207 protein-coding genes, 2 pseudogenes and 1 riboswitch (2 of these 210 only partly in view) are annotated in these 225,172 nt (G+C 72.7%); of the genes and pseudogenes, 100 read left to right on the forward strand and 109 right to left on the reverse strand.

What is annotated here, in order from left to right; genetic code table 11:
* The 3 genes in view from lnt to ACYUD3_RS22520 are tightly spaced (at most 57 nt apart) and all read right to left on the reverse strand, a layout consistent with a single transcriptional unit that may run on beyond the window.
* A protein-coding gene (gene lnt, locus ACYUD3_RS22510) for an apolipoprotein N-acyltransferase (RefSeq protein ID WP_470972614.1) crosses the window boundary here: on the reverse strand, positions 1–220 show its 5' portion. 1,433 nt of this gene lie to the left of the window's left edge; the window shows 220 of its 1,653 coding nt (coding positions 1–220); the start codon lies at positions 218–220; its stop codon lies off the left edge, out of view.
* 57 nt (positions 221–277) lie between these two features.
* Positions 278–766: a nuclear transport factor 2 family protein gene (locus ACYUD3_RS22515; RefSeq protein ID WP_470972616.1), complete on the reverse strand. Its 489-nt coding sequence runs from the start codon at positions 764–766 to the stop codon at positions 278–280.
* A 28-nt stretch (positions 767–794) separates the two neighbouring features.
* Positions 795–998, reverse strand: coding sequence for a hypothetical protein (locus ACYUD3_RS22520; protein ID WP_470972618.1), 204 nt, complete (start codon positions 996–998; stop codon positions 795–797).
* 277 nt (positions 999–1,275) lie between these two features.
* Here ACYUD3_RS22520 and ACYUD3_RS22525 point away from each other — a divergent pair, with 277 nt between their 5' ends.
* Complete coding sequence (locus ACYUD3_RS22525; RefSeq protein WP_470973223.1) at positions 1,276–1,893, forward strand: DUF4291 domain-containing protein; 618 nt, start codon at positions 1,276–1,278, stop codon at positions 1,891–1,893.
* Positions 1,894–1,921: 28 nt separating this feature from the next.
* Positions 1,922–2,662, forward strand: a complete 741-nt coding sequence (locus ACYUD3_RS22530; RefSeq protein ID WP_470972620.1) for an SDR family NAD(P)-dependent oxidoreductase — start codon at positions 1,922–1,924, stop codon at positions 2,660–2,662.
* 311 nt (positions 2,663–2,973) lie between these two features.
* Here the strand turns inward: ACYUD3_RS22530 and ACYUD3_RS22535 are convergent, their stop codons facing one another.
* Together ACYUD3_RS22535 and ACYUD3_RS22540 are read right to left on the reverse strand one after the other, a co-directional pair.
* Positions 2,974–3,153 (reverse strand): hypothetical protein, encoded by a 180-nt coding sequence (locus tag ACYUD3_RS22535; RefSeq protein ID WP_470972622.1) that lies wholly within the window; start codon positions 3,151–3,153, stop codon positions 2,974–2,976.
* A 155-nt stretch (positions 3,154–3,308) separates the two neighbouring features.
* Positions 3,309–4,184: an undecaprenyl-diphosphate phosphatase gene (locus ACYUD3_RS22540; protein ID WP_470972624.1), complete on the reverse strand. Its 876-nt coding sequence runs from the start codon at positions 4,182–4,184 to the stop codon at positions 3,309–3,311.
* Positions 4,185–4,652: 468 nt separating this feature from the next.
* Here ACYUD3_RS22540 and ACYUD3_RS22545 point away from each other — a divergent pair, with 468 nt between their 5' ends.
* The 3 genes from ACYUD3_RS22545 to ACYUD3_RS22555 are packed head-to-tail and all read left to right on the forward strand — an operon-like array spanning position 4,653 to position 7,467.
* Entirely contained in the window at positions 4,653–5,849 is a 1,197-nt protein-coding gene (locus ACYUD3_RS22545; RefSeq protein WP_470972626.1) for a Gfo/Idh/MocA family protein, read from the forward strand.
* The gene (locus ACYUD3_RS22550) at positions 5,846–6,763 is read left to right on the forward strand and encodes a DUF6807 domain-containing protein (RefSeq protein WP_470972628.1); all 918 of its coding nucleotides are present in this window, start codon (positions 5,846–5,848) and stop codon (positions 6,761–6,763) included. Before ACYUD3_RS22545 ends, ACYUD3_RS22550 begins: the two co-directional genes overlap by 4 nt.
* Complete coding sequence (locus ACYUD3_RS22555; protein WP_470973226.1) at positions 6,757–7,467, forward strand: cupin domain-containing protein; 711 nt, start codon at positions 6,757–6,759, stop codon at positions 7,465–7,467. The genes ACYUD3_RS22550 and ACYUD3_RS22555 overlap by 7 nt, the downstream gene beginning before the upstream one ends.
* A 61-nt stretch (positions 7,468–7,528) precedes the next feature.
* On the opposite strand, the gene ACYUD3_RS22560 is transcribed toward ACYUD3_RS22555, so the two are convergent.
* Positions 7,529–8,290, reverse strand: coding sequence for a TVP38/TMEM64 family protein (locus ACYUD3_RS22560; RefSeq protein WP_470972630.1), 762 nt, complete (start codon positions 8,288–8,290; stop codon positions 7,529–7,531).
* A gap of 324 nt (positions 8,291–8,614) precedes the next feature.
* Here ACYUD3_RS22560 and tuf point away from each other — a divergent pair, with 324 nt between their 5' ends.
* Together tuf and ACYUD3_RS22570 are read left to right on the forward strand one after the other, a co-directional pair.
* On the forward strand, positions 8,615–9,784 hold the full coding sequence (gene tuf, locus ACYUD3_RS22565) for an elongation factor Tu (protein ID WP_470972632.1): 1,170 nt from the start codon (positions 8,615–8,617) through the stop codon (positions 9,782–9,784).
* 176 nt (positions 9,785–9,960) lie between these two features.
* On the forward strand, positions 9,961–10,812 hold the full coding sequence (locus ACYUD3_RS22570; RefSeq protein WP_470972633.1) for a spermidine synthase: 852 nt from the start codon (positions 9,961–9,963) through the stop codon (positions 10,810–10,812).
* 74 nt (positions 10,813–10,886) lie between these two features.
* Here the strand turns inward: ACYUD3_RS22570 and ACYUD3_RS22575 are convergent, their stop codons facing one another.
* Together ACYUD3_RS22575 and ACYUD3_RS22580 are read right to left on the reverse strand one after the other, a co-directional pair.
* The gene (locus tag ACYUD3_RS22575; RefSeq protein WP_470973229.1) at positions 10,887–12,149 is read right to left on the reverse strand and encodes an MFS transporter; all 1,263 of its coding nucleotides are present in this window, start codon (positions 12,147–12,149) and stop codon (positions 10,887–10,889) included.
* 224 nt (positions 12,150–12,373) lie between these two features.
* Positions 12,374–13,390, reverse strand: a complete 1,017-nt coding sequence (locus ACYUD3_RS22580; protein ID WP_470972635.1) for a DUF8017 domain-containing protein — start codon at positions 13,388–13,390, stop codon at positions 12,374–12,376.
* 148 nt (positions 13,391–13,538) lie between these two features.
* Between ACYUD3_RS22580 and ACYUD3_RS22585 the strand changes: the two genes are divergently transcribed.
* The gene (locus ACYUD3_RS22585) at positions 13,539–13,985 is read left to right on the forward strand and encodes a DUF4442 domain-containing protein (protein ID WP_470972637.1); all 447 of its coding nucleotides are present in this window, start codon (positions 13,539–13,541) and stop codon (positions 13,983–13,985) included.
* 100 nt (positions 13,986–14,085) lie between these two features.
* Here ACYUD3_RS22585 and galU read toward each other — a convergent pair whose 3' ends face one another.
* The gene (gene galU, locus ACYUD3_RS22590; RefSeq protein ID WP_470972639.1) at positions 14,086–15,051 is read right to left on the reverse strand and encodes a UTP--glucose-1-phosphate uridylyltransferase GalU; all 966 of its coding nucleotides are present in this window, start codon (positions 15,049–15,051) and stop codon (positions 14,086–14,088) included.
* 424 nt (positions 15,052–15,475) lie between these two features.
* On the opposite strand from galU, the gene ACYUD3_RS22595 reads away from it, so the two are divergent.
* A complete protein-coding gene (locus tag ACYUD3_RS22595) occupies positions 15,476–17,578 on the forward strand; it encodes an RICIN domain-containing protein (protein WP_470972641.1) in 2,103 nt (700 codons plus the stop codon).
* A 133-nt stretch (positions 17,579–17,711) separates the two neighbouring features.
* Entirely contained in the window at positions 17,712–20,177 is a 2,466-nt protein-coding gene (locus ACYUD3_RS22600) for a beta-glucosidase (RefSeq protein WP_470972643.1), read from the forward strand.
* Between the two features lie 2 nt (positions 20,178–20,179).
* On the opposite strand, the gene ACYUD3_RS22605 is transcribed toward ACYUD3_RS22600, so the two are convergent.
* The gene (locus tag ACYUD3_RS22605; protein WP_470972645.1) at positions 20,180–20,569 is read right to left on the reverse strand and encodes a hypothetical protein; all 390 of its coding nucleotides are present in this window, start codon (positions 20,567–20,569) and stop codon (positions 20,180–20,182) included.
* 167 nt (positions 20,570–20,736) lie between these two features.
* Between ACYUD3_RS22605 and ACYUD3_RS22610 the strand changes: the two genes are divergently transcribed.
* Complete coding sequence (locus ACYUD3_RS22610; protein WP_470972647.1) at positions 20,737–21,387, forward strand: DedA family protein; 651 nt, start codon at positions 20,737–20,739, stop codon at positions 21,385–21,387.
* A gap of 24 nt (positions 21,388–21,411) precedes the next feature.
* On the opposite strand, the gene ACYUD3_RS22615 is transcribed toward ACYUD3_RS22610, so the two are convergent.
* Positions 21,412–21,939: a gamma carbonic anhydrase family protein gene (locus ACYUD3_RS22615; protein WP_470972649.1), complete on the reverse strand. Its 528-nt coding sequence runs from the start codon at positions 21,937–21,939 to the stop codon at positions 21,412–21,414.
* Positions 21,940–22,039: 100 nt separating this feature from the next.
* Here ACYUD3_RS22615 and ACYUD3_RS22620 point away from each other — a divergent pair, with 100 nt between their 5' ends.
* The 3 genes from ACYUD3_RS22620 to ACYUD3_RS22630 all read left to right on the forward strand — a co-directional run bounded on the left by ACYUD3_RS22620 (position 22,040) and on the right by ACYUD3_RS22630 (position 24,165).
* Positions 22,040–22,807, forward strand: a complete 768-nt coding sequence (locus ACYUD3_RS22620) for an acyltransferase (RefSeq protein WP_470972651.1) — start codon at positions 22,040–22,042, stop codon at positions 22,805–22,807.
* A gap of 152 nt (positions 22,808–22,959) precedes the next feature.
* Positions 22,960–23,532: a helix-turn-helix domain-containing protein gene (locus tag ACYUD3_RS22625; RefSeq protein WP_470972653.1), complete on the forward strand. Its 573-nt coding sequence runs from the start codon at positions 22,960–22,962 to the stop codon at positions 23,530–23,532.
* Between the two features lie 66 nt (positions 23,533–23,598).
* A complete protein-coding gene (locus tag ACYUD3_RS22630) occupies positions 23,599–24,165 on the forward strand; it encodes a YbaK/EbsC family protein (protein ID WP_470972655.1) in 567 nt (188 codons plus the stop codon).
* Positions 24,166–24,246: 81 nt separating this feature from the next.
* Here ACYUD3_RS22630 and ACYUD3_RS22635 read toward each other — a convergent pair whose 3' ends face one another.
* Complete coding sequence (locus tag ACYUD3_RS22635; RefSeq protein ID WP_470972657.1) at positions 24,247–25,368, reverse strand: cation diffusion facilitator family transporter; 1,122 nt, start codon at positions 25,366–25,368, stop codon at positions 24,247–24,249.
* An 83-nt stretch (positions 25,369–25,451) separates the two neighbouring features.
* Between ACYUD3_RS22635 and ACYUD3_RS22640 the strand changes: the two genes are divergently transcribed.
* Positions 25,452–25,799, forward strand: coding sequence for an ArsR/SmtB family transcription factor (locus ACYUD3_RS22640; protein WP_470972659.1), 348 nt, complete (start codon positions 25,452–25,454; stop codon positions 25,797–25,799).
* Between the two features lie 19 nt (positions 25,800–25,818).
* On the opposite strand, the gene ACYUD3_RS22645 is transcribed toward ACYUD3_RS22640, so the two are convergent.
* Positions 25,819–26,241: a CoA-binding protein gene (locus ACYUD3_RS22645; protein ID WP_470972661.1), complete on the reverse strand. Its 423-nt coding sequence runs from the start codon at positions 26,239–26,241 to the stop codon at positions 25,819–25,821.
* 139 nt (positions 26,242–26,380) lie between these two features.
* Between ACYUD3_RS22645 and ACYUD3_RS22650 the strand changes: the two genes are divergently transcribed.
* Both ACYUD3_RS22650 and ACYUD3_RS22655 read left to right on the forward strand, forming a co-directional pair.
* Positions 26,381–27,109 carry a hypothetical protein gene (locus ACYUD3_RS22650; RefSeq protein ID WP_470972663.1) on the forward strand — a complete coding sequence of 243 codons (729 nt, stop codon included), beginning with the start codon at positions 26,381–26,383 and terminating at the stop codon, positions 27,107–27,109.
* The gene (locus ACYUD3_RS22655; RefSeq protein ID WP_470972665.1) at positions 27,106–27,636 is read left to right on the forward strand and encodes a SixA phosphatase family protein; all 531 of its coding nucleotides are present in this window, start codon (positions 27,106–27,108) and stop codon (positions 27,634–27,636) included. Before ACYUD3_RS22650 ends, ACYUD3_RS22655 begins: the two co-directional genes overlap by 4 nt.
* Positions 27,637–27,645: 9 nt before the next feature.
* Here ACYUD3_RS22655 and ACYUD3_RS22660 read toward each other — a convergent pair whose 3' ends face one another.
* A complete protein-coding gene (locus ACYUD3_RS22660) occupies positions 27,646–29,619 on the reverse strand; it encodes an APC family permease (RefSeq protein WP_470972667.1) in 1,974 nt (657 codons plus the stop codon).
* An 89-nt stretch (positions 29,620–29,708) separates the two neighbouring features.
* On the opposite strand from ACYUD3_RS22660, the gene ACYUD3_RS22665 reads away from it, so the two are divergent.
* From ACYUD3_RS22665 to ACYUD3_RS22675, 3 genes are read left to right on the forward strand one after another with little or no spacing between them, the layout of a single operon-like run.
* Entirely contained in the window at positions 29,709–30,344 is a 636-nt protein-coding gene (locus tag ACYUD3_RS22665) for a YigZ family protein (RefSeq protein ID WP_470972669.1), read from the forward strand.
* A 30-nt stretch (positions 30,345–30,374) separates the two neighbouring features.
* On the forward strand, positions 30,375–31,538 hold the full coding sequence (locus ACYUD3_RS22670; protein WP_470972671.1) for an exonuclease SbcCD subunit D: 1,164 nt from the start codon (positions 30,375–30,377) through the stop codon (positions 31,536–31,538).
* On the forward strand, positions 31,535–34,519 hold the full coding sequence (locus tag ACYUD3_RS22675) for an AAA family ATPase (RefSeq protein WP_470972673.1): 2,985 nt from the start codon (positions 31,535–31,537) through the stop codon (positions 34,517–34,519). Before ACYUD3_RS22670 ends, ACYUD3_RS22675 begins: the two co-directional genes overlap by 4 nt.
* On the opposite strand, the gene ACYUD3_RS22680 is transcribed toward ACYUD3_RS22675, so the two are convergent.
* Complete coding sequence (locus ACYUD3_RS22680; protein ID WP_470972675.1) at positions 34,513–34,959, reverse strand: Lrp/AsnC family transcriptional regulator; 447 nt, start codon at positions 34,957–34,959, stop codon at positions 34,513–34,515. The two genes, ACYUD3_RS22675 and ACYUD3_RS22680, sit on opposite strands and share 7 nt — an antisense overlap.
* 93 nt (positions 34,960–35,052) lie before the next feature.
* Between ACYUD3_RS22680 and ACYUD3_RS22685 the strand changes: the two genes are divergently transcribed.
* Positions 35,053–35,508: a rhodanese-like domain-containing protein gene (locus ACYUD3_RS22685; RefSeq protein ID WP_470972677.1), complete on the forward strand. Its 456-nt coding sequence runs from the start codon at positions 35,053–35,055 to the stop codon at positions 35,506–35,508.
* Positions 35,509–35,579: 71 nt separating this feature from the next.
* On the opposite strand, the gene ACYUD3_RS22690 is transcribed toward ACYUD3_RS22685, so the two are convergent.
* From ACYUD3_RS22690 to ACYUD3_RS22705, 4 genes are all read right to left on the reverse strand, one after another.
* Entirely contained in the window at positions 35,580–37,268 is a 1,689-nt protein-coding gene (locus tag ACYUD3_RS22690) for a DUF885 domain-containing protein (RefSeq protein ID WP_470972679.1), read from the reverse strand.
* A gap of 125 nt (positions 37,269–37,393) precedes the next feature.
* On the reverse strand, positions 37,394–38,632 hold the full coding sequence (locus ACYUD3_RS22695; protein WP_470972680.1) for a GNAT family N-acetyltransferase: 1,239 nt from the start codon (positions 38,630–38,632) through the stop codon (positions 37,394–37,396).
* Positions 38,633–38,794: 162 nt separating this feature from the next.
* Positions 38,795–40,381 (reverse strand): alkaline phosphatase D family protein, encoded by a 1,587-nt coding sequence (locus tag ACYUD3_RS22700; protein ID WP_470972682.1) that lies wholly within the window; start codon positions 40,379–40,381, stop codon positions 38,795–38,797.
* Between the two features lie 183 nt (positions 40,382–40,564).
* Positions 40,565–41,359: a hypothetical protein gene (locus tag ACYUD3_RS22705; protein ID WP_470972684.1), complete on the reverse strand. Its 795-nt coding sequence runs from the start codon at positions 41,357–41,359 to the stop codon at positions 40,565–40,567.
* Positions 41,360–41,563: 204 nt separating this feature from the next.
* Here ACYUD3_RS22705 and ACYUD3_RS22710 point away from each other — a divergent pair, with 204 nt between their 5' ends.
* The 3 genes from ACYUD3_RS22710 to ACYUD3_RS22720 all read left to right on the forward strand — a co-directional run bounded on the left by ACYUD3_RS22710 (position 41,564) and on the right by ACYUD3_RS22720 (position 43,713).
* On the forward strand, positions 41,564–41,854 hold the full coding sequence (locus ACYUD3_RS22710; protein ID WP_470972686.1) for a hypothetical protein: 291 nt from the start codon (positions 41,564–41,566) through the stop codon (positions 41,852–41,854).
* A 162-nt stretch (positions 41,855–42,016) separates the two neighbouring features.
* Positions 42,017–43,018 (forward strand): AraC-like ligand-binding domain-containing protein, encoded by a 1,002-nt coding sequence (locus ACYUD3_RS22715; protein WP_470972688.1) that lies wholly within the window; start codon positions 42,017–42,019, stop codon positions 43,016–43,018.
* Positions 43,019–43,125: 107 nt separating this feature from the next.
* Positions 43,126–43,713 carry a hypothetical protein gene (locus ACYUD3_RS22720; protein WP_470972690.1) on the forward strand — a complete coding sequence of 196 codons (588 nt, stop codon included), beginning with the start codon at positions 43,126–43,128 and terminating at the stop codon, positions 43,711–43,713.
* 57 nt (positions 43,714–43,770) lie between these two features.
* On the opposite strand, the gene ACYUD3_RS22725 is transcribed toward ACYUD3_RS22720, so the two are convergent.
* Positions 43,771–44,601: an alpha/beta fold hydrolase gene (locus ACYUD3_RS22725; RefSeq protein WP_470972692.1), complete on the reverse strand. Its 831-nt coding sequence runs from the start codon at positions 44,599–44,601 to the stop codon at positions 43,771–43,773.
* A 167-nt stretch (positions 44,602–44,768) separates the two neighbouring features.
* Here ACYUD3_RS22725 and sigJ point away from each other — a divergent pair, with 167 nt between their 5' ends.
* The gene (gene sigJ / locus ACYUD3_RS22730) at positions 44,769–45,650 is read left to right on the forward strand and encodes an RNA polymerase sigma factor SigJ (protein ID WP_470972694.1); all 882 of its coding nucleotides are present in this window, start codon (positions 44,769–44,771) and stop codon (positions 45,648–45,650) included.
* Between the two features lie 152 nt (positions 45,651–45,802).
* A complete protein-coding gene (locus tag ACYUD3_RS22735; protein WP_470972696.1) occupies positions 45,803–46,564 on the forward strand; it encodes a GntR family transcriptional regulator in 762 nt (253 codons plus the stop codon).
* Positions 46,565–46,709: 145 nt separating this feature from the next.
* Here ACYUD3_RS22735 and ACYUD3_RS22740 read toward each other — a convergent pair whose 3' ends face one another.
* The 3 genes from ACYUD3_RS22740 to ACYUD3_RS22750 all read right to left on the reverse strand — a co-directional run bounded on the left by ACYUD3_RS22740 (position 46,710) and on the right by ACYUD3_RS22750 (position 49,821).
* A complete protein-coding gene (locus ACYUD3_RS22740) occupies positions 46,710–47,909 on the reverse strand; it encodes an ROK family protein (RefSeq protein WP_470972698.1) in 1,200 nt (399 codons plus the stop codon).
* A gap of 71 nt (positions 47,910–47,980) precedes the next feature.
* Positions 47,981–48,640, reverse strand: coding sequence for a response regulator transcription factor (locus ACYUD3_RS22745; protein WP_470972700.1), 660 nt, complete (start codon positions 48,638–48,640; stop codon positions 47,981–47,983).
* A gap of 32 nt (positions 48,641–48,672) precedes the next feature.
* Positions 48,673–49,821 (reverse strand): sensor histidine kinase, encoded by a 1,149-nt coding sequence (locus ACYUD3_RS22750; protein WP_470972702.1) that lies wholly within the window; start codon positions 49,819–49,821, stop codon positions 48,673–48,675.
* A gap of 108 nt (positions 49,822–49,929) precedes the next feature.
* Between ACYUD3_RS22750 and ACYUD3_RS22755 the strand changes: the two genes are divergently transcribed.
* Both ACYUD3_RS22755 and ACYUD3_RS22760 read left to right on the forward strand, forming a co-directional pair.
* Complete coding sequence (locus ACYUD3_RS22755) at positions 49,930–50,853, forward strand: ATP-binding cassette domain-containing protein (protein WP_470972704.1); 924 nt, start codon at positions 49,930–49,932, stop codon at positions 50,851–50,853.
* 27 nt (positions 50,854–50,880) lie between these two features.
* Entirely contained in the window at positions 50,881–51,615 is a 735-nt protein-coding gene (locus ACYUD3_RS22760; protein ID WP_470972706.1) for an ABC transporter permease, read from the forward strand.
* Positions 51,616–51,738: 123 nt separating this feature from the next.
* Here ACYUD3_RS22760 and mug read toward each other — a convergent pair whose 3' ends face one another.
* The 9 genes and pseudogenes from mug to ACYUD3_RS22805 form a co-directional block, all read right to left on the reverse strand.
* The gene (gene mug / locus ACYUD3_RS22765) at positions 51,739–52,290 is read right to left on the reverse strand and encodes a G/U mismatch-specific DNA glycosylase (protein WP_470972708.1); all 552 of its coding nucleotides are present in this window, start codon (positions 52,288–52,290) and stop codon (positions 51,739–51,741) included.
* Between the two features lie 6 nt (positions 52,291–52,296).
* Complete coding sequence (purB, locus tag ACYUD3_RS22770) at positions 52,297–53,739, reverse strand: adenylosuccinate lyase (RefSeq protein WP_470972710.1); 1,443 nt, start codon at positions 53,737–53,739, stop codon at positions 52,297–52,299.
* Positions 53,740–53,853: 114 nt separating this feature from the next.
* Positions 53,854–54,660, reverse strand: coding sequence for an SGNH/GDSL hydrolase family protein (locus ACYUD3_RS22775; protein ID WP_470972712.1), 807 nt, complete (start codon positions 54,658–54,660; stop codon positions 53,854–53,856).
* 138 nt (positions 54,661–54,798) lie between these two features.
* On the reverse strand, positions 54,799–55,812 hold the full coding sequence (locus ACYUD3_RS22780; protein ID WP_470972714.1) for a hemolysin family protein: 1,014 nt from the start codon (positions 55,810–55,812) through the stop codon (positions 54,799–54,801).
* Entirely contained in the window at positions 55,809–57,245 is a 1,437-nt protein-coding gene (locus ACYUD3_RS22785; RefSeq protein ID WP_470972716.1) for a hemolysin family protein, read from the reverse strand. Before ACYUD3_RS22785 ends, ACYUD3_RS22780 begins: the two co-directional genes overlap by 4 nt.
* 185 nt (positions 57,246–57,430) lie before the next feature.
* Positions 57,431–57,853, reverse strand: coding sequence for a GNAT family N-acetyltransferase (locus tag ACYUD3_RS22790; protein ID WP_470972718.1), 423 nt, complete (start codon positions 57,851–57,853; stop codon positions 57,431–57,433).
* 166 nt (positions 57,854–58,019) lie between these two features.
* Positions 58,020–58,880: pseudogene (locus ACYUD3_RS22795) on the reverse strand (TIGR03621 family F420-dependent LLM class oxidoreductase); the annotation flags it as partial.
* Positions 58,881–58,923: 43 nt separating this feature from the next.
* Complete coding sequence (locus ACYUD3_RS22800; protein WP_470972720.1) at positions 58,924–59,601, reverse strand: class I SAM-dependent methyltransferase; 678 nt, start codon at positions 59,599–59,601, stop codon at positions 58,924–58,926.
* A gap of 56 nt (positions 59,602–59,657) precedes the next feature.
* Complete coding sequence (locus ACYUD3_RS22805; RefSeq protein WP_470972722.1) at positions 59,658–60,344, reverse strand: esterase/lipase family protein; 687 nt, start codon at positions 60,342–60,344, stop codon at positions 59,658–59,660.
* 112 nt (positions 60,345–60,456) lie between these two features.
* Between ACYUD3_RS22805 and ACYUD3_RS22810 the strand changes: the two genes are divergently transcribed.
* Entirely contained in the window at positions 60,457–62,856 is a 2,400-nt protein-coding gene (locus tag ACYUD3_RS22810; RefSeq protein WP_470972723.1) for a LuxR C-terminal-related transcriptional regulator, read from the forward strand.
* Between the two features lie 153 nt (positions 62,857–63,009).
* On the opposite strand, the gene bioD is transcribed toward ACYUD3_RS22810, so the two are convergent.
* From bioD to bioB, 3 genes are read right to left on the reverse strand one after another with little or no spacing between them, the layout of a single operon-like run.
* Complete coding sequence (gene bioD, locus ACYUD3_RS22815) at positions 63,010–63,726, reverse strand: dethiobiotin synthase (RefSeq protein WP_470972725.1); 717 nt, start codon at positions 63,724–63,726, stop codon at positions 63,010–63,012.
* Positions 63,727–63,728: 2 nt separating this feature from the next.
* Entirely contained in the window at positions 63,729–65,003 is a 1,275-nt protein-coding gene (locus ACYUD3_RS22820; RefSeq protein WP_470972727.1) for an adenosylmethionine--8-amino-7-oxononanoate transaminase, read from the reverse strand.
* Positions 64,996–66,174 (reverse strand): biotin synthase BioB, encoded by a 1,179-nt coding sequence (bioB, locus tag ACYUD3_RS22825; protein ID WP_470972729.1) that lies wholly within the window; start codon positions 66,172–66,174, stop codon positions 64,996–64,998. The genes ACYUD3_RS22820 and bioB overlap by 8 nt, the downstream gene beginning before the upstream one ends.
* A gap of 183 nt (positions 66,175–66,357) precedes the next feature.
* On the opposite strand from bioB, the gene ACYUD3_RS22830 reads away from it, so the two are divergent.
* Positions 66,358–67,485 carry an 8-amino-7-oxononanoate synthase gene (locus ACYUD3_RS22830; RefSeq protein ID WP_470972731.1) on the forward strand — a complete coding sequence of 376 codons (1,128 nt, stop codon included), beginning with the start codon at positions 66,358–66,360 and terminating at the stop codon, positions 67,483–67,485.
* A 42-nt stretch (positions 67,486–67,527) separates the two neighbouring features.
* On the opposite strand, the gene ACYUD3_RS22835 is transcribed toward ACYUD3_RS22830, so the two are convergent.
* Positions 67,528–67,740, reverse strand: a complete 213-nt coding sequence (locus ACYUD3_RS22835; RefSeq protein WP_470972733.1) for a DUF397 domain-containing protein — start codon at positions 67,738–67,740, stop codon at positions 67,528–67,530.
* Between the two features lie 26 nt (positions 67,741–67,766).
* Positions 67,767–68,615, reverse strand: a complete 849-nt coding sequence (locus tag ACYUD3_RS22840; protein WP_470972735.1) for a helix-turn-helix domain-containing protein — start codon at positions 68,613–68,615, stop codon at positions 67,767–67,769.
* Positions 68,616–68,836: 221 nt separating this feature from the next.
* On the opposite strand from ACYUD3_RS22840, the gene ACYUD3_RS22845 reads away from it, so the two are divergent.
* Positions 68,837–69,283 (forward strand): ATP-binding protein, encoded by a 447-nt coding sequence (locus ACYUD3_RS22845; RefSeq protein WP_470972737.1) that lies wholly within the window; start codon positions 68,837–68,839, stop codon positions 69,281–69,283.
* Positions 69,284–69,302: 19 nt separating this feature from the next.
* On the opposite strand, the gene ACYUD3_RS22850 is transcribed toward ACYUD3_RS22845, so the two are convergent.
* The 3 genes from ACYUD3_RS22850 to ACYUD3_RS22860 form a co-directional block, all read right to left on the reverse strand.
* Positions 69,303–69,776, reverse strand: a complete 474-nt coding sequence (locus tag ACYUD3_RS22850; protein ID WP_470972739.1) for a C40 family peptidase — start codon at positions 69,774–69,776, stop codon at positions 69,303–69,305.
* A 3-nt stretch (positions 69,777–69,779) separates the two neighbouring features.
* Positions 69,780–69,954: riboswitch (cyclic di-AMP (ydaO/yuaA leader) on the reverse strand.
* 555 nt (positions 69,955–70,509) lie between these two features.
* Positions 70,510–70,815 (reverse strand): hypothetical protein, encoded by a 306-nt coding sequence (locus ACYUD3_RS22855; protein WP_470973232.1) that lies wholly within the window; start codon positions 70,813–70,815, stop codon positions 70,510–70,512.
* Between the two features lie 2 nt (positions 70,816–70,817).
* Positions 70,818–71,432: an ATP-dependent Clp protease proteolytic subunit gene (locus ACYUD3_RS22860; protein ID WP_470972741.1), complete on the reverse strand. Its 615-nt coding sequence runs from the start codon at positions 71,430–71,432 to the stop codon at positions 70,818–70,820.
* An 80-nt stretch (positions 71,433–71,512) separates the two neighbouring features.
* Here ACYUD3_RS22860 and ACYUD3_RS22865 point away from each other — a divergent pair, with 80 nt between their 5' ends.
* The 7 genes from ACYUD3_RS22865 to ACYUD3_RS22895 all read left to right on the forward strand — a co-directional run bounded on the left by ACYUD3_RS22865 (position 71,513) and on the right by ACYUD3_RS22895 (position 76,492).
* Positions 71,513–71,797, forward strand: coding sequence for a type II toxin-antitoxin system Phd/YefM family antitoxin (locus ACYUD3_RS22865; protein WP_470972743.1), 285 nt, complete (start codon positions 71,513–71,515; stop codon positions 71,795–71,797).
* A 115-nt stretch (positions 71,798–71,912) separates the two neighbouring features.
* A complete protein-coding gene (locus ACYUD3_RS22870) occupies positions 71,913–72,215 on the forward strand; it encodes an urease subunit gamma (protein WP_470972745.1) in 303 nt (100 codons plus the stop codon).
* A gap of 11 nt (positions 72,216–72,226) precedes the next feature.
* Positions 72,227–72,538, forward strand: coding sequence for an urease subunit beta (locus ACYUD3_RS22875; RefSeq protein WP_470972747.1), 312 nt, complete (start codon positions 72,227–72,229; stop codon positions 72,536–72,538).
* Positions 72,531–74,252 (forward strand): urease subunit alpha, encoded by a 1,722-nt coding sequence (locus tag ACYUD3_RS22880; protein ID WP_470972748.1) that lies wholly within the window; start codon positions 72,531–72,533, stop codon positions 74,250–74,252. The genes ACYUD3_RS22875 and ACYUD3_RS22880 overlap by 8 nt, the downstream gene beginning before the upstream one ends.
* Complete coding sequence (locus ACYUD3_RS22885; protein ID WP_470972750.1) at positions 74,252–74,914, forward strand: urease accessory protein UreF; 663 nt, start codon at positions 74,252–74,254, stop codon at positions 74,912–74,914. Before ACYUD3_RS22880 ends, ACYUD3_RS22885 begins: the two co-directional genes overlap by 1 nt.
* A 22-nt stretch (positions 74,915–74,936) precedes the next feature.
* On the forward strand, positions 74,937–75,611 hold the full coding sequence (gene ureG, locus ACYUD3_RS22890) for an urease accessory protein UreG (RefSeq protein WP_470972752.1): 675 nt from the start codon (positions 74,937–74,939) through the stop codon (positions 75,609–75,611).
* Between the two features lie 104 nt (positions 75,612–75,715).
* Positions 75,716–76,492, forward strand: coding sequence for an urease accessory protein UreD (locus ACYUD3_RS22895; protein ID WP_470973235.1), 777 nt, complete (start codon positions 75,716–75,718; stop codon positions 76,490–76,492).
* 99 nt (positions 76,493–76,591) lie between these two features.
* Here the strand turns inward: ACYUD3_RS22895 and ACYUD3_RS22900 are convergent, their stop codons facing one another.
* The 4 genes from ACYUD3_RS22900 to ACYUD3_RS22915 form a co-directional block, all read right to left on the reverse strand.
* Positions 76,592–77,296 (reverse strand): lysophospholipid acyltransferase family protein, encoded by a 705-nt coding sequence (locus tag ACYUD3_RS22900; RefSeq protein WP_470972754.1) that lies wholly within the window; start codon positions 77,294–77,296, stop codon positions 76,592–76,594.
* A gap of 332 nt (positions 77,297–77,628) precedes the next feature.
* Entirely contained in the window at positions 77,629–78,846 is a 1,218-nt protein-coding gene (gene rocD / locus ACYUD3_RS22905; RefSeq protein WP_470972756.1) for an ornithine--oxo-acid transaminase, read from the reverse strand.
* Positions 78,846–79,655, reverse strand: a complete 810-nt coding sequence (ddaH, locus tag ACYUD3_RS22910) for a dimethylargininase (protein ID WP_470972758.1) — start codon at positions 79,653–79,655, stop codon at positions 78,846–78,848. Before ddaH ends, rocD begins: the two co-directional genes overlap by 1 nt.
* A gap of 115 nt (positions 79,656–79,770) precedes the next feature.
* Positions 79,771–80,259, reverse strand: a complete 489-nt coding sequence (locus ACYUD3_RS22915) for an Lrp/AsnC family transcriptional regulator (protein ID WP_470972760.1) — start codon at positions 80,257–80,259, stop codon at positions 79,771–79,773.
* Positions 80,260–80,359: 100 nt separating this feature from the next.
* On the opposite strand from ACYUD3_RS22915, the gene ACYUD3_RS22920 reads away from it, so the two are divergent.
* From ACYUD3_RS22920 to ACYUD3_RS22935, 4 genes are read left to right on the forward strand one after another with little or no spacing between them, the layout of a single operon-like run.
* Positions 80,360–81,109: a LytR/AlgR family response regulator transcription factor gene (locus tag ACYUD3_RS22920; RefSeq protein ID WP_470972762.1), complete on the forward strand. Its 750-nt coding sequence runs from the start codon at positions 80,360–80,362 to the stop codon at positions 81,107–81,109.
* A gap of 41 nt (positions 81,110–81,150) precedes the next feature.
* Positions 81,151–81,513: a hypothetical protein gene (locus ACYUD3_RS22925; protein ID WP_470972764.1), complete on the forward strand. Its 363-nt coding sequence runs from the start codon at positions 81,151–81,153 to the stop codon at positions 81,511–81,513.
* Complete coding sequence (locus tag ACYUD3_RS22930; protein WP_470972766.1) at positions 81,510–83,339, forward strand: sodium/solute symporter; 1,830 nt, start codon at positions 81,510–81,512, stop codon at positions 83,337–83,339. Before ACYUD3_RS22925 ends, ACYUD3_RS22930 begins: the two co-directional genes overlap by 4 nt.
* Entirely contained in the window at positions 83,336–84,517 is a 1,182-nt protein-coding gene (locus ACYUD3_RS22935; protein ID WP_470972768.1) for a sensor histidine kinase, read from the forward strand. Before ACYUD3_RS22930 ends, ACYUD3_RS22935 begins: the two co-directional genes overlap by 4 nt.
* 7 nt (positions 84,518–84,524) lie before the next feature.
* On the opposite strand, the gene ACYUD3_RS22940 is transcribed toward ACYUD3_RS22935, so the two are convergent.
* The 5 genes from ACYUD3_RS22940 to ACYUD3_RS22960 all read right to left on the reverse strand — a co-directional run bounded on the left by ACYUD3_RS22940 (position 84,525) and on the right by ACYUD3_RS22960 (position 89,040).
* Entirely contained in the window at positions 84,525–84,695 is a 171-nt protein-coding gene (locus ACYUD3_RS22940; RefSeq protein ID WP_470972770.1) for a hypothetical protein, read from the reverse strand.
* Between the two features lie 60 nt (positions 84,696–84,755).
* Positions 84,756–85,706, reverse strand: a complete 951-nt coding sequence (locus ACYUD3_RS22945; protein WP_470972772.1) for a cytochrome c oxidase assembly protein — start codon at positions 85,704–85,706, stop codon at positions 84,756–84,758.
* Positions 85,707–85,814: 108 nt separating this feature from the next.
* On the reverse strand, positions 85,815–86,840 hold the full coding sequence (locus ACYUD3_RS22950) for a 6-phosphofructokinase (protein WP_470972774.1): 1,026 nt from the start codon (positions 86,838–86,840) through the stop codon (positions 85,815–85,817).
* 218 nt (positions 86,841–87,058) lie between these two features.
* Positions 87,059–87,787, reverse strand: a complete 729-nt coding sequence (locus ACYUD3_RS22955) for a type 1 glutamine amidotransferase (RefSeq protein ID WP_470972776.1) — start codon at positions 87,785–87,787, stop codon at positions 87,059–87,061.
* A 14-nt stretch (positions 87,788–87,801) separates the two neighbouring features.
* Positions 87,802–89,040, reverse strand: coding sequence for a DUF1727 domain-containing protein (locus ACYUD3_RS22960; RefSeq protein ID WP_470972778.1), 1,239 nt, complete (start codon positions 89,038–89,040; stop codon positions 87,802–87,804).
* Between the two features lie 156 nt (positions 89,041–89,196).
* On the opposite strand from ACYUD3_RS22960, the gene def reads away from it, so the two are divergent.
* Positions 89,197–89,742, forward strand: a complete 546-nt coding sequence (gene def, locus ACYUD3_RS22965; protein ID WP_470972780.1) for a peptide deformylase — start codon at positions 89,197–89,199, stop codon at positions 89,740–89,742.
* Here the strand turns inward: def and ACYUD3_RS22970 are convergent.
* Entirely contained in the window at positions 89,739–90,380 is a 642-nt protein-coding gene (locus ACYUD3_RS22970) for a TetR/AcrR family transcriptional regulator (protein ID WP_470972782.1), read from the reverse strand. The two genes, def and ACYUD3_RS22970, sit on opposite strands and share 4 nt — an antisense overlap.
* A 173-nt stretch (positions 90,381–90,553) precedes the next feature.
* Between ACYUD3_RS22970 and ACYUD3_RS22975 the strand changes: the two genes are divergently transcribed.
* Positions 90,554–91,777 carry an acyl-CoA dehydrogenase family protein gene (locus ACYUD3_RS22975; protein WP_470972784.1) on the forward strand — a complete coding sequence of 408 codons (1,224 nt, stop codon included), beginning with the start codon at positions 90,554–90,556 and terminating at the stop codon, positions 91,775–91,777.
* Here ACYUD3_RS22975 and ACYUD3_RS22980 read toward each other — a convergent pair.
* The 7 genes from ACYUD3_RS22980 to ACYUD3_RS23010 all read right to left on the reverse strand — a co-directional run bounded on the left by ACYUD3_RS22980 (position 91,774) and on the right by ACYUD3_RS23010 (position 98,360).
* The gene (locus tag ACYUD3_RS22980; protein ID WP_470972786.1) at positions 91,774–92,295 is read right to left on the reverse strand and encodes a cupin domain-containing protein; all 522 of its coding nucleotides are present in this window, start codon (positions 92,293–92,295) and stop codon (positions 91,774–91,776) included. The genes ACYUD3_RS22975 and ACYUD3_RS22980 overlap by 4 nt on opposite strands.
* Positions 92,292–93,497 carry a cytochrome P450 gene (locus ACYUD3_RS22985; protein ID WP_470972788.1) on the reverse strand — a complete coding sequence of 402 codons (1,206 nt, stop codon included), beginning with the start codon at positions 93,495–93,497 and terminating at the stop codon, positions 92,292–92,294. The genes ACYUD3_RS22980 and ACYUD3_RS22985 overlap by 4 nt, the downstream gene beginning before the upstream one ends.
* Positions 93,494–94,546 carry a type III polyketide synthase gene (locus ACYUD3_RS22990; RefSeq protein WP_470973238.1) on the reverse strand — a complete coding sequence of 351 codons (1,053 nt, stop codon included), beginning with the start codon at positions 94,544–94,546 and terminating at the stop codon, positions 93,494–93,496. The genes ACYUD3_RS22985 and ACYUD3_RS22990 overlap by 4 nt, the downstream gene beginning before the upstream one ends.
* A gap of 120 nt (positions 94,547–94,666) precedes the next feature.
* Positions 94,667–94,903 (reverse strand): DUF6213 family protein, encoded by a 237-nt coding sequence (locus ACYUD3_RS22995; RefSeq protein WP_470972790.1) that lies wholly within the window; start codon positions 94,901–94,903, stop codon positions 94,667–94,669.
* A 24-nt stretch (positions 94,904–94,927) separates the two neighbouring features.
* Positions 94,928–96,313 carry an NADP-dependent succinic semialdehyde dehydrogenase gene (locus ACYUD3_RS23000; RefSeq protein WP_470972792.1) on the reverse strand — a complete coding sequence of 462 codons (1,386 nt, stop codon included), beginning with the start codon at positions 96,311–96,313 and terminating at the stop codon, positions 94,928–94,930.
* Between the two features lie 62 nt (positions 96,314–96,375).
* On the reverse strand, positions 96,376–96,834 hold the full coding sequence (locus ACYUD3_RS23005; protein ID WP_470972794.1) for an NUDIX hydrolase: 459 nt from the start codon (positions 96,832–96,834) through the stop codon (positions 96,376–96,378).
* Positions 96,831–98,360, reverse strand: coding sequence for an ATP-dependent DNA ligase (locus ACYUD3_RS23010; protein ID WP_470972796.1), 1,530 nt, complete (start codon positions 98,358–98,360; stop codon positions 96,831–96,833). The genes ACYUD3_RS23005 and ACYUD3_RS23010 overlap by 4 nt, the downstream gene beginning before the upstream one ends.
* A 98-nt stretch (positions 98,361–98,458) precedes the next feature.
* Here ACYUD3_RS23010 and ACYUD3_RS23015 point away from each other — a divergent pair, with 98 nt between their 5' ends.
* The 6 genes from ACYUD3_RS23015 to ACYUD3_RS23040 all read left to right on the forward strand — a co-directional run bounded on the left by ACYUD3_RS23015 (position 98,459) and on the right by ACYUD3_RS23040 (position 103,712).
* The gene (locus ACYUD3_RS23015; protein WP_470972798.1) at positions 98,459–99,031 is read left to right on the forward strand and encodes a helix-turn-helix domain-containing protein; all 573 of its coding nucleotides are present in this window, start codon (positions 98,459–98,461) and stop codon (positions 99,029–99,031) included.
* 95 nt (positions 99,032–99,126) lie between these two features.
* Positions 99,127–100,086: an NADPH:quinone oxidoreductase family protein gene (locus ACYUD3_RS23020; RefSeq protein WP_470972800.1), complete on the forward strand. Its 960-nt coding sequence runs from the start codon at positions 99,127–99,129 to the stop codon at positions 100,084–100,086.
* Positions 100,083–101,264 (forward strand): acyl-CoA dehydrogenase family protein, encoded by a 1,182-nt coding sequence (locus ACYUD3_RS23025; RefSeq protein WP_470972802.1) that lies wholly within the window; start codon positions 100,083–100,085, stop codon positions 101,262–101,264. Before ACYUD3_RS23020 ends, ACYUD3_RS23025 begins: the two co-directional genes overlap by 4 nt.
* Positions 101,261–102,334, forward strand: a complete 1,074-nt coding sequence (locus ACYUD3_RS23030; protein WP_470972804.1) for an acyl-CoA dehydrogenase family protein — start codon at positions 101,261–101,263, stop codon at positions 102,332–102,334. The genes ACYUD3_RS23025 and ACYUD3_RS23030 overlap by 4 nt, the downstream gene beginning before the upstream one ends.
* Positions 102,335–102,513: 179 nt before the next feature.
* Entirely contained in the window at positions 102,514–103,398 is an 885-nt protein-coding gene (locus ACYUD3_RS23035) for a phosphatidylinositol-specific phospholipase C/glycerophosphodiester phosphodiesterase family protein (protein WP_470972806.1), read from the forward strand.
* A gap of 119 nt (positions 103,399–103,517) precedes the next feature.
* Positions 103,518–103,712 (forward strand): hypothetical protein, encoded by a 195-nt coding sequence (locus tag ACYUD3_RS23040; protein ID WP_470972808.1) that lies wholly within the window; start codon positions 103,518–103,520, stop codon positions 103,710–103,712.
* A 14-nt stretch (positions 103,713–103,726) separates the two neighbouring features.
* On the opposite strand, the gene ACYUD3_RS23045 is transcribed toward ACYUD3_RS23040, so the two are convergent.
* Together ACYUD3_RS23045 and ACYUD3_RS23050 are read right to left on the reverse strand one after the other, a co-directional pair.
* The gene (locus tag ACYUD3_RS23045; RefSeq protein WP_470972810.1) at positions 103,727–104,944 is read right to left on the reverse strand and encodes a phosphodiester glycosidase family protein; all 1,218 of its coding nucleotides are present in this window, start codon (positions 104,942–104,944) and stop codon (positions 103,727–103,729) included.
* Positions 104,945–105,131: 187 nt separating this feature from the next.
* Positions 105,132–108,029 carry an AfsR/SARP family transcriptional regulator gene (locus ACYUD3_RS23050; RefSeq protein ID WP_470972812.1) on the reverse strand — a complete coding sequence of 966 codons (2,898 nt, stop codon included), beginning with the start codon at positions 108,027–108,029 and terminating at the stop codon, positions 105,132–105,134.
* 369 nt (positions 108,030–108,398) lie between these two features.
* On the opposite strand from ACYUD3_RS23050, the gene ACYUD3_RS23055 reads away from it, so the two are divergent.
* Positions 108,399–111,158 (forward strand): LuxR C-terminal-related transcriptional regulator, encoded by a 2,760-nt coding sequence (locus tag ACYUD3_RS23055; protein WP_470972814.1) that lies wholly within the window; start codon positions 108,399–108,401, stop codon positions 111,156–111,158.
* Positions 111,159–111,313: 155 nt separating this feature from the next.
* On the opposite strand, the gene exaC is transcribed toward ACYUD3_RS23055, so the two are convergent.
* The 5 genes from exaC to xylB form a co-directional block, all read right to left on the reverse strand.
* Positions 111,314–112,837 carry an acetaldehyde dehydrogenase ExaC gene (gene exaC / locus ACYUD3_RS23060; protein ID WP_470972816.1) on the reverse strand — a complete coding sequence of 508 codons (1,524 nt, stop codon included), beginning with the start codon at positions 112,835–112,837 and terminating at the stop codon, positions 111,314–111,316.
* 215 nt (positions 112,838–113,052) lie between these two features.
* Entirely contained in the window at positions 113,053–114,315 is a 1,263-nt protein-coding gene (locus ACYUD3_RS23065; RefSeq protein ID WP_470972819.1) for a GAF domain-containing protein, read from the reverse strand.
* Between the two features lie 249 nt (positions 114,316–114,564).
* Positions 114,565–115,164, reverse strand: coding sequence for an N-acetylmuramoyl-L-alanine amidase (locus tag ACYUD3_RS23070; RefSeq protein WP_470972821.1), 600 nt, complete (start codon positions 115,162–115,164; stop codon positions 114,565–114,567).
* A gap of 287 nt (positions 115,165–115,451) precedes the next feature.
* Positions 115,452–116,672: an ROK family protein gene (locus tag ACYUD3_RS23075; protein WP_470972823.1), complete on the reverse strand. Its 1,221-nt coding sequence runs from the start codon at positions 116,670–116,672 to the stop codon at positions 115,452–115,454.
* A gap of 76 nt (positions 116,673–116,748) precedes the next feature.
* Positions 116,749–118,185, reverse strand: coding sequence for a xylulokinase (gene xylB, locus ACYUD3_RS23080; protein ID WP_470972825.1), 1,437 nt, complete (start codon positions 118,183–118,185; stop codon positions 116,749–116,751).
* Between the two features lie 126 nt (positions 118,186–118,311).
* On the opposite strand from xylB, the gene xylA reads away from it, so the two are divergent.
* Both xylA and ACYUD3_RS23090 read left to right on the forward strand, forming a co-directional pair.
* Positions 118,312–119,478 carry a xylose isomerase gene (gene xylA / locus ACYUD3_RS23085; RefSeq protein ID WP_470972827.1) on the forward strand — a complete coding sequence of 389 codons (1,167 nt, stop codon included), beginning with the start codon at positions 118,312–118,314 and terminating at the stop codon, positions 119,476–119,478.
* A gap of 189 nt (positions 119,479–119,667) precedes the next feature.
* On the forward strand, positions 119,668–119,976 hold the full coding sequence (locus tag ACYUD3_RS23090) for a hypothetical protein (protein ID WP_470972829.1): 309 nt from the start codon (positions 119,668–119,670) through the stop codon (positions 119,974–119,976).
* A gap of 33 nt (positions 119,977–120,009) precedes the next feature.
* Here ACYUD3_RS23090 and ACYUD3_RS23095 read toward each other — a convergent pair.
* Both ACYUD3_RS23095 and ACYUD3_RS23100 read right to left on the reverse strand, forming a co-directional pair.
* Positions 120,010–121,232, reverse strand: a pseudogene (locus tag ACYUD3_RS23095) (SWIM zinc finger family protein).
* Positions 121,229–124,063 carry a DEAD/DEAH box helicase gene (locus tag ACYUD3_RS23100; RefSeq protein ID WP_470972831.1) on the reverse strand — a complete coding sequence of 945 codons (2,835 nt, stop codon included), beginning with the start codon at positions 124,061–124,063 and terminating at the stop codon, positions 121,229–121,231. The pseudogene ACYUD3_RS23095 and the gene ACYUD3_RS23100 overlap by 4 nt, the downstream one beginning before the upstream one ends.
* 278 nt (positions 124,064–124,341) lie before the next feature.
* On the opposite strand from ACYUD3_RS23100, the gene ACYUD3_RS23105 reads away from it, so the two are divergent.
* The gene (locus ACYUD3_RS23105; protein ID WP_470972833.1) at positions 124,342–124,524 is read left to right on the forward strand and encodes a hypothetical protein; all 183 of its coding nucleotides are present in this window, start codon (positions 124,342–124,344) and stop codon (positions 124,522–124,524) included.
* Between the two features lie 124 nt (positions 124,525–124,648).
* Here the strand turns inward: ACYUD3_RS23105 and ACYUD3_RS23110 are convergent, their stop codons facing one another.
* Positions 124,649–125,530 (reverse strand): hypothetical protein, encoded by an 882-nt coding sequence (locus ACYUD3_RS23110; protein WP_470972835.1) that lies wholly within the window; start codon positions 125,528–125,530, stop codon positions 124,649–124,651.
* 121 nt (positions 125,531–125,651) lie between these two features.
* Positions 125,652–126,251, reverse strand: a complete 600-nt coding sequence (locus tag ACYUD3_RS23115) for a class I SAM-dependent methyltransferase (RefSeq protein ID WP_470972837.1) — start codon at positions 126,249–126,251, stop codon at positions 125,652–125,654.
* Positions 126,252–126,403: 152 nt separating this feature from the next.
* On the opposite strand from ACYUD3_RS23115, the gene ACYUD3_RS23120 reads away from it, so the two are divergent.
* The 5 genes from ACYUD3_RS23120 (at position 126,404) to ACYUD3_RS23140 (ending at position 131,327) form a co-directional block, all read left to right on the forward strand.
* Positions 126,404–127,186, forward strand: coding sequence for an MHYT domain-containing protein (locus ACYUD3_RS23120; protein ID WP_470972839.1), 783 nt, complete (start codon positions 126,404–126,406; stop codon positions 127,184–127,186).
* 34 nt (positions 127,187–127,220) lie between these two features.
* On the forward strand, positions 127,221–129,668 hold the full coding sequence (locus ACYUD3_RS23125; protein ID WP_470972841.1) for a sensor histidine kinase: 2,448 nt from the start codon (positions 127,221–127,223) through the stop codon (positions 129,666–129,668).
* Complete coding sequence (locus ACYUD3_RS23130; RefSeq protein ID WP_470972843.1) at positions 129,665–130,102, forward strand: roadblock/LC7 domain-containing protein; 438 nt, start codon at positions 129,665–129,667, stop codon at positions 130,100–130,102. Before ACYUD3_RS23125 ends, ACYUD3_RS23130 begins: the two co-directional genes overlap by 4 nt.
* Before the next feature lie 19 nt (positions 130,103–130,121).
* Complete coding sequence (locus ACYUD3_RS23135) at positions 130,122–130,502, forward strand: DUF742 domain-containing protein (protein WP_470972845.1); 381 nt, start codon at positions 130,122–130,124, stop codon at positions 130,500–130,502.
* A 222-nt stretch (positions 130,503–130,724) separates the two neighbouring features.
* Positions 130,725–131,327, forward strand: coding sequence for a GTP-binding protein (locus tag ACYUD3_RS23140; RefSeq protein ID WP_470972847.1), 603 nt, complete (start codon positions 130,725–130,727; stop codon positions 131,325–131,327).
* A 24-nt stretch (positions 131,328–131,351) separates the two neighbouring features.
* Here ACYUD3_RS23140 and ACYUD3_RS23145 read toward each other — a convergent pair whose 3' ends face one another.
* Positions 131,352–131,780 carry a PPOX class F420-dependent oxidoreductase gene (locus ACYUD3_RS23145; RefSeq protein WP_470972849.1) on the reverse strand — a complete coding sequence of 143 codons (429 nt, stop codon included), beginning with the start codon at positions 131,778–131,780 and terminating at the stop codon, positions 131,352–131,354.
* 103 nt (positions 131,781–131,883) lie between these two features.
* Between ACYUD3_RS23145 and ACYUD3_RS23150 the strand changes: the two genes are divergently transcribed.
* On the forward strand, positions 131,884–132,297 hold the full coding sequence (locus ACYUD3_RS23150) for a roadblock/LC7 domain-containing protein (protein WP_470972851.1): 414 nt from the start codon (positions 131,884–131,886) through the stop codon (positions 132,295–132,297).
* A 149-nt stretch (positions 132,298–132,446) separates the two neighbouring features.
* Positions 132,447–133,553, forward strand: a complete 1,107-nt coding sequence (locus ACYUD3_RS23155; protein WP_470972853.1) for a DUF6397 family protein — start codon at positions 132,447–132,449, stop codon at positions 133,551–133,553.
* Positions 133,554–133,628: 75 nt separating this feature from the next.
* Here the strand turns inward: ACYUD3_RS23155 and ACYUD3_RS23160 are convergent, their stop codons facing one another.
* The gene (locus tag ACYUD3_RS23160; RefSeq protein ID WP_470972856.1) at positions 133,629–134,495 is read right to left on the reverse strand and encodes an acyl-CoA thioesterase; all 867 of its coding nucleotides are present in this window, start codon (positions 134,493–134,495) and stop codon (positions 133,629–133,631) included.
* A 31-nt stretch (positions 134,496–134,526) separates the two neighbouring features.
* Positions 134,527–137,040, reverse strand: a complete 2,514-nt coding sequence (locus ACYUD3_RS23165) for a DEAD/DEAH box helicase (RefSeq protein WP_470972858.1) — start codon at positions 137,038–137,040, stop codon at positions 134,527–134,529.
* A 145-nt stretch (positions 137,041–137,185) separates the two neighbouring features.
* Between ACYUD3_RS23165 and ACYUD3_RS23170 the strand changes: the two genes are divergently transcribed.
* Positions 137,186–137,980: a metal-dependent hydrolase gene (locus ACYUD3_RS23170; protein WP_470972860.1), complete on the forward strand. Its 795-nt coding sequence runs from the start codon at positions 137,186–137,188 to the stop codon at positions 137,978–137,980.
* Positions 137,981–137,994: 14 nt separating this feature from the next.
* On the opposite strand, the gene ACYUD3_RS23175 is transcribed toward ACYUD3_RS23170, so the two are convergent.
* The 4 genes from ACYUD3_RS23175 to ACYUD3_RS23190 all read right to left on the reverse strand — a co-directional run bounded on the left by ACYUD3_RS23175 (position 137,995) and on the right by ACYUD3_RS23190 (position 142,625).
* Positions 137,995–138,243 (reverse strand): type B 50S ribosomal protein L31, encoded by a 249-nt coding sequence (locus tag ACYUD3_RS23175; protein WP_470972862.1) that lies wholly within the window; start codon positions 138,241–138,243, stop codon positions 137,995–137,997.
* Between the two features lie 123 nt (positions 138,244–138,366).
* The gene (locus ACYUD3_RS23180) at positions 138,367–138,837 is read right to left on the reverse strand and encodes a DUF5709 domain-containing protein (protein ID WP_470972864.1); all 471 of its coding nucleotides are present in this window, start codon (positions 138,835–138,837) and stop codon (positions 138,367–138,369) included.
* 147 nt (positions 138,838–138,984) lie between these two features.
* Positions 138,985–140,766 (reverse strand): ABC transporter ATP-binding protein, encoded by a 1,782-nt coding sequence (locus ACYUD3_RS23185; protein WP_470972866.1) that lies wholly within the window; start codon positions 140,764–140,766, stop codon positions 138,985–138,987.
* Positions 140,763–142,625 (reverse strand): ABC transporter transmembrane domain-containing protein, encoded by a 1,863-nt coding sequence (locus ACYUD3_RS23190; RefSeq protein ID WP_470972868.1) that lies wholly within the window; start codon positions 142,623–142,625, stop codon positions 140,763–140,765. The genes ACYUD3_RS23185 and ACYUD3_RS23190 overlap by 4 nt, the downstream gene beginning before the upstream one ends.
* 153 nt (positions 142,626–142,778) lie before the next feature.
* Here ACYUD3_RS23190 and ACYUD3_RS23195 point away from each other — a divergent pair, with 153 nt between their 5' ends.
* The 3 genes from ACYUD3_RS23195 (at position 142,779) to ACYUD3_RS23205 (ending at position 146,745) form a co-directional block, all read left to right on the forward strand.
* Positions 142,779–143,486, forward strand: a complete 708-nt coding sequence (locus ACYUD3_RS23195) for a L,D-transpeptidase family protein (RefSeq protein WP_470972870.1) — start codon at positions 142,779–142,781, stop codon at positions 143,484–143,486.
* Between the two features lie 44 nt (positions 143,487–143,530).
* The gene (locus tag ACYUD3_RS23200; RefSeq protein WP_470972872.1) at positions 143,531–145,111 is read left to right on the forward strand and encodes a peptide-N4-asparagine amidase; all 1,581 of its coding nucleotides are present in this window, start codon (positions 143,531–143,533) and stop codon (positions 145,109–145,111) included.
* Between the two features lie 227 nt (positions 145,112–145,338).
* Positions 145,339–146,745 (forward strand): cation:dicarboxylate symporter family transporter, encoded by a 1,407-nt coding sequence (locus tag ACYUD3_RS23205; protein WP_470972874.1) that lies wholly within the window; start codon positions 145,339–145,341, stop codon positions 146,743–146,745.
* 126 nt (positions 146,746–146,871) lie between these two features.
* On the opposite strand, the gene ACYUD3_RS23210 is transcribed toward ACYUD3_RS23205, so the two are convergent.
* Positions 146,872–147,327 carry a MarR family winged helix-turn-helix transcriptional regulator gene (locus tag ACYUD3_RS23210; RefSeq protein ID WP_470972876.1) on the reverse strand — a complete coding sequence of 152 codons (456 nt, stop codon included), beginning with the start codon at positions 147,325–147,327 and terminating at the stop codon, positions 146,872–146,874.
* An 85-nt stretch (positions 147,328–147,412) separates the two neighbouring features.
* Between ACYUD3_RS23210 and ACYUD3_RS23215 the strand changes: the two genes are divergently transcribed.
* Positions 147,413–149,215 (forward strand): ABC transporter ATP-binding protein, encoded by a 1,803-nt coding sequence (locus ACYUD3_RS23215; protein WP_470972878.1) that lies wholly within the window; start codon positions 147,413–147,415, stop codon positions 149,213–149,215.
* A gap of 92 nt (positions 149,216–149,307) precedes the next feature.
* Positions 149,308–150,156: an endolytic transglycosylase MltG gene (gene mltG, locus ACYUD3_RS23220; protein ID WP_470972880.1), complete on the forward strand. Its 849-nt coding sequence runs from the start codon at positions 149,308–149,310 to the stop codon at positions 150,154–150,156.
* A gap of 123 nt (positions 150,157–150,279) precedes the next feature.
* On the opposite strand, the gene ACYUD3_RS23225 is transcribed toward mltG, so the two are convergent.
* The 4 genes from ACYUD3_RS23225 to ACYUD3_RS23240 form a co-directional block, all read right to left on the reverse strand.
* A complete protein-coding gene (locus ACYUD3_RS23225) occupies positions 150,280–151,359 on the reverse strand; it encodes an NAD(P)-binding domain-containing protein (RefSeq protein ID WP_470972882.1) in 1,080 nt (359 codons plus the stop codon).
* 106 nt (positions 151,360–151,465) lie between these two features.
* Positions 151,466–152,482 (reverse strand): ABC transporter substrate-binding protein, encoded by a 1,017-nt coding sequence (locus tag ACYUD3_RS23230; RefSeq protein WP_470972884.1) that lies wholly within the window; start codon positions 152,480–152,482, stop codon positions 151,466–151,468.
* Positions 152,483–152,517: 35 nt separating this feature from the next.
* Positions 152,518–153,243: an ABC transporter ATP-binding protein gene (locus ACYUD3_RS23235; protein WP_470972886.1), complete on the reverse strand. Its 726-nt coding sequence runs from the start codon at positions 153,241–153,243 to the stop codon at positions 152,518–152,520.
* On the reverse strand, positions 153,216–154,106 hold the full coding sequence (locus tag ACYUD3_RS23240; protein ID WP_470972888.1) for an ABC transporter permease: 891 nt from the start codon (positions 154,104–154,106) through the stop codon (positions 153,216–153,218). Before ACYUD3_RS23240 ends, ACYUD3_RS23235 begins: the two co-directional genes overlap by 28 nt.
* Before the next feature lie 417 nt (positions 154,107–154,523).
* Between ACYUD3_RS23240 and ACYUD3_RS23245 the strand changes: the two genes are divergently transcribed.
* Positions 154,524–154,940 (forward strand): secondary thiamine-phosphate synthase enzyme YjbQ, encoded by a 417-nt coding sequence (locus ACYUD3_RS23245; RefSeq protein ID WP_470972890.1) that lies wholly within the window; start codon positions 154,524–154,526, stop codon positions 154,938–154,940.
* 360 nt (positions 154,941–155,300) lie between these two features.
* Here ACYUD3_RS23245 and ACYUD3_RS23250 read toward each other — a convergent pair whose 3' ends face one another.
* Positions 155,301–155,864 carry a hypothetical protein gene (locus tag ACYUD3_RS23250; protein WP_470972891.1) on the reverse strand — a complete coding sequence of 188 codons (564 nt, stop codon included), beginning with the start codon at positions 155,862–155,864 and terminating at the stop codon, positions 155,301–155,303.
* Positions 155,865–156,100: 236 nt separating this feature from the next.
* Here ACYUD3_RS23250 and ACYUD3_RS23255 point away from each other — a divergent pair, with 236 nt between their 5' ends.
* The 4 genes from ACYUD3_RS23255 (at position 156,101) to uppS (ending at position 159,539) form a co-directional block, all read left to right on the forward strand.
* Entirely contained in the window at positions 156,101–156,580 is a 480-nt protein-coding gene (locus tag ACYUD3_RS23255) for a hypothetical protein (protein WP_470972893.1), read from the forward strand.
* The gene (locus ACYUD3_RS23260; protein ID WP_470972895.1) at positions 156,577–156,963 is read left to right on the forward strand and encodes a thiol-disulfide oxidoreductase DCC family protein; all 387 of its coding nucleotides are present in this window, start codon (positions 156,577–156,579) and stop codon (positions 156,961–156,963) included. The genes ACYUD3_RS23255 and ACYUD3_RS23260 overlap by 4 nt, the downstream gene beginning before the upstream one ends.
* Positions 156,963–157,811 (forward strand): serine hydrolase domain-containing protein, encoded by an 849-nt coding sequence (locus ACYUD3_RS23265; RefSeq protein WP_470972897.1) that lies wholly within the window; start codon positions 156,963–156,965, stop codon positions 157,809–157,811. The genes ACYUD3_RS23260 and ACYUD3_RS23265 overlap by 1 nt, the downstream gene beginning before the upstream one ends.
* Before the next feature lie 96 nt (positions 157,812–157,907).
* The gene (uppS, locus tag ACYUD3_RS23270; protein ID WP_470973241.1) at positions 157,908–159,539 is read left to right on the forward strand and encodes a polyprenyl diphosphate synthase; all 1,632 of its coding nucleotides are present in this window, start codon (positions 157,908–157,910) and stop codon (positions 159,537–159,539) included.
* Between the two features lie 7 nt (positions 159,540–159,546).
* Here uppS and ACYUD3_RS23275 read toward each other — a convergent pair whose 3' ends face one another.
* Positions 159,547–160,200, reverse strand: a complete 654-nt coding sequence (locus tag ACYUD3_RS23275) for a hypothetical protein (protein ID WP_470972899.1) — start codon at positions 160,198–160,200, stop codon at positions 159,547–159,549.
* Between the two features lie 153 nt (positions 160,201–160,353).
* Positions 160,354–160,965: a TetR family transcriptional regulator gene (locus tag ACYUD3_RS23280; protein WP_470972901.1), complete on the reverse strand. Its 612-nt coding sequence runs from the start codon at positions 160,963–160,965 to the stop codon at positions 160,354–160,356.
* Between the two features lie 75 nt (positions 160,966–161,040).
* On the opposite strand from ACYUD3_RS23280, the gene ACYUD3_RS23285 reads away from it, so the two are divergent.
* Positions 161,041–161,970 carry an oxidoreductase gene (locus tag ACYUD3_RS23285; protein WP_470972903.1) on the forward strand — a complete coding sequence of 310 codons (930 nt, stop codon included), beginning with the start codon at positions 161,041–161,043 and terminating at the stop codon, positions 161,968–161,970.
* A 286-nt stretch (positions 161,971–162,256) separates the two neighbouring features.
* Here the strand turns inward: ACYUD3_RS23285 and ACYUD3_RS23290 are convergent, their stop codons facing one another.
* Positions 162,257–163,834, reverse strand: coding sequence for an MDR family MFS transporter (locus ACYUD3_RS23290; protein ID WP_470972905.1), 1,578 nt, complete (start codon positions 163,832–163,834; stop codon positions 162,257–162,259).
* A gap of 25 nt (positions 163,835–163,859) precedes the next feature.
* Positions 163,860–164,486: an acyl-CoA-like ligand-binding transcription factor gene (locus ACYUD3_RS23295; protein ID WP_470972907.1), complete on the reverse strand. Its 627-nt coding sequence runs from the start codon at positions 164,484–164,486 to the stop codon at positions 163,860–163,862.
* A 155-nt stretch (positions 164,487–164,641) separates the two neighbouring features.
* On the opposite strand from ACYUD3_RS23295, the gene ACYUD3_RS23300 reads away from it, so the two are divergent.
* The 4 genes from ACYUD3_RS23300 (at position 164,642) to ACYUD3_RS23315 (ending at position 169,577) form a co-directional block, all read left to right on the forward strand.
* Entirely contained in the window at positions 164,642–165,277 is a 636-nt protein-coding gene (locus ACYUD3_RS23300) for an NAD(P)-dependent oxidoreductase (RefSeq protein WP_470972909.1), read from the forward strand.
* Positions 165,278–165,464: 187 nt separating this feature from the next.
* On the forward strand, positions 165,465–167,678 hold the full coding sequence (locus tag ACYUD3_RS23305; protein ID WP_470972911.1) for an MMPL family transporter: 2,214 nt from the start codon (positions 165,465–165,467) through the stop codon (positions 167,676–167,678).
* A gap of 46 nt (positions 167,679–167,724) precedes the next feature.
* Positions 167,725–168,906, forward strand: coding sequence for a sensor histidine kinase (locus ACYUD3_RS23310; RefSeq protein ID WP_470972913.1), 1,182 nt, complete (start codon positions 167,725–167,727; stop codon positions 168,904–168,906).
* Positions 168,903–169,577 carry a response regulator transcription factor gene (locus tag ACYUD3_RS23315; RefSeq protein ID WP_470972915.1) on the forward strand — a complete coding sequence of 225 codons (675 nt, stop codon included), beginning with the start codon at positions 168,903–168,905 and terminating at the stop codon, positions 169,575–169,577. The genes ACYUD3_RS23310 and ACYUD3_RS23315 overlap by 4 nt, the downstream gene beginning before the upstream one ends.
* Before the next feature lie 42 nt (positions 169,578–169,619).
* Here the strand turns inward: ACYUD3_RS23315 and car are convergent, their stop codons facing one another.
* Complete coding sequence (gene car, locus ACYUD3_RS23320; RefSeq protein ID WP_470973243.1) at positions 169,620–173,075, reverse strand: carboxylic acid reductase; 3,456 nt, start codon at positions 173,073–173,075, stop codon at positions 169,620–169,622.
* 66 nt (positions 173,076–173,141) lie between these two features.
* Positions 173,142–173,753, reverse strand: coding sequence for a TetR family transcriptional regulator (locus ACYUD3_RS23325; protein ID WP_470972917.1), 612 nt, complete (start codon positions 173,751–173,753; stop codon positions 173,142–173,144).
* Between the two features lie 233 nt (positions 173,754–173,986).
* Here ACYUD3_RS23325 and ACYUD3_RS23330 point away from each other — a divergent pair, with 233 nt between their 5' ends.
* The 6 genes from ACYUD3_RS23330 to ACYUD3_RS23355 all read left to right on the forward strand — a co-directional run bounded on the left by ACYUD3_RS23330 (position 173,987) and on the right by ACYUD3_RS23355 (position 183,129).
* A complete protein-coding gene (locus ACYUD3_RS23330; protein WP_470973245.1) occupies positions 173,987–175,378 on the forward strand; it encodes an MFS transporter in 1,392 nt (463 codons plus the stop codon).
* 268 nt (positions 175,379–175,646) lie between these two features.
* On the forward strand, positions 175,647–176,795 hold the full coding sequence (locus tag ACYUD3_RS23335; RefSeq protein ID WP_470972919.1) for an IS701 family transposase: 1,149 nt from the start codon (positions 175,647–175,649) through the stop codon (positions 176,793–176,795).
* A gap of 399 nt (positions 176,796–177,194) precedes the next feature.
* Positions 177,195–178,382, forward strand: coding sequence for a 3-deoxy-7-phosphoheptulonate synthase (locus tag ACYUD3_RS23340; RefSeq protein ID WP_470972921.1), 1,188 nt, complete (start codon positions 177,195–177,197; stop codon positions 178,380–178,382).
* Between the two features lie 39 nt (positions 178,383–178,421).
* On the forward strand, positions 178,422–179,078 hold the full coding sequence (locus ACYUD3_RS23345; RefSeq protein WP_470972923.1) for an isochorismatase family protein: 657 nt from the start codon (positions 178,422–178,424) through the stop codon (positions 179,076–179,078).
* Entirely contained in the window at positions 179,075–181,039 is a 1,965-nt protein-coding gene (locus ACYUD3_RS23350) for an anthranilate synthase family protein (protein ID WP_470972925.1), read from the forward strand. The genes ACYUD3_RS23345 and ACYUD3_RS23350 overlap by 4 nt, the downstream gene beginning before the upstream one ends.
* A 200-nt stretch (positions 181,040–181,239) precedes the next feature.
* Positions 181,240–183,129 carry an ATP-binding protein gene (locus ACYUD3_RS23355; protein WP_470972927.1) on the forward strand — a complete coding sequence of 630 codons (1,890 nt, stop codon included), beginning with the start codon at positions 181,240–181,242 and terminating at the stop codon, positions 183,127–183,129.
* Between the two features lie 330 nt (positions 183,130–183,459).
* On the opposite strand, the gene ACYUD3_RS23360 is transcribed toward ACYUD3_RS23355, so the two are convergent.
* On the reverse strand, positions 183,460–184,023 hold the full coding sequence (locus ACYUD3_RS23360; protein WP_470972929.1) for an MBL fold metallo-hydrolase: 564 nt from the start codon (positions 184,021–184,023) through the stop codon (positions 183,460–183,462).
* A gap of 235 nt (positions 184,024–184,258) precedes the next feature.
* Between ACYUD3_RS23360 and ACYUD3_RS23365 the strand changes: the two genes are divergently transcribed.
* Positions 184,259–185,614, forward strand: coding sequence for an alpha/beta fold hydrolase (locus tag ACYUD3_RS23365; protein ID WP_470972931.1), 1,356 nt, complete (start codon positions 184,259–184,261; stop codon positions 185,612–185,614).
* 113 nt (positions 185,615–185,727) lie between these two features.
* Here ACYUD3_RS23365 and ACYUD3_RS23370 read toward each other — a convergent pair whose 3' ends face one another.
* A complete protein-coding gene (locus ACYUD3_RS23370; RefSeq protein ID WP_470972933.1) occupies positions 185,728–186,117 on the reverse strand; it encodes a cold-shock protein in 390 nt (129 codons plus the stop codon).
* Positions 186,118–186,207: 90 nt separating this feature from the next.
* On the reverse strand, positions 186,208–187,095 hold the full coding sequence (locus tag ACYUD3_RS23375) for a LysR family transcriptional regulator (RefSeq protein WP_470972935.1): 888 nt from the start codon (positions 187,093–187,095) through the stop codon (positions 186,208–186,210).
* A gap of 68 nt (positions 187,096–187,163) precedes the next feature.
* On the opposite strand from ACYUD3_RS23375, the gene ACYUD3_RS23380 reads away from it, so the two are divergent.
* Positions 187,164–188,066 (forward strand): EamA family transporter, encoded by a 903-nt coding sequence (locus ACYUD3_RS23380; protein ID WP_470972937.1) that lies wholly within the window; start codon positions 187,164–187,166, stop codon positions 188,064–188,066.
* A gap of 52 nt (positions 188,067–188,118) precedes the next feature.
* A complete protein-coding gene (locus ACYUD3_RS23385) occupies positions 188,119–188,877 on the forward strand; it encodes a hypothetical protein (RefSeq protein WP_470972939.1) in 759 nt (252 codons plus the stop codon).
* 104 nt (positions 188,878–188,981) lie between these two features.
* On the opposite strand, the gene ACYUD3_RS23390 is transcribed toward ACYUD3_RS23385, so the two are convergent.
* Both ACYUD3_RS23390 and ACYUD3_RS23395 read right to left on the reverse strand, forming a co-directional pair.
* Positions 188,982–190,322 carry a right-handed parallel beta-helix repeat-containing protein gene (locus tag ACYUD3_RS23390; protein ID WP_470972941.1) on the reverse strand — a complete coding sequence of 447 codons (1,341 nt, stop codon included), beginning with the start codon at positions 190,320–190,322 and terminating at the stop codon, positions 188,982–188,984.
* 137 nt (positions 190,323–190,459) lie between these two features.
* Positions 190,460–190,855, reverse strand: coding sequence for a DUF5997 family protein (locus ACYUD3_RS23395; protein ID WP_470972943.1), 396 nt, complete (start codon positions 190,853–190,855; stop codon positions 190,460–190,462).
* Between the two features lie 58 nt (positions 190,856–190,913).
* Between ACYUD3_RS23395 and ACYUD3_RS23400 the strand changes: the two genes are divergently transcribed.
* Complete coding sequence (locus ACYUD3_RS23400; RefSeq protein WP_470972945.1) at positions 190,914–191,639, forward strand: LysR family substrate-binding domain-containing protein; 726 nt, start codon at positions 190,914–190,916, stop codon at positions 191,637–191,639.
* Between the two features lie 6 nt (positions 191,640–191,645).
* Here ACYUD3_RS23400 and ACYUD3_RS23405 read toward each other — a convergent pair whose 3' ends face one another.
* Together ACYUD3_RS23405 and ACYUD3_RS23410 are read right to left on the reverse strand one after the other, a co-directional pair.
* On the reverse strand, positions 191,646–194,450 hold the full coding sequence (locus ACYUD3_RS23405; protein ID WP_470972947.1) for a beta-L-arabinofuranosidase domain-containing protein: 2,805 nt from the start codon (positions 194,448–194,450) through the stop codon (positions 191,646–191,648).
* A 187-nt stretch (positions 194,451–194,637) separates the two neighbouring features.
* Positions 194,638–195,114, reverse strand: coding sequence for an Lrp/AsnC family transcriptional regulator (locus ACYUD3_RS23410; RefSeq protein WP_470972949.1), 477 nt, complete (start codon positions 195,112–195,114; stop codon positions 194,638–194,640).
* A gap of 233 nt (positions 195,115–195,347) precedes the next feature.
* Between ACYUD3_RS23410 and ACYUD3_RS23415 the strand changes: the two genes are divergently transcribed.
* Positions 195,348–196,703 carry an FUSC family protein gene (locus tag ACYUD3_RS23415; RefSeq protein WP_470972951.1) on the forward strand — a complete coding sequence of 452 codons (1,356 nt, stop codon included), beginning with the start codon at positions 195,348–195,350 and terminating at the stop codon, positions 196,701–196,703.
* A gap of 84 nt (positions 196,704–196,787) precedes the next feature.
* Here the strand turns inward: ACYUD3_RS23415 and ACYUD3_RS23420 are convergent, their stop codons facing one another.
* The 3 genes from ACYUD3_RS23420 to ACYUD3_RS23430 form a co-directional block, all read right to left on the reverse strand.
* Complete coding sequence (locus tag ACYUD3_RS23420) at positions 196,788–197,708, reverse strand: sirohydrochlorin chelatase (RefSeq protein WP_470972953.1); 921 nt, start codon at positions 197,706–197,708, stop codon at positions 196,788–196,790.
* 191 nt (positions 197,709–197,899) lie between these two features.
* Positions 197,900–198,577, reverse strand: coding sequence for a uracil-DNA glycosylase (locus tag ACYUD3_RS23425; protein WP_470972955.1), 678 nt, complete (start codon positions 198,575–198,577; stop codon positions 197,900–197,902).
* 104 nt (positions 198,578–198,681) lie between these two features.
* On the reverse strand, positions 198,682–199,770 hold the full coding sequence (locus ACYUD3_RS23430) for a WD40/YVTN/BNR-like repeat-containing protein (RefSeq protein ID WP_470972956.1): 1,089 nt from the start codon (positions 199,768–199,770) through the stop codon (positions 198,682–198,684).
* Between the two features lie 269 nt (positions 199,771–200,039).
* On the opposite strand from ACYUD3_RS23430, the gene ACYUD3_RS23435 reads away from it, so the two are divergent.
* Positions 200,040–200,666, forward strand: coding sequence for an Rv1733c family protein (locus tag ACYUD3_RS23435; RefSeq protein WP_470972958.1), 627 nt, complete (start codon positions 200,040–200,042; stop codon positions 200,664–200,666).
* Between the two features lie 57 nt (positions 200,667–200,723).
* Here ACYUD3_RS23435 and ACYUD3_RS23440 read toward each other — a convergent pair whose 3' ends face one another.
* Complete coding sequence (locus ACYUD3_RS23440) at positions 200,724–202,382, reverse strand: acyl-CoA dehydrogenase family protein (protein ID WP_470972961.1); 1,659 nt, start codon at positions 202,380–202,382, stop codon at positions 200,724–200,726.
* A 62-nt stretch (positions 202,383–202,444) separates the two neighbouring features.
* Here ACYUD3_RS23440 and ACYUD3_RS23445 point away from each other — a divergent pair, with 62 nt between their 5' ends.
* Complete coding sequence (locus ACYUD3_RS23445; RefSeq protein ID WP_470972963.1) at positions 202,445–203,158, forward strand: PaaX family transcriptional regulator C-terminal domain-containing protein; 714 nt, start codon at positions 202,445–202,447, stop codon at positions 203,156–203,158.
* 95 nt (positions 203,159–203,253) lie between these two features.
* On the opposite strand, the gene ACYUD3_RS23450 is transcribed toward ACYUD3_RS23445, so the two are convergent.
* The gene (locus tag ACYUD3_RS23450) at positions 203,254–203,982 is read right to left on the reverse strand and encodes a pectate lyase (protein ID WP_470972965.1); all 729 of its coding nucleotides are present in this window, start codon (positions 203,980–203,982) and stop codon (positions 203,254–203,256) included.
* Between the two features lie 108 nt (positions 203,983–204,090).
* Positions 204,091–205,050, reverse strand: a complete 960-nt coding sequence (locus ACYUD3_RS23455; protein ID WP_470972967.1) for a pectate lyase family protein — start codon at positions 205,048–205,050, stop codon at positions 204,091–204,093.
* Positions 205,051–205,350: 300 nt separating this feature from the next.
* Between ACYUD3_RS23455 and ACYUD3_RS23460 the strand changes: the two genes are divergently transcribed.
* Both ACYUD3_RS23460 and ACYUD3_RS23465 read left to right on the forward strand, forming a co-directional pair.
* Positions 205,351–206,661 (forward strand): extracellular catalytic domain type 1 short-chain-length polyhydroxyalkanoate depolymerase, encoded by a 1,311-nt coding sequence (locus ACYUD3_RS23460; protein ID WP_470972968.1) that lies wholly within the window; start codon positions 205,351–205,353, stop codon positions 206,659–206,661.
* A gap of 221 nt (positions 206,662–206,882) precedes the next feature.
* The gene (locus ACYUD3_RS23465; RefSeq protein ID WP_470972970.1) at positions 206,883–207,329 is read left to right on the forward strand and encodes a DUF6214 family protein; all 447 of its coding nucleotides are present in this window, start codon (positions 206,883–206,885) and stop codon (positions 207,327–207,329) included.
* Between the two features lie 58 nt (positions 207,330–207,387).
* Here the strand turns inward: ACYUD3_RS23465 and ACYUD3_RS23470 are convergent, their stop codons facing one another.
* Positions 207,388–208,041 (reverse strand): DUF305 domain-containing protein, encoded by a 654-nt coding sequence (locus ACYUD3_RS23470; RefSeq protein WP_470972972.1) that lies wholly within the window; start codon positions 208,039–208,041, stop codon positions 207,388–207,390.
* 188 nt (positions 208,042–208,229) lie between these two features.
* Between ACYUD3_RS23470 and ACYUD3_RS23475 the strand changes: the two genes are divergently transcribed.
* On the forward strand, positions 208,230–209,735 hold the full coding sequence (locus tag ACYUD3_RS23475; RefSeq protein ID WP_470973248.1) for an LVIVD repeat-containing protein: 1,506 nt from the start codon (positions 208,230–208,232) through the stop codon (positions 209,733–209,735).
* 129 nt (positions 209,736–209,864) lie between these two features.
* On the opposite strand, the gene ACYUD3_RS23480 is transcribed toward ACYUD3_RS23475, so the two are convergent.
* From ACYUD3_RS23480 to ACYUD3_RS23500, 5 genes are all read right to left on the reverse strand, one after another.
* Positions 209,865–210,539, reverse strand: coding sequence for a TetR/AcrR family transcriptional regulator (locus ACYUD3_RS23480; protein ID WP_470972974.1), 675 nt, complete (start codon positions 210,537–210,539; stop codon positions 209,865–209,867).
* A gap of 157 nt (positions 210,540–210,696) precedes the next feature.
* Positions 210,697–211,386, reverse strand: a complete 690-nt coding sequence (locus ACYUD3_RS23485; protein WP_470972976.1) for an HAD family hydrolase — start codon at positions 211,384–211,386, stop codon at positions 210,697–210,699.
* Between the two features lie 155 nt (positions 211,387–211,541).
* Positions 211,542–212,237: a phosphatase PAP2 family protein gene (locus tag ACYUD3_RS23490; protein ID WP_470973251.1), complete on the reverse strand. Its 696-nt coding sequence runs from the start codon at positions 212,235–212,237 to the stop codon at positions 211,542–211,544.
* Between the two features lie 139 nt (positions 212,238–212,376).
* The gene (locus ACYUD3_RS23495; RefSeq protein WP_470972978.1) at positions 212,377–213,306 is read right to left on the reverse strand and encodes a M56 family metallopeptidase; all 930 of its coding nucleotides are present in this window, start codon (positions 213,304–213,306) and stop codon (positions 212,377–212,379) included.
* An 82-nt stretch (positions 213,307–213,388) separates the two neighbouring features.
* On the reverse strand, positions 213,389–213,931 hold the full coding sequence (locus ACYUD3_RS23500; RefSeq protein ID WP_470973255.1) for a DUF5134 domain-containing protein: 543 nt from the start codon (positions 213,929–213,931) through the stop codon (positions 213,389–213,391).
* 196 nt (positions 213,932–214,127) lie between these two features.
* Here ACYUD3_RS23500 and ACYUD3_RS23505 point away from each other — a divergent pair, with 196 nt between their 5' ends.
* The 3 genes from ACYUD3_RS23505 (at position 214,128) to ACYUD3_RS23515 (ending at position 219,685) form a co-directional block, all read left to right on the forward strand.
* On the forward strand, positions 214,128–215,750 hold the full coding sequence (locus tag ACYUD3_RS23505; protein ID WP_470972980.1) for an FUSC family protein: 1,623 nt from the start codon (positions 214,128–214,130) through the stop codon (positions 215,748–215,750).
* Positions 215,751–216,433: 683 nt separating this feature from the next.
* On the forward strand, positions 216,434–216,895 hold the full coding sequence (locus tag ACYUD3_RS23510; protein ID WP_470973257.1) for a MarR family winged helix-turn-helix transcriptional regulator: 462 nt from the start codon (positions 216,434–216,436) through the stop codon (positions 216,893–216,895).
* Positions 216,896–217,135: 240 nt separating this feature from the next.
* Positions 217,136–219,685, forward strand: a complete 2,550-nt coding sequence (locus tag ACYUD3_RS23515) for a cellulosome protein (RefSeq protein ID WP_470972982.1) — start codon at positions 217,136–217,138, stop codon at positions 219,683–219,685.
* Positions 219,686–219,692: 7 nt separating this feature from the next.
* Here the strand turns inward: ACYUD3_RS23515 and ACYUD3_RS23520 are convergent, their stop codons facing one another.
* Positions 219,693–220,457 carry a VOC family protein gene (locus tag ACYUD3_RS23520; protein ID WP_470972984.1) on the reverse strand — a complete coding sequence of 255 codons (765 nt, stop codon included), beginning with the start codon at positions 220,455–220,457 and terminating at the stop codon, positions 219,693–219,695.
* A gap of 260 nt (positions 220,458–220,717) precedes the next feature.
* Positions 220,718–221,110, reverse strand: coding sequence for a VOC family protein (locus tag ACYUD3_RS23525; protein ID WP_470972986.1), 393 nt, complete (start codon positions 221,108–221,110; stop codon positions 220,718–220,720).
* Between the two features lie 97 nt (positions 221,111–221,207).
* On the opposite strand from ACYUD3_RS23525, the gene ACYUD3_RS23530 reads away from it, so the two are divergent.
* The gene (locus ACYUD3_RS23530) at positions 221,208–221,765 is read left to right on the forward strand and encodes a GNAT family N-acetyltransferase (protein ID WP_470972988.1); all 558 of its coding nucleotides are present in this window, start codon (positions 221,208–221,210) and stop codon (positions 221,763–221,765) included.
* A gap of 41 nt (positions 221,766–221,806) precedes the next feature.
* Here the strand turns inward: ACYUD3_RS23530 and ACYUD3_RS23535 are convergent, their stop codons facing one another.
* The gene (locus ACYUD3_RS23535; protein WP_470972990.1) at positions 221,807–222,484 is read right to left on the reverse strand and encodes a glycerophosphodiester phosphodiesterase; all 678 of its coding nucleotides are present in this window, start codon (positions 222,482–222,484) and stop codon (positions 221,807–221,809) included.
* A gap of 230 nt (positions 222,485–222,714) precedes the next feature.
* Between ACYUD3_RS23535 and ACYUD3_RS23540 the strand changes: the two genes are divergently transcribed.
* The 3 genes in view from ACYUD3_RS23540 to ACYUD3_RS23550 are tightly spaced (at most 26 nt apart) and all read left to right on the forward strand, a layout consistent with a single transcriptional unit that may run on beyond the window.
* Positions 222,715–224,112: a DUF6421 family protein gene (locus ACYUD3_RS23540; RefSeq protein WP_470972992.1), complete on the forward strand. Its 1,398-nt coding sequence runs from the start codon at positions 222,715–222,717 to the stop codon at positions 224,110–224,112.
* Positions 224,113–224,138: 26 nt separating this feature from the next.
* Positions 224,139–224,885: an SDR family NAD(P)-dependent oxidoreductase gene (locus tag ACYUD3_RS23545; protein WP_470973260.1), complete on the forward strand. Its 747-nt coding sequence runs from the start codon at positions 224,139–224,141 to the stop codon at positions 224,883–224,885.
* Positions 224,882–225,172 carry the beginning of a threonine aldolase family protein gene (locus ACYUD3_RS23550; RefSeq protein ID WP_470972994.1) on the forward strand. 780 nt of this gene lie beyond the right edge of the window, so the window shows 291 of its 1,071 coding nt (coding positions 1–291); it begins with the start codon at positions 224,882–224,884; its stop codon lies off the right edge, out of view. Before ACYUD3_RS23545 ends, ACYUD3_RS23550 begins: the two co-directional genes overlap by 4 nt.

A 225,172-nucleotide genomic window follows, 5' to 3' on the forward strand; every position in this document is an offset into this window, starting at 1 on the left:
TCCAGGGGACGAGGGCGATGTACGCCCACCACCAGAGGGAGGGGGCGGGGAAGGCGAGGATGGGGAGGGTGCCGGAGAGGGTGGCCAGGGCGGGGCGGCGCCAGGGGGACGGGTGTTCCGGGGGCGTCGTTTTGAGGGGCGGGCGCTGTGGGGCCGTCGTTTTGAGGGGCGGGCGTTGCGGGGTCGCTGTCCAGCGGTGGTTCGTCCAGCGGTGGTTCATGCGACCCCTTCCTCCGCGCCCCCGTCCGTCGCTCCCAGTCTGCGCTGACCGGCGGATCTACGACAGAGGGCGGGGCGCGGGGCGGCCGTCCGGGTGAAGGGCGGTGCGGCGCCATTTCTCGTGTACGACGGCCTCGGTGAGCCGCCAGCCGTCCGGTGTGCGCAGGAGCGCGAACGCGTAACGGCCGCCGCTGACGAGGTCCGGGGCGCCGTCGTGCCCGGTGAGGCGGAGTGGGCTGTAGTAGTCCGCGCGGACGTGTGCCGTGTCCCCGGTGTCCTGCTCCAGCGTGCCGAAGCGCAGCCGCCTGTTGACGATCAGATGCTGCCGCATCGAGAACAGCCGCATGCTCTGTGCCAGCCACGCCGAGACCTCCGGTATCCCTCCCTCCACCCCGCCGGCCGACCGGTAGTCGGCCCGCCCGTCCGGCGTGAACAGCCCTTCGTACGCGGCCCAGTTCTCGTCGTCCACCGCGTTCGCGTAGTCACTGATCACCTCGTCCACCGCCAACCGGTCCATCACCATGGCGAGTTCCACACGCTGCGTCATGGGGCTGAGTGTTGGGGACGGGGGGTGGCTAGCCAAGGGGTGTGCGGGGGGTGTTGTCCGAGGGGAGGGGGAACGGGGGGTGCGGGGCCTGGAGGATGAGGGTGGTCGGGAGGGCGGGGTGGCTGGCTGCCATGGCGCGGACCCACTCGACGGGGTCGAGGTGGTTGGAGGGGGCGATGGTGACGTCGGTGGTGGCGCGTTCGGGTTCGGTGAGTTCGGGGCGGACGGGCATGGCCAGGCGGACGCTGTGGGCGGGGTCGTGGGGCAGGGGTCTGACGATGTCGATGGGGACGTCGAGGTTGGCGGCCAGTTCCAGGCGGTCCCCTTCGTCCGGGCTCGCGGCGAAGTCGTGCGACGGTCGCCGGGTGCAGGGTGGCGTGGCGGGTCATGTCCTGGTTGCCGCCTGTGGGGAGGAGGAGGTCGGTGCAGTCCGGGGCGTCGAGGCAGGCCTCGCGCGGGGCTGCCCGGCGTACGTAGGCGTCGGCGTCGTGGAGCAGACGGCTACGACGATGAACGATCTCGTCGTGACGACCGTGCAGCCCCCGAAGTTTCAGATCCGTGCCCGGCAGACGGGCGGGACCGTCACCGTATATCAGGCTTATCGGCCGGAGATCGGGGTGGCCGCCGCTCGGGACGGGCGGTTTCCCCCGGTGTGGAGCAGGGGGCGGATGACGTGGATCAAGCCGTCGTTCCTGTGGATGATGTACCGCTGCGGCTGGGCGGAGAAGGAGGGGCAGGAGACCGTGCTGGCCGTCGAGATCCGGCGGGAGGGGTTCGAGTGGGCCCTGCGGAACGCCTGCCTCTCGCATCATGTGCCCGAGCTGCACGGTGAACGGGGCGCGTGGAAACGGCAGTTGAAGGCTGCTGCGGCGCGGGTCCAGTGGGATCCCGAACGGGACCTGCGGCTCGCTCCGTTGCCCTACCGGTCGCTTCAACTCGGGCTGGGCGGTGAGGCGGTGGCGCGGTACGCCGATGAGTGGATCGTCGGGATCGAGGACGTCACCGGGCTGGCCAGAGAGGTGCACGGGCGGGTGAAGGAAGGGCAACTCGCGCGCGCCGCCGCGTTGTTGCCTCCGGAGCCGGAGTACGTGGTGGGGGAGGATGTGGTGGCTCATCTTCGGGGGTGAGCTGTCGCCGTGCGCAGGAGGTCGTGCCATGTCCCGTTCCGTCACTGTCGTCACCGGGGGGAGCCGGGGGATCGGGGCCGCCGTGTGTCTGCGGCTCGCCGCGGAGGGGCATGACCTGGTGATCGGGTACGCGCGGGACGCGTCGTCGGCGGAGGCGGTGGCCGAGGGGGTGCGGGCGGCCGGCGGGCGCGCCGTCGCCGTACGCGCCGATGTCGCCGTCGAGGCCGATGTGGAGCGGCTGTTCGATGCCGGCGAGGGGCAACTCGGGGGTGTCACCGGGCTGGTGAACAACGCCGGGGTGAGTGGTCCGCTGGGGCGGCTCGCCGATGTGAGCATCGCTGATCTGCGGCGCGTGGTCGACGTCAACCTCCTTGGCACGCTGCTCTGTTCACGCCGGGCGGCCCAGCTGATGGTTCCGCGCGGGGGCGGTGCGATCGTCAACATCTCGTCCGCCGCCGCCACGCTCGGCAGCCCCGGCGACTACGTCCATTACGCCGCCACCAAGGCCGCCGTCGACACCCTCACCCTCGGCCTCGCCAAGGAGCTGGGCCCCGACGGCGTCCGCGTCAACGCCGTCGCGCCCGGGATCATCGACACGGAGATGCATGCGGCGATGGGGGATCCGGGGCGGGCCGAGCGGCTGGCCGGGGGGATTCCGCTGCGGCGGGCGGGGAGGGGGGAGGAGGTCGCGGCGGCGGTGGCTTGGCTGATGTCGGGGGAGGCGGGGTATATGACGGGGGCGGTGTTGCGGGTTGCGGGTGGGCGGTGAGGGGGGTGATGCCGGTTGTGGTGATTGGTGGCGCCCGGCGCTGAATGGCGGGGGGCCGGGGAGTTGGGCGGTGGCGGTGAACGCCGGCGGTCCGGCAGGGAGTTGGGTGCCGGGATCCGGGCGGGGCATTGAGCGGCGGCGCTGGGCGCCTGAATCCGGTCAGGGAGTTGGGCGGCGGTGCTCGCCTTGGGGCGACCGCCAGATCGGCCCCGGTCAACTCCCTCGCAGCACCCCCCGGTTCAGTTCTCCCCCGAAGCCGAAGCCGAAGCCGAAGCCGAAGCCGAAGCCGAAGCCGAAGCCCCGTCCCCTCTTCAAGCTGCCTCGACAACCTCGCATCGAATAGCCGCCGCCCACTCGACGACAAGGAGTTCGTACTCCGCCCGCTCATGCGTGGAGAGGGAACCGCCCGCGCGCAGCCACAACGACCTGATCCGCTCGTTCAACTCGGCAGCGGACCGCACGGAACCAGGGGCAACGGGATCGGGGGACATGCCGACAAGCGTAGGCGCAAGCGCTGACGGTCCGCCACCGCGCGGCTACGGGATCAATATGGGGTTGGTCACGGCCATTTGGGTCAACGCCTGCCTTGGGTTATGTGGCGGGCCGGGGTAAAGGGACGTCCACCCGGTCCGCACCCCGCCCTCGCTTACCCCGCCGACTCCGCCGCGTGCGGACTGAGCACCCCCGCGCTGACCAGCGCGATGATGACGATCCCGAGCACCACCCGGTAATACACGAACGGCATGAAGGACTTGGAGCTGATGAACTTCATGAACCACGAGATCACGACATACCCGGACACGAACGCGATCACCGTGGCGAAGACCGTCGGCCCCCACTCCACATGCCCCCCCTCCAGCGCGTCCTTCGTCTCGAACAGCCCGGACGCCAGCACCGCCGGGATCGCGAGGAGGAAGGAGTAGCGGGCGGCGGCCTCGCGGCGGTAGCCCATGAAGAGGCCGCCGGTGATGGTCGCGCCGGAGCGGGAGACGCCGGGGATGAGGGCGCAGGCCTGACAGAAGCCGAAGATCAGGCCGTCTTTGATGTTGAGGTTCTCCAGCGCCTTGCGCTGCTTGGGGGCGCGGTGCCGGCCGCCCGTCTCGTCGCGCGCGGCGAGGCGGTCCGCGACGCCCATGACGATGCCGATGACGATGAGCATCGTGGCCGTGATCCGCAGATCCCGGAACGGCCCCTCGATCGAGTCCTTCAGCGTCAGCCCCAGCACCCCGATCGGGATCGAGCCGACGATCACCAGCCACCCCATCTTCGCGTCCTGGTCGGCGCGCATCTCCTTCTTGAACAGCGACCGGGTCCACGCGGAGAGGATGCGGCCGATGTCCTTGCGGAAGTAGATCAGCACCGCAGCCTCCGTGCCGATCTGTGTGATCGCGGTGAAGGCGGCCCCGGGGTCCTTCCAGCCGGAGAACGCGGCGGTCAGCCGCAGATGCGCGCTGGAGGAGACGGGGAGGAACTCGGTGAGCCCCTGGACGAGCCCGAGGACGAAGGATTCAAACCAAGACATGGAAGCAGTGAGTCCAAGTACCGATCGGGAACGGGCGGGCGGTGCCACGGACACGGCGGGTGCGAAGGACGCACCACGGCCGTACGCGGGTGAGGTGTGCGGGGCTGCGGATGAGGGATGGGAGTGATGGTGATCACGGGTGCAGAGGGCAGCGTAGCGCCCCGGGCTGACAGCGTCGGCACAGGGGCGGCCCGGGCGGCGGGTCCGGCCGGCGGCCCGGCGGCCGGACCCGGGCGGAACGTTCCCCTCCAGTTCCCGGCCCGGCATGGAACGTTCACTTCCAGTCCCCGGCACAGCGGCCCCCGATCCGGCCGTACGGCCATCCCTCCCGACCGATATCCACCTGTTGACCCACCCCGCCGCCCCCGCTTACGTTGCTGCTGAGAGAAAGCGCTTGCTGTGGGTTGTCGCCGACGTCAGCCGCAGGCCGGCGCCGCCTGTACGACCGGAGGAGTGCTGATCCCGCCCATGTCCCCTTCCGCTCCTCCCCCTTCCTCTCCGCCTCCGGCTTCTTCCGTACCCCTCGCATCTCCCGCCTCCCTTGCTCCGCTCGCCGGGCGGCGTATCCGCGCGGCTGTCATCGGGACCGGTGTCATCGCGCGCGGGTCGCATCTGCCCGCGCTCCAGCAGCTGGCCGCGGAGGGGGAGACCGAGGTCGTCGCGGCCGTCGACATCGACTCGGGGGCGGTGGAGAAGTTCTGCGCCGAAGGCGGCGTACCGCACGCCTACACGGATCTGGGGCTGATGCTCGCCGAGCGGAAGCCGGACCTCGTGACCATCTGCACCCCGCCCACCCTGCACCGCGAGCAGAGCGTGGCCGCGCTGCGGGCGGGGGCCTGGGTGTGGTGCGAGAAGCCGCCGGTGCCGACACTGGCCGACTACGCCGCCGTCGAGGCTGAGGAAGGTGCGACAGGAGGTCCATACTCCTCCATCGTTTTCCAGCACCGTTTCGGTTCTGGCTCCCGGCACATCCGCCGGCTGCTCGCCGAGGGCGCGCTCGGCCGGCCGCTGGTCGCGCATTGCCAGACCACCTGGCACCGGGACACCGCCTACTACGCCGTGCCCTGGCGCGGGAAGTGGGCCACCGAGGGCGGCGGGCCCGCGATGGGGCACGGCATCCACCAGATGGACCTGCTGCTCGACCTGCTCGGGCCGTGGAGCGAGGTGCGCGCCATGGCGGGGCGGCTCGTCCATGACGTCGAGACCGAGGACGTCTCCACCGCCCTGCTGCGCTTCGAAAGCGGCGCGCTCGCGACCGTCGTCAACAGTGTGCTCAGCCCGGACGAGGTCAGCCGCATCCGCATCGACTGCGAGCGCGCGACCGTCGAACTGACCCATCTGTACGGGCACTCCAACGCCAACTGGAGCATCGTCCCGGCGCCGGGCGTGCCCGAGGAGGAGGCCGCCGCGTGGGCCGACTTCGGGGCGGACGTGCCCAGTTCGCATCTGGAGCAGCTGCGGGAGCTGGTCGTCAGCATGCGCGCGGGTGAACGGCCGCGCAGCAGCGGGGCGGACGGGCGCACCAGCCTCGAACTCATCACCGCGCTCTACAAGGCGGCGTTCACGGACGTGACCGTGCGGCGCGGGGAGATCGGCCCCGGGGACCCGTACTACACGGCGCTGCACGGCGGGGCGCCCGGCTGGGCACCGGGGGTGCAGGCGTGAGGATCGTCCACGCGCACGGGGAGCGCATCACCGTCACCGAACCCGTCACCGGCGTCGAGCTGTTCTCGTACGTCTACCGGCCCGAGGCGGCCTGGGAGGCGCCCAAGCCGTACCTGCACCCCATGCGCACGCTCGCGGGGGACGTCGTCACCGACTACCGCCCCAACGACCACCGCTGGCACAAAGGGCTCTCCCTGACCGCCTCGCACCTGTCCGGGGCGAACCTGTGGGGCGGCAACTCCTATGTCCACGGGGAGGGCTACCTCGCGATCCCGGAGCGGGTCGGCTCCATGGCGCACGCCGGCTTCGACGAGGTGTCCTCCGGCGACGGCCGGGCCGTCATCGCCGAGCGGCTGACCTGGCATCCGTACGACGGGTCGCTGTGGGCGGACGAGGCGCGGCGGATCGAGGTGCATGACGTCGACCCCGACGCCGGCTCCTGGGCGCTGACCTGGACGAGCGCGATCACCAACCGGCGCGCCGAGCCGCTGCTGTTCGGCAGCCCGACCACCGCCGGACGCGAACTCGCCGGGTACACCGGCCTCTTCTGGCGCGGCCCGCGCGCCTTCCGCGACGGCCTCATCGTCGGACCCGACGGCGAGGGCCCCGGCCTGATGGGCACACAAGGCCCCTGGCTGGCCCTCTCCGGCGAGCACGACGGCACCGACGGCCACGCCACCCTCGTCTTCGCGCACGCCCCTGAGAACGACCACAGCGGCGCCGGCGGTGCCCACCCGGCACACTGGTTCGTCCGCAACGACCCCTTCGCCGCCGTCGCCCCCTCCTGGGCCTTCCACGACGAACTGGAACTGCCGCCCGGCGAGACCCTCACCCGCCGCTACCGGGTGATCGTCGCCGACGGCGCCTGGGAGCGCGACCGGATCGCGAAGTACCTGGAGGTGCATCCCTGGTGACCGGATACGGCGGACTCCCCGGCGGCGTCGGCGTCTCCCGCCTGTGCGTCTACGACTGGCCCGCGCCCGACGGCCGCCACGGCGGCACCCCGCACCTGCACCTCGCGTGTTCCGAGGGGTACGTCGTGACCGGCGGCCGGGGCGCGGTGGAGACCCTCACGGCGTCCGGCTTCCAGGAGACACCCCTGGAGCCCGGCACCATCGCCTGGTTCACCCCGGGGACCGTCCACCGTCTGATCAACCAGGACGACCTCCAGATCACCGTCCTCATGCAGAACTCCGGTCTCCCGGAAGCGGGCGACGCAGTCCTGACCCTGCCGCCCGCGTACCTGACCGACCCGGAGACCTACGCGCGCGCGACGCGCATCCCCCCGGACGCCCCGCGTGCGGAGCAGGAGGAGATCGCCCGCACCCGCCGGGACCTCGCCCTGGAGGGCTACCGGGCGCTGCGGGAGGACCCGGCTGCTCTCAAGGCCTTCCACGAGTCCGCCGCCGCCCTGGTCCGCCCCCGGCTCGCGGAGTGGCGCGAGCGCTGGCAGCGCAGCGCCCTGGCCGCCGCCCAGGAGACCGGGTCCCAGCTCGATCGCCTCGAAGGCGGCGACTTCTCCCACCTGTCCGACGCCGTCGTCCACGCGGAACAGCCCTCCGCGCGCGGGAGGTTCGGGATGTGCGGGCGGCTGGAGGTGTACGAGCTGGGGGAGTGACGGTCCCTGTAGGTCCTTACAGGGGCGTCCATAGGCGTGCTCCCGCGCGCGTGCGCGGTGACTACCCCTTCCGCAAGTGATGCCGCTTCCGCCACGCCACCACCGCCCCCGCCACCATGGGCAGCGCGATGGACGCCAGGGCGAGGAGGAACACCGGGGACGTCGGAGAGCCCGCGCGGGCGCCCGCGATGACGTAGGCGGCCGTGTTGGGGACCGAGCCCAAGGCGGTGGCCACCAGGAACGGGGTCCAGGTCATCTTGGAGACCGAGGCCGCGTAGTTGACGCCCCAGAAGGGCAGGCCGGGGAAGAGCCGGGCCGCCAGCATGGAGCGCATCCCGTGGCGGCTCAGCTGGCCGTCCGCGGCCTTCAGGAGACGGCCCCTCAGGAGGGGCCGCAGGGCGTCCTGGCCCAGCACCCTGCCGAGGCCGAACGCCAGGCCCGCGCCCAGGACCGTGCCCACCAGGGACACGCCTATGCCGACCGCCGAGCCGAAGACGGCGCCCGCGGCGACGTTCAGCAGGGGGCGGGGGACGAACGCGACCGTGCACAGGCCGTAGGCCGCCGTGAAGACGGCCGCCGCCGAGACACCGCCCAGCTGCGGCGGCCAGCCGTCGGCCAGCAGCTTCTGCGGCTCGAAGAGCAGCACGCCCGCGCCCGCCGCCGCCAGGAGGACGACCAGCAGGGCGAAACGGGCCCAGGGGGACAGCAGCACGCGCGCGTAGCGCACGGGGACAGGGGCGACGGCGGGGACGGTGAGCTCCGTGGCGGTGGCCTGGGGAGTGGCCGTGGCGGTGCCCCCAGAGCGGGTGGTGGCATCGAGCATCCCGTGACGGTAGCCCACGGACATGTCGGATCGCTGTATGGGGCTTCTCACCGGGGGGACGGTGAACGGGACGGCACGGAAAATCGTTCGACGCCCGCCGAAGTATCCGCGAGGATCGGCGACATGTTCCGGTATGCCTTCCACCTCACGGCGCCCGCGGTCGCGGGCGCTCTGAAGGCTGCCGTCCCGCACTTCGCAGCCGCAGTCGACGGCGCCCGAAGCTGACCCTCCCCGGAACGTCCGGCGGACCCCGCAGGGGGAGGGTCGGCCGGAATCCCGGGGTCCCGCGTTTTTCCCGCGGAGTCAGTTTCGAGGTACACGACCATGTCCAAGACCGCATACGTACGCACCAAGCCGCATCTCAACATCGGCACCATGGGTCACGTCGACCACGGCAAGACCACCCTCACCGCCGCCATCACCAAGGTCCTCGCCGAGCGCGGCACCAGCACCTTCGTGCCTTTCGACCGCATCGACCGCGCTCCGGAAGAGGCCGCGCGCGGGATCACGATCAACATTGCGCACGTCGAGTACGAGACGGACACCCGGCACTACGCGCACGTCGACATGCCCGGCCACGCCGACTATGTGAAGAACATGGTCACCGGCGCCGCCCAGCTCGACGGCGCCATCCTGGTCGTCTCCGCGCTCGACGGGATCATGCCGCAGACCGCCGAGCACGTCCTCCTCGCCCGCCAGGTCGGCGTGGACCACATCGTGGTGGCCCTCAACAAGGCCGACGCGGCCGACGAGGAGCTGGTGGAGCTCGTCGAGCTGGAGGTCCGTGACCTGCTCACCGCCCATGGCTACGGCGGCGACAGCGCGCCCGTCGTACGGGTCTCGGGACTTAAAGCGCTTCAAGGCGACGCCCGTTGGGGCGCGGCCATCGACGCGCTGCTCGACGCGGTGGACACCTACGTGCCCGTCCCCGAGCGGTACCTGGACGCGCCGTTCCTGCTGCCCGTGGAGAACGTCCTCACGATCACCGGGCGCGGGACCGTCGTCACGGGCGCCGTCGAACGCGGCACCGTACGCGTGGGCGACCGGATCGAGGTGCTCGGCGCGGCCGTCGAGACCGTCGTCACCGGCCTGGAGACCTTCGGCAAGCCGATGGACGAGGCGCAGGCCGGGGACAGCGTCGCCCTGCTGCTGCGCGGGGTGCCCCGGGACGCCGTACGGCGCGGGCACGTCGTCGCGGCGCCGGGGAGCGTGGTGCCCCGGCGGCGGTTCGCCGCGCAGGTGTACGTGCTCTCCGCGAAGGAGGGCGGCCGCAAGACCGCCCTGCACAGCGGGTACCGGCCGCAGTTCTACATCCGTACGGCGGACGTCGTCGGGGACGTCGACCTCGGTGACCTCGCCGTCGCGCTGCCCGGCGCGCGGGTCGACATGGTCGTCGAGCTGGGCCGTGAGGTGCCGCTGGAGCCGGGGCTCGGGTTCGCCATCCGCGAGGGCGGGCGGACCGTGGGGGCGGGGACGGTGACGGCCGTGCTGTAGGGGTGCGTTGAGGGGCGCCGGCTTTTCGGGAGCCGGCGCCCCTCGTCCGCCAGCCTCTGCACACAAGTCGGCGCCTCTCGTCCGCCGGCCTCTTCGCGCAGGCCGGCACCCCGGCGGCACCCCCCTTTGCCCAGGTCAACCCCCTGCGCACCCCATTGTCAGACCCCCCGGGCACAATGAATCCCGTGACCACAGAGCCCGTCCCCGTCTCCCGTCCCGTCGACCAAGGCCACGCCAAGCTGATGCCTGACGTGGACCGCGACCGCGCCTGGCTGCTGACGGTCGACGGGGCGCCGCAGTCGTACGTGGACCTGGACGAGCCGGCGTATCTGGAGTTCGAGTACACGCGCCGGCTGGGGCACGTCCTGGACGTCGTCGCGCCGGAGGGGCGCCCGCTGGAGGTCCTGCATCTCGGCGGCGGCGCCCTCACGCTGCCGAGGTACCTCGCGGCGACCCGCTCCGGCTCGCGGCAGCACGTCGTGGAGTTCGACCGGGGACTCCTCGACCTGGTCGCCGAACACCTCCCCTTGCCGGACGCCGCCATCGAGGTCCACTGCGCGGACGCGCGCGCGTGGCTCGAAGCCGCGCCCTCAGGGGCGTACGACGTCCTCGTCGCCGACGTCTTCGGCGGCTCCCGCGTCCCCGCGCACCTCGCCTGTCTCGGGTACGCCGAGGAGGCCGCGCGGGTGCTGAAGGCGGACGGGGTGTATCTCGCCAACCTCGCCGACGCGGCGCCCTTCGGTTTCCTCAAGCCCCAACTCGCCACGTTCGCCGAGGTCTTCGAGGAGCTGGCGCTGATCGCCGAACCGGCGGTCCTGCGCGGGCGGCGGTTCGGCAACGCGGTCCTCGTCGGCTCGCACCGCCCCCTCGACCTCCCGGCCCTGGCCCGCCGCACCGCCTCCGACGCGTTCCCCGCGCGCGTGGAACACGGCCCGGGGCTGCGGGAGTTCATAGGCGCCGCCCGCCCAGTCCCGGACGCCCAGGCCCAGCCGTCACCCGAGCCGCCGGAGGGGGCTTTCGGTGTCTAGGGCCCCAGAAGGTGCGTCTAGGGTCTCCCGAAGACGCCCAGGGCCGCCGGAGGTGTCCAGTACCGCCCGACCCCCTACACCGCATGCGGCGACACCGCCTCCGCCGCCCGCTCCGGCGTCGTACGGCGCGTCAACTGCCGTACGGCGGGCACGCACAGGACCGCCGCCGTCACCGCTATGACCACGACCGAGCAGCCCCACAGGGCGGTGGAGCGGCCGAAGGCGTGCTCGGCGGGGCCGGCGAGGGCCATCGCCAGGGGGAGGAGGGCGACGGAGCCGAACCAGTCGTAGGCCGAGACGCGGGAGAGCTTCTCCTCCGGGATCTCCTGGTGCAGCGCGGTCATCCAGCTGACGCCGAAGATCTCGACGGCGACCCCGCTGAGGAACATCACCGCGCACAGCGCGCCGACCGGGACCGGGATGGCGAGGGCGGCGGAGGGCAGGGCCAGCGGGAAGACGCCGAGGGTGCCGGCGAGCAGGAGCCGGCGGGGGCGCCAGCGGGTCATCAGCAGGGCCCCGGCGACCGTACCCGCGCCGAAGAAGCCCAGCGCGACGCCCCAGGGGCCCGCCCCGCCGAGCCGGTCCCGGGCGACCAGCGGGCCGAAGACGGAGTCGGCGGCGCCCACCACCGCGTTCGCGATCGAGAACTGAAGGACGATCCCCCACAGCCACGGCCGCCCGCTGAACTCCCGCCAGCCCTCCCGGAGATCGGCCAGCATGCCCCCGGTCCGCTCACGCGCGGGAACGCCGCTGACGTCGAGGAACGCCCGCAGACAACCGGCGACCAGGAACGCCGCCGCGTCCGCCGCGAGGACCCAGCCGGGGCCGACGACCGAGACCATCGCCCCGCCGAGCGCCGCCCCGCCCAGCGAAGCGCCCTGCATCGCCATCCGGAACACCGCGAACGCCCGCGCGGCCTGCTCGCCCTCGACGGAGGAGAGCAGCATGCCCTCGGCGGCGGGGCTGAAGAACGCGTGCGCGGTGCCGCCGAGCGCCGTCAGCAGCATCATCTGCCACAGCTTCGGCTCCCCGGTGAGGACCAGTACGGCGAACGCGCCCTGCGACAGGAAGTTCATCGCGTTCGCCGCGACCATCACCCGGTGCCGGGGCAGCCGGTCCGCGACCGCGCCGCCGATCAGCAGGAACAGCACCAGCGGGAAGGTGCGGGCCGCCGCCACCAGACCGACGTCGCCGCCGTCGCCGCCGCTGTCGAGCACGGCGAACGCGGCGGCGATCAGGGCGCCTTGGGCGCCGAGGTTGGTGACGAAGGTGGCGGCGGTGAGGAGGGAGTAGTTGCGGCCCGCCCACTCCGGGCGCCGCCAGGGAGGTCTCCCCAGCGCCGGGCGCCGCTTCTTGCGGGCCGGTCTGTGGATACGTTCGCGCAGGGTGGGGCGGGGAGCGGCGGATGGGGTCACCGGCCGACTATCGCGGTCGGGAAGTCAGCCTGACAAACCGATTATCAGACCAACCTCCCACGCCTCCCGCCCCGACTCCGGCCGCACCCCCGACTCCGGCCCCGGATCTGGCCGCACCCCCGACTCCGGCCGCCCCCAGCACGGCCTCACCCCTCCGTAGGATCCCCATGCAACCGCACTGTGCTCAGAATCTTCATGATCGTCGCATCCGGCACCTCGTCCTTGACCCCCTTCGCCGTGCACAGGATCCACGACACGAAGTCCCCCTTCGAGTTCTTGAACCCGAAGGTGATCGCCTTCCCGTCGGACGCGCACTTCCCGGTCTGCGGGGTGTTCGTCGACCGCGCCCACCCGTAACTGCCCACGATCCCGGCGGCCGTGGTGTAGGGCGTGCCCTTCTTGTCGAAGGTGATGCTCTTCTTGTCGGGCTCGGTGTACCCGCCGAACACCCACCAGGCGGGCGTGTTGACGGCGACCTCGTCGGTGCTCTTCGCCCCGGACGCGCCCTTGGTGCCGACCACGCCGAGCCGGTGGTCGTCGGTCTTGCCGTCCTTGTCGTCGTCCTCGGAGCACCACTTGGGCTTGAGGTCGGCGGTGCCGGTCATGAGGACCTGGTCGTAGCCGGAGGTCTTCGTCTTGTCCTCCCACTCGTAGCCCTGCCCGGTCCCGGGCGGCTGCACGTCCCAGTCGGCCGGGACGTCGAACGCGGTGCCCCACTTGGGGTTGACGACGACCTTCCAGCCCGCGACCGTCGGCTGCGCGTCCTCGCCGGTGCGATTGTCGGACGCCGAGGGGCTCGGCGACGGATCGGCGGACGCCGACGGCGCGGCGGAGGAACCGCCCTTCGCCTCGTCCTTCTTCTTGCCGTCGCCCCCGCCGAGCACGAGAAACCCGGTCACGGCCGCCGTCAGCACCACGGCCGAGGCCGCGACGATCGCGACGACCTTGGTGCGCCCCCCGCCGCCCTTGCCCCCGCCGGACCCGGCCTGCGGACCCGTCACCTGCGTCGGCGCCGCCCAACCCTGCTGCTGCGCATAGGGGTTGGGCTGCTGGTAGCCGGGCTGCTGATACGGATTCGGCTGCTGATAGCCCGGCTGCTGATACGGATTGTTCTGCGCCTGCGGGTTCTGCTCTCCCCCGGGCGGCTGCTGTCCTTGCCACATGAGCGGAAACCCTAGTGCCGCAGGGCCCGCTTTCGGCCACCACCCCCGGCACGCTCACGGTTCGCTCACGACTCGGACGGCGTGCCGCTCCCGGTCCCCTTGAGTCACCCCTGGTCACACCCGCCTACTCGCGGGTAACGTCACTCCCATGACCCAGCAGTCCCTCGGCGAGACGCTCGCCGCCACGGTGCCCATGGTCCGGACCCTGAACCTGGAGTTCCTGGAGACCACCCCGGAGAAGGCGGTCCTCGCGCTGCCCGACCAGGGCGCCTTCCACAACCACGTCGGCGGCCCGCACGCCGGCGCCATGTTCACCCTCGGCGAGTCCGCCAGCGGCGCGGTCGTCCTCGCAGCCTTCGGCGACCAGCTCTCCCGCGCGGTCCCCCTCGCGGTCAGCGCCGACATCTCCTACAAGAAGCTCGCCAAGGGCCCGGTCACCGCCACCGCGGTCCTCGGCCGCCCCGCCGCCGACGTCGTCGCCGAACTCGACGCGGGCGCCCGCCCCGAGTTCCCGGTCACCGTCGAGATCCGCCGCGAGGACGGCGCGGTGACGGGCGAGATGACGGTGGTCTGGACCCTGCGCCCCAACAGCTGAGCGATTCTTGCCGGATACGACGCTGAGGGGCCCAAGTCGGGCCCCTCAGGCGTTTCTTGGAGCGTGGCCCCCTAGGCGTCTCTTGGGATCGCCGCTGAACTCAGGCCGCCTCCCATGCGCGCCCGCCGCCCCGCTCACCCTGTTCACCCTGCCCGCCCCGCTCACCCTCCAGCCCGGCCACGAACTCCTTGAGCCAGGCGGTGAATTCGGGCCCGAGGTCGTCGCGCGCGCAGGCGAGCCGTACGACGGTGCGCAGGTAGTCGGCCTTGTCGCCGGTGTCGTAGCGCAACCCCTTGAAGACGACGCCGTGCACCGTGCCGCCCGCCGCCAGCTCCTGGAGCGCGTCGGTCAGCTGGATCTCGCCGCCGCGGCCGGGCGGGGTGCGCTCCAGGACGCCGAAGACGGCCGGGTCCAGGACGTACCGCCCGATCACGGCGTACCGGCTGGGCGCCTGCTCGCGCGCGGGCTTCTCGACGAGACCGGTGACGCGGACGACGTCCTCCTCGCCGGTGACCTCGACGGCCGCGCAGCCGTACAGATGGATCTGCTCCGGCGGGACCTCCATCAGCGCCACGACGCTGCCCTCGCGCTGCTCGCGGACCTCCAGCATCCGGCTGAGCAGGCTCTCGCGGGCGTCGATCAGGTCGTCGCCGAGCAGGACGGCGAACGGCTGGTTCCCGACGTGATGCCTCGCGCACAGCACCGCGTGCCCCAGGCCGAGCGGGTCGCCCTGGCGGATGTGATGGATGTCGGCGAGCCGCGCGGGGTCGCGCACGGCGTCCAGGCGCACGGTGTCGCCCTTCGCCGCGAGCGCCTGTTCCAGCTCGAAGGCGTTGTCGAAGTGGTCCTCGATCGCCCGCTTGTGCCGGCCGGTGACCATCAGCACGTCGTCCAGGCCGGCCGCGGCGGCCTCCTCGACGACGTACTGGATCGCCGGCTTGTCGACGACCGGGAGCATCTCCTTCGGGGTCGCCTTGGTGGCGGGCAGAAAGCGGGTGCCGAGGCCGGCCGCCGGTACGACGGCCTTGCGGACGGCGCGGGAGGGGGCGCTGTGGGGGACGGTCATGCGGCCATGCTGGCGCACGCGGATGGGAGTTCGCCGAGAGCCCGATCGGAGAAACCTGTGAGGCCCGGCCGGTCCCGAGGTGGCGGGCCGATTGCCGGTGGACTATGCGATTCCGTACCCGAGTTGAAGATTCTGTGTGCCATTCGCCGTGCCGTGCGCACAAGTTGGTCACGTCGCTCCCGGCGCTTTCCGGTACCGGCGCGGATACTGCCGGTAACTCTGCGGGAATTCCTGGTCTTTGAGCGTCGGTCACCCGAACTTCTTGTTTCCTGTGAGGCGCGTGTGCGAAGGTGAGCGTCCCTTGAGGGGCGGTCCGATTCGGCCAATGCGTCTGAACAGGCCGTAGGTACGCACCAATCACGCACCTGCTTTTCCGGCAGCCGCAATTCCCGCGCGGTTCGCCGACGGGAAAGGAAATGGTTCCGTGCAGTCGCCCAATCCGCCGCGCCCGCCCTATCCGCCCCGGCCCGGCCGGCAGCCCGGGGATTCGGACCGGCATCTCGCGGCCCGGCTCGCCGCGCCCGGCGGGGACCCCCGGGCCGTCGCCCTCCTGCTCGCCCGGCACTGGCGGGCCACGCACGACTACGCGGCCGTCTGCCTGGCCACCGACGGGGAGTCCGCCCGGCTCGTGGCCGCGGCGGCCTTCCATGAAGTGCTGGGCAGGCTGGCCCGAGGTCGCGTGGGCGGTGCGCTGCGCCCTCAATTCCTCGTGACGGTAAGGGAGTTGGTCCAGCAATGGGCCGGGGACGGCGCCGTGCTCGCGGTGCTGCCCGAACTGGGCCGGACCACCGGCGGCCGGGGACTGCGGGCCGCACGCGCGGGGACACCGGAAAGGCGGCGGCTCGCGGAGAATGCGTTCAACGCGCTGCCCGCCGCTTCCCAATGCCTCTTGTGGCACAGCGAAGTCGATGCCGAAGGCATATCCATACCCGCCGGTCTGCTGGGCATCGACACCCTCACCGCGGCGGCCGGCCTCGAAGCGGCCCGCGCCCAATTCCGCACCGGCTGCGTCCGCGCCCACCGCGAACTCGCGCCGACCGATGAATGCCGCTTCTACAACAGACTCCTGGACGTCCCGCTCAGTCGGGGCCGGGAGTTGCTGCCGGATGTGCGCGCGCATCTCGCCGAGTGCCGTTACTGCCGCCACGCGGCCGAGCAACTCAGCTTTTTCGACGACGCGTTGGACATCCTGCTGGCCGAGACGGTGTTGGGGTGGGGGGCCCGGCGGTATCTGGAATCGCGGCCGGGGCGGGTGGGGGAGAGGGGAGTTGCTGCGGCGGGGGCTTCGCGGGTTCCGGAGGGTTCGGGGCGGGGGACGCGGCGGGGCGCGGCGCGGGCGGTGGTGGGTGGCCGGCATCGGTTCGGCGGCTTCTCGGGCGCTTCCTTCGGGTCCCCCAACTCCCCCCGTGCGTACGGGTTTTACGGTCGGCCCCGGTTTCCCGACGCCCGGCGTTCCGCCTCCGGCCGTCGTACCCGAGCCGTCCTCGCCGGTGCCGGAGTCGTCTCGCTCGTGCTGCTCGCCGGGGTGCTCGTCACCAAGGGGTGGGCCGGGGACCGGGGGGTGCCGGGGCCGCGGGCGACGTGGGGTGCGGCGGTCGGGGGGCCCGATTTCTCCGCCGCTTCCGAGGCGCCTTCCGATGTGCCTTCCGGGGTGCCTTCCGGGGCCGGAGGGGGTGGCGGTGCCGTCGTCGTCGAGCAGCCCTCGCAGGTCGCCGCCGGGCGGCTGCGGGCCGCCGGGGTGGGGCTGTGCCTCGACGCCGAGGGCGGGCGGATCGCCGCCGGGGTGCCCGCCGTGCTCGCGGAGTGTTCCGGAGCGGCCTCGCAGCAGTGGTCGTACCAGGGGGACGGGCTGGTGCGGAGTCTCGCCGCGCCTGCCTTGTGCCTGGCCGCCGACGATCGCGGCGACCAAGGGGCGGCCCGGCTGGCGGGGTGCGTCGTGCACTCCGGGGAGGTCTTCTTCGATCTCACCGTGCGGGGGGAGTTGCTGCTGCGGCGGGGCGGCGGGCTGGTCGTCGCTCCTGGGCTGAGCCGGAGCGGGATCGGGGTCGTCGTCACGCGGCGGGACGGGTCGGCGGGGCAGCGGTGGGTGTTCGACTCTGCGGACTCTTCCGGTCCTGCGGACTCGGGCGGTTCCGGTGGGTCGGGCGGTTCGGCCGGTTTGGGTAGCTCGGGTGGTCCGGGGGCTCCGGGCGGGGAGGCTCCTGGTTCCGCCGGAGGGGACGTGGTCGTGCCGCCGCCCGCGAGCGGGGGCGGGCGTCCGGCCGACGGGCCGCGGGTCGTCGTACCGGCTCCTGGCCGGCCGCCGGCGCCGCCCGCCGGGCCTCACGTGCCGCCCGCCGAGCCGCCGGTGCCGCCTGGCGGGCCGGAGTTCGGGGTCCGTTCCGTGCGGGACGGTGATTCGGCCGGGGCTTCCGGGCCTTCTGGGGCTTCCGGCGGCGGGCTCTCCGGTGTGGTGGAGGACGCCCGGCAGGGAGTCCAGGCGGGTTTCGGCTCGTTGACACGAGTTACCGGACCGGCCCCCGAGTGACCCTCGCCCCGCCCTCCCCGGGGCCGAACCGGTCGTATTTTCAGCCGTATCCCTGGTGTGTCTGACCAGCTGTCACCACCCCCTCCCGCATAGTGCCGTTCAGGACAAAGGCACACGGAAGGAACCGACAGCCGTGACCGACACCGTCTCCCGGCGGACCGCCCTGACCCTGCTGACCGGCGCCCTCACGGCCGCCGCCGGACTCGCGTCACCCACGCGCGCGCATGCGTACGACCGGGGCGGGGCCGGCGTCGGGGGCGTCGGCAAGGGTGCCCGGAGTGTCGTCGACACCCTCCTCCCCAAGCTCACCCTCGACGAGAAGCTCTCCCTCCTGCACGGCGCCACGGACCCCGCCTCCCTCGGGCAGGCCGGATACGTCCCCGGCGTTCCCCGGCTCGGGATCCCGCCGCTGCGGCTCGCCGACGGGCCCGCCGGGGTGCGGGTCGCCGCGCGGGCCACGGCGCTGCCCGCACCCGTGCTGCTCGCCTCGGCCTTCGACCCCCAACTCGCCCGCCGCTACGGCCAGGTGATCGGACACGAAGGGCGCGCCCTCGGCCAGGACGTGCTGCTCTCCCCGATGGTCAACCTGCTGCGCACCCCTTACGGTGGCCGCAACTTCGAGACGTTCAGCGAGGATCCGCTGCTCGCGGCCGACCTGGTGGCCGCCGAGATCGAGGGCATCCAGGGGGAGGGGCTGATCGCGACCGTCAAGCACCTCGCCCTCAACAACCAGGAGACCGACCGCGAGACCATCGACGTCCATGTCGACGAACAGACGCTGCACGAAGTCGAGTTGAGAGGTTTCGAGGCCGCCGTCGGCGTCGGGGCCGGTGCGGTGATGGGCGCGTACAACAAGATCGACGGCGTGTACGCCTGCGAGAACGCGCACCTCCTCACCGGAATCCTGCGCGACCGCTGGGGCTTCACCGGCTGGGTCATGACCGACTGGTCCGCCGCCCACAGCACCGCCGCCGCCCTCGCCGCGGGCCTCGACATGGAGATGCCCGGCGGGACGTACTTCGGCGCGGCCCTGAAGAAGGCGGTCACCGACGGCGTCGTCCCGGAGAGCCATGTCGACCGGGCCGTGCGGCGGGTCCTGGGGGTGCTCGAACGATTCGGGCACCTCGGCGGCGAGGCGCCGTCGCGGCCGGTGCGGGACGCCGCCGCGGGGGCCGCCGTCGCGCTCGAAGTCGCCAAGGCGGGGGCGGTGTTGCTGCGCAACGAGCGCGGGACGCTGCCGCTCGCGGCCGGCCGGACGGTCGCGGTGATCGGGGCCAGCGCCGACTACCCCTTCGTCAGCGGCGGCGGCAGCGCGCACGTCGTCACCGACCGCGCCCTCAGCCCGCTCGCGGCGATTCGCGCACGGGCGGGGCAGGTCGAACACGCCCTGGGCGAGGACCTGTTCGGGAAGCCGTTCCCGGGTCTGGACTTCGCCAGCGAGGGCCAGCGGGTCGCGGCGGGCGAACAGTGGTCGTACGACGGGGAGTTCACCGGCGACGGCGAGTGGACCTTCGTCCTGCACTACACCGGCTCCCCGGACAGCCGGCCCCAAGTCCTGCTCGACGGCGCCGAGTTGTTCCCGCGCGCGGCGGGCTGGGGCGAGTTCTTCATCGGCGGGCTCACCACCACCGCCCCCGACGGCCTCACCGTCCGCCGCGCGGCCCGCCAACTCCCCTCAGGCCGCCACACCTTGAGGATCACCGCACACGGCGGCGACACCGGACAGCTCTTCAGACTGCGCCGCATCACACCGCAGACCCGCGCGCGGGACATCGCCGAGGCCGTGGAGGCGGCGCGTACGGCGGACCAGGTCGTCCTCTTCGCCTACGAGGACGCCACCGAGGGCATGGACCGCAAGTACCTCGCCCTCCCCGGCGACCAGGAACGGCTCATCGAGGCCGTCACCGCCGCCAACCCCCGTACGGCGGTCGTCCTCAACACCTCCTCCGCGGCCTCGATGCCCTGGCTGGCCGGCACCGGGGCCGTGCTCCAGATGTACTACCCGGGCCAGGAGGGCGCCGCCGCGACGGCCGCCGTGCTGTTCGGGGACTGCGACGCGGGCGGACGGCTCACCCAGACGTTCCCCGTCGACGACGCCCACCACCCCGTCGCCGGCGACGCGCGCCGCTACCCCGGCAAGGACGGCGTCGTCGAGTACACGGAGGGCATCCACACCGGGTACCGCTGGTACGACGCCCACGGCGTGCGGCCCCTGTTCCCCTTCGGGCACGGGCTGTCGTACACGTCCTTCGCCTATGAGGAGTTGGCCGCGCGGGGGCTGCCCGGGGGCGGGGCCGAGGTGGCGTTCACCGTGCGGAACACCGGGGCGCGCGAAGGGGTGGCCGTGCCTCAGGTGTACGTCGGGGCCTCGCCCGAGGTGCGGGTCGAACAGGCCGTGCGGGTGCTGGGCGGGTACCGGCGGGTGGTGGTGGGGGCCGGGGAGTCCAGGAGGTTGACCGTCCGGATCGCCGCGCGGACCTTGTCCTCCTGGGACACGGGGCCCGGGGAGTGGGTGCTCGGGGGCGGGCGGCGGCGGGTGTGGGTGGGGGCTTCAGCGGGGTTGATGGAATTGAGCGGGTGGGTGGACATCAAGATGTAGGACTACTTGGTGCATACATCCTTCAAGTTCTCGGCGGCACGATCAACAGCTCCCGAGTCCGGCGAGTCACCCTTGAGGACATCGCGGTTGTAGTCCTCGATCGCTTGCTTCAAGTTGTCGACGGCCTTGTCCACCTTGCTGTCATCCTTGTCCTTGCTCGCATTGATCGAGTCAATGTTCTTCTCGATCGTCTTGATCGACTCATCTGTTTTCGTGGGGTCCTTGATCGCGTCAACACCCGCCTGGTTGATCGCGGTGACGCTGTCCGAGATGGTGTCGGCGTTCGAGAGGCAGTCCAGGGCGGAACCGTCCCATTCGCAGGCGGTCAGAAGGCCGGAGCACAGGGCGACGGACGCGGCGGCGGAGACGAGAAGAGTCGTACGGCGGGCCACTGGGAGGTCCCTTCGGAGGGGGGCTGACGTGTCGTCGTCAACGATCGCGGCGGCGGCCGTCCGGTACGAGGGAGCGGGCACCCGAGGCGGAGGTGTAGCCCGCTCCACCTCACCGCGCAGGCGGTAGGCTGCCGAAGTCCGCAGTCGTCGAACGGGAGGACCCGGCGGTGCACGTCCAGGAATGGCTCGACACGGTGCCACCGGCCGCCGTCTACGCGGTGGTGGGGCTGGTCATCGGACTGGAGAGCCTGGGCATCCCGCTGCCCGGCGAGATCGTCCTCGTCTCGGCCGCGCTGCTCTCCTCGCAGCACGCCGGCATCAACCCGTTCGTCCTCGGCGCCTGCGCCGTCGCCGGCGCGGTGATCGGCGACTCCATCGGCTACGCCATCGGCCGCAAGGGCGGCCGGCCGCTGCTCGCCTGGCTAGGCCGGAAGTTCCCGCGCCACTTCAGCGAGGGCCATGTCGCCACCGCCGAGCGCTCCTTCGAGAAGTGGGGCATGTGGGCCGTCTTCTTCGGCCGCTTCATCGCCCTCCTGCGCATCTTCGCCGGGCCCCTCGCGGGCGTCCTGCACATGCCGTACTGGAAGTTCCTCATCGCCAACGTCCTCGGCGGCATCGCCTGGGCGGGCGGGACCACCGCCGTCATCTACTACGTGGGCGTCGTCGCCGAGGACTGGCTGAAGAAGTTCTCCTGGCTGGGGCTGGTGGCCGCCGTCCTGGTCGGCATCACCTCGATGCTCGTCGTCAAGCGGCGGGCCAAGAAGGTCCAGGAGAGCCAGGAGAAGGAAGCGGAGCCGGTCGCGGACCGCGCGGCTTAGCAGCGACCCTGGTCGTCAACTTGTCTAGCTGTGCAGGTCCCTATGGGCCTTCGCCAGCTCCGCGTAGTGGGTCCCGTTGAGCGTCAGCCCCTGGCGCTCCTCCTCGGTCAGCTCGCGGCGCACCTTCGCGGGGACGCCCGCCACCAGGGAACCCGGCGGGACCACCATCCCCTGGGGGATCAGCGCCTGGGCGGCGACCAGACAACCCGCGCCGACCACCGCGCCGTTCAGGACCGTCGCCCCCATGCCGATCAGCGAGTCGTCACCGATCGTCGCCCCATGGACGACCGCGTTGTGGCCCACGGAGACGCGCTCACCTATGGAGACCGGATAACCAGGGTCGGCGTGCAGCGTGCAGTTGTCCTGGACGTTGCTCGCCGCGCCGACCGCGATGGACTCGACGTCACCGCGCAGCACGGCGCCGTACCAGACGCTCGCGCCCGCCCCCAGGGTGACGTCGCCGATGACCGAGGCGCCCGGCGCGACGAAGGCCTCCGTGTCGATCTTCGGCTCCCGGCCCCCGATGGCCGTGATCAGCGGTTCGTGCGTCATCGTCCGTCTCCTCGTGTCGGTCGTTCCCCCGGCACCGTACGCCACCTGGTGGGGCGAAGATCACAGAGCGGGGGAGAACGGCGGCGACTACGGTGAGCGGGTGCCGAAGCCCAAGAACACGTTCTCGTCCTGGCGGCGCCGTCTGGCGCAGCGCGCGGTCCACGCGGGGTGGGAGTGGGTGCGGCGCACGGGGTCGGTGACCGCCGAACGGCCAGGCCGGCTGCGCTTCGGCTCGATCGGCGAGGCCACCAGGCTCGCGTTCCCCCTGGGCACCGTCTTCGGTGAACCCTGGATCCACCTCGGCTCCCACTGCATCGTCGCCGAACAGGTCACCCTGACCGCCGGTCTCATGCCCGACCTCGACCTGGGCCCCGACCCGATCCTGCGCATCGGCGACGGCGTCGTCCTCGGCCGCGGCAGCCATGTCATCGCCGACACCTCCGTCACGATCGGCCGGGACTGCTACTTCGGCCCCTACGTCTACGTCACCTCCACGAACCACTCCTACGACGACCCCCACGAGCCCATAGGCAGGCAGTGGCCCCGCATGGAGCCCGTCGAGATCGGCCCCGGCTGCTGGATCGGCACCGGCGCGGTCATCCTCCCGGGCGCGCGGATCGGCCGGAACGTGGTGGTCGCGGCCGGGGCGGTCGTCCGCGGCACCGTCCCCGACCACGCGGTCGTCGCCGGCGCCCCCGCCCGCGTCGTCCGCCGCTGGACCCCCGCCGACGGCTGGCAGCCGCCGCTGCGCACCCCCGCGCCGGTGCCGATCCCCGACGGCGTGACGCCCGACGAGCTGGCGCGGCTCGCGGAACTGGACGAGGAGGCGCTGGCGGGGCTGCGGCGGCTGGAGGGCCCGGAAGGGTGAGGCGGGGCCCGCGGAGGGCTCAGAGGGGGCGTGGACGGCCGTCTCGGCGGCGGTGCGGGTCCCGCCGGTCGCGAGGTGGCGCCGGTTTCCGCTGCGGTGCGGGGAAATAGACTCTTCAGTCTCAGACGGCGGACTGCGGAAACGGATGGAACGTGTCGGACCTCGAGCAGCTGACCCAGGCCCTGGCGCGGAGCGTGAAGCACTGGCGTGCGGTGCGCGGCTTCACCCTGGACGTGCTGGCCGCGCGGTCGGGGGTCAGCCGGGGCATGCTCATCCAGATCGAACAGGCGCGGACCAACCCGAGCATCGGTACGGTCGTCAAGATCGGCGACGCGCTCGGCGTCAGCATCACCACCCTCCTCGACCACGAGCAGGGCCCCAAGGTCCGCGTCGTCCCCGCCGACCAGGCCGTACGCCTGTGGCACACCGACGCCGGCAGCTACAGCCGCCTCCTCGTCGGCACCGAGGCACCAGGGCCGCTGGAACTCTGGGAGTGGAAGCTGATGCCCGGGGAGAGCAGCGCGTCCGACCCGCATCCCGTGGACACGGTCGAGCTGGTGCACGTGACGGCCGGCGAGTTGACCCTCACGGTTGACGGCACCGACTACCGGGTCCCGACCGGCGCGAGCGCCGCCTTCGACGCCAACGCGCCCCATGTGTACGGCAATCAGGGCGATGAACCGGCGGTGTTCGCACTGGCGGTCTCCGTGCCGCCGGTGCGCTGAAACCGGTCCACCCTGGGGAGCCGGGACTCCTCCGGCCGTGCGCAGGGCGGCTGTTACCGTGCGGCCATGCGCGCACCCATCGGGAACTTCGACCACGCCACCCCCGCCCCCGACCTCCTCGACGACCTCGTCGCCCCGGTCGCCGCCGCCGTACGCGCCTGGAGCGGTGCCGTGCCCGCCGACCAGATCCTGTACGTCGAGACCGACCCCCAGTGGGCCGACACCGCGGTCTTCGTCGAGCACTACGGCCGCGAGCTGCTGGAGCAGTCGGCCAACTGCGTCGTGGTCGCGGGGAAGCGGGGCGGGGAGACGGCCATGGCGGCGTGCCTGGTGCTGTCGACCACCCGGGTCGACGTCAACGGTGTCGTACGCCGTCAACTCGGCGCCCGCAAAGCCTCCTTCGCGCCCATGGACACCGCGGTCGGCGAGACCGGGATGGAGTACGGGGGGATCACGCCGATCGGACTGCCCGCCGACTGGGCGCTGTTGGTCGACTCGGCGGTGGTCGAGCTGCCGTGGGTGCTGGTGGGGAGCGGACGGCGACGGGGGAAGCTGCTGGTCCCGGGGAAGGCGTTCGGGGAGCTGGCGGGGGCTGTGGTGGTGGAGGGGCTGGGGGTCGCGGTGGCGGGGTGAACGAGGCGTGGCTGACCGGGAGTTGCCGTGAAGCCGATACGAAGGGCACCTGGCTCTCCGCGAGTTGCCCTAAGGCGTGGCTCACGCCGCCGTGTGCCGGGCCCCCAGGTGATGCGCCAGCGCCAAGTGCGGGTCCGCCACCCCCGGTTGAGGTGCCGGGTCGGCGTGCACCAGGGCCGCCGTGAGTTTCGGTACCGCGTGCAGCAGCGCGTGTTCGGCCGCCACGGCGATCGCGTGGGCCTCGCGGACCGTCGCCTCTCCGTCGACGACGACCGCGACCTCCGCGCGGAGTCGGTGTCCGATCCACCGCAGCCTCAACTCGCCCACGTCCCGCACCCCTTGGACCTCCCGCAGCGCCGCCTCCGCGCGGTCCGTGAGCGCGGGGTCGACGGCGTCCATCACCCGCCGGAACACCTCGCGCGCCGCGTCCCGCAGCACCAGCGCGATCGCCGCGGTGATCGCCAACCCCACGACGGGGTCGGCGAGTTGCCAGCCCAGCGCCGAGCCGCCCGCGCCGATCAGCACGGCCAGCGACGTGAACCCGTCGGTGCGGGCGTGCAGTCCGTCGGCGACCAGCGCGGCCGAGCCGATCTCGCGGCCGACCCGGATGCGGTGCCGGGCCACCCACTCGTTGCCGGCGAAACCGACCAGCGCGGCCACGGCGACCGCGCCGACGTGCTCGACCGGACGCGGGTCCAGCAGCCGCCCGACCGCCGCCCAGCAGGCGAACACCGCCGACGCCGCGATCGTCAGCACGATCACGATCCCGGCGAGGTCCTCGGCGCGCCCGTAGCCGTACGTGAAACGCCGCGTGGCGGCCCGCCGGCCCAGCAGGAAGGCGATCCCGAGGGGGACGGCCGTCAGCGCGTCCGCCGCGTTGTGCACGGTGTCCCCGAGCAGCGCGACCGACCCGGACACGACGACCACCGCCGCCTGCGCGACCGCCGTGACACCCAGCACCGCCAGCGAGACCCACAGAGCCCGCATCCCGCGCGCGGAGGCCTCCAGCGCCGGGTCCAGCTTGTCGGCGGTCTCGTGGGAGTGGGGGCGCAGGAGGTGGGCCAGGCGGTGGCGGAGGGAGTGCCCCTGGGAGTGCTGGTGGGCTTCTCCGCGTCCGTGTTCATGTCCGTGCGTGTGCCCGCGCGCGTGCGCGTGGTGGTGCCCCGGCTCATGCTCGCCGTGTCGCCCGTGCCGTTCGCCCATGGCTCCCCCTTCCTCCGGTTCCGCTGCCGCGCGATCCCGCGCGCGGGATGGACGTACCCCGTCCACGGCCCCATTATGTGCGTATGAGCGCACGCATGCACCTGTCATCTGCACACCATGCGCACCCGCGCAGCCCCGGCGAGGAACAGTTCGCCCTGGCCGCCGAACTCCTGGCCCTCTTGGGCGACCGCACGCGCCTGGCGCTGCTGCACGCCCTCGCCGAGGGGGAGGCGGACGTCGGGACGCTCACGGAGGCCTGCGGGGCGGCGCGGCCGGCGGTGAGCCAGCATCTGGCGCGGCTGCGGCTGGCGGGGCTGGTGACGACGCGGAAGGAGGGGCGCCGGGTGATCTACGCGCTGCGGCACGGGCATCTGAGGCGGCTGGTCGACGAGGCGCTGAGCGTGGCCGATCACCGGATGAACGAGACGTAGCCGGGGCCGCCTCGGCGCTTCAGTGCTGCTCGGCACCGCCCAGGCGCGGGATCTCGATCGCGGGGCAGCGGTTCATCACCATGTCGAGGCCCTGCCCGCGCGTGCGCGCATAGGCGTCCTCGTCGACGACGCCCAACTGGAACCACACCGCCTTCGCCCCCTTGGCGACCGCCTCGTCGGCGACCGCCCCGGCCAGCTCGCTGTTGACGAACACGTCGACGACGTCCACAGGGAAGGGGATCTCCTCCAGGGAGGCGTATCCCGGCTCCCCATGGACGGTCTCCGCCTTCGGGTGCACCGGGACGATGCGCTTGCCGAATCTCTGGAGCACCTCCGCCACCCCGTACGCGGCCCGCGCGCGGTTGTCCGACAGCCCGACCACCGCCCAGGTGTCGCCGCTGCCGGTGAGGATCTTGCGGACCGTCTCGTCGTCGCCGTACACCGTCGGCCTCCGTCCGTCGAAACTCTCAAAGGGATCTCGGTCTCCTCAACGGCCCGCGCGCGCCGGAGATTCCGGGCCCGCTGGCCGGAATCGGCGGCGCCGGACTGCGCGAGGGCGCGCGGGCGCCTACGCTCGCCCCGTGCTCCGCATCACCGACGCCCGTACCGGCCGACTGGTCCCGGCCGCCCCTGTCCGCCGCGGCCTGACCCGGGTCGAGGCGCACGCCTCCGGGTACGGCATGGGCGCCCTGCGCGCCCTCGTCGTCGCCGATCTGCTGGTGCGCGCGCTGGAGTTGGAGGGCACCCCGGTGTGGGCGCTGCTGACCGGGGCGCGCGACCAGGCGGAGCTGCGGGCCGGCGCGGCGGCTCTGGGGGCCCGCCCGTTCGAGGACAGCCGGGACGTCGGCGCGGGGCTCGGGGAGGCTCAGGTGGTGCATGTGGTGGGCGCGGGTGCCGTGCCGCCCGAGGGGATGTGGCTCGCCGTGGCCCCCGTGGAGGCCGTGACGAGCCCGTCGGCGGCCTGGGACGCCGACCCGGCGGTCCTGCGCCTCGCGCTGCTCTCCGCGCGCCGCAGCGCCCCGCTGAGGCTCGGCACGGAGGTGCTGGGCGAGGCCCACGACAGCCTCGTGCGGTGGCGGCGCGGGGTCGCCGAGTGGGCGCGGCAGCCGTCGCGCCCGGTGCCCGAGGAGGTGCGCGGGCGGCTGCGCGGGGCCTGGGAGGACGACCTGGACATGTCCGGGGTGCTGGCCGAGCTGCGGCGCGTGGAGCGCGACCCGGGCGTGCCCGACGGCGCCCGTTTCGAGACGTACGTCTACGCCGACCGGCTGCTCGGCCTGGACCTCGCCCGCGAGGTGGGGAGCGCGGCGTGAACGGGCCGCTGCGCCGCCTGGTCGTCCTGCGGCACGCCAAGTCGGCCTGGCCCGAGGGCGTCCCCGACCACGACCGTCCGCTGGGCCCGCGCGGCCTGCGCGACGCCCCCGCCGCCGGCCGCGCCCTGGCGGCGGCCGACTGCCTGCCCGACCTGGCCGTGTCCTCCACGGCCCGCCGGGCCCGCCGCACCTGGGAGCTGGCCGCCGCCGAATGGGGCACCCCGCCCCCGTCCCGCCTCGACGCGCGCGTGTACGACGCCGGTGTGCCGGACCTCCTCGGCGTGGTCCGGGAGACGCCGCCCCAGGTGGAGACGCTGCTCCTGGTCGGCCACAACCCGGGCCTCGAAGAGCTGGTCCTCGCGCTGGCCGGCGACGGCGTCGACGACACCCTGGAGCGCGTCCGCACCAAGTTCCCGACCTCCGCGATCGCCGTTCTCTCCTGGCACGGCCCTTCGTGGCGGGCGCTGGCTCCGGGGGCCGCGCTGCTGACGTCGGTGACGGTGCCCAGGGGGAGGAAGCCGGCCTGAGAGGCGGCTTCAGCCCACGTGCACGCGGGGTCGGCGCTCCGGGTCCGGTTCCGCGCGGCGCAGGACCTCGCGGGTGACCGGGGCGACCTCGCCGTCGCCGAAGACCAGGAAGCGGATCAGATGGCTCACCGGGTTGCCCTCGGTCCAGCTGAAGTAGGCGTGCGGGACGGTGCTGGTGCGGTCGCGCAGCGCCAGCAGGACGGCCGCGATGCTGTTGGGCACCGTCGGACCGGTCACCCGCAGCCGCCGCACGCCGTGCTTCTCGTCGCCGTGGACCATGACGTCGGCCGTGAAGTCGGAGGAGTCCCGCACGAACACCTCAAGGAACAGCACCGGGCCGCCGCCCGGGATCGGGGTGTGCTCGCGCTGGTCCCACTCCTTCGCGCGGTAGGCGCGTCTGCTGTGCTCGCGGGGCTCGTTGGCGATCAGCTGGAGCGCACCCGCGCGCGTGGCGCCGTCCACGAAGGCGAGCGCCGTGTCGTCGAACCGCACTTCCGAGGTGCGCAGTTCGAACGCCCTGTGGACGCGCGACACGAACGACGTGACCAGGATCGCCACGATGAAGATCCCCGCGATCTTGATGCCGTCGGGCCGCTCGACGACGTTCGTGACCAGCGTGTAGGCGAAGACCGCGGTGATCGTGCCGAACCCCAGGGCCGCGCGCCGGTGGCCGCGGCGGTGCACGGCGACCGTGGACGCGAACGCCGCCGACAGCATCAGCACCAGCACCCCGGTCGCGTACGCGCCGCTCTGCTTGTCGACGTTCGCGTGGAACGCCAGGGTGATCAGCACGGCCGCCACCATGAACACCAGCACCAGGGGACGCACCGCGCGGGTCCACTCCGGCGCCATCCCGTAGCGCGGCAGATAACGCGGGACCAGGTTGAGCAGCCCGGCCAGCGCGGAGGCGCCCGCGAACCACAGGATGGTGATCGTCGAGACGTCGTACACCGTCCCGAAGGCCTGCCCCAGGTGCGCGTGCGCGAGATACGCCAGGGCGCGGCCGTTGGCGGGGCCGCCGCTCTTGAAGTCCTCCTGGGGGATGAGGATCGTCGTCGCCAGGCTGGACAGCAGCAGGAAACAGCTCATGATCAGCGCGGCCGTGGTGAGCAGCTTGCGGGTGTCGCGGATACGGCCCCTGGGCTCCTCGTAGGTGTCCGTGTCGTCGCCCCTGACCTGCGGCATCACCGCCACGCCGGTCTCGAAGCCGGACATGCCCAGGGCGAGCTTGGGGAAGACCAGCAGGGCCACGCCGACCATCGCCAGGGGTGAGGAGTGCGCGGCCGTCAGGGCGCTCGTCCAGTCACCCACGCGCGCGGGATGCGTGAAGACCTCCCACGCGCAGACCGCCAGGACGACCACGTTCAGCGTCAGATACGTCACCACCAGGACGAAGGCGATCCCGATGGCCTCCCGGAACCCCTTGAGGAACACCGCCCCGAGCAGGCCCACCAGGACGAGCGTGATCCATAGGTTGCCGCCCTGCGTCCAGTGCGGGGCGAACGGGTTCTGCACGACATGGGCCGCCGCGTCCGCCGCGGACAAGGTGATCGTGATGATGAAGTCGGTGGCGGCGAACCCCAGCAGCACCAGGACGAAGATCTTCCCCGACCACCACGGCAGCAGCCGCTCCAGCATCGCGATCGACCCCTCGCCGTGCGGCGACTCGTGCGCCACCCGCCGGTACACCGGCAGCGCGCCCAGCAGGGTCAGCGCGATCAGCACCAGGGTCGCCAGCGGCGAGAGCAGCCCGGCGGCGAGCGCGGCGATGCCCGGCTGGTAGCCGAGCGTCGAGAAGTAGTCCACGCCGGTCAGGCACATCACCCGCCACCAGCGGTGGCCCTTGTGCTCGGCGGGCGGCGCCTGGTGCGGGCCCGGATGGCGGGCGGTCTGCTCGCTCAGGCCGTCCAGGAGCCAGGCCCGCCAGCGGGAGGAGGAGGGCCGCTTCCCGTCGTCCGACGTCCACACGCGCGTACCGGTCATCGAAGAGAGGCCTCCCCCGGGTCGTCGTACTGATCGCGGTGAGTCGTACCCACGACGGAGGCGTCCGCACCACCGCCTAGGCTGGCCGGATGCAGGACGAGTACCGCACCGTCGCCCGCGCGGGCGTCCACGAGACCGAGGTCAACCGCTCCCGCTTCCTGTGCGCGCTCGCACCCGCGGCCACCGAACAGGAGGCCCAGGAGTTCATCGCGGCCGTCCGCAAGGAGCACGCCGACGCCACCCACAACTGCTGGGCGTACGTCATCGGGGCCGACGCCTCCGTGCAGAAGGCCGGCGACGACGGCGAACCCGGCGGCACCGCCGGACTGCCCATGCTCCAGATGCTGACCCGCCGTGACATGCGCTACGTCGTCGCCGTCGTCACCCGCTACTACGGCGGCGTCAAGCTCGGCGCGGGCGGCCTCATCCGCGCGTACGGGGGCGCCGTCGGCGAGGCCATCGACACCCTGGGGACCCTCACCCGCCGCCGCTTCCGCCTCGCCACCCTCACCGTCGACCACCAGCGCGCCGGGAAGCTCCAGAACGACCTGCGCGCCACCGGCCGCGACGTCCGCGACGTGCGCTACGCCGAGGCCGTCACGATCGAGATCGGCCTGCCCGACGCCGACGTCCCCGCCTTCCGCGGCTGGCTCGCCGACGCGACCGCGGGAACGGCCGGCTTCACCCTCGGCGGGGAGGCGTACGGCGACAGCGACCGCCCGTGATGTCAGACCCGGCCGTTAACCTCGGGGATCATGAGGCTCCTGCACACTTCCGACTGGCATCTGGGCCGGGCGTTCCACCGGGTGGACATGCTCGGCGCCCAGGCCGAGTTCATCGGCCACCTCGTCCGCGTCGCGCGGGAACGCGAGGCCGACGCCGTGGCCGTGTCGGGTGATGTGTACGACCGCGCGGTGCCCCCGCTCGCGGCCGTGGAGCTCTTCGACGACGCCCTGCACCAACTCGCGGACGCCGGAGTCCCGACCGTGATGATCTCCGGCAACCACGACTCGGCCCGCCGCCTCGGCGTCGGCGCCGGACTCATCGGCCGCGCGGGCATCCACCTGCGCACCGCCCCCGCCTCCGCAGGCACCCCGGTGCTCCTCCAGGACACCCACGGGGACGTCGCCTTCTACGGCCTGCCCTACCTCGAACCCGCCCTCGTGAAAGACACGTTCGGCGTCGACAAGGCCGGTCACGAAGCGGTCCTAGGCGCCGCCATGGACCGCGTCCGCGCCGACCTCGCCACCCGCGCGCGGGGCACCCGCTCCGTCGTCCTCGCGCACGCCTTCGTCACCGGCGGGCAGCCCAGCGACAGCGAACGCGACATCACCGTCGGCGGCGTCGCGGCCGTCCCCGCAGGGATCTTCGACGGCGTCGACTACGTCGCCCTGGGCCACCTCCACGGCTGCCAGACCCTCACCGAGCGGGTGCGCTACTCCGGCTCCCCGCTGCCCTACTCGTTCTCCGAGGCCGGGCACCGCAAGAGCATGTGGCTGATCGACCTCGGCGCCGACGGGTCCGTCACCGCCGAGCGCGTCGACTGCCCCGTCCCGCGCGCGCTGGCCCGGCTGCGCGGCACCCTGGAGGACCTGCTGGCCGACCCCGAGCTGGCCGGCCACGAGGACGCCTGGGTCGAGGCCACCCTGACCGACGCCGTCCGCCCCGCCGACCCCATGGCCCGCCTCACCGAACGCTTCCCGCACACCCTGAGCCTCGTCTTCGCCCCCGACCGCGCCCCCGAGGACCCCGAGGCCACCTACGCGCGCCGCCTCGCCGGCCGCACCGACCAGCAGATCGCCGAGGACTTCGTCACCCACGTGCGCGGAGCGGGCCCCGACAGCGACGAACAGGGCGTCCTGCGCGACGCCTTCGACCTGGTCCGCGCCGACGACGCCCGCGCGGAGGCCGCCCGATGAGGCTCCACCGGCTCGACATCACCGCCTTCGGCCCCTTCGGCGCCCCCCAGAGCGTCGACTTCGACGCCCTCTCCGGCGCCGGCCTGTTCCTCCTGCACGGCCCCACGGGCGCCGGCAAGACCTCCGTCCTCGACGCCGTCTGCTACGCCCTGTACGGCTCCGTCCCGGGCGCCCGGCAGAGCGGCCAGGGCCAGAACCTGCGCAGCGACCACGCCGCCCCCCACGTCCGCACCGAGGTCACCCTCGAACTCACCGTCGCCGGACGCCGCCTGGAGATCACCCGCCAGCCCCCGTGGGAGCGCCCCAAGAAGCGCGGCGCGGGCACGACCCTCGACAAGGCGCAGACCTGGCTGCGCGAACACGCCCAGGGCGCCTGGAAGGACCTCAGCCGCTCCCACCAGGAGGTCGGCGAGGAGATCACCCAACTGCTCGGCATGAGCCGCGAACAGTTCTGCCAGGTCGTCCTGCTGCCCCAGGGCGACTTCGCCCGCTTCCTGCGCGCCGACGCCGAGGCCCGCGGCCGGCTCCTGGGCCGGCTCTTCGACACCCAGCGCTTCGCCGACGTCGAAAAACGCCTCGCCGACCGCCGCCGCACCACCGAGACCCAGGTCAAGGACGGCGACACCGACCTCCTCGCCGACGCCCACCGCATGCAGCAGGCCGCCGGCGGCGCCATGACCCCGCCTGACCTCGCCCCCGGCGAACCCGGCCTCGCCGAAGCCGTCCTGGCCGCCGCCGCCGTCGCCCGCAGCACCGCCCGCGAACAGCTCACCGTCGCCCACTGCGGCCGGGCCGCGGCGGCCGCCGCCCACGCCGCCGCCGGACGCGCCCTGGACGACGTACGCGAACTCGCCCGCACCCAGCGCAGGTTCGCCGAGGCGAAGGCCCGCGCGGAGCTTCTCCAGGAGCGCTCCGGGGCCTACGAGGAAGCCCGCGCGCGGATGGAACGCTCCCGCAAGGCCGAGGCCGTCGCGCCCGCGCTGGAGCTGCGCGAGGCCGCCGTCGCCGAACACCACAGGGCGAGCGCCGAAGAGGCACGCGCGCGTGCCCAGCTCCCGCAGCCCCTCGCCGAGGCCGACACCGCCGGCCTCGCCGCCGCCGCCCGCCGCGCCGCCGAGGAACTCGGCGGCCTGGAGTCCGCCCGCCGCGCGGAACGCCGGCTCGCCGAACTCGTCACCGAACGCGCCGGCCTGGACCGGCAGGAGCGCGCCGACACCGACGTCCTCACCGAGACCGAGACCTGGCTCACCGGCTGGGACGCCACCCGCGCGGACCTCCAGGCCCGCATCGACACCGCCCAGGACGCCGCCACCCGCGCGGAACAGCTCGCCGGCCGCCGCGACCCCGCCCGCAGGCGCCTCGCCGCCGCCGAACTCCGCGACCGCCTCACCGCCGACCTCGACACCGCCCGGGACCTCTCACGCGCCTCCCAGGAGGCCGCGCAGACCGCCCGCGCGCACTGGCTCGACCTCAAGGAACAGCGCCTCGACGGCATCGCCGCCGAACTCGCCGCGAGCCTCACCGACGGCACCCCCTGCGCGGTCTGCGGCGCCACCGAACACCCCGCGCCCGCGCGCAAGGACGCCGGACACATCGACCGCGCGGCCGAGGAACAGGCCTACGACACCGCACAGCGCGCGGCCGACGCCCACGACAAGGACGAACAGCGCCTCGGCACCGTCCGCCAGGACCTGGCCGCCGCCCGCGCCGAAGCCGGTGACACCCCGACCGCCGACCTCCTGGCCGAAGTCCGGGACCTGGAGCGGCAGTACGCGCACGCGCGGGAGACGGCGTCCGTGCTGCTTCCCGCGCGCGAGGAACTGCGCCACGCCGGGCAGGAGCACGAGCGGCGCACCGCAGTCCAGCGGGAGACCGCCGTGCGGATCGCCTCACGGGTGGGGCAGCGGGAACGGCTGGAGCGGGAACAGGAGGCGCTGGAGGGGGAGCTGGCGCAGGCGCGGGGGGACGCGGAGAGCGTCGCCGCGCGGGCGGGGGAGCTGGGGCGGTGGGGGGAGTTGCTGGCGGGGGCCGCGGAGAGCGCCCGCGCGGCCCACGACAGCGCCGGGCGGCTGAAGGAAGCGGACGGGAGGGTGGCCGAGGCCGCCTACCGCGCCGGGTTCGTCACGCCCGCCGAAGCCTCCGGCGCGCTCCTTGAGACCGACGTCCACCGGGATCTGCAACGGCGCCTGGACGCCTGGCAGGCCGAGGAGGCCGCCGTACAGGCCGTCCTCGCCGAAGAGGGCTCCCTGGCCGCCTCACGGCTCCCCGCCGCCGACGTCAGCGGCGCCGAGGAGCGTGCCGCCGAGGCCGCGGAGAGGCTCCAGCGGGCTGTCTCCGCGCGCGACGCCGCCGCCCGCCGCTGCACCGAGCTGGACCGGCTCTCCACGCGCGCGCAGAGCGGCGTACGCGCACTGGCGCCCCTGCGCCAGGAGTACGACCGGGTGGCGCGGCTCGCCGGGCTCACCGCCGGGACGTCCGCCGACAACGAGCGCAAGATGCGGCTGGAGGCCTACGTCCTGGCCGCCCGCCTCGAACAGGTGGCCGCCGCCGCGACCCTGCGGCTCCAGAAGATGTCGTCGGGCCGCTACACCCTCGTCCACTCCGCCGACCGCTCAGGGCGCGGGCGCAGCGGCCTCGGGCTGCACGTCGTGGACGCCTGGACCGGCCGCGAACGCGACACCGCGACCCTGTCCGGCGGCGAGACCTTCTTCGCCTCCCTCGCGCTGGCCCTGGGCCTCGCCGACGTCGTCACCGACGAGACCGGCGGCGTCCGCCTCGACACCCTCTTCATCGACGAGGGCTTCGGCAGCCTCGACGACCAGACCCTGGACGAGGTCCTGGACGTCCTGGACTCCCTGCGCGAACGCGACCGCAGCGTCGGCATCGTCAGCCATGTCGCCGACCTGCGCCGCCGCGTCCACGCCCAGCTGGAGGTCGTCAAGGACCGCACCGGGTCGGCCGTACGCCAGCGCGGTCACTGACCGACGGCGCGCCGGGGCAGCGGCGACGAGTAGACGACGCTCGTCGTCACCGACCCGAGCGTGCCGATCCGCCCCGACACCTCCTCCAGGTGCCGCATGGAGCGCGCCGCGACCTTGATGACGAAACAGTCGTCCCCGGTGACGTGGTGGGCCTCCAGGATCTCCGGGGTGACCGCCACCAGGTCGTGGAACGGCTTGTAGTGGCCGTTGGGGTAGCGCAGCCGGACGAAGGCCAGGATCGGCAGCCCCAGCCGCTCCGGGTCGACGACGGCCGCGTACCCCTGGATCACGCCGGCCTCCTCCAGCCGCCGCACCCGCTCGGTCACCGCGCTCGGCGACATCGACACGGCCCGCGCGAGCTCCGCGAAGGAGGCCCGCCCGTCGCGCTGGAGGACATCGAGGATGCGCCAGTCGGTGGCGTCCGGGGAATACGCGGTCATGGGGCAAGAGTGCGGGGGAATCGGCGGCGGATCAAGGTGAGGGCCGGGTAATCCGTCTTCAGGGCGGCGTCCGGCGGCCGTAGATTTCCGGCCATGACGAACCCTGTTCTGCGCATCGCCCCCGCCGCCCCCGCCGAAGCAGCCGCCCACTTCCGCGCGAGCCTCGCCTTCCACACGGACGTCTCCGACGTCGCCGCCGCGCTCCCCACCGACGCGTTCGTCCTCCTCGACACCCGCTCCGCCGCGTCCTGGGACCAGGGCCACATCCCCGGCGCCGTCCACCTGCCCACCGCCCTCGTCCCGGAGCAGGCGGGCCAACTGCTCGACAAGGACGTCCCGTTGGTCACCTACTGCTGGGGGCCCGGCTGCGACGGCGCCGCCCGCGCGGCTCTCGCGCTCGCCGAACTCGGCTACCAGGTCAAGGAGATGCTCGGCGGCTTCGAGTACTGGGTGCGCGAAGGGTTCGCCTACGAGACCTGGGAAGGGACCGCGCGGCGCGACCCCGACCCGCTGACGGCGCCCGTCGGTGACGGCGACTGCGGGTGCTGAAGGGCGCCCCCTGTGCAGAGGGCGCCCCGGGCGTCGTACCGCTTAAAGCGCTTTAAAGGATCTAAAGCGCTTTAAAGCGCCGCGAGTTCGTCCACCAGGTCGTCCAGGCCCAGGGAGCCCTGGGAGAGGGCCGCCATGTGCCAGGACTTCAGGTCGAAGCTCTCGCCGTGGCGCTCCTGGGCCTTCTCGCGGCCCAGCAGCCAGGCGCGCTCGCCGAGCTTGTAGCCGATCGCCTGGCCCGGGATCGTCAGGTAGCGGGTCAGCTCGCTCGCGACGAAGTCGGCCGGGCGGCTGCTGTGCGAGCCGAAGAACTCCTGGGCCAGCTCCGGCGTCCAGCGCTCACCGGGGTGGAACGGCGAGTCCGCCGGGATCTCCAGCTCCAGGTGCATGCCGATGTCGATGATCACGCGGACCGCGCGCATCATCTGCGCGTCGAGGTAGCCGAGCCGCTCCTCCGCGTCGGCGAGGAAGCCGAGTTCGTCCATCAGCCGCTCCGCGTACAGCGCCCAGCCCTCCGCGTTGGCGCTGACGATGCCGATGGTCGCCTGGTAGCGGGAGAGGTTCTCGGCGATGTGCGCCCACTGCGCGAGCTGCAAGTGATGCCCGGGGACGCCCTCGTGGTACCAGGTCGACACCAGGTCGTAGACGGGGAACCGGGTCTGGCCCATCGTCGGCAGCCAGGTGCGGCCCGGCCGGGAGAAGTCCTCGGAGGGAGCCGTGTAGTACGGCGCCGCCGCGCTGCCCGGAGGGGCGATGCGGGACTCGACCCGCCGTACCCGCTCGGCGAGTTCGAAGTGCGTGCCGTCCAGCGACTCGATCGCGCCGTCCATCAGGCCCTGGAGCCAGTCACGGACCTCGTCGACGCCCTCGATGTGCCGGCCGTGCCCGTCGAGGTGCGCGAGCGCCACCCACGGCGTCTGCGCGCCCGGCAGGATCTTCTCGGCCTCCTTCCTCATCTCGCCGAGCAGCCGGTGGTACTCGGCCCAGCCGTACGCGTACGCCTCGTCCAGGTCGAGGTCGGTGCCGTTGTAGTAGCGCGACAGTCGCGCGTACCGCTCCCGGCCGACCACCTCGGGCGCGTCCGCGATCGCCGGGGCGTACACGTCCCGTACCCAGTCCCGCAGTGCGACGACGGCCGCCGTCGACTCCTGCGCGGCGGCGTCGAGTTCGGTGCGCAGGGACTCGGGGCCGGCGGCCGCGAAGTCCTCGAACCAGCCGCGCCCCTCGCCTGTGTCGGCCCACTCGCCGAGCTGCTCGGTGAAGACGGCCGTCGGCCGGGGCGCCGCGAACAGGCCGCGCTCCAGGCCCAGTTCGAGGGACGCGCGGTAGCCGGCCAGGGTCGTGGGCACCGCGCGCAGCCGCTGCGCGATCGCCGCCCAGTCCTCCTCGGTGTCGGCCGGCGTCACCGTGAACACCTCGCGGATCTGCTGCGCCGGAGTGCCCAGGTTGCCGACCGCGCGCAGCCCCTCCCCGGCCTCGTGGACCGCGAGTTCGGCCGTCAGCCGCTCCCGCAGCAGCCGTCCGCAGCGCCGCTCGGCGTCGCTGTCCGCGCCCGGCCGGGACTCCGCCTCGTCCAGCGCGGCCAGCGTCTCGCGCGCCAGCCGCGCCACCGCCTCCTGGCCCGCGGGCGACAGATCCGGCATCCGGCCGGAGCTCTCCCGCGCGCCGAGATAGGTGCCGGTGAACGGATCGAGGGCGATGAGGGCGTCGACGTACGCGTCGGCGACCTCGCGGGGCAGCGGGCTGTTGGTCTCTGACATGCGGACATCCTCATACGGATACCGGTGTCGCGTCAGCCCGGGGTGGGGGCCGTTCCGGCGGGGGTGGCCGGATTTCGCTCAGGGCGTGGCCGGGCCGGGGACGTTTCCCGCGCGCGGGGCGTTCTTCACAGCAGACTCTCCGCGCTGACCCCCTCCAGGCGGGCCGTCAGCACCAGGGTGCCCTCCTCGATCTGGTAGTCCAGCGGCAGCTCCAGCGCGCGCATGGCGGCGATCATGCCGGTGTTCGCCGAACGGGTGACCGCGTACACGCTCTCGCTGCCCGTCTCCACGGCCATCCGGACCAGCCTGCGCAGCAGCTCCCCGCCGATCCCGCGCCGTTGCCAGTCGTCCTCGACGAGGAGGGCGACCTCGGTCTCGTCGCCGTCCCAGAGCAGGTGGCCGAGGCCGACGACGCGGCCCGAGGCGGTGCGCACGGCCAGGGTGCGGCCGTAGCGGGGGCTGAGGAGGTGGTTCAGGTAGCGGTCGGCGTCGCCGACCGGGCCGTGGTAGCGCAGGCTCAGGGTGGCCTGCGAGCAGCGCTCGTGCATGGCCTTCGCGGCGGCCAGGTCACCCGTGTCGGCGCGGCCGATCGTGATGTCGCCGCCCTCGGGCAGCGTCAGCGCGTCCAGGCCGCGCGGGACCCGCGGGCCGAGCCGCGCGTCCAGCTCCAGCAGCGCGCGGGCGCGCGCGAACTCGGTCGGGGTGAACGGCAGGTACGGCCGCTCCACGGTGATCACTCCGCCTTCCGGCGCCCGCAGGCGCAGCACGGTCTCCTCCAGGACCCCCTCCGCCGGCACGCCGTCCGCGCGGGGCGTCGAACGGATCGTGCAGCGGCCCAGCAGCTGGCGCAGCGCGAGGGGGAGTTCGGCCGCGTCCAGCGCGGTCCTGGTGGCCAGGCCCAGCATCCGGGTCGGCGCGTCGACGAGGTCGTGGGCGTCGGCCCGCTCGATCCAGATGTCCGTGCCGCCGGCCCGCGCGAGCGCGCGCGTGATGTCGTCGCCGCCCAGCTCGCCCGGGGCGCGCAGCAGGAACTCGTCGACCGTGTCGAGGCCCAGGGGGTGCGTCTGGAGGCTCAGGATGTCGACGCCGTGGCCGGCCAGGGCGGCGCACAGGGCGGCCAGGGAGCCGGGGGCGTCCTTGACCGTCGTACGCATCCGCCACAGGGTGCTGGCGCCGGGTTCGGGGAGGGCGGGGGCGGCCGTTGTGTCCCCGGCGGGTGGCCGGGGGCCGGTATCGGTCTGTGGTGGCGCGTGGCCGTGGCGGCGTGAGCGCCATGTCTCGCGGCCCGCGGTGACGGCGGCGAGCAGGACGGCGAGGAGGGCGGTCAGTTCGGCGGCACAGCGGCGCCAGATTTTTCTCATCATGCAAACACTGTGACGGAAGGGTGTTGCGTGATCACGAACGGTCTGTGTCCGATGAGTAAATGGATATTTTTGTCCACTTTCGATTCATGCGGTTCTCGTCACACCGCGCACCGGGGGATGACGCCGGTGCGCGGCATGCCGTCGAGGGTACGGGACCGGCGGCTACTGGCCGACGCGTCCCGGCTGGAGCACCTGTGTGAACAGGACAGTTCCGTCGGACTCGCGCAGCCGGACCGTCAACTCCCCGCTGCCGCCGTCGATGTCGACCTCGCCGAAGAACTGGAACCCTTGCGCCGGGGAGACGTTGGACGCCGTCGGCGCCTTGACGAAGACCCGTTCCGGACCGAACGTGCCGTCCAGATCATTGGCCGGAAACGCGCCCGCGTTGAGCGGCCCGGAGACGAACTCCCAGAACGGCTCGAAGTCCTTGAACGCCGCCCGCGCGGGCTGGTAGTGCTGCGCCGAGGTGTGGTGCACGTCGGCCGTCAGCCATACGGTGCCGGTGATCCGCCGGTGCTTGATGAACCGCAGCAGCTCGGCGATCTGGAGTTCCCGGCCGAGCGGCTGCCCCGGGTCGCCCTGGGCGACGGCCTCGAAGTTCGGCTTGTTCTCCATCGGGTCGGGGACGACGAGGCCGAGCGGCATGTCGGCGGCGATGACCTTCCACACCGCGCGGGAACGGGCCAGCTCGCGTTTGAGCCATTCCAGTTGTTCACGTCCGAGGATGCCCTGGGGGTCGGTCGTCTGCTGGTCGGGGGAGTTGGCGTTGCGGTAGGTGCGCATGTCGAGGACGAACACGTCGAGCAGCGGGCCGTGCCGCATGACGCGCTGGACGCGGCCGTCCTTCGCGCCCGGGGTGAGGGTCGAGACGGGGAAGTACTCGCTGAACGCGCGGCGGGCGCGGGCGGCGAGGACGTCGACGCTCTTCTCCGTGTAGCGCGGGTCGGAGGCGGTGATGATCTCGCCGGGGTACCAGTTGTTGCGGACCTCGTGGTCGTCCCACTGGATGATCGAGGGGACCTGGGCGTTGAAGCGGCGCAGGTTGTCGTCGAGGAGGTTGTAGCGGAAGTTGCCGCGGTACTCGGCGAGGGTCTCGGCGACCTTGGACTTCTCCTCGGTGACCAGGTTGCGGTACAGGCTGCCGTCGGGGAGCGCCTGGGTGGCCGTGATGGGGCCGTCGGCGTAGATGTTGTCGCCGCTGCACAGGAAGAAGTCGGGGTCGAGTTTGGCCATGGCGTCGTAGATGCGGTAGCCGCCGAGGTCGGGGTTGATGCCCCAGCCCTGTCCGGCGAGGTCTCCGGACCACAGGAACTTGACGCCGTGTCTGCGGCCGGCGGGGGCGGTGCGGAAGGTGCCGGTGACGGGTTCGCCGGTGCGGCGGGGGTCGTTGGGGTCGGCCAGGGTGACGCGGTAGTGGATCTGCTCGCCCGCGGGGAGGCCGTTCAGGCGGGTGGTGCCGGTGTAGTCCGTGCCGGCGGCCAGGAGGGGGCCGTACCGGCGGCAGGGGTTGCGGAAGGACTCCGTGGCGGCGGTTTCGACGATCATCCGCGCGGGGCGGTCGGACCTCACCCATACGAGTCCGGAGTGGGCGGTGACGTCTCCGGTCTGGACTCCCCAGTGGGCGCCGGGGCGTCCGGTGAGCGCGAAGGCGGGGGCCGCGGCGAGGGCGCCGGGGACGGCGAGTGCGGCTGATGCGGCGAGGGTGCCTTGGAGGAGGGTGCGGCGGGTGGGGGAGGGGAGGTGGGGCATGGGCGGGCCTCCGGGGTGGGGTGGTGTGGGTGCAGGGTCAGGCCTACTTGGGGTGGGGGGCGGGGGCGGAAATGGGGGGTTAATAACTGGGCTTGGGGTGGGGTTTTCGGGCGTGCGGTCTGGGGGTGTACGGGACTGGCGCGGGTCTGTGCTTCCTGGAGTGGCCGGAGGGCGGCGCGCTCCTCAGCCGTTGAGTGAACTCGGTTTCCAGACCTTGACCGAGAGGTCGATGTACGGGGCGAGGTAATCCGGTGCGTAGACCTTGACCACCTTGGCCGCCACGACACGCCCTTCTTCGGTCACCGAACAGAGGGTGGCTCCGGCGACAATCCCCACCGCTTTCCCGTTGCCGAGGGAATCCATCTGTGCGCTCGCCCAAGGGGCGGATCCTGTCGCGCGCGTACACGATTCCACCGTGCCGCCGACGCCCGGTTTGAGAATTCCGAATCGGCGCTCGTTCATCGTGCTGAGATCACCTTGGAGCGGATCGGCGTACGACAGATCGAATTTGGCCTGTTCCTCTTCCGGCAGCGCATTGAACGCTTTGCCGCCGATCGCCCGCGCCCAGCCAAGTGCGTCAAAATCCACATACAGCGGGGTGTCGGGCCGGGTCAGCCTGAGATCCTCTTCGCGCTCCAAGGTGTACGTGGCGGCGGACGGACTCGGCGAAGGCTCGGCCTGGCCCGGCTGGGCCGATTCCGGCGGGCCGCCTTTCTGTCCTTCGTCGGCCGGTGCCGAATCGCTCGTGGACGGCGCGGTGTTCACATCCTGCGATCCGCTTTGGAACGGCTTAAGGATGATCAGGGCAGAGATTCCGCTCACCAGGACGATTCCGGTGACGATGACGAGGATCGTCCGGGAGCCGCTGTCTTTCTTCGCCGACGGCCCTGAGTACTCGCCTTCCAGCAGCCCTTTCCGCCACTTGAAACGATGCCCTTGAGTGGCCGCAGGCTCCTCGCGATCCGGCTGCTGATTCATGACTCCCGCCCTGTCCCTCTGATGGCCGTCCTCGAGGGCGGCAGCCTAGCGGAACGATGCGGTTCATATGGACACATGTTGACTCTAGGTCACATCTAGGGCCAAACCTCACTCGTTGAGGCGAAAAGTGCCGGACATCATTGTCCGCGGCTTACTTCCGGTGTCACCTTTTTGGTGGAACGGAAGAACGAAAGGTGGTGGGTGATGACCGAACCCCTTCAGGTCACACCGGTGAGCACAGCGCAGACCGGGACCTACATTTACGACCTCGGGATCCACGGCACGTTCACGCTGCGGTTCAGCGTCCCGGGCGTGACCAGCAACAGCATCGTCATGGTCTCCATGACCGAACTCAGCGGAAACAACGTGCCGTTCGTCGGGGACGCGACCATGACGGTGCACAACGTCGCGCCCGGCAACGGCTCCGTCCAGCTCCGGGGGGAGGTGGACTGGGATTCCAACTTGTCGGTCCGGGTGTCGTTCCTCATCGCCTGACCGCCGCCTCCCGCCCGTCTTCGGCGAAGATTGATCAACCTTTACTGCGGCATGACTTGTCCTGATTGATGCCCTGTCATTCTTGCTCCGGAGTGGGGGACGGACCGGTCGGGTCGCTGAAGGCTGAGGTTCCCCGGAGGGGACCGGCGGCGGAGGACGCACGTGATCGCTACCATGAACAGCGAGGACCTGCCGGCCCCGGACCGCTTCGAGTGGTGGTGCGAACAGGTGGCCAGGGACGTCGTCCCGACGGCGATCAGCAGCCCGCACGCCGCGGACTTCCGCGCCGCCGCGACACTCATGGAACTGGGGCCGGTCCAGCTGTCCGTCCTGGCCTTCCCCGAACTGCGGTCCGTGCGCACGCCGGCCCTGGTCCGCAGCTCCGATCCCGAGCGCTACGGGCTCAGCCTGATCACCGCGAACGCCGTCCACCTCGCCCAGCACGACCGCGACTGCCGGGCGGGCGCGGGCGAACTGCTCCTCCACGACACCTCCCGCCCCTCGGAGGTCCGGACGCTGCCCGGCGCGGGCCCGGCGACGGCGCTGATCCTGCACCTGCCCAAAGCCGCCGTACCGCTGCGCCCGCGCCGGCTGGACGACCTGATCGCGCGCCCGCTGCCCGCCGCCACCGGGATGAACGTCGTCCTCGCCCGCTACTTCACCAGCGTCGCCACGGCTGTCGGCAACGGCGAGCTGGGCGAGCGCGAGACGCGGCGGCTGGGTGAGGCGGCTCTCGACCTGACGGTGGCCGCCCTCGCCGCCCAGCTCGACGCCCAGGACGAACTGAGCCCCGAGACCCGGCGGCAGGCGCTGCTGGCCCGGATCGACGCGTTCATCGAGCACAACCTGGGCGACCCCGACCTGACCGTCGCCGAGATCGCCGCTCACCACCACATCTCCGTGGGACACCTCCACCGCCTCTTCCGGCCCCGCGAACTGACCGTCGCCGCCTGGATCCGGCACCTGCGGCTGGAGCGCTGCCGCGCCGACCTCGCCGACCCCCGGCTCCGTGCCCGCGCCGTCCAGGCGGTCGCGGCCCGCTGGGGGTTCCGGCACCCCGCCGACTTCAGCCGCGCCTTCCGCGCCGCCCACGGCCTGCCCCCTGGCGACTACCGCCGCCGGGCGCTGGCCGAGGAGGGAGACGCAGCCCCAAGAAACAGGTGACGCCACGCCAATGACTCCTTCCCTGGAGCTTGGAACACTCATCGCCAGGTTCCGCACCAAAACGCACATCGAACAGGGAACGCATGCTCAGGTCCACCAGAAAAGCCGTGAAAACGGCAGTCGCTCTTTTCGCGACGTCCATCGCCGTCATCGGTACGTCCGCCACCGCACAGGCCGCAACGGGCGCGGACGGATTCCCGATCCTGCACGGCAGCAGCAATCAAATGGCGCACACGTGCAAAGAGATCGGTGCGGCCGTGGATCCCAACATCAAGGCCCAGGTCCACGGAATAGTCTGCGCCGACCTCTACACCTACGACTACCACGGAATGGCGTACGTCAACTCCTCCGTGGAGGCGTACTGCCAGGTCAACTATGCCGGCGGCCGTACTAAGACCGTGCAGTGCGCGAACATCGTGGCCAAGGTGGAGTACGCCGACGGCGTCGGCACCCGTTACATCTATTCGAAGACCTGTGGTCATTCTCACGGGGCCTGCCCGGCCGGCCGATACGTCGTCGGAGAAACCTTCCAGCAGGTAAATGTCCAAGGCGGTGCCTGCGGGACCACCCCGAATTCGAAATCCCAGGTGTGGGGGCTCGCCCTTGCCGGGACGCAGATCGAACTTCCCGGGTCGGACAAGTTCCTGACGCTGCCCTCGAATTTGTCCACCGGGCATCATTACGTCTGCTTCTGAGTAATCCCTTGCCCGCGGCGGAAGCATTTCACCGCCGCGGGCAAGGCGCTCCATGGGTCAGCGGCTCCCGTCCAGGATCACCCGGGCCACCAACGCCGGATCGTCGTTCATAGGGCAGTGCCCGCACCCCGGCAGCCGCACCAGCCGCGCGCGCGGGATCACCTGTTTCGCGCGCACCCCCTGCCGGCGCAGCAGGATCCGGTCCTGGGTACCCCAGCCGATCGTCACCGGCACCCCAGGGACATCCTCCGTGAACCGCACCGACGCACCCGCGCGGAGCGTGTCCTCGAACCCCGGGGCGCCGGACAGCGCCAGGGTCTCCGCCACCACCGCCTCCGGGGCGCGGCGGCCCGGACGGGCGTAGATCGTGCTCGTCAGCGCCGTACGGCCCACCGCCGACCGGGACAGGCGCTCCACCAGGGGAAGCGGCATCCCGCGCGCGAGGCGCCGCATCGCGACCAGCACCGAGAACGCGTACCGGTGCTCCGGCGCCGACCAGAACCCCGCCGGGGACAGCGCCGTGACGGACCGTACGGCCTTCTCACGGCCCAGCTCCAGGGCGATCAGGCCGCCCAGGGAGTTCCCGGCCGCATGCGGGCGGTCCAGGCCCAGAGCGGCGCACAGGGCCGTGAAGACGGCCGTGGTGGTCGGGAGGTCGTAGGACAGGCCCTCCGGGAGCGCGGGGGAGGCGCCGAAACCCGGGAGGTCGACGGCCACCACGTCGCGTTCCGTCGCCAGGATGTCCACCACCGGGTCCCACGCCTGCCGGTGATGGCCGATGCCGTGCAGCAGGAGCAGCGGTTCACCGCGGCCCACGCGCGCGTAGGCGACGGTCACGGGCAGCGGGCCCCGCGCGGAGGGGACTTCGAAGGAGACGGTGGCGGACAATGCGGTGCTCCTCGCTTCAGACGTCGGTAGACAGTTTGTCAGCCTGGGCTACTCGCGGGTAGCCCCCTGGAGTGAGCCCGCGCGCGGGCGCCCCGGCCGCGCATCCAGGTGTCCGGCAGGGAGCGGTCCGGCTGGACTTGATCGCGGGCGTCGGGTGGGATGGCGGCGTGACGACCGACACCGCGACCGACGTCTTCGAGGGCCACCGACCGCTCCTGATGGGCATCGCCTACCGCATGCTCGGCCGGGTCGCCGACGCCGAGGACGTCGTCCAGGACGCGTGGCTGCGCTGGCACGGCGCCGACCGCGCGGCCGTCCGCGAACCCCGCCCCTACCTGGTCCGCGTCGTCACCCGCCTCGCCGTCGAACGCCTCGGCCGCATCAAGGCCCGGGGCGAGACCTACGTCGGCCCCTGGCTGCCCGAGCCGTACGTCACCGACTTCGCCGACACCGTCCCCGACGCCGCCGAACGCACCGTCCTCGCCGACACCGTCTCCCTCGCCGTCCTCGTCGTCCTGGAGTCCCTCTCCCCCCTGGAACGCGCGGTGTTCGTCCTGCGCGAGGCCTTCGGCTACCCCTACGCCGACATCGCCGCCCTCCTGGAGCGCGCCGAACCCGCCGTACGGCAGCTCGCCGGCCGCGCGCGCCGGCACGTCGAGGAGCGCAGGCCCCGCTACGACGTCGATCCCGGGCGGCGCCGGGAACTCACCGAGAAGTTCCTCGCGGCAGCCGCAGAGGGCGACCTGGACGGCCTCATGGCCCTCCTCGCGCCCGACGCCCGGCTCGTCGGCGACAGCGGCGGCCGGGTCAAGGCGCCGCTGCACGTCATCGAGGGCGCCGACAAGATCGGCCGGTTCGCCGCAGGCGTCGCGCGCAAGGGCGTCCCCGACCTGTCCTTCCGCTTCCTGGAGATCAACGGCGGCCCCGCGGTCGTCGTCCTCCAAGGGGCGGTGCCCGACTCGGTGTTCCAGCTCGGCGTCGTCGACGGGCGCATCGCGGCCGTGTACATCGTCCGCAACCCCGAGAAGCTGCGTCTGCTCGCCGTGTGAAGACGGTGCGGGCAAGTGGTGAAAGCGGTTTCCCCATTGGTCTTGACCAAGGGTGGGGGCCGTCCTATGGTCGCTGACAAGTGCAACAACCTTTAATAAACAAGGGCGCGAAAACGCCGTGTACGGCGGGCGCCGCGGGGGCGGAGGACAGGGTGGGGACCACTCAGCTGGAACCGGTGCAGGAACCGAAGTACTGGCACCTCAGGACCGTGCTCAGCGAAGCGCTCGACTCCGAGTTCGCGGTGGGGGAGGTCCTGCCCAACGAGCGGGAACTGGCCGCCCGTTTCGGTGTCGCCCGCGCCACGCTCCGCCAGGCGCTGGAGCAGCTCGAACTCGAAGGCCGGCTGCACCGCCGCCGGGGCGTCGGTACGACCGTCGCGCCCCCGCGCGTGGGCGTCGACGTCGGCCCGGACGGCGCCTCCTGGCCGGACCCCGCCGACGAGGTGTGGCAGCCCGCCGACAGCGCCCTGACGCCCCCTCCGGCAGCCGTCGCCGCCGTCCTCTCCCTGCCGCGCGACACCCCCGTCCACACGGTCCGCCGCTCCCGCGTCTCCCACGGCCAGCCCGTCGCCGCCGAACTCATCTACGTCCCCGCCGACTCCGTCCCCGGCCTTCCCGCCGTCGACACCCTGGCCGGCGCCGCCCACGCGCGCGCGGTGCTGCACGCCCTCCAGGGGCTCCGGCTGACCGGCCGGGAACGCTCCGTGGAACTCGGCTCGGCCCGCGCGGACGACGCCAAGCAGCTCGACCGGCTCCCCGGCGCGCCCGTCCTCGTCGTCACCACCCGCTACACGACCGCCGACCGCGTCACGGCCCTCTCCGTCGCGACCTACCGCGCGGACACCTGCCGGCTGACGTTCGGGGCGTCGGGAGGGGTGGAGATCTGCCCGGGGGGCGAGGAGCGGGCCTCCTAGGGGGCGGACGGGGCCAGGGACGCGCACGACGCCCCGCGCGGGAGGCCGACGGAAAAACGCGGCTGCGGATTGCCATGTGTGTACGACGCCCCCGCGCGGGAGGCCGGCTTCGGGCCCGGGGTGCCGTGCACCCGCGCGGAGTGCTTTACGGCGAACCCGCGCGCGGGACGCCTCTCACCCGCCCGGCCAGCCCCCGTGCCGTCACCGTCCCCTCCACGGCGAACAGTTGCTCCTCGACATGGTCGAGGGCCAGCCTCAGGGCGCCCGTGGCGACGGCTGCCTCGCCCAGGCGGGAGACGGTCACCTCGGGCGGGCGCAGGCAGTAGCGGGCGAGTTCCTCGCGCAGGGGGACCAGGATGTCGTCCAGGCCCGCCGCCCGCCCGCCGATGACCACCAGCTCGGGGTCGAGGGCGAGCACCAGGGCGGTCACGTCGTGCACGAGGCGCCGCAGGAAACGGTCGACGGCCGCCCGCGCGCGGGGGTCGCCCGCGCGGGCCCGGATGAACACCTGGGCCATCGCCAGGTCGTCCAGCGGCGGCAGCGGCTCGTCCGTCGTCGACAGCAGGGCCTCCGGGGTCTCCTCGCGGCCCAGGAGGTGCAGCGCGCCGATCTCGCCCGCCGCGCCGCCGTAGCCGCGGTGCAGCCGCCCGCCGATCAGGGCGCCCGCGCCGGGGCTCAGCCCGGCCAGCACCAGCACCACGTCGTCCGACTCGGTCGCCGCGCCCTTCCAGTGCTCCCCGACGGCCGCCGCGTTGGCGTCGTTCTCGACCAGCACCGGGCACCTGAACGACCTGCCGAGCCGCTCGCCCAGCCGCAGCCCCGTCCACTGCGGCAGCGCCGCGCACAGCCGCACGGTGCCGTCCGCCTCGACGATGCCGGGCGTGCCGGCGCCCACCGCGCGCAGCGCACCGCGCGGCACGCCGCAGCGGCGCAGCAGCTCGGCGGCGACCGCCCGCACCCGTTCCAGCCGCTCGTCCGCCGGCGCCGACTCCTCGACCCCGCGCGCCTGCGTCCCGAGAACGCGCCCGTCGAGGTCGGCCAGCACCGCGGAGACCCGGTGCACGCCGATGTCCAGCCCCAGCAGATGCCCCGCTTCCGCCCGGAACCTGAACCGCCGCGCAGGCCGCCCCTGCCGCCGTACGACGCTCACGTCGGCCGCCTCCTCGACGACCAGCCCCGCCGCGACCAGATCCTCGACGACGCCCTCCACGGTGGGCCGCGACAGCCCCGTCACCCCGGTCACCTCGGTCAGCGTCGCCGGCTGTGTGCCGCGCAGCGCGTGCAGCACCACCGCGGAGTTGATCCGCCGCAGCAACGAAGGATCCCCACCGGTCAGCCGCCCCACGGTCCGCCCCCCTCCTCGCGTGTGGGGCGGATCGTACTCGGCACCCGGGGCAGCGGCGACCAGGGCGACGGCTAACCCGGCGTCACGAAGCCCGACTCGTACGCGGCGATCACCGCCTGGGTGCGGTCACGGGCCCCCAATTTGGTGAGGACGCCGCTGACATGGGACTTGACGGTCTCGGTGCCCACCACCAGACGGGCGGCGATCTCGGCGTTCGACAGCCCCCGGGCCATCAGCCGCAGAACCTCCGCCTCGCGGTCGGTGAGCCGGGCGCGGTCCATACGCGCGCGGGCGGCCCGGTCACCCCCGTCCCCGTAGGCGGCGGCCAACTGCCGCACCGAGGCCGGGAACAGCAAGGACTCGCCCTCGGCCACCAGCCGCACCGCGTGGACGATCTCGGCGGGCCGGGCCCGCTTGAGGAGGAAACCGTCCGCGCCCGCGCGCAGGGCCTCGTAGACGTACTCGTCGTTCTCGAACGTCGTCACCACAAGGATCTTCGGCGGCTCCGGGACCGTCCGCAGCACCGCGCGGGTGGCCTCGATGCCGTCCAGCAGGGGCATGCGTACGTCCATGGCGACGACGTCGGGCCGCAGTTGACGTACCAGGGGGATGACGGCGGCTCCGTCGGCCGCCTCGCCGACGACCAGGATGTCCGGCTGGGACTCCAGGACGGCCCGCAGGCCCGCGCGGACGAGGGGTTCGTCGTCGACCAGGAGTACGGTGACCGGCATCGCGCCAGCCTATGCGGTGCCGTCACGGGCGGTCAGTCCAGGGGCAGCTCCGCGCGCACGCGCCAGTCGCCCTCCTCGGGGCCGGTCAGCGCGCTCCCGCCGAGCAGGGCCGCCCGCTCCCGGATGCCGCGCAGACCGCTGCCCCGGCCGGGGCCCGGGACATGGACGGCGAGGGGGTTGCGCACCTCCAGGCTCACCGCCCCGGCACCAACTCGCACGCGCACGCGCACGGGTACCGGCCCCGCGTGCCGCAGGACGTTCGTCAGCGCCTCCTGGAGGATGCGGTAGCCCTCCCGGGACACCGGCCCCGGAACCCTCTCCAGGGGCCCGGACAGCTCGGCGTCGACCAGCGCCCCGGACGCGCGCGCCGACTCCAGCAGCCGGTCCGCCTCGGCGAGCGTCGGCCGCCCGTTCACCGGCCGCGCGGACTCCCGCAGCACCGCAAGGACCCGCTCCAGATCCTCCAGCGCGGCCCGCCCGGTCTCCTCGACGGCCTCCAGCGCCCGCTCGGTGAACGCCGGATCGCGTGCCGCGCGGGCGGCGCCCGCCTGGACGACCGCCAGGGTCAGCGCGTGCCCGATCGAGTCGTGCAGCTCCCGCGCGATCCGCGTGCGCTCCAGCAGCTGGTCGGTGCGCTCCTCCAGCGCCAGCAGCCGCTCGGCGGCGGACGGCCCGAGCAGGGCCCGCGCGGCGGCCGTCACCGCGTGCCCGAAGCCGACGACCGCGCCGTACAGCGCGAGGACCGGCAAGGGCGTCAGGAGGGCGTACGACCAGTGCGGGGGGAGCGTGAAAGGCAGGTAGCCGCCCGCGTGGCCCCGCGCGAGGCAGATCAGTTCGTACACCAGGATCGGCAGCCACACGCACGCGAACGACACGGACGCCCCCAGCAGCAGGCGCAGCTCCAGCCACAGCAGCGTCCGCCACCGGTCCCGCCAGGTCGCCGAAGGGGTCACCGAGAACCCCGGGTCGTCCTCGCCCGGCGTGAGCAGCCACCGCGCCTGCACGCCCTCGCCCGTACGCACCCCGGGGATCATCGCGAGCGGGATCACGAACAGGGCGGGCGCCCACCACCACATGGGGCCGATGAACATCCACACGCTCACCGCGAACAGCGGCACCCACAGGTGCAGCAGTCGCGTGTACGTCGTCCCCCGCAGCAACGGGCGCAGAAGGCGGGCCATGCGCACATCGTGACAGCCCCCACCGGCGACGCCCTCCCCCGCGCGGGGGAGACGGTCCCCGCTCCCGGGGGAAGCCGCCGACCACAGGGCGCGGCCAAGGTGTTGCCCATGACCGACATCGACGTCCGCGACCTGACCAAGACGTACGGCACCCGCCGCGCTGTCGACGACCTGACCGTCCGCGTGCGGCCGGGCCGGGTCACCGGCTTCCTCGGCCCCAACGGCGCAGGGAAGTCCACCACCCTGCGCCTCGTCCTCGGCCTGGACCGCCCCACCGCGGGCACCGCCACCATCGGCGGGCGCGCGTACGGATCGTTGAACGATCCCCTGTGTCACGTGGGCGCGTTGCTCGACGCGGACGCCCCGCACGGCGCCCGCACCGGACGCGACCACCTGCGCGCGCTGGCCGCGAGCAACCGCATCCCCGCGCGCAGGGCCGACGAGGTCCTCGACGAGACGGGGCTGGGCGAGGCGGCCGGGCGGCGCAGGGTGCGGACGTACTCCCTGGGGATGCGGCAACGCCTGGGCATCGCCGCCGCCCTGCTCGGCGACCCCGGGGTGGTGCTCCTCGACGAGCCCTCCAACGGCCTCGACCCCGAAGGCATCGTCTGGATCCGCGTCCTGCTGCGCCGGCTCGCCGACGAGGGCCGCACGGTGCTCGTCTCCAGCCACCTCATGCACGAGACGGCCGCCGTCGCGGACCACCTGATCGTCCTGGGCCGGGGCCGCCTCCTGGCCGACACCCCGCTGCGGGAGTTCATCCACGCGCGCGTACAGCCCCGCGTCCGCTTCCGCACGACCGACCCGGGCCCCCTCGCCGAGGCGCTCGCCCGGCACGGGCACCGCGCGGAGGAACACCCCGGCGGCCACTGGACCGTGCACCACGCGCGCGTGGACGACGTCGGCCGGCTGGCCGCCGAGGCAGGCGTACCGCTCCTCGAACTCACCGCCGAGGAAGGCACGTTGGAGCAGGCCTACTTCGATCTGACCGCCGGTGAGGCCGAGTTCGCGGCGCAGCCGCAGGACGCCTGACCCCTGTTTCCGGGAGGAGACCCACCCATGTCGTCGTACGCACCCGCGCTCCGCGCCGAATGGATCAAGATCCGTACCCTGCGCGCGCAGGCCGTCGCGCTCGCCGCGATCCCGCTCGCCACCGTCGCCTTCTCCGCGCTCGGCTCGCTCGACACCGGAGGGGAGGGATCCGGCGGGCGGCGCATCGATCCGATGTTCGCGGCCTTCTTCGGCGTCACCTTCGGGCAGATCGCGGCGGTCGTCTTCGCGGTGACGGCCGTGTCGGCGGAGTTCCGCGGCGGCGCCCTGCGCGTGTCGCTGGCGGCCGTGCCGGACCGGACGCGGTGGTTCGCGGCGAAGGCCACGGCGATCGCGCTGCCGGTGTTCGCGGTGGGGCTGTGCACCGGGCTCGCCGCCCTACTGACGGGCCGGGCCCTGCTCGACGTCTCCGGCGTGGGGTGGGCGCAGTGGGTGCGAGGCGTCGTCGGCTGCGGGCTCTATCTCACGCTGATGGCGCTGCTCGCGGCCGGGCTGGCCGCCGTGCTGCGCGGCGGTCTCGCCACGCTCGGGATCCTGGTGCCGTTCCTGCTGGTCGTGTCCTTCGTCGTCGGCAATGAGCCGGGCACGGTCGCCGACTGCTTCCCCGACCGGGCCGGGCAGGCGGTGCTGCACGCCGCTACGGCGGCCGGGCCCGGGCCCTGGACGGGGCTCGCGGTGACCGCGCTGTGGGCGGGGGCGGCGCTGGCGGCGGGGACGTGGAGGGTGCGGCGGCGGGACGCGTGAGCGAGGGGGCCGTGCCGCCTGAGCGGGGAAAAGGGCTGGTCAGCGGGCATTGTCAGTGGCGGGTGCTTCACTTCACGTATGCGAAAAATTACGCAGCGTCACCGCCGTCTCGTCCCCGTCCGCCTACTCCGCTTCGTCCGCCGCCTCTCGCAGGCGTGCGAACTCCTCCGCCATCGTCGCCGCCGTCCAATGGGCGTTCAGACCGCTGGGGTTGGGCAGCACCCAGATACGGGTGTCGCCGAGGACCCGCTCCTGGGGTCCGACCCCGGCGGTGCGCTCACCGAAAGCGGCCCGGTACGCGGTGATCCCCACCACGGCCAGCCAGCGGGGCCGCAGCCGGGCCGCCTTCGCGGTCAGCAGGAGCCCGCCCTCCCGGTACTCCTCGGCGGACAGCTCGTCCGCGCGGGCGGTCGCCCGCGCCACCACATTGGTGATGCCCAGGCCGTACGACAGCAGTTCGTCCTGCTCGGCCGGCTCCAGCACGCGGGGAGTGAAGCCGGACAGGTGCAGGACCGGCCAGAAGCGGTTGCCGGGGCGGGCGAAGTGATGGCCCGTCGCGGCGGTCATCAGGCCCGGGTTGATACCGCAGAACAGGACGCGCAGGCCGGGCGCGGCCACGTCGGGGACGAGGCGGTCGCGCGCGGCCTCCAGCTCCTGCCGGGTGAAGCGGGGCACCGGGCGTCAGAGGATGGCGCTGGGGGTGTAACCGGCCGCCTCCGGACGCTGCTTGACGATCTCCTCGACGCGGGCGACCACCGCCGCGACCTGGTCGGCCGCCGCGCCCGTGAAGGACAGCTTGTCGGCCATCAGCGCGTCCAGGCCGGCCCGGTCCAGCGGGATGCGCCCGTCGGCCGCCAGCTTGTCCAGCAGCTCGTTGCGCTCGGCACCCTGCTCGCGCATCGCCAGCGCCGACGCCACCGCGTGCTCCTTGATCGCCTCGTGCGCGACCTCCCGGCCCACGCCCGCGCGCACGGCGCCCATCAGGACCTTCGTCGTCGCCAGGAACGGCAGGTAGCGGTCCAGCTCACGGGCGACGACCGCCGGGAACGCCCCGAACTCGTCCAGCACCGTCAGGAACGTCTCCAGCAGGCCGTCCAGCGCGAAGAACGCGTCCGGGAGGGCCACCCGGCGCACCACCGAGCAGGACACGTCGCCCTCGTTCCACTGGTCGCCCGCCAGCTCGCCCGTCATCGACGCGTAGCCGCGCAGGATCACCATCAGGCCGTTCACGCGCTCGCAGGACCGCGTGTTCATCTTGTGCGGCATCGCCGAGGAGCCGACCTGGCCCGGCTTGAAGCCCTCCGTGACCAGCTCGTGGCCCGCCATCAGCCTGACCGTCTTCGCCAGCGAGGACGGCGCCGCCGCCAGCTGCACGAGGGCCGTGACGACCTCGTAGTCCAGCGAGCGGGGGTAGACCTGGCCGACCGACGTGAACGCCTGTCCGAAGCCCAGGTGGTCCGCGATGCGCTGCTCCAGCTCCGCCAGCTTGGCCGCGTCGCCGCCCAGCAGGTCCAGCATGTCCTGGGCCGTGCCGACCGGGCCCTTGATGCCGCGCAGCGGGTAGCGGGCGAGGAGTTCCTCCACCCGCGCGTAGGCCACCAGCAGTTCGTCCGCCGCCGTCGCGAAGCGCTTGCCCAGGGTCGTGGCCTGCGCGGCCACGTTGTGCGAGCGGCCCGCCATCACCAGCTCGCCGTACTCGCCCGCGAGCTTGGCCAGCCGGGCCAGCACCGCCACCGTGCGGTCGCGGACCAGCTCCAGCGACAGCCGGATCTGGAGCTGCTCGACGTTCTCCGTCAGGTCCCGGGACGTCATCCCCTTGTGGACCTGCTCGTGGCCCGCGAGGTCGTTGAACTCCTCGATCCGCGCCTTCACGTCGTGCCGGGTGACCTTCTCCCGCTCGGCGATCGAGCCCAGGTCGACGGTGTCCAGCACCCGCTCGTAGTCCTCGACCGCCGTCTCCGGGACCTCGATCCCGAGGTCGCGCTGCGCCCGCAACACCGCGAGCCAGAGCTGACGCTCCAGCTTCACCTTGTGCTCGGGCGACCACAGGGTGGCCAGCTCGACGGAGGCGTACCGTCCGGCGAGGACGTTCGGGATGCGGGGCTTGGCGGGCGCAGAAGTCACGTGACGGAATCTTACTGGCGATTCATGCAGGTCGGGTCCGGGGTGGGGGTGGTGCGAAGCTACGAGATCCAGGTCACTGTCCGCCGGGTCCGGTCCTGTCCATCCCGGTGTGTGTCAGCGGTCCTGAGGTTCGTACGGAAGCAGTTCCGGGCGCTTCGGGGGGAGGCCGTCGCCCGAGGAGCGGCCCGTCAGGCGGCGGCCGATCCAGGGGAGGAGGTAACGGCGGGCGAAGCTGATGTCCGTGGCGCGGCGGGTGGCCCAGCCCGGCGGGGGAGTGGGCGGCATCGGGGCGCGCCACTCGGGGTCCTCCGCCTCGTGGCCCAGGCTCTGCCAGACCGCTTCCGCGACCCTGCGGTGGCCCTCCGCCGTCAGGTGGAGGCGGTCCACGTCCCACATGCGGGGGTCCGACAGGGAAGGGGCGCCGTAGAGGTCGACCACCAGCGCCCCGTGGCGCGACGCCAAGTCGTCCACGCAGGCGAACAGTTCCTCCATGCGCGGGCGGAAGCGCTCCAGGACCGGGCCCTGTCGGCCGGGGCTGCGCATGAGGACCAGCTGCTTGCAGGACGGCGCCAGGCGCTCCACCGCCTCCGTGAGGAGGTCCTTCACGCGCGGCATGTCGCACTTGGGGCGGAGGGTGTCGTTGAGGCCGCCCACCAAAGTGATGACGTCGGCGCCCATGCCGGCCGCCACGTCCACCTGCTCCGAGACGATCTGGCCGATCAGCTTGCCCCGCACCGCGAGGTTGGCGTACCGGAAGCCGGGGTTCGCGGCGGCCATCCGGTCCGCCAGGAGGTCGGCCCAGCCCCGGTAGGAGCCGTCGGGCAGGAGGTCCGACATGCCTTCGGTGAAGGAGTCGCCGACGGCGACCAGGCTGTCGTACGGAGGGGCGGGCTGAGCCGGGGGAGTGGGTTCTGTCTGCATGGCGTCAGCGATGGTAACCCCGGTGCCGTACCCGCCGGTCGGTCACCCCGGTGCCCGGGGCAACCAACCTGCGGGTCGGCCCAGATGTGCGGGCCGGCCCGGACGCGCGGTCCGGGCCGGCCCTGCGGCTCCGTCCGGCTACGCCTGCAACCCGATCAGCTCCCGCAGCACGTCCTCCATGGTCACCAGCCCCGCCAGCCGCCCGTCGCTCCCGAGCACCGCCGCCAGATGCGTACGGCTGCCCCGCATCGCCGTCAGGACGTCGTCCAGGGGCGTCGATTCCCGTACCCGGGCGATCGGCCGCAGGTCGCGCATGCGGAACGGCAGGTCGCGCGGGGAGGCGTCCAGCGCGTCCTTGACGTGCAGGTAGCCGACGATCCGGCGGCCCTCGTCGACCACCGGGAACCGCGAGAACCCGGACTCGGCCGCCAGCCGCTCCAGCCCCTCGGGAGTGACGCCCACGCGCGCGTAGACGACGCTCTCCAGCGGCAGGACGACGTCCTGGACCGGCCGCCGCCCCAGCTCCAGGGCGTCGTGCAGCCGCTCCCGCGCGCGGTCGTCGATCAGCCCGGCCTCGCCGGAGTCCTTGACGATCTGCGCCAGCTCGGCGTCCGAGAAAGTCGCGGTGACCTCGTCCTTCGCCTCGACACGCAGCAGCTTCAGCAGCACGTTGGCAAAGGCGTTGATCGCGAAGATCACCGGGCGCAGCGCACGGGAGAGCGTGACCAGGGGCGGGCCCAGGAGCAGCGCGCTGCGCACCGGCTCGGCGAGGGCGATGTTCTTGGGCACCATCTCGCCGAGCAGCATGTGCAGGTACGTCGCGAGGGCCAGCGCGATCACGAAGGACACCACGTGCCCGGCGCTCTCGGGCACCCCGACCGCGTGGAACGCGGGCTCCAGAAGATGCTCGATCGCCGGTTCCGCGACGACACCCAGGACCAGCGTGCACAGCGTGATCCCGAGCTGCGCCGCCGCCATCAGCGCGGAGACGTGTTCGAGGCCCCACAGGACGCTCTTCGCGCGCCGGTCGCCCTGCTCGGCGTGCGGCTCGATCTGGGAGCGGCGTACGGAGATCAGCGCGAACTCCGCGCCGACGAAGAAGGCGTTGACGAAAAGGGTCGCCAGGCCGATCAGCAACTGGACCGTGGTCATCGCCGGCCCTCCCCTTCAGAGACGTCCCCGGAACCGGCGACCGCCCCGGACTTCCCGGCGGCTTCCCCGGACTCCCCGGCACCGGCACCCTCCGCACCGGCACTCTCGGCACCGGTCCCGTCGGCTTCCCGCACCGGCGCGTGCAGCAGCACCCGCGCCGCCCTGCGCCCCGACGCGTCCACGACGTCCAGCCGCCACCCGGCGACCTCAAGGCTGTCGCCCACCGCCGGTATCCGCCCCAGCTCCGTCGCCACGAGCCCCGCCAGCGTCTCGTACGGCCCCTCAGGGGCCCGCAGACCGACGCGGGCGAGCTGGTCGGTGCGGGCGGCCCCGTCGGCCGAGTACAGGGCGCGTCCGGCCGCGTCGGCGCCCGCGGGGGCGAGGTCGGGGGTCTCGTGCGGATCGTGCTCGTCACGGACCTCGCCGACGACCTCCTCGACGATGTCCTCCAGGGTCGCGACACCGGCCGTGCCGCCGTACTCGTCGATGACGACGGCCATCGTCCGCTTGCCGGACAGCCGGTCCAGCAGGCGGTCGACGGTCAGGGACTCCGGGACCAGCAGCGGCTCGCGCATGATCTCCGCGACGGAGACCCGCGCGCGGCGCTCGGCCGGGACCGCGAGGGCGTCCTTGATGTGGGCGGTGCCGACGACCGAGTCGAGGCTGCCGCGGTACACCGGGAACCTCGACAGTCCGCTCGCGCGGGTCGCGTTCGCGACGTCCTCGCAGGTCGCGCCGGTCTCCAGGGCCATCACCTGCACGCGCGGGGTCATCACGTTCTCGGCGGTCAGGTCGGCCAGGTTCAGCGTGCGCACGAACAGCTCGGCGGTGTCGGCCTCCAGGGCGCCCTCCTTGGCGGAGTGCCGGGCCAGCGCCGCCAGCTCCTGCGGTCCGCGCGCGGCGGCCAGCTCCTCGGTGGGCTCGACGCCGAAGCGCCGCACGATCCGGTTCGCGCTGTTGTTGAGGTGGGTGATGAAGGGCCGGAAGGCCGCGCTGAACCAGCTCTGGGGGGTGCCGACGGCCTTGGCGATCACCAGGGGCGAGGAGATCGCCCAGTTCTTGGGGACCAGCTCGCCGACGACCATCAGGAACACGGTCGACAGCGCCGTACCGAGGACCAGCGCGACGGAGCTCGCGGTGCCGTCGGGGAGGCCGGCCGACTCCAGCGGGCCGGCGATCAGCTTGGCGATGGACGGCTCGGAGAGCATGCCCACGACCAGGTTGGTCACGGTGATCCCGAGCTGCGCGCCGGAGAGCTGGAAGGTCAGGTTCCGTACGGCCTTCAGGGCCCCGGAGGCGCCCCGCTCGCCGCGCTCCACCGCGCGCTCCAGCTCGCCGCGCTCGACGGTGGTCAGCGAGAACTCGGCGGCGACGAAGACACCGCAGACGAGCGAGAGCAGGACCGCCACCAGGAGGAGGAGCACTTCGGTCATCGGGTCACCTCCGTCCCATGATCGGTCAGGGCGGGGAGGAACGCTCGATGTCGGGTACTGGGAGGCTCGCCCATGGGCGGACGCTCACACCTTTCTGCACAAGACGGGGGACTCCGCGGAACGGAGAAGGGGACCGCGCGGCGCACGGTCCCCCCATAGGGTAAAGGATCAGCAAAGCGCCCTGTCTAGACCAGGGGCTTCACCCAGCGCCGCCACTGTTCCTCCGGCGAGTACCCCGCGGCGCCCCAGACATGGTGCGCGGTCTCGTTGCGGGTCAGCACCATCGCGTCCGCGCGGCGCCCGCCCAGCCGCGCGAAGCGCTCCTCGGCCGCCGCCAGCAGGGCCGCGCCGATGCCCTGGCGGCGGTGCTCCGGGTGCACCGCGAGCCGGTACAGATGGCAGCGCCAGCCGTCGAAACCGGCGATCACCGTCCCGGCCAGCTCCCCGTCGGCCTCCGCCAGGATCAGCGCCTCCGGGTCGCGTCCCACGAGGCGTTCCACGCCCGCGCGGTCGTCGCTGATGCTCGTGCCCTCCGCCGCCGTCCTCCAGAAGGCCAGTACGGCGTCGAGGTCGGCGGGGGTCGCGGGGCGTATGCGCAGATCGGACATACGGCGATCACAGCACGCCGGGCGCCCCGCCGAGCGGGTTTCCGGCATCCGGACGGATCGGCCGCACGGCACCCGGACCGGCCGACCTCACGGCACCCGGACCAACCGGCCCCACGCCATCCGGACCGGCCGCCTCCGCCGCCCCCGCCGCCGCGGCCGACCCGCGCCCCCGCACCTCGGCCAGCACCGGCGCGAACGCCTCCATGAACGGCTCCAGCACGGTCAGATACGTGATCCCGTACCGCTCCCGCAGCCCGCGCACCTTCGCCGCGATCTCCCCGACCGGGCCGGCCAGCACGATGGGCAGCGCCAGCACCTGCGCGGCGGTGACCCCGGGAATACGCTCCACGACCGGCTGTACGGCCTTCTCCGGGTCGTCGGTGACGAGCACCTGCTGGACCAGCAGGCTCCGCTCGGCGGGCTCCGTACGGCCCGCTGAGAGCTCCGCGTACCGCGCGACCTTGTGGTCCAGCTCCTCGGCCGACAGCGGGGTTATCCGCCCCGTCGTGCTGCCCGCCTCCGCGTACGCGCCCGCGAAGCCCGCGATGTCGGCGTGCTCGGCGGTCAGCCGCAGGATCCGGTCGCCGTTGCCGCCGATCAGCAAGGGCACGTGCGGCGCGCCCTCCTCCTGGCGGCGGCTCAGCTCCTCGACCGTGCGCCGCAGTTGGTCCACGCGCGCGCGGGGCGATCCGAACGGCAGCCCCGCGTCGTCGTGTTCGGCCTGCACGTACCCGGCGCCGAGCCCGAGTTCGAGCCGGCCGCCGGTCAGCGCGGCGGTCGTCGCCACCTCACGGGCCAGCAGCACCGGGTTCCAGAAACCGGCGTTGAGCACGAGCGTCCCCACCCGGGGCCGCTCGGTGGCCGCGGCGGCGGCGACCAGGGCCGGGAAGGGCGCCGGCATCCCCAGGTGGTCGGGGACCAGCAGCACGTCGTAGCCGAGCTCCTCGGCCCGGCGGCACTTGGCGCGCCACCGGCCGAGGTCCGAGGGCTCCAGCAGGTTCACTCCGAAACGGAACGGGCGCGACATGAACTCCCCTTCAGATCAACGGACATGAACGGTCCCGCCGAGCCTAGGGGAGAGCTTCACCGATGACAGGCCTGCGCGCGGTCCCGAGCACGGCGTACGACGTCGGCGCCCCCTTCGGCGGCAGCGTCAGCCGGCGCACGGCCCCGGGGGCGAAGCCCGCCGCCCCGATCAGCGCCGTCGCGTCACGGGTCAGCCGGCAGCCGCCGAACAGCCGCGGCCACACCGTCGCGTCCAGCCCGCGCTGCACCGCCCGCGCGAACGTGCCGCCGCCCGGCCCGTGTTCGAAGAAGCGCAGCTCACCGCCCGGCCGCAGCACCCGGAAGAGCTCCCGCAGCGCCCGCTCCGGGTCCCGCACGCTGCACAGGGTCAGCGAGAGCACGGCCGCGTCGAAGGCCTCGCTCTTGACGGGGAGCGCCTCGGCGAGACCCGGGACGACGTCCACGGGAGCAGCCGCGCGGAGGGCGCGTTCGCGGGCCTCGGTCCTTAGGAGACGTTCGGGCTCCAGAGCGACCACCTCCGCCACCGCGGGCGGATAGCGGGCGAAGTTCAGGCCGTTGCCCGCGCCGACCTCGATGACCCGGCCCGACAGACCGGCCAGCAGCTCGGTCCGCAGGGGGCCGACCGCCGGTTCGGCCGCCTGGCTGAGCCGGGTGTAGCACCGCGCGAACAGCGGATGGCGGACGGCGTCCTTGACGGCGTCCTTAGGGGTGCGCGTCGGCATGAGGACCTCCTGGGGAAAAGTGTCCTCCTAGGACGCCGCGCGCACCCCCTGGCGCGTCAGGACGCGAGGAAGTCGCGCACCTGCTGGTAGACGCCGTAGTCGTTGTTCATGTCGGTGTGCGAGACGCAGCCCACCTCGACGTTGGTGGCGCCGTCCAGGATCGCGGTGGTGTCCGGGGTCAGCGCGGAGTCGCAGTTGGACCAGTAACTGGCGTAGGAGACAGCGCCCGGCGTCTCGTCACCCGAGTTCAGGGCCGTCAGGAACGAGCTGCCCGTGTACATCTCCGCGCAGGACGTGTACAGCCAGGAACACCAAGAGGCCGTCGTCGTCCCATGGTTGACGCCGGCCGTCGACACGAAGTGGCCGACGGAAGACGTTCCCCCGAGGTTCTTCAGGTAGTAACGCGAGCTGAGCACACCCATGGAGTGAGCGACGATGTCGACCTTGGACGCGCCCGTGCGCGCGAGGACGTTCTTGACCTCCGTGGCCAGCTGCTGCGCGGTCGTGACGTTCGACTGCGACCAGCTGTAGGACCACGCGTCCAGCTGGGACGCGGAGTACCCGTCGGCCTTGAAGTCGGCGACCCAGTCGTCCCAGCTGCTGGAGTCGCTGCTGATGCCGTGCACGAAGATGATCGGATTGCGGGTCGCCGCGTGCGCGGGCGCCGTGAGGGAGAGCGACAGCAGAACTGCTGTGACGACGGCCGAGACGGCCGCCGCGATGCGACGCAAGGGGCGCTGCATGATGCCTCCTGGTGGTGGGGTCGCCAGGAGTGTCAGGTGGGGTCTACGCGTGACGCATCGGTGAGATCGCCGGTCTTTACTGCTCAAGTAACCCGCAAGTAACGTGAATCACGTGGTGACACAGGCGACTCCCCCCACCCCCGCCCGGATCCCGCCACCGCCGCAGCCGGCGCCCGCCCCCACCGAGGGCGTCCGGACCCGCGTACGCCTGCGTGCGTACGGCGACCCGCGCGCGGTCGGTGAGATCACGGCACGGCTGACCGCCCGGCAGGCGGCCGGCCTGGACCCGCTGGCCTGCGAACCGGCCGAGCTGGCCCCCGAACTGCTGCGCGACCGCCGCCGCGAGGTGCGCGCGCTGCCCGACGACACCCGGCGGCTGCTCCTGCTGGCCGCCGCCGACCAGTACCCGGTGGGCACCTGCGCGTTCCTGCGCGCGCTCGCCGCCGCCGGCCTCGACACCCGCCCCCTGGAGGCCGCCGAGGCGGCGGGCCTCGCCCATCCGACGCCGGGTGGGGTGACCTTCCGGGACGACTGGACGCGCGTCGCCGGCTACGAGTCCGCCGCCCCCGCCGACCGCCGCGACGCCCACCGCCTCCTCGCCCGCGTCCTGAACGGCCCCGCGGAGGCGCCCTACCGCGCCTGGCACCGCGCCGCAGCCGCCCTGGGCCCCAGCGGACGGCTCAGCGCCGAACTCGCCTCAGCGGCCGGACAGGCCCGCTCCCAGGGCCGCCCGGCCCTCGCCCGCGCCCTCGGCGAACGCGCCGCCGCGCTCTGCCCCGACCCCGCCGCCCGTGACCGGTTCCTCGCCCGCGCGGCGGCCGACGCCTGGGACTCCGGCGACGCCGACCGCGCCCGCCTCCTGTCCGCCCGCACCGGCGCCACCCCCCTCGCGGGCGTCCTCGCCCTGCGCGCGGGCAGCGCCGCCGAGGCGTTCGACGCACTGCTGGCGGAGGTCGTCCTCAGGTCGGAGACAGCGCCACCCAAGGCGACGCCCCAAGCGACCTCCAAGGCGACGCCCCAAGCGCCACCCAAGGCGACGCCCCAAGCGCCACCCAAGGCGACGCCCCAAGCGCCACCCAAGGCGACGCCCCAAGCGACGTCCAGAGCGTCCAAGGCGTCCAAGGCGACCTCCAAAGGGGCCCCGGTTGTATCCAATGCGGCCCCGGTCACCGCAACACAAGCCCCCGCGACCCCCCTTGGAACCCCGGCAGCCGGCGGAGCCTCCCACCTCCTCGCCCGCGCCACCGAAGCCGCCGTCTACACCGGAGACCTCCGCCGCTGCCGCGAGGCCATGGCCGTCACCCGGTGGACCGGGATCGAGCCTCCAGGAGTCCTCCCCGGCCTCGCGGCGGCGGTCGACGGCCGCTACCTGGAGGCCCGCGACCTCCTGAAGAGCGCCGCGAACCGCCACGGCGCCGGCGAGACCCCGACGACCCTCGTCCACGCGGGCATCGCCGCCCTGATGCTCGGCGACCACACGCGCGCGCAGACCGCGACGGTCCGCGCGGCGGCCTCCGCACGCGCGGGCGGCTCCGCCGGGAGCGTCGTCCAGGCGATGGAGTTCCGCGTGTACGCCGACTTCTGGGGCGGCCGGCACCGGGCCGCCGAAGGGGCCGCCCTGGACGCGCTGCGCCAGGCTCACACGACCGGGCAGGACAACGGGGCGTGCCATCTCCAGGCCGCGCTCGCCATGTTCGCGGCGCTCACCGGGGACGCCGAGCTGTGCCGGGAACGGGCGGCCACCGCGCGGGCGCACGCGCTGACCCACGGCCTCGGGCTGCCCGCCGCCCTTGCGCAATGGGCGCTCGCCGTACTGGACCTCGGCGCCGGTCGCTTCGACCGGGCCGCCGCCCGGCTGCGGGCGCTCGCCGGGTTCGGCCCCGGGCACGGCCACCGGGCGATCCGCCATCTGGCGACCCCGCACTACGTGGAGGCCGCCGCCCGCACCGGCGACACCCGGGTCGCGCGCGCCGCCCACGCCGACTACGACCGCTGGGCGCAGGCCGTCCGCAGCGCCGACGACCTCGCGCTGAGCGCCCGCTGCAAGGCCCTGCTGACCCCGGGCGCCGAAGCCGTCGAGCACTACCGCACCGCCCTCGACCTGCACGCGCGCGGCACCCGCGACTTCGAACGCGCCCGCACCGAGCTGCTGTTCGGCGGGGCGCTACGACGGCTGCGCCGCCGCACGGAGGCCCGGGACCGGCTGCACAGCGCGCTGGAGGCGTTCACGGCGTTCGGGGCCCCGCACTACGCCGACCTCGCCGCCGCCGAGCTGCGCGCGCTGGGCGCCCCGACCGCCCAGGCACCCCCGTCCACGGCCCCAGGCGCCTCTCTGACGGCCCAGCAGCTCCTCGTGGCCCGGATGGCCGCCGAAGGCGCCACGAACCGGGAGATAGCCGCCAGGCTGGCCCTGAGCCCCCGCACGATCGATCACCACCTGAGAGGCGTCTTCGCCCGCCTCGGCATCCGCTCCCGCATCGAACTGGTCCGGCTGCTGGAGGAGACACCCTAAGCCGCCGAGCCGCCGAGCCGCCGAGCCGCCGAGCCGCCGAGCCGCCGAACCTGCCAGAACTCCAGGCCGCCCGGCACCCCAGCACCCCGGCACCCCAGCACCCCGGCACCCCGGCACCCCGAGCCCCCGAGAACCCGAGCCCCCGGCAACCCCTCAGATCCCCTGCGCCCCCCGAAACCCCTCCGCCCCCCACTCCCCGTCCAGCCGAGCCGACAGCCAACTCCCCGCCCCCGCCCGGAACTCCTCCGGCGTCAGCCTCCCGACCCCCTCCGGCAGCACCCCCAGCAGCGGCACCCCGGAGACCTCCGGCAGATCGCTCACATTGCAGCGCATCGCCAGATCCGGCGCCGCCGGCCAGCTGCCGATCACCACGCCCAGCAACTCGACACCCCGCGCGCGCAGTTCACGCGCGGTCAGCTCGGTCGTGTTCAGTGTGCCCAGCCCCGCCGACGCCACCAGCAGCACCGGCGCCCCCAGCAGCGCGGCGACGTCGGCCAGGGTCCCGCCCTCGTCGTCGAAGCGGACCATCAGCCCGCCGGCGCCCTCGACGAGCACCAGGTCGTGCTCCACCGCCAGCTTGTGGGCCCGCTCGACGACGTCGTAGGGCCGCACCGGATCGAGTCCCGCGCGCCGCGCGGCCGTCGCCGGGGCCAGGGGCTCGGGGTAGCGGGCGCACTCGGCCGCCGTCACCCCGCCCGCCAGGCGGGCCACTTCGGCGGCGTCACCGGGCTCGTCCGGGCGCACCCCGGTCTGCGCGGCCTTCAGGACGGCGACCGTGCGTCCGGCGGCGACCGCCACCGCGGCCACGGCGGCGGTCACGGCCGTCTTGCCGACCTCCGTGCCCGTGCCTGTGATCACCAGGATCGTCATGGTCATCCCTCCCGTGCGGCGGCGCACACCGCGCGCGCGATACGGGCGACGTCGTCGTCGCCGGTGACATAGGGCGGCATCGTGTAGACGAGGTCGCGGAACGGCCGCAGCCACACACCCGCGCGGACCGCCGCCCCCGTGGCCTTGGCCATGTCGACGGGATGGTCCAGCTGGACGACGCCGATGGCGCCCAGGACCCGCACGTCCCGCACCCCAGGGAGCGCCGATGCCTCAGCCAGCCCCTCGCGCAGCCCCGCTCCGATCCGCTCCACCTCCGCCGCCCAGTCCTGTTCGAGCAGCAGCCCGATGGAGGCGCGGGCCACGGCGGCGGCGAGCGGGTTGCCCATGAACGTCGGACCGTGCGCCAGGACGGGCACCTCACCGCGCGAGATCCCCTCGGCGACCCCGGGCGTGCACAAGGTCGCCGCCAGCGTCATGTAGCCACCGGTGAGCGCCTTGCCGACGCACATCACATCGGGCGTCACGCGCGCGTGGTCCGCCGCGAACAGGGCGCCCGTGCGGCCGAACCCGGTCGCGATCTCGTCGAACACCAGCAGCACGCCGTGCGCGTCGCACGCCTCCCGCAGGACCCGCAGATAGGCGGGGGAGTGGAACCGCATCCCGCCCGCGCCCTGCACCACCGGCTCCACGACGACGGCGGCCAGTTCGTCCGCGTGCTCCGCGATCGCCGTCCGCAGCAGGTCGGCGTACGGCTCCTCGAAGTCCGCGGGCGGCGCGTCCACGAACACCTGCCGGGGCAGCACACCGGCCCACAGCCCGTGCATGCCGCCCTCGGGGTCGCACACCGACATGGGGTTCCAGGTGTCGCCGTGGTAGCCGCCGCGCCAGGTCAGCAGGCGCCGCTTGCCCGGCCTGCCCAGGGAGCGCCAGTACTGGAGGCACATCTTGATGGCGACCTCGACCGACACCGACCCCGAGTCGGCCAGGAAGACGTGCTCCAGGCCGGCCGGGGTGATGTCGACGAGCTGCTTCGCGAGCAGCACGGCGGGTTCGTGGGTGAGCCCGCCGAACATGACGTGGCTCATCCGCTCCAGCTGCTCGCGCGCGGCCTCGTCCAGCACCGGGTGGCGGTAGCCGTGGATCGCCGACCACCAGGACGACATGCCGTCCACCAGCTCGCCCCGCCCGTCCGCGAGCCGCAGCCGGACCCCGCTCGCCGACTCCACGACGAGCGGCTCGGCCGTGCCGGGCATCGGGCCGTACGGATGCCAGACGTGCCGCCGGTCCAGCTCCAGCAGCGCGGAGACGTCAGGCATTGGGCGCGAGATCCGTCCCGGCACCGCGCTTGCGGACGGCCACCAGATCGGTACGGACACCGGCGGGCGCCTCCTCGGCGGCGGGCGCCGGGGCCGTCGTCCCACAGACACCGCCGCCCGCGTGAGAACCGCAGCCCCCACAGCCGTCGCCACAACCGGTCAGCTCCGAGCGATGCCTGGGCAGCGTCCGCTCGCCCGTCCCCTCCACCTCGAAGCCCGCGTCGGCGATCATGTCGAGGTCGGCCTGGCCCGCCTGGCCCTCGCTGGTCAGGTAGTCGCCCAGGAAGATCGAGTTGGCGAGGTGCAGGGCGAGGGGCTGGAGGGAGCGGAGGTGGACCTCGCGGCCGCCGGCGATGCGGACCTCGATGTCGGGGCAGACGAAGCGGACCATCGCCAGGATGCGCAGGCAGTGCTGCGGCGTGAGGTGCCAGTCCGCCGACAGGGGCGTGCCCTCCATCGGGATCAGGAAGTTGACGGGCACCGAGTCCGGGTCCAGCTCGCGCAGCGAGAAGACGACGTCGACCAGGTCCTCGTCGCTCTCGCCCATCCCCGCGATCAGGCCCGAGCAGGCCGACAGACCGGCCGCGTGCGCCTTCTGGACGGTGTCGACGCGGTCGGCGTAGGTGTGGGTGGTGGTGATGTCCCCGTACGTCGCCTCGGACGTGTTGAGGTTGTGGTTGTAGGCGTCGGCGCCCGCCTCGCGCAGCCGCTCCGCCTGGCCGTCGGTCAGCAGGCCGAGGCAGGCGCAGACCTCGACGCCCTCGTTCTGCTCCTTGATCGCCTTGATGGTGCCCGCGACCCGGTCGATGTCCCGGTCGGTCGGACCGCGCCCGGACGCCACCAGGCAGACCCGCTTCGCGCCCCCGGCGAGCCCGGCCGCCGCCACCTGAGAAGCCTCGTCGGGCTTGATCCACGTGTACTTGAGGATGCCGGCCGTGGAGCCGAGCCGCTGGGAGCAGTACGAGCAGTCCTCGGGGCACAGGCCCGACTTGAGGTTGATCAGGTAGTTGAGCTTGACCCGGCGGCCGAACCAGCGCCGGCGCACCTTCCCGGCCGCGGCCACCACGTCCAGCACGTCGTCGTCCGGGGTGCGCAGCACGGCCAGCGCCTCCGCGCGGGTCGGCAGCTCGCGCCGAAGCCCCTTGTCCACCAGCGTGTTCAGCAGGTCCATGGATGTTGATCCTGTCCTACGGGCCCGCCCCCGGCCAAGGTGGACTCCGCACAAGACCGGCCCGGAGACGTGTGGGTATCACCACACAGTGGGCGGCCCGGCGGACCGCTAGGGTCTGTCCGCTACCTACAAACCCCCACCCCTTAAAGCGCTTTAAAAGCGACGCGAAGCCTCGGAGGAGTCATGGCGTTCGGCTGGATCGACGACCGCGCGGAGCAGCGCCGCCGCGCCGGACTCGTACGGACACTGCGCCCGCGCCCCGCGAGCAGTCCGCTGCTGGATCTCGCGAGCAACGACTACCTGGGCCTCGCCCGCCACCCCGAGGTCACGGAGGCGGCGGCGCGCGCGGCCCGCACCTGGGGCGCCGGCGCGACCGGCTCCCGGCTCGTCACCGGCACGACCGAGCTGCACACGCAGTTCGAGCGCGAGCTGGCGGAGTTCTGCGGCGCCGAGGCGGCGCTGGTGTTCTCCTCCGGCTACGCTGCCAACCTCGCCGCCGTCACCGCGCTGGCCCCCGACGGCCACCTGATCCTCTCCGACGCCGGCAACCACGCCTCCCTGATCGACGGCTGCCGCCTGGCCCGGGGCACCACCCAGGTCGTCGGCCACGCCGACCCGGAGGCCGTCCGCAAGGCGCTCAGGACGTACGAGGGGCCCGCGGTGGCCGTCTCCGACACGGTCTTCTCCGTCGACGGCGACGCGGCCGACCTCGCGGCGCTCGCGGCGGCCTGCCGGGAGCACGGGGCGGGGCTGGTCGTCGACGACGCGCACGGGCTCGGGGTGCTGGGCGCGGGCGGGCGCGGGGCGCCGTATGCGGCCGGGCTCGCGGGGGCCGGCGACGTCGTCGTCACCGTCACGCTGTCCAAGTCGCTCGGCAGCCAGGGCGGGGCGGTGCTGGGGCCCGCGCGGGTGATCGGGCATCTGGTGAACGCCGCGCGGACGTTCATCTTCGACACCGGGCTCGCGCCGGCCGCCGTCGGGGCCGCCCAGGCGGCGCTCGGGGTGCTGCGGCGGGAGCCGGAGCGGGCGGCGCGGGTGCGTGCGGTGGCCGCCGGGCTGCACGCGCGGCTGACGGCGGCGGGCCTGGACGCGGTCCGTCCCGACGCCGCGGTCGTCTCCGTGCGCGCGCCCTCCCCCGAGGCGGCGGTCAAATGGGCGGCGGACTGCCGGGCCGCCGGTCTCTCCGTGGGCTGTTTCCGTCCTCCTTCCGTGCCGGACGGCGTCTCCCGGCTGCGGCTGACCGCCCGCGCCGACCTCGCCGAGGCGGAGGTGGAGCGGGCGGTGGGGGCGGTCGTCGCGGCGCGGCCATGAGTCGGCGTGCACGGCCGTGCGGACGGCGTCCCGGGCCGCCGGTCAGCGCAGCGCGCGGGTGAAGCGGGCCCAGCTTGCGGGCGAGAAGACCAGTGCGGGTCCGGCGGGTGCCTTGGAGTCGCGTACGGCGAGCGTCACGGACCCCGGGCCCGTCCACTCGACGCAGTTGTTGGCCCCGGTGCTGTGACTGCTGCGCAGCCAGCCGGCCGCGAGCAGTTCGGTTGCGGAAGGTACGTTCCGAGGCAGTGCGGTCATGAAGTTGCCTCCTTACGCGCCGTCACCTATATCCCGGCGATGAAATCCAGCGAGTCCTCGGGGGAAAGGGCGTGGATCTGAAGGGTGGTGAAGGCCTCCGAGTAGGCCCGGAGGTCTTCTTTCCCTTCGAGATGATGACTACTCGTCAAGTGGTCCAGAACAACCACGTCCAGATCAGAAACGCTCGAAAACGAGAAGATAACGAAAGGCCCGGTGATACCGATATGCGCCCCGGCGGTGAACGGCAGTACCTGGAGCCTCACTTGGGGAAGCTTCGCCGCTTCGAGGAGCCGCTCCAGCTGACGTTCCATCACCTCGGGCCCGCCGACCTCCCGGCGCAGCACCGCCTCGTCCAGCACCGCGCTCAGCAGCAGCGGCGGCGAGCCGAGCAGCACGTCCTGGCGGGCCAGGCGTACCTCCACCAGGGCGTCGAGCTGGGCTTCTTCCTGTCCCTCGACCGCCGCCCGGGTCACCGCGCGGGCGTACTCGGGGGTCTGGAGCAGCCCCGGCACGACCGTCGTCTCCAGCGTGCGCATCGCGCTCGCCTGCGACTCCAGGCTGATGAAGTCCCGGTACGTGGGCGGCAGCACCCCCCGGTAGGCGTGCCACCAGTGGTCCCGCCCGTGGCCCTCGTCCACACCGGCGAGCACCAGCATCAGCTCGCGCAGTCTGCCGTCGTCCACCCCGTACAGATCCAGCAGCAGCCGCACATCGGCCGGTTTCGCACTGCTGGTGCCGGTCTCGATCCGGCTCACCTTCGACTGGTGCCAGCCCACGAGCCGGGCCGCCTCGCCGCTCGTGAGCCGGGCGCCGGTGCGTAACGCGCGCAGTTCCGCGCCCAGTTTCCGCCGGCGCACGGCGGGACCATGCTGCATGGCCGAACTCCTTAACTCCAGGCCTTCGCACCCGCCGCCCAAATCCGCTCTGCCGTAGCAGAGTTCACCGCTTCGGGCGACAGATATATGCATATCCTGGTGGATCGCCGCACCGACGCCCGCGTGGAATGGCACTCTGGCGGTGAACCACCAGTCCGGGACCGTACTCGAACCATCCGCGCCGTGTCGGACCGGTCCCGTGGGAAAGGGACGACGTCGCCATGGCAGACCACCTGGAAGCATCCGTCACCCTGCCGAGCGACCCGGTGTCGATCGCCGCGGCCCGCCGATTCGCGGCGGGCACGCTGACCGAGTGGGGGCTGCCGGCGGGCGCCGAACTCGTCGACACCGTCCGGCTGATCGTCTCGGAACTCGCCACCAACGCCGTGCAGCACACCTTCGGGCTCTCGCCCACGTTCACCGTCGCGCTCGCCCTGGACCGGGACGAACAGCTGCGGCTCGGCGTCACCGACAGCCACCCGCGGTTCCCCAAACGGCTCCCGGCCGCTGTCCAGCAGGACAACGGCCGGGGGCTGGTGATCATCCGCTCGCTGACGGCGGAGCACGGCGGCCGGCTCCAGGTGCGGCCCACCCACGAGGGCGGCAAGACGGTCTCGATCGAGCTGCCCTGGACCGCCCCGGCACCGCGGCCGGAGGCCACCGCCTAGAACCGGTCGACCGGCCTTGCTACTTCACCCGTCCGTACCAGACGCTCTTGGTCCAGATCTTCTGGAGCCGCACCACGTCACCGGTCTTGGGGGAGTGCCACACCTTGTTCGCGCCCGCGTAGATCGCGACGTGGTAGACGTTCGAGCCGGAGTGGAAGAAGACCAGGTCACCCGCCTGCCGCTGGGAGGCGGAGATGTGCCGGGTCTTGTTGTACTGCTGGGTGGTGGTACGCGGCAGGGTCTTGCCCGCCTTCTTGAACGCGTACTGGGTGAGCCCTGAGCAGTCGAACCGGTGGGGTCCGTTGGCGCCGTACCTGTACGGGGAGCCCTTCTTGGATGCCGCGATCTGGAGCGCCTTCGTCGCCGGAGTGGCGGCCTCCGCACTGGAGGCGACACCCGGTACGACCACCGAGCCGCCCACGGCGGCGATGGCGAAGGCCGAGGCCGCACCGGCGCGGACCATCAGCGACGGGACACGATTGAGCGCAGTCATGCGCAACCCTTCGTCAGCCGCCTGTGAAGGATGACCTGTCGGATTCGGGCTGGCGAAGTTGCCCGGCCGTGTCACCACGGCTTCACCCCAAGGGCTGCTCGGCTCCGGTCATGGCGTGACCGCTGCCGGCGACCCGTACTGCCTGGGTCCTCCACTCCTGCCGATGCACTCCTGTCGACCGGTCATCCGGGCGGCGGCAGGACTCGGCGTCCGCCCGGACCGCCCCGCCTCTGCTGGCGGGGGCTTGTCGTCAGACAGGGATCTTGGCTCACCGATGCCCCAAAAACCCAACGGTTTCGTGGATTTGTGGGCTTACTCACCACTCACCCGTTCGAGTGAACAGTTCAGCTTCCGGCCACGTGTCCGCCACCTGCGCGGCCCCCGAGCAGGGGTGGAGAACCGCACCGCGCACCTCGTCCGCGCAGGTCGCGCAGGTGGAGCGGGCCGTACGCGGGGGTGTCCGCTACGCCGAACAGGGGGCGTTCTGCGGCCATTTCACGCGGTGTCGGCTCCCGGGCGGCGGTGCGGCATCGGGCAGGCCCGGAGACGGGCGTACGTCGGCTGGAGGGAGCGTGGGCGAGAGCACATTCGCGGGGCGGAGGGCCGGGGTGCGCAGCCGTGCTTCCGTGCTCCGGGAGTGAGCCGGGTGAGGGAGCTGAGGCATCGACGGGCGCTCAGTAAATCGCACATGTCATAAGAAAGAGTACGCGCCTGAGGCCGACGCGACCCCGCCTCAACTCCCCGTCCCCGGCGGCAGCGTCACCCGCCCCGTGCGCCGCTCCCCGTCCAGCACCCGCAGCGCCCGCGCCAGCGTCGGGGCGTGCACCTCGCTCTCGCCGCGCTGGTGCATCAGCGCGAGCGCGTCCCGCAGCGCCGCCGCCTTGCCCACCAGCGCCTGGGCGGCCCGCAGGCCCCGGTAGGTGTCGCCGTCGTGGGCCGGGTTGATCCGGCCCAGCAGGTCGACGACCTCCAGATAACGGTCGATCAGCTCGGCCTCCGCGCGGGTCAGCGCGGGCAGCGGCGGCAGGTCGGGCAGCACGGTCACCGCCCCTTGCGGCTCGGTACGACGCCGTCGGCGATGCCGTACGCCACCGCGCCGGCCGCGTCCAGGATCAGGTCGCGCTCGATGTCCGCGGCGATCCGCTCCGGGGCGCGCCCGGTGTGCCGTACCAGCATCTCCTCCAGGCGGGCGCGGGTGCGGGCGAGTTCGCCGGCCTGGACGGCGAGGTCGCTGACCTGGCCCTGGAAGCCCTCGGCGGACTCGGGCTGGCTGAGCACCACGCGGGCGCCGGGCAGGACGAGACGCTTGCCCGGGGCGCCGGCCGCGAGCAGGACCGCCGCCGGGGAGCCGGCCTGGCCCAGGCAGACCGTCTCCACGTCGCAGGTGACGTACCGCATCGTGTCGTAGACGGCCGTCATCGCCGTGAACGAGCCGCCGGGCGAGTTGATGTACAGGGAGATGTCCTGGTCCGGGGCGCGGTGTTCGAGGTGCATCAGCTGGGCCATCACGTCGTTCGCCGCGATGTCGTCGACCGGGGTGCCCAGGAAGACGATCCGTTCCTCCAGGAGCTTCGCGTACGGGTCGAGGGTCTTGTGGCCGTAGCTCGTGCGCTCGTGAAACTCGGGGAGGACGTGGCGGGCGGTGGGTCGGGTCATGGGTACCCCCTCCTCAGGGTGAACCTGGGATCGGCATCTGTAAAAAATGTACAGGACGTACGTCACGTTAGAATGGCCTCATGGCCTACGAGATTCCGGTGACGCAAGCCAGGGCTGAGCTCGCCGATCTGATCAACCGGGTGGTGTACGGCGCCGAGCGCGTCGTCGTCACCCGGCATGGAAAACCCCTGGTCGCGCTGGTCTCGGCGGCCGATCTCGAGCGCCTCGACGCCCTGGACCGGGCGCAGGCCGAGGAGCCGCAGGTCATCAGCTCCGTTTCCGCAGTCCGAGAGGTCGCTTCCGCTCCCCGCGAACGCCAGCGGTTCGGGATCGCGGCCGAGCACCGGGGTCCGGCGGTCGGGTGATCGTCCGGACACGTCCTGTGGATCACGCTCCGGTTAACGTCCTCGAAACGCGTTCGAACTAGCCTCCCTCCACGCATCCGCAGCGCATCTGCGGCGAGGAAGGCAGAGGTGGGACGTGCAACTGACCCCGCACGAGCAGGAGAGACTGCTGATCCATGTGGCGGCCGACGTCGCTCAGAAGCGCCGGGCCCGGGGACTGAAGCTCAACCACCCCGAGGCGGTCGCGCTCATCACCTCGCACCTCCTCGAAGGCGCCCGCGACGGCCGGACCGTCGCCGAACTCATGGCGTCCGGCCGCAAGTTGCTGACCAGGGACGACGTCATGGAGGGCATCCCCGAGATGATCCACGACGTCCAGGTCGAGGCGACCTTCCCGGACGGCACCAAGCTCGTCACCGTCCACGACCCGATCGTCTGAAGGGGGCCGCGATGATTCCCGGAGAGATCCTGTTCGCCGACGGGCCGATCGTGTACAACGCGGGCCGCGAGGTCACCCGGCTCACGGTCCTCAACGCCGCCGACCGGCCGGTCCAGGTCGGCTCCCACTACCACTTCGCGGAGACCAACCCCGGTCTGGAGTTCGACCGGGCCGCCGCGCGCGGCAAGCGGCTGAACATCGCCGCCGGGACCGCCGTCCGCTTCGAGCCCGGCATCCCCGTGGCCGTCGAACTCGTCCCGCTCGCCGGCGCCCGGATCGTACCCGGCCTGCGCGGGGAGACCGGAGGTGCCCTCGATGCCTGAGATCTCCCGCGCCGCGTACGCCGACCTGTTCGGCCCGACGACCGGCGACCGCATCCGGCTCGCCGACACCGACCTGCTGATCGAGATCGAGGAGGACCGCAGCGGCGGCCCCGGACTCGCAGGCGACGAGGCCGTGTTCGGCGGCGGCAAGGTCATCCGCGAGTCGATGGGCCAGTCCCGCGTCACCCGCGCCCAGGGCACGCCCGACACCGTCATCACCGGCGCCGTGATCGTCGACCACTGGGGCATCGTCAAGGCCGACGTCGGCATCCGCGACGGCCGCATCAGCGGCATCGGCAAGGCCGGCAACCCGGACACGATGGACGGCGTCCACCCCGACCTCGTGATCGGCCCCGAGACCGAGATCATCGCGGGCAACGGCCGCATCCTCACGGCCGGCGCGGTCGACGCGCACGTCCACTTCATCTGCCCGCAGATCGCCGACGAGGCGCTGTCGTCCGGCGTCACCACCCTCGTCGGCGGCGGCACCGGACCCGCCGAGGGCTCCAAGGCGACGACGGTCACGCCGGGCCGCTGGCACCTCGCGCGGATGCTGGAGGCGATGGAGCAGTACCCGCTCAACATCGGGTTCCTCGGCAAGGGCAACACCGTCTCGCACGACGCGATGCTCGCCCAGATCCGCGGCGGCGCCCTCGGCCTCAAGCTGCACGAGGACTGGGGCTCGACCCCGGCCGTCATCGACGCGTCCCTCACGGTCGCCGACCAGACCGGCATCCAGGTCGCGATCCACACCGACACCCTCAACGAGGCCGGTTTCGTGGGCGACACGCTCGCCGCGATCGCCGGCCGGGGCATCCACGCCTACCACACCGAGGGCGCCGGCGGCGGGCACGCGCCCGACATCATGACGGTCGTCTCCCAGCCGCACGTCCTGCCCAGCTCCACCAACCCGACCCGCCCCTACACCGTCAACACCGCCGAGGAACACCTCGACATGCTGATGGTCTGCCACCACCTCAACCCGGCCGTGCCCGAGGACCTCGCCTTCGCCGAGTCCCGGATCCGCCCCTCCACCATCGGCGCGGAGGACATCCTCCACGACATGGGCGCCATCTCGATCATCTCCTCCGACTCCCAGGCCATGGGCCGCGTCGGCGAGGTCATCCTGCGCACCTGGCAGACCGCCCACGTCATGAAGCGCAGACGCGGCGCCCTCCCCGGCGACGGCCGCGCCGACAACCACCGCGTACGGCGCTACGTCGCGAAGTACACCATCAACCCCGCGCTCGCCCAGGGCCTCGCTCGCGAGATCGGCTCCGTCGAGACCGGCAAGCTCGCCGACCTCGTCCTGTGGAACCCGCAGTTCTTCGGTGTGAAGCCGCATCTCGTCGTCAAGGGCGGCCAGATCGCCTACGCGCAGATGGGCGACGCCAACGCCTCCATTCCGACCCCGCAGCCGGTCCTGCCCCGCCCGATGTACGGCGCGATCGGCCGGGCGCCCGCCGCCAACTCCTTCAACTTCGTCGCCCAGCTGGCGATCGAGGACGGCCTCCCGGACCGGCTCCAGCTGGGCAAGAAGTTCGTCGCGATCGAGTCGACCCGCGCGGTCACCAAGGCCGACATGCGGGAGAACGACGCCCGCCCGGACGTCCGCGTCGACCCCGACAGCTTCGCCGTGCACATCGACGGCGAACTGGTCGAGGCCACCCCGGCGGCCGAACTGCCGCTGGCCCAGCGGTACTTCCTGTTCTGATGTCCAGAGCGGCACTGCTCGTCCTCGCCGACGGCCGCTTCCCCGCCGGAGGCCACGCGCACTCCGGCGGGGCGGAGGAGGCGGTGAGGGCCGGGCGGATCACGGGAGTCGGGACCCTGGAGACGTTCTGCCGGGGCCGGCTGCACACGACGGGACTGGTCGCGGCGTCCCTCGCGGCAGCGGCCGCCGCGGGAGCCGACCCGGTGTGGCTGGACGGACAGGCGGACGCCCGAACTCCCTCCCCGGCACTGCGCGTTGCCGCCCGGAAACTCGGCCGCCAGCTGATGCGGGCGGCACGCGCGACCTGGCCCTCCCCCGAACTCGACGCCCTCGCCGGTGAGTTCCCCAAAGGGGCACACCAGCCTGTGGTGTTGGGGGTCACGGCCCGCGCGGCCGGACTCGGGCCGCAGGACGCCGCGTACTGCGCCGCGTACGAGAGCGTGGGCGGGCCGGCGACGGCGGTGGTGCGGCTGCTGAGCCTCGATCCCTTCCAGGCGACCGGAGTGCTGGCCCGGCTGGCGCCGGAGCTGGATCTGGTCGTGGACCGGGCGGTCGCGGCGGGGACGGCGGTGCCGGCCCGACTGCCCGCCGCCTCCAGTCCGTTGCTGGAGCTGGGGGCGGAGGTCCACGCGGGCCGGCAGGCACGCCTTTTCGCTTCCTGACCTTTCGAGCAAGGAGTCCCCCATGCACCTCGACCACTCCCACACCCACTCCGCTGTCAGCGCCGACGCCCACCGCCCCGACGGCACCCGGCGCGCCGTGCGCATCGGGCTCGGCGGGCCCGTCGGCTCCGGCAAGACCGCGACCGTCGCCGCGCTCTGCCGGGCCCTGCGCGACGAGCTGAGCCTCGCCGTCGTCACCAACGACATCTACACCCGCGAGGACGCCGAGTTCCTGCTGAGGGAGGCCGTGCTGCCGCCCGAGCGGATCAGCGCCGTCGAGACCGGGGCCTGCCCGCACACCGCGATCCGGGACGACATCTCCGCCAACCTCGAAGCGGTGGAGGAGCTGGAGGAGGAGGTCGGCCCGCTGGATCTGATCCTCGTCGAGTCCGGCGGTGACAACCTCACCGCGACGTTCTCCAAGGGGCTCGTGGACGCGCAGATCTTCGTCATCGACGTCGCGGGCGGGGACGACATCCCGCGCAAGGGGGGTCCCGGTGTCACCACCGCCGACCTGCTGATCGTCAACAAGACCGACCTCGCGCCGTACGTCGGCTCCGACCTAGCCCGGATGGCCGCCGACGCGAAGGCCCAGCGCGCCGAACTCCCGGTCGTCTTCCAGTCCCTGCGCTCGGCGGCGGGGGTCGGGGAGGTCGCGGAGTGGGTGCGGGGGCAGGTGCGGGGGTGGACGGCGTGACGGGTGTGGCGGGTGTGGCGGGTGTGGTCGGCGTGACGGGAGCGGCTGAGGTGACCGGCGTGTCGAGCGCGAGCGGCCTGCCCGACGTGCCGAACGTGACCGGCATGCCCGGCGTGGCGCCCGCTACCGGCGTCAGCGCCACCGCCCGTCTCCGTGCCCTCCCCGACGGCCGGGGCGGCACCTCGCTCCCCGTTCTGGAGAGCGACGGCCCCCTCGCCCTGCGCCGCACCCGCGAGGTCCGCGGCGGTGCGGCCCGGGTGATGCTCGTCGGGGCCATGAGCGGTCCCCTCGGCGGTGACCGGTTCCGCGTCGAGACGGACGTCGAGGACGGTGCCCGGCTGGACGTCGGCTCCGCCGCCGCGACCATCGCGCTGCCCGGCCAGGCGAAGGGCGAGGCTCGTTACGACGTCCGGCTGCGGGTCGCCGGTTCGGGTGAACTTCACTGGCTGCCCGAGCAGTTGATCTCGGCCGCCGGGAGCGAGCTGTACGTCTCGACGCGGATCGACGTCGACAGCGGGGCCCGGCTGGTGTTCCGGGAGGAGCAGGTGCTGGGCCGGGCGGGGGAGGAACCCGGGTTCCTGAGCAGCCGGTTGACCCTGAACGTCGGGCAACGGACCCTCCTCGACCAGGAGTTGACGTGCGGCCCCGGAGCGCCGGGCGGCTGGGACGGGCCCGCCGTACTGGGCGGACACCGGGCGCTGGGACAACTCCTCGTCGTACGGCCGGAGTTCGCGGAGCGGCCGGTCGCGGTGCGGGTGCTCGGGGAGGGGGCCGCGACGGTCGTGCCGCTCGCTGGGCCCGCCGCGCTGGTCACGGCGCTGGCCGCGGACGGGCTTCAGCTGCGGGAGCTGCTGGACCGGGCGCTGGGCGAGCTGGGCTGACCCTCGCAACACCGCCGGCCCGGAACGCCGGTGAGCTGGGCTGATCCTCGAACGCCGCCCGCCCGAAACGCCGGCGAGCCCCGCTGCACAACCCGGCCCTCAACTCAGCGGCATCCTAGGGAACTTCCGCTGTTCCTCCGCCTTCACCTCCGCCGCGTACCGGTCGACGTACTCCTGGCCGGAGAGGGTCATGATGGCGTACATGATCTCGTCGGTGACGGCGCGCAGGGCTGTCTTGTCGTGCTCCAGGCCCGTGTAGCGGGAGAAGTCGAGCGGGGCGCCGAACCGGATCGTGACGGGGTGCAGGTTCGGGATCAGCTTGCCCGGCGGCTGTGCCTCGAACGTACCGATCATCGCGCAGGGGACGACCGGGACTTGGGCGGTCAGGGCCATCACCGCGACGCCGACCTTGCCCTTGTAGAGGCGGCCGTCGTGCGAGCGGGTGCCCTCCGGGTAGATGCCCAGCAGGTCGTCCTGGGCCAGCACCGACAGGCCCTCGCGGATCGCCGCCCGCCCCGCCTCCTTGCCCGAGCGGTCGACCGGGATCTGGCCCGCGCTGCGGAAGAACGCGGCGGTGAGCCGGCCGCGCAGACCAGGGCCCGTGAAGTACTCGGCCTTGGCGAGGAAGGTGATCCGCCGCTTGAGGACGGCCGGCATCAGGAAGTGGTCCGCGAAGGAGAGATGGTTGCCCGCGACGATGGCCGCGCCGCTCCCGGGGACGTGCTCCAGCCCCTCGATGCGCGGCCGGAAGAGCAGCTTCAGCAAGGGGCCGATCAGCACGTACTTGAGGAGTCGGTAGAACATCGGGCGCCCTTTCGGCACGACCCCCGCGACGACCGGCTTCCGGCAGGTCAGCCGGGTGGTGGGGTGGGGTCAGTGTAGGGGGCGGGGGAGGGGACGGGAACTCTTCGCCGCGCCCTGCACGAGAACTCCCCGCCGCGCGCGACACGAGAACTCCCGGCAACTCCCCGCCGCGAGCCGCACGAGAACCCGCCGACTCCCCGCAGCTCGCCGCACGAGAACTCCCCGCCGCGCGCGACACGAGAACTCCCGCCAACTCCCCGCCGCGAGCCGCACGAGAACCCGCCGACTCCCCGCAGCCCGCCGCACGAGAACTCCCCGCCGCCCCCCAGAGATCACCCCAACACCCTCCCCAACACCCCCACCGCCGACCGAAGTTCCCCCTCCGTGATGCACAACGGCGGCGCGATCCGGATCGTCGACCCATGCGTGTCCTTCACCAACACCCCTTCCCGCATGAGCCGTTCACTCACCTCGCGCCCCGTCCCCAGCGCCGGATCGACGTCCACGCCCGCCCACAGCCCGCGCGCCCGGAAGCCCACGACCCCGTGCCCGACCAGATCAGCCAGCCCCTCCCGCAGCACTTCCCCCAACTCCGAAGCCCGCCGCTGGAATTCACCCGTCTCCAGCAGCTCCACCACAGCCGTCCCGACCGCCGCGGCCAGCGGATTCCCGCCGAACGTCGACCCGTGCTCCCCGGGATGCAGCACCCCGAGGACGTCCCGCCGCCCCACGACCGCCGAGACGGGGACGATCCCGCCGCCCAGCGCCTTGCCGAGCAGGATGACGTCCGGGACGACCCCTTCGTGCCGCACGGCCAGCGTGTGCCCCGTCCGCCCGAGCCCCGACTGGATCTCGTCGGCGATGAACAGGCACCCCGCGCGGCGCGTCAACTCCCGTACGCCCGCCAGGTATCCGTCGTCCGGGATGACCACCCCGGCCTCGCCCTGGATGGGCTCGATGAGCACCGCCGCCGTCGTCTCGTCGACCGCCGCCTCCAGCGCCGCGAGGTCGTTGTACGGGACGATCCGGAACCCCGGCGTGAAGGGGCCGAAGCCGGCGCGGGCGCTCTCGTCGGTGGAGAAGCTGACGATGGTCGTCGTGCGGCCGTGGAAGTTGTCGGCGGCCACGACGATCGTCGCCCGGTCCGCCGGGACGCCCTTGACGTCGTACGCCCATTTGCGGGCGATCTTGACGGCCGACTCGACCGCCTCCGCGCCCGTGTTCATCGGGAGCATCATCTCGGTGCCGGTCAACTCGACCAGGCGTTCGGCGAATTCGGCGAGGCGGTCGTTGTGGAAGGCGCGGGAGGTCAGGGTGAGGCGGTCCAGCTGGCGGTGGGCCGCCTCGATCAACTGGGGGTGGCGGTGGCCGAAGTTGAGGGCCGAGTAGCCGGCGAGGAGGTCCAGGTAGCGGCGGCCCTCGACGTCTTGGACCCACGCGCCCTCGGCGGAGGCCACGACCACCGGCAGCGGGTGGTAGTTGTGCGCGAGGACCGGGCCCTCCGCGCGGATCAGCTCGTCGGACGTACGCATGTCGGTCACCACGGTCATCAGCGGATCTCCTGGGTGCAGCACTTGATGCCGCCGCCGGCCTTGTGGAACTCGGAGAGGTCGACGGGGACGGGGACGTAGCCGTGGTCGGCGAGGCGGGCCGCGAGGGACTCCGCGCGCGGGGCGATGAAGACGTGGCGGCCGTCGGAGACCGAGTTCAGGCCCCAGGCCAGCGCGTCCTCCCGGGTGGCCAGGACGGCGTCGGGGTAGAGCGCCTTCAGGACCTCGCGACTGCCGGGGGAGAACGCCTCCGGGTAGTACACGACGTTGTCGTCGTCGAGGACGAACAGCGCCGTGTCCAGGTGGTAGAAGTACGGGTCGGTCAGCGTCAGCCCGATCACCGGGCGGCCGAAGAACTCCTGCGCCTCCCGGTGCGCCTCCCGTGACGTGCGGAAACCGGTGCCCGCCAGGAGGTAGCGGCCGGTCCAGACGAGGTCGCCCTCGCCCTCGACGGTGTGCTCCGGGCGGCGCACGTCGTACCCGGCCGCCTTGAACCAGGTGTCGAAGTGGACGGACTCCGGGCGCCGCTCGGGCGCGTGGAAGAGGGCGCCCAGGACGCGGCCGTCGACGACGACCGCCGAGTTCGCCGCGAACACCATGTCGGGCAGGCCGGGCGCCGGCTCGACCGCGTCGACGGTGTGGCCGTGCGCGCGGTAGGCGCGGATCAGCGACTGCCACTGCTCCTGCGCGAGGTCGACGTCGACGGGGGTGTCGGGGTGCATCCAGGGGTTGATCGCGTACTGCACGGCGAAATGTCTGGGTTCGCAGACCAGAAAACGCCGGGGGCGCGGCACACGGGAGTCTGACACAGAGGGGTTCCTCCGCATTTCCAGTGGTATCTACGAGGTGTGATCAACGGTAGAAAACCGGCTGGGCGCAGGACAAGGAATCAACACTGCGTGTCCGTGCAGGAATGCTGCGTGTTCAAGCCTCCTCACGCACGTCTGGTGCGAGCTGGCTGGCTCCCGCCTCCGGGGCGTCCGGCAGCAGGTGCGACAGCACCATCACACTGATCGTCTTGCGGATGAACGGCTCGACCCGGATGCGCTCCAGCACCTCCTCGAAGTGCTCCACGTCCCGCGCCCGCACATGCAGCAGCGCGTCCGCCCCGCCCGTCACCGTCATCGCCGCCGTGATCTCCGGATGGTTGCGCACCACCTCCGCGAGCCGCCTCGGGGGCGCGGCGCCCTCGCAGTACACCTCCACGTACGCCTCCGTGCGCCACCCCAGCGCCGCCGGCTGGACCGTCGCCGTGAACCCCGTGATCACCCCGCTCTCCCGCAGCCGGTCCACCCGCCGCTTCACCGCCGTCGAGGACAGCCCGATCGCCTGGCCGATCTCGGCGAAACTGGTCCGCGCGTTCGCCATCAACGCGGTGATGATCTTCCGGTCGAGTTCGTCGAAGGGGGTCATGGCGGCACCATATCCAGGGCGAACGCGCCGCGATCGCCACCGCGACCGCCCCCGTCCGCCACGTGTGCACGGACCCCGATCCCCCTTACACTCCGACTTCATGCTGCGCGCCCTCGCCGTCGACGACGAACGCCCCTCCCTGGAGGAGCTGTTGTACCTCCTCAACGCCGACCCCCGGATCGGCAGCGCCGAGGGCGCCGGGGACGCGACCGAGGCGCTGCGCCGCATCAACCGCGCCCTGGAGTCCGGGCCCGGCGGCCCCGAGGCCGTCGACGTCGTCTTCCTCGACATCCAGATGCCCGGCCTCGACGGGCTCGACCTCGCCCGCCTCCTCGGCGGCTTCGCCCGCCCCCCGCTGATCGTCTTCGTCACCGCCCACGAGGACTTCGCCGTCCAGGCGTTCGACCTCAAGGCCGTCGACTACCTCCTCAAACCGGTCCGCAAGGAACGCCTCGCCGAAGCGGTGCGGCGCGCCGCCGAACTGCGCGGCGCCGCGCCGCGCATCCCCGTGCACGAACCCGACCCCGACCAGATCCCCGTCGAACTCGGCGGCGTCACCCGCTTCGTCCCCGTCGACGACATCACCCACGTCGAGGCCCAGGGCGACTACGCCCGCCTGCACACCGAACGCGGCAGCCACCTCGTCCGCATCCCCCTGTCCACCCTGGAGGAACGCTGGCGCGCCCGGGGCTTCGTCCGCATCCACCGCCGCCACCTCGTCGCCCTGCGCCACATCGGCGAACTCCGGCTGGACGCCGGGTCGGTGAGCGTCCTCGTCGGCGCCGAGGAACTCCAGGTCTCCCGGCGGCACGCCCGCGAACTGCGCGAACTGCTGATGAGGAGAACGTGAAAGCGCCCCGCGGCGGGCCGCCGACCAGGAGACTCTGAAAGGTGCCGAACCAGGACCCCGCCGAGCGCCGCGTCACCGTCACCGGACCGCCCCGCCGCACCAAGCGCCCCGCCGGCGGCTACCGCCCCCGGACCGAGATCGACGAACAGACCACCCTCGGCCACACCTACGTCCGCTCCCTCATGCGCTCCCAACTGCGCGCCGCCCTCGCCGTGTTCACCGTCCTCGGACTGCTGATCGGACCGCTCCCGCTGGTCCTCGCCGCGACCCCCGGCGCGCGCGGCCTCACCTGGGTGATCCTCGGCTTCGGCCTGTACGCCCCGCTCGTCCTGCTCGCCCGCTGGTACGTGCGGCGCGCCGAACGCAACGAGAGGGACTTCGTCCGCCTGGTCGAGGACCGGTGAACTCCTCCTACGCCGTCCCGGCCGTCGCCCTCGTCGTCGTCGCGACCGTCCTCGTCGGCGCCTTCGGCCTGCGCATCTCCCGCACGACGTCCGACTTCTACGTCGCCTCCCGCACCGTCGGACCCCGCCTCAACGCCGCCGCCATCAGCGGCGAGTACCTCTCCGCCGCCTCCTTCCTCGGCATCGCGGGACTCGTCCTCGTCCAGGGCCCCGACATGCTCTGGTACCCGGTCGGCTACACCGCCGGCTACCTCGTCCTGCTCATCTTCGTCGCCGCCCCGCTGCGCCGCTCCGGCGCCTACACCCTCCCCGACTTCGCCGAGGCCCGGCTCTCCTCCGGCTTCGTGCGCCGGCTCGCGGGCACCTTCGTCGTCGGCGTCGGCTGGCTCTACCTCCTGCCCCAACTCCAGGGCGCCGGGCTCACACTGACCGTCCTGACCGGGGCGCCCGGCTGGCTCGGCGGGGTCATCGTCGCCGTCGTCGTCACCGCGACCGTCGCGGCCGGCGGCATGCGCAGCATCACCTTCGTGCAGGCCTTCCAGTACTGGCTGAAGCTGACCGCGCTGCTCGTCCCCGCCCTCTTCCTCGTCCTCGCCTGGCACGGCGACGGCGCGCCCCGGGGCGCCTTCGCGGAACCGGCGACCTTCCGCGAACAGCGCACGGTCCGCGTCGCCGACACCCTGGACCTGCGCCTGGACCGCCCGCTGACGGTCACGGTGACGGGCACGGTCGACGGCCGGCACCACCGGGACACGGTCCTGGAGCTGGCGGCGGGCACCCACCACGTCGTCCACGGCACCCGCCTCACCTTCCCCGAGGGCGCCGCCGTCCCCACCGCCGAACGCGGCAGCAACGGCGGCATGTCGACGTCCCTCGCCGCCGGCCGCGAGGAACGCCCGCTGTACGCGACGTACGGGCTCATCCTCGCGACCTTCCTCGGCACCATGGGCCTGCCGCACGTCGTCGTCCGCTTCTACACCAGCCCGCACGGCGTCGCCGCCCGCCGCACGACGGTCGCGGTGCTCGCCCTGATCGGCGCGTTCTACCTCCTGCCGCCCCTGTACGGCGCCCTGGGCCGGCTCTACGCCCCCGAACTCGCCCTCACCGGCGACGCCGACGCGGCCGTGCTGCTGCTGCCGGACCGGGTGATCGGCGGGCTCGGCGGCGATCTGCTGGGCGCGCTGGTGGCGGGCGGGGCGTTCGCCGCGTTCCTGTCGACCGCGTCGGGGCTGACGATGGCGGTCGCGGGCGTCCTCACGCAGGACGTGCTGCCCGCGCGCGGGGTGCGGCACTTCCGGCTCGGCACGCTGCTCGCGATGGCCGCGCCGCTCGCCGCGAGCCTCCTCGTCGGCGGCCTCCCGGTGGCCGACGCGGTCGGCCTCGCCTTCGCCGTCTCCGCGTCCTCGTTCTGCCCCCTGCTGGTCCTCGGCATCTGGTGGCGCCGCCTGACCCCGCCGGGGGCGGCGGCGGGCATGCTGGTCGGCGGCGGCGCGGCGTTCGCGGCGGTCGCCACGACCATGGCGGGCCTGCCGGTACGGGGCACCTGGCACGCGTTACTGGCCTGGCCGGCGCTGTGGTCGGTGCCGCTGGGCTTCCTGACGATGATCCTGGTCTCCCTGTCCACCCCGAGCCGCGTCCCCCCGGGCACAGCCGAGATCCTGGCCCGCTTCCATCTGCCGGAGGAGCTGCGGATGGGGGAGGGGAGGAGGGCGGCCCTTCCGGCGGCGGAACAGACGGCGCCGGCCGCGTACGACCTTCCGGCGCCGGCCTCGTACGATCTGCCCGCACCGGCCGACCCCCCGGCCTCCTCGGAGCGCACCCCATGAGCGGATTCCTCGCCGGGCTCCTCGTCGCCGTGCTCCCCCTCCTCGGGGCCGGGTTCTGGCTCGGGCGGCGGGTGGCTCGGCCGCAGGTGCTCGGGGGGCTCGGGACGCCCGTCGAGCACGCCACCTTCCAGACCCTGCACACCGCCTCCCTCGCCGCCCCCGCGCTGCGGGCGGGGCTGACCGAGGAGTCGGCGCGGAAGTCGGCGCGGCGGCTGCGGTCGCTGCTGGGGACCGACGCGCTGTGTCTGACCGACGAGGAGGGCGTGCTGGCCTGGGACGGGGTCGGCGCGCATCACCGGGCGGAGATCATGGAGCGGCTCGCGGGGCCGCTGGAGTCGGGGCGGGGAGAAGCGTTCCGGCTGGACTGCGACGCGCCGGACTGCCCGGTGCGCTGGGCGGTCGTCGCGCCGCTGACCGTCGACGAGCGGGTGCACGGCGCGCTGGTCGCATGCGCCCCGCGGGAGTCGGCGGTGCTGGTGCGGGCGGCGGGGGAGGTCGCGCGGTGGGTGTCCGTGCAGCTGGAGCTGGCCGACCTCGACGACTCGCGGACCCGGCTCATCGAGGCCGAGATAAGAGCGCTGCGGGCCCAGATCTCCCCGCACTTCATCTTCAACTCCCTCGCGGTGATCGCCTCGTTCGTGCGCACCGACCCCGAGCGCGCCCGCGATCTGCTGCTGGAGTTCGCCGACTTCACCCGCTACTCGTTCCGCCGCAAAGGGGACTTCACCACCCTCGCCGACGAACTCCACGCCATCGACCACTACTTGGCCCTCGTCCGGGCCCGCTTCGGCGACCGCCTCGCCGTCACCCTCCAGATCGCCCCGGAAGTCCTCCCCGTCGCGCTGCCGTTCCTGTGCCTGCAACCGCTGGTCGAGAACGCGGTCAAGCACGGCCTGGAGGGCAAGGCGGACAAGTGCCACATACGCATCACCGCCCAGGACACCGGCGCCGAGGCCACCGTCGTCATCGAGGACGACGGCGCCGGCATGGACCCCGCCCTGCTGCGCCGCATCCTCGCCGGCGAGATCAGCCCCTCCGGCGGCATCGGCCTGTCCAACGTCGACGACCGCCTGCGCCAGGTGTACGGCGACGCGTACGGCCTGGTCATCGAGACGGCCGTGGGCGCCGGCATGAAGGTGACCGCCCGGCTGCCGAAATACCAGCCGGGCGTGCACTGACCGCCGCTCAGCCGGATTTCATGACCACCATCGCCAGCGTGATCAGACCCAGCACCACCCAGCCGAACCACAGCCAGCCGTTGGAGCCGAGGGCCACCGTGTAGGCGGTCACCGCGACGAGTCCGCCGACGGTGAGCACCCCCATGGTCTTCGTGGAGCTGTCCGTGGAACCGGCCATCGTGACACCCTCCTCAGGGCCGCCCTCCGCAGGGCGGTCCACCTCCATGGTGCCCCGGGATCAGCCCTTGCGTGAGTTGAGCGACGCGAGATAGGCGTTGTACGCCGCCAGCTCCTGGTCGCCGTCGCGGTCCGCGGCCCGGTCCTGCCGCTTGGCCTGCCGCTGCTCGGAGCCGTACCACTGGAACAGCAGGGCGATCAGCACGATCACCGAGGGGATCTCGGAGAACGCCCACGCGATACCGCCGGCCGCGCTCTGGTCGGAGAGCGCGTCGATGCCGAGCGAGGCGGGCGGGTTCTTGAAGGATTCCACCATCGGCTCGGACGCCATCATCAGCGCGATTCCGAAGAACGCGTGGAACGGCATTCCCGCGAAAAGCTCCAGCATCCGCATCAGATATCCGGGCCGGTTCGGACCGGGGTCCACACCGATGATCGGCCAGAAGAACACCATGCCGACCGCGAAGAAGTGCACCATCATCGCGACGTGCCCCGTCTTCGTCGACATCAGCGTGTCGAACAGAGGCGTGAAATACAGCGCGTACAGGCTCGCGATGAACAGCGGAATGGTGAACCCGGCGTGCGTGACGATCCGCATGTACCGGCTGTGCAGCAGCGCGAGCAGCAGCTCACGCGGCCCCTTGCGGCCCTTGCCGGCCACCGGCAGCGCCCGCAGCGCCAGCGTCACCGGCGCCCCGAGGAGCACCAGAATCGGCGAGACCATGCTGATCACCATGTGCTGCACCATGTGCACGCTGAACATGGCCATTCCGTAGTCGTTCAGCTTCGTCAGCATCACGAGCGCGACCGTCAGCACCCCGAGCACGAAGGAAATTGTCCGCGCCCAGGACCAGGAGTCGCCGCGCCGCCGCAGCCTTATGACCCCCCATCCGTACAACGCGAGTCCCGCGATACACGCGACGAGGAAAAACGGATCGGTGGACCATTCGAGCCCCCGCCCCAGCGTGAACGGCGGCAGATCCATGGTCATGCCGTGCCCGCTGTGATCCATAAAGGCGGCTCCAGACTCGTAGTGGTGCAATTCGTCCGCCCATCAGAGTAGAGCCGCCCCGGCCGACCCCCCGCACCGGGTCCTGAAGCGGGGTCCTGAAGAGGGTTTCTAAAGCACGCACTCCGCCTCGTCGTACCGCTCCTGCGGCACCGTCTTCAGCGTCTCCACCGCCTCCGCGAGGGACACCATGACGATGTCCGTGCCGCGCAGCGCGGTCATCTTCCCGAACTCGCCCCGGTGCACGGCCTCGACGGCGTGCCAGCCGAAGCGGGTGGCGAGGACGCGGTCGTACGCGGTCGGGGTGCCGCCGCGCTGGACGTGCCCGAGGATGACCGGCCGGGCCTCCTTGCCGAGCCGGCTCTCCAGCTCGACCGACAGCTGCCGGGCGATCCCGGCGAACCGCTCGTGCCCGTACACGTCGGTGCCGCCCTCGTCGAACTCCATGGTCCCGGCGGCCGGCTTGGCCCCCTCCGCCGCCACCACGATCGCGAACCGCTTGCCCGCCGCGAACCGCTCCCCGACCCGCCGGGTCAGCTCGTCGATGTCGAAGGGCCGCTCCGGCACGACCACGGCGTGCGCGCCGGCCGCCATCCCGGAGTGCAGCGCTATCCAGCCGGTGTGCCGCCCCATGACCTCGACGACGAGCACCCGCTGGTGCGACTCGGCGGTCGTCTTCAGCCGGTCCAGCGCCTCGGTCGCGACGCCGACGGCCGTGTCGAAACCGAAGGTGACGTCGGTGACGGCGATGTCGTTGTCGATGGTCTTCGGCACGCCGACGACGGGCAGCCCCGCGTCGGACATGAGCCGCGCGGCCTTGAGGGTGCCCTCACCGCCGATCGGGATGATCGCGTCGAGCCCCAGCTCGGCCACGTGCCCCTTCGCCCGCTCCACCCCGTCGCGCAGATGCGAGGGCTGGACGCGGGAGGAGCCGAGGATGGTGCCGCCGCGCGCCAGGATGCCGGCCACGGCGTCGAGGTCGAGCTTGAGGTAGTCGCACTCCAGGAGGCCCTTCCAGCCGTCCCGGAAACCGATGACCTCGTCGCCGTGGTCGACGACGGCGCGGTGCACGACGGACCGGATGACGGCGTTCAGGCCGGGGCAGTCGCCGCCGGACGTGAGGACACCAATGCGCATAGCCCCCAACAACCTTCTTCGAGTGGGCCGGTGACCGGACCCCCTCGTCCGGTACGTTTCGCGGCCCACCCTAACGGCAGCGGGGGTCCGTCCCGAACCCCGCGTCCGCCTGCTGGACGCCCCCGCTCACCTGCGCGGATGTACCTACAGACGGGCTGCTGACGCCGGTCTGAAAATCGGCGGAAACCCCGCGACCCGGACCGGCCGCGGGGCCGGCCTCACGCGGGCTGCTGAGCCGCCGCGATCCGCTCGCCCCGCAACGCCTCGTACCACCGGTCGTCGCACGGCGGCAGCGCGTTCACGTCCAGCGCCAGCTTCAGCAGCAGGTCGGCGATGAGCGGATTGCGGGCCAGGACCGGGCCGTGCATGTAGGTGCCGAAGACGGTGTCGTTGTACGCGCCCTCCGTGCCGTCGCCCGTGCCGTTGCCGTTGCCCATCTGGACGCGGGCGAAGGGGCGGGCCGTCGGGCCGAGGTGGGTGACGCCCTGGTGGTTCTCGAAGCCCGTCAGCGGGGGCATCCCCAGCCGCGGGTCGATGTCCGCGAGCACGTCGCCGACGCAGCGCTCGCCCTCGCCGCGCACGGTCGTCACGTCGAGCAGGCCGAGGCCCGGCTCGCGCTGGCCGAGGTCGTTGACGAACTCGTGGCCCAGGATCTGGTACCCGGCGCACACGGCGAACACGATCGCCCCGTTGTTCACCGCCTGGTACAGATGCCCGTCCCGGCGCAGCCGCTCCGCCGCCAGCCGCTGCGGGCGGTCCTCGCCGCCGCCGATGAGGTAGATGTCACCGGAGGTCGGGATCGGCTGGTCGCTGCGCACGTCGAGACGGGCCACGTCGAGCCCGCGCTGGCGCGCCCGGCGCTCCACGACCAGCACATTGCCCTGGTCGCCGTAGGTGCTGAGCAGGTCGGGGTAGACCCAGACGACCCGCAGTTGGTTGTCGCTCACGAAAGTCCCCTGTGTCAGTTGCCGACGCGGCGGCGCAGGTCCTGGAAGGCGGTGTAGTTGGCGATGACCTCGATCCGTCCTGGCGGGCACGCCTGCACCGCCTGGTCGGCCGTGTCGAACACCTGGAAGTGCTGGTTCGCGACCTCCAGGCGGACCGCCAGGTCGAGCTTGCGGTCGCCGATGACACAGATCGGGTGCCCGGTCAGCCGCGTGTAGTCGACGTCCCACAGCCAGGAGGTGTCGGTGCCGTCGGCGCCCCGCGCGTTCACGGAGAGGATCACCGGCGCCGGCGCGGGGTCGATCAGGCTGAACGTCTCCAGCCAGCCCGCCGGGTTCTTCGCCAGCAGCAGCCGCAGATCACGCCCGAGGAACTGCACGACGTCATAGCGCCCGGCGACCGCCTGCACCTGGTACATCCGCTCCAGCGCGACCTGCGGCGGCACCCCGAACACGGCGGCGACGGCCGTCGAGGAGGCGGCGTTGGCCTTGTTGGCGCGCCCCGGCAGCTGGAGGTGGATCGGCCAGGCCGAGCCGTGCGGATCGAGGACGTGGTCCCCGGAGAGCGCCCAACTGGGCTGCGGGCGGCGGAAACCGCAGTCCCCGCAGTACCAGTCGTCGCCGGGCCACTGGAGCACACCGCCGCACGACGGGCACGACCAGGCGTCGTCCTTCCACATCTGCCCGGCGGCCACCCACACCACGTTCGGCGAGGACGACGCCGCCCACACCACCAGCGGGTCGTCGGCGTTGGCCACGATCACGGCCTTCGAACCGGACAGCCCCTCACGCCAGGCCTCCGCCATCATCCGGGTCTCGGCGGCCCGGTCGAGCTGGTCGCGCGAGAGGTTCAGCAGCGCGATGCACTTCGGGTCGGTGTCGCGGGCGACCCCGGCGAGGTACTTCTCGTCCACCTCGATCACGCCGTACCGGGAGTCAGAGCCGCCCGCCAGCGCCGAGGTGATGCCGGCCGGCATGTTCGCGCCGAGCGCGTTGGAGACGACCGGGCCCGCCGCGCGCAGCGCCTCCGCGATCAGCCGGGTGGTCGTGGTCTTGCCGTTGGTGGCCGACACCAGGACGACGTCCAGGTTCTGGGCGAGCCGGGCGAGCAGGTCGGGATCGAGTTTCAGGGCGACCTTGCCGCCGATCACCGAACCGCTTCCGCGTCCGGCGGCCCGGGATGCCGCGGCGACCGCCTTGCCGGCGGTCACGGCGATCTTGGCCCGCGGCGTGAGCGGGTCCGAGTTGCCTGCCATCAGTTCTCGATCCTCCTTGCGTACGCGCCGCGCCTCTGCCTGACGGCAACGTGGTGGGTGGCCAGCCTATCGAGATCCGTTGACACTCCCGAATCCCGGCACCGCCCCACGCCCGTTAGACATGCGCGTGTCACAAAGGACCGTACCCTTACCGCCATGCGACACCGCTCCATCCCGGGCACCCACGGGCGAGTCCGCCCGATCACTCCGTACGGCGCCGGGATCCTCCACACCCCCTGCCGGGAAGTAACCGACTTCACTCCGGACCTGTCCGCGTTGGTCGAGGACCTGTTCGCGACGATGTACGCGGCCCAGGGGGTGGGCCTGGCGGCGAACCAAGTCGGCGAGCCCTTGCGGCTGTTCGTGTACGACTGCCCCGACGACGAGGACGTCCAGCACCGGGGACACGTGGTGAACCCGGTGCTGGTGAGCGCGGGCGGCCTGGAACTGCGCGGCCCCGAGGGCTGCCTGTCCCTGCCGGGCCTGGAGGCGGGGACGGAGCGCTACGACGAGACGGTGATCGAGGGCCGGACGGCCCAGGGCGAGCCGGTCCGGATCGAGGGCACCGGCTTCTTCGCGCGGTGCCTCCAGCACGAGATGGACCACCTGGAGGGGACGACGTACGCGGAGCGGGTGGAGGGGAGGCGGCGCAGGAAGCTCATGCGGCAGGTGGAGAAGGCCTCCTGGTACCGGGGTGCTTAGAACCCCGGCCCCCCGACCCGGTCCCCCGCGGCCGCCAGCCGCCCCCACAGCAGATCCGCCAGGCACCGCACCAACTCGGCCCGCTCGCAAGGCCGTTCGCCCAGCCACCAGTCGCCGGCCGCGTGCATCATCCCGACGATCCCGTGCCCCCACACCCGGGCCACCCGCTGGGAGTTCGGCCCGAGGTCCAGCCGCTCCTCGATGACCTGCCCCAGCTCCTCACCCATCCGCTTCAGCAGCGGCAGGGAGTGCTTCCCGGTGTCGAACCCCTGGTCCTGGGACGCCCCTTCGGAGGGGTGCATCAGGAACCGGTACACCTGGGGGCGCGCCTCGATGGCGGCGAGGTAGGTGTCCAGGGTCTGCTCGACCCGCTCCCGCCGCTCGGCCGGTGCGTCGAGCGCGGCCCGCAGCGAGTCCAGCAGCGCGTCGGTGTGCCGCTTGGCGAGCGCCGCGTACAGCCCGCCCTTGTCCCCGAAGTGCCGGTAGAGGATCGGCTTGGTGATCCCCGCCTCCGCCGCGATCGCGTTCATCGACGCCTGCGGCCCGTCCCGGAGCACCACCCGGTCCGCGGCCTCCAGCAACTCGCGCCGACGGCGGTCAGCAGACCTCTGCTGCTCGGTCCGCTGTGTGGTGTCCATTCGCTGCTCCTGTGGTGATTCGGTCACGCCTGCGCAAAATAACACCTGCCACCCGTACGACCTCGAACGGGCTGCCGAGCAACGGTCGGGAGTTGACTTTTCCTACCGATCGGTAACAGACTCGAGTTACCCCGAGTAACACATGCATTGTGCACCACCGCGCTGGAGGAGTCATGGCCGAGTTCACCATGGAGCTGAACGACGAGCAGAAGGAGGTCCGCGACTGGCTCCACGGTTTCGCCGCCGACGTCATCCGGCCCGCCGCCGCGGAGTGGGACGAGCGCGAGGAGACCCCCTGGCCGGTGATCCAGGAGGCCGCCAAGGTCGGCATCTACTCCCTGGACTTCTACGCCCAGCAGTACTTCGACCCGACCGGCCTCGGCATCCCCATGGCGATGGAGGAGCTCTTCTGGGGCGACGCCGGCATCGCCCTGTCGATCGTCGGCACCGGCCTCGCCGCCGTCGGCGTCCTCGCCAACGGCACCGAGGAGCAGATCGGCACCTGGATACCCCAGATGTACGGCGACGCCACCGACGTCAAGGTCGCCGCCTTCTGCTCCTCCGAGCCCGACGCCGGCTCCGACGTCGCCTCCATGCGCACCCGCGCGGTGTACGACGAGGCCAAGGACGAGTGGGTGCTGAACGGCACCAAGACCTGGGCGACCAACGGCGGCATCGCCAACGTGCACGTGGTCGTGGCCGTCGTCGACCCCGACCTCGGCTCCAAGGGCCACGCCTCCTTCATCGTCCCGCCCGGCACCCAAGGGCTGTCCCAGGGGCAGAAGTTCAAGAAGCACGGCATCCGCGCGTCGCACACCGCCGAGGTCGTCCTCGACCACGTCCGCGTCCCCGGCTCCTGTCTGCTCGGCGGCAAGGAGAAGCTGGACCAGCGGCTCGCGCGGGCGCGGGAGAAGGCGAAGAGCGGGGAGCGCGTCAAGAACGCGGCGATGGCGACCTTCGAGGCGTCGCGGCCGGCGGTCGGCGCCATGGCCGTCGGCACCGCTCGCGCCGCCTACGAGGTCGCGCTCGAATACGCCATTACCCGCGAGCAGTTCGGGCGGCCGATCATCGACAACCAGGGCGTGGCCTTCCAGTTGGCGGAGATGCGGACGTCCATCGACGCCGCCCGCCTCCTGGTGTGGCGCGCCTCCTGGATGGCCGTCAACGGCAAGCCGTTCACCGCCGCCGAGGGCTCGATGTCGAAGCTGTTCGCGAGCGAGACGGCCAAGAAGGTGACGGGGCAGGCCATCCAGATCCTGGGCGGCAACGGCTACACCCGGGAGTACCCGGTGGAGCGCATGCACCGGGACGCCGCGATCTACACCATCTTCGAGGGCACGAGCGAGATCCAGAAACTGGTCATCGCCCGCACCCTCTCCGGAGTCCCCATCCGCTAGCGGTGCCGCAGCGGGGTCAGTTGCTCGATGTCGTACCGGGCCCGCAGCTTCTCGATCGCCTCATGGTCCGGCTGCCCCCCGCTCCCCAGGATCTCCAGCAGCTCCTCGAAGTACCGCTCGTGGTCCGGCGGCGGAGAGGCCTGGAAGAACATCTTGGCGGGGGAGTCCGTCGGGTTGGCGAAGGCGTGCGGGCAGCCCGGGGGGACGACGATGACCGTACCCGGCGTCGCCCGCACCACCCGGGTGCCCGAACCCGACTCCCAGCGCTGCCAGTTGTCGGGTGTCCTGATCCGCGGCTCGAAGGCGAGCACGTCCAGCTCGCCTTCGAGGACGTAGAACAACTCCTCGCTGCGGGTATGGACATGAGCGCCCACGTCGAACCCGGGCGGCACCTCCACCTCGAAGGTGGACGCCATCCGGGAGTGCTCGCCGGTCACCTTGAACGTCACCCGCTGGGCCGGGGTCTGGACCACCCGCCCGTGCCCGGGCGGCACCAGCAGCCCCTCGACCGCGCTCACCAGGTCACCGGAAGCGACTCGGGACCCCGGATCAACGCGCCCTTCTTGAACGGGACCTGATCGGCGGGCACCGCGAGCCGCAGCCCCGGCATCCGGTCCAGGACCGCATCCAGCAACAGCTCCTCCTCCAGCCGCGCGAGCATGTTCCCGGGACAGAAGTGCGGCCCGAACCCGAAGGCGACGTGCGGATTGGGCGTACGCGCGAAGTCGATGGTCTCGGGGTCGGGGAAGACCTCGGGGTCACGGTTGGCGGCGAGATAGGACACGTACACCGCGTCGCCCGCGCGGATGCGCACCCCCCGGATCATGACGTCCTCGGTCGCGATACGGGAGAGACCGACGGCGTTGCGGTGCGGGATGAACCGCAGCAACTCGTCGATGGCCTGCGGGCGCACGGCCGGCTCGGCGCGCAGATGCTCGACCAAGTCGGGCCGGGTGAGCAGGAGATGGAACATCTGGCCGCTGTTGTTGGTGACGGCCTCACCGCCGATCTGGAGGAGCACGGCGAGCCCGACGGCCTCCTCCAGCGTGACCTCCTCCCGGCCCACGGCCGCGCCCAGCAGCGAACAGACGTCCTCGCCCGAAGCGCCCTCCCGCAGCCCGACGAGATCCGCGAAGTAGGCGCCCATCTCGGCCTTCGCCTTCTCGCTGACCTCCTTGCCGTGCGAGGACGACAGGATGAGCTGCGTCCAGGTGTGCATGACGTGCCGGTCGACGGCCGGGACACCCATCAGCTCGCAGATGACGGCGATGGGGAACGGCATCAGCACCGACGCCGACAGATCCGCCGGCGGCCCCTCGGCCAGCACCTCGTCGACCAGCTCGTCCAGCATCGTCCGCGACCGCTCCCGCACCCGCTCGACCCCCTTCGAGGTGAACGCCGCCGCCACCGACCGCCGCAGCCGCGTGTGGTCCGGCGGATCGAGGAAGCCGACCGCGCCCCGGTCGGGGATGAAGTGCGGGGCGAGCCGGGTCACCGGACGGTCCATGACCGCCTCCCGGCTGAACCGCGGATCGCTGACCGCCATGCGTACGTCGTCCATGCGGGTCACCAGCCACGCCCAGCCCTCGCCGTTCGGCAGCTGGATACGGGTCACCGGACCCTCGGCCATCAACTCCCGCAGCACCGGGTCGAACTCCGTGCCCTGGAGATCGAGCGCGGGCCAGCGGTGCACGGCCTGGGTGAGCGTCTCCTCGGTCATGCGCGACTCCAGCGGCCCAAGGCCATCTCGGCGGTGATACCGGGTCCGAACCCGGCCAGCAGACCCCGTGCGCGGTCCGGCGCGCCGCCCTCGTCGAACATCCGGCGCAGCGCGTCCAGGACGACGGCGCTCGCGATGTTCCCGTACTCGGTGAGCGTGGCGCGGCTGAAGCGGAACGCGTGCGGGTCGACCTGGAGGAACTTGCTCAGGTCGTCCAGGATGCGCGGACCGCCCGCGTGCACGATGTAGAAGTCCAGGTCGGAGGCGTCCCAGCCGTGCGTCCCGGCCAGCTCCTGGAGCGCCGGGGCCAGCGGCTCCATCGTCGCCGGGACCCGCTTGTCGAGCAGGAAGTGGAAGCCGGTCGCCCGGACGTCGTACATGATCCACTCCTCGGTCTTCGGGATCAGGTACGAGCCGTTGCGCTCCAGCTTGATGCCCTCGCCGCCGCGGCCGCGGACGACCGCCGCCGCGATGCCGTCGCCGAACAGGCCGTTGGACAGCAGCGAGCCGATCGCGAGGTCGGTGGGCTGGTAGCACAGCGAGCAGAACTCGCAGGCCACGATGAGGGCGTTGGCCTCCGGGTAGGCCGTGCAGAAGTCGTGCGCCCGGTTGATCGCCGCGCCGCCCGCCGCGCAGCCCAGCTGGGCTATGGGTATCTGGCGGGTCGAGGGGTCGAACGCCATCTCGTTGATCAGCCACGCCGTCAGCGAGGGCATCATGAACCCCGTGCACGACACATAGAGGATGACATCGATGTCGGACGTCAGCAGCTCCGCGTCGTCCAGCGCCCGCTGCACCACCGCCGGCACCCGCGCCTTCGCCTCCGCGACGTAGACCTTGTTGCGCTGCTCGAACCCCGGGTGCTTCAGGGTCTCCTCGATCGGCTGGACGATGTGCCGCGTCTTCACGCCCGTGTTCTCGATCAGCCGCAGCGCCAGCGGCAGCTGGGGGTGGTCCGCGTGCCGCGAACGCGCCAGCTCCAGCGTCTCCTCCATCGTGATCACGTACTCCGGGACCGACACCGAGGGTCTGCACAATGTCGCCATCAGCCGCGCCTGCTTTCGCCGTACCGGGGGGATCGGGGGCCACCGGTCAGGGGTGGTCCACCCACGATCACCCGGAGGGGCGGGCGGGTCGCGCGGTATTACTCCGAATCGGGGACCCCGCCCCTAGGAAGACTGGCCGCTGCTGTGCGCGATGCACGCGACGTCGATCCGGTCCGCGAGCTTCGCCAGTTCGATCGTCAGCTCGGCCACCGTGTCCTCGTCCCACCCCGACTCCCCGGCCTCGACGAGATACAGCCACCGCCCGCCCAGCGTGCGCAGCAACTTGCTCACATCGCCCGCAGCGACCTGCAAGGCCCCGCGGTCGTCGACAATCAGCGGCAGGGTCACTTCGCGGTTCACCCCCCGATCGTAACCGCGTAACCCTCACGCACCGTGCCAAACGGTCACGATGTTGCAGAACTCCCGGATTCCGTGCCCGGACAGCTCACGCCCGTACCCGGACCGCTTGACCCCGCCGAACGGGAACGCGGGATGAGAGGCCGTCATGCCGTTGACGAACACCCCGCCGGCCTCCAGATCCCGCACGCACCGCTCGACGTCGGCCGGGTCCCGGGTCCAGACGTTCGAACTCAGCCCGAACGGCGAGTCGTTGGCGATCGCGACCGCCTCGTCGAGGTCCGCCGCCCGGTACACCACCGCCACCGGACCGAACGCCTCCTCCCGGTGGATGCGCAGATTCCGCCCGACCCCGGCGAGGACGGTCGGCGGGTAGTACCAGCCCGCCCCCTCCGGCCGCGCACCCCCGCACAGCACCCGCGCCCCGCCGCGGCGCGCGTCCTCGACCAGCTCCTCCAGATCCGCCCGCCCCTGAGCCGTCGCGAGCGGCCCGACCTCGGTCGCCGCGTCCAGCGGATCACCGACCTTCAGCGCGGCCATGCCCGCCACGAACCGCTCGGTGAAGTCGTCGTACACGTCGGCGTGGACGATGAACCGCTTCGCGGCGATGCAGGACTGGCCGTTGTTCTGGACGCGGGCGGTCACCGCCACCTCGGCCGCGCGGGAGACGTCGGCGGAGGGGAGGACCAGGTAGGGGTCGCTGCCGCCGAGTTCCAGGACCGTCTTCTTGACCATCGCGCCCGCTGTGGAGGCGACCGCGCGGCCCGCGGGCTCGCTGCCGGTGAGGGTGGCCGCCTTGACCCGGTCGTCGCGCAGGATCTCGTCCACCGCCTCCGAGCCGACCAGCAGCGTCTGGAAGCAGCCCTCGGGGAAGCCCGCCCGACGCAGCAGGTCCTCCAGGTACAGGGCGGTCCGCGGCACGTTCGACGCGTGTTTCAGGAGGCCGACGTTGCCCGCCATCAGCGCGGGCGCCGCGAACCGGATCACCTGCCACAGCGGGAAGTTCCACGGCATGACGGCGAGCACGGGACCCAGCGGCCGGTACCGCACGAGGACCCGCGAGGCCCCCGAGTCCCGGACGTCGGCCGCCGCCGGCACCTCGTCGCAGAGCAGCGCGGCGGCGTTCGCGGCGTACCAGCGCATCGCTTTCGCACACTTCGCAGCCTCGGCCCTGGCCTGGCCGATCGGCTTGCCCATCTCCAGCGTCATCACGCGCGCGATGTCGGACCGGTCGGCGTCCAGGAGGTCGGCGGCCCGGTTCATCAGCCGCGCGCGCTCCTCGAACGCCGTCGTCCGGTACGTCCGGAAGGCGTCCCCGGCGAGCCGGAGCCGGCGCTCCGTCTCCTCGCCGTCCATCGGCTCGTACGTCTTGAGTGTCTCGCCGTTCGCCGGGTTCACCGTCGCGATGGGCATGACCGACCTCCTGGAACGCTGTCTGTCCCCCGACCTTCGCGCGCCCGGCAGGGGCCCGCAATTCAGGGCGAGTGCTCCGCCAGCCGGTCGAGAAACGCGGACTGCGCGGCGACGACGACCCCGCGCGCCGCGCCGAGGCCGTACCAGGCGACCCGGTCCAGCTCGGGGAACTCCTGGGTGCGGCCCGACCTCGGCGGCCACTCCATCGTGAAGGTGCCGGGGACGACGGACTGCGGGTCCAGGTCCGCCTCCACCGCCCAGACGGTCACCACCTTGCCGCCCGCCTGCCGCACCTCCCCGAGCGCGACCGGCTCGCCCTCCGGCGGCTCCAGGCCCAGCTCCTCGCGGAACTCCCGGCGCGCCGCGTCCCAGGCGCTCTCGTCGGGCCCGTACTCGCCCTTGGGGACCGTCCAGGCGCCGGCGTCTTTGCGGGCGTAAAAGGGTCCGCCCATGTGTCCGAGGAGGACTTCGAGGCCGCTGCCGGTCCGCCGGAACAGCAGGATCCCGGCGCTCCGCCTCACGGGGACACCTCCGGGTGCGCGGCCAGCAGTGTCTGTACGGTGTCCGCGTCCTCGGGCCGCTTGTCCTCGCGGTACCGCACGACCCGCGCGAACCGCAGCGTGACGCCGGCCGGATAGCGCGAGGAGCGCTGGAGCCCGTCGTAGGCGATCTCGACGACGAGTTCGGGGCGTACGGTGACCCGCCGGCCGTCGTCGCTCGTCGCCAGGGCCTGGAGGCGTTCGGTCTGCCAGGCCAGCATCGCGTCGGTCATGCCTTTGAAGGTCTTGCCGAGCATGACGAAACCGTCCGGGGAGCGGGCGCCGAGGTGCAGGTTGGACAGCTTGCCGGTGCGCCGCCCGTGCCCCCACTCGGCGGCCAGCACCACGAGGTCGAGCGTGTGCACGGGCTTCACCTTCAGCCACGCGGCCCCTCTCCGCCCGGCGCTGTAGGGCGAGTCGAGCGCTTTCAGTACGACGCCCTCGTGGCCTCTCTCCAGGGCCCGCGCGAGGAACTGCCCGGCGGGTTCCGGGGTTTCGGCGACCGTGCGGCGCACCCGCAGCGGCTCGGGCACCAACTCGGCGAGCCTGGCGTGCCGTTCGGTGTAGGGGAGGTCGAGGAGGTCTTCGCCGTCGAGGGCGAGGGCGTCGAAGAAGACGGGGGTCACCGGGGTCGTCTCGGCGGCGCTCGCCACGTCCACGCGGGAGCCGACCCTTCCCGCCGTCTCCTGGAACGAGCGGGGGCGGCCGGTCGCCGGGTCGAGGGCGATGACCTCGCCGTCCAAGATGAAGCTCGTGCTGCTCAAGTCGCGGGCGATCGCGGTGAGTTCGGGGAGGCGGTCGGTGATGTCGTCCAAGGTGCGGGTGTAGACGCGGATCTTCTCGCCCGTGCGGTGGAGCTGGACGCGGATGCCGTCCAGCTTCTCCTCGACCGCGCAGGGGCCGAGTTTCGTGACCGCTTCGGTGACGTCGGCTGCCGTGTGCGCGAGCATCGGGAGGACCGGGCGGCCGACGGTGAGGCGGAAGCGGGCGAGGGCGGGCGGGCCTTCGGCGAGGAGGGCCTGGGCCACCGGCTGGAGGGCGCCGGCCAGCATGACCGCGCGGCGGACGGCGGCCGGGGGTGCGGCGGTGGCCTGGGCGAGGCCCTCCACGGCGAGCGCGTCCAGGGCGCCCTGGCGGACCTCGCCGGTGAGGAGGCCGTGCAGGAAGCGCTGTTCGTCCGCGGTGGCCTTGCCCATCAACTCGGCCAGGTGGCGGGCGCGTTCGGCTTGGGAGCCGGGGCCGGAGAGGGCGCCGAGGGCGGTGAGGCGGGTGTCGGTGTCGCGGACGGTGAGGGTGGGGGTCTGGGCCGGGGGTGTCTTCTGACTGAGGAGTTTCCAGCCGATGCCGAGTCTGCCTTGGGGGAGGCGGCCGGCGAGGTAGGGGATGACCAGGGGGACGTCGTCCGGCGCCGTCTCTTTGAACAGCTCCGCGAGCAGGGCGGTCTTCCGGGAGCGCGCCGAGGTGGCGGCGACCTCTCGGGAGACTTCGGCCAGGCGGGAGAGGAGCATGTCTGTCATGGTGCATCGGGGGTGGGGGTGGCACATCTCGGAGGGCCGGGGCGGCTTGCGCTGTTGACAAACCCCTTTGCCGAAACTGCAATGCCCCCATGACCACCGAGGACGTTCTCGCCGGCGTCGGCCCCCGGCTGCGCCGTATCCGCAAGGACCGTGGCGTCACGCTCGCCGCGCTCTCCGAGGCCACCGGGATCTCCGTCAGCACCCTCTCCCGGCTGGAGTCCGGTCTGCGCAAGCCCTCCCTCGAACTGCTGCTGCCCCTCGCGCAGGCGCATCAGGTGGCGCTGGACGAGCTGGTGGGGGCGCCGCCCGCCGGGGACCCCCGGGTGCGCGGGAAGCCGCTGACGCGGGGCGGGCGCACCTTCTGGCCGCTGACCCGGCAGGCGGGCGGGGTGCAGGCGTACAAGGCGGTCGAGCCGAAGCGGCAGGCAGAGCCGGACCCGCGCACCCATGAGGGGTACGAGTGGCTGTACGTGCTGTCGGGGCGGCTGCGGCTGGTGCTGGGCGAGCACGACGTGGTGCTCACCGCCGGGGAGGCGGCGGAGTTCGACACCCGGGTGCCGCACTGGTTCGGGTCGACGGGGGAGGGTCCGGTGGAGTTCCTGAGCCTGTTCGGTCCGCAGGGGGAGCGGATGCATGTGCGGGCGCGGCCGAAGAAGGCGTAGACCTTTTCCGCGTTCCCCGTGGTCACGGGTTCCCTCATATCAAGCGACCGCTTAGTATGCGGTCGAACCGACGACGCAGTCCGTGGAGGCTCCGCATGCAGGCATGGCAGGTGCACGAGAACGGTGAGCCGAGCGAGGTGATGCGGCTCGCCGAGGTCGAGCCGCCCACGCCCGGCGAGGGCCAGGTCCTGCTGAAGGTGCGCGCCGCGAACGTCAACTTCCCGGACGCCCTGCTGTGCCGGGGCCAGTACCAGGTCACCCCGCCGCTGCCCTTCACCCCGGGCGTCGAACTGTGCGGCGAGACCGAGGACGGCCGCCGGGTGATCGGCAACCCGGTGCTGCCGTACGGCGCCTTCGCCGAGTACGCGCTCGCGGACGAGCGGGCCCTGCTGCCCGCGCCCGACTCCCTGGACGACGCCGAGGCCGCCGCGCTGCACGTCGGCTACCAGACCGGCTGGTTCGCCCTGCACCGCCGGGCGCGGATCGAGGCCGGCGAGACGCTGCTGGTGCACGCCGCCGCCGGCGGGGTCGGCAGCGCGGCCGTCCAGCTCGGGAAGGCGGCCGGGGCCCGGGTCATCGGCGTCGTCGGCGGCGCCGACAAGGCCGCCGTGGCACGGGAGCTGGGCTGCGACGTCGTCGTCGACCGGCGCGCCGACGACGTCATCGCGGCCGTGAAGGAGGCGACCGGCGGGCGCGGTGTCGACGTCGTGTACGACCCCGTCGGCGGCGACGCCTACAAGCAGTCCACGAAGGTGATCGGCTTCGAGGGCCGGATCGTGGTCGTCGGGTTCGCCAGCGGGGCCATCCCGAGTCCGGCGCTCAACCACGCGCTGGTGAAGAACTACTCGATCCTGGGCCTGCACTGGGGCCTTTACAACACGCTGAGCCCGAAGCTGGTCCAGCACTGCCACGAGCAGCTCACCGAACTGGCCGCGCGGGGCGCCGTCAAGCCGCTGGTCAGCGAGCGTGTGCCGCTGTCCGGGGCCGCCGGCGCCGTGCAGAAGGTCGCGGACGGGGTCAGCGTCGGCCGGCTCGCCGTGGAGGTCGCCGTATGAGTGACGCAGCCGAACTCCGGCGGCGCACAGCCGAGTTGCTGGAGGCTCACCCGCCGGCGGCCACCGACCGGCTGGAGTTCCTGCGCGCCCGCTTCGACGCCGGGCTCGCGTGGGTCCACTACCCCGTCGGGCTCGGCGGGCTGGCCGCGCCGCGTTCCCTCCAGGCCGTCGTGGACGCCGAGCTGGAGGCCGCCGGCGCGCCCGACAACGACGCCCGCCGCAACGGCATCGGCCTCGGCATGGCCGCCCCGACCATCCTCAAGTACGGCACCGAGGAGCAGCACCGGCGTTTCCTGCGGCCGTTGTGGACCGGCGAGGAGGTCTGGTGCCAGCTCTTCAGCGAGCCCGGCGCCGGGTCCGACCTCGCCGCGCTCGGGACGCGGGCCGTGCGCGAGGGCGACGGGTGGGTCGTCAACGGGCAGAAGGTGTGGACGTCCGGCGCGCACAACGCCCGCTGGGCCATCCTCATCGCCCGCACCGACCCGGGCGTCCCCAAGCACGCCGGCATCACGTACTTCCTGTGCGACATGACGGACCCGGGCGTCGACGTCCGCCCGCTGCGCCAGATCACCGGCGAGGCCGAGTTCAACGAGGTCTTCCTGACCGACGTCCGCGTTCCCGACGCGCACCGGCTCGGGGAGGTCGGGGACGGGTGGCGGGTCGCGCAGACCACGCTCAACAACGAGCGGGTCGCCATCGGCGGGATGCGGCTGCCGCGCGAGGGCGGGATGATCGGCCCGGTTGCCAAGACCTGGCGCGAGCGGCCCGAACTGCGCACCCACGACCTGCACCAGCGGCTGCTGAAGTCGTGGGTCGAGGCCGAGGTCTCCCGGCTCACCGCCGAACGGCTGCGCCAGCAGCTCGTCGCCGGACAGCCCGGACCCGAGGGCGCCGGCATGAAGCTCGCGTTCGCCCGCCTCAACCAGGAGATCAGCGGCCTGGAGGTCGAACTCCTCGGCGAGGAGGGCCTGTTGTACGACGACTGGACCCTGCGCCGGCCCGAACTGGTCGACTTCACCGGGCGCGAGGCCGGGTACCGCTATCTGCGGGCCAAGGGCAACAGCATCGAGGGCGGGACCAGCGAGGTCCTGCTGAACATCGTCGCCGAACGCGTCCTGGGCCTGCCCGCCGAGCCGCGCACCGACAAGGACGTCCCCTGGAAGGACCTGGCCCGATGAGCGACCTGCTGTACTCGGAGGAGGAGGACGCGCTGCGGGCGGCCGTACGGGATCTGCTCGCCGACCACTGCGCCGCCCCCGGCGTCATCGCCCGCACCGAGTCCGCCACCCCGCACGACCCCGCCGCCTGGAAGGCCCTCACCGAGGGCATGGGCCTCGCGGGCCTGCTCATCCCCGAGTCCTACGGCGGCCAGGGCGCGAGCCACCGCGAAGTCGCCGTCGTCCTGGAGGAGTTGGGCCGCGCCGCCGCCCCCGTCCCCTATCTCTCCAGCGCGGTCGTCGCCACCGAGGCCCTCCTCGAGTGCGCCGACGCGGACCTGCTGACCCGCCTCGCCTCGGGCCGCACGGTCGCCGTCCTCGCGGTCGGCCTGCACCGCGCGCCCGGCACCGCCTACTCCGTCGTCCGGCTCGAAAGCGGGCGGCTGCACGGGCAGTTGACCGGGGTCGCGGACGCCGTGGCCGCCGATGTGCTGCTGGTGCCGGCCGAGGACGGCGGGCTGTACGCGGTCGAGGCGGCCGACGCCGAGGTCACCGCCCAGGTCTCGCTCGACCTCACCCGGCCGCTGGCCGCCGTCTCCTTCGCGGGCGCCCCCGGCCGCCGGGTCGGCGCGTCCGAACCGGCCGTGCGGCGCGCGCTGCGGTCCGCCGCCGGGCTGCTCGCCTCCGAGCAACTGGGCGTCGCCGACTGGGCGTTGACCGAGACCGTGCGCTATCTGAAGGAGCGCAAGCAGTTCAACCGGCCGGTCGGCGGCTTCCAGTCGGTCAAGCACCGGCTGGCGCAGCTGTGGCTGGAGGTCGTCAACCTGCGGGCGGCGGCACGCAACGCCGCCGACGCGCTGGCCACGGGCGAGGACGTGGAGATCGCGGTCGCGGTCGCCCAGGCGTACGCCGCCCCCGTCGCCGTCCGCGCCGCCGAGGAGGCCGTCCAGCTGCACGGCGGGATCGGGATGACCTGGGAGCACCCGGCGCATCTGTATCTCAAGCGGGCCAAGGCCGATTCGATCGCCTACGGGAGCGCCGGGGCACATCGGGGGGCGCTGGCCGCGCTGGTGGACCTCCAGGCGCCCTGAGCTTCGCCGAAGGGCAGGTGAAGCCCGTCCCATGCGGGGCGGGCTTTCGCATGCCACGAGTAAACGGGTGGCGGCGGTCCGGCCAACTCCTGCGCGGCGCCCTCCTCTTGGGCCGGGCGCGCCCCCATACTCGCGGAGGACCCCCACGTCCCCCCACGGCAGAGACAGGGAGCAGCCGCATGTCCCTCACCACCCGCCGCAGAGTCCTCGGCGCGTTCGGCGCCGCCCTCGCGGGCACCTTCGCCTTCCCCGGCGTCAGCGCGCTCGCGTCGGAGCGGGAAGAGCGAGAGGAACGAGCCGAACACCCGTCCGGGCGCCGCCCGTTGTGGCGCGCCCACGCCCACAACGACTACGAGCACCCGCGCCCTCTCTTCGACGCCCTCGACCACCGCTTCGGCAGCGTCGAGGCGGACATCTTCCTCGTCGGCGACCGGTTGCTGATCGGCCATGACGCGAGCGAACTCGATCCGACGCGCACGCTCGAATCCCTCTACCTGGAACCGCTCGCGGCCCGCGTGCGCGCCAACAGGGGCTCGGTGTACCGGGGTTGGCACCGCCCCGTGCAGCTCCTCATCGACATCAAGACCGAGGGCTCCTCGACCTACCGGGAGCTGGACCGCCATCTGCGGCGCTACCCCGGCCTGTTCACGACCTACGCGCACGGCCGCATCCGCAAGGGCGCCGTGACCGCCGTCATCTCCGGCGACCGGGCGGCGCGCGGCCCGCTGGAGGCGCAGTCCGTCCGCCAGGCCTTCTACGACGGCCGCCTCACCGACCTCGGCACCGCGGCCCCGGCCTCCCTGATCCCGCTGATCAGCGACAACTGGACGCTCAACTTCAGCTGGCTGGGCGCCGGGGAGTTCCCGGCGGCCGAGCGGGAGAAGCTGCGCCGGACCGTCGTACGGGCCCACGCGCGCGGGCAGCAGGTGCGGTTCTGGGCGACGCCGGACGCGGCCGGGCCCGAACGGGACGCGCTGTGGGGGGAGTTGTACGCCGCCGGGGTCGACTGGTTCAACACCGACGACCTCGCGGGGCTTGAGGCGTTCCTCGACGCCCAGGGGTAATCACCCGTTCGAGGGACAGGTCAGCCACCCGGCCCAGCCCTCCGCTACGTCACACTTGCGGCACTTGATGCACTTGGCGATGAACGCCGCGAAAGCGGACGTAGCGGAGGAGGCTGGCCTTGGCCCTTTCCATTTCCCTGGTCGTGCTGCTGCTGATCCTGGTGGCGGTCTTCCTGCACAACGGCGGGCTGAAGTTCTCCCACGCGCTGACCTGCCTGCTGCTCGGCTTCTTCCTGGCGGGGACGAGCATGGCGCCGACCATCCATCAGGGGCTCGCGGCCACGGCGAACCTCGTGGCGGGGATCAGACCCTGAGCGGGGCTAGTTGGTTAGCTGGGGAACACCCCGATCCCGTTCGCGACCGGACGTTCCTTCCCGTCCGACGGATGGTTGCGCACCACCGCGGCCGTCCCCGGCGGCTGGGTCACCAGCGTCGAGGACCCGCCCCCGTCCAGACTGAACCCGTCCACCGCCCCCAACTTCTTGAGCGCGTCGGCCAGTTCCCGGATGCTCAGCCCCTTGCGGTACGCGGGCGCCCCGTCCAGGACGAGGAGATAGATGTGCTGCCCCTGGTGGGAGATCCCAACGGCCGTACGCACGGCCGACGTTCGCGCGTCGAGTCCGGGCAGCGGGTTCCCCTCCGCCAGCACCGGGTAACCGCCCACGGCGAACCGGTACTTGACATGCTGCTCGGACGTCAGCGCGTAACTCACCTCCACCGACTCGCCCTTGACGAGCGCGCGCAGGTGCCGGGCGCCCGCCTCCCGGCCGACGAGGACGACGCTCCCGGCGGCGATCGCACCGCTGCCGGGGCGGGCCGCCACCGCGCTCACCTTCCCTTTGTGGACGGTCACTTCATACGTGTCGGTCGTGCACCTGGCCCCCCGGTCGGTGTCCGTGCCGCACACCGAGCGGGCGCGGGAGACTGAGCCCCAGCGGGGGGTGTAGACGCCGATCGAGTTCTCGTGCAGGGCGTACTGGTTGAGGCCGGTGACGGCGAGCCGCCCGGCCGGGGTGGCGGCCGACGCGGTGAGGGTGAGGCGGTCGATGCGGGCGCGGTCGTCGGTGCCGACGCCGACGACGTCCTCGGCCGTCGTACCCGGGGGCAGCGGCGGGCCGAAGCGCTGGCCGGCCGGGACCGCGGCCTTCAGGAACGCGCCGTCGGCGATCGCCGGGCCGTCGCTCGCGCCGGTCACGGGGACGCCCGGGTGCTGGCTCTCGCTGATGTCGAAGAAGTCGCCGTTCACGCCCGCGACGGCCTTGAACGCGGACGTCATCCTCGAGACGGTCTCGCGGGCGGCGACCTTCCCCGGGTGCAGGAGGCCGAGCCGTACGTGCCGGGCGGCCAGGTCGATGTTCAGGACGTGCGCGCGCGTGGTGCCGGCGGCGCCCTTGATGTCGTACTCCTTGTAGGTCACGCCGCGCGCGATCTCGGTCCATGGCGCGGCACTGGCCGGCGCCGCCGTGAGGGCGGCGCCGGCCAGGGTGCCGAGTGCGGTGAGGGTGATGGCGATGGATCTGACGGTGCGTTCGCTCGTACGTCTCATGAGCCCCCTGCCTCTGTGTCCCGGGCTCCGATGGTCGTACCGGGGAGGCGGCGGGGTCAGGGGATGCGGGGCCAACCCACGCGGACGAGTGAGAGAAAGACGGGTGTACGAGTGAGGCCGGGGGCCGCTTGGACCGGTTCGGTGTAACGGCGGACTTCGCCGATGCGGGCGGGGCGCGCGGCTCGGATCATGGGGAGGACTCCTGGTCGTCCAGGGTGTGCAGGCGGGCGCGGACCTCGTCGGCCTCGGGGCGGCCCAGGGCGTCGAGGGTGACCAGGGCGCGCCGCCACGCCGTACGGGCCTCGGCGAGCGCGCCGGTGGCGTACAGCGTCTCGGCGTAACGGGCCAGCGTGCCCGCCTCGTTGGGGGTGTCCTGGAGGGAGCGGAAGAGGGCGATGGCGTTCTGGTAGCAGGTGGTGGCCGTCCGGTCGTCGCCCAGGCCGTGGTAGGCGTGCCCCAGGGTGTTCCAAGTGGCCGCCTGCCAGCGGAGGTTGCCGAGTTCGCTGTGCAGGGTCAGGGCGTACCAGCACAGGGCGACGGCGCGGATGTGGTCGCCGAGGACGGTGTGGCACCAGCCGATCGCGGAGATGCTGCGCGCCGTGCCGTCCCGGTCCCCGGCGGCGCGGTGCAGGGCGAGGGCGCGCTGCGCGTGGTCGCGGGCCGCCTTGTTGTCGCCGCGCCGGTGGAAGGTGATGACGAGGAGGAGGGAGATCCCGGCCTGCGCGCACGTGTCGCCCAGCTCGCCGTGCAGTTCGTAGGCGCGGTCGATGTGGGTGAGCGCGTCGGGGTGGCCGAGCTGGGCGTAGGCGCCGCCCAGGCCCTCGTGCGCCCTCGCCCGCCCGGCCCGGTCCGCGCCGCGCTCGGCGGCGGCGAGCGCCGCGAGCTGGACGGCGACCTGGTCGTGCCAGTGGCCGGTGCGCTCGAAGTACGGATGCAGCAGCCAGGCCAGCTGCCAGGCGTGGGCGGCGTGGCCGGTCTCGGCGGCCAGCGCGACGACGGCCGTCAGCACTTTGCGCTCGGCCCGGTACCAGTCCATGGCCTGCGCGTGGTCGGCGGGCTCCTCCGGGACCACCCCCGCGCCGGCCGGGGCGGGGTCGACCGCCCGCTGGCGGGGGGCGATCAGGCGGGCGGCGGCCTGCGCGGAGTGCAGATAGTGGTCGAGCATCCGGCGCCGCGCGGCCTGCCGCTCCCCGGCGTCGAGGAGTTCGTCGGCGTAGGCGCGCAGCAGGTCGTGCAGGACGTAGCGGAACGGCTCGTGCTCGGTCAGCAGATGAGCCGTCGTCAACTCCCTGAGCAGCGGCCGGATCTCACGCACCGGTAGCCCTGCGAGGCTCGCGGCGGCCGGCTCCGACAGATCGGGCCCCGGGTGCAGCGCCAGCAGCCGGAACAGCCGCGCCGACGGCGAGGTCAGCACCCGGTACGACCACGAGAACACCGTCCGCGCGTCGCTGAACGCGTCGGCGTCCCGGAACCCTTCGAGGCTGCCGTGCGTGCGGCGCAGCACCGACGCGAGCGACGCGAGGCTGAACGTCGGGTGCGCGGCGGCCCGCGCGGACACCACGGCGAGCGCCAGCGGCAGCTTCGCGCACAGGGTGATGATCTCCTCCACGGCGTCCGGCTCCGCCGCGACCCGGCCGGCGCCGAGCCGCCGCGCGAGCGCCTCGCGGGCCTCGGCGGCGCTGAGCGGACCGAGGGCGAGCGGGTGCGCGCCGCTCGCCGCGATCAGGCCGCGCAGCTGGTCGCGGCTGGTGATGACGACGAGGCAGTCCGGGGCGCCCGGCAGCAGCGGGCGGACCTGTTCGGCGTCGCGCGCGTTGTCCAGGACGATCAGCATCCGCTTGTCCGCGACGAGGCTGCGGTACAGGGCGGCCTGGGCGTCGAGCCCGGTGGGGACGCGCTGCGGGGCGACCCCGAGGGCGTCGAGGAAGCCGCGGACGGCTTCGGCGGGGCTCATCGCGGCGTCCTCGGGGCCGAAGCCTCTTAAGTTCACGAAGAGTTGGCCGTCGGGGAAGCGGTGGGCGACTCGGTGCGCCCAGTGGACGGCGAGGGTGGTCTTGCCTACGCCGCCCATGCCGTTGATGGCGCTGATCACTACGGTGGAGGCGGAGTTGGTGCCGGGGGTGGGTAACAGGGCCAGGGCGTGGTGGAGTTCGGTGTGGCGGCCGGCGAAGGTGGGGAGGTCGGCGGGGAGTTGGGCGGGGGTTGGTTGTTTGGGGGTGGGTGCTGGGGCTGGGGTTTCGGGGTTCGTGGTGTTTCTGGTGTCCGGGCGTGGGGTGCCGGTGCTTGGGTGTGGCCGGTCGGCGCTCGGCCGTGGGGCGTCGGTGCTTGGGCGTGGGGTGTCCGCGCAGAGCACCGACGTGTCGTGGCGCAGCACCGCCAGCTGGATCTCGCGCAGGGCGGGCCCCGGTTCCAGGCCGAAGTCCTCGGCGAGGAGCCGGCGTACGGTCTCGTACCGCTGGAGCGCCTCCGCCGTGCGGCCCGACAGGTACAGCGTGCGGATCAGCAGGCTCCACGCCGTCTCGCGCAGGGGGTTGCCGCTGGTCAGCTCCTCCGCCGCGATGACGGCCTGTTCGAGTTCGCCGGAGCGGGCCATCGCCGTCGCGCGTATCTCCTGGGCGGCGAGGCGGACTTCGCCGAGCCGGGTGAGCTCCGCGAACGCGAACGCGCGGTCGTCGGCGTCGGTCAGCGGGGCGCCGCGCCACAGGGACAGCGCGGCCTCCGTCTCCTCACGGGCGCGCGCGGCCCGGCCCGTGTCGAGCAACTTCCGCGCCTCGCCCACGGCTTGCTCGAAACGGACGCTGTCCCTCGCCCCGGCGGGCAGGTGCAGCGCGTACCCGGCGGGGTCGCTCACCAGGACGCGGGAGCGCTCGCGCCCGCGCCGGTCCGGTTCGAGGGCGGCGCGCAGCCGGCTGATGTGCGCGTGCACCGAGGAGACCGCGCCGGCCGGCGGGCGGCCGTCCCACAGGTCCTCGCACAGCCGGCCCATCGCCACCGAACGGCCCTCCTCCAGCAGCAGCCGGATCATCAGCACCCGGCGCATCCGCGGACCGAGGTCGACGGCGGCCCCCGCCCGGGTGACCGTCAAGGGGCCGAGCAGCCCTATCGCGAACGGGGACCCTAGGTCTTTTCGGCCTGTTACAGCTTCGTTTTTCGCCATGAATGCTCAGCGCCTGAACCATTACGGTCCGGCGTCCCTCCGTTTCTCCCTTTCTTCGTGCGCGGGACCGGCGGCGCACAAAGCATGTTCACGCGGCCTTCATTGTCGACGGCTTTTCGGTGGGCCACTGCAAGAAGACAGCAAGACTTGACCAAGGGTTCCCGTGCAGCATACGAGGCGAGAGGTCGGTATGAAGTACCTTGCCGAAGAGGGTCCTTGATGATTGACGCTGAATCGCCCTTGTCTTCCTGTGACGCGTGCGGTAAATGGATTAAGGAGCCCGGAGCGGGCGGTGCGGTGGCCAGAAAAGCGTCTTCCCGATATTGCTCGAATGCCTGCCGGCAGCGCGCCTACCGGCGGCGGCTGAAAACCGACCCACTGAGCGCGGCGGCCCCGGCCGGACTGCCGTCCCCGCTGAACAGCTTCATCGGCCGCGCCGAGGCACTGGTGGAGCTGCGGCGCCTGACGCGTACGACGCGGCTGCTGACGCTGACCGGCCCGGCGGGGGTCGGCAAGACGCGGCTCGCGCTGGAGCTGGCGGGGGCGGAGCGGCGGGGTGGGCGGGGGGAGGTGCGGTTGGTGGAGTTGGGGGCGGTGCGGAGGGGGGAGGAGGTGTGGCGGTTGGTCGAGGGGGCGGTGTGTGGGGTGGTGGCCGGGGGTGTCGGAGAGGGGGTGGTGGCCAGGGGTGTCGTAGCGGGGGCGCGGCGTTCGGCCGGGGGCGGCGCTGGTGGGTTTCAAGTCGCCGACCGGTTGGGTGCAGCCGGTGGGTTTCAAATCGCGGACGGGCTTGCCGTCGCTGGTGGGTTTCAAATCGCGGACGGGCTTGCCGTCGCTGGTGGGTTTCAAGTCGCTGACAGGCTTGCCGCCGCTGGTGGGTTCCAAGTCGCCGGCCAGCCCCTCCTGTTGGTCCTCGACAACTGCGAACACCTCCTCGACGACTGCGGCCACCTCCTCAACTCCCTGCTCCCGCACCACCCTTACCTACGCGTACTGGCCACCAGCCGTGAACCCCTGCGGCTGCCCGGCGAGACGGTCTACTCCGTCCCCGGCCTCGCCCTCCCCGCCCCCGGCGCCGACGGCACGCTCACCGCACTCCTCGCCTCCGACGCCGTACGCCTCTTCGCCGACCGGGCACGGGCGGTGGCCAGCGATTTCGAGCTCACCGAGGAGAACGCCCCGCACGTCGCCGCGCTCTGCGCCGGACTCGACGGGCTGCCGCTCGCGCTGGAACTCGCGGCGGGCCTCGTCCGCGCCTTCCCGCCGGCCGCCGTGCACGCCCGGCTGGACGACCGGCTCTCCCTGCTGACCTGCGGCTGGCGCACCGCCGATCCGCGTCACCAGAGCCTGCGTTCGGCGGTCGAGTGGAGCTACGGCCTGCTCACGCCGGTGGAGCAGGTCATGCTGCGCGCACTCTCCGCGCTGCCCGGCGGGTTCGGCCCCGAAGCGGCAGCCGCGCTCGCCGCGACGAAGGGGGTGCCGCCCGGCGCGGTACCCGGCCTGCTCGCCGGCCTGGAAGCCAAGTCGCTCATCAACCCCTGTGCGGACAGGGGGAGTTCGGCACGGTTCCGGATGCTGGAGACGATCCGGGTGTACGGGCGGGAGCGGCTGCGGAGGGAGGGGGAGGAGGGGGCGGTCCGGGACCGGTACGTGGACTGGCTGAGCGGGGTGGCGGCGCCGCTGCGGGAGACGGTGCTGACGCCGGCGGGGGTGCGGGGGAGGCTGGTGGGGGAGCGGGAGAATTTGGTGTGGGTGTTGGAGGGGGGTGGTGTTGAGCGGCGGGGGGTCGGCGGTGGCGTGGGGTGGCCTGGTGCTGGTGCTGGTGTCGGTGTCGGTGTCGGCTCGGAACGGCCGCGGCCTGATAGTGCGCCGGAGCGGGCGCGGAGCGGTGCGGCGTCGGAACGGGCGCGGAGCGGCATCGGCCCTCAACTTCCGCTGCCCACCCCCGACTTGGCGCCCTCAGCGGCCGGCCCCGCGTACGCCGCTCGCGACCCGCGTCTGCTGCTCCTCGCCGCCGCGCTGGCCGTCGTCGACCTCGATCTCGGCCGACCGCTGGGCCGCGCCCGGGAGTTGCTGGCCGGCGTGCTGGCGCGGACCGACCCCCGGGCCGCCGACCGCAGCCTCGCACTGTGCGCCGCCGCGCGGCTCGCGGTGGACGCGGGCGAGCATGACGAGGCACTCCAACTCGCCGCCGAAGCAGTCGAGTTGGAGCGCGGCCGGACACACCGGAGCGATCCGCTCACCGGCCGCGCCCTGCTGGCGCTGAGCGCCGCGCGGGCACATCGCGGCGACCCGGGCTCGCGGGCCGACCTCCAGGAGTGCCTGGAGATCTGCGCCCGCGTCGGCGCGCCCGCCGAGACCGCGTACTGCCTGACCCTCCTCGCCTGGCAGGCCCTCCCGGCGGGCGACACGGCCGAGGCGGCGCGGCTGGTCGACGAGGCCCTGCCGATCCTGCGCGCACAGGCCGGCCCGTCCCCGCTGCGCCGCACCCTCGTCACCGCCGGTGTCCTCGCCCTCGAACGCGACGAACTGGCCGCCGCCGAGGCGCACTTCACCGAGGCCCTAGGCGCCGCCGACCACCCGGGCGCCGCCCGCCTGGCTCTGTGGGGGCTGGCCGTCGCCGCCGTCCGCGAGGGCCGCTTCGAACGCGGGCTACGGCTGTGCGCGACCGCCGAGACCCAAGGAGCCCCCGCCGCCTCGGCGTTGCCGCCATGGTTCCGGGCCCGAGTCGAGGAGGCTACCGACACGGCACGCCGGGCACTGCCCAAGGCCCGAGCCGAGGGAGCGCTCGTCGCGGGTCGGGAGCTGGCGCCGAAGGAGGCCGTGGACTACGCGGTGCACGGCCGAACGTCCCCTGGCGCGAGGGGAGTCGACCCACTCAGCCCACGCGAACGGGACGTGATCGCTTTGGTGACCGCGGGGTTGACGAACCGCCAGATAGCGGCCCGGCTGCATCTGTCGGTGCGGACGGTGGAGACGCATGTGCGCAACATCCGTACGACGCTGGGGCTGCGGTCGCGGACACATGTGGCTGCTTGGGCGGCGAGGCGGGTGGGGTGAGGAGCGGCAACCCTTCATGGCCGAGAAGCACCGGGCGAGCGATATCCCCGCCCTGCTCCAACGCGCCGAATCTCACCTTTCCCGCGAAGTCCCGATGCCCAGGCGATGAGGCGGCGGGCGGTGTCCTGGCCGCCCGCCGCCTCGACCGGCCCGCTCTAGAAGAAACCGAGCTTCTTCGGGGAGTACGAGACGAGAAGATTCTTGGTCTGCTGATAATGCTCCAGCATCATCTTGTGCGTCTCCCGCCCGATCCCGGACTGCTTATACCCGCCGAACGCGGCATGCGCCGGATACGCGTGATAGCAGTTGGTCCAGACCCGGCCGGCCTGAATGGCACGGCCCGCGCGATAGGCGGTGTTGATGTCACGCGTCCACACACCGGCGCCGAGCCCGTACGAGGTGTCGTTGGCGATTTTGATCGCGTCGTCGAAGTCGTCGAAACCCGCGACGGAGACGACCGGACCGAAGATCTCCTCCTGGAAGATCCGCATCGCGTTGTTGCCCTCGAAGACGGTCGGGCGGACGTAGTAGCCGCCCTTCAACTCGCCGTCGAACTCGGCGCGTTCACCACCGGTGAGGATCTTCGCGCCCTCTTTGCGGCCGATGTCTATGTAGGAGAGGATCTTCTCCAACTGGTCGCTGGAGGCCTGGGCGCCGATCATCGTCTCGGTGTCCAGGGGATGCCCGGGCTTGATGAGTTCGGTGCGGGCCACGGCCGCGGCCAGGAAGTCGGGGTAGTTGCCGCGCTGGATCAGGCCGCGCGAGGGGCAGGTGCAGACCTCGCCCTGGTTCAGCGCGAACATCGTGAACCCCTCAAGGGCCTTGTCGCGCAGGTCGTCGTCCTTGTCCCAGACGTCGTCGAAGAAGATGTTAGGCGACTTGCCGCCCAGCTCCAGCGTCACCGGCTTCAGGTTCTCCGCCGCGTACTGCATGATCAGCCGGCCGGTGGAGGTCTCGCCGGTGAACGCGACCTTCGCCACGCGCGGGCTCGACGCCAGCGGCTTGCCGGCCTCCGGGCCGAAGCCGTTGACGATGTTCACGACGCCGGGCGGGAGCAGATCGGCGACCAGGCTCATCCAGTAGTGGAGGGAGACCGGGGTCTGCTCGGCGGGCTTGATGACGACCGTGTTGCCCGCGGCGAGCGCCGGCGCGAGTTTCCACGTGGCCATCAGGATCGGGAAGTTCCACGGGATGATCTGCGCGACCACGCCGAGCGGCTCATGGAAGTGGTAGGCGACCGTGTCCTCGTCGACCTCGCTCAGCGAACCTTCCTGCGCGCGGACCGCTCCCGCGAAGTAGCGGAAGTGGTCGATCGCCAGCGGGATGTCCGCCGCCAGCGTCTCGCGCACCGGCTTGCCGTTCTCCCAGCTCTCGGCGACGGCCAGCGCCTCCAGGTTCGCCTCCATCCGGTCGGCGATCTTCAGCAGGACGTCCGAACGCTCCGTCGCCGACGTCCGCCCCCACCCGGGCGCCGCCGCGTGCGCCGCGTCCAGCGCCAGCTCGACGTCCTCGGCGGTGCCCCGGGCGACCTCGGTGAACGGCTGCCCGTTGACCGGACTCGGGTTCTCGAAGTACTGCCCCCGGACCGGCGGGACGTACTCCCCGCCGATGAAGTGGTCGTAGCGCCCCTGGTAGGAGACGATCGCGCCTTCCGAGCCGGGCGCGGCATACCTGGTCATCCATGCCTCCTTCACCAGCGCCGCCCGCCGTTGGGCGGCCCTGTGGGGGACGGTAGGGAAAGGGACGTTGCAGGGACGTTGCAGGGGGCCGGCGGCTCCTTTCTCGGGGACGGGTCTGCGGCTCCAGGGGGGGACGGGGTCTTCGGCTGGCCGGCTCTTCGTGCGGGAGCCGTCTCTTCCGGCGGCGGTCGGTCTTCCCGTCCGGGCCGGGCCGGTCAGGGGCGTATCCAGCCGCCCGGCGCCGTCAGCTCCGACTCCAGCGCCGCCAGTCGGGCCCGGACCGGCGCCGACGGACGCACCGACGCCAGCGCCTGCCACGCCTCCACGTCGTCCTCACCCCACGGCGTGTGCACCCAGTCGGCCAGCAGATCGGGATCACGGCCCGCGACGAGCGCCGCGCGCAGCCCGTCCGCGAGCCGCTGCCGCAGCCGGGCCACCGCCGGCGCCTGGGAGGCCGGCAGCAGCGGACCGCCGTACGCCGCGAGCGCCGCCGTGACGGCCCCGGCCGCGAGCCGCCGCTCCACGACGGCCAGGTCGGACTCGACCGGCACGGCCAGCCGGTACGGCCGTGAGGCCAGCGACCCCGGGCCCAGCACCCCCCGCAGCCGGGCGAGTTCGGCGCGCAGCGTGACCGGGGTGACCGACTCGTCCTCGTACAGCGCGCACATCAGCTCGTCCCCGGTCAGCCCCTCCGGATGGCAGGCCAGGAGGACGACGATCTCGCTGTGCCGTCGGCTCAGCCTGATCCGCCGGCCGCCGCTCACCCACTGGGCCTCGTCCCGTCCGAGCGCGCTCAGCTCGGGCGCGGCGCCGGCCGGCCGCCCCGGTGTGAGCAGCGCCAGCTGGGACTCCGCCGCCCGCGCGACCGCCTGCACGAACCCCAGGCTGTGCGGATGCGCCAGCGCGTCCCCGCCCGTGACGTCGACGGCGCCCAGCACCCGCCCGGTGCGCGGATCGTGCACGGGAGCCGCCGCGCACGTCCACGGCTGGGCCCGCCGGGTGAAGTGCTCCGCCGCGAACACCTGCACCGGCCGGTCCACCGCCATCGCCGTACCCGGCGCGTTCGTCCCCACCGCGCTCTCCGCCCAGCGCGCCCCCGGCACGAAGTTCATCCGCTCCGCCTGCCGCCGGGTCGCCGCGGCCCCCTCGACCCACAGCAGCCGTCCGCTCGCGTCGCACACCGCGAGCAGATGCTCCCCGGCGAACGGCCCCATCAGCTCCCGGAACAGGGGCATCACGCGGGCGAGGGGGTGCTCCGCGCGGTAGGCCCCGAGCGCGGCGTCCGTCAGTTCGACGTCCGCCGTCCTCTCCGGTCCCACCCCGGCCCTCGCCGACCGCCGCCAGGAGTCCGCGACCACCGCCCGCACCGGCCCCGGCACGGTCCCGGCCACGGTGAACACCGCGTACGCCCGCCGCAGCACCCGCACTCTCTCGGCAGGGTCGGCCCCCGGCTCCAGAGCCACCCAGGGATCGGTCAACTTGGCCTCCCGGCAGGGTGAGTTAAGACGTGGTGAGTGCGGGTCGGGGTGAGCAAGGGTGTGGACGGTCTCCGGTCGGTGTGGGCGGCGGTGGGTGGTGGGGTGTCGGGTCGGGCGGCGCCGTGCGGCTCAGCCGGCGTCGGGGGTCGTGCGGTTTCGGACATCGTCACTCCGGGTGTGCGCTCCGACAACCGTTTCGACGCGGCTCGTCCGGCTGTCCGGTGTCTCCCGGCCGAAGCCGGTGCCTCCTCAGGCCTGGGCGACGAGCCTTATGTAGCGCGGCCAGTCCCAGTGCCGCCCGGGATCGGTGTGGTCGGTGCCCGGCACTTCGTGGTGCCCGATGATGTGCGTCCGGTCGCGGGGGATGCCGTACCGCTCGCAGATCACCGCCGTGAGCTGGGCGGACCGCTCGTACAGCGCGTCGGTGAAATAGGCGGGCCGGTCCACCCAGCCCTCGTGCTCGATGCCGATGCTGTGGGTGTTGTACTCCCAGTTCCCCGCGTGCCAGGCGATGTCGGCCTCGCGGACGCACTGCGCCACGCGGCCGTCGGAGGAGCGGACCACATAGTGCGCGGAGACTTTTTTCCTCGGGTTCTGGAAGATGGTGAGCGTCTTGTCGAACGTGGTCTGCGTGACGTGGATGACCACACGGTCGATCACATGGTCCGAAGGGCGTTCTGCGGCCGTGTAGTTGGCGCCGTTCGCGGGGGCCCACAGCGCGGTCGGATGGTCGGGAGCCTGCGTCTCGGCGCCGGCCTTCGCGCCGGGCAGCAGCACGTAGGGGATCGCGGCGAGCACGGCGCCTTTGAGGACGCGCCGCCGGTCGGGGAGGGAAGGTGCTCGGTCCATGCAGGGCCTTCCTGACGGAGGGACAGAAACACGCGGGGGCGGACCAGTTGCGGTGCGGCGGGTCGCTCGCGGCTGCTTCGCCCGGTGCGTGATCTCACCGTACGGCGCTTTCGGACCCGGCCGGAGGAGCGGGTGCGAAACGGTGGACAACCGGAGGGTTGTGGATAACTTCCTCACCCGAACGAGTACTTCCGCTCTCGGGGGGCCGGCTGCTTCCACGTCGTCGGCTGTTCCGCCGTCTCGCTATGTGACGGGTCCGCGCCGGCTCCGCCGTCCGACCGCCCCGGTCACCTCACCCCCGCCCCCACCGGATCGTCCAACACCCCCCGCACCACAGAATGCGCCGCACCCAGCAACGGCCCCTCCGGCCCCAGCCGCGACACCGACACCGGACACGCCGGCCCCGCCGTACGCCGCCCCAACTCCCCCTCCAGCGACGGCAGCAGCCACGGCGCGAGCCCCGCGAGGGCCCCGCCGAGGACGACCCCCTCGGGATCCAGCAGATTGACGGCCCCGGTCAGCGCTATCCCGAACGCCGTCCCCGCCTCCCGCAGCGCCCGCCGCACCTCCTCGTCACCGTCGGCCGCCCGCCCCGCGAGCAGCCCCACACGGCCCTGGCCCGGCGCCAGCCCGGCTGCCCGCAGGACCGCCTCCTCGCCGGCGTACTGCTCCAGGCACCCGCGCCCGCCGCACACGCACGCGGGCCCGTCCGGATGGACCGGCACATGCCCCAGCTCCCCGGCGAACCCGCGCGTCCCGCGCAGCAGACCGCCGTCCACGACGACCGCGCCGCCGATGCCGATCTCCGCCGAGACGTGCAGAAAGTTCTGCGGCGTCCCCGCCCCGAGCCAGAGTTCCGCGAGTGCCCCGAAGTTGGCCTCGTTGTCCACCACGTAGTCGCCCACCGCGCACGCGGGTTCCCTGGGGAGCAGGGCGCCCAGGTCGACGTCGTGCCAGTCGAGGTTGGGTGCCCGGACGACCGTACGGCCGTCGCGCGCCACCAGACCCGGCACCGCCACCGCGAGCCCGGCCGGCCACAGCCCCTCGTCCTCGGCCCGGGCGACGACGGTCCGCACCAGCTCGGCCAGGTCCGCGACGACCGGCCCGGGGGAGCGGCCCCGGTTCGTGCCCTGGCGGTCGGCCCGCGCGCGTACCTCACCGCGCAGGTCGACCACGCAGACCGCCAGATGGTCCACACCGATCTCCGCGCCGATCCCCGCGGGCCCGCGCCGGCTCACCGCGAGCGCCGACCCGGGCCGTCCGGGACGGCCGGGCCGCTCAGGGCCCAGCTCCTCCAGCAGTCCGGCCCGGATCAGCTCGTCCACCAGCGTCGACACGGCCGCGCGGGTCAGCCCGATCCGCGCGGCCACCGCCGCCCGCGACAAGGGCCCCTCCGCGCGGACGGCGTGCATCACCCGTGCCAGGTTCCGCCGCCGCATCCCCTGCTGGGTGTCGGGCAGCCCCCGCCCCGGACCGGCGGGACGGGTGTCACGAGGCGGTGCGGTCATGCGGGCGTCATCCCTTGGTCGATGGTTCGGGCCGGACGGCGGGCGGGACCCCTGACCAAAGTCCCGCCCGACGTCCCTACCGCCCCCGCTCCAGCAGTCCACCGGCGTCCGACAGCACCCCCGAGATCCGCGCGAGCGCCGCGTCGTCGCGCTCCACCGCGTCCAGCACCGGCCCGCGCGCGGTGTTCCACCGCCGGGCCACGGCCGCCGGGTCCTCGCCGGTCAGCAGCCCGGCCGCCTGCGCGGCGGCGCCCAGCGCGACCAGCTCCTTGGCCTCCGGGACCTGCACGGGCCGCCCGGAGAGCCTGCGCACGGTCTCCTGCCAGGCCCGGCCGCGGGCGCCGCCGCCGATCAGCAGGAGGGGGGCCGCGCGGTCGGCGTCCTCGTCGAGGACGAGGTCCAGGGCGCCCAGCAGGGAGTGCACGGCGCCGTCGTACGCGGCCTGGAGCAGCTGGCCGGCGGTCGTGTCGTGGCGCAGGCCGTGCAGGACGCCCGAGGCGTGCGGCAGGTTGGGGGTGCGCTCGCCGTCCAGGTAGGGCAGGAGCGTGACGTCGGCGGACGGCTCGACGGCCTCGCGGTCCAGGCCCAGCAGGGCGGCGACCTTGTCGACGGCGAGGGTGCAGTTCAGGGTGCACGCCAGGGGCAGCCAGTCCCCGCGCGCGTCGGCGAACCCCGCCACCGTCCCGGTCGGGTCCGCGGGCCGGCGGCGCGACACCGCGTAGACCGTCCCGGAGGTGCCCAGGCTCAGCACCGGCGTCCCGGGCAGCAGCCCGAGCCCCAGCGCCGCCGCCGCGTTGTCACCGGTCCCGGCCGCGACCAGGGTGCCCTTGGCGAACGGCAGCCCGTGCCCGTCCCGTACGGTGCCCGCGACCTCACCGGGCCGCACCACGCGCGGGAGCAGCGCCGGGTCGAGACCCACGCGCGCGAGGATCTCCGCGTCGTACTCCTCCGTCCCGGAGGCCCACCAGCCCGTCCCGGAGGCGTCCCCGCGGTCCGTGGTGCCCTCGCCGGTCAGCCGCCCGGTCAGGTAGTCGTGGGGGAGCCGTACGGCCTTCACGGCGCGCAGCGCCTCCGGCTCGTTCTCCGCGAGCCATGCCCACTTGGTGACCGTGAAGGAGGCCGCCGGGACGGAACCGGTGCGCTCCGCCCAGAACTTCGCCCCGCCCAGCTCCTCGATCAGCCGGCGCGCCTGGGGGGCCGAACGCACGTCGTTCCACAGGAGCGCCGGACGCACCGGCTCGCCGTGCCCGTCCAGGGTCACCAGGCCGTGCTGCTGCCCGCCGATCGACACCGCCGCCGCCTCGCGGGCGACGTCACCGCACTGCCTGAGCGCCTCGCTGAGCGCCTCCCACCACTGGCGCGGGTCACTTTCCCGGCCGGCCCCCGAGGACACCGTGTGCGGGGCCTGGCCGCTCGCGACGACCTCGCCGGTGGCCGCGTCGACGACGAGCGCCTTGGTGGACTGGGTGGATGTGTCCACGCCGACGACGAGCGGACCCTCGGCTGCTGACATCGGGCTCTCCTCAACATTCCGCGACGGCGCGGGATCGGTCAACGAACGGTCTTCCCAGAGCTGCGTCCGCATACTAATTTGTAAACGGCCATGACGAAATAGTCGTACGCAACAAGGAGCCGCGGTATGAGCTACCAGCCCACCCCCGAGGACAGGTTCACCTTCGGCCTTTGGACCGTCGGCTGGCAGGGAAGGGACCCCTTCGGCGACGCCACCCGCCGGGCCCTCGACCCGGTCGAGACCGTGCAGCGCCTGTCCGAGCTCGGCGCCCACGGCGTGACCTTCCACGACGACGACCTGATCCCCTTCGGGTCCTCCGACAGCGAGCGCGAAGGCCACATCAAGCGCTTCCGCGAGGCCCTCGACACGACCGGCATGAAGGTGCCGATGGCCACCACCAACCTCTTCACCCACCCCGTCTTCAAGGACGGCGCGTTCACCGCGAACGACCGTGACGTGCGCCGCTACGCGCTGCGCAAGACGATCCGCAACATCGACCTGGCCGCCGAGCTGGGCGCCGAGACCTACGTCGCCTGGGGTGGCCGCGAGGGCGCCGAGTCCGGCGCCGCCAAGGACGTACGCGTCGCCCTGGACCGCATGAAGGAGGCCTTCGACCTCCTCGGCGAGTACGTCACCTCCCAGGGCTACGCCCTGAAGTTCGCCATCGAGCCCAAGCCGAACGAGCCGCGCGGTGACATCCTCCTGCCGACCGTCGGCCACGCCCTGGCGTTCATCGAGCGCCTGGAGCGCCCCGAGCTGTACGGCGTCAACCCGGAGGTGGGCCACGAGCAGATGGCCGGCCTGAACTTCCCGCACGGCATCGCGCAGGCCCTGTGGGCGGGCAAGCTCTTCCACATCGACCTCAACGGCCAGTCCGGCATCAAGTACGACCAGGACCTGCGCTTCGGCGCCGGTGACCTGCGCTCCGCGTTCTGGCTGGTCGACCTGCTGGAGAGCGCCGGGTACGCGGGCCCGAAGCACTTCGACTTCAAGCCGCCGCGCACCGAGGACCTCGACGGCGTGTGGGCGTCGGCCGCCGGCTGCATGCGCAACTACCTGATCCTCAAGGAGCGCGCGACCGCCTTCCGCGCCGACCCGGAGGTCCAGGAGGCCCTGCGCGCCTCCCGCCTCGACGAACTGGCCCAGCCCACCGCCGCCGACGGCCTGGACGCCCTCCTCGCCGACCGCGCGGCCTTCGAGGACTTCGACCCCGAGGCCGCCGCCGCCCGCGGCATGGCCTTCGAACGCCTCGACCAGCTCGCCATGGACCACCTCCTGGGCGCCCGCAGCTGATCCCCCGCGCGCGTGCCGCCCGATCACGACGGCACGCGCGCGTAGATACGTCCTCCCGAGGGACGCCGCACATTTCGTACGGCGTCCCGCGCGCGAAATGCCCCGGAATCGTGCCCTCCTGGGCATGGCCCGGTACCAACTCCCGCGCGGGGCTCCCCGTACGGCGGGCCCGGCGGGACGCTGGGCGGCATGGCCATCCCGCCCGTACCACCGCACCCGCCCGGCAAGCGCCGCAGCCCTCTGTTCGTCGTCCTGGCCGCCCTGGTGGGCTCCGCCGTGGTCGCCGTCATCGTGCTGATCGCCACCCGGGGCAGCTCCTCGGACGACAAGAAGCCCGCCGGCGCCAGTACGCCGGCCACGTCCGCGCCGTCCTTCGGACTGCCGACCGAGCTCCCCTCGACGCTGCCGACCGAACTGCCCTCAGGGTTCCCCACGACGCTCCCTACGGAGATCCCCAGCGGCCTGGAGTCGCTGTTGCCGAGCGGCCTGCTGCCTTGAGACGCCCTGAGATGTCCTGAAGGAGCGCGTCTCTCAGAGCGCCTCCTCGTCCTGCCCGGCGGCCGTCAGCGCCGCCGCCGGATCGCGGGCGGGCTCCCCGGCGGGCACCCAACGGCCGCTCTCCTTGCGGTAGGGCCACCAGCGGCCCGCGCGGTCCAGCCGTATCTGGGCGGGCGCCCCTACGGCCGTCCACCGGTTGCCGCGCGCCCGCAGGGCCGGCCGCTCACCGTCCTCCCAGGCCGCGTCCAGCGCCGCCCGCGCGCGGGCCGACGCCTCGCCCTCCACCGCCCACTCGTCCTCCAGCACCGACAGGGCCGGCGCACCACCCTGCCGCCACGCGCGCACGGCCAGCGCGAGCCCTTCCCGGCCGCGCCCCGAACCCGCCGCGAGCCGTGCCGCGACCTCGGGCGACGGGTCGCCGCACGCGAGCCGCACCGCGTCCTCGGCGAGCGCCAACTCCCCTGCCGCGTCCGGCGCTTCCCGCAGCAGCCGCAGCGCCTCCTCGGCCGCCCGCGCGGCCAGGTGCTCCAGCGCGGCCGGATCGACGCCCTCAGGAGGCCCGCTCCCGGTGCCCAGAGAGGGCGGGAGCCCCGCGGTGCCAGGAGGTCCGGAAGGGCGGGCAGCGGGGCGGGCACGGCCGCGTACGCCTGCGCGGCGTCCACCCCGTCCGGCCGGGCCGCAGCCGTGGCCGGGGGAGCGGTGGTGCGCGCCTGGAGGCCGTCCAGCAGGGCCTGTTCGGGCCGCCCGCGCAGTAACAGCAGCACGAACGGGTCCGCGTCGAGCAGCCGCGCCAGCTGGTAGCAGAGCGCCGCCGTGTGCCCGCAGTGGTCCCACGCCCCGCAGTCGCACTCCGCCTCCAGCTCCCCGAGCCCCGGCAGCAGATCGACACCCGCGCCCGCCGCGTCCTCCACCAGGTCGGGCGGCATCTCACGGTCCAGCAGCGCCGCCACGTACCCGGCCCGCTCCACGGCCAGCCCCAACAGCCGCTCCCACTGCGCGGACCCCAGCTCCGGCACCAGCACGTCCGCCCGGTGCGCCACCCCGTCCCGCCCCCGGACGACGGCCGTCGCCCGCCCCGGCCGCACGGTCACGGCACCGATCGCGCCCCCGCGCGCGAGGGCCCGTCCCGCGCGCAGCTGCTTGCCGTCCAGTGCACCGTCCTCCAGGGATGCCACCCAGCCCCGGCCCCACCACGTGCGCGCGAACGCCTGCCCGCGCGCGGGCGGCGTCACCGTGAACGTCAGCTCCTCGCTCATCGCGTCCCCTCTCGCAGCTCCACCAGTTCGGCCAGCTCCGCGTCCGTCAGCTCCGTGAACGCCGCCTCGCCGGAGCCGAGCACGGCGTCCGCCAGCGCCCGCTTGCGGTCGAGCAGCCGCGCGATGCGGTCCTCGACCGTGCCCTCCGCGATCAGCCGGTGCACCTGCACCGGGCGGGTCTGGCCGATGCGGTACGCGCGGTCGGTGGCCTGCGCCTCGACCGCCGGGTTCCACCAGCGGTCGTAGTGCACGACATGCTCCGCGCGCGTCAGGTTCAGCCCCGTACCCGCCGCCTTCAGCGAGAGCAGGAACACCGGAACACTCCCCTCCTGGAAACGGCCGACCATCGCCTCGCGTTCCCCGACCGGCGTCCCGCCGTGCAGGAACTGCGACGGCACCCCGCGCGCGGACAGATGCCGCTCGATCAGCCTGGCCATGCGCACGTACTGCGTGAAGACGAGCACACCCGCCCCTTCCGCGAGCGCGACGCCGAGCAACTCGTCCAGCAGCTCCAGCTTCCCGGACCGCCCGGCGACCGCCGGCCGCTCCTCCTTGAGGTACTGGGCCGGGTGGTTGCAGATCTGCTTGAGGTTCGTCAGGAGCTTCACCACCAGACCACGCCGCGCCATGTCGTCCGCGCGGGAGATCCCCGCCAGCGCCTCCCGGACCACCGCCTCGTACAGGCCCGCCTGCTCCGGGGTGAGCGTCACCGCGTGGTCGGTCTCCGTCTTGGGCGGCAGCTCCGGGGCGATGCCCGGGTCGGACTTGCGGCGGCGCAGCAGGAAGGGGCTCACCAGGCGGGCCAGCCGCTCGGCGGCGGCCGGGTCGGCGCCGCCCTCGACCGCCCGCGCGTACCGCCTGCGGAACGCGCCGAGCCGGCCCAGCAGCCCGGGCGTCGTCCAGTCCAGGATCGCCCACAGCTCCGACAGGTTGTTCTCCACCGGAGTGCCGGTGAGCGCCACCCGCGCGCGGGCGGTCAGGGTGCGCAGCGCGCGGGCCGTCGCCGCGTACGGGTTCTTCACGTGCTGCGCCTCGTCCGCGACGACCAGCCCCCAGGGCACGTCGGCGAGCCGGGGCGCGTCCATGCGCAGCGTGCCGTAGGTGGTCAGGACGAACTCGCCGTCCGCCAACATGTCCAGGTCCCGGCGGGCGCCGTGGAAGCGGCGCACGCGCGTGCCGGGCGCGAAGCGTTCGATCTCCCGCTGCCAGTTGCCCATCAGCGATGTCGGGCAGACCACCAGCGTCGGGCCCGCCGACTCCGCGTCGCCCTGGCGGTGCAGGTGCAGCGCGATGAGCGTGACGGTCTTGCCGAGGCCCATGTCGTCGGCCAGACAGCAGCCCAGCCCCAGCGACGTCGTCCGCGCCAGCCAGTCCAGGCCCCGCCGCTGGTAGTCCCGCAGCGTCGCGGCGAGCGCGGCGGGCTGCGCCACCGGCTCCCGCGCCGGTGGCCGCACCAGCCACTCCCGAAGGCCCGTCAGCCACTCGGTGGGCCGGACCTCCACCAACTGCCCGCCGACCTCCGCGGAGCCCGTCAGAGCCGCGCCCAGGGCGTCCATCGGGGCCACCTTGAGCTCCTGCCGGGCCCGGGCCGCCCGCGCCTCCTCCGGGTCGAGCAGGACCCACTCGCCGTTCAGCCGCACGATCGGCCGGTTCGCCTCCGCGAGCCGGTCCAGCTCCTCGGGGGTCAGCTGATGGCCGCCGAGCGCGAACGACCAGCCGAGCGCCACAGGGGTGTCCGCCGACAGCGACATCCGCGCGGACGGCTCTCCGTCCGGCGGGCCGAGCACCGCGCGCGTGGTCAGCGTGCGCGGCAGCTCCTTCGGCCAGTGCACCTCGACGCCGGCCGCCGCCAGCGCCCGCGCCCCGGCGCCGAGCAGCTCCGCGACCTCGTCGTCGAGCAGGTCGACGAAGTCCGGCACCGCCGCCGACAGCAACGGCGTCAACGCGGGCCAGGCATGCGCCGCCTGGCGCAGCGCCAGCAGGGCGTCCATCCGCGCGCGGGGGCCGAAACCGCCGTACTCCCGGGTGAGTTGCCCGGTGCTCTCCTCGGCGGACCAGACCTCGGTGGCGTCCGCGACGAGTCCGGGGTCGGCGATCGAGTGCACTTGCGGTACCGCGCGGAAGCGGGGCGCGGAGTCCTGCGGCGGGTGCGCGGGGGTGACGCCGGGCGCGTCCAAGGGGCGTGCCGTGAGCCCTGACACCTCGATCCGCAGCGAGATCCGAACCCCGGCGTCGTGCCCCGCCGCGACCTCGGCGGCCCACGTGCGGTGGCCCGGCAGGCGCTGCGGCAGCGGCGACGCGTAGGCGGGTCCGCCGGTCACCAGGGGCGCGGCGGGGGAGCGCGGCAGGGTGTCGGCGACCGCGTCCAGGAAAGCCCGCAGCAGCCGTTCGGGGGCCGGCAGCCGGGGCTGCGGGCCGTCGTCCACCGGTACGGCGTGTGCCTCGGGAGGCATCGCGGCGGCGAGCAGACGCACCCGCTCCACGTCCTGAGGGGTCAGCGGACCGGCCCGCCAGGCGTCGTGGTCGCCGGGGGACAGGCCCGGCAGCAGCAGCCCGCGCGCGACGAACTGGAGCGCCAGCAGGGTCGCGGCGCCCCAGAAGGCCGCCGCCGGGTGGGCCGAGGGCGCGACCCGCGCGCGGGTGAGCAGCGGCAGCGCCGCCCGCACCGGCACGAAGACGGCGGGCACCCGCGCGAGGGCCACACCGGAGCCGTCCGGGCGGACGACGCCGAGGCTCCCGGGCGTCCCCGCGTCCAGGGCGGGTGGGGTGGTGCCGTCGGGGTGCCAGAAGGCGACCGTGCCGGTGCGGGCCGGGTCGCCGGGCACGAACACGGCGCAGCAGCCGGCCGGTTCGGGGAGGTCGGGCAGTGGTGACGGTGGCGGCGGTGACGAGGGAACCCTCTGGGCGCTGATGACCTGCTCCTCAAATTTGACTACTGAGGGACGGGCGCCGAGGGTACAGCATGGGAAGGGGGCCGCGGAAAGGGTTCTCGGGGACGTCTCGGGGTCGCTTCTCAGGGACGTCTCAGGGTAGGGAACCGGAACTGCCGGCCGCTCGGAGGCGTTTTGACAGACAGAGGCCGGAAGCGGCCGTGAAGGAGGCGACGCACATGTCGAGGAACGCGAAGATCGCCGCAGGAGGGGTGGCGGTCGGACTCCTCTTGCTGATCTGGCTGCCCTGGTGGGCGGCGCTGCTGATCGTGATAGGCGTCCCGACGGCCGCCTATCTCACCCTGGACCCGTCCCAGCGGCGCAGGCTGCGCCGGGTCACCCGTAAGGAGCTGGGCCGCTGACGGCGCCAGGACCGAGCGCGCCGCCGCCCGCCGGACCGCCCCGCGCGGCCCCCGGGCGACGGCGCGGCGGCCAAGCCGGACGTCTGCGTCATCTCGGGCCGCGCTGCCCTGCCGGACGCCCGCGTCAGCTGGGCCGCACAGCCATCCGCTCCAGCGCCTCCAGCAGCCCCGGAAGCTCCGGCCCCCGCCCGACCGGCAGCACCTCACCGGGCCGGTCGTCGACGAGGACGAAGGCGATGTCGTCCGTGCGGGCCACGAGGGACCAGCCGGGCCCGTCCGCGCGCAGCGTGCGTGCCTCGCCCGGCGCGAACGACGAGCGCACCCGCCCCAGCGGAGGAGGTGTCTCCACATAGGCCCGGGCCTCGGCGAGCACTCGCCGCACCCGGTCGGGCTCCCCGCGCGCGGCGCTCTCGCCGGACCCGCCCGCAGCGCCGACTGCGGCCCCCGTGCCCGCCTCGCCCGCCGCGCCGGTCGTGGTCGCCGTCACCGCCTCGCGCGGCGCCGCGAACGACGAGTCGTCCAGCTGATCGCGCCACAGGGTCCACTGGACGGCTATCTCGTCCGCGCCCAGCCGCCGTTGGGCCGGCCCCCACACCGTGGTGTCCGGCGGGGTCAGCGCGGGCTGCCCGGCCTCCTCGGGCCCCGGGTCGTGCGGCGCGGGCACCCCGGGCGCCGCGACGGCCACCGACAGGGGCCAGCCCGGCAGCGCGGCGACGACCGTACGGTCGTCCGGCGACAGGTCGTACTCCATCCCGCAGTCCCAGGAGGCGATCGCGACGGCCACCAGGGACACGTCGTCGACGACCACCGTCCACCGCGCGCCCGTGCCGTCCTGGCCGAGCACAAGACCGTAGCCGTCGGCCGCCGGGGCCAGGCCCAGTGCGGCGCAGGCCTCCGGGTAGTCGTCGCCCAGCACGCTCGGGAACTTCGCCGGTGTCAGCAGCACCGCCGTGAGCACATAGAGCGCGTCGTCGGCGGCGACAAGGTCCTCGTCCGCCTCGGCCATCCCAGCCTCCCCACGGGTTCGTCCAACGGACGCGCACCCTAGTGGGCCGCGAAGCCCCTTGTCACGACTCCCGTGCCGACCCGGAGCTGCGGCTTCGCGCGGGAAACGGCCCCACGCGCCCTCAGCCTTCCCGCACCGCCAGCGCCAGGAAGCGGCTGTCCTCGTCGACGTACGACGTCATGCGCCAGCCCGAACCGGCCAGCAGCGGGCGCAGGTTGGGCTCCGCGCGCAGGTCGTCCGGTGTGATCCGCCGCCCCTGACGGGCCGCCAGCGCCGCGCGGCCGACCGGATGGAACAGCGCGAGCCTGCCCCCGGGCCGCACCACGCGCGCCAACTCCCGCAGATCCCGGGCCGGTTCGGGCAGGTGCGCGATCAGGCCCGCGGCGAACACCGCGTCGAGCACCCCGGACCGCACCGGCAGCGCGGCCACGTCGGCGAGCAGCAGCCGCCCGTCGAGGCCCCTCCCGGCCCGTACGGCGGCCTGGAGCATGGCCGGAGTCAGATCGGCTCCCAGGACCGCTCCCGAGGGCCCCACGGCCGCCCTGAGCGCCGTCAGGGCCCGTCCCGTGCCGCAGCCCGCGTCCAGCACCCGGTCCCCTGGGCGCAGCCCGAGCGCGCCGACCGCCGCCGCGTAGGCCGGGCCGTCGTCGGGAAAGCGACGGTCCCATTCGGCCGCCCGCGCCGTGAAGAACTCCTGGACTTTCGTGTGGTCGTCGCTCATACGTCGCATGATCCCTCACCGACACGGACGACCTCAGGGCGCACACGTTCGAACGTGCCGCGATCGGATGAGCGCATATCTCTGACATGTTGCGGCACTTTCCGAAACGCGTTCGCTGGGGGCGCCCCCGCCCGCACTAGCGTCCCTGACTCATGGGACACCTGGACCACGCCGCCTTCGGCTGGCTGACCCCCGTGCTGTCGTACGCGATGGCCTGCACCGGCGCCGCCCTCGGCCTGCGCTGCACCGTGCGCGCCCTCGGCGCCACGGGACGTTCGCGCCGCAACTGGCTGATCACCGCCGCCTCCGCCATCGGCACCGGCATCTGGACCATGCACTTCGTGGCCATGCTCGGCTTCGCCGTCAGCGGCACCGACATCCGCTACGACGTGCCGCTGACCGTGCTCAGCCTCCTCGTCGCCGTGGCCTTCGTCTGCGTCGGCGTCTTCGCCGTCGGTTACGGACGCGACCGCACGCGCGCGTTGCTGATCGGCGGGCTCACCACCGGACTCGGCGTCGCGAGCATGCACTACCTCGGCATGGCCGCCGTCCGCCTGCACGGCACCGTGCACTACGCCCCGCCGCTCGTCGCGCTGTCCGTGGTGATCGCGGTCGCCGCGGCGACCGTCGCCCTGTGGGCCGCGCTCAACATCGCCACGCCCCTCGCGGTCGCCGTCGCCTCCCTCGTCCTGGGCGCGGCCGTCAGCAGCATGCACTACACCGGGATGTTCGCGGTGAGCGTGCGGGTCACCCCGTCCTCGGCGGCGCTGCCCGGGGCCACGGCGATGCAGTTCATCTTCCCCCTCGCCGTCGGCCTCGGGTCCTACCTCTTCCTGACCTCCGCGTTCGTCGCCCTCTCGCCCGCGGACGGCCGGCGCGGGGCAGCCGCGCGGCCGACCGCCGAACCCGCGGCCGACCTGCCCCGCCCTGTGTGACCCCCTTGTGAACCCACGTCCCAGCGAGGAACCCATGCGCACACCCCGGAGGACCGCCTCCGACGGCACCGGGACACCGTCCCCGGCACGCGGCCGGCGCGCCCACGCCGGACCGCCCGCCGCCGAGGACCCGAGCGACCCTCAGGACGGCCCCGCCGAAGCGATACCCCCGCGCGCGGGACGCCGCTCCCTCGGCCCGCGCACCGTCCGCGCCAAGATCGTCTGCCTGCTGATGGTGCCCGTCGTCTCCCTGCTCGCCCTCTGGGCGTACGCCACCGTCACCACCGCCCAGGACGTCGCCCGCCTGCGCCAGCTCCAACGCGTCGACACCGAGGTCCGCACCCCCATAGCCGACGCCGTCGCCGCCCTCCAGGCCGAACGCACCGCCGCCGTCCGCCGCGCCACCGCCCCCTCGTCCGTGCCCGACACCGAGCTGAACGCACTCGCCCGCGGCACCGACCGCGCGGTCGCCCGGCTGCGCCTCGGCGACCACGGCACCGTCGCCGACGCCCAGGAACTCCCCGCCGAAGTCGGCCGCCGCCTCGACGCCTTCGTCACCGGCGCCGGACAACTGAGCACCCTGCGCGCCTCCGTGCTCGACGGCAGCGCCGACTGGGCGCAGGCGTACGGGCGTTACACCCAGACCGTGTCCGCCGCCTTCGCCGTCGACGGCGCGCTCTCCGGCATCCAGGACGCCCGGCTCGGCTCCGACGCGCGCGTCCTGCTCGAGTTCTCCCGCGCGGGAGAAGCCCTCGCCCAGGAGGACGCCGTCCTCGCGGGCGCACGCGTGGCGGGCCGCCTCGACACCGGACGGCTGCGCCTGTTCGGCGGCGCGGCCCAGACCCGCCGCGCCCTCACCGAAGCCGCCGTGACGGACCTGCGCGGCCCCGAACAGAGCGCCTGGCGCGCCCTCACCGAGGACACCGCCTACGCCGCCCTCACCGCCCTGGAGAACGGGGTCCTCGCGAACGAGTCCGGCACGCGCGCGCTGGCCGCCGCACCACAGGCCGACTGGAACGACGCCCACGCGCGCGTGCAGTCCGGGATGCGCGCCATCGAGACGGACGCCGGACGCGACGCCGCCCGCCGCGCCGACCCGTTCACCAGGGGACTGCTCACCCCGGCCGGCGCCGCCGTCCTGTTCGGCTTCCTCGCCGTCGTCGCCTCCCTGGTCATCTCCGTGCGCATCGGCCGCGGCCTCGTCGTCGAACTCGTCGCACTGCGCGACCGCGCCCTGGCGATCGCCCGCCGTGAACTCCCCGAGGCCATGCGGAAACTGCGCGCGGGCGAGGAGATCGACATCCGCGCGCAGGCCCCGCCGGGAGCGCCCGCCGAGGACGAGACCGGACAGGTCGCCGAGGCCCTCGGCAGCGTCCACCGGGCCGCCCTGCGCGCCGCCGTGGAGCGCGCCGAACTCGCCGGCGGCATCTCCGGGGTCTTCGTCAACCTCGCCCGCCGCAGCCAGGTCCTCGTCCACCGCCAGCTGAGCCTCCTGGACAGCATGGAACGCCGCTCCGACGACCCCGGCGAGCTGAGCGACCTCTTCCGCCTCGACCACCTCACCACCCGCATGCGCCGCCACGCGGAGAGCCTGATCATCCTCTCCGGCGCCGCCCCCGGAAGGGCCTGGCGGATGCCGGTCCCCCTCACCGACGTCGTCCGCGCGGCCGTCTCCGAGGTCGAGGACTACGCGCGCGTGGAGGTACGCCGGCTCCCCGCGACGGCCGTCGTCGGCTCCGCCGTCGCCGACCTCACCCACCTGCTCGCCGAACTCCTGGAGAACGCCGCCCAGTTCTCGCCCCCGCACACGCGCGTGCGGGTCACCGGCGAACCCGTGGGCAACGGCTACGCCGTCGAGATCGAGGACCGGGGCCTCGGCATGGGCAAGGAGACCCTCGCCGCCGCCAACCGGCGCATCGCCCACTCCGAGGCCCTCGACCTGTTCGACAGCGACCGCCTCGGCCTGTTCGTCGTCAGCCGCCTCGCCGCCCGCCTCGGCGTCCAGGTGCACCTCGTCGCCTCCCCCTACGGGGGCACCACGGCCGTCGTCCTGCTGCCGACCGCGCTCCTCGACAGCGGGGCGCCGGAACGTTCCGTCGCGCCCGGACCCGTCGTCGCCCAGGAACCGGCCCCCGCGCTCGCCCACGCGCGCGTGCCCGCCCCGGACCGCCCCGCCCTCGTCCCCGCACCCGACGACGGCCCGCCACCCCCGGGAGTGACCGCCTTGCGCCTACACCGCCCCCCGGACGACACCGAGGACGACGCCCAGGACGACGACCTGCCCCGCCGGGTGCGCCAGGCCAGCCTCGCCCCCCAACTGCGCGCCCCGCGCGCGCAGGAGCCGCACCAACCCGAGCCGAGCCCCCGCGACGACGACCAGCGCACCCCCGAACTCGTCCGGGACCGCATGTCCGCCTACCGCGCCGGCTGGGCCCGCGGCGCCGCCCCGGACCGCGACAGCAACGAAGGAGACCCCGCATGATCCAGGACCCGAGCCCGAGGTCCACCCAGCGGCCCGGCGAACTCGACTGGCTGCTGGACGACTTGGTGATGCGCGTCAGCGAGGTGCGGCACGCCGTCGTGCTGTCCAACGACGGCCTCGCCGTGGGCGCCTCCACCGCCCTCGGCCGCGAGGACGCCGAACACCTCGCCGCCGTCGCCTCCGGCTTCCACAGCCTCGCCAAGGGCGCCGGACGCCACTTCGGCGCCGGCGGCGTCCGCCAGACCATGGTCGAGATGGACGACGGCTTCCTCTTCGTCGCCGCCGCGGGCGACGGCTCCTGCCTCGCCGTCCTGACCGCCGCCACGGCCGACATAGGCCTCGTCGCCTACGAGATGGCCCGCCTGGTCAAACGCGTCGGCGAACACCTCTACACCGCGCCCCGCGCCACCGCGCGCCGGCCCGCCGCCGGCTGACCCGCGAAGGCGCCCACCCATGACCGAACACCAGTGGTACGACACCGACGCCGGGCCCCTCGTGCGCCCCTACGCGATGACCGGCGGACGCACCAGACCAGGGCCCATAGGGGTCCGCTTCGACCTGATCGCCCTGGTCACCCTCGACCCGGGCGCGCCCGAGCCCGACGACCACATGCTCGGGCCCGAACACCGCGCGCTGATCGCCCTGTGCCGCACGGAGACCCAGTCCGTCGCCGAACTCGCCGCCGGCGCCGACCTCCCCGTGGGCGTCGTCCGCGTCCTCCTCGGCGACCTCCTGGAACGCGGCCACGTCACCGTCAGCCGCCCCGTCCCGCCCGCCCGGCTGCCCGACGAACGGATTCTGCGCGAGGTCATCGAAGGACTGCGAGCCCTGTAGATGAACGACCGCCACCGAACCGGCCGCCACCAAGGCGACCGACACCGACCGGACGCGCACGGAAACACGCCCCACGCGTATAGGCACCGTTCCGGACACCGAACGGACAGCAACCGCTCACAAAGCGCCGACACCGGTCGAACGCCCCGCGAGCGCACCCCGGTCGCCAAGATGCTGACCCTCCCCCCAGGCCCGTGCCGGCACTCCCGAGAGAAGTGATCCATGGCCTTCGAACACCCCGACGACAGTGGCGAGACGGCCCCGCTGGCGCTGAAGATACTGGTCGCCGGCGGCTTCGGCGTCGGCAAGACCACCCTGGTGGGCGCGGTCAGCGAGATCAGGCCGCTGCGCACCGAGGAACTGCTCAGCGAGGTGGGACAGTCCGTCGACGACACCGACGGCGTCGACCAGAAGGTCACCACCACCGTCGCCATGGACTTCGGCCGCATCACCATCCGCGCGGGACTGTCCCTCTACCTGTTCGGCACCCCCGGACAGGACCGCTTCTGGTTCCTGTGGGACGAACTCGCCCAAGGGGCGCTCGGCGCCGTCGTCCTCGCCGACACCCGCCGCCTGGAGGACTGCTTCCCGGCCATCGACTACTTCGAGCACCGGCACATCCCGTTCGTCGTCGCCGTCAACTGCTTCACCGGCGCCCGCGCGCACGCGGTCCCCGACGTCACCCGCGCCCTCGACCTCGACCCGGGCACCCCCGTCGTCCTGTGCGACGCGCGCGAGCGCGACTCCGGCAAGGAGGTCCTCATCCGGCTCGTCGAGTACGCCGGGCGCATGCACACCGCCCGGCTCCTCGACTCCGTCGGCTGAGACCCCGTCACAGCCGACGCCAGGTCAGCCGGTCAGGTCCCCTTGCGCCACCACCTTCTCCACGGCGATCCGCACCAGCAGCTCGCCCGGTACACCGTTGCGCGCGCCGAACTCCTCGGCGCGCTCCTCGCCCATGTACCGGGCGCCGATACGGGCCGCCCAGTGCCGGAGCTCGGCCAGGTCCTCCGAGAGCCGCGCCCGGCCCTGGATCACCACGAAGGCGAACGGCGGCCGGTCGTCGTCCACACACAGCGCGACCCGGCCGTCCCGCGCCAGATTGCGGCCCTTGAGCGTCTCCTTCCCGGTGTTGAACACCACGTCGTCGCCGTCCAGCACGAACCAGACCGGGGCCACATGAGGGCTCCCGTCGGCCCGTACGGTCGACAGCTTTCCGGTGCGGGTCCCGTCGGAGACGAACGCCCGCCATTCCTCGTCGGTCATCTTGTGCGCCATGCCGCCATCCTCCTTGCTCGGGCCCCGGTCCTGGGGAAGGCTTGCGGGCAAGTCCACGCACCGGCGGGGCCCAACGGGGAAAGGAACGCGGGGAGATCCGAGCATGGCGCAGAACCAGGGACTCGACTGGCTGCTGGACGACCTGACCGAGCGCGTCGAACACATACGGCACGCGCTCGTCCTGACCACCGACGGACTCGTGGCCGGCAGCAGCACGGGCCTGCGCCGCGAGGACGCCGAACACCTCGCCGCCGTCTCCTCCGGCCTGCACAGCCTCGCCAAGGGCTCCGGCCGTCACTTCGGCGCGGGCCGGGTGCGCCAGACCATGATCGAGTTCGACGACGCCCTGCTCTTCGTCACCGCCGCCGGCACCGGCAGCTGCCTCTGCGTCCTGACCGCCGCCGAGGCCGACATGGGCCAAGTCGCTTACGAGATGACGCTGCTGGTCAGCCGGGTCGGCGAGCATCTGACGATGGACGTGCGCCAACCCGAGCGCACCCCGCTCGGCGACGCCTGAACCGCCTGCTCCAGGCGCCCGATCGGGCCGGTTTTCCACAAGTCGCGAGTTATCCACAGGCTTGCGGCGGGATCTTGCGAAATCGCTACGGTTTTTCCCGAGGCCACCGCGAACGGCGCGGAGCCCGAGCCACCACGGGGAGACCGACCATGAACGCACCCGTCACCACATCCGAGCAGTCCTGCGCACCGAGCCGGGCCGCCCGCGAACTCGGCGTCAAACGCGCCGAGTTCGACCTCGCCGTCCATCTCGGCCGGGTACGGACCGTACCCGACGAGGGAGGCGGCGGCCGGCGAGTCCCCTACTCCGAGCTGGAGCGGCTGCGCACCGAACCCGACTTCCCCCAGGCACTCCTCAACGGCATCCACACCGTGGGCACCGCGGAGGGCGCGGAGATCCTCCACGTGTCCGGGGCCCGCTTCACCCGCCTCGCGCGGCTCGGGTTCCTCGTCCCCGTCCGCTTCTACGTCAACCGCTACCGGGCCGTCGTCTGGCTCTATCTCGCCGAGGAACTGCGCCAGTTCGCCGCCGAGAGCGTCAGCAGGCCGCTCCTGGACGGGCGCCTCTCCGAGCAGATGCGCAAGCAACTCGCGGAGGGCCTCGACCGGCGGGCCAAGAACTGGCGGGGCCGCCACCTCGGCTTCCTGCTCCGCCTGGCCGAGGACCCCTGGGAGCGGGCCGGCGCCCTCGCCTCCCTCCTCGACCCGGCCCAGGTCGCCGAACTCGTCCCCGACCCCTTCGAGCGCGCCTACGTCAACCGCTTCCGCCCCGGCCCGCCCGTCCCCGGCACCCCGGGCTCACCGTCCGCCCAGCTCGCCACGGGGATCATGACGGCGGACGACCCCGACGAGATCGCCTGGCTGCGCGCCGACCTGAACCAGGCCCTGGCCGACGCCCGAGCCGACCGCAAGGCACCCAGGCCCGCAAGCAGTTGGGACGATCCCTGGCGGACCCCCTTCCCGGAACCGCCGACCAGCCTCACCCTGGAGCCGCCGACCGGCTTCACCCCGGAGCCGCCGGCCAGCCTCACCCCGCAACCGACGCAGCGCCCCGAACCCCTGCCGCAGGACCCGGAACCCGCCACCGCCGCGCCGCGCCCCCGGCCGCCCCTCACCCCGACGACACCGCCCCAGGCACCGACTCCGCATCGGCCCCCCAAACCGCCGTCCGTGCCGGCCCCCCGGCGAACCCGCAACGGCCTGCTGGCCTGGCTCCGGCGCGGCGGACGCGGCGCGACCGAGCCGACAGTGAGCTGAGCCCACGGACGACGGTGAGCTGAGCCCACGGAGAGGAGACGTCACGGCGTTCCGGGCGCCCCGGCAGCACAAGCGCTACAGCGCCCGGAACAGCCCCTCCTGGACGACGGAGACCAGCAACTGCCCGCGCAGGTCGTAGATACGGCCCCGCGCCAGCCCCCGCCCACCGGTGGCGATCGGCGACTCCTGGTCGTACAGGAACCACTCGTCCGCGCGGAAGGGACGGTGGAACCACATCGCGTGGTCCAGGGACGCCATGTCGAAGTTCCGCGGCCCCCACAGCGGTTCGACGGGGAGGCGGACGGCGTCCAGGAGGGTCATGTCGCTGGCGTAGGTCAGGGCGCAGGTGTGGACGAGGGGATCGTCCCCCAGGGGGCCGACCGCCCGCATCCACACCGCGCTGCGCGGCTCGGCGGCCTTGATCTCCTCGGGGTCCCAGCGCAGCCGGTCGACATAGCGGATGTCGAAGGGCTGACGGCGGGCCATCCGCTCGAACTGCTCGGGCAGCGAGCCGAGCCGCTCACGGACCTCTTCCGCGACCGTCGGCAGCGACTCCGGGTCCGGGACGGCCCGGGCCGGCGGCAGCTGGTGCTCGAAAGGACCTTCCTCAGGCTTGTGAAAGGAGGCGGTGAGATTGAAGATCGTGCGGCCCTGCTGCACCGCGGTCACCCGGCGCGTCGTGAACGACCGCCCGTCGCGCACCCGTTCCACCTGGTACACGATCGGCACCCCGGGCCGTCCCGGGCGCAGGAAGTACGCGTGCAGCGAGTGCACGGGCCGGTCGCCCTCGGTGGTCCGGCCGGCCGCGACCAGCGCCTGCCCGGCCACCTGCCCGCCGAAGACCCGCTGGAGGGACTCCTGCGGGCTGCGGCCCCGGAAGATGTTGACCTCGATCTGCTCCAGGTCGAGCAGATCGACGAGTCTCTCGGCGGGGTTCGTCATGGGTGTGCTTCTCCTGTGCTGGTGGCTCTGCTCAGAGCTGTCCGACGGCGGTGACGCGGACGACGGCGCGGCCCTCGGCGTCGGAGGCCTCCAGGTCGACCTCCGCGCTGACGCCCCAGTCATGATCGCCGTTGGGGTCGTCGAAGATCTGCCGCACACGCCACAGCCTGCTGCGCGGCTCCTCCTGGATGACGAGCAGCTTCGGGCCGCGCGCGTTCGGGCCGGTGCCCAGGTCGTCGTACTCGTCCCAGTACTTGTCCATCGCCTCGCCCCACGCGTCGGCGTCCCAGCCGGACTCGCCGTCCAGCTCGCCCAGTTCGTCGACGTGGTCGAGGGCGGCCAGCTCCACCCGGCGGAACATCGCGTTGCGCACCAGCACGCGGAAGGCGCGTGCGTTGAGGGTGACCGGCTTGACCTCGTCGGCCTTCTCCTGGGCCTGCTCGGCCGTCATCTCCGCGGGGTTCGCGAGCTGCTCCCACTCGTCGAGGAGGCTGGAGTCGACCTGGCGGACCATCTCGCCCAGCCATTCGATGAGGTCCTGGAGGTCCTCGGACTTCAGATCGTCGGGGACGGTGTGGTCGAGCGCCTTGTAGGCGCTGGCCAGGTAGCGCAGGACGATGCCCTCGGTGCGGGCCAGCTCGTAATGGGACACCAGCTCCGTGAACGACATGGCCCGTTCGTACATGTCACGGATGACGGACTTCGGCGACAGGGGATGGTCGCCGACCCAGGGGTGGCTCTTGCGGTACGTGTCGTACGCGTGGAAGAGCAGCTCCTCCAGCGGCTTGGGGTACGTGATGTCCTGGAGGCGCTCCATGCGCTCCTCGTACTCGACGCCGTCCGCCTTCATCAGGGCGACCGCCTCGCCGCGCGCCTTGTTCTGCTGGGCGGCGAGGATCTGGCGCGGGTCGTCCAGGGTGGACTCGACGACGGAGACCATGTCGAGGGCGTACGACGGCGACTCGGGGTCGAGGAGTTCGAAGGCGGCCAGGGCGAACGTGGACAGCGGCTGGTTGAGCGCGAAGTCCTGCTGGAGGTCGACCGTGAGCCGGACGACGCGGCCGGTGGCGTCCGGCTCGTCCAGCTTCTCGACGATGCCGCCGTCGAGCAGCGAACGGTAGATGGCGATCGCCCGCCGGATGTGCCGCAGCTGCTGGCGGCGCGGCTCGTGGTTGTCCTCCAGCAGATGCCGCATCGCCTCGAACGCGTTGCCGGGGCGGGCGATGACCGACAGCAGCATCGTGTGCGTCACCCGGAAACGCGACGTCAACGGCTCCGGATCCGACTCGATCAGCTTCTCGAAGGTGTTCTCCGTCCAGGCCACGAAGCCTTCCGGCGCCTTCTTGCGGACCACCTTGCGCCGCTTCTTCGGATCGTCCCCCGCCTTCGAAAGCGCTTTCTCGTTCTCGATGACGTGCTCCGGCGCCTGCGCGACGACGTACCCGGCCGTGTCGAAGCCGGCCCGCCCCGCGCGGCCCGCGATCTGGTGGAACTCCCGCGCCCGCAGCGTACGGACCCGGTTGCCGTCGTACTTGGTCAGCGCCGTGAACAGCACCGTACGGATCGGCACGTTGACACCGACGCCCAGCGTGTCCGTTCCGCAGATCACCTTCAGCAGGCCGGCCTGGGCCAGCTTCTCCACCAGGCGGCGGTACTTGGGCAGCATGCCCGCGTGATGGACCCCGATGCCGTGCCGGACGTAACGCGACAGATTGCGGCCGAACTTGGTGGTGAAGCGGAAGTTGCCGATCAGATCGGCGATCTGCTCCTTCTCCTCCTTGGAGCACATGTTGATGCTCATCAGCGCCTGCGCCCGCTCCACCGCCTGCGCCTGCGTGAAGTGCACGATGTAGACCGGCGCCTGCCGGGCCTGGAGGAGATCGGTGAGCGTCTCCGTCATCGGCGTGTAGCGGTACTCGTAGGACAGCGGCACCGGCCGGTTCGCCGAGCGGACCACCGCGGTCGGCCGGCCCGTGCGGCGGGCGAGGTCCTTCTCGAAGAAGGAGACGTCACCCAGGGTCGCCGACATCAGCACGAACTGCGCCTGCGGCAGCTCCAGGATCGGGATCTGCCAGGCCCAGCCGCGGTCGCCCTCGGCGTAGAAGTGGAACTCGTCCATGACGACCTGGCCGACGTCGGCGTCCTTGCCGTCGCGCAGCGCGATCGACGCGAGGACCTCGGCGGTGCAGCAGATCACCGGCGCGTCGGCGTTGACCGAGGCGTCGCCGGTCAGCATCCCGACGTTCTCCGTGCCGAACAGCTTGCACAGCTCGAAGAACTTCTCCGACACCAGCGCCTTGATCGGCGCCGTGTAGAAAGTCACCTCGTCGCGGGCCAGCGCCGCGAAGTGGGCGCCCGCCGCGATCATGCTCTTGCCGGACCCGGTGGGCGTCGACACGATCACGTTGGCGCCGGAGACCACCTCGATCAGCGCCTCCTCCTGATGGGGGTAGAGCGTGAGACCGCGCTCCCGCGCCCAGGACTCGAAGGCTTCGTACAGGGCGTCGGGGTCGGCGGACGGCGGCAGCTGATCGATGAGGCTCACACCCCCATCTTGCCTGCCCGCGCCGTCCGGAGGGGAATCGGCTGCCCGCCCGAAGATCAAGACCGCTACGCTGTGTCGCCGACGGAGTGTCAGGGCACCCGGTCAACTGGGCGGCAACACAAGAGAAACGGGACGGGCGACGGCCATGATGGGACCAGCACACTCACTGTCGGGCGCCGCGGCATGGCTCGGCGTGGGAGCCGCCGCGGCGGCGGCCGGACGTCCGATGCCCTGGCCGGTCGTCCTGGTCGGCGCGCTGATCTGCGCCGGCGCGGCCCTCGCCCCCGACCTCGACCACAAGGCCGCCACCATCTCGCGCGCCTTCGGACCCGTCTCGCGCTGGCTCTGCGAGATCGTCGACAAACTCTCCTACGCCGTCTACAAGGCGACCAGGAAGCCCGGCGACCCCCGGCGCAACGGCGGCCACCGCACCCTGACGCACACCTGGCTGTGGGCGGTCCTGATAGGCGGCGGCACCTCGGCGCTGGCGATCACCGGCGGGCGGTGGGCGGTCCTCGCGATCCTCTTCGTGCACATGGTGCTCGCGATCGAAGGTCTCCTGTGGCGGGCGGCGCGCGGCTCCAGCAGCGACATACTGGTGTGGCTGCTGGCCGCGACCAGCGCCTGGATCCTCGCCGGCATACTCGACGAGCCGGGCAACGGCGCGGGCTGGCTGTTCACCGAGCCCGGCCAGGAGTACCTGTGGCTGGGCCTGCCGATCATCCTCGGCGCGCTGGTGCACGACCTCGGGGACGCGCTGACCGTCTCCGGCTGCCCGGTCCTGTGGCCCATACCGATCGGCCGCAAGCGCTGGTACCCCGTCGGCCCGCCCAAGGGCATGCGCTTCCGGGCCGGCAGCTGGATCGAGCTGAAGGTCCTGATGCCGGTGTTCATGGTGCTCGGCGGCATCGGCGGAGCGGCGGCCCTCAACTACATCTGACGGGCCGGCTTCCCTCAGCCACCCTCCCCGTACTGCCGCTCGAAGCGGGCCACCCGCCCCTCCGTGTCGACCGTGCGCGCCTGACCGGTGTAGAAGGGATGGCTCTGCGAGGAGATCTCCACGTCCACGACCGGGTAGGTCTCCCCGTCGTCCCACTCGATGGTCCGGTCACTGGTCGCGGTCGACCGCGTGAGAAACGCGTACCCGGCCGCGCGGTCCCGGAAGACGACCGGGTGGTAGTCAGGCTGCTTGTCCTGCTGCATGAGGGCTCCTCGGATAGCGACAACAAGGACGACAACAAGGGCGACAAGAGGGGCGACAAGAGGGACGACAAGAGCGCCAAGGGCAACCCGTACGACACCGCACCCCGCGCGGCAGCCGCCCGCTCACCCCGACAGCGCGTCCTCGTCGACGATGTGCATCGCGGCCTCCTCCGCGGAAGCCGCGGCCCCGTCGATACCGACGTCGGTGGCGATCAGACCGCTCTCCTCGTCCTCGTGCACCCCCTCGTCGGGTGCGACGAGCCGGCCGGAGCGGGCGGCGCCCACCTCCTCGTCGAGGAGTTCCCCGTCGGTGCCGTCGCAGTCGCCGAGACCGTCCCCGTCGTAGCCGGCGACGTCCGGGACCTCCTCCGCCAGCCGCTGGTCGAGGCTCTCGCCGCGCCGGGCCTCCGCGGCCGTCACGCCGGTGTGCTCCACGGCCCAGGGCCGCTCCGGAGGGGACCAGCCGCGGTCGAGCGGATCACCGACCCCGTCCTGGTCCAGCGTGTCCTCGGCGTCGAGCAGCCCAGAGTCCTCCCGGATCTCGGATCCGTCGGGCTGGTAGACGTCGTCTGCCCATCCGTCGGCGCTGGTCACGGACACCTCCAGGAACTGAGGACGGCCCCCCTCCGGCCACGGCGGACACCGCATCGCCCGCGCAGGGCTGCCGCTCTCCAACGTTCCACCCCACCCCGCCCGGGCGCAACGCCAGAGTGCGCCGAGGCCCCCCGCCGGCCCCGCCCCTCACCCGTGCCAGGACTGCCACAGCCCGGCGTACGCCCCGCCCGCCGCCACCAGCTCCGCATGGCTCCCCAGCTCGCTGATCCGCCCGTTCTCCACCACGGCGATGACGTCCGCGTCGTGCGCGGTGTGCAGCCGGTGGGCGATCGCGATCACCGTACGGCCGTCCAGCACCCGCCCCAGGGACCGTTCGAGATGCCGGGCCGCGCGCGGATCGAGCAGCGAGGTCGCCTCGTCGAGGACCAGGGTGTGCGGGTCGGCCAGGACCAGCCGGGCCAGCGCGATCTGCTGGGCCTGCGCCGGGGTCAGGGCGAGCGCGCCGGAGCCGACCTCGGTGTCCAGACCGGCGTCGAGAGCGCGCGCCCAGCCGTCCGCGTCGACCGCCCCGAGCGCCGCCCACAGCTCGGCGTCCCCGGCATCGGTCCTGGCCAGCCGCAGATTGTCGCGCAGCGACCCCACGAAGACGTGATGCTCCTGGTTGACGAGCGCGACATGCGCCCGCACCCGCTCCGCGGTCATCCGGGACAGCTCGGCCGCCCCGAGCGTCACCCGGCCCGCCCCCGGCGCGTAGATCCCCGCCAGCAGCCGCCCCAGCGTCGACTTGCCCGCCCCCGAAGGCCCGACCAGCGCCAGCCGGGTCCCGGGCGGCACCGACAGCGACACCTCGCGCAGCACGTCGACGCCCTCCCGGTACCCGAAGCGCACCGACTCGGCGAGCACCTCACGCCCCTCGGGCACGAGCCCCGCCTCCCCGGCCTCCGGCTCGATCTCCCGCACCCCGACCAGCCGCGCCAGCGACACCTGCGCCACCTGGAGCTCGTCGTACCAACGGAGAATCAGATTCACCGGATCGACCAGCATCTGCGCGAGCAGTGCCCCGGTCGTCAACTGCCCGACCCCGATCCACCCTTGGAGGACGAAGGCCCCGCCCAGCATCAGCACCGACGTCAGCACGGTCAGATGCACGCCGTTGATCACCGGGAACAGCACCGACCGCAGCCACAGCGTGTACCGCTCCCACCGCGTCCACTGCACGATCCGCAGCTCCGACAGCGCCACCCGCCGCTCCCCGAGCCGGTGCGCCTCGACGGTCCGCCCGGCGTCCACGGTCTCGGCGAGCGCGGCGGCCACTGCGGCGTACCCGGCGGCCTCCGCGCGGTAGCCCGACGGCGCCCGCTTGAAGTACCAGCGCCAGCCCACGACCAGCAGCGGAACGGCGATCAGCACGGCCGGCGCGAGCGGGGGCGCCGCCACGACCAGGCCGCCGAGCAGCAGCCCCGACCACAGCACCCCGATGACCAGCTCCGGCACGGCCTCGCGCATGGCGTTGGCCAGCCGGTCGATGTCGGTGGTGATCCGCGACAGCAGATCCCCTGTCCCGGCCCGCTCCAGCACGCCCGGCGGCAGCCGCACCGACCGCACGAGGAAGTCCTCGCGCAGATCGGCCAGCATCCGCTCCCCGAGCATCGCCCCGCGCAGCCGCATCTGCTGCACGAACACGGCCTGCACGACGAGGGCGAGCGTGAACAGCCCGACGGTGAGCCCGAGATGCAGCTCCCGGGCCCCGTCCGACACCCGCTCCACGAGGTCGCCCAGCAGCCAGGGCCCGACCATCGAGGCCACCGTGGCGACGGTGTTGGCGCCCACCAGCAGCAGGAACGCCGTCCGGTGCCGGCGCACCAGCTCGCGCACGTACGCGCGGACGGTCGCGGCACTGCCGACGGGCAGGGTGCTCGCCGTCGTCGGTGCCGCCGGGTCGTACTCCGGGGGCGCGACGCCGATCATGCGGACTCCTCGATCTCTTCCAGTTCCGAAATTCCGTGTTCATACGACGAACGCCGCGCCTGGTCCGGTACGGCGTCCGGCTCCCGCGTCACCACCGCGCGGTACCGCCCCTCGGCCCGCAGCAGCTCCCGGTGCGTGCCCACCGCCGCGACCGTCCCCTCGTGCAGGAAGACGACCTGGTCGGCGAGGTCCAGCAGCAAGGGCGAGGAGGTGAGGACGACCGTCGTGCGCCCCTTGCGCACCTCCTTTACGCCCTTCGCGACGCGCGCCTCGGTGTGCGAGTCGACCGCCGACGTCGGCTCGTCCAGGACCAGCACCTCCGGGTCCGCCAGCAGCGAGCGCGCGAGGGCGAGCCGTTGCCGCTGGCCGCCGGAGAGGGAACGGCCGCGCTCGGTGAGATGCGCGTCCAGCGGATCGCGGGCGTCCGGCGAGCCCTGGACCAGCGCGTCCAGGACGTCCCCGCACTGCGCGGCGGCCAGCGCGGCCTCCGCGTCGACGGCCCCCGAGGACGGCACATCGAGCAGCGACCGCAAGGGCCCGGACATCAGCACGGGGTCCTTGTCCTGCACGAGGACGACGGTCCGCGCGGCCTCCAGCGGCAGCGAGTCCAGTGCTACGCCGCCCAGCTCTACGGAGACGGAGGCGGGGGCGGGAGCCGGAGCTGGAGTCTCAGTTGAAGCGGACACCTCAGTCGCCCCGGCCGCCGAAGCCTCCGCATGCCCCCCGAGCCGCTCCGCCAACCGCCCCGCCGCGTCCGGATCCCCGCACACCACAGCCGTCAGCGACCCGGCCGGCACGACAAGCCCGGTCACAGGATCGCGCAGCTCACCGGAAGGCAACTCCCCGACGCCGCCCGCCGGTTCCTCCCGGTCGAGCCCGAGCACCCGGGCCGCCCGCGTGGCCGACGGCCGGGAGAAGGAGTACGCCATGGCGATCTCCTCGAAATGCCGCAGCGGATAAGCAAGGATCACGACAGAGCTGTAGACAGTGACGAGTTCACCCACGGTGACCCGCCCCTCCTGCGCGAGACGCACGCCGTACCAGACGACCGCGACGAGCAGCAGCCCCGGCAGCAGCACCTGCACCGCGCTGATCAGGGCCCACATCCGGGCGCTGCGCACGGCCGCGTGCCGCACCTCCTGGGAGGCCTCGCGGTAGCGGTCCAGGAACAGGTCCTCGCCGCCGATCCCGCGCAGCACCCGCAGCCCGGCGACGGTGTCGGACGCCAGCTCGGTCGCCCGCCCCGCCTTCTCCCGCTGGACGTCGGCCCGCCGCGTCGCCCGGGGCAGCAGCGGCAGCACGGCCACCGCCAGCACGGGCAGCCCGACGGCGACGACGACGCCGAGCGCGGGCTGGTAGACGAGCAGGCCCACGCAGACCACGACGACGGAGAGCGCGGCGGCGGTGAACCGGGACACACCCTCCACGAACCACCCGATCTTCTCGACGTCGCCCGTCGACACCGCGACCACTTCACCGGCCGCCACCCGCCGCGTCAGCAGCGACCCCAGCCGCGCCGCCTTGCGGGCCAGCAACTGCTGGATCCGCGCGGCGGCGGTGATCCAGTTGGTGACAGCGGCCCGGTGCAGAAACGTGTCGCCGACCGCCATCGCGATCCCGCACAGCAGCATCAGCGCGCCCGCGAGCGCGAGCCGGCCGCCGGAGCGGTCGACGACGGCCTGGACGGCGTACCCGACGAAGAACGGCTGCGCGGAGACGCTGACGAAGTGCAGCAGCCCCCAGCCGAGGGCCTTGAGCTGCCCGCCCAGTTGCATCCGGCCGAGCCACCACAGGAAGCGGGGCCCCGAGCGGGTGTCCGGCACACCTGGGTCGGCGTACGGAAGGTCTTGGATCTGCATGACGTCCCAGTGACTTGTGGTCGGAGCAGTGGCTTCGGGGCGGGGGGGAAGAGGGCTCGGCGGTGGCCGCAAACCGTGTCAGGTTCGCTGTTCGGCCGGGGCGAACTCAACCGGTTTTCCACGGCGCGGAGCGGGTTTGCGACGATGGGGCGCATGCGAGGAAACGCGATACGGACGGCGGCGAGCGGACTGGCCCTCATCACCCTTGCCGGGTGCGGCGGTTCGGGCGCGGGGACGGACGACGCGGCGCCCCGCCACACCCTGGCCGCGGCCCAGGACCCGACCACGATCCCGGGCGTCGGAGAGCGGCTGCGCAGCGGCATCCCGGGGAACTCGACACAAGTCGTCGCGGTTTATGGCGACGGGCGGAACTCCCCGGACGCGACGGTCGTTCTCTACAACAAGCAGGGCGACACGTGGCACAAGCTCAGCTCCTGGCCGGCGCACAACGCGAGAAAGGGGTGGACCCCGGATCATCAGGAGGACGACGGCCGCAGCCCGGTGGGCGTGTTCACGCTCACGGACGCGGGAGGCGCGCTGAAGAACCCCGGCTCGAAACTGCCGTACACGCAGTCGAGCGCCTTCGAGACGCCGAGCTGGTGGGCGAAGCCTTACCGGCACGACTTCGATTACGTCATCGCCATCGACTACAACCGCGTCAAGGGCACCTCGCCCAGCGACCCGACCCGCCCGCAGGGGCAGAAGAAGGGGGGCGGCATCTGGCTCCACATGGACCACGGCAGCGGTACGTCGGCCTGCGTCAGCCTCTCGGAGGAGGGCATGGCCTACCTGCTGCGGACCCTGGACCCGGCCGACCACCCGGTGGTGGTCATGGGGGACCGGGCCGAACTGAAGGCGTGAACCGCACCGTTGCGGGGTGGGGGAGACTCCCCTAGAACACGGGCATGACCAGACGGCTCATCATGTCCATGCTCACCACAGTGGCCCTGTTGGTGACCGCCCCGCTCGCCCGGGCAGCCGACCCTGTCGCTCGAACCGCCGATGTCCCGGCCGAGTTCGGCACCGACTGGCACGACCCGATCACCGCGGCCCCTCCGGTCCCCAGACCCGCCGGCCCGTCCTGCGAAGTGACGCTCGCCGAGGCCCAGTTCCGCGACTTCACCCCGTACGAGGGCAGCTACGCCCCGCCCGCCGGCTGCGGCGAGCGCTGGAGCAAGGTCGTCCTGCGCCTCGACGGCAAGGTCAAGGGCCGCCAGTACGACCGCCTCGGCTATCTGCGCGTCGGCGGGATCGAGGTCTTGCGCACGTCCACGCCGGAGCCGTCGCCCGACGGCATCGAGTGGTCCGTAGAGAAGGACGTCACCCGCTACTCCGACACCCTGCGCCGCCCGCAGGACGTCGAGATGCTGATCGCCAATGTCGTCGACGACACGTACACGGGCGTCCTGGACGTCAAGGTCACGCTGACGTTCTACAAGGCGGCGGGAGCGGCACTCAAGGGCGCTGCTCCGGCCGAGGCCCCCGCGTCCCCGTACCCGAGCCCCGACAAGGAGGTCCCCGACCAGGTCCGCGCGCTCGCCGCCGACCACACCCTCACCGTGCCCCGCAACACCGAGCGCGTCCTGGCCGAGGTCTACGCGACCGGATCGGGCGGCGGCTGCGAGGAGTTCTGGTACCTCTCGGTCCCGCCGCGGGCGCCGTACTCCTGCCAGGCAGACGACGGGCCCTACCGCGAGGTGCAGATCAAGGTGGACGGTGAACTCGCCGGGATCGCGACCCCGTTCCCGCACGTATGGACCGGAGGCTGGTCCAACCCCTTCCTCTGGTACGTCGTCCCCGGGCCCCGCGCCTTCGACGTCAGGCCGATCGAGTACGACCTGACCCCGTTCGCCGCGGTGCTCAACGACGGCCGCCCGCACCGGATCGAGGTCGGTGTGGTGGGCGTCCCCGCCGGGCAGAGCGGATGGAGCGTGCCCGTCAACGTGCTGCTCTGGCAGGACGCGAAGAAGCAGCAGGTCACGGGCAAGCTGTTCACCCACAAGGAGACGACGCCGGTCAACTCCTCGACGTACACGCCCGGAAGCGAGTACCGGGTGGACACCGAGGCGGGGCACGCGCTGACGGCCGGCGGGTACGTCGACACCTCGCACGGCCGCGTCGTCACCACCGTCACCCGGACCCTCGCCCACACCTCCGCGCACCGCTGGACCGATGGCGAGAACACCGACGGACTCGGCGCGCGGTGGACGGACGACCAGACGGTCACTGTCAACGGCCGCGCGGCGCAGGTTCGCCGGACGTACACGATGGACGGGGAGATCACGCTGGGGGCGGACGGCCGGCTGCGGACGGTGCTGACCCTCGGTGACCGCGCCGAGAGCAGCGGGGCGCCGCACGGGTGGTCGCGGACCGACGACACCTATACGGGAGACGCGAGTTACACGGTCGGTGTGCCGCGTGACCAGCGGCGCGCCGTGGCGACGACGAGCGAGCGGTACCGGATCACCGGCTCGGGCGGCTGCTAAGACCGCGCTCTGACGGCCGTTCAGGGCGTACTCGTGGAGGACCGTAGCCGCTGTTAAACCGTCCGGTGTGTGATCCATCACTCACAGGGTGATTTACAGATCGGCAACACGCAGGTCTTCACAGTGAGCGCCGGGCACTCCAAAGTGTTCCGCACGGAAGCCGCTTTCCGTATCGCAGAAGTCTCGTCCGGCTTCGGCGAGCTACACCGTCCCTCCCAGGAGTGCCCGTGCCACCCTCCTCCCCGTCCCTGCCGCGACGCGTCGCACGCACGCTGCGTACGTCACTCTTCACCCAGGTCGCCGTCGCGCTGGTGCTCGGCATCGCCGTCGGGAAGCTGTGGCCGGGATTCGCCTCGGACCTCCAGCCGCTCGGCGACGGGTTCGTCCGGCTGATCAAGACGATCATCTCCCCGCTCGTCTTCTGCGTGGTCGTCGTCGGTATCGCCAAGGCCGGTGACCTCAAGGCGTTCGGCCGGATCGGGCTCAAGGCGCTGATCTGGTTCGAGGTCGCCAGCACCTTCGCGCTGATCGTCGGCCTGCTCGCCGCCAACCTCGTCCAGCCCGGCTCCGGCATGCACGTCGACCCCTCGACGCTGAACACGGCGGCCGTGGACGCGAAGACGAACGGCGGGTCGCTCCCCTCGACCACCGAGTTCGTGCTGAACGCCCTGCCCACCTCGTTCATCGGCGCCTTCGCCGAGAACTCCCTGCTCCAGGTCCTCATCCTGGCCTGCCTCGTCGGCGCCGCGCTGCTGCACCTCGGGCACACCAAGGTGCCGCAGGTGCTGCCGGCCATCGAGCAGGCCCAGGAGATCATCTTCGCGATCGTCGGCTTCGTCATGCGGCTCGCCCCGCTCGCCGTCTTCGGCGCGATGGCCGTCCTCATCGGCAACTACGGCCTCGGCGTGATCGAGACCTACGGCAAGCTGATCGCGCTGTGCTACGCGGCGGCGGCCCTGTTCGTCGCGCTGCTCGCCGTCGCGCTGCGGCTCGTGACCGGGCTCAGCCTGTGGAAGTTCCTGCGCTACATCCGCGAGGAGATGCTGCTCGCGCTCGGCACCGCGTCCACCGAGTCCGTCATGCCGCGCGTCATGCAGAAGCTGCGCAAGGCGGGCGCCCGCGACGACGCCGTCGGCCTCGTCCTGCCCACCGGCTACTCCTTCAACCTCGACGGCGCCTCCCTCTACCTCTCCATCGGCACCCTCTTCATCGCCCAGGCCGTCGGCGTCGACCTCAGCCTCGGCCAGCAGATCACCGTCGTCCTCGTCCTCATGCTCACCAGCAAGGGCATGGCCGGCATCCCCGGATCAGCCTTCCTCGCCCTCTCCGCCACCGCCTCCTCCCTGGGCGCCATCCCGGCCGGAGCCGTCGCCCTCCTCCTCGGCGTCGACCGCATCATGGACTCGATGCGCGTCGTCACCAACCTGCTCGGCAACTGCGTCGCCGTCTTCGCCGTGTCCCGCTGGGAAGGGGCACTGGACATCGAGCGGGCCAAGCGGGTGCTGGACGGCGACCTCAGTGACGTAACGGACGAGGAGGACAAGGAAGTTCCCGCGGCTCCCGGAAAGAACGCCGAAGTCCCCGCCCCGCGCACGCCCGACCTCGTCAAGGAGCCTGCCCCCGAGGTGGGTTGACGCAGCTAAGCCCCACGACACGGCAGGCCGCGGCCACCGCTCCCGAACCCCGGAGCCGGTGGCCGCGGCCTTTTTCGTCCGCTCGCGGCCCGCGCAGAGTCGATTCGCGGCCCGCGCAGAGTCGATTCAGCAGTGCGGCCCCGCCCAAGGCGTCCCGTCGATCAGCGTCTCCAGCAGCGCCCCCAACGCCTCCCGCTGATCCCCCCGCAGCGGGGCCAGGATCTCCTCCGCCGCCGACCGCCGTGCCTCCCGCAGCTCGCGCAGCGCCTTGCGGCCGTCGTCGGTCATCTCGATCCGGATCACCCGCCGGTTGGCGGGATCGGGCACGCGGCGGACTTTTCCGGCCGCTTCGAGGCCGTCGACGAGGGTGGTGATCGCGCGGGGGACGACTTCGAGGCGGACGGCGAGGTCGGCCATGCGGGGCGGGGACTGGCAGTGCGAGAGGGAGCGCAGCAGCCGGGACTGGGCCGGGGTGACGTCGAGTCCGCGCCGCTCGATGTGCCGTTTCTGGATGCGGTGCACACGGCGCGTGAACCGCAGCAGCTGTTCGGCGAGCAAGCTGTCGGAATCGGGGGTGACCATGCGGGAACAATAACAGGATGCGGTTCATTGTGAGTATAGGTAACAATGAACCACGTCCTGAAAGCCGAGCCCCTCGAAGGAGCCCATGCACCCCGACCGAGAGAAACAGACCTGGACCCCGTCGGTCGACGCCGAACAGCAGCCGCACCAGGTCCGCCGCATCCTCGCCCTCTTCCGCCCCTACCGCGGCCGGCTCGCCGTCGTCGGCCTCCTCGTCGGCGCCGCCTCCCTGGTCTCGGTGGCCACGCCGTTCCTGCTGAAGGAGACGCTCGATGTAGCGATCCCCCAGGGGCGTACGGGTCTGCTGAGCCTCCTCGCGCTCGGCATGATCGTCAGCGCCGTCCTCGGCGGCGTCTTCGGCGTCCTCCAGACCCTGATCTCCACGACGGTCGGCCAGCGCGTCATGCACGATCTGCGCACCGCCGTCTACGGCCGCCTCCAGCGGATGTCCCTGGCGTTCTTCACGCGCACGCGCACGGGAGAGGTCCAGTCCCGGATAGCGAACGACATCGGGGGCATGCAGGCCACGGTCACGTCGACCGCGACCTCCCTGGTCTCCAACTTCACCAGCGTGGTCGCCACGGTCATCGCCATGGTCGCCCTCGACTGGCGGCTCACGCTCGTCTCGCTGCTCCTGCTGCCGCTCTTCGTCTGGATCAGCCGCCGCGTCGGCAACGAGCGCAAGAAGATCACCACCGAGCGGCAGAAGCAGATGGCCGCCATGTCCGCGACGGTGACGGAGTCCCTGTCGGTCAGCGGCATCCTGCTGGGGCGCACGATGGGCCGGGCCGACTCCCTGACCGGCGCGTTCGCCGACGAGTCCGAGCGGCTGGTCGACCTGGAGGTCCGCTCCAACATGGCGGGCCGCTGGCGGATGGCCGTGATCGGCATCGTCATGTCGGCGATGCCCGCCGTCATCTACTGGGCGGCCGGCCTCGCCCTCCAGTTCGGCGGCCCCGACGTCTCGATCGGTACGATCGTCGCCTTCGTCTCCCTCCAGCAGGGCCTCTTCCGCCCGGCCGTCGGCCTGCTGTCGACCGGCGTCCAGATCCAGACCTCCCTCGCGCTCTTCCAGCGCATCTTCGAGTACCTGGACCTCCCCGTCGACATCACCGAACGCGCCGACCCCGTCCACCTGGACCACATCAAGGGCGAACTCCGCTTCGAGGACGTCGAGTTCCGCTACGACGCGGAGGGCCGCCCCGTCCTCGACGGCATCGACGTCACCGTCCCGGCCGGCCGCAGCCTCGCCGTCGTGGGCCCGACCGGCGCGGGCAAGTCCACGCTCGGCCATCTCGTGCCCCGGCTCTACGACGTGACGGGCGGCCGGGTCACGCTCGACGGGGTCGACGTCCGCGACCTCGACTTCGACACCCTCGCCCGCGCGGTCGGCGTCGTCTCCCAGGAGACGTACCTCTTCCACGCGACGGTCGCCGAGAACCTCCGCTTCGCCAAGCCCGACGCGACCGACGAGGAGCTGTACGCGGCCACCCGCGCGGCGCAGATCCACGACCACATCGCCGCCCTGCCCGCCGGTTACGACACGGTCGTCGGCGAACGCGGCCACCGCTTCTCCGGCGGCGAGAAACAGCGGCTCGCCATCGCGCGCACGATCCTGCGCGACCCGCCGGTCCTCGTCCTCGACGAGGCGACCAGCGCGCTGGACACCCGCACCGAACAGGCCGTGCAGGACGCGATCGACGCGCTGTCGGCGAACCGCACGACGCTGACGATCGCCCACCGGCTGTCCACGGTCCGGGGCGCCGACCAGATCGTCGTCCTCGACGAGGGGCGGATCGCGGAGCGGGGCACCCATGAGGAACTGCTCGCGCGGGAGGGGAAGTACGCGGGGCTGGTGCGCAGGGACGTGGCGGCGGCGGTGTCGTGAGCCGGGGTTTTGGCGACGCCGATCGGAGGGGTTTGGTCGGACAAGATGAATATATGCCGGGTTTGTCGTGATATGCGGGTTACCGTCCCCGCATGCAGATGAACACTCCGCCCCGGAGCGCGATCCGACTGACGCGCCGCGGCCGTATCGTCCTCATCGCCACCGGAGCCGTCGCGGCCGGTGTCGCGGTGGCGGTACCGCTGCTGCACGTCGAGCGGGCCGCCGAACCGGCCAAGCCGAAGGTGCTGACCATCCCCGAGGGCTGGCGCTCCGGCCAGATCTACGACGCCGTCGACAAAGCGCTGGCGCTGCCGCCCGGTACGACGAAGAAGACGCTCCCCCAGGTGGGCCTCAAGCTCCCGGGGGACGCCGAGGGCAACCCGGAGGGGTATCTGTTCCCGGCGACGTACCCCTTGCCCGACAAGACCACCCCGCAGTCCCTGCTGACCTTCATGGTCGAGACCGCCAACAAGAAGTTCAACGGCGCCCCCGTCGCGGCCGGCGCCCAGCGCAACGCCATGAACGTCTACCAGGCGGTCACCATCGCCAGCATCATCCAGGCCGAGGCCGCGACCAAGGCGGACATGGGGAAGGTCGCCCGCGTCGTCTTCAACCGCCTGGAGCGCGGGATGCCCCTCCAGATGGACTCCACCATCAACTACGCGCTGAACCGCTCGACGCTGAACACCTCGGAGTCCGACACGAAGATCGACAGCCCCTACAACTCGTACCAGCGCATGGGTCTGCCGCCGACCCCCATCGACAACCCCGGCGAGGAAGCGATGCGCGCCGCGATCAGCCCGACCCCCGGCGACTGGCTCTACTTCGTCACCGTCAAGCCCGGGGACACGCGCTTCACCGCGAACTATCAGGAACATCAGCGGAATGTGGCCGAGTTCAACCACTTCCAGCAGCAGAAGCCGAAGCCCAAGGCGAGCTGAGGACAGGGAAGGCGGCGCCTTTCGGGGGCGCCGCCTTGGCGTACGTACGACAGAGCGGCGCCGGCCCAGACGTAGAGCGACCGTCGGGTACGGCCCGGGACGTCAAGCCGCCCCCCCCGCACATCAGGCCGCCACCCCCACCCCCGAATCCAGCAGCCGCCCGATCTCCCGTACCGCCGCCCGCCCCGCCCGGTTCGCGCCGATCGTGCTGGCCGACGGGCCGTAGCCGACCAGGTGGACGCGGGGGTCCTTGGTCGCGCGGGTGCCGGTGAGGCGGATGCCGCCGCCGGGTTCGCGCAGGGCGAGCGGGGTGAGGTGGGCGGTCGCGGGGCGGAAACCGGTGGCCCAGAGGATGACGTCCGCCGCCACCTCGCCGCCGTCGGACCAGGCGACGCCGGTCGGGGTGAGCCGGGTGAACATCGGCCGGCGGTCGAGGACCCCGTTCGCGAGCCCCGCGCGGATCGCGTCGTTCAGGGGCAGCCCCGTCACCGACACCACGCTCCTCGGCGGCAGCCCCGCACGGACCCGCTCCTCCACCAGCGCGACGGCCGCGCGCCCCTGTTCCTCGCCGAACGGCCCCTCGCGGAAGACCGGCGGGCGGCGGGTGACCCAGGTGGTGGAGGCGGCGTGCGGGGCGAGTTCGAGGAGGTGCTGGGTGCCGGAGGCGCCCCCGCCCACGACGACGACCCGCTGCCCGGCGAACGCTTCCGGCCCCGGATACCGCGCGGTGTGCAACTGCCGCCCCAGGAACGTCTCCTGCCCGGGGTAGCGCGGCCAGAACGGCCGGTCCCAGGTGCCGGTCGCGCTGATCAGGGCCCGCGCCGACCAGTCACCGGCCGACGTCTCGACCAGCAGCCGCCCGCCCCCGCCCTCGCGGACCGCGCGGACGTCCACAGGACGCCGTACCCGCAGGTCGAAGGCCTCCTCGTAGCGCGCGAAGTACGCGCCGATCACCTCGGACGACGGCCGCGCGGGATCGGCGCCGGTCAGTTCCATGCCCGGCAGCGCGTGCATCCCGTGCACCTTGCCGTACGTCAGCGACGGCCACCGGAACTGCCAGGCGCCGCCGGGGGCGGGGGAGTGGTCGAGGGTGACGAAGTCGCGGTCCGGTACGAGGCCGGTGCGGCGCAGGTGGTAGGCGCTGGACAGACCGGCCTGACCTGCGCCTATGACGATCACGTCGACCTCGTGCGCGTTGTTCATGGTTCTACTAACAGGGGAGGGGGCCGGGATCTTCCGCGGGCTGGGGAGCCGGGTGACGGGGAGCCGGCTCGCCTCGGCGGCCTCGCTCCAGGAACCCGCCCCCGCTTCAGACCCCCGAGCCCCGCGCAGGAGTCGTAGAAACGGGCAACCCCCCATTGAACCGCTCATCCACGAACGCCGAGAAGTCCACCTTCTTCGGGATCAGCTTCAGCGCGGTGAACGTATCGGCGATCTTCTGCTCGGAGTCGATCAGCGGCTGATCGACGGCGACCGCGACGCGTGAGGAGTGGGTACGTTTCACCGAGGCGAGCGCGACGTCGTACGGCAGCCCCGTGTCCTTCGCCCAGACCTTCGCCCACTCGGCCTGATGCCCGTGCACCCAGTCCTGCGCGCGCCGCAGCCGGGCGAGGAAGTCCTTGATCGCGGCGGCCTTTTTGGTGTCCTGGAGCGCGCTGGGGGCGGCGACCTGGAAGCTGAGCCCGTTGACGACACCCTGACCGGTGGTGAGGACGCGCCCCTGTCTGGCCTCCAGAACCTGCGAGGTGTACGGGTCCCAGACGGCCCACGCGTCGACCTTGCCGGAGGTGAACGCCGCGAGCGCGTCGGCCGGTTGGAGATATTTGATCTGCACGTCGGCGGGGCCGAGCCCGGCGGCCTCCAGCGAGGCGATCAACTGGTAGTGCGCGGAGGAACCTTGGGCGACGGCGATCGACTTGCCCCTCAGCTCGGCCGTCCTCGTCAGCTTGGAGCCGTTCGGTACGAGGACGGCCTCCCCCTCGGAGGAGCCGTGCCACGCGGCCACCACCGTGATCTTCGAGCCCGCGCCCGCCGCGAAGACCGGCGGGGTGTTGCCGACGGCGCCGATGTCGACGGCCTTCGCGTTGACGGCCTCCAGCAGCGGCGGGCCGGAGGTGAAGGTGGACCACTTGATCCGGTAGCCGAGATCCTTCAACTCCCCGGCGGCACGCAGCACCGCTTCCGAACCCCCTTTCTGGTCACCGACGTTGAGCGTGAGGGACCCGGAGCCGTCGGTACCGGTGGCGGCGGAGGAGGCGCCGCCGCAGGCGGTGAGGAGGAGGGCGAGAGGGAGGAGAGCGGCGGTGAGGGCGCGGCGGCGTCGCATCAAGTGGTCCTGTCCGAGGGGCGGTTGTGGGGGATTCAGTGGGCGTCGACGCCGAGCCGGGCGAGCAGCTGCGCGCGCAGTTCCGCGAACCTCGGGTCGGTGACATCGCGCGGCCGGTCGAGGCCGATGTGCTGCTCGTGCGCGATGACACCGTCGTCCATCACCAGCACCCGGTCGGCGAGGAGTACGGCCTCCTCGACGTCATGCGTGACGAGCAGCACCGCGCAGCCGCGCCGCCGCCACAACTCCCCTACCAGACGCTGGGCGTTGATCCGGGTGAGCGCGTCGAGGGCGCCGAACGGCTCGTCCAGCAGCAGGAGATCGGGCTCACGGACCAACGCCCGTGCCAGAGAGGCACGTTGGGCCTCGCCGCCGGAGAGGGTCTTGGGCCAGGCGTCGGCGCGATGACCGAGCCCGACCTCCTCAAGTGCCCTGTCGGCGACGGCCCGTTCGGGCTTCCCGGGCAGTCCCAGCAGGACGTTGCGCCACACCTTCTTCCACGGCATCAGCCGGGGCGCCTGGAACGCGACGGCCTTGCGGCGCGGTACGAGTACGGTCCCCTCGATGTCGCGGTCGAGCCCGGCGAGGATGCGCAGCAGGGTCGACTTGCCGCAGCCGCTGCGGCCCAGGAGAGCCACGAACTCCCCTGGACGGACGTCGAGTTGAAGGTCGTCGAGGACGGCGCGGCCGTCGAAGGAGCGGGTCAGCCCCGCGACGCGGACCGCCTGTGCGGTCACCGGCCGGTGAACGTCGGTCGCCATTGCAGCAGCAGCCTTTCGAGGGAACGGACGACGAAGTCGGCCAGCAGGCCGAGGAAGGCGTACACGATGAGGCAGACCACGATGACGTCCGTGCGCAGGAAGTCCCGCGCCTGCACCATCAGGAACCCGATCCCCGAGTCCGCGTTGACCTGCTCCGCGAAGACCAGCGCCAGCCAGGAGACGCCGAGCGAGTACCGCAGCCCCGTCAGCGCGCCGGGCAGCGCTCCCGGCAGCACGACATGCCGTACCAGTCCCCGCCGCGACAGCCCCAACGACTCGCCCGCTTCGATGAGTTGGGAGTCGACGCCCCGGATTCCCGCGTACACGTTCAGATAGAGCGGGAACGTCACGCCGAGGGTGATGATCGCGACCTTCGGGGTCTCGCCGATGCCGAACCAGATGATGAACAGCGGGATCAGGCCCACGAACGGCACCGTCCGCAGCATCTGCACCGGCGCGTCCACCAGGTCCTCGCCGACCCTGAACAGCCCTGAGAACAGGGCGAGTCCGGTTCCGATGAGCGTTCCGAACAGCAGGCCTAGGGCTACTCGCCGAAGCGACGTACCCATTGCCGACGTCAGCGAGCCGTCCGCGATCAGGTCCCAGGCGACCTGTCCGATGCGTTCCGGTGAGGCGAGGGTGTCTGCTGTCAACAGGCCTGTGGTGCTGAGGAGTTGCCATAGGGCGAGCAGGAGCAGGGGGCCGGTGGTGCGGCGTAGCCAGCGGGGGATGCGGGGGTGGGGGGAGGTGTGGGGGTGGAGGTGCTGGAGGTCCTGGAGGTCGGGTTCGGCGTGATCATCCGATATTGCGGATATGTCAGACTCGGGTGGGGTGTGCGGGGGTGGGGCATGGCTGATGCTCATGTGGGCTCCACGGGCGGTGGGGGATGCGCCGGGGCGCCGTCATGTCAGAGGTGGGTCATGACATGGCGGTGCGTGGGGAAGCGGACGTGCGGGGTGGGGCGTACGAAGTTGTCAGCAGCCGCGGCGACACGCGGCGGAGGCCACCCGCAGCAGGTCGATGTGACCGCGCGTGGTGAGCAGGGCTGAACGCAACATGGCGCTGAAGGTAGCTAGTTGGTGGGGGTGGGTCAATGGGTGTCTTGCGGAGTGGACGGGGTGGGGAGATCGGGGCGGACCGGCGCGTGGGGAGGTCGTACGGGGAGGGGGGGATGGGCCGTTGCGTCGGGAGGTCGTATGGGGAGGTCGTATCGGGAGGGGGCGGGCCGGGGTGCGTCGGGGTGTGTCGGGGACGTCAGGGAGTCGTCGGAGAATGGGGGCATGTCCTTCAGCACCCGTGTCCTGCACATCACCTCCGGATCCCGTGAGCGGGTCGTCGATCTCACCCGGGAGTGTGAGGCGTTCCTCCGCGAGGTGACCCAGGGGCGCGACGGCCTCCTGAACGTCTTCGTCCCGCACGCCACCGCGGGCGTCGCGATCATCGAGACCGGCGCGGGCAGCGACGACGACCTCCTCGCGGCCCTCCGCACCCTCCTCCCCGCCGACGACCGCTGGCAGCACCGCCATGGCTCCCCGGGGCACGGCCGAGACCACGTCCTCCCGGCGATCGTGCCTCCGCATGCGACTCTGCCGGTGATCGGGGGGCGGCTGGAGCTGGGGACTTGGCAGTCGGTGTGCCTGGTGGACACGAACAGGGACAACGCGGACCGGCAGGTTCGGCTGAGTTTTCTGGGGTGAGGTTCTGGGCGCGGGCAACGGGACCTCTTGGCCGGCCGGTAACGTCCGAGGACATGCACCCGGCCGCTCGTTCCAGCGCCCGCCTTGCCCTGCGCCCGGACAAGTGGGGCATGGGGTACGGGGTGGAGACCGTACGGCTGCTGCTCGGCGTCGGTTTCGGTGACCTGGGTCTCCACCGCGTCTGGGGAGCGCGGTCTCCTCTCAACGCGGCTTTCGCGAAGACCATGGCCGGCATGGTTGAGGCGGGTGTCATTCGGGAGCACGTACTGAAAGCCGGGAGGTGGCGGGACTCAGTGGTCCACGCGATCCTTGACCGAGAGTGGCGTCCCGTGTGAGGACTTCCCTGGCTTGAGTTCCCGGTCAGCGCAGCGGCATGAACACGGCGGCGGCCAGCAGCGTGCCGAGTACGGTCCCGGCAACCACCTGGGCCGGAGTATGGTCGCGCAGCCGGATGCGGGACCAGCCCACGAGTGCGACCAGGGCGAAGCCGAGGAGTGCCCACGGACCGTACGCCACCGTGATCATGGTGACGCTGCCGGCGGAGACCGCCTGATGGACGCTGATCTTCCAGACGAAAGTGATCGCGATGAGGGCGATCAGAGTCACCAGCATGGTGACGACCAGCGCGACCGTCTCCCGGGGCGCCCCGCCCGCGGCCATCACGCCGAGGCCGGCGGCGACGGACAGCAGGATCAGCGGCAGCACGACGAAACGCTGCTTGCGGGAGCCGACGTGGCGGTCGGTGTACTTGCCCTTCCGTACGCCCCGCTTGATGAACACCATCGGGAGGACCGCGCAGAACAGCGCGGCGAAGACGCCCCACGCGACGCCGGCCAGGCGGTCGCTGTGCCAGCCGATGACGAGGGTGCTCAGGACGATCCAGGTCCGGGGTTCGAGGAGGTCGGTGACGCGTCGCGCGAGCATGGAGGGTTCCGTTTCGGGGTGGCCGCCTGGCAAAACATCACTTACGGTACCGAACCCGAGCCGCACTCCTTACGGCCGAGCCGGCCCCCTTCATCCCAGGCCGACGACCACAGCCCGCGACCTCTGGCCAAAAGAGGACGCTGTGCCCGCGCCCCTGACAGAGAATGCGACCCGACCACAGGGAAGAGGACGTGATGACAGCGCAGCACCCCTTTGTCCGGCGGTGGGGTGGGGCCATGGCGGGCCTCTTCTGGATCACCCCCGAGACCGTTTATCTGGGTGCCCCGCCCAGTACGACCCCCTCGGCTGTCAGCCTCGACGTCGGCGGACTCACGGCAGTCGGCCCGCAGGCCGGCTCCTGGCCCTGGCAGGATGTCACCGCGGTGACGGTCGAGGGCATTCCCGCGAGTACCACCACGGGCCGGTCGTTCCTCAGGTTCTTCGAAGTCGTCCTCGGCCCGCAGAGCCCGACCGAGATGACCGTCCGAGTGGAGACCGCGGACGGGGTGAGCTTCGAGATCCCCGTCCATTCGGCCGCCGCATCCGCGTACACCGTCCGTGAGGCGGAGCTGTCGCAACTCCTTCTCGGACACTTCGTCCGACAGAAAGCGTCTCCCGCCAAGCTCACCGACTGGCTGATGAGCTCCTCCCGGTCGCGCCCCCTGCGCCCGGCCGAACGCGAGGCCCTGTTGCAGCGCTGGACGGAGGACCGATGACCGGCCCAGTTCCTGTCCTCGCCTACGACGGCGACTGCGGCTTCTGCCAGACAGCCGTGGACCGCATCCGCGCCCTGGCCTCCCCCCAACTCGAAGCGGTGCCATGGCAGTTCCTGTCCGCCGACGTGACGGCGCCGTACCTTGAGCGGCTGCACCGCGAGGTCCTGCTGCTGTGCGGCGGCACGGTTCTGGCGGGCGGGGCGGACGCGCTGGCGCGTTACGTGGCGACCTCGCCGTCGTCCGTCTGGCGCACGCTCGCGGCGGTGCTCCGGCTCCCGGGCGTCCGCGCCTGCGCCCGCGCGGTCTACCGCGGGGTGTCAGGCAACCGTCACCGTCTGCCCGGCGGCACACCGGCGTGCGCGGTGCCGCAGCGGGGCGTGTGATGCCCGCCGTGCGCCCCGTCCTCACCTGCGCCCTGAGCTCCGCCGCCCCGCCGCTCCTCGGCGGCGGTCACGCCGTCGACCGCTTCGTCCAGATCGGTTCGTTCACCAAGGTCCTCACCGGCACGGCCCTGACCCGTATGGCGGCTTGCGGCGTGCTGGCCCTCGACGACCCCGTCGAACGGTGGCTGCCCGCGGCGCCCGGCACCGGCATCACCCTCCTGCACCTGGCGCGGCACACCTCCGGCCTCCCCCGGCTGCCCCCGGGCCGGCTGCCCCGGCGGGACCCGTACGCCGCGTTCGACCGCCCCGCGCTGGACAGGCTGCTGCCCCGGCTCGACACCCTCGCCACCCGGCCGCCCGGCGAGGAGGAGTACTCCAACCTCGGCTACGCGCTGCTCGGAGCGGCACTGACCGCAGCGGCCGGGACGACGTACGAGGAACTGGTCGCCGAACACGTCCTGCGCCCCTTGGACGTCACCGAGGTGACCGCGGCCCCCGATCCCGCCCGGCGGCTGCCGGCGCCCGGTCTGTTCGGCCGTCCCCGCAGGCCGTGGACGATGGACGGCGCGATCCTCCCGGCCGGAGGCCTGTGGGCCACCCCGCGCGCGGCGGCCGACCTGCTGGTGCGGCTCCTGGTGGAACGCAGACTCGGCACCCCCGCCCCGAGCTGGCAGACGGCCGGCCCGCTGCTCTGGCACAACGGGGCGACACGCCATGACTCCCTCTTCGCGGGGGCGATGGACGACGGCCGGTGGGTACTGGTCCATCGCCTCAACGGGACGCCTGAGGAGACCGATCGGAGAGGGATCGAGATCCTTAGGGAGGCGGGGAAAGGCGCTGAGGGATGACGGCCGCCCCGGCGCGTGATCGGCGTGTCGGTAGGTCGTTAAGGGTCCCGAGAGGCCGCCGTCGGTGGCGGTCGTCGAAGGGGAGGTCGGCGCGTGATGGATGAAGAGGCCGAGGTCAGGGACTCGTACGAGTTGTGCGAAGCCCAAGTCCGGCGGAAACTGCCGACGTTGTGGGCGGCCAGCAACGTACTGCCCACACCTGTACGGCCGTTCCTGCACGCGATCCACGGGTGGACGGTGGAGACGGACCGGATCGCCGACGAAGGGCCGCCGGACGGGCGGGTGGAGCGGCTGGCGCGGTGGCGGGGCGACACGCTCGCCGAGGTGCGGGAGGGGTGCAGTGCACATCCCCTGCGGCGGGCGTTCGTGGACACCGTCTGCCGGTGGGGTCTCCAACTGGCCTTGATCGAGGAGCACTTGGACGCCGTCGCCGCCGACTGCGCGGCGCCCCCGGAGTTCGCGACGCTCGCCGGCCAGCGGCGCTTTCTGCGCGGAATCACCGGTGCCGTGGGCGAGTTGTGGGCCCCGCTGCTCCAGGCCCGCGGCGAACTGCGTCCGATCTCCGCGCTGTTCGAGGCGTGCAAGACCGCCGACCTGTTCGAGGACCTGCCGGCCGACCTCGCGCAGGGGAGGTTCTACTGGCCCAGAGAGGATCTGCGGCGCTGCGGACTGACGGCCGGCGAGGTGCTGTCCGGCGGCGGTGCGACGCAGGCCCGCGACGCGTTCGTCGACCTCCAACTCGCCCACTGGAAAGAGCTGTTGGACGAGGCCGTCCCCGCGACCTGGTCGGTGGGTGAGGTGTACCGGCCGTTCCTGCACACCCTGCTGCTCGGGGCCCAACTGCACTACGACGAGGCGGCTTTGCTGCGTTCGCGGGTGCTGGCGGACGGCGTCGAACCGCTCACCCTGGACGGCGCCGTCCGGCCCCGCCCGCCGGTGCCGGGGGCCCCGCCCAGACATGTCGCCGTCATCATGGACGGCAACCGGCGCTGGGCGCAGGCGCGCGGGGTGTCCGCGTACGAGGGGCACTACGCGGGGTGGCGGGCGGCGATGCGGCTGGTCAACTCCGCGCTGCGGCTGGGGATCCGGCACCTGAGCGTGTACGCGTTCTCCACCGAGAACTGGAACCGCTCGAAGGAGGAGACGGCCGCGCTCTTCGACGTCCTCGCCGACGGGCTGTCCTGGGGGGTGCAGTGGCTGCACGGGCTCGGGGTGCAGGTGCGCTGGTGCGGGCGGCGCGACCGGCTCGACGCCTCGCTGGCGTCCTCGATCGCGCTCGTGGAGAACATGACGTCGGGCAACGACCGCCTCATGCTCAACCTCTGCGTCGACTACGGCGGCCGCGAGGAACTCGCCTTCGCGGCACGGGCGTTGGCCGCCGAAGCGGTGGCCGGGACCATCCGGCCCGAGGACATCCGGACGGCCGACCTCGCCCGCCATCTGTACGTCCCCGAACTCCCCGACGTGGACCTGCTGATCCGCACCTCCGGGGAGCAGCGGATCAGCAACTTCCTTCCCTGGCAGCTCTCTTACGCCGAGCTGGTCTTCGATCCGGCCTCCTGGCCGGAGTACGACCTGGCCCGGCTGCGCGGCGCCGTCACGGCGTACGGGAGCCGTGAACGCCGGTTCGGCGGGCGGCTCCCGATCCAAGAGCCGGCTCACCAAGAGTCGCCCTTCCAGGCCCCGCCTCTCCAGGCTCCGCCGCTTCAGCGGACCAACCCCGCCTGAGAACCGCTCACTTCTTCTTCGGCGGCGTGTACACCCCCTCCGCGGTCGCGTGCGCCAGCACCGTCTCCGTCGTGAACTTCGCGTCCGCGCCGAAGGTGCCGGCGAACGTGTCCACCAGCTCCTGCGAGGGCCGGAGCGGCACCTCGGCGACCCGGAGTTTCATCGGCTTGCCCAGCGGCACGTTCTCGGCCTGGAGCAGGCCTTTGTCCAGATTCGGCCGGGCCATCGCGCGGTGGCCCACGTCGACGCCGTTGACCTTGCACGTCCCCGACGCCACCCCCTCCTGGAGCAGCCCCTGCAACTCCGCGACTTTCAGGGTCCCTTCGGGCGTACGGACCTGAATGGCGCCGTCCAGCCGCCCGTTGCCGTGGGCCTTCGGCGGGTTCGGCAGCGACGGGTCGCCCTGCCCGGTCGCCAGCGGGAACCGCACCCCCGTGCCCTGGGCGTCCTTCAGCAACTGGGCCGGGGCCACCGCCTCGACGGTCGCCTGGAACCGGTCGAGGAGCGCCTGCCCCTCCGCCGTCCAGCGGACCTCCAGCCAGCCGTTGGAGACCGTGCCCAGCGAGTCGTCCGCGGCGGCGGCCGACGGCGCCCCGGTGAACTGCGCCAGCAACGGGGCCGCCATGGCCGCCCCCAGGATCGAACGCCGTGGTGTGTCCATATCCGTATCTGTCCTTTCGGGGCCGCAGCGTGCGGCCCGCAGCGGATCATCGGTCCCCGCAGGGGCGGTCGGCGGACGACGTGGCGGTCAAACCACCCGAAAGTAGGATCCGGTGAGGGGTCGCCCTGACGGTGAACGGCCTTTCAGGGGCCGTCAGTTGTCGAGGGCCGGGGCCAGGACGGCGAACGCGGCGGCGGTCAGCGCGGCCGGGTCCTCGGCGCCGTCGCTGTCGCTCCACCGCTGGAGCACGGTACGGAACGCCGTGAGCGCCATCCCCGCCGCGAGGGCCGGGTACAGGTCCGTGCGCGGGTCGAGGCCGAGCCGGGCGCCCAGTTCGGCCGCCAGCGCGTCGCCCCACTGCTCCTGCCGCTCCAGGAAACGGGCGAGCAGGGCGGGCGTCCGCAGGATCAACTGGACGACGGGCAGGGCGCGTTCGGTGTGTCCCGCGCAGGTGTCGACGGACCGCCAGACGGTGTGCCGCAGCGCCTGCGACGGGCTCTCCCCGGCGGGGCGGGCCGCCAGCTCCGCGCGCATCGAGGCGCCCAGTCCGCCGAGGAACTGGACGACGACGTCCTCCTTGGACGCGAAGTAGCGGAAGAACGTCCGCTTGGACACGCCGGCCGCGGCGGCGATCTGGTCCACCGTGACCGCGTCGAACCCCTCACCGGCCAGCAGCGTCAGCGCCGACCGCGTCAGCTCGTCGGCGACCAGCTGGCGTTTGCGCTGGGCGAGGGTCTCTGCGGGGCGGGACGTCATGCCTCCCATCGTAGGCGCCCATGGCGTTTTCGCTCCATGGTGACGGCCTTGACACTTGGTGACACCTTGGGCATCGTGAGCCGCATGACGAGTGAGAAGAACTGGACCGCCGACCGGATACCGGACCAGGACGGGCGGGTGTACGTCGTCACCGGGGCCAACAGCGGACTCGGCCTCGCGACCTGCCGGGCACTCGTCCGCAAAGGCGCCCGGGTGATCCTCGCCGTGCGCGACGAGGCGAAGGGCCGCCGCGCGATCGCCGAACTCACCGCGCCGGGCGCCGAGTTAGAGGCGCGCGAGCTGGACCTGTCGGTCCCGGAGTCCGTCCGCGCCTTCGCGGAGAAACTGCGCGCCGACGGCGTACGGCCCGACGTCCTCGTCAACAACGCCGGTGTCATGGGACCGCCCCGCACGCTCACCGCGCAGGGCCAGGAGCTCCAGTTCGCCGCCAACCACCTCGGCCACTTCGCCCTCACCGGCCTCCTCCTCGACCTGCTCGCGCAGGGCGAGGACCCCCGGGTCGTGACGGTCACCTCCGCCAACCACCGGCAGGCGAAGCTGCACTTCGACGACCTCACCGGCGCGCGCGGCTACGCGCCCATGGGTTACTACAACCAGTCCAAGCTGGCCAACGCCTTGTTCGGCTGGGAGCTCGACCGCCGGCTCACCGCCGCCGGCAGCCCCGTCCGCAGCGTGCTCGCGCACCCCGGCTACACCTCCACCAACCTCCAGACCGCCGCCACCTCCGGCGTCGTCAAGTTCCTCCTCGGCAGCCTCCTGCTGCCGCTCGCCCAGACCCCGGACCAGGGCGCCCTGCCCCAGCTGTACGCGGCCACCGCGCCCGAGGTGCGGGGCGGCGGGCTCTACGGCCCGGACGGCATCGGCGAGCTGCGCGGCGCCCCCAAGCTGACGAGGCTCGCCGCGCGGGCGACCGACGCGGAGGCGGCGCGGCAGCTGTGGGAGCTGTCGGAGGAACTGACCGGGGTGAGCTTCGCGTTGCCGGCGGTGGTCTAGGGCCTGTCCGGCGGATCAGGCTGGAGGAAATAGACGGTATCTGCCCAGCTCACGCGAGCGGGGTCTGGTGCGTGCAGCTGCAAGGCGGAGGAGGGCGTCGACGCGGAGCGTCGGCAACCGACGACAACGCCGCAGATGCGCGTGCCAGGGCCCGCGACCCCAGCAAGATCCGCCGGACAGGCCCTAGGGGGCAGGCCGGGCGGACGCGGCCTCAGGCCGAGCGGGCGTTGCGGCTCGGCTCGCGTGGGCGGCGCCGCGGCCCCGGCCTGGCCCGCTCCCCGCCGCCTCACCGCGCGACCACCGGCTCCGGCGAAGGCTTCACCGAAGGCTCCTCCCCGTCGGCCAGCCTCTTCTCCGGCAGGATCACCGCCAGGACCAGCCCGACGGCGAACAGCGGGACCATGTAGCGGAAGACCGGCGTCAGCGCGTGCTGGTACGACTGGACGACCGCCTCCCGCAGCTGCGGCGGCAGGCTGTGCACGGCGGCCGGCGTCAGGGAGTCCGTGCGGCCCACCTCCCGCGCGGCCCCCGCCGGGACCCGCGCCGCCAGCTGGTCCGTCAGCCGGTGGGTGAAGACCGCGCCCACACCGGCTGTGCCCAGGGTCGCGCCGATCTCCCGGAAGAAGTTGTTCGCCGAGGTCGCCGTACCGACGTCCGAGCCGGGGAAGTCGTTCTGCACCGCGAGGACGAGGGTCTGCATCATCATGCCGATGCCCGCGCCGAGCAGCAGGAAGTAACCGCAGACCGTGTATATGGAGGTGCTGGTGTCCAGCGTCGACATCAGCACCGCCGTCAGCCCGACGAGGACGGTGCCGGCGACGGGCCACACCTTGTAGCGGCCGGTCCTGCTGATGAACTGGCCCGAGGGGATCGCCGTCGCCAGGATGCCGACCACCATGGGGAGCAGCAGCAGACCGGACTCGGTGGCGCTCTTGCCGTACACCATCTGGAGATACGTCGGCATGTAGCCGACGATCGCGAACATACCGACGCCGATCACGATCATGCCGATCAGGGTCGAGATGTTGAAGATGCGGCTGCGGAAGATGCGCGGCGGGAGCACCGGCTCCGGGACGCGTGCCTCGACGAGGAAGAACGCGAGCCAGGCGGCGACGGCGCCGGCGGCGAGGCCGAGGATGACCGGGTCGGACCAGCCGTACTCGGTGCCGCCCCAGCTGGCGAAGAGGACCGTGCAGGTCACGGCGGTGGACATCAGGGCGATACCGGCGTAGTCGATCACCGGCCGCTGCGCCTTGCGGGGCAGCTTCAGGGCGACGGCGCACACGCCGAGGGCGATCGCGCCGAGCGGCAGGTTGATCCAGAACGCCCAGCGCCAGTCGGCGTGGTCGGTGAACCAGCCGCCGAGCAGCGGGCCCGCGACCGAGGCGAGACCGAAGACCGCGCCGATCGGCGCCATGTAGCGGGCGCGCCGCCGGGCCGGGACGAGGTCGGCGATGATCGCCTGCGAGATGATCATCAGCCCGCCGCCGCCCAGGCCCTGTACCGCGCGGCCCGCGATCAGCAGCGTCATGGACTGCGCGGCGCCGGCTGTGGCCGAGCCCGCGATGAAGATCGCTATCGCGCCGAGGAAGAGGTTCTTGCGCCCGATGAGGTCGCCGAGCCGCCCGTAGACGGGCATCCCGATGGTCGCGGCCAGGATGTACGCGGTGGTCACCCAGGCCATGTGCCGTACGCCGTCCAGCTCGCCGACGATCGTCGGCAGGGCGGTGCTGACGATCGTCTGGTCCAGGGCGGACAGCAGCATCGCGGTCATCAGGCCGGCGAAGATCAGGCCGAAGTGTGCCGGAAGGGCCGGGGAGTCCTGCTCCCCGGGCGCCTCGGCGGGTGGTGCGGTGTCGGTCAAGGGAGGCTCCAGGGGGCAGCGGCGGTCAGGGGCGGTCGGGGGCGGCCGGGGTGGTGAACAGGCTGTGCAGCAGCGCGGCGGAGCGCTCCATGTACGGCACCGGGGAGACGTCGTCCTCGCCCATCGCCCAGCGCTCCATGCCCGTGCGCAGCGCGGACATCGCGACCGTCGCGATCAGGTCGGGGATCTCGGGGTCCGCCTCGGGGCCGAGGCGTTCGGCCACCGCCGTGACGATGGACTGGCGGAACGCGTCGAACCGGGCCATCAGCGCGGCCAGTACGGAGGGCGCGCCGTACGCCAGGTCGAAGACCTCGCGCACCTCGCGGCGCTGCGGGGGGTCCTCGGCGACGTGCTCCACCAGCGCGCGGGTCAGCTCCTCCAGCACCGTGCGGGGATGGGCCGGGCCGCCCGAGATGAAGCGGCGGACCAGCTCCGGGGGGAGCTCGATCGGGGCGTGGCCGACCGCCGCGGCCTCTTTGCCCGGGTAGTAGTTGAAGAACGTCCGCGCCGAGACGCCCGCCTCGGCGCTGATCATGTCGACGGTCACTTTGTCGAAGCCGTGCTCCTGAGCCAGCCGGATGACCGCTTCATGGATCTCCTGGCTGGTCTGGCGCCGCCTGCGGTCGCGCAGGTCTTTCCCCAGTGGTGTCACGCGTTCATGATTGCATACTCTGCAACCATGGCGTCAATGCAATCAATGCAGACTCTGCAAGAAGTTCACCCGGCTGGTCCAGTCCCATGCTGCCGCCCCGCGGACGGCGTCGTACGGTGACGGGACCGGTGATCTCCAGCGAAGGAAGTCATGTCATGAGCAGGATCGTCGTCTTCGGAGCCGCCGGGAAAGCCGGGTCGCGCATCGCTAACGAGGCCGCCGCACGCGGGCACGAGGTCATCGGGGTCGCCAGGAACACCGCACACGTACCCCGCGCGGCCCGCCCCTTCGCCGGGGACGTCACCGACCCCGAGTCGGTCACCGCCGCCGCCCAGGGCGCCGACGCCCTCGTCCTGACCGTCGGCGGCCCCGACGCCCGCCTCTACACCGATGCCGTCGCCACCGCGGCGGCCGCCGTCCGCGTCCTCGCCCCCGGCGCCCCGCGCATCCTGCACATGGGCGGCGGCGCGAGCCTCCTCGACGACAGCGGCGTACGGTTCTACGACCGCCCCGACTTCCCCGCGGAGTTCAAGCCGTACGCCGTCGGCCAGCTCCGCGCCCTCGACGCCTACCGGGCGCTCGGCCCCGAGGTCACCTGGACCTACCTCTCGCCGCCCCCGGTCCACTTCGCGCCCGGCGAGCGCACCGGGCGCTACCGCACCGGCCTGGACCGGCCCGTCATCGGCGCGGACGGCACCGCGCGGATCTCGTACGAGGACTTCGCCGTGGCCGTCGTCGACGAGATCGAGCACCCGCAGCACCTCAACCAGCGCTTCACGGTGGGCTATTGAGCACCGCCGGCGGCGTGATTATGCGGGCGCCCAGGTGGCTGGTTGTCATACCTGAGGAGTAGGCGCGGCGCTCCTCCTGGTGCCGTTGCACCACCGGCAGGTGCACGCACCGGCACGACGCGCGCGCGGGGCGCTCCAGGCGAGCCTTACAGGGTCCCCACCCCTGTGATCTGGAGAACCCTTTCCCGTGGCTACCTTTCTCTCTTCACTGGGCCGCACGGCCTTCCGGCGGCGCTGGCTGGTCGTGCTGCTGTGGGCCGTCCTGCTCGGCGCCCTCGGCGCCGCCGCGGCCAAGGCGCCCGCCGGGGACGACGGCGGCACGTCGTTCATGCCCGGCATCGAGGCGCAGAAGGCCAACGACCTGATAGGCGAGCGCTTCCCGGGAGGGGACTCCAACGGCGCCTACGCGCGCGTGGTGTTCGTCGCCCCCAAGGGCGAGAAGGTCACCGCGCCCGGACACCGCGCGGCCATCGACAAACTCGTCGCCGAGGCCGCCGGTGAACCCAAGGTGGCCGCCGCGACCAGCCCCTTCACCGCCCACGCGGTCAGCAAGGACGCCACCACGGCCTACGCGTCGGTCACCTACAAGGTCGCCTCCGCCGACCTCACGGCCGCCGACAAGACCGCCCTGGAGAAGATCGTCGACGAGGCCCGCGACTCCGGGCTGACCGTCGAGACCGCGGGCAGCGCGCTCTCCTCCACCCCCGCCGCCGGGGGCGCCTCCGAGGGCATCGGCATCCTCATCGCCGCCGTCGTCCTGCTGATCACCTTCGGCTCGCTGGCCGCCGCCGGACTGCCGCTGCTCACCGCGCTCATCGGCGTCGGCGTCAGCATGACCGCGATCACGGCCGTCGGCAGCCTCCTCGGACTCACCGCGACCACCGGCACCCTCGCCGCCATGCTCGGCCTCGCCGTCGGCATCGACTACGCCCTGTTCGTCGTCTCCCGCTACCGCGAGGAACGCGCGCACGGACGCGCGCCCGCCGAGGCCGCCGCCCGCGCCACCGGCACCGCCGGATCGGCCGTCGTCTTCGCCGGACTCACCGTCGTCATCGCCCTGGCAGGCCTCTCCGTCGTCGGCGTGCCCATGCTCACCAAGATGGGCCTGTGCGCCGCCGGAGCCGTCGTCGTCGCCGTCCTGGTCGCCCTCACCCTGGTGCCCGCCCTGCTCGGCATGTGGCCGAACGCCACGCTGTCCAGGAAGACCCGCAAGCGCGGCCAGGAGCGCGTCTCCGGGGACAGCATGGGCACCCGCTGGGCCCGGTTCGTGCTGCGCCGCCCGGTGCCCGTCCTGCTCGCCTGCGTCGCCGGCCTCGGCGCCCTCGCCGTACCCGCCGCCCACCTCGAACTCGGCATGCCCGGCGACGAGTCCAAGCCCACCTCGACGACCGAACGCCGCGCCTACGACGACCTCGCCCAGGGCTTCGGCGCCGGCTTCAACGGGCCGCTGACCGTCGTCGTGGACGCCAGGAAGGCCACCGACGCCAAGGAGGCCGCCGCGACGGTCGCCGAGAAGATCAAGGACACCAAGGGCGTCGTCTCCGTCTCCGCCCCGCGGTTCAACCAGGCCGGCGACACCGCCCTGTTCTCCGCCGTCCCCTCGACCGGACCCAACGCCGAGGCCACCAAGAGCCTCGTGCAGAAGATCCGCGCGGAGCGCCCCGCGACCGAGTCCGCGACCGGCGCGACCTTCGAGGTCACCGGCAGCACCGCGATGAACATCGACATCGCCCAGTCCCTCCAGGACGCCCTGGTGCCCTACCTGGTCGTCATCATCGGCCTCGCCCTGATCCTCCTGCTGCTGGTCTTCCGCTCGGTCATGGTCCCCGTCAAGGCCGCGTTCGGGTTCCTGCTGTCCGTCCTCGCCTCCCTGGGCGCCGTCGTCGCCGTCTTCCAGTGGGGCTGGGGCGCCTCCCTCATCGGGGTCGAGCAGACCGGTCCGATCATGAGCCTGATGCCGATCTTCCTGGTGGGCATCGTCTTCGGCCTCGCCATGGACTACGAGGTGTTCCTCGTCGCCCGTATGCGCGAGGCGTACGTCCACGGGGACAGCGCCCCGGCCGCCGTCGTCAGCGGCTTCCGGCACAGCGCGCGCGTGGTCGTCGCCGCCGCCGTCATCATGATCGCCGTGTTCTCCGGGTTCATCGGCGCCGGCGAGTCCATGGTCAAGACCATCGGCTTCGGCCTCGCGATCGCCGTCCTCTTCGACGCGTTCGTCGTCCGCATGGCCCTCGTACCGGCGGTGCTGGCGCTGCTCGGGGACCGGGCGTGGTGGCTGCCCAAGTGGCTCGACCGGGTGCTGCCCCACGTGGACGTCGAAGGCGCGGGACTCGAGGCGGACGAGGAGGCCGTCCCGCCCCCGTTGTCAGACCCGTCTGTCACGATGAGTCTCCGTTCCTGACCGTTCTGTCCACACCCTCGCGGAAGAGACCCTTGGAGAAACCCCTATGAGCATGCACCGGTGGCGGTCCTCAGGACTTCACACGCCGGTGCATGACGTCTGGGTGATGGCGTCGGCGATCGGCGCGAGCGTCGGCGGCAGCGCCCTGAGCGCGGGATGGTCGTTCGGAGCGGGGCATCTGCTGCCCGCCGCGATCCTGGCGACCGTCGCCGGGGCCGTCCTGCCCTGGCGCCACCACCGCCCGCGCGAGGTGGCGGCGGTGACCACGCTGTGCACGATGGGACAGGGCGCCCTCGGCATGCTGCTCACCCCGCTGCTGACCGTGCCGATGATCGTCGCGCTGTACTCCGTGGGCGTCCGCGAGGACCTCAGGACCCGCCGGCTGTGCGCCCTGTTCGCGTGCGCCGGGATGACCGTGATCGGACTCGTGGCCGCCCTGCGCCGCGACGAGTTCCTGCTGACCGTCGTCAACCCGGTCGCCTGGACCCTCCTCCCGGTCGCCTTCGGCGGCTACGTCCAGATGCGCCGCGCCTACCACGCCGCCCGCGCCGAGCAGGCCGAGCACGCGAAGGAGGAGGAGGCGAGCCGCCGCGTCATCCAGGAGCGCATGCGCATCGCGCGGGAGCTGCACGACGTGGTCGCCCACCACCTCGCCCTCGCCAACGCCCAGGCCTCCACCGCAGCCCACCTCGCCCGCACCAACCCCGCCCAGGCCTTCGAGATCCTCGACAACCTCTCCGGTACGACGGCCTCGGCGCTGCGCGAGCTGAAAGCGACCGTCGGCGTCCTGCGCCAGGACCCCGACGACGGCGGCCTCGCGCCCGCGCCCGGCCTCGCCCTGCTGCCCGAGCTGACGGCGGCCTGCGCCACGGCGGGCGTCACCGTCACCGTCGTCACCGAGGGCCCCGAGCAGCCGCTGCCGCCCGCCGTCGACCTCACCGCCTACCGCATCGTCCAGGAAGCCCTCACCAACGCCACCAAGTACGCCGCGACCCCCGCCGCCCGCGTCCGGCTCGCCTACACCCCGCACCACCTGACCCTGACCGTCCGCAACGAAGCGGGCCACACCGCGCCCGCGGGCCGGGGCTTCGGCCTCACCGGCATGCGCGAGCGGGCCCTCTCCGTCGGCGGCGCGTTCCACGCGGGCCGCCGGCCCGACGGCGGCTTCGAGGTCGCCTGCACCCTCCCGCTGCACCACCGCGAACCAGACGAAGGCCACGCCCCATGACCACGCGCGTCCTCCTCGCCGACGACCAGGCCCTCCTGCGGGCCACCTTCCGCATCCTCATCGACTCCGACCCCGGCATGACGGTCGTCGCCGAGGCCGCCGACGGCCGCGAGGCGGTCGACCTCACCCGCGAGCACACCCCCGACGTCGTCGTCATGGACATCCGCATGCCCGGCACCGACGGCCTCGCCGCCACCGCCGAGATCTGCGCCGACCCCGCCCTGGCGTCAACCCACGTCCTCATCCTCACCACGTTCGAAGACGACGAGAACGTCGCCCGTGCTCTGCGCGCGGGCGCGGGCGGATTCCTCGGCAAGGACGTCGGCGCCGAAGTCCTCCTCGCCGGCATCCGCACGGTCGCGGCCGGCGACTCCCTGCTGTCCCCGACCGCCACCCGCACCCTCATCACCCGTTTCCTCGCCGCCCCGGACCCCGAGGAGGAACTGGCCCCGCCCGCCCTCCTCAAGACCCTCACCGACCGCGAACGCGAGGTCATGTCCCTCGCCGCGCTGGGCCGCTCCAACACGGAGATCGCCGAGAAGCTGGTCCTCAGCCATCTCACCGTCCGCAGCCACATCCAGCGCGCGATGACGAAGCTGCACGCGCGCGACCGGGCCCAACTGGTCGTCATCGCCTACCAGTCGGGGCTGGTGGAGGCGAGACCCCGCTGAGAGGGGGCGCTCCCAGAGAGCGCCCGCCCCGCCGACCGACGCCTACAGCGCCCCCAGATCCGCCGCATACCTCCGGATCAGCTCCACCGACAGCCGAGGCACCTCCCGCCCCCCGCGCACCCCCCGCTCCCGCACGGCCTCCCGGAACCGCTCCGACGGAATCGCCGAACCGGACACCACCGCCTCCGGCTCACGGAAGCCGTGCAGCAGCGGCAGCACCGAAAGCCGCCGCCGCTCCTCGGGCAGCGCGCGCAGCCCCGCCTCCAGCCGGACCAGCCAGTCCGCGTAGGACCCGATCCGCTCGACCGGATGCCCGTCCGCGATCAGCCAGGACACGAACGTGTCCAGCGAGATGCCGTCGTCGTGCGGATTGACCAGGCTGTACGTCCGGTACCCGGCGAGCGCGGGCCCGAGGGCGACGACCGCGTCCGCCGTGAAGTCGACCGGGAGCCCGTCGTAGTGCGCGCGCCCCCCGTCGCCCTGGTAGAAGGACTCCGGCGCCACCCCGGTCGCCAGCACGCTGTACAGCAGCCGGCTGAACATGTCCGGCACGTTCAGCTGCCCCGCGTACTCCCGGTGCGCCAGGATCATGTTCGAGCGGAACACCGTCACCGGCACCCCGCACAGGTCGTGCGCCTCCCGCAGCAGCACCTCACCGGCCCACTTGCTGACGGCGTACCCACCCGCGTACCCGCCGTCCACCGGCAGCGAGGGCAGCGCCTCGCGGACGTCGGAGTCCTCGTCCAGCGGCGCCCCGGCCCGCGAGTTGGCGACGGCCACGCTGGAGATGTACGTCACCGGCTTCAGCCGCGTCGTCAGCGCCAGCCGGATCACCTCGGCGGTGCCGACCACGTTCGCCTCGAACAGGTGCGGGTACGGCAGGACGTGGTTGACCAGCGCGCCCGCGTGGACGATCAGGTCGCTCTCCCCGGCCAGCCGGTCCCAGTCCGCCGGGGCCAGCCCGAGCGAGGGTTCGGCGATGTCCCCGGCGAGGACCTCCAGCCGGCCCCCGTCCGCCTCGGCGAGCAGCCGGGCGGGCTCCGAGTCCGCGCCGAACGCGTCGGTCAGCCGCCGCCGGGCCGCCGCCGCGTCCTTGCCGCGCACGACCACCGTCAGCTTCCCGCCGGAGGGCTCCAGCCGCCGCAGCCACTCCAGCGTCAGGAACCGCCCGAGGTAACCGCTCGCCCCGGTCAGCAGCACATGCCGCGGCTCCCCGGCGGGTGACGGCAACTCCCGTGCTGCTGACAGGAGTTCGGCGTCCAGGAACCGGTCCAGGGTCAGGTCCTTGGCGTGCGCCTCGGCGGCGTCCTCCCCGTGCACCGACGCGAACGTCGGCCGCGTCCCCGCGCTCGCCCGCTTCGCCTCGATGTACGCGGCCAGCTGCCGCAGATCGTGGGCGGGGCTGATGATGACGTCGACCGGCACCGCCACCCCGAACGTGTCCCGCAGCAGCTCCGACAGCGACACCGCCGACAGCGAGTCCCCGCCCAGCTCCCGGAACCGCGCCTCAGGGTCCACCGCCCCCGACAGCAGCGCCCCCGCCGCCCGCAGCACCGTCTCCAGGACGGGCCGCTCCCCGCCCGCCCGGCGCAGTTCCACCAGCTCCCGCCGCTCCCGCTCCTCGATCGCCTCGTACAGCCCCCGCAGCCGGGCGCCGTAGCGCTCCAGGAGCTTCGGCCACAGCAGCTTGCGGTGGTCGGACAGCAGCCCGTTGGCCTGGCTGAAGGGATCGGTCTCCAGCAGCAGTCCGCGCGGTATCTCGTACGAGTTCAGCCCCCGCTCCTGGGCGATGCGCCGGAACGACTCGGCCAACAGGCCCTCCAGACGGGCCGGTTCGGCGCCGTACCGGGTCAGCGCGTCCTCGGTGGGGACCACCACGGCCAGCAGGTACGAGCGTTCGCCGCTGCCGTGCACGAAGATCTGCCGGACCAGCGGCGCGGCGGCGAAGACCGCCTCCAGCCGGGCGGTGGCCACGAACTCGCCCTGGGACAGCTTCAGTACGCTCTTGCGGCGGTCCACGACCGCGATCCGGTCCGGGCCGAGTTCGGCGACGATGTCCCCGGTCCGGTAGTAGCCGTCCGCGTCGAACAACTCGGCCGTCAGCTCGGGCTGCCGGTAGTAGCCGGGTACCACCACGTCGGTGCGCAGCAGGAGTTCACCGCGCGGATGCGGCGAGTCGGTGCGGAAATAGCCGAGTTCGGGGACGTCCACCAGCTTGTAGTCGAGGACCGGCGGACGCAGCAGCACCCCGTCCACGGCGACCCCGCCCGCCTCCGTCGAGCCGTACACGATGTGCAGCGGCAGGCCCAGCAACTCCTCGGTGAACTCCGTCAGTTCGGTCGACAAGGGGGCCGATCCGCAGCTGGCCCAGGTGACTTTGCCGCCCAGGACCTCCCCGCGCAGGAACTCCCGTACCCCGGCGGCGGCTTGAGCGGGGTCCGTGCCCTCGTCGAGGCGGCGGTGCAGCTCGCTCTGGTAGCGCTGGTGCAGCAGTTCGCACACCCGGGGGACCAGCGACAGCTCGGTCGGCCGGATCAGGGCGATGTCCTCGAAGAACGTCGACAGGTCGCTGCTCGCTGTGAAAAAGGTCGAACCGCCGCGCACCAGCGCGTTCTTGAGCGAGGAGTGCCCGGCGACATGGCTCATCGGCATGTAGTTGACGGTCACGACGTCCGTGCCCGCGAACAGCTTCGACCAGGCCCCGCCCCACATCGCGCGGGCCAGCCGCTCGGTGTACATGGCGCCCTTGGGGGTGCCGGTGCTGCCGGAGGTGTAGATCAGCATCGCGAGGGGGTCCTCGCCGTCGTTCGGCCGGTGCAGCGGGGCGGCGGGCAACTCCCGGCCCCGGTCGAGGAGTTCGGCGACGGTGACGATCTCGACGTCCGCCCGCCCGGCCTCGGCGAGCTGCCCGCGCACACCGGTGAGCCGGTCCGCCTGGTCGTCGTCCAGGGGATGGTGGTCGAACACCACCAGCTGCCGGACCGACGGGGTGTCCCGGACGAACTCGGCCGCCGCGGGCAGGCGTTCGGTGCTCGCCGCGACGACCGTCGGGCGGGTCTCGGTCACGATCTCCGCCAGCTGACCGGCCGGCGCCGATGTCTGCAACGGGACGCTCACCGCGCCGAGATGGATACAGGCCAGGTCCAGGACCGCGTAGTCGCGGCTGGTGAAGCCGAGCAGCGCGATCCGGTCGCCCGCGTGCACCGGCCGCTCGCCGTGGTGCCACGCGCCGGCCAACGCCCGTATCCGCTCCCACAGTTCGCGGTAGCTGGTGGTCTCGTAGCGGGGCAGCAGCCGCGCCGTCGTCCGCCCGGTGCGCGGGTCGCGCACGAACTCCCGTGTCCGCTCTCCCGTCGCCGTCCGGTCCGCATGCCGTTCAAAGACATTTCCCATGAGTTCGGCGAGTCGCACTGTAGGTCTCCGCGTCGCGTAGTGGGGTGGGAATCCGGCCAGAGCGTAGCCAGCGGGACGCGGGGGAGCGGGAAAGAAAACCGGAATCCATCAGGGCGCGCGGAATCCGTCAAGTACGCGGAATCCGTCAAGTCGGCGGCGCGGGAATGCCGTTCACCGGCCCGACAGCTGCTCCCCCTTCACCTGCCGCTCGAACCCGTCCAGCAGCACTTCGAGCCCCACGAAGAAATCTTCCTCGGTCGGCCGGATCGGTGACTGCTCCGGCTCCTCGTCCCCGGGCAGCAGCTGCTGCGCGACCCGCTGGATCGAGGCGCCCTGGGTGTATGACCAGACGGTCAGCGTGAGCGTGCGGGCCAGTTCGGGGCTGTCGGTCAGCCCGCTGAGGGCGTCCGCCATCCAGTCCAGGCAGCTGGTGTCCTTGAAGTGGCGCGCGGAGGCCTGCGTGACGAGCGTCCAGGGGTGCTTGCGGTAGACCTCCCAGTCGAGTTCGACCGCGAGCCGCACCGCGTCCCGCCAGTGCGCCGGCGCCGGGGTGGGGTAGGGGTGCTCGTCGCAGACCGCGCGGGTGATCGCGGTGAGCAGTTCGTCCTTGTTCGCGATATGCCGGTACAGCGACATGACACCCGAGTCGAGGTCGTTCGCCAGCCGGCGCATGGAGAGCGCCGCGATGCCTTCGGCGTCGGCGATGCGGACGGCGGCTCCGACGATGGCGCGCCGCGTCAGCCCGGGTGAACTCGGCTGCCTGCCTTGCGTCTTGATGGCCATGCTGTAGTCTAACCAGCGCCGTGCGTACACCGTACGCATGAAATTATGCGTACGGCGTACGCGTGATCTTTACCTGTTTCCGTACACGCTTTTCGAGTACGGCGTACGCGCGATATTCCGCGCCCTCTTCTGAAAGGTTGCCCGTGACCTCCCTCGACTTAGTCGCGGAACGGGCCGGCCGGCGTGCCTGGCTCGGCCTCCTCGTCGTGCTCGGCCCGGTCGCGCTCGTCGCGATGGACGGCTCCGTCCTCTATCTGGCGATGCCGTCCATCACGTCCGCGATCACCCCCTCCACGGACCAGGCGCTGTGGATCCTCGACAGCTACGGCTTCGTCGTCGCGTCGCTGCTCATCGCCTTCGGCAACCTCGGTGACCGCTACGGCCGGCGCAAGTTCCTGCTCGCCGGGGCGCTGGTGTTCGGCGCGGGATCGGTGGGCGCGGCCCTCTCGTCCAGCCCCGAGGTCCTCATCCTCTGCCGGGCCGTGATGGGCCTCGGCGGCGCGACCCTGCTGCCGTCCTCGCTCGCGGTCATCAGCAGCCTCTTCGCCGACGCGAAGCAGCGCGCCCAGGCCATCGGCATCTTCGCGGCCACCTTCGCGGCCGGGTTCGCCGTCGGGCCCATCGTCGGCGGGCTGCTGCTCAACCACTTCGCCTGGGGCTCGGTCTTCCTGATCAACATCCCGGTCGTCGTGCTGTTCCTCGCCCTCGCGCCCGCCCTGCTGAAGGAGGTGCGCGAGTCCAGCCCCGGCCGGGTGGACGCGCTGAGCGTGCTGCTCTCGGCGGCCGGCATCCTGCTGACGGTGTACTCCGTCAAGTCGGCGGCGGCGCACGGGATTTCAGCGGTGCAGATGATCGTGGGCGTCGTAGGCGTCGCGATCGTCGTGCTGTTCATCCGGCGTCAGTTCACCCTGGAACACCCGCTGTTGGAGCTGCGGCTGTTCAAGGACCGGGTGTTCACCGTCGCGATCCTCACCGGGCTGCTCTCGCTGGTCGCCTGGGCGGCGGCCGGGTATCTCAGCGGGATCTACCTCCAGTCGGTGCTGGGGCACGCGGTGCTGACGTCGGCGCTGCTGGCGGTGCCGGGCGCGGTCGTGCTGACCGTCGTCTGCATCGGGACGAGCGCCGTCGTGGACCGGATCGGCAAGCGGGCCGCGCTCATCCTGTCCCACTTCACCATGGGCGTCGGGCTGTTGCTGATGCTGCTGACCCAAGTGGTGGGCGGGGTACCGGCGTTCGTCGCCTCGACGATGGTCGCGGGGATCGGGTACGGGCTCTCCTTCAGCCTCGTCGCGGAGACGGCCGTGGCCGCCGTGCCCGCCGAGCGGGCCGGGTCGGCCGCCTCGATCGCCGAGATGAGCAACGAACTCGGCAACGCCCTCGGCATCTCCCTGCTCGGCTCGCTCGCCGCCGTCTGCTTCCGGCTGCTCGGGCCCGACGTCGCCGGGACGCTGGACGAGACTCTCGACACCCCGGGCATCTCGGCGGCCGTCGCGCAGGAGGCCAAGGACGCGTTCGTCTCCGGTCTGCACGTCGCCGTCGGCGTCGCGAGCGCGCTGTGCCTGCTGCTCGGGTGGCTGGCGGTGCGGTGGGTGCCCCGGGAGGGGGCTGTGGAGGCGCACTCCTGACAGGCGTGTCCCTGAGGTGACCGGCGGGGGCGCTCGTGCCCGCACACGCGCCCCCGCACACCCGAAACGCGCCTCCGCCTACCCGAAGCACCCCTCCATAGACGCCCCTTCCTTTCGGAACGCACACAGCAAACCCACAGATTCTTCGCCGCTTTGGCCCGAGATTTACATATTCCCGACTTGACACTCTCTCTGTGTATGGTGGTCATCACGGTCAGTGGCCATTACTGTCGGGGCTGATCATCAGCGGGCGGCACCAAGGAGACTCATGACCTACGTCGACCTGCGCCCCGACACCGTGGCGCGCATGGCTTTTCCGGCGGGTTCGCGTGATGTGGCGCTCGCCGACCTCTCGGCCCAGCTGTTCGCCTGTCTGACCCGGAGCGACCAGTACCGGAAGGGCATCTACTACTTACGCGGTCTGCTGGAGGCCGAGGGCCGCAAGTCCATCCGCGCCATCGCCGCCCTCTTCGACGAACACGTCTCCGAACAGAACCTGCATCACTTCATCACCTCCTCCACCTGGGACTGGGTCCCCGTGCGGCAGGCGCTCGCCGAACACCTGGTGGCCGCCCGGCCGCCGCAGGCCTGGGTCGCCCGGCTCATGGTCATCCCGAAGTCCGGCCACCACTCGGTGGGCGTCGACAAACACTTCTTCCCCGACCTCGGCCAGGTCCTCAACGCCCAGCGCGCGATAGGCATTTGGGCCGCCTCCGAAGAGTCGGCCGTGCCGTTCAACTGGCGGCTGCACCTGCCCAAGAACTGGCTGAAGGACGACCGAAGACGCAGCCAGAGCGCGATACCCGACGACGTCGGCCCGGAGAACCTCACCGAATGCGTGATCGGCGCCTGTGCCGAAACGATTCTGGACTGGGGTCTGCCCGTCCGCCCCCTCATCGTCGACACCGACGAGGCACACGCCGCCGCCGTCTTCCACGGCTTCGCCGGCTCCGGCGTCCCCCTCCTCGTCCGCACCGGACACGACGTACGGCTCACCGTCACCGACCCCCAACTCCCCGCCAGCGTAGGCCGCGTGCTCCCGGCCGGCCGGATCATGGACGTCGCCCGGGACCTGCGCCGCCCCGTGAACTGGCCCGGTTCCCGCAGCGCCCCGCTCGCCGCGACCGTACGCGTCTCCCTCCCGGCCGGCGCCGCGCCGCTCGGCGAGGACGAGGTCACCCTGCTCGGCGTCACCGAGGGCCACCGCCGCCCCCAGCTGTGGCTGACCAACATGACCTCCTGCCAGCCCGCCCCCCTCGTGCGCCTCACCCGCCTCACCGAACACACCGACCGGGCCTTCGCCGAGATCTCCGACCGGGTCGGCATCCGCGACTTCACCGGCCGCTCCTTCGGCGGCTGGCACCGGCACGTCACCCTGGCCTCGGCCGCCCACGCCGTCGTGGACCTCGCCCGCTGAAGCCGCTCCCCTGCCGAATCCCCTGCGGACACCCCCGCCGCAGGGGATTCTTCTGTTTCCCGCCAAGGGACTTGACGGACTTCCGGCCACCTGACACATCACCGCGCGCCTGACGGATCGCACCGCAAATCATTGGCAGCGCTTTTGCCCCCGCCCCATGCTCTGTGAGTGCCGCCCGGACCGGGCCGGCACTCGGACGGGGGACTGCACGACGGCATCGCGGCGGCCGGATTCGCGCCGCCGTTCCTTCATGTCTCCCGCCCGCGGCCCACGACGCCCGCGCGCGGTTTTCCCCCGCGGGCCGGGCCGTTTCCCAGCGCTGCCCGAGAACCACGCCGCTCGCCGACGACGCCCCGAGACGGCGCTTTCCCGCCTCGCCTTCCCCCGATCGGAGAACCAGTGGACGCCGTGCTGCTCGACCTCGGCCACGAAACCGCCCGCCAGCAACCGCCCTGGCCGGACCCCGCCCGCCTCACCGAGGTCCGCGCCGCCCTCGCCGGCCGCCCCGCCCTCGCCCGGCCGCACGACATCGACGCCCTGCACGCCCAACTGGCCCGCGTCGCCGCAGGCGAGGCCCATGTCCTCCAGGCCGGCGACTGCGCCGAGGACCCCGCCGAGGCCACCGCCGCCCAGGTCGCCCGCAAGGCCGGACTGCTCACCATGCTCGCCGGCGCCCTGGAACTGGAGAGCGGCCGTCCCGTCGTACGCGTCGGCCGGATCGCCGGGCAGTACGCCAAGCCGCGCTCGCAGAACTTCGAGCGGGTCGGCGGGGTCGAACTCCCCTCCTACCGGGGGCACATGGTCAACAGCCCCGAACCCGACCCGGCCGCCCGCGTCCCCGACCCCGAGCGGCTGCTGTCCTGCCACGACGCGGCCCACGCGATCATGGGCCACCTCGGCTGGCACGGCCCGCACCCCGCGACGACCGTCGGCGGACCCGTCTGGACCAGCCACGAAGCGCTGCTCCTCGACTACGAGATCCCCCAACTGCGCCGCGACGCACGGGGACGGCTGCTGCTCACCTCCACCCACTGGCCCTGGATCGGCGAACGCACCCGCGACCCCGAAGGCGCCCACGTCGCCCTCCTCGCCCGCGTCGCCAACCCCGTCGCCTGCAAGGTCGGACCGGGCATGGAACCCGGCGAACTCCTGCGTCTGTGCGCCGCGTTGGACCCCGACCGCACCCCCGGCCGGCTCACCCTCATCGCCCGCATGGGCGCCGACGCCGTCGCCGCGCGGCTGCCCGCGCTCGTCGCCGCCGTCCGCGCCGCCGGACACCCCGTCAGCTGGCTCAGCGACCCGATGCACGGCAACACCGTCACCGCAGCCGACGGCCGCAAGACCCGTCAACTCGACACTGTCACACGGGAGATCGACCACTTCAGGGGCGCGGTCGCCGAAGCCGGCGGCACCGCCGGCGGACTGCACCTGGAGACCACCCCGGACGACGTCACCGAGTGCGTCACCGACGCCTCCGAGACACCCGGCGCCGCCTACACCAGCTTCTGCGACCCCCGCCTCAACCCCGCCCAGGCGCTCGCCGCCGTCGGCGCCTGGCGGGTCAGCCGCCAGCCCGTCGCCGCCTGAGCCGTCGTACCCCAACTCACCTGCTACGTAAGGAATTCCATGGCGGGCATACCCCCCATCGAGCCCTACGCGCTGCCCGGCGCCGCGGACCTGCCGTCCAACACCGCGCCCTGGAAGGTCGATCCGGACCGCGCCGCGCTGCTCGTCCACGACATGCAGCGCTACTTCCTGCGCCCGCTCCCCGAGTTGGTGCGCACACCTCTGGTCGCGAACGCCGCCCGGCTGCGCGACGCCGCCGCCGCGCACGGCGTACCCGTCGGCTACACCGCCCAGCCCGGCGGCATGAGCGAGAGTGAGCGCGGGCTGCTCAAGGACTTCTGGGGGCCCGGGATGCGCGTCGACCCCGCCGACCGCGAGGTCGCCGAACCCCTCGCGCCCGCGCCCCAGGACGCCGTCTTCACCAAGTGGCGCTACAGCGCCTTCCACCGCTCGGCGCTCCAGGACTGGCTCCGCGACAACGGCCGTGACCAGCTGATCCTGTGCGGGGTGTACGCGCACGTCGGCGTGCTGATGACCGCCGTCGACGCCTTCACCCGCGACATCGAGACCTTCCTCGTGGCCGACGCCGTCGCCGACTTCTCCGCCGCCCACCACCGCCAGGCCCTCGACTACGCCGCCCAGCGCTGCGCCGTCGTCACCACCACCGACACGGCCGCCGCCGCGCTGACGTCCACCGAACGGGAGTTGACCGCATGAGCGCCGCAAGTCTGCCGGGGAATACGGAAGTCGAGCGCGCGGACGCCACAAGTCTCCTGGATCCAGAGGGAGCCGACCTGCTGGCCCGCGTCCTAGCCGACCACCCGCCCGCCTTCGCCCTCCTGCACAGACCCGAGGCCACCGGCCCCGCCACCCTCGACCTCCTCACCGGCGACCTCACCACCCCCGCCCGCCTCGCCGACCTCCCCGCCCCGCCGCCGCAGCCCGGCCGCGCCCGCCACGACGTCCTCGCGATCATCCCCTACCGCCAGCTCACCGAACGCGGCTACGACTGCGCCGACGACGGCGCCCCGCTGCTCGCGCTGACGGTGACCGCACAGGCCCGCCTCCCCGTCGCCGGCGTCCTCGACCGCCTCCCCGCCGACCCGACCGCCCTGACCGGCGAGCACTTCGACGTCGACGACGAGGAGTACGCCCGCCTCGTCCGCGACGTCATCCGCGAGGAGATCGGCACCGGCGCGGGCGCCAACTTCGTCCTCAAACGCTCGTTCGTCGCCGACATCACCGGCTACACCCACCGCAGCGCCCTCGCCCTCTTCGGCCGGCTGCTGCGCCAAGAGGCGGGCGCCTACTGGACGTTCGTCGTGCACACCGGCGAGCGCACCTTCGTCGGCGCCAGCCCCGAACGGCACGTCAGCCTCAGCGGCGCCACCGCCGTCATGAACCCGATCAGCGGCACCTACCGCTACCCGGCCGGCGGCCCCACCCTCGACGGCGTCCTCGGCTTCCTCGCCGACCGCAAAGAGGCCGACGAGCTGTACATGGTCGTCGACGAAGAACTCAAGATGATGGCCCGGATCTGCGAGAGCGGCGGCCGGGTCACCGGACCGCACCTCAAGGAGATGGCCCGCCTCGCCCACACCGAGTACTTCGTCGAGGGCCACAGCACCCTCGACCCCCGGCTCGTGCTGCGCGAGTCCCTGTTCGCGCCGACCGTCACCGGCAGCCCCCTGGAGAGCGCCTGCCGCGTCATCAAGCGGTACGAGCCGCAGGGCCGCGGCTACTACAGCGGCGCCCTCGCCCTCATCGGCCACGACCCCGACGGCGCCCCCGCCCTCGACTCCGCGATCCTCATCCGCACCGCCGACATCGATGCCACGGGCCGCCTCGCGATCGGCGTCGGCGCCACCGTCGTACGCCACTCCGACCCCGCCTCCGAGGTCGCCGAGACCCGCGCCAAGGCGGCCGGCCTCCTCGCGGCCCTGCGTGCGGACGCCGCCCCCGGCGCCCGCACCGCCCCCTCCCTGGCCGCGCACCCCGAGGTCCGCGCGGCCCTGGAGCAGCGCAACGCGCACCTCGCCGGCTTCTGGCTCACGAAGGACCCCGCGAGGGAGACCGAGCTGACCGGCCGCACCGCCCTGGTGATCGACGCGGAGGACACCTTCACCGCGATGCTCGACCACCAACTCCGTTCGCTGGGGCTGGAAGTGACGGTCCGTCGGTTCGACGAGGCGTACGACACCGACGGCCACGACCTCGTCGTCATGGGCCCCGGACCCGGCGACCCCCGCGACACCGCCGACCCCAAGATCGCGCATCTGCACGGCACGCTCGCCGCCCTCCTGCGCGAGCGCCGCCCCTTCCTCGCGGTCTGCCTCAGCCACCAGGTCCTCAGCTCCCGCCTCGGCCTCCCCCTGGTCCGCCGGGACACCCCCAACCAGGGCGTCCAGAAGGAGATCGACTTCTTCGGCGCCCCGGCCCGCGTCGGCTTCTACAACACCTTCGCCGCCCGCGCCGCCGCCGACCGCCTCGACCACCCCGACCACGGCACCCTCCACCTCAGCCGCGACCCCGCGACCGGCGAGGTGCACGCGCTGCGCGGGCCGCACTTCGCGTCCATGCAGTTCCACGCGGAGTCGCTGCTCAGCCAGGACGGCCTGCGGATCGTCGAAGGGCTGACGACAGGCCTGGTCACAGGGCTCGCCGCCGCCCTGGTCTAGGGCCGGCTCTCGTCAACAGCGCGTTCGGCCGTTCGTCGGCACGTGTGATCCCCCGCCACCCGCCGTACCCGTATGCCGTTGAGCTAGTCGTGACGCTGGTGCAGTGACGATTCTGCAATCGGGGCGGCGGTGGGTCGGGGCCCCGGGACCATGGCGTCGCCCTGCGGACACGCAGGTCACGGCTATGGAGAGTGCCGAACGTGTGGACATGTGCCGACGGCCCGGACACCCTGCCCCGGCGCCGGAAGGCGGGGGCCGGCGGGCCGGCGGGCGACGGGGTCCTGGTCGGCCGGTCCGCCGAGACGGCGGCGCTGCGGACGGCGCTGCGGGGGCACCGGCTGGTGACGGTCACCGGGGCGGTGGGGGTCGGGAAGAGCCGGCTGGCGCGGGAGGTGGCCGGGGGGCGGGCCGTGTGGGTGTGGGGGCCTGAACGGTGGGGCGGGGGAAGGGTGTTGGGGGAGGGGGTGGTGCGGGTGCTGAGGGGTGGCGCGGGTACGGAGTCGGGGGCGCGGTTGATTTCCGCGGATCCGGTGGCCGCCCTGCGCGCGGTGACCGGCTCACGGCTTCTCCTCGTGCTGGACGACGTCGACGCCGCGCACGCCGAGTGTGTGGGCCTGGTGCAGCGGGCGTTGATGGCGGTGCCGGGGCTGCGGGTGCTGGTGACGGCGCGGCGGGCGCTCGGGCTGGGGGACGAACGGGTGCTGCGGCTGGGGGCGTTGGGGGACGAGGACGCCGTGGAGCTGCTGCTGGGGCGGAGCGAACTGCCGTGCAAGGAGGTCGACTTGGCGGCGGCACGGCAGGTCTGCCGGATCCTGGAAGGAGTCCCGCTCGCCCTCGAACTGGCCGCCGGACAGCTCACCCGGCACCCGGTGCACACCCTCGCCGCCCGGCTCGAACGCGACCAGTGCTGGCTCGCGGGCCCCAACTCCGGCCCGCGCAGGCACCGTTCGCTGCGCAAAGCGATGGGCGCCGAATACGCGCTGTGCGCGAAGGACTTGCGGTCCGTCTGGTCGCGGGCGAGCGTCTTCGCGGGCGCGTTCACCGAGGCGACGGCGGTCTACCTCTGCACCGGCTCCGGCGTGCAGCCGTACCAAGTCCCGTCCCTGCTCGCCCGGTTGGCGGCGGCCGGAGTGCTGGAGGCGGTGGGGGAGAGCGGCGGGGTACGTCCGCCGCGCTACCGGATGGCCCGCGCCGCCCGCGACTTCGGCACCGAACGGCTGCGTGAGACAGGGGAGTTGCCGGTGGCGGAGGAACGGCACGCGCTGCACTACCGCCGCGTGGCCGCCGTCGCCGAGAACCTCTGGACCGACGGCCACCAGCGCCAGGCCGTCCAGCTGGTTCGCGACGAGTACGACGACCTCACCGCCTTCGTCCGCCAAGTACCCGGCCGCACCGGGCAGGTTGAGGCAGCACTGGAGACGGTCGTGAACCTCTGGTTCTGGTGGGCGGTGCACGGGTACGCCGCGCAGGGCCGCGACCATCTGCGCCGGCTGCTCCCGCTCACGGACCCGGCGGGCCCGTTGACTCCCCGCGCCCTCTGGCTGGCGGCCTGGCTGAGCGCCGCCGGCGATCCGGCCGGGTCCCGCGAACTCCTCGGCCGGGCCTGGACCGGCGCGGTCCTCGCGGGCGACGACGCGACCGTCGGCCGTGTCGCCCACGTCGAGGGCGTACTGGCCTGGCGTGAACGGCAGTCGGAGGCGGCGGCGGAGTGCTTCGCGCAGGCCGCCGACACGATCCCGCCCGGCGCCCCGGGCGGCCCCGGACCTGCGGTCAGCCTCGCGGCCCTGGCAGTCCTCCAGTCCGGCCGCACCCCCACGACGGCCCGCCGCACCGCCCACCGGGCCCTGGCCCAGCCCGGCGTCCCCGCCGACGCCTGGGCGACCCTCCTGGCCCGCTACGCCCTGGCGGTCGCCGACCACCACGACGGCCACCCCGGCCGGGCATGGCAACGCGCCCACCGCACCCTGGCGACCCACGACGTCCACCTCGACGCACCGGACGGCGGAGCGGCCCTGCGGGGGCTGATCGCGGACATCGAGGAGGGGAGGACGGGGTGGGGGGAGGGGGTGTTTGTGCCGGTGGGGGTGTGAGGGGGGGGCTTCCTCCGGAGCAGCAATGGAGGGGGGAGCGGAGGTGCGGGGACGATTCGCTCCGGAGCGGCGATGGAGGGGCGCGGAGGTGCGGGGCGCGGGGGGCGGCTCCCTCCGGAGCGGCGGCGGAGGGGGCGTGCGGGCGGCTCCCCCCCCGGGGGAGCGGAGGGGGCGCGGGAGCGTGGGGGCGCGGAAGCGTGTGGGCGGCTCCCTCTGGAGCGGGCGCGGGGACGCGGGGCGCGGGGACGCGGGGCGTGGGGACGCGGGGCGTGGGGCGGCTCCCTTGCCTCACCCCGGACTCGCCGCACCCCCAACTCGCCTCCCCCGAACTCACCTAGGCGTCCCCGCCCCCGGCACGAACGCTCCCCCGTGCCCCGGCACGATCAGCGCCGGACCCATCGCCAGCACCTTCTCCCGGTGGATGTGCAGCATCTCCGGATCGTGGGCGTAAGGGTCCTCCACCGGTCCCTCGGCGCTCCACCACAGGTGGGTGAAGACGACCAGCCCCTCCTCGGTGTCGGCCAGGGTGCTGATGTCCTCGGCGGTGTGGCCGGGGGTCGACGCGAGGCGTATCGACGGGGAGAGGTGGTGGCCGTCGGCCGGGCGGTCGGTCCAGATGTCGTTCTGGTAGACCGCCCAGTGGTCGTGGAAACGGGCCAGGGGGAACAGCGCGGCGTTGAGCGTGTGGTCGGGGTGATGGTGGCTGAAGACCACGTCGGTGACCTGATTCGGCGCGATTCCCTCGGCGGCGAGCGGGTCGAGGATCAGCCCGCGGTCGGCGACCATGCCGGGATCCACCACGACCACGGCGGCCCCGTCGCGTACGACGCTCACCGTGCTCGCGGTGCGCGGACCGACATAACCGGACGTCAGGACACGGAAGGTGGCGGTCATCCCGGAACCCTAACGCCACGGCGGGGTCAGGCACAGGGGTGAACCCGGTGGCCGGAAGGACTTCCCGGGCGGGGCGGGGACGGCGGTCCGAAAGTGAACCCCCGTAACTGTCGATGTTGTGCAGAAGATTGACGGCGATCTGAAAACAGCCCTAGATTCCGAGCCGCTTCCGCACCCCCTCCTGGCATCCGCCCCTTCGGACCCCCCAACCCCCCTGACACAGGAGCCGCATCCCATGCGCACCCGCCCCCGGCTCGCCCTGACGGCCCTGGCCCTCACCCTGTCCGCCGCCCTAGTCGCCCCCCAGGCCCACGCCCAGGACACCGCCCCCGAACACCTCACCGGCACCCTTGAGGACGGCGCCACCTGGATAGCCGACGTCCCCGCCGACTGGAACGGCACCCTGATCGTCTTCAGCCACGGATTCGGCGCCCTCAAGGCCCTCAACGCCCCCACCGAGGCGGTCCGCCAGGAACTCCTGCGCCAGGGATACGCGTTGACGGGATCGTCCTACGATCCCAACGGCTCGATCTGGGCGCTGGAGAGCGCGGAACGCGACCAGTTCCAGACCATTGACGCGGTCACGGCGAAAATCGGCGAACCCGCGCGCGTACTGAGTCTCGGCTCCTCCATGGGCGGCCTCGTCAACGCGCGCATGGCCCGCGACGCGGCCGGCCGCATCGACGGCGCGGTCGGCCTGTGCGGCCTGGTCGCCGGCGCCACGGACCTCGACAACTACCAACTGGACGCCGAATACACGCTCGCGCGCCTGCTGCTGCCCGGCGAGGACGTGAAACTCGTCCGCTTCGGCTCCGCCGCCGAGGCCGCCGCGACCGCCCAGAAGCTCACCGACGCCGTCACGGCCGCCCAGACGACCCCTGAGGGCCGCGCCCGCGTCGCCCTGGCCGCCGCCTTCCTGAACCTCCCCGCGTGGTCGTCGGGCGCCCGCCCCGCCGCCGGCGACTGGGCCGCCCAGCAGAAACAGCAGTACGCCTGGTTCGCGCAAGGCATCCTCGCCTTCGTCGAGGGCGGCCGGTACGCCGTCGAGCAGTCCGTCGGCGGCAACAACTCCTGGAACAAGGGCGTCAAGTACGACCGGCTGCTCGCCGGCTCCGTCCACGCGCCGCAGGTGCGCGCGCTGTACCGGGCCGCCGGACTCGACCTGCGCGCCGACCTCGCGCGCCTCACGGCCGGCGCCACGGTCACCGCGGACCCGGCCGCCGTCCGCACCGCCGAGCGCACCTCCTCGGCCGGACAGGGCCTCGACGTGCCCCTCCTGGACGTGCACACGACCGCCGACAACCTCGTCCCGGCCGAGCAGGAGACCCGGTTCGCCGAGCGGGTGCGGGCCGCCGGGGACGCGGCGCTGCTGCGGCAGGCGTACGTCGAGCGGCCCGGGCACTGCGCGTTCACGACCGCCGAGACGGTCGCCGCGCTGCACGCGCTGGAGCACCGCGTGGAGACCGGCCACTGGGACGCCGTCGCGACCGCCGCCGCCCTCCAGAGCTCGGCGAGCGCGCTCGGGCTCGACGGGGCCGCGTACATCCAGCACCGGCCCGCGCGGCTCACCGTCGGCCGCGAACGGCCTTGAGGCAAGCCGTTTAAAGCGCTTTAAACGCCGCCCGAAAAGGCGCTCCCCCTGCGGCACACGGCCACAGGGGGAGCATCGGTTCATCGAACCGCAGATTCAGTCAGCCGGCTAGGTCAGCCCTCGACCCAGCCGTGGTGCTTGGCGAACTGCGCCAGGCCCTGCCGGACCTGGAGAATCTGCTCACCCGTGAGCGAAGGGGCCGAAGACAGCAGCGCCTCCGTCACCTCCCGGGTGAACTCCTCCGTGTTCAGGACGTCGCACAGCACGTCGTCGTCCGGCGTGAGCGGCTTGCCGTCGGCACCGCGTGCGAGCCGCACGTCGGACGCCTTCGGACCGCGCTCGCCGTCCTCGATCTCGAACTCCACGGCCACGCCCCTGCGCACCTGCGACTCCGGCATCAACATGTCGTTGACATGGAGAAAGACATCTTCCCCGCCGTCGTCGGGCGCGATGAATCCATAACCCCGCGCGCTGTCGAAGCGCACCACACGACCGGCAACCATCCCGACCCCCAACAGCCTCGAAACACCCACTCCGGTGAACTTGTGGCAGATCGTAACCAAGGCTGGGCCCCGAGGGCGACCTCCGGGCGTTCACTGACCGCGATACACGGCCGTGAGCAGCTCGATCACGTTCTGCGTGGCGGGATGCGGATCGCCCCGCCACCACACCAAGCGTACGGCCACCGGCTCCGCGTCCCGTACCGGACGGTAGACGATGCCCGGCCGAGGGTACTGGTGCGCGGTCGATTCGGCGGTCAGACCGACGCACCGGCCGGTCGCGATCACCGTCAGCCAGTCGTCGACGTCATGCGTCTCCTCGACCGCCGGACGCGCCTCCGGCGGCCACAGCTCCGGTGTCGTCGTCCCCGTCCGCCGGTCGATCAGCAGCGTCCGCGTCGCGAGGTCCGCGAGCCGCACCGCGCGCCGCCGGGCCAGCGGGTCGTCGGCCGGCAGCGCGCACAGCCGCCGTTCGAGTCCGACGATCGCGCTGTCGAACCGCCGGTCCTCCAACACCCGCCGTACGACCGCCAGTTCACACGTCCCCTCGGCCAGCCCGGCGCTCGGCGAGTTCATCCGGACGAGATGCAGATCCGTCTCCGGACGCCGCTCCGCCCACCGCCGCTGGAAGGCCACCGTGTGCCGCCCGAGCGCCGCCCACGCGTAGCCGATCCGCAGCTTGCCGTGGCCCGACGCGGCCTCCTCGACCAGCGCCGACACCTCCCCGAGCACCCGCCGCGCCTGCGCCGCCACCCGCGTCCCCACGGCCGTCGGCACCACGACCCGGGACGTCCGCCGCACCAGCCGCACCCCCAGCGCCTTCTCCAGCGAGGCCAGCGTCCGCGACATAGCGGCCTGCGAGAGGCCCAGGACGGCGGCGGCGTCCGTGAAACTCCCCTCGTCGAGGATCGCCACGAGACAGCGCAGCTGACGCAGCTCGACGGCGCCGACGGCACGTGCGGTATCGATGTGACTGTCCATGACTGAAGCGTATAGATGATCCAGTGCATGCATTTTGCGCAACACCGATCCGGCGGGACGATCCACTCATGAATGCCGCCATACGCGCGCGTACGACCACGCCGACCGCCACCCCGGGCACCCCCGCCGGACGCACCCGCCTCGCCGGTGTCGCGACCATGGCCGGCAGCGGCCTGTCCAACCAGTGCGGCGCCGCCGTCGGCTCCCTCGCCTTCCCGGTGCTGGGCCCGGCCGGCGTCGTCGCCGTCCGCCAGTACGTCGCCGCGGCCGTCCTCCTCGCGGTCGCCCGCCCCCGCCTGCGCTCCTTCACCCGCCGGCAGTGGACGCCCGTCCTCGCCCTCGCGGCCGTCTTCGGGACGATGAACCTGTCGCTGTACACCGCGATCGACCGCGTCGGCCTCGGCCTCGCCGTCACCCTGGAGTTCCTCGGCCCCCTGACGCTGGCCCTCGCCGCCGCCCGGCGCCGCGTGGACGCCGGCTGCGCGCTCATGGCCGCGGCCGGCGCCGTCACGCTGATGCGCCCCCAGCCCTCGACCGACTACCTGGGCCTCGGCCTCGGCCTGCTCGCCGCCTGCTGCTGGGCCGCGTACATCCTGCTCAACCGCACCGTCGGCCGCCGCATCCCGGGCGCCCAGGGCTCCGCTGCCGCCGCCGCGGTCTCCGCGCTGGCCTTCCTGCCCGTGGGCGCCCTGGTCGCCGTCCACCACCCCCCGACGGCCGCCGCGCTCGCCTGCGCCACGACGGCAGGGGTCCTCTCCTCGGCCGTGCCCTACCTCGCCGACCTCTTCACCCTCCGCCACGTCCCCCCGGCCGCCTTCGGCCTCTTCATGAGCGTCAACCCCGTCCTCGCCGCTTTCGTCGGCTGGATCGGCCTCGGCCAGCGGCTCGGCGCGGTCGACTGGGCGGCGATCGGCTGCGTGGTCCTCGCCAACGCGGTCAGCATCGGCGTCCCCGTACGGCCGAAGAGGTGACGCGACCGCGCCGCTGACGGCCACCGCGCGGCCTGTTCCGTATAGACGTGCCATGCGGAACAGACGCCCGGCACGCACCCGCCGGCCCCTCCTCGCCGCCCTCCTCCTGGGCCCCCTCCTCGCCTCCTGCGCCACCGCCGACCCCGCCCGCCCGCTCACCGGGGAGGACGCCCAGCGGCTCGCCCTGGCCCGCTTCCGGACGTACCAGAGCGGCACCACCGAGGTCGTCGTCCGTGCCACCGCACAAGGCACGACCACCGAAGTACGCGCAGCCGTCGACCACCGCACACACCGCGCGGTCGGCTGGTACCAGACCAACGGCAGCTCAGGACTGCTGAGTTGGGGCCCGGAGGGAGTGGCGGTGGCCCGCCCCGGCACGACGGGCATGGCACCGGCCGCCGGTCCGGGCGCGCGCACCGCTCAGTCGGCGCTGACCAAAGCCGCTTCCCTGAAGCCCAGTTCATGGACCCGCCGCGCGTACGGCGCCGCCCCGCTGGACCTGTCCCTCCAACTCGCCCTCTCCCTCGGCAACGACCGGCCGGACAACGCGCAACTCCTCGCCCAGTCGGGGGCGTTGCACTTGAGGGACGAGGAGGTCGACGGCGAGACGTACGGCGTCTATACGGGCCCGCGACCGCGCCCGGCGGCGAGCAGACAGGCGTCGAGTCCGAGCCCGGAAGGCGCCTCCCCGCTCACCTACTGGGTGAACGAGGAAGGCCAACTCCGGCGCGTCGTGGCGAAGTTGGGAGAGGGGAAGACGGCGACGCTCGACCTCACGGGGGAGAAGGTCGAGGGGAGCGTGCGGCCCTGACCGAGAGCAACGGGCCCTGGATCAGGGGCAGCTGGCCCGCGCCAAGGGCAACCTGCCCTGAACCAAGGGCAACTGCCTCCGCACCGCCGACAACCGCCCCCGCATCAAAAGAAGTCCGGCCGGCCCGGCACCCCGTACCCCTCCACCGTCACCTTCCCCGGCAGCCCCACCGCCGCCCGCGCCGGCGCCGTACCCGCGTCCGGCATCTCCGGCTGTGCGGGCGGTACGGGCGCGTCCTGGAAGGAGACGCCCGGGGGTGCCTGGACCGCCGCCGACTTGCCCAGCGGCGGTGTCGACAGGCCCGCGGCGTCGGGGACTTCGCGGGGTGAACCCCCGCAGGTCCGCGGGAGTTCGGACGGGCTGCGGCGCGTCTCCGCGTTGCGCAGGAAGCAGTTGCCGGCCGGTGTCGCCGTCGACAGGACCAGGTCGGCGCCGTTGCCGGTGACGCGGTTGTCGCGGACGGTGTTGTCGCGCGCCGGATAGCCCTGGACGTCGCTGAGGACGACCCCGGCGGCCCTGTTGCCGCTGATCAGATTGCGCTCCAGCGTGTTCCCGCGCCCGCCGCCGGAGCCGACCCCGATGCCGAAACCGCCGTCGGCCTGCTCGGGACTGCGGCCGTCGTTGTTGTCGGTGATCGCGTTCCCCACGACGATGGCGCCGTGCTGCGGCCCCAGCGCCTCCAGGTCATTGGAGTTGAGGGTCAGCCCGACCCGGTTGCGCGAGACGCGGTTGCCCAGCAGATACAGCCGCTCGGACGCGTTCGTGACCTCCAGGCCGACCGCGTTGTGCTCCATGACGTTGCCGCGCACGACCGTGTCACAGGGCCGGCACTGACCGACGTAGATCCCCGAATCGGCCTGCCCGGAGGCGTACGACCGCTCGATCACGCCGGAGCGCGCGTCGAAGGCGTAGATGCCGTACAGGGCGTTGTTGTACGCCGTCACGTACGACGCCCGGAACCCTTGCAGCGGGGGGAACTTGACGGTGTCCAGCGGGTCGTAGGCCGAGCCGCCCGCGCGGCCGGACTGGAGCTTGGTGTCGGTGACGCCGGTGAACAGGACGCCGTTGGCGAGGTGATTGCGCACGGTCAGGTTCTCGACGGCCGAGCCCGCGCCGGTGACGGTGATCCCGTTGGGCCGCCGGAACTCCCCGTCGATCACCACCGAGCCCCGCGAGGTCCCGCGCAGCACGACCCGGGGCGTCGCCACCGTCACGGCCTCCCGGTACACCCCCGGCGACACCAGCACCAGCCCGCCGGCCCGCACCCGCTCGACGGCCTTCTGCACGGAGGGGGTGTCCTGGGGGACGCGGACGACGGCGGCCGTACCGCCGCCGCCCGGGGCGGGCGAGCCGGGGTCGCGGGCGGCGCACCCGGCGGCACCCAGCGTGACGGCCGCCGCCAGAAAGGCCCGGGCGAGAGTCTGGACAAAGGGAAGATTTCGCACGGGGGCAGATGTACCGCCCCCGGCGGCCGGACAACGGCATCCGCGGGCCGCGACACGCGCCGGACGTCAAGGGCGAGGGCGGTCGACAGGGGCGCTGGTCAGATGATCAGCCCGGCGCCCGCGACGCGCCTGCGCCGTCAGTCCTCCTGCTGCGCCGCCCGCTCGTCGTTGCGCTTCTTGATGCGGGCCGCCTCCTTGCGGACCTCCGCCTGGGTGGCGCGCTCCTTCTCCAGCCACTCGGGCGCCTCGTCGCGCAGGGCGTCGATCTCGGCGCTGGTGAGGGCGTCGGTGACGCCGCCGCGGGCGAGACCGGCGATGGAGACACCGAGGCGGGCGGCGACGACGGGGCGCGGGTGGGGGCCGTTCAGTCGCAGTTCCTGGAGCCAGGCGGGCGGGTTCGCCTGCAACTCGCTCAGCTCGGAGCGGGAGACGACACCCTCCTGGAACTCGGCGGGGGTGGCGGGGAGGTACACGCCCAGCTTCTTCGCCGCGGTGGCGGGCTTCATCGTCTGGGCGGTCGCTTGCGACTTCATGGGGTCCAGACTAAACGCCGCCGGGCAGACCTCCGACCACAGCCGGTAACCTGGCGGCGTGACTGACTCGGCCGACACCCCTTCCTTCCGGCTCGCCTACGTCCCGGGCGCGACCCCCGCGAAGTGGGTGCGGATCTGGACGGAGCGCTACCCGGACGTCCCCCTGACCCTCGTCCAGGTCACCTCGGCCGAGGCCTCCGACGTCTTGCGCGAGGGCACCGCCGACGCCGGCCTCGTACGGCTCCCCGTCGACCGTACGGAGTTCAGCGCGATCCCCCTCTACACCGAGACGACCGTCGCCGTCGTCCCCAAGGACCACCTGATCACGGCCGCCGAGGAGATCACCCTCGCCGACCTGGCCGAAGAGACGGTCCTGCACCCCCAGGACGACGTCTTCGAGTGGGAGCGCCCCCCGGGCGAGCCCGCCTTCGAGCGCCCCGAGACGACGGCCGACGCGATCGAGCTCGTCGCCGCGAACATCGGCGTCCTGATCGTCCCGCAGTCCCTGGCCCGCCTCCACCACCGCCGCGACCTGACCTACCGCACGATCACCGACGCCCCCGGGTCCACCATCGCCCTCTCCTGGCCGGAGGAGGCGACGACGGACCTGGTGGACGACTTCATCGGCGTGGTCCGGGGGCGGACGGCCAACAGCACCCGGGGCCGGCAGAAGGAGCAGCAGCCGCCGGCGCCGAAGAAGAAGCCGGCCGCGAAGAAGCCGGCGCCGAAGAAGACGGCCGCCCGCCGCACGACGGCGGGACCGAAGCCCCGCCGCCGCAAGTAACACCGGTCACGGCACGTACGACGCCCGCTGGGCCGTGGCCACAACGGCCGCCCCGTCGGCGGCAGTCAGCGCCCCCGCACCCACCCACGCGTCCACGACCGCCCGCACCTTCGCCACCAACGCCTCCTTCGACGCGAACGGCGCCCCCGCCCACACCTCGTCCAGCAGCGAACTCCCGCCCGCCGTCACGGGATTGGCCACCCCGGACGCCTGGTTCCCGAACACCACCCGCGGCTCGCTCCGCCGTACATACACATGCGACGGATCAGCGGTCCCCTCGAAGAACGGGGCGAACTCCACACCCCCCAGCGTGAGATGGAGCGGCTTCCCGGCGACCGGCGCGAAGGAGGGCAGCAAGTCCCCGGAGAGCGCGGCGTTCTGATACAGCGACACCGGCAGATACGACGTCGAGGCGCTGCGCGCCACCAAGTTGAGGGGCCCGTAGCACACCGACTGCACCGAGGAGTCGTCCAGCGCCTTCTCCACCCGCACCCGGAACGGCATCTCCACGCGTACGACGTCCCCGTCCCGCCAGCTCCGCGACACCGTGAAGTAGCCGCCCGGCGCCGGACTCCCGCTCACCGCCTGCCCGTTGACGGTGACCCGGAACCCGGCGACCGCCCAGGACGGCACCCGCAGCCGCAGCGCGAAAGCCGCCTCCCTGCCGCGCACGGTGAGCGTCGTGCCCTGCTCCCGGGGGAAGGCGGTGGTCTGCGTGACAGTGACCCCCTGCTCCGCCCAGGTCAGCGTGGAGGCGCTGTAGAGGTTGACGTACAGCGAACTCCCGTCCGGAGCAACGAAGTACACCGAGTCCTGGTACTTGGTCGCGCTCTCCATCCCTGTGCCCTCGCAGCACGTCGTCCCCTGCTTCGGCGTGTAGTCGCGCACCTGCCCCGGCGTGAGCCCGATGAAGTACGTGACCAGCGGCTTCTCCGCGTCGGCGAGGTCCCGCTTGGAGCCGAGGACCTGGTTGAACAGGGTCCGCTCGTAGTAGTCCATGTACTTCGGCTCCTGCGCGTGCAGGAACAGCGCCCGGCTCAGCTTCAGCAGGTTGTACGCGCAGCACGTCTCGGCGGTCGCGTCGCTCAGCGTCCCCGCGATGACGTCCCGCGCCTTCCAGAACTCGCCCGTGCTGGTCCCGCCGATCGCGTACATGCGGTGCGGTACGACCATGTCCCAGAAGTTGCGCGCGGCGTCGAGGTAGCGCCGCTCGCCCGTCGCGTCGTACAGGCGCAGGCAGCCGGTGAAGATCGGGATGTGCTGGTTGGCGTGGAGTCCGTCGAGGACGTCGGTGTTCGCGGCGCACGCGTCGAGGAGCCGGTCGAGGTCGAACAGCCGGGCCAGCGCGAGGTGTTCGGGCTTTCCGGTGAGGTCGTACAGGTCGACGAGCGCCTCGGCGATCCCGCCGAACTCGCCGCTGGAGAACAGCCCCCACATCCGCTGCAAGGTCGCCGCCGGAAGCTTCGACAGCCGCGCGTGCATCCAGTCGGCCATCCCCGAGGCGAGGTCGAGCGCGCGGGCGTCCCCGGTCGCGAGATACGCGTCGAGCAGCCCGCGCAGGATCTTGTGCGCGGTGTAGTAGGGCGCCCACACCTTGGTGTAGTCGCTCGAAGTCATCGTCTCCAGCTGGATGAACTGCGTCTCAGGGTAGGCCGCGAGGAACCCGGGATGGCTCGGCGCACCCCAGGTCCGGCGCAGCGTCCCGGCGAGCCCCCGCCCGGAGGAGTCGGCGAAACTCCCGCCTGACGTCTCGTCAAACGCGTACGAGGCGAGGTCTCCTGAACCCTTGGCGGTCTGAAGTCCCGTGATCTCGGCGGCGGTCAGCGCTCTCGACCACACGTCGAACCCGTCGTAGGCCCCCGCGAACACCGGGTCGCCCGAGTAGTTCGACCGGCCCAGCCAGTTGTTGGCGAGCGTGCCGAGCGCGGCCGGGGTCAGCGTCATCGCCGAATTGCGGCCCACCGCCTGCCCGTTGACGTACAGCGTGCCTGTGCCGCCGCCGATCGTGACCGCCAGGTGGCTCCACTGGTCCGGCGGCAGCGCGGCCGTGCCGTCGATGCCCTGTTCGCCGCCCGCCCCGCCGGTCGTGATCGCGAACCGGGGGACGCCGTTCGCGTTGCGGGCGGCCAGGTACAGGTAACGGGTGGTGTCGTTGCCGAAGTCGAAGACCCGGGCCCAGGTGTCGGCGTGCGCCGGCTTGACCCACGCGGCCAGGGTGATCGCGGAGGCGCCGCCGAGGACCGCCGCCGGCAGGTCGACGTACTGATAAGAGCCGCGCACGTTCTCGGCGGCCGTGCCGAACTTGCCTGCCACGCTGAGGACTTGGGGGTCTCGGCGCAGCGCCGCGCGGGCCTCGGTCAGCGCGCCGACCATGACGCTCATCTTGTCCGCGAAGACCTGGTCATTCGTGCTCGCGAAGCCTTGCGCCAGCATTGTCAGGAAGTGGCCGGTGTAGTGGCCCCGCAGATTGCCGTTGGCCTCCCCGTCCAGGCCCTCCCAGCCGCCGGGCGCGACCGCGCCGAGCGTCGACAGGCCCGCGTTCGCGCGGAAGACCTGGAGGAGTCTGTTCACGTCGTAGCTGCGCGCGTGGTCGAGCATCAACTGCCGTTTCGTGGCGAAGACTCCGGGCGTCAGCGCCACCTTGTCGAGCGGGAAGGGGTGCAGGGACCAGGCGGCGGGGAGCGCGAGCGGGGCGGCCGCCCGCCCGGCCGCGGACGCCGGTCCGGAGCCGGCCGTGCTGGTGACGCCGGACGCGGCGGCGGCGATCATCGCGCTCCTGAGGAGGGTGCGGCGGGAGAGGGGCGGGACCATGTGCTCCTCGATTCTGGGCGGACGCCCGGGCGGGCCCGGTGCGGGGGCCTGCGCGTATGGGGGGATTTTGTTCGGTATTTCGACTTCCGTTCGGTAAATCGTCCAGACGATAGGCAGGGCGCGGCAGCGCGTCAACGGAACGGACGAACAAAGGAACAGAGAGTCCAGTACGGCTACCTGGCCGCCGCTATGTGGCCGCCGCCCGCCCCATCGACTCCACCAGCGGCAGCAGCCGGTACGGCACCCGCTCCCGCAGCGCGACCTCCGTACGGGTGCGCACCACCCCCGGCAGGCTGATCAGCGTCTGGATCACGTCCTCCAGGTGGAGGTTGTCGCGCGCCACGACCCGGGTGAGCAGATCCCCGCCGCCGGTGATCGAGAACGCCTCCACGATCTCCGGTACGGCCGCCAGCGCGTCCCCGACGTCGTCGAGATGGCCCTGGGTGACCTCGATGTGCACGAACGCCAGCACCGGGTGGCCGAGGGCGGCCGGGGACAGTGAAGGGCCGGTGCCAGTGATCACGCCGTCCCGTTCGAGCCGGTCGAGCCGGGCCTGGAGGGTGCCCCGGGCGACGCCCAGGAGGCGGGCGTACTCGCGGACGCTGGTGCGCGGCTGCTCCAGGAGCAGCCGCAGGATACGGGTGTCGAGCTCGTCCACGGACATGCCGCCGACTGTACCAATGGCCCCGCCGATGGCGCACCGGAACGCCGTTCTGCTGGGCCAATGGCACAGCTGTAGAGAGGCCTGTTGAGCCATCGGCGCCCGAGATGGTGTCATGGTCCGGTCGATGGCGCTGCGGAGACCCGCGGCGCCTTTCTCATGTCTTCAAGCGCTCGAAGTTCTTAAAGCGCTTTAAGACGTCTTAAAGCGCTTTAAAAGCGGTGAAGGGGTGGACAGTGCTGAGGAAGGCGTTCACGGCTCCGGACCCGGGGCGTGCGCGGCTGCGGGCCGCGACCCGGGCCGTGCTCGGGATCGGGCTCGCCGTCGCGGCCTGCGCGGCCGCAGGCCACTCGCTGACCGCGGCCGTCGTCGGCGGGCTCGCCGCCCTGCTCGCGCTGTTCACCGTCACCGACGCGACCGTACGCGGCCAGGCCGTCACGACCGCGCTGCTGCCGCTCGCCGGGCTGCCCGTCCTCGCCCTGGCGGCCTGGACCCACGACCGGCCGCTGCTCCGGGACCTCGCGTTCCTCGCGGTCATCGGGGCCGGGGTGTACGCCCGCCGCCGGGGTCCGCGCGGGCACGCGCTCGGCGTCTTCGCGTTCATGGCGTTCTTCGTGACCCTCGTCCTCGGCACGACCCCCGCCCACCTCCCCGAGCTGTACGCCGCCGTCCTGCTCGCCCTCGCCGTCACCGCCGCCGTCCGCTTCGGGCTGTGGTGCTACGAGCGGGGCCCCGCCGCGGCGCAGCCCCCGGCGTTCCCCGGGCTCGCCCAGGTGGCCGCCCGGCAGGCCGCGCAGGTCACCGCCGGCGCCGCGTTCGCCCTGGTCGTCGGGCAAGTGCTGTCCCCGGAGCGCTGGTACTGGGCCGTCGGCGCCACCTGGTGGATCTTCGTCAACACCACCTCGCGCGGCGAGACCCTGGTGCGCGGTTTCCGGAGGGTCGCCGGGACCGTCGTAGGCATCGCCCTGGGGCTGCTCATCGCCGTCCCCCTGAACGGCGCGCCCGTGCCGACGGGCGTGGGGCTCGCGGTCGCCGTCTTCGGGATCTTCTATACGGCCGCCGTGTCCTACACCTGGATGATGCTCTGGGTGACCCTCCTGGCGGAGCTGCTGTACGGCCTCCTGGGGGTGCTCACCCCGCAGCTGCTGGCCCTGCGGCTGGCCGAGACCGGGATCGGCGCCCTGGGGGCCGTCCTGGCGGTCCTGTTCGTGCTGCCGGTCACCACCCACACCGTCACCGACGCCTGGATCCGGCGCGCGCTGCGCTGCGTGCACGCCTGCACCGCCGAGTCCGCCGCGCGGCTCGCGGGCGACGAACGGGCCGACCCGGCGGGCCGCGCGGCGGAACTGGAGACGCTGCTGGGCCGGGTACGGCTCGCGGTCGCGCCCCTGGTCCACCCGCTGAACCCGATGCGGGCCCGCAAGGAACGCGCGCGGCGGGTGCTGGCGCTGCTGGACGTGTGCGCGGGGGAGATCCGCGGGCTGACGGCCGGCGGCACACCGAGAGACGCCCACCTCCACGGCCTGGACCGGGCCCTGGCCGAACTGACGCAGTCGCTGCGGACGCCTTCGGGGTCACCGCTGGGGGCGTGAACCCCGGGCACGGCGAAGGGCCCGCCTCCCATGCCGGGGAGGCGGGCCCTTTCGTGTCGTACGGCGTCCTTGCGAAACTCTGTGTCAGCGGACCTGGGCCGGCGACTGCTGGGGCGTGATGCCCAGGGCCGTCGTGTACTTGGCCAGCGCCAGCTTGCCGATCGCCGGGTAGGGGCCGAGGGCCTCGGCGGCGGCGCAGCCGACCTCCTTGGCGGCCTCCTCGACGAGCACGGCGTCGATCTCCGGGCCGATCAGGTACGGCGCGAGCGCCAGGTGCTGGGAGCCGGAGCCGCGCAGCTGCTCGGCGACGGAGGCGATGGAGCCCTCCTGATCGAGCGCGGCGGCCATCACCGGCACCGCGAGCCGCGCGGCCAGCAGCATGCCGGTGATCCCGGCGGCCTGCACCGCCTCGTCGCCGCCGACGGAGGCGAGGATGATGCCGTCCGCGGCGGTCGCCACGGTGAACAGCCGCGCCCGGTCCGCGCGCGCGAGCCCCGCCTCGGACAGCCGCACGTGCAGCGCCTCCGCGAGCAGCGGGTGCGGCCCGAGGACGTCCGTCAGCTCGGCGGCGACCTTGCTCTCCATCACGGCCTGCCGGACCTGCCGCAGCAGCGAGTTGTCAGGCCCGGCCAGCAGCGGTACGACGACGGCGGCCGGGCCGTCGGGCGCCTTGACGTCGAGACCGGCGGCCACGGCCTGCTCGTAGCGGGCGGTGCGCTGGTCGGCGACGTAGGCGAGGACCGCCTGGAGGGTCGGGTACTCGGTGTCGTCCCCGTCCAGGTAACCGATGTGCGCGTCCAGACCGGGGAGTTCGGAGCGGGCGATGCTCACGATCTCCTCGGCGAGACCCCGGGTGGCATCGCTGGGCGTGCCCGGCACCGCGAGGACGAGCGCGGGCGCGCCCTCGGGAGCCGCCAGGGGCTCGGGTCGGCGGTGCCGCCCGGGCTGGCGGGGGCGCGGCATTCGTACTGGCAGGCCGGACGCGGGCCCAGTGGGGGAGCTCATGGCGCCGCATGTTACTTGCTCGGGGGGCGCCTCTGTTCGGGGAGGGGCTAGGTGAACGGTTCCGTCCGGTTTTGTCCGCGGAGTTACGTACGGATCGGGAGTGATCGGTGTGTTTTCAGGGCCACTTGTCCCAGGCATACCCGATACGTCCCTTGCGGCACGGGAGTTGTACCCGCCCCGTGCCGCCCCTTCTACGGCAGCCGCCAGTCGACCGGCTGACCGCCCTGCCCCACCAGCAGCTCGTTGGCCCGGCTGAACGGGCGGGAGCCGAAGAAGCCGCGGTCGGCGGACATGGGGGAGGGGTGGGCGGACTCGATGGCCGGGAGCTGGCCCAGCAGGGGGCGGAGGTTACGGGCGTCACGGCCCCAAAGGATCGACACCAGCGGCTTGTCGCGGGCCGCCAGCGCGCGTATGGCCTGTTCGGTGACTTCCTCCCAGCCCTGGCCCCGGTGCGCGGCCGGCTTGCGCGGGGCCGTCGTCAGCGCCCTGTTCAGCAGCAGGACGCCCTGCTGGGTCCAGGGGGTCAGGTCGCCGTTGGAGGGCTGGGGCAGGCCCAGGTCCGTGTTCAGCTCGCGGTAGATGTTGATGAGGCTGCCCGGCAGCGGGCGCACCTCCGGCGCGACCGAGAAGGACAGCCCGACCGCGTGCCCCGGCGTCGGATAGGGGTCCTGGCCGACGATGAGGACGCGGACGTCGTCGAAGGGCTGCTGGAAGGCCCGCAGGACGTTCGCCCCGGCCGGCAGGTACGTCCGCCCGGCGCCGATCTCCGCGCGCAGGAAGTCCCCCATCGCGGAGATCCGGCCGGCCACGGGTTCGAGGGCCTTCGCCCAGCCCGCTTCTACGATTTCATGCAAGGGTCGTGGTGCCACGGCGTCACCCTACTGCCGTACACAGGAAGCTGATCAACCGGTGGCCAACACCCGTACGGCCGCTGCTTGTCATGGGCTCCCTTGAGGTTCGTAGGAGTCCTGGCTCATCCGGTCACCGCCGCCCGTACGCACAGCACGTCCGGCAGGTGCGAGGCCAGCTGCCGCCACGTGTCCCCGTCGTCCGCCGAGCCGTACACCTCCCCGTTGCGGTTGCCGAAGTACACGCCCGCCGGGTCCGCGTCGTCCGTGCACAGCGCGTCGCGCAGGACCGTCCCGTAGTGATCGCCCTGGGGCAGCCCCTCCGACAGGGGCTCCCAGGTCTCGCCCGCGTCCGTCGTACGGAAGACCCGGCAGCGGTGTCCGGCGGGGACGCGGTCGGCGTCGGCGTTGATCGGGAAGACGTACGCCGTCCCGCCCCGGTGCGGATGCGCGGCCACCGCGAAGCCGAACGTGGAGGGGAGGCCGGCGCCGATGTCCTTCCAGTGCGCCCCCGCGTCGTCGCTGCGGTACACCCCCCAGTGGTTCTGGAGGTACAGCCGGTCCGGGTCCTGCGCGTCGCGCGTCACCTTGTGCACGCACTGCCCGAACTCCGGGTCCGGGTCGGGCAGGAACACTGCGGAGACACCGGAGTTGGAGGGCGCCCAGCTCGCGCCGCCGTCCGTCGTGCGGAACACGCCCGCCGTCGACACCGCGACCGTCACCGCGCGCGGGTCCCGCGCGTCCGTCAGCACCGTGTGCAGCCCCTCCCCGCCGCCGCCCGGGACCCACTTCGCGCGCGTGGGGTGCTCCCACAGCGGCCGGACCAGCTCGAAGCTCTCGCCGCGGTCCTCCGAGCGGTACAGCGCCGCCGGTTCCGTGCCCGCGTAGACCACGCCCGGCTCGGCCGCCGCCGGGTGCAGCTGCCAGACGCGTTCCAGGGAGGCCTCGGTGTCCTGGGGGAACTTCACGGCCGGTTTCGCGGGCTCCGTCCACGTCCGGCCCAGGTCGTCGGAGTGGAACACCGACGGCCCCCAGTGCGCGCTGTCGCCGCCGGCCAGCAGGCGCGGGACAGGGCCGCGGGTGTCGATGGCGACCGAATAAATGGCCTGCGCGTTGAAGTACGGACTGTCGTCGAACGTCCAATTGCCGCCCCCCTTCCCCCGCCCGATGAACAGCCCCTTGCGGGTCCCTACCGCCAGCAGTACCTCGGTCATCTCCGACACCTCCGCGACGCCTTTGTCCCAGCACCGCCCAGTCTGCACCCCACCACTGACAGTCTCCCTCCACGTGGGTGTCACCGCAGGTCACACCCGGTCGGGCGGAGTTCGGGGGTGCGGTGTCGGCCACATTCCGCAGGACGCCCTGCACGGGTGGCGGCGGCGTGGGACCGTCGTGACGGAGGACTCACTCTGAGCATCCGGGCCTCCGCGTTCGTATGGGAGGTCGCCCTGATGTTCACGCGCTCATGAGGAGGAAGCCTTCGATGGCGTTCCGTGGTCCGGGGACGAGGAGGTGGCGCCGGCGGCGCGACCGGGGTCCGAGGGTGTTGCTGTGGCGCTGGCGGCGCAATCCGCTCAAGCGCCGCTCCGACACGGTCGAGGCGTGGGTGCTGCTGGCCGCCTGGGCGGTCACCGTCGTGACCGGCGTCCTGGGCGGCTGGAGCGCCGCCCACGCCATGGAGAAGGGCCTCGCGCGCGAGCGCGCGGAGTGGCACACCGTCGAGGGGACCCTGCCGGAACACGCACCGGGGACGAGCACCGACGCGACCGGCGCCACCCGATCGGACCAGGTCTGGGCGAAGGTCACCTGGACGGGCCCCGACGGCACCCCGCGCACCGGCCAGGTCCGCGTCGCCGCCGGCAGCCCCCGGGGCACCCACGTGGACGTCTGGACGGACGCCAGAGGCCGCCTCGTGACCGAGCCCACCACCCCCACCCAGGCCCGCCTGCGCTCCGCCTTGGTGGGCACCCTCGCCGGGCTCGTCGCCGCCGTGTTCCCCTTCATCACCGGCCGCCTCACCCGCTCCCGCCTGGAACGGCACCGGGTGGAGCAGTGGGGGGCGGAGTGGGCGCGGTTCGATCCGCTGTGGGGGCGGCGGCAGACGGGGTGACGCGGGTGCCCTTGAGGCCGACGTGCGTTGCCTTGCGGCCGTAGTCCTGGTGGCCGCTCAGACCCCCTCCGCCAGCGCCCGCCCCAAGATCCCCTCGATGTCCGCCCCCTCGGCCAGCGTCCCGAAAGAGTGGCCCCAGTCCCCGTCCAGCCGGCTCGCGCAGAACGCGTCCGCCACGGCGGGCGGGGCGTGGCGGACCAGGAGGGACGCCTGGAGGGTGAGCGCCATGGACTCCACCACCCGGCGGGCCGTCAGCGGGGACGCCGTCGCCAAGGCACGCTCCACGCGCGCGTGGGCCGCGTCCAGGCGGGCGTCCACCCCGCGCGTGTGCGCGAGTTCCGCGAAGTACGCCTCCCGGGTGGCCGGGTCGCGGCTCAGCGCGCGCAGGACGTCCAGGGCGTTGACGTTCCCGGAGCCCTCCCAGATCGACAGCAAGGGCGCCTCCCGGTAGTGCCGGGGCATCCCCGACTCCTCGACGTACCCGTTGCCGCCCAGGCACTCCAGGGCCTCCGCCGTGAAAGCGGGCCCCCTCTTGGTGACCCAGTACTTGCCGACGGCCGTGGCGATCCGCCGGAAGGCCTGCTCGGCGGTGTCCCCGCGCGCGGAGCGATCGGCGGCCCCGGCGAGCCGCAGCGTCAGGGTCGTCGCGGCCTCCGACTCCAGGGCGAGGTCGGCGAGCACATTGCGCATGAGCGGCTGGTCGTAGAGCAGGGCGCCGAACGCGCTGCGGTGCCGTGCGTGGTGGCCGGCCTCGACGAGGGTCTTGCGCATGAGGGCGGCCGAACCCATCACGCAGTCCAGGCGCGTGCAGTTGACCATCTCGATGATGGTCTTCACCCCCTGCCCGGCGGGCCCGACCAGCCAGGCCAGCGTCCCGTCGAACTCCGGCTCGCAGGACGCGTTGGAGCGGTTGCCGAGCTTGTCCTTCAGCCGCTGGATGCGGAACGGGTTGCGGGTGCCGTCGGGCAGCACGCGCGGCACGAGGAAGCAGGACAGCCCCTCGGGCGCCTGGGCGAGGACCAGGAACACGTCGCACATCGGCGCCGACGTGAACCACTTGTGCCCGCGCAGCGTGTACACGCCCGGCTCGGCGGCCGGCGCCGCCGCCGTCGTATTGGTCCGGACGTCCGACCCGCCCTGCTTCTCGGTCATCCCCATGCCCGCCAGCAGCCCGCGCTTGCCGGCGGGCACCCGCAGCCCCGGGTCGTACGCGCGGCTCGTCAGCAGCGGCTCGTAGAGCTTCGCGAGGTCCGGCTGGCGGCGCAGCGCGGGGACGGCCGCGTACGTCATCGACACGGGGCAGCCGTGCCCGGCCTCGGTGTGGTTCCAGACCAGGCCGCCCGCCGTGCGCGCGACATGGGCGCCCGGACGGTCGTCCGCCCAGGCCGAACCGGCGAGCCCGGCCCCGACGGCGGTCTCCATCAGCGCGTGCCAGCCCGGGTGGAAGTCGACCTCGTCGACCCGGTGCCCGTACCGGTCGTGCGTGCGCAGCACCGGTGCGTTGCGGTCGGCCAGCTCGGCCCACTCCTGCGCCTCGGCGCCGCCCGCCAGCCGCCCCAGCGCGCGGATCTCCTCCTCCGCCCACCCGGCGCCCTCCCGCCGCACCCCCTCCAGCAGGGCCGCGTCGGCGGCGGCGTCGTAGGGCACGAGGGGCGGCGGCTGGTTCGTGACGTCGTGCGTGGTGTACGACGGCTGCGGAGCGGGGAGCGGGGTCATCCCTCCATGTTGCGCTTCACTTACGGTTGTCGCAATGCTGCAACACGAGGGAAGAGGAGCCGATGGAGTCAGGAGAGCTGCGCCCGCTGTCCGCGCGGTCGGTGGTGCTGAGTCTGCTGCTCGGCGCGGAGCCCCCCGAGCTGCCGGTGCGCGAGCTGGTCCGGCTCGTCGAGCCGTTCGGCATCGGCGGCTCCACGCTGCGGGCCGCGCTCAGCCGGATGACGGCGGCCGGCGACCTGCGCTGCGCGGACGCCGTCTACGGCATCGGCGAACGGCTCCTGGACCGCCGCGCCCGCCAGGACGCCGCGCTGCACCCGAAGACCCGCCCCTGGACCGGCGACTGGGAGCTCGCGGTGATCACCGCCACCGGCCGCCCCCCGGCCGAACGCACCGGACTGCGCACCGAGTTGACCCGCCTGCGGCTCGCCGAACTCCGCGAGGGCGTCTGGCTGCGCCCCGACACCCTCGACCGCCCCTGGCCCCCGGGCGTCACCGGCGCCACCACCCGCCTGACGGCCCGCCCCGACGACGACCCCGCCCAACTGGCCGCAGCCCTCTGGCCGTTGACGCAGTGGTCGGCCACCGGCCACACCCTCCTCGCCCGCACCACGGGCGCCGCGACCCCCGCCGCCCGCTTCACCGCCTTCGCGGCCGTCGTACGGCACCTGCTCGCCGACCCCGTCCTGCCGCCCGAACTCCTGCCCGGCGACTGGCCCGGCGCGCGGCTGCGGGAGCGATACGCCGAGTACCGGCGGGAGTTCACAGAGCGCGGATGAACCCCCGCCGGCCGTACGCAGCGCTGTGCGGGTGTGCTGCGGCCGGCCGGCGAGGGCGACTCGGGGGATTTCAAAGGGCGTTCAGGGGATGGGCGTCACTTGTAGGTGATGTCCGAGGACGCGTATTTACAGTAAGTCCCGTCCGCCCCGGACCCGTTGGTCGTCGGCTCCTTGCCCGTGCTGTTGCCGATGTACTTCTGGCACGGCACGATCTTCTTGCCGCTGTCCCCGACGATCGTGATCCTCTTCAGGCTCGCGCTGTCGCCGTAGTTGGTGTTGATGCCGACGAGCTTGTTGCCCGAGTACGTCGCCTCGATGGTGTCGAGGTTGACCGTCCGCTTGTACTGCGTCGAGCAGTTGCCGCAGGAGCGCACGAACGTACCGAAGCCCTGCACCGCGAAGTTGGCGACGTTCAGTGTGCCCGCGCCGTTGAACTGGAACACCTTGTCGCTGGCCGAGCGGGCGCCGCCGCCGGAGACGGTGTAGACGTTCGAGGACGACGAGCCGCGGAACGTCGCCGCGTCCTCGCCGACGTCCTCCCACCAGACGTTCTGGAGCGTGCAGCTGCCCGCGCAGTGGATGCCGTCGGCGGCGGGCGCGCCGATGATGACGTTCTTCAGGACCGTCCCGGCGGCCAGGTTCAGGATCGGCCCCTGGTCCTCGTCCTGGCTGTCGGTGCCCAGCGCGCCCGTGCCGTACAGGCGCAGCATCCCGTAGTCCTTGGTGCCCGACAGCGAGATGGTCGCGGAGACGGCCTGGCTTCCGCTGGCGGAGGGCCAAGTGGCGGCGTTCGCGGGGGAGTTGGCGCCACTTAGCGTGATCATGCCAAGTGAGAGTCCGAGTGCGGCGAGCCCGCCGCCTAATCTGCGTGGGGTCATGTGCCTTGTGCCTTCCATCAGTTGGGGGGAGTGGGGGGGGATGCGTGGGGGGAATCAGAGCTTTCCGGCGCCGGCCCCCGCCGTGACCGACGCGACGACGGACGACGCGGGCTCGGCGGTGTAGCCGTACGGCGGCGCGGTGAACGTGCCGGTCTGCGACACCTCGGTCGCGGCCCCGCCGAGGTCGTTGCCGCGCAGGTTGGCGTAGCCGTCGACGTCGCTGTCCCGGCTGGTCGTGACGGCGACCTTCGTGTCGCGGAAGACGTTGTTCTCGACGAGCATCTGCGCGCCCATCCGCGAGTGCACGGCCGTCTCCGCGCCGGTGACGTAGTTGTCGTAGAAGTGCCCGGTCCCGAACCGCAGGCTCGGGAGGCGCGAGTACACGTCGCTGAACAGGTTGTGGTGGTAGCTCACCCTCAAGTGCCCGGTGTCCTCGGCCGAGTTCTTGTCGCTGTGGCCGACGAGCGAGCCCTTGTAGTGGTCCTTGAAGGTGTTCCAGGAGACCGTGACGTAGTCCGACCCGTGATTGATGTCGAGCAGTCCGTCGTAGTAGTCCTTGTCGTGATCCCGGTCCGCCGAGAAGGAGTTGTGGTCGATCCACACCTTCGTCGAGCGCTGCACCTCGATGCCGTCGGCCGGCGCCAGCGGCTTGCTGAGGTTGAGATTGCGCAGCACGACATTGGTGACGTTCTTCAGCCGCAGCCCGCCCCCGGTGAACCCGGAGGCCGAACCGACGCCCAGAACAGTGGTGTTGGACCCGACGTCGACCTGACCGCTCAGCGTGATCAGGCCGTTGACCCGTACGACCTTCGAAGTCGCCCCGGTCACGGCCGACTTGAAGGCGTCCAGGGTGGAGACGGTGACCGCCGAGGCGCTGCCGCCGCCGGTCGTGCCGGCCCCGAACCCGACCGGCGAGGTGTCGGCGGCGACCGCCGGCCCGGGGAGCGCGAGCGCCGCGAGGGCGAGCAGGGCCACGAGGGCCGGTGCGGATCTCTGTGGGGGATGTGCGCGCATGCGGATGTGTCCCTCCGTGAGGGCAGGATGTGCATATGCATGAACGATGTGCGTGGCACTGAACCAAAGATCGGGCGGAGTGTGACCTTGTGGGGCGAACAGTCGGCGGCTCGGTCACATCGCTGAACGGACCGTAGAGGGAAAGCGCTTTCCGGTCAACGGCTCGCGCACGACGTTCCGGGCCGGCCCCGAAAGAGTGTGGGAGCGCTTCCATGGACGGCATGGGCATGCCACCATGCGAACCGAGACCCCCTATCGACCCGCCCCGTCCCGAGCCGCAGACCAGAAGGGACCCGACTCGTGGCCACTCCCAACTCCCCGCGCACGGCGCCGCGTTCACTGCTCGCCGCGCTGGCCGTGCTGCTCGCGGCCATGTTCCTGAACGCCCCGCCGGCAGTCAGCGCGCCGGCTTCGGCAGCCCCCGTCCCGCCCGCCACCCTCACCGAGGTCACCGGCTTCGGCGCCAACCCGAGCAATCTGCGCATGTACGTCTACGCCCCGGCGAACGTCACCGCGCACCCGGCGATCCTGGTCGCCGTGCACTGGTGCACCGGCTCCGGGCCCGACATGTACAACGGCACCGAGTACAAGACCCTCGCCGACCAGTACGGCTTCGTCATCGTCTACCCCTCGGTCACCCGCGCCAGCAAGTGCTTCGACGTGTCCTCCCCGCAGGCCCTGGTCCGGGGCGGCGCGAGCGACCCCACCGGCATCAAGTCGATGGTCGACTGGACGGTCGCCGCCTACGCGGCCGACACCGGCCGGATCTTCGCCACCGGCATCTCCTCCGGCGGCATGACGACCAACGTCCTGCTCGCCGAGTACCCCGACGTCTTCGCCGCGGGCGCCGCCTTCGCCGGAGTGCCCTACACCTGCTTCGCCACCACCGACGGCGCCGAGTGGAACAGCGCCTGTTCGGGCGGCGGCATCACCCGCACCGCGCAGACCTGGGGCGACGCCGTCCGCGCCGCGTACCCCGGCTACACCGGACCGCGCCCGCGCCCGCGCATGCAGCTGTGGCACGGCACCGAGGACGCCGCGCTGAACTACGTCAACTTCGGCGAGGAGATCAAGCAGTGGACGAACGTCCACGGCCTGACCCAGACCCCGGCCGCCACCGACACCCCCGACTCCGGCTGGACCCGCACCCGTTACGGCGGCGCCGGCGACCAGGCCCCGGTCGAGGCGGTCAGCCTCCAGGGCGTCGGCCACAACCTCTACGCCTGGGGCATGGGCGCCCGGGTCCTGCACTTCTTCGGCCTCGACACCGGCACCGGCAGCCCCCAGCCGCCGCAGACCGGCCCCTGCAAGGTGACGTCCAGCGTCAGCGCCTGGAACACCGGCCTGACCAACTCCGTCACCCTCACCAACACCGGCGCCACCGCCCTGAACGGCTGGCAGCTCGGCTTCACCCTGCCCGCGGGCCAGACCATCACCAACGGCTGGGGCGCCACGTTCAGCCCGGCCGCCGGAGCGGTGACGGCGGCCAGCGTGTCGTACAACGCTGCTCTCGCCGCCGGGGCCGGCGTGACCATCGGCTATCAGGCCGACCACACCGGGAACGCCGCCGCGCCGGGCGCGTTCACTCTCAACGGGAGTGTGTGCAGCTGAAGTTGATTGATCGTCAGGGCCGGGTGCCGTCCGTGGCGCGGGGGGTGTCCGGCTCCGTCTCGCCGCATACAAACCGACCGTGTGACCAATGATCCGTACGCGTGCCGGGGATTATCGGTGCGCGTGTCCGTTCGTATGGAATGTGATCATGCGGTTACGTTGCGTATGTGCTAGAAGCATCGTTTCTTAATCTTTCTGATCGCTTTGCCGAGGACGCGGCGGTGTCCGTGCGGCCCGCGTGGGAGGTGCGGGAGGACGGGGGCGCGACCTCCTGGTACACCGTCCGGCTCGACTTCCCCGACCTCGCCTGGATCGAGGTGCTCGCCGTCGTCACCGAGGCGGGCGTGTCCGTCGAGGACGTCCGCGCCCAGCCGGCGCTCTCCCTCGTCGACCTCACCGTCGTCGCCGACTGGATCGAGGGCCCGCTGTGCGAGGTGTGCGGGGTCGAGGAGCCCGGGAGGAGTTCGCGGCGGGCCCGTTCCGCCTGGCCGCGCGGCGCGGAGGGGTGCCGGCTGGTCGCCCAGGAGTACCGCGCCGCCCAGGAGGGGGGCACCGATCCTGTCGTCGCGGTGATGGCGGCCACCGGGCACAGTCGGCGCCGGTCGCTGGGGCTCATCGCGCAGGCGCGGAACCTGGGGTTCCTGACGGCGCGTCATGTGCGGGGCTGAGTAGGGCACTTGGAGGGGGCTGGCCTCCCTCGCGTCAGCCGGCCCGCTTTCCCCCGCCTCACCCGTCCAGCATCCCCCGCATCCGCGAGATCTCACTGGTCTGCTGCGCCACCACGTCGTCCGCCATCTCCTCGACGCGGATGTTGTTCCCCTGCGCCTTCACCTCGCCGGCCATGGTGATCGCCCCCTGGTGATGCGTGATCATCAGGGTGAGGAAGAGCTGGTCGAACGCCTTGCCGCGCGCGGCGCGCAGCTGCTTCAGCTGGGCCTCGGTGGCCATTCCGGCCATGGTCGTGTGCCCCGCGTGCCCGCCCGCCCCGGTGGGCTCGCCGTACGACTTCAGCCACGCCTCCATCGCCTCGATCTCCGGCCGCTGGGCCGCCGCGATCCGCGCGGAGAGTCCCTTCACGGACGCCGACTCGGCCTGGTCCGGGGCGAGTTCGGTCATGGTCAGGGCCTGGGCGTGATGGACGATCATCATCTGCGCGTAGGTCACGTCCGCCGAGTTGGGGGTGTCGTCCTCGGCGCGCTGCCGGGCCGCCTCCTGCGGTGAGAGCGTCTTGTTCTCCTCGCCCGGTTTCCCCGGCACGATCACCGCCGGGCCGCCGCTCGCCACGCCCCTCGGCCCGTCGTCGCCCGGCCCCGAGCAGCCCGCGCCGGCGACCGCCAGCAGCACGGCGGCGGTGACCAGGTACGTACGGCGAGAGGGCACAACTTCCTCCTGTGGCTGACGAGTTGAGAGCTGCTTGAGACCGTCCTAGCACGAATCTGTGCCCCGCCGATCGAAAAGTTATGTGACGAGCTTGTTGCCATCTGTTGGTGTGGGCATGACTAAGACCATACTTCGGGAAGCGTTGACCCGTTCCTGATCGAACGGCGACGAGGGAGGACGCAGTGACCCTGCTTCACGGAAAGACCGCACCCCGCACGCGGCGCAGACGCCTGGGAGCCGTCGTGGCCGCCGCCGGGCTCTTCACCGCGCTGCTCACCGCGGGCCCGGCCGTCGCGACCCCCGACCCCGGGGACGCGCCCGCCGCGGAGCGCGGGGTGTCACAGAAGGCACAGAACGAGGCCGCCGCGGCGATCGCCGCCGGCGAGATACCCGGCAAGGACGAGATCGTCCACTCGGCGAACATCGAGCACGTCGCCAACGTCCCCAAGAACGCGCTCCAGGGCACCAATTCGGACCTGGCCTTCCAGGGCAAGTACGCGTTCGCCGGGAACTACGACGGCTTCCGGATCTACGACATCAGCAACCCGAAGGCGCCCAAGTCGGTCGTCGAGGTGCTCTGTCCCGGCTCGCAGAACGACGTCTCCGTCTCCGGGAACCTGCTGTTCCTGTCCACCGACTCCTCGCGCAGCGACAGCAGTTGCAACAGCACCACCCAGCCGGCGACCGAGAAGTCCTCCTGGGAGGGCATGAAGGTCTTCGACATCACCGACAAGAAGAACCCCCGGTACGTGGCCGCCGTGGAGACCGCCTGCGGCTCGCACACCCACACACTGGTGCCCGAGCGCAAGAACGTCTACATCTACGTCTCCTCGTACTCACCGAACGCCGCCTACCCCGACTGCCAGCCCCCGCACGACGGCATCTCCATCGTCAAGGTGCCACGCAACGCCCCTGAAAAAGCGGCCCTGTTGAACTTCACCGTGCTCTTCCCCGGTGAGGGCCCCGACGGCGGCGGCAACCCCGGCGCGCCCACCAACCCGGGCGTCTCCAAGACCACCGGCTGCCACGACATCACCGCCCTGCCCGAGCTGGACCTCGCGGCCGGCGCCTGCATGGGCGACGGCATCCTGATGTCCATCAAGGACCCTGAGCGTCCGAAGGTCATCGACCAGGTACAGGACAACGTCAACTTCGCGTTCTGGCACTCGGCGACCTTCAACCAGAAGGCCAACAAGGTCGTCTTCACCGATGAGTTGGGCGGCGGTGGCGGCGCCACCTGCAACGCGGCGACCGGACCGAACCGGGGCGCCGACGGCATCTACGACATCGTCGGCAAGGGCGACAAGCGCAAGCTCGTCTTCCGCAGCTACTTCAAGATCCCGCGCCTCCAGGCCGACACCGAGAACTGCGTCGCCCACAACGGCTCGCTGATCCCGGTCAAGGGCCGCGACATCATGGTCCAGGCCTGGTACCAAGGCGGCGTCTCCGTCTGGGAGTTCACCGACTCCGCGCACCCCAGGGAGATCGCCTACTTCGAGCGCGGCCCGCTCTCGACCGACGCGCTCTCGTTCGGCGGCACGTGGTCGGCGTACTACTACAACGGCCACATCTACTCCAACGACATCACCAAGGGCCTCGACGTCCTGAAGATCAGCGACCCGCGCACGGACCCGGCGAAGCGGATCCGCATGAACGAGCTGAACGTCCAGACGCAGCCTGATTACTTCGGCTGAGCCGGCGGGCGACTCGGGCCGGGCGACGGCGACTTGAGACAGGCGCCGCCAACTCGGGCCGGTCAAGGATGACTTGAGCCGGACGACGGCAACCCGGTCCAGGCCGAGGCGACTTCCCCTGAACGCCGGCTACTCGGACCGGGCCCCGGCCTCCGCCCCCGTCTCGAAGAAGCGCGACAGATCCGGGTCGCACGTCCCGCCGGGCACCTCGGTGTCCGGCGGGACACCCTGCTCCCAGTCCAGCCCGTACCGCGCGAACAGCTCCGCCCGCAGCGTCACCAGCGGCATCGGCACCCCGGGCAGCACCATCGCGTACACGGCCCCCATCAACTGCGTGCGCAGCAACGGGTAATCGGCCTCCACGTCCCGCGAACCGTGCCCGGCGACCGTCTCCCGCAGCAGCTCCGCGAGCCGCCGCTGCTCGGGACACTGCACGAACCCCTCCGCGTCCAGCAGTCCCGCCATGTGCTGGCGCATCAGCACCGTACGGTCCCGGGCGAGCCCCAGCAGCGCGTCGACGGCCCGCGCCATCCGCTCCCGCCCGTCCGCCGTGAACGGCTCCCGCTCCAGCGCCTCTTGGAGCGTCCGGTGCATGAGCCGGTGCACGGCCGACTGCACGAGCTGCCGCTTGCCGGGAAAGTAGTACGACACCAGACCCCGCGCCGAGCCCGCCCGGTCCGCGATGTCCCCGAGCGTCGTCGCGTCGTACCCCCGCTCGCCCACCAGCTCCAGCGCCGCCCTCAGCAGCCGCTCCCGGGAACGCCGCCGCAATTCCTCATTGACCGATGCGCTGCGCGGGGACATCCTGTAACTCCTGCGTTGACTGGCTGGCAGCCAACTATAATCGACGCAGGCGGTCCCGCCCTCGTGGCCGGGGCCTGGCAGGCCGTCCGTCTCGGGCGAAACGGGGGATCGTCCGAGACGGCCGGCTTTTTATTTGACGAAGTGTCAACTCCCTGGTTCAGGGCACCAGTTGCAGCACCGGCCGCAGTCCCGCGGGCCGTTCGTCGACCGGCAGATGGTCCACGAAGTGCACCTGGCAGCCCAGCGCCGCCGCCCCGCCGTCCGCCGTGCGGTCGTCACCGACCATGACCGTCTCGGCCGGCTCGGCCCCGACCGCGTCGCACGCGATCCGGAACAGCTTCACGTCGGGTTTCTGGATGCCGTACTCGTACGACAGGACGTACGCGTTGATCAGCGGATCGAGCCCGTGGGTACGGAACACCGGCCGCAGGTCCCAGCCGATGTTGCTCACCACGCCGATCCTGATCCCCCGGTCGCGCAGCGCCCGCAGCACCTCGGCGGCGTCCGGGTACGGCGCCCAGGCGGCCGGGGTCATGTGGCGGAGGTAGAGCGCGTCATGGAGGCCCGGAGCGGGCAGCGGGACCTGGCGGGAGACGCCGGTGTACGCGGCCCGGTGCGCCTCGGAGCTGGAGTCGCGCACCTCCCACGCCCCGGTCAGCTCCGCGGGCAGCCGCGCCGGGAAGGTCCCGCCGGGCTGTGCGCCGACCTCCTCCAACGCACGTGCGTGAGCGGTCAGTTCGGGCTCGGGCAGAGTGATTCCGGCCTCGTGGAGCACCGCGCGCAGCCAGTCGCCGGCGGGCTCGATACGGAAGAGGGTCCCGGAGAAATCGAAGAGTACGGCAGCCATGCGCTGGACTCTACCGGCCTATTTGTCCAGCACAGGGCGCTTTGGCGGGAGTGCGATCGCAGGGGAGTGCCGCGTACGGCAAGGGAGTTCCGGCCACACCGCCAGACGGTCGCGCGATCTCCTTACGGCGGCGGTCAGTTGGGGATGATCGGGGGTCAGCGCCGTACGGCCGGGTCGCCCAGCCACTTGCGGTGCGCGCCGATCGCCAGGGCGACGAGGGCCGCTCCGAGCAGCCAGCCGCCCAGGACGTCCGTCGGCCAGTGGACGCCGAGCCAGACGCGGGTCAGGCCGACGCCCAGGACCGAGACGACGGCTGCCGCCAGCGCCGTACGCCATATGAGGGAGGAGGGGGCGTGCACGTGCAGGAGCCGGAGCAGGAGGCCCAGGGCGACGGTCGCGGTGAGGGCGTGGCCGGAGGGCCAGGCCGCGTAGTGGGCGGAGTCGAGCGGGTCCGGCCAGACCGGGCGGTCGCGGCCGACGGCGCTCTTGAGGCCCTGCTGGACCAGCGTCCCCACCGCCGAGGCCGCCGCCAGCCACAGCGCCGTCCACCACGCCTGATGCCGCCACACCAGCCATATCGCCGCCGCCCCCAGCAGCAGCCGCATCGTCAGCGGGTCCCACACCCAGTCCGTCAGCACCCGGCTCGCCCGCGTGAGGGCCGGCGAGTCCACCGCCCAGCGGTGCGCGGCGCGCGCGATCTCGCCGTCCGCGTCCAGCAGGGGTGGCCACTTAGCGGCGACCAGGGCCATCAGCAGCGCGGACAGGGCGGCCAGGGTGAGGGCCAGGCGGAGGGGGGTTCGGGAGTGGGGTGGGGTGGCGAGGGGTGGAGCCGTGTGGGGTGGGGGGCGCATGCGGGTCCTGGGGGCGGAGGGGCGCTGGTCGTCGTAGGGGCCGGTTGTCACTTCTACGTCCGGCGGGGGCGGAAGGTTCCCGTCTGGTGCGGTCGTTTCGCCCCGGGTCCTACGGCGGCCGGCGTGCCTCCGCCTCCCCTCAGCCCAGCGCGTGCAGTGCCGGGACCAGGGTGACCAGGACCGGGACGACCGGGACCAGGGTCGCGACCGCCGTCAGGCGCAGGCGGTGGGCCGCGGTGAGGCGGTCCGGGGGTGTGAGGAGGCGGTGGACGCGCTGCCTGAGGTGGGTGTGCGGGGTCGGGGCGGGGCCGAACACCCCGCGGTCCTCGTTGAGTTCGACCAGCGCGAGGGCCGTGGTCAGCCGGCCGAAGCGGCGCGAGGCCATGTCGTCGGCGGAGAGTTCGACGAGCCGGTGCATCTCCGCGCGGAACGCCGCGAACACCGGCACCTGCGGGAAACCTCCGGCGAGCGCCCCGGACGCGTGCAGCAGCCAGTCGTGCCGCGCCAGCGCGTGCCCGCGCTCGTGCGCGAGGACGGCGTCCAGCTGACGCCCCTTCAAGCGGCGCAACGCGGCCGTCGTCACGACGAGTTGGGGCGTCGCCCCCGCCAGCCACCAGGCGTCGGCCCGCTCGCCCTCCAGGACGACCATCCGGTCGGGCCGCTCGCCCGGCAACAGCGGTGCCCGCAGCCGGAGTTCGGCCCGCCGCAGCTGCCGGCGCCTACGCGCGCGGGAGACCTCGCGGACCAGCATCGCGCCGGTCCACAGCCCGCCGCACGCCAGCGACACCGCGAGCGCAGCCGCCCAAGGGCCGCTCGCACTCAGGGCGTACGCCTCGACGACCGCGCGCGGCGCCGGGGCGAAGACGTGCCCGCGCACCGCCTGCCAGGCCGCCGCCGCGCTCAGCGTCATCGACAGCGCGCAGCACAGCAGCACCGCCGCGATCGCGCACTGCCACGCCCACAGCGCGACCACCGGTTCACGGTCCGGCCAGTCGGCCCGCGCCAGCAGGCGCGGCGCCAGGACGGCGGTCAGGGAGCCGAGCAGGAGCAGGACCGCGGGGACCATCATGCCGAGCACCTTATGAGCGGGGCCGCGCTCGGCGGGCACCCCCGTACGGCAATGTGACGCAGGACACGATTGGGATCGCTTCTCACATGGTGAGCAGCATCGCCAGCATCCCGATGCCCATCGACAGGCGGCACGCGCGCGTGAGTTCAGGCCGGTCGGTCCAGCCCGTGCTTCTCGCGCCGGCCCCCGTGACCGGTACCAGCCGTACGCCCGACACCAGCACGTACGCCGTGAAGTACAGCAGCAGTGCGCCCGTGAGCAGCGGCACGCCCGCCGGGCCGTGCAGGTGCGCGTGCGGGGGAGCGGTCGCCATCACGAGCGCCATGTAGACCATCGCCGCCGAGCCGACGAGGTGGTGCAGGTGGTGCGGGTCGCGCCGGGCCGCCCACAGGGCGGGCAGCGCCGCCGCCCCGAAGACGGCCGCGTACCCGGGCCAGGCCCAGGCCGGCGGGGTGAACGCGGCGGGCGGCACCGCCATCGCGGCCATCCCGAACCCCATCAGCGCCTCACCGCCCGCCGACCGCCGCCGCCCGGTGTCGGCGGTGCGCATCCGCAGCACGCAGTAGGCGCCGGTCGCCGCGCACAGCGCCACCAGCAGCCAGCCGGGAGAAGCCGGTCCGTGCACGTGCACCTCCGGGCGTTTCTCTTGCGTCCCGTCGCAGGAATTTCTACCGGGGGAAGCTGCCCGAGCCAGGCGGCGCGCACGCGAGCGCAAAAGCGCACAAGGGGGCAGACGGGGGGGCGTGAAGGAACCTTCGGTGCCCAAGGCGGACATCCGGAGGTGATATTTCACGAGTAAAACACCTGCTAACTTGATAGCCATGTCCGTCCGTCGCCTCCCCCTCTCCGGTGTGCTCCGCCTGGGCCGCCCCTCCGACATCTGGTTCAAGCCCGCGCTCAGCGTGGTCGTCGCGACGGCCCCGCCGAACCTCACGCTGCTCGCCCTGGGCCGCCTCGACCTCGCGCTCTACACGATGGCCGGCTCCCTGTGCGCGCTCTACGCCCACAACCGCCCCTACGCCTCCCGCGCGCGGGCGCTCGCCGGGGTGATCCTCGGGATGACGGCCGGCCTCGGGGTCGCGCTCCTCGCGGCGTCCCTCACCACGGACGCCGTCGTCCTGGTGACGGTCGGCGCGCTCCTGGCGGCCGTACAGAAGACCCTGTGCGACGCCGGCCGCATCGGACCGCCCGGGCACATCGTCCTCACCTTCATCAGCTCCGGCGCGCTGTTCCTGCCGCAGACGCCCGTGCGGATACCCGGGCACCTGGGGCTGACGCTCGCGGCGGGGGCCTGGGCGTGGCTGGTGTGCATGGCGCCGGGGCTCACGCGCCCGCGCGGACCCGAACGGCGGTCCGTGGCACAGGCGTTGCGGGTGGCGGCGCGGACGACGGGCGCGGACCCGGCGGCACGGGCGCGCGCCGCCGCCGCGATCCAGACCGCCTGGCAGGCCCTGCTCTCGACGCCCCGCCCCGACCCGGCCCTGGAACACCTCCTGATCCGCGCGGAGGTCGCCCTGGCCGCCCCGACGGAGACCGACCCCGCCCAACTCATGTCCTGGGCAGCCGAGTTGCGTACGACGGGCCCGGTGCTGCAACCGCCCGCGCCGGCGTCGGACGACGCGGAACTCCTCGGCGTGACAGCCGAACTGGCCTCCCCTGTACGACGGTTGAGCCACCGCCTGAGCCAACTCGCGCCCCTCGCCGCCCGGACGGCACTGGGCTGCGCCCTCGCCGGATACGCCTCCCTCGCCCTCGGGATCGGCCGCCCCTACTGGGCGCTGGTGACCGCGGCCTCCCTGTACCAGGCGAACGTCACCCTCACCTGGAGCCGGGCCGTGCAGCGGGTCGTCGGAAACCTGGCCGGGGTCGCCGCCTTCGCCGTCCTCGCGCCGCTGACCCATCTCCACCCGGCGGTCATGGTGCTGTGCTGTCTCGCGCTGAGCTTCGGCGCCGAGGCGCTGATCAGCCGCAACTACTGGCTCGGCAGCGTCTGCGTGACCCCGATGGCCCTGCTGATCACCGAGTTCGCGCGCGTCCAGGACTCCGGGCAGCTGATCACCGAGCGGGTGGTGGACACGCTGGTCGGCGTGCTGGTCGGCTTCGCGGCGGCCGTGACCGTCACCAACCGCCGCGCGGGAACGGGCCTGGAGCGGGCCCTGACCCACACCGAACAGGCCCAGGCGCACGCGGCCCGCCTCCTGTCCGAACGCCGACCCCCGTCCGCCGCACTGGAGTCGGCGCGCCGCACCCTCGCCGCCGCCCTCGCGGACCTCCGCACCGCCGCCGACGCGGCGACCGGCGAGTGGTGGCAGCGCGCCCTCCCCCAGGAGCGGGTCGTCGCGGCCGAGCGAACCGGACACCGTACGCTCGCGACCACGGCCCGCCGCCAGGGACTCCTGCCGGGCCGGGACATGGACGTGGAGAGGGAGGACGCGGGCGGATGAGGGTGACGCGGGGACAGGGATGGGATGGGGACGGTGGATGGGGGGCGGGCGGGGGGCGGTCCGGGGTCGAGGGTGAGGGGAGTTGGGGCCGGGTGGCGGGCGGGGGGCTGTCTGAGGTCGGCGTCGAGGGTTGGGGCCGGGGGCTGGGCGGGGAGCGGTCTGGGGCTGGTGTCGAGGGTGACGGGAGCTGGGGCCGGGTGGCGGGCGGGCGTCGGCCTGAGGTGGGCGGGCGTCGGTCCGGGACCGCCGCCGCGAGCCGCGCAGCCGTCGATCCTGGCGCCGAGGGGCTTTCGTCGGCCTCTGGTGTCGAGCCGGCCGTCCGCCCCGAGGGTGCCGAGCCGTCCGTTCGCCCTGGCGCCGAGGGGATTTCGCCGGTCTCCGGTGTCGAGCCGGCTGCCCGTCCTGAGCGTGCCGAGCCGTCCGTTCGCCCCGGTGCCGAGGGGATTTCGCCGGTCTCCGGTGTCGAGTTGCCCGCCAGCCCCGAGGGTGCCGAGCCGTCCGTTCGCCCCGGTGCCGAGGGGATTCCGCCGACCTCCGGCGCCGAGTCGCCCACCAGCCCCGAGCGTGCCGAGCCGCCCGTCCGCCCCGAGCGTCCCGAGCCGCCCACCCGCCCCGGCGCCGCCGATCTCCCACCCCCCGCCCCCCGCGACACCGTCGCCTCCGTCGTCCGCCAATGGCAGTCCGTGCACCCCGAGTTGGACACCGGCCCCATGGAGATCATCGGCCGCGTCAACCGCTGCGCGGCCCTCCTCCAGCAGGCCGAGGACGCGCCGCTGCGGCGGGCGGGGCTCAGCCGGCCGGAGTTCGATCTGCTGGGGGCGCTGCGGCGGACCGGGCGCGAGCTGACCCCCGGTGAACTGGCCCGGGAGACCTTCTCGTCCGGGGCGGCCGTCACCAAACGCCTCAAGCAGCTCACCGAACGCGGACTCGTCCAGCGGCGCGGCGACGCGCGGGACCGGCGGGTCGCCCACGTCCGGCTCACCGACGCCGGCCGCGACCTCGTCGACGGCATCCTCCCCGACCAGCTCGCCTACGAACGCGCGGTCCTCTCCGCCCTCGACGGCGACCGCCAGGGCGAACTCGCCGGGCTGCTGGGGGAGTTGCTGGGGCGGCTGGAGGGGCATCTGCAAGGGGTACGGGTCTGAGGGCACCCGGAGTCCGGCCGGGGCCGCGGCCCCCGGAACGCTCGGGGTCGCCCAGGGCTGCCGTCCGGGGTTCGCCCAGGGCCCCCGTCCGGACCCCTCCCCAGGAACCCCACCCTTTTCTTCAGCCCCCGCACACCCGTTGACGTGACCCGCCACCCCTCCTTACGTTCGACCAGGCCGATTCGACGAACCGACCGATGTTCGACATGCCGGACAGTAATGCCCCCTCTGGAGGACCCCGTGGCACCCGAGACCCTGACCGTCGACCTCGGCGCCGACACCGGCCCCTTCCACGGCGGCGCGAGCGGCACGCTGTACGGCGTGTACGGCGACGGCGTCCCGAGCCGGAACCTGATCGAGGGGATCGCGCTGCGCACGGTCTCGACGAAGGCGCAGGACGGGGTCCAGCACCCGGGCGCCGACGCGCTGGAGATCCTGCCGTCGTTCGTCGCGGCGGGCGGCAAGGAGATCTACGTCTATGTCCCGGACATCTACCGGGGGTTCCCCTACGAGTGGCCCGGCGACACGGGCCCGGAGCGGCTGGCCGACCTCAAGGAGCGCGTCCGCCGCCAGGTCGAACTCGCCCTGACCGCAGGCCCGTTGCGCTCCCACCTCGTCTACGTCCCCTTCAACGAGCCCGAAGGGAACATGTTCGGCGACGGCGAGTTCAGCCACGATGGAGTCTCCTGGCGCACCCAGCCGGACGCCTTCTTCGCCGCCTGGCGCGAAGTCCACCACCTCATCAAGGAGTTGGACCCCGAGGCCCGCATCGCCGGACCCAACACCTGCCTCCTCTACGACGAGGTGAAGGACTTCCTGGAGTTCGCCGAGGCGCACGACGTGCTGCCCGACGTCGTCACCTGGCACGAGCTGTCCTCCCCCGGCGAGGTGCGCGGCGCGGTCGCCAAGTACCGCGCACTGGAACGGGAGTTGGGGATCGGCCCGCTGCCGGTCAACATCAACGAGTACGCCCACAACTACCACCTCTCCGTCCCCGGCCAGATGATCCAGTGGATCGCGGCGATCGAGGAGTCCAAGGTCGACGCCGACATGGCGTACTGGAACATCGCGGGCAACCTCAACGACTCGGCGGTGGGCGCCAACCGGGCCAACGGCCAATGGTGGCTCCTGCACGCCTACGGCACCCTCACCGGCGACACCGTCCAGGTCACCGCCCCGCACCCGGACGTCCAGTACACCCTCCAGGGCGTCGCCGTCCTGGACCGCGCACAGCGCCAGGCCCGCGTCCTGTTCGGCGGCTCGGGCGGCGCCGCCGAGATCGCCGTCACGAACGTCGACCCCGCCCTCTTCGGCGCGACGCTGCACGCCCGCCTGGAGGAGATCCCCTGGACCGGCCAACTGGGCCCGAGCGCACAGCCGTTGCGGCTCAAGGACTTCGAACTCCCGGTGACGGACGGCCAGGTGAGCGTCCCGCTGGCTGATCTCGACGAGATGTCCGCCTACCGGCTCACCCTCTCGCCCGGCGGCAACGGCGCCAACCTGCTGCCCCCGAGCGTCGGTTGGCGGAAGTCGTACGAGGCCGAGGACGCGGTCTACACCGGCGGCGGCTACGCGAAGAACGGGCCCGAAGGGTCGCCCGAGGACGTGGGGAAGTTCGCCACCTCCGGCGGCTACCACGTGGGCGGGCTGCGCACCGGCTCCGACGGGGTGCTCGCCTTCGACGTGGAGGTCCCGCGCGACGGCACGTACGAGGTGCGGATCTTCGCGAACTCGTACAACAAGGCCGACCTCGTCCGCGAACTCGGCCCCACCAACGTCTTCTTGAGGGCCGACGGCGGACAGGCGCGCGAGCTGCTGCTGCCCGTCGGCTACCAGTGGGCCGTCTGGGGCCACACCACCACCCGCGTCGAACTGACCGCCGGCCACCACACCCTCACCCTCGCCGCCCACGACCCCGAACTCGGCACCACCCGAGGCGACGCGGTGATCGACCGCCTCGATCTGGCCCTGAGTGAAGGGGAGTTCACCGCCGTCTACGACGCCGAGTACGCCGCCCTCGGCCCCGGCGCCCGCGTCGACTGCACCCGCCCCGGCGCCTCGGGACCCGGCGCGGCCGTGCTCGACGAGGGCGCGACCGCCACCTTCTGGGTGCACGCCGAGGAAGCGGGCGAGGTCGGCCTGAAGGTGGAGCAACTCGACGCCGGACACGGCACGTTGACCGTCAACGGCGAAGCAGTCGGCGACCTCGCTACCACCGCCGTCCACCTCTCCGCCGGCGTCAACCGCCTCACCGTCACGGCGACTTCGGACCGCCTCACCCTGGACCGCCTCCACATATCGTCAGCACAAGGCCAGTTGCCCACCACGACCTACCCCGCCGAGGACGGCACCCTCACCGGCACCGCCCGCGTGACCGGCGCCCACCCCTACGCCACCGGCGGCAAAGCGGTCGACGGCGTGGGCGGCGGACCCGGCAACTCCCTCACGCTCACCGTCACCGCCGACCGGGCCGGCCGGCACGCCCTGACCCTGCGCTACTCCAACGGCGAACAGGCGCCGTCCACCCACTACAACCCGGACCCCCTCTGCCGCCACGCCGACCTCTCGGTCAACGGCGAGACACCTCAGCGAATCCTCTTCCCGACCACCTTCCACTTCAACAACTTCGACGACCTGACCGTCCCGGTCACCCTGAACCGGGGCACCAACACCCTCACCTTCACGGCCGCCGAACTCCCCGACTACGACGGGCGGTCGTATAACACGTATGGCCAACGCTCGGCGTACGCACCCGTGTTGGACAACGTCACGGTGACACCGCTGTTCTGACGGACCGTCACCTCAGGTCCTGGTACACCCCGAACACGGCTCCCTGCGGGTCGCGCAGGATCGCGGTCGTACGCGGGGCCTCCTTCGGCACCCGCGCGGGCGGTGTCACGACGGTGCCGCCCGCGCCCGCCGTGGTGGCCGCCGCGTCGTCGGCGCCGGCCACCGCGAAGTACGGCCGCCAGTGCGCGGGGACGTCCGGCGGGTGGGAGTCGTCCATCGCGAACATGCCGCCGAAGTCCTCGCCGCCGACGCCCCACTGCGTGTAGTGCGCGGAGGGGCGTACGGTCCAGCCGAAGACGGTCGTGTAGAAGCGTTCGGCGCGGGCCGTGTCCCGGGTCAGCAGTTCGGCCCAGCCGAGCGAGCCGGGCGCGTTGAACACCCCGGCGCCCGGGAAGCCGCGCGCCTGCCACAGCTGGAAGACGGCGCCGCCCGGGTCGGCGACGACCGCGAACCGGCCGGCGTCGAGCACGTCCATCGGCCCGAGCAGCACCCTCCCGCCCGCCTCGCCGGCCAGCCGCGCGGTGACGTCCGCGTCCGACACCGCGAACGACACGCTCCAGGCGACCGGCTGCCCCGGCTGGTACAGCGACGTCAGCGCGGCCACGGGCACCTCGCCGAGGTACGCCGTCGTGTAACCGCCCGCCTCGGCGCGGGGATCCGTCTCGGTCCGCCACCCGAACAGGGCGCCGTAGAACCCCCTGGCCGCCTCAAGATCGCTGGTCCCCAGCTCGACCCAGCAGGGGCCACCGGGAACGGGCATGTCGAGCTTCATGACGCCGCCTTCCGTGGGGCCCCTTTCCGCGGGCCTTCGCAGCGCCGGGGTCTCGGGACTTCCGGGCCGTCGGAGCCGTCGGGCCCGGGAGCGGCGTGGATCCGGCGACACGGCGTTCACCTGCCAGGGGCCCTCCCCGCCACGCTAAGCCAGCCCCCGGGGCCCGGCCATCGGAGCCCGCTCCGGGCGCTCGGCGCCGGTTGTCCGAGCCCAGCCCCGGCGCCCACCCGTCCCGGCTCGTCGGCGCCCGGCCCCGCCCCTCAGATCCCCGGCCGGTACCGGATCGGATGATCCGCAGGCACCTCCACCAGCACGATCGGCGTCCCGTCCGGATCGGTGATCCACATCTCGATCAGCCCCCACGGCTCCCGCACCGGCTCCCGGGCGATCTCCACACCCTTCGCCGCCAGCTCCTCCCGGGCCGCCGCCGCGTCCGGGACCTGGAGCCACAGGCGGGTCTCCGGGTCGCGCGGGCTCTGGGCGCGGCCGGAGATCTCCAGGAAGCCGCCGCCGAGGAAGTAGACCGTGCCGCGCTCGGGTCCTGCGCCGAACTCGCGGTAGACGGCGAGGCCGAGCTGCTCGCCGTAGAAGGCGCGGGCCCGCTCGGGGTCGGCGGGGTGGAGGAGGATCCGGCTGCTCAATACATGCACCATGCGTCCGGAGCCTAGCGGGAGCGTTACCCTCGACGACGCGCCGGTCCCGCGAGCGGCCTCCGGCCCCACCAGCACCAGGGAACACAAGGAGCACCCTATGGAGACCGCCTCGACGGCCCCGACCGCCGTGACCGGCTTTGTATACCGCGCCGCCGCCGACGCCGACGTGGACGCGCTGGTCGCGCTCGTGGAGTCGGCGTACCGAGGGGACGCGAGCCGGGCCGGCTGGACCACCGAGGCGGACATCCTGGACGGCCGCCGCACGGACGCGGAGGCGGTGCGGGAGATCATGAAGTCGCCCGACGGCCGGGTCCTCGTCGCCGAGCGGGACGGCCGCGTCGTCGCCTGCTGCCAGCTCGAACACCGCGGCGACCACGCCTACTTCGGGATGTTCGCGGTGAGCCCGGCGCTCCAGGGCGAGGGCCTCGGCAAGCAGGTCATCGCCCGGGCCGAGCAGCACGCCCGCGAGACCTGGGGCGCCGCGGAGATGCGCATGACCGTGATCTCCGTACGCGAGGAACTGATCGCCTGGTACGAGCGGCGCGGCTACTCCCGTACCGGCGAGACGAGCCCCTTCCCGTACGGCGACGAGCGCTTCGGCGTGCCCCGCCGGGACGACCTGCGCTTCGAGGTGCTGGTAAAGCGCTTTAAGTAAGGGGCACAAGCCAGGGCGGGCGCCCCTTACCTCAACGCCCCTTACCGCAACGCCGCCACCCTGATCTCCGGATAGTCCGTCGTCACCCCGTCCAGCTCGAACGTCCGCGCCAGCCGCAGCTGATCCTGGGTGTTCACCACCCACGCGAACACCCGCAGATCATGCTTGCGGGCGTGCTCGACGGTCTCCAGGGTCAGCCGCCGGATGTTGAGGCACAGGGCCTGCGCGCCGACGTCCACCGCGCGGTCGGCGATGTCGGCGCCGTAGCGCCCGCCGATGAGGGCGGTGCGCACGCCGGGCACGAGCCGGGTGACCTCGGCGAGCGCCTGGTCGTGGAACGACGACACCTCGACCCGCTCCACGAGGTCCCGCGCCACCAGGAGGTCCGCCAGCGCCTGCGCCGCGTGGACGTCCTTGATCTCGGCCTGGAGCGGCGCGGAGACGGCGTCCAGGACCTCCTCGAAGGTCGGCACGCGCTCCCCGCGCCCGGCGTCCAGCGCGCGCAGCTCGGCGAGGGTGAGCTCGCCGATCGGCCCGGAGCCGTCCGTGGTGCGGTCCACGTCGGCGTCGTGCATCACCACCAGCGTCCCGTCGGCGCTCAGGTGCAGGTCCAGCTCGATCGCGTCGAAACCGGCCTCCTGCGCCGCGACGAAGGACCGCAGCGTGTTCTCGGGCTCGACCCCCATGATCCCGCGGTGCCCGATGGTCAGGAACTCCAAGGCGGCTCTCGCTTCCGTCGGCTCTCCGCAAAAGTGCGCTACCAGTGCGCTCCGCAGCCTAGCCCTCTTCACGCTCCGCTAGCGGAACTCTCCGCGCTTGGCATGTACGGCAGGAAAAAATTCGGTGACCATGGAGGCGCACAGGATAATTTCCCGAGGTAACCCTTGCTGGCGGAAACGCTGTATGCATACGGTGTCCTTACGCGAGGTTCTCCCGGGAAGGCTGGGGCATGACGGAAATTCTTGTGCGGGCGATGCCGGGAGAAAAGGATTCTCCTGAGGTCAGCGTGGTGGGCCACCCCGCCTGGCCGGTGCTGAAGGCGGCCGTGGAGCGGATCAGGCCGTGGCAGTCGGCCGACGGCTCGATCGACTTCGAGACGCCCGGCGCCCCGGCGCACGGCGCGGCCGAGGAGGCCGTACGGCAGGTGATCGCGGCGGTCGGCGAACTGTCGCCGCTGCTGCCGCACGACGCGGCCTACCACCGGGCCCTCGTCGAGGACCTGCGCGCCTGGGCCGAGGGCGGCTTCCCGGTGCCGGACTTCCTGGACTCGCTGCTGGCCTTCCAGCCCGCCGCCGACCGCCGCGACGGCCTCCAGCACCTCGTCGTGTTCCCCATGTACACGCAGAACGGCAACCCGGACCGCAACCTCGAAGCGGTCGTCCTGCGCATGGTCTGGCCCGACTGGCTCGCCGAACTGGAGCGCACGCGGTACGACAACCCGCTCTTCTGCGGCATCACGTTCGAGGACTTCACCCCCGGCTACGACACCAACTCGGCCGTCCTCTTCCCCGAGACCATCGCCGTCCGCGAGGCACCGGAACGTTTCTCCTGGGGCGGGATCTTCTGCGACCGCGAGGCCGCCCGCTTCCGCCGGGTGACCGAGGCCGCCGTCGCCGTCCTGGGCCTCCAGCTGCCCGAGGACATCGCCGCGATGATCCACGACCAGAAGCGCTGTGAGGAGGCCTTCGTCCTGTGGGACATGGTCCACGACCGCACCCACAGCCACGGCGACCTCCCCTTCGACCCGTTCATGATCAAGCAGCGCCAGCCGTTCTGGATGTACGGCCTGGAGGAGCTGCGCTGCGACCTCACCGCCTTCAAAGAGGCCGTGAAGCTCGACCGGGACGGCGTCCCGCAGGCCCGTGACGTCCAGTACGCGGTCCTCTTCGACCGCATGTTCCGCTTCCCCGTCACCGGCGAGCGCGTGCGCAACTACGACGGCCTCGGCGGCCAGCTCCTGTTCGCCTACCTCCACCAGCACGACGTCGTCCGCTGGACCGACAACAAGCTGCACATCGACTGGGACCGCGCCCCCCAGGTCACCAACCAGCTGTGCGCCGAGATCGAGAAGCTCTACAAGGACGGCATCGACCGCCCCAAGCTCGTCCACTGGTTCGCCGGGTACGACCTGGTCGCCCGGTATCTTTCCCCGCACCCGGGCTCCAAGTGGGCGAAGGGGCCCGGCGCCCTGGACCTCACGCAGCCGCCGCGCAAACTGGTGGACGACGTGCTCGCGGACGAGTTTCCGCTGAGCATGTTCTACGAGGCACTGTCGAAGAAGCTGAAGAACGTGATCGCCGAGACACGCGGCATCACGGCGGACGGCACGGAGCGAACGGCCGCGTGAGCGGTTCGATGCGGGAGGCGAAGACTATGGGCAACGGCGCTCTTGAGGGGGCCGTGATCGCGGTCGCCGGGGCGGGCGGTCCCGCGGGGCGGGCGGCGCTGGCCCGGCTGGCCGAGGCGGGCGCGGTCGTGGTCGGCGCGGACAACGACCCCGAGCGGCTGGCGGCGGCCGTCGACGCGGCGAAGTACGCGGCCGGCGGCGCGAGCGTCACCGGCGAGCCGGTGGACCTGCTGGACCTGGGCTCCACGCGCGCGTGGGCCGACCGGATCGAGAAGGAGTACGGCCGCGTCGACGGCCTGGTCCACCTCGTCGGCGGCTGGCGCGGCAGCGAGACGTTCACCAAGACCAGCCTGGACGACTGGGACTTCCTGGAGCTGCTGCTCGTCAAGACCGTCCAGCACACCTCCCTGGCCTTCCATGAGGCCCTCCAGCGCAGCGACCGTGGCCGCTACGTCCTGATCAGCGCGGCCGGCGCGACCGTACCGACCGCCGGGAACGCCGCCTACGCCGCGGGCAAGGCCGCGGCCGAGGCCTGGACGCTGGCGCTCGCCGACTACTTCCGCAAGGCCGGGGGCGAGGGCGGCCCGACGTCCGCGGCGGCCATCCTGGTGGTGAAGGCGTTGGTGCACGACGCGATGCGCGCCGAGCGCCCCAACGCGAAGTTCGCGGGCTTCACCGACGTACGGGACCTCGCCGAGGCGATCGCCGGAGTCTGGGACAAGTCCGCCGCAGAAGTGAACGGACAGCGCCTGTGGCTCACCGAGCAGCCGTGAACCCGCCGAAGACCGACGCACGCCGCCGTCACGACCCGAGGATCCGGGGCTTCGCCAGCGACAACTACGCGGGCGCCCACCCCGAGGTGATGGCCGCCCTGGCGCTCGCCAACGACGGCCACCAGGTCGCCTACGGGGAGGACGACTACACCGAGCACCTCCAGACGATCGTCCGCAGCCACTTCGGGCCCACCGCAGAGGCCTTCCCGGTGTTCAACGGGACCGGGGCGAACGTCCTCGCGCTCCAGGCGGTCACCGACCGCTGGGGCGCGGTGATCTGCGCGGAG

The organism is Streptomyces sp. AMJ-169 (assembly GCF_055597585.1).

Bases quoted from the DNA above. Each gene is read 5' to 3' on its own strand.
- ACYUD3_RS23335 (WP_470972919.1), top strand. From the start codon at position 175,647: ATGACCTACGTCGACCTGCGCCCCGACACCGTGGCGCGCATGGCTTTT.
- ACYUD3_RS23045 (WP_470972810.1), bottom strand. From the start codon at position 104,944: ATGAGACGTACGAGCGAACGCACCGTCAGATCCATCGCCATCACCCTC.
- ACYUD3_RS23440 (WP_470972961.1), bottom strand. From the start codon at position 202,382: ATGACCCCGCTCCCCGCTCCGCAGCCGTCGTACACCACGCACGACGTC.
- ACYUD3_RS23285 (WP_470972903.1), top strand. From the start codon at position 161,041: ATGACGAGTGAGAAGAACTGGACCGCCGACCGGATACCGGACCAGGAC.
- ACYUD3_RS22945 (WP_470972772.1), bottom strand. From the start codon at position 85,706: ATGGATCACAGCGGGCACGGCATGACCATGGATCTGCCGCCGTTCACG.
- ACYUD3_RS22685 (WP_470972677.1), top strand. From the start codon at position 35,053: ATGACGAACCCTGTTCTGCGCATCGCCCCCGCCGCCCCCGCCGAAGCA.
- ACYUD3_RS23255 (WP_470972893.1), top strand. From the start codon at position 156,101: ATGGCGGGCCTCTTCTGGATCACCCCCGAGACCGTTTATCTGGGTGCC.
- ACYUD3_RS22675 (WP_470972673.1), top strand. From the start codon at position 31,535: ATGAGGCTCCACCGGCTCGACATCACCGCCTTCGGCCCCTTCGGCGCC.
- mltG (WP_470972880.1), top strand. From the start codon at position 149,308: ATGCAGATGAACACTCCGCCCCGGAGCGCGATCCGACTGACGCGCCGC.
- ACYUD3_RS23035 (WP_470972806.1), top strand. From the start codon at position 102,514: ATGTCCCTCACCACCCGCCGCAGAGTCCTCGGCGCGTTCGGCGCCGCC.
- ACYUD3_RS22940 (WP_470972770.1), bottom strand. From the start codon at position 84,695: ATGGCCGGTTCCACGGACAGCTCCACGAAGACCATGGGGGTGCTCACC.
- def (WP_470972780.1), top strand. From the start codon at position 89,197: ATGCGACACCGCTCCATCCCGGGCACCCACGGGCGAGTCCGCCCGATC.
- ACYUD3_RS22970 (WP_470972782.1), bottom strand. From the start codon at position 90,380: ATGGACACCACACAGCGGACCGAGCAGCAGAGGTCTGCTGACCGCCGT.
- ACYUD3_RS23015 (WP_470972798.1), top strand. From the start codon at position 98,459: ATGACCACCGAGGACGTTCTCGCCGGCGTCGGCCCCCGGCTGCGCCGT.
- ACYUD3_RS22985 (WP_470972788.1), bottom strand. From the start codon at position 93,497: ATGACCGAGGAGACGCTCACCCAGGCCGTGCACCGCTGGCCCGCGCTC.
- ACYUD3_RS23160 (WP_470972856.1), bottom strand. From the start codon at position 134,495: ATGACGAACCCCGCCGAGAGACTCGTCGATCTGCTCGACCTGGAGCAG.
- ACYUD3_RS22775 (WP_470972712.1), bottom strand. From the start codon at position 54,660: ATGCAGACAGAACCCACTCCCCCGGCTCAGCCCGCCCCTCCGTACGAC.
- ACYUD3_RS22665 (WP_470972669.1), top strand. From the start codon at position 29,709: ATGCAGGACGAGTACCGCACCGTCGCCCGCGCGGGCGTCCACGAGACC.
- galU (WP_470972639.1), bottom strand. From the start codon at position 15,051: ATGACCGTCCCCCACAGCGCCCCCTCCCGCGCCGTCCGCAAGGCCGTC.
- ACYUD3_RS22705 (WP_470972684.1), bottom strand. From the start codon at position 41,359: ATGAATCAGCAGCCGGATCGCGAGGAGCCTGCGGCCACTCAAGGGCAT.
- ACYUD3_RS22700 (WP_470972682.1), bottom strand. From the start codon at position 40,381: ATGCCCCACCTCCCCTCCCCCACCCGCCGCACCCTCCTCCAAGGCACC.
- ACYUD3_RS22950 (WP_470972774.1), bottom strand. From the start codon at position 86,840: ATGCGCATTGGTGTCCTCACGTCCGGCGGCGACTGCCCCGGCCTGAAC.
- ACYUD3_RS22805 (WP_470972722.1), bottom strand. From the start codon at position 60,344: ATGCAGCGCCCCTTGCGTCGCATCGCGGCGGCCGTCTCGGCCGTCGTC.
- ACYUD3_RS22760 (WP_470972706.1), top strand. From the start codon at position 50,881: ATGTCGTCGTACGCACCCGCGCTCCGCGCCGAATGGATCAAGATCCGT.
- ACYUD3_RS22640 (WP_470972659.1), top strand. From the start codon at position 25,452: ATGAGCGCACGCATGCACCTGTCATCTGCACACCATGCGCACCCGCGC.
- ACYUD3_RS23360 (WP_470972929.1), bottom strand. From the start codon at position 184,023: ATGACCGCCACCTTCCGTGTCCTGACGTCCGGTTATGTCGGTCCGCGC.
- ACYUD3_RS23235 (WP_470972886.1), bottom strand. From the start codon at position 153,243: ATGGCGACCGACGTTCACCGGCCGGTGACCGCACAGGCGGTCCGCGTC.
- ACYUD3_RS23345 (WP_470972923.1), top strand. From the start codon at position 178,422: ATGGCGGGCATACCCCCCATCGAGCCCTACGCGCTGCCCGGCGCCGCG.
- xylB (WP_470972825.1), bottom strand. From the start codon at position 118,185: ATGTCAGCAGCCGAGGGTCCGCTCGTCGTCGGCGTGGACACATCCACC.
- ACYUD3_RS23225 (WP_470972882.1), bottom strand. From the start codon at position 151,359: ATGAACAACGCGCACGAGGTCGACGTGATCGTCATAGGCGCAGGTCAG.
- ACYUD3_RS23300 (WP_470972909.1), top strand. From the start codon at position 164,642: ATGAGCAGGATCGTCGTCTTCGGAGCCGCCGGGAAAGCCGGGTCGCGC.
- ACYUD3_RS22865 (WP_470972743.1), top strand. From the start codon at position 71,513: ATGGCCTACGAGATTCCGGTGACGCAAGCCAGGGCTGAGCTCGCCGAT.
- ACYUD3_RS23370 (WP_470972933.1), bottom strand. From the start codon at position 186,117: ATGGTTGCCGGTCGTGTGGTGCGCTTCGACAGCGCGCGGGGTTATGGA.
- ACYUD3_RS22660 (WP_470972667.1), bottom strand. From the start codon at position 29,619: ATGACCGGTACGCGCGTGTGGACGTCGGACGACGGGAAGCGGCCCTCC.
- ACYUD3_RS22820 (WP_470972727.1), bottom strand. From the start codon at position 65,003: ATGCCTGACGTCTCCGCGCTGCTGGAGCTGGACCGGCGGCACGTCTGG.
- ACYUD3_RS22780 (WP_470972714.1), bottom strand. From the start codon at position 55,812: ATGACCACGGTCCAGTTGCTGATCGGCCTGGCGACCCTTTTCGTCAAC.
- ACYUD3_RS22915 (WP_470972760.1), bottom strand. From the start codon at position 80,259: ATGACCCCCTTCGACGAACTCGACCGGAAGATCATCACCGCGTTGATG.
- ACYUD3_RS23265 (WP_470972897.1), top strand. From the start codon at position 156,963: ATGCCCGCCGTGCGCCCCGTCCTCACCTGCGCCCTGAGCTCCGCCGCC.
- ACYUD3_RS23070 (WP_470972821.1), bottom strand. From the start codon at position 115,164: ATGGACCGAGCACCTTCCCTCCCCGACCGGCGGCGCGTCCTCAAAGGC.
- ureG (WP_470972752.1), top strand. From the start codon at position 74,937: ATGCACCTCGACCACTCCCACACCCACTCCGCTGTCAGCGCCGACGCC.
- ACYUD3_RS23200 (WP_470972872.1), top strand. From the start codon at position 143,531: ATGACCAGACGGCTCATCATGTCCATGCTCACCACAGTGGCCCTGTTG.
- ACYUD3_RS23215 (WP_470972878.1), top strand. From the start codon at position 147,413: ATGCACCCCGACCGAGAGAAACAGACCTGGACCCCGTCGGTCGACGCC.
- ACYUD3_RS23385 (WP_470972939.1), top strand. From the start codon at position 188,119: ATGCGGAACAGACGCCCGGCACGCACCCGCCGGCCCCTCCTCGCCGCC.
- ACYUD3_RS22690 (WP_470972679.1), bottom strand. From the start codon at position 37,268: ATGTCAGAGACCAACAGCCCGCTGCCCCGCGAGGTCGCCGACGCGTAC.
- ACYUD3_RS22935 (WP_470972768.1), top strand. From the start codon at position 83,336: ATGAGCGGATTCCTCGCCGGGCTCCTCGTCGCCGTGCTCCCCCTCCTC.
- ACYUD3_RS22515 (WP_470972616.1), bottom strand. From the start codon at position 766: ATGACGCAGCGTGTGGAACTCGCCATGGTGATGGACCGGTTGGCGGTG.
- ACYUD3_RS23280 (WP_470972901.1), bottom strand. From the start codon at position 160,965: ATGGGAGGCATGACGTCCCGCCCCGCAGAGACCCTCGCCCAGCGCAAA.
- ACYUD3_RS22800 (WP_470972720.1), bottom strand. From the start codon at position 59,601: ATGCCGACGCGCACCCCTAAGGACGCCGTCAAGGACGCCGTCCGCCAT.
- ACYUD3_RS23450 (WP_470972965.1), bottom strand. From the start codon at position 203,982: ATGATCACGCTAAGTGGCGCCAACTCCCCCGCGAACGCCGCCACTTGG.
- ACYUD3_RS22695 (WP_470972680.1), bottom strand. From the start codon at position 38,632: ATGATGAGAAAAATCTGGCGCCGCTGTGCCGCCGAACTGACCGCCCTC.
- tuf (WP_470972632.1), top strand. From the start codon at position 8,615: ATGTCCAAGACCGCATACGTACGCACCAAGCCGCATCTCAACATCGGC.
- ACYUD3_RS22920 (WP_470972762.1), top strand. From the start codon at position 80,360: ATGCTGCGCGCCCTCGCCGTCGACGACGAACGCCCCTCCCTGGAGGAG.
- ACYUD3_RS22580 (WP_470972635.1), bottom strand. From the start codon at position 13,390: ATGTGGCAAGGACAGCAGCCGCCCGGGGGAGAGCAGAACCCGCAGGCG.
- ACYUD3_RS22560 (WP_470972630.1), bottom strand. From the start codon at position 8,290: ATGCTCGATGCCACCACCCGCTCTGGGGGCACCGCCACGGCCACTCCC.
- ACYUD3_RS23155 (WP_470972853.1), top strand. From the start codon at position 132,447: ATGAACGCACCCGTCACCACATCCGAGCAGTCCTGCGCACCGAGCCGG.
- ACYUD3_RS22670 (WP_470972671.1), top strand. From the start codon at position 30,375: ATGAGGCTCCTGCACACTTCCGACTGGCATCTGGGCCGGGCGTTCCAC.
- rocD (WP_470972756.1), bottom strand. From the start codon at position 78,846: ATGACCGTGGTGACCGACATGCGTACGTCCGACGAGCTGATCCGCGCG.
- ACYUD3_RS23410 (WP_470972949.1), bottom strand. From the start codon at position 195,114: ATGTCCGTGGACGAGCTCGACACCCGTATCCTGCGGCTGCTCCTGGAG.
- ACYUD3_RS23245 (WP_470972890.1), top strand. From the start codon at position 154,524: ATGTCCTTCAGCACCCGTGTCCTGCACATCACCTCCGGATCCCGTGAG.
- ACYUD3_RS22520 (WP_470972618.1), bottom strand. From the start codon at position 998: ATGCCCGTCCGCCCCGAACTCACCGAACCCGAACGCGCCACCACCGAC.
- ACYUD3_RS22750 (WP_470972702.1), bottom strand. From the start codon at position 49,821: ATGGCCCGCCTTCTGCGCCCGTTGCTGCGGGGGACGACGTACACGCGA.
- ACYUD3_RS23010 (WP_470972796.1), bottom strand. From the start codon at position 98,360: ATGCTCCTCTCCCGCCTGGCCGAAGTCTCCCGAGAGGTCGCCGCCACC.
- ACYUD3_RS23445 (WP_470972963.1), top strand. From the start codon at position 202,445: ATGGAGTCAGGAGAGCTGCGCCCGCTGTCCGCGCGGTCGGTGGTGCTG.
- ACYUD3_RS23315 (WP_470972915.1), top strand. From the start codon at position 168,903: ATGACCACGCGCGTCCTCCTCGCCGACGACCAGGCCCTCCTGCGGGCC.
- ACYUD3_RS23520 (WP_470972984.1), bottom strand. From the start codon at position 220,457: ATGAAGCTCGACATGCCCGTTCCCGGTGGCCCCTGCTGGGTCGAGCTG.
- ACYUD3_RS23075 (WP_470972823.1), bottom strand. From the start codon at position 116,672: ATGACCGCACCGCCTCGTGACACCCGTCCCGCCGGTCCGGGGCGGGGG.
- ACYUD3_RS23135 (WP_470972845.1), top strand. From the start codon at position 130,122: ATGACCGAACACCAGTGGTACGACACCGACGCCGGGCCCCTCGTGCGC.
- ACYUD3_RS23455 (WP_470972967.1), bottom strand. From the start codon at position 205,050: ATGCGCGCACATCCCCCACAGAGATCCGCACCGGCCCTCGTGGCCCTG.
- ACYUD3_RS23365 (WP_470972931.1), top strand. From the start codon at position 184,259: ATGCGCACCCGCCCCCGGCTCGCCCTGACGGCCCTGGCCCTCACCCTG.
- ACYUD3_RS22860 (WP_470972741.1), bottom strand. From the start codon at position 71,432: ATGACCCGACCCACCGCCCGCCACGTCCTCCCCGAGTTTCACGAGCGC.
- ACYUD3_RS23325 (WP_470972917.1), bottom strand. From the start codon at position 173,753: ATGGCCATCAAGACGCAAGGCAGGCAGCCGAGTTCACCCGGGCTGACG.
- ACYUD3_RS23190 (WP_470972868.1), bottom strand. From the start codon at position 142,625: ATGCAGATCCAAGACCTTCCGTACGCCGACCCAGGTGTGCCGGACACC.
- ACYUD3_RS22900 (WP_470972754.1), bottom strand. From the start codon at position 77,296: ATGTTCTACCGACTCCTCAAGTACGTGCTGATCGGCCCCTTGCTGAAG.
- xylA (WP_470972827.1), top strand. From the start codon at position 118,312: ATGAGCTACCAGCCCACCCCCGAGGACAGGTTCACCTTCGGCCTTTGG.
- ACYUD3_RS23530 (WP_470972988.1), top strand. From the start codon at position 221,208: ATGGAGACCGCCTCGACGGCCCCGACCGCCGTGACCGGCTTTGTATAC.
- ACYUD3_RS23110 (WP_470972835.1), bottom strand. From the start codon at position 125,530: ATGGCCGAGGCGGACGAGGACCTTGTCGCCGCCGACGACGCGCTCTAT.
- ACYUD3_RS23525 (WP_470972986.1), bottom strand. From the start codon at position 221,110: ATGGTGCATGTATTGAGCAGCCGGATCCTCCTCCACCCCGCCGACCCC.
- ACYUD3_RS23495 (WP_470972978.1), bottom strand. From the start codon at position 213,306: ATGATGGTCCCCGCGGTCCTGCTCCTGCTCGGCTCCCTGACCGCCGTC.
- ACYUD3_RS22540 (WP_470972624.1), bottom strand. From the start codon at position 4,184: ATGTCTTGGTTTGAATCCTTCGTCCTCGGGCTCGTCCAGGGGCTCACC.
- ACYUD3_RS22570 (WP_470972633.1), top strand. From the start codon at position 9,961: ATGAATCCCGTGACCACAGAGCCCGTCCCCGTCTCCCGTCCCGTCGAC.
- ACYUD3_RS23395 (WP_470972943.1), bottom strand. From the start codon at position 190,855: ATGAAGTCGCAAGCGACCGCCCAGACGATGAAGCCCGCCACCGCGGCG.
- ACYUD3_RS23130 (WP_470972843.1), top strand. From the start codon at position 129,665: ATGATCCAGGACCCGAGCCCGAGGTCCACCCAGCGGCCCGGCGAACTC.
- ACYUD3_RS22960 (WP_470972778.1), bottom strand. From the start codon at position 89,040: ATGGCAGGCAACTCGGACCCGCTCACGCCGCGGGCCAAGATCGCCGTG.
- ACYUD3_RS23240 (WP_470972888.1), bottom strand. From the start codon at position 154,106: ATGAGCATCAGCCATGCCCCACCCCCGCACACCCCACCCGAGTCTGAC.
- ACYUD3_RS23420 (WP_470972953.1), bottom strand. From the start codon at position 197,708: ATGAGCTCCCCCACTGGGCCCGCGTCCGGCCTGCCAGTACGAATGCCG.
- ACYUD3_RS23175 (WP_470972862.1), bottom strand. From the start codon at position 138,243: ATGCAGCAGGACAAGCAGCCTGACTACCACCCGGTCGTCTTCCGGGAC.
- ACYUD3_RS23275 (WP_470972899.1), bottom strand. From the start codon at position 160,200: ATGGACACACCACGGCGTTCGATCCTGGGGGCGGCCATGGCGGCCCCG.
- ACYUD3_RS22835 (WP_470972733.1), bottom strand. From the start codon at position 67,740: ATGACCGCACTGCCTCGGAACGTACCTTCCGCAACCGAACTGCTCGCG.
- ACYUD3_RS23430 (WP_470972956.1), bottom strand. From the start codon at position 199,770: ATGACCGAGGTACTGCTGGCGGTAGGGACCCGCAAGGGGCTGTTCATC.
- ACYUD3_RS23120 (WP_470972839.1), top strand. From the start codon at position 126,404: ATGGGACACCTGGACCACGCCGCCTTCGGCTGGCTGACCCCCGTGCTG.
- ACYUD3_RS22850 (WP_470972739.1), bottom strand. From the start codon at position 69,776: ATGACTGCGCTCAATCGTGTCCCGTCGCTGATGGTCCGCGCCGGTGCG.
- ACYUD3_RS23115 (WP_470972837.1), bottom strand. From the start codon at position 126,251: ATGAGCGACGACCACACGAAAGTCCAGGAGTTCTTCACGGCGCGGGCG.
- ACYUD3_RS22840 (WP_470972735.1), bottom strand. From the start codon at position 68,615: ATGCAGCATGGTCCCGCCGTGCGCCGGCGGAAACTGGGCGCGGAACTG.
- ACYUD3_RS23480 (WP_470972974.1), bottom strand. From the start codon at position 210,539: ATGTCCCCGCGCAGCGCATCGGTCAATGAGGAATTGCGGCGGCGTTCC.
- ACYUD3_RS23250 (WP_470972891.1), bottom strand. From the start codon at position 155,864: ATGCTCGCGCGACGCGTCACCGACCTCCTCGAACCCCGGACCTGGATC.
- ACYUD3_RS23350 (WP_470972925.1), top strand. From the start codon at position 179,075: ATGAGCGCCGCAAGTCTGCCGGGGAATACGGAAGTCGAGCGCGCGGAC.
- ACYUD3_RS22845 (WP_470972737.1), top strand. From the start codon at position 68,837: ATGGCAGACCACCTGGAAGCATCCGTCACCCTGCCGAGCGACCCGGTG.
- ACYUD3_RS23435 (WP_470972958.1), top strand. From the start codon at position 200,040: ATGGCGTTCCGTGGTCCGGGGACGAGGAGGTGGCGCCGGCGGCGCGAC.
- ACYUD3_RS23380 (WP_470972937.1), top strand. From the start codon at position 187,164: ATGAATGCCGCCATACGCGCGCGTACGACCACGCCGACCGCCACCCCG.
- ACYUD3_RS22535 (WP_470972622.1), bottom strand. From the start codon at position 3,153: ATGTCCCCCGATCCCGTTGCCCCTGGTTCCGTGCGGTCCGCTGCCGAG.
- ACYUD3_RS23170 (WP_470972860.1), top strand. From the start codon at position 137,186: ATGATGGGACCAGCACACTCACTGTCGGGCGCCGCGGCATGGCTCGGC.
- ACYUD3_RS23490 (WP_470973251.1), bottom strand. From the start codon at position 212,237: ATGCGCCCCCCACCCCACACGGCTCCACCCCTCGCCACCCCACCCCAC.
- ACYUD3_RS23020 (WP_470972800.1), top strand. From the start codon at position 99,127: ATGCAGGCATGGCAGGTGCACGAGAACGGTGAGCCGAGCGAGGTGATG.
- ACYUD3_RS22885 (WP_470972750.1), top strand. From the start codon at position 74,252: ATGTCCAGAGCGGCACTGCTCGTCCTCGCCGACGGCCGCTTCCCCGCC.
- ACYUD3_RS23405 (WP_470972947.1), bottom strand. From the start codon at position 194,450: ATGGTCCCGCCCCTCTCCCGCCGCACCCTCCTCAGGAGCGCGATGATC.
- ACYUD3_RS22530 (WP_470972620.1), top strand. From the start codon at position 1,922: ATGTCCCGTTCCGTCACTGTCGTCACCGGGGGGAGCCGGGGGATCGGG.
- ACYUD3_RS23485 (WP_470972976.1), bottom strand. From the start codon at position 211,386: ATGGCTGCCGTACTCTTCGATTTCTCCGGGACCCTCTTCCGTATCGAG.
- ACYUD3_RS23545 (WP_470973260.1), top strand. From the start codon at position 224,139: ATGGGCAACGGCGCTCTTGAGGGGGCCGTGATCGCGGTCGCCGGGGCG.
- ACYUD3_RS22745 (WP_470972700.1), bottom strand. From the start codon at position 48,640: ATGCCGGTCACCGTACTCCTGGTCGACGACGAACCCCTCGTCCGCGCG.
- ACYUD3_RS23505 (WP_470972980.1), top strand. From the start codon at position 214,128: ATGTCCGTCCGTCGCCTCCCCCTCTCCGGTGTGCTCCGCCTGGGCCGC.
- ACYUD3_RS22790 (WP_470972718.1), bottom strand. From the start codon at position 57,853: ATGTCCGATCTGCGCATACGCCCCGCGACCCCCGCCGACCTCGACGCC.
- ACYUD3_RS22975 (WP_470972784.1), top strand. From the start codon at position 90,554: ATGGCCGAGTTCACCATGGAGCTGAACGACGAGCAGAAGGAGGTCCGC.
- ACYUD3_RS23260 (WP_470972895.1), top strand. From the start codon at position 156,577: ATGACCGGCCCAGTTCCTGTCCTCGCCTACGACGGCGACTGCGGCTTC.
- ACYUD3_RS22615 (WP_470972649.1), bottom strand. From the start codon at position 21,939: ATGACGCACGAACCGCTGATCACGGCCATCGGGGGCCGGGAGCCGAAG.
- ACYUD3_RS23310 (WP_470972913.1), top strand. From the start codon at position 167,725: ATGAGCATGCACCGGTGGCGGTCCTCAGGACTTCACACGCCGGTGCAT.
- ACYUD3_RS22875 (WP_470972747.1), top strand. From the start codon at position 72,227: ATGATTCCCGGAGAGATCCTGTTCGCCGACGGGCCGATCGTGTACAAC.
- ACYUD3_RS22880 (WP_470972748.1), top strand. From the start codon at position 72,531: ATGCCTGAGATCTCCCGCGCCGCGTACGCCGACCTGTTCGGCCCGACG.
- ACYUD3_RS22525 (WP_470973223.1), top strand. From the start codon at position 1,276: ATGAACGATCTCGTCGTGACGACCGTGCAGCCCCCGAAGTTTCAGATC.
- ACYUD3_RS23125 (WP_470972841.1), top strand. From the start codon at position 127,221: ATGCGCACACCCCGGAGGACCGCCTCCGACGGCACCGGGACACCGTCC.
- ACYUD3_RS23375 (WP_470972935.1), bottom strand. From the start codon at position 187,095: ATGGACAGTCACATCGATACCGCACGTGCCGTCGGCGCCGTCGAGCTG.
- bioB (WP_470972729.1), bottom strand. From the start codon at position 66,174: ATGGACCTGCTGAACACGCTGGTGGACAAGGGGCTTCGGCGCGAGCTG.
- ACYUD3_RS23330 (WP_470973245.1), top strand. From the start codon at position 173,987: ATGGACGGCTCCGTCCTCTATCTGGCGATGCCGTCCATCACGTCCGCG.
- ACYUD3_RS22830 (WP_470972731.1), top strand. From the start codon at position 66,358: ATGGCGTTCGGCTGGATCGACGACCGCGCGGAGCAGCGCCGCCGCGCC.
- ACYUD3_RS23025 (WP_470972802.1), top strand. From the start codon at position 100,083: ATGAGTGACGCAGCCGAACTCCGGCGGCGCACAGCCGAGTTGCTGGAG.
- ACYUD3_RS23105 (WP_470972833.1), top strand. From the start codon at position 124,342: ATGTCGAGGAACGCGAAGATCGCCGCAGGAGGGGTGGCGGTCGGACTC.
- ACYUD3_RS22635 (WP_470972657.1), bottom strand. From the start codon at position 25,368: ATGGGCGAACGGCACGGGCGACACGGCGAGCATGAGCCGGGGCACCAC.
- ACYUD3_RS22895 (WP_470973235.1), top strand. From the start codon at position 75,716: ATGCCCGGCGTGGCGCCCGCTACCGGCGTCAGCGCCACCGCCCGTCTC.
- exaC (WP_470972816.1), bottom strand. From the start codon at position 112,837: ATGACCAGGTATGCCGCGCCCGGCTCGGAAGGCGCGATCGTCTCCTAC.
- ACYUD3_RS23145 (WP_470972849.1), bottom strand. From the start codon at position 131,780: ATGGCGCACAAGATGACCGACGAGGAATGGCGGGCGTTCGTCTCCGAC.
- ACYUD3_RS23150 (WP_470972851.1), top strand. From the start codon at position 131,884: ATGGCGCAGAACCAGGGACTCGACTGGCTGCTGGACGACCTGACCGAG.
- ACYUD3_RS22785 (WP_470972716.1), bottom strand. From the start codon at position 57,245: ATGACCGAAGTGCTCCTCCTCCTGGTGGCGGTCCTGCTCTCGCTCGTC.
- ACYUD3_RS23030 (WP_470972804.1), top strand. From the start codon at position 101,261: ATGAGCGACCTGCTGTACTCGGAGGAGGAGGACGCGCTGCGGGCGGCC.
- ACYUD3_RS22630 (WP_470972655.1), top strand. From the start codon at position 23,599: ATGCGCGCACCCATCGGGAACTTCGACCACGCCACCCCCGCCCCCGAC.
- ACYUD3_RS22680 (WP_470972675.1), bottom strand. From the start codon at position 34,959: ATGACCGCGTATTCCCCGGACGCCACCGACTGGCGCATCCTCGATGTC.
- ACYUD3_RS23140 (WP_470972847.1), top strand. From the start codon at position 130,725: ATGGCCTTCGAACACCCCGACGACAGTGGCGAGACGGCCCCGCTGGCG.
- ACYUD3_RS23185 (WP_470972866.1), bottom strand. From the start codon at position 140,766: ATGATCGGCGTCGCGCCCCCGGAGTACGACCCGGCGGCACCGACGACG.
- ACYUD3_RS23090 (WP_470972829.1), top strand. From the start codon at position 119,668: ATGGCCATCCCGCCCGTACCACCGCACCCGCCCGGCAAGCGCCGCAGC.
- uppS (WP_470973241.1), top strand. From the start codon at position 157,908: ATGGATGAAGAGGCCGAGGTCAGGGACTCGTACGAGTTGTGCGAAGCC.
- bioD (WP_470972725.1), bottom strand. From the start codon at position 63,726: ATGACGATCCTGGTGATCACAGGCACGGGCACGGAGGTCGGCAAGACG.
- ACYUD3_RS23000 (WP_470972792.1), bottom strand. From the start codon at position 96,313: ATGCCCATCGCGACGGTGAACCCGGCGAACGGCGAGACACTCAAGACG.
- ACYUD3_RS23195 (WP_470972870.1), top strand. From the start codon at position 142,779: ATGCGAGGAAACGCGATACGGACGGCGGCGAGCGGACTGGCCCTCATC.
- ACYUD3_RS22545 (WP_470972626.1), top strand. From the start codon at position 4,653: ATGTCCCCTTCCGCTCCTCCCCCTTCCTCTCCGCCTCCGGCTTCTTCC.
- ACYUD3_RS23540 (WP_470972992.1), top strand. From the start codon at position 222,715: ATGACGGAAATTCTTGTGCGGGCGATGCCGGGAGAAAAGGATTCTCCT.
- ACYUD3_RS23210 (WP_470972876.1), bottom strand. From the start codon at position 147,327: ATGGTCACCCCCGATTCCGACAGCTTGCTCGCCGAACAGCTGCTGCGG.
- ACYUD3_RS22755 (WP_470972704.1), top strand. From the start codon at position 49,930: ATGACCGACATCGACGTCCGCGACCTGACCAAGACGTACGGCACCCGC.
- ACYUD3_RS23230 (WP_470972884.1), bottom strand. From the start codon at position 152,482: ATGCGACGCCGCCGCGCCCTCACCGCCGCTCTCCTCCCTCTCGCCCTC.
- ACYUD3_RS22585 (WP_470972637.1), top strand. From the start codon at position 13,539: ATGACCCAGCAGTCCCTCGGCGAGACGCTCGCCGCCACGGTGCCCATG.
- ACYUD3_RS22710 (WP_470972686.1), top strand. From the start codon at position 41,564: ATGACCGAACCCCTTCAGGTCACACCGGTGAGCACAGCGCAGACCGGG.